The 230,686-nt window shown below is 60.9% G+C and carries 203 protein-coding genes, 1 tRNA gene, 2 pseudogenes and 1 riboswitch (2 of these 207 only partly in view); of the genes and pseudogenes, 111 read left to right on the forward strand and 95 right to left on the reverse strand.

The genetic code is table 11. From position 1 onward, the window contains the following. The 7 genes from ACZ0AZ_RS06135 to ACZ0AZ_RS06165 form a co-directional block, all read right to left on the reverse strand. Positions 1-603 carry the 5' portion of an iron-containing alcohol dehydrogenase gene (locus tag ACZ0AZ_RS06135; protein ID WP_463537082.1) on the reverse strand. It extends 546 nt beyond the left edge of the window, so only the first 603 of its 1,149 coding nucleotides appear in the window; the start codon lies at positions 601-603; its stop codon lies beyond the left edge, outside the window. 213 nt (positions 604-816) lie between these two features. Next, positions 817-1,641, reverse strand: coding sequence for an ABC transporter permease (locus ACZ0AZ_RS06140; RefSeq protein ID WP_016772909.1), 825 nt, complete (start codon positions 1,639-1,641; stop codon positions 817-819). A 12-nt stretch (positions 1,642-1,653) separates the two neighbouring features. Continuing rightward, positions 1,654-2,901 (reverse strand): ABC transporter permease, encoded by a 1,248-nt coding sequence (locus tag ACZ0AZ_RS06145; protein WP_310403647.1) that lies wholly within the window; start codon positions 2,899-2,901, stop codon positions 1,654-1,656. Between the two features lie 277 nt (positions 2,902-3,178). Beyond that, positions 3,179-4,222, reverse strand: a complete 1,044-nt coding sequence (locus ACZ0AZ_RS06150; RefSeq protein ID WP_042610425.1) for an ABC transporter substrate-binding protein — start codon at positions 4,220-4,222, stop codon at positions 3,179-3,181. A 50-nt stretch (positions 4,223-4,272) separates the two neighbouring features. Next, positions 4,273-5,397 (reverse strand): ABC transporter ATP-binding protein, encoded by a 1,125-nt coding sequence (locus tag ACZ0AZ_RS06155; RefSeq protein ID WP_039757731.1) that lies wholly within the window; start codon positions 5,395-5,397, stop codon positions 4,273-4,275. Positions 5,398-5,751: 354 nt separating this feature from the next. Further along, a complete protein-coding gene (locus ACZ0AZ_RS06160) occupies positions 5,752-6,381 on the reverse strand; it encodes a response regulator (RefSeq protein WP_463537083.1) in 630 nt (209 codons plus the stop codon). Between the two features lie 84 nt (positions 6,382-6,465). Further along, complete coding sequence (locus tag ACZ0AZ_RS06165; protein ID WP_463537084.1) at positions 6,466-8,862, reverse strand: PAS domain-containing sensor histidine kinase; 2,397 nt, start codon at positions 8,860-8,862, stop codon at positions 6,466-6,468. A gap of 73 nt (positions 8,863-8,935) precedes the next feature. On the opposite strand from ACZ0AZ_RS06165, the gene ACZ0AZ_RS06170 reads away from it, so the two are divergent. Continuing rightward, positions 8,936-9,922 (forward strand): alpha/beta hydrolase family protein, encoded by a 987-nt coding sequence (locus ACZ0AZ_RS06170; protein WP_463570935.1) that lies wholly within the window; start codon positions 8,936-8,938, stop codon positions 9,920-9,922. A gap of 123 nt (positions 9,923-10,045) precedes the next feature. Here ACZ0AZ_RS06170 and ACZ0AZ_RS06175 read toward each other — a convergent pair whose 3' ends face one another. From ACZ0AZ_RS06175 to ACZ0AZ_RS06185, 3 genes and pseudogenes are all read right to left on the reverse strand, one after another. After that, the gene (locus tag ACZ0AZ_RS06175; protein WP_039757727.1) at positions 10,046-10,813 is read right to left on the reverse strand and encodes a TerB family tellurite resistance protein; all 768 of its coding nucleotides are present in this window, start codon (positions 10,811-10,813) and stop codon (positions 10,046-10,048) included. 1 nt (position 10,814) lies between these two features. Beyond that, on the reverse strand, positions 10,815-11,486 hold the full coding sequence (gene murU / locus ACZ0AZ_RS06180; protein ID WP_129997725.1) for an N-acetylmuramate alpha-1-phosphate uridylyltransferase MurU: 672 nt from the start codon (positions 11,484-11,486) through the stop codon (positions 10,815-10,817). After that, positions 11,483-12,501 (reverse strand): annotated as a pseudogene (locus ACZ0AZ_RS06185) (aminoglycoside phosphotransferase family protein). The gene murU and the pseudogene ACZ0AZ_RS06185 overlap by 4 nt, the downstream one beginning before the upstream one ends. 130 nt (positions 12,502-12,631) lie before the next feature. Here ACZ0AZ_RS06185 and ACZ0AZ_RS06190 point away from each other — a divergent pair. The 11 genes from ACZ0AZ_RS06190 (at position 12,632) to ACZ0AZ_RS06240 (ending at position 26,725) form a co-directional block, all read left to right on the forward strand. Continuing rightward, positions 12,632-15,433, forward strand: coding sequence for an LPS-assembly protein LptD (locus tag ACZ0AZ_RS06190; RefSeq protein WP_129997727.1), 2,802 nt, complete (start codon positions 12,632-12,634; stop codon positions 15,431-15,433). Beyond that, positions 15,408-16,730, forward strand: coding sequence for a peptidylprolyl isomerase SurA (gene surA / locus ACZ0AZ_RS06195; protein ID WP_463537086.1), 1,323 nt, complete (start codon positions 15,408-15,410; stop codon positions 16,728-16,730). The genes ACZ0AZ_RS06190 and surA overlap by 26 nt, the downstream gene beginning before the upstream one ends. Beyond that, the gene (gene pdxA / locus ACZ0AZ_RS06200) at positions 16,730-17,716 is read left to right on the forward strand and encodes a 4-hydroxythreonine-4-phosphate dehydrogenase PdxA (RefSeq protein ID WP_463538762.1); all 987 of its coding nucleotides are present in this window, start codon (positions 16,730-16,732) and stop codon (positions 17,714-17,716) included. Before surA ends, pdxA begins: the two co-directional genes overlap by 1 nt. Beyond that, positions 17,713-18,531, forward strand: a complete 819-nt coding sequence (rsmA, locus tag ACZ0AZ_RS06205; protein ID WP_041476699.1) for a 16S rRNA (adenine(1518)-N(6)/adenine(1519)-N(6))-dimethyltransferase RsmA — start codon at positions 17,713-17,715, stop codon at positions 18,529-18,531. Before pdxA ends, rsmA begins: the two co-directional genes overlap by 4 nt. Before the next feature lie 113 nt (positions 18,532-18,644). Continuing rightward, complete coding sequence (gene apaG, locus ACZ0AZ_RS06210; protein WP_039757715.1) at positions 18,645-19,025, forward strand: Co2+/Mg2+ efflux protein ApaG; 381 nt, start codon at positions 18,645-18,647, stop codon at positions 19,023-19,025. Then, positions 19,025-19,906 carry a symmetrical bis(5'-nucleosyl)-tetraphosphatase gene (locus ACZ0AZ_RS06215; RefSeq protein WP_129997730.1) on the forward strand — a complete coding sequence of 294 codons (882 nt, stop codon included), beginning with the start codon at positions 19,025-19,027 and terminating at the stop codon, positions 19,904-19,906. The genes apaG and ACZ0AZ_RS06215 overlap by 1 nt, the downstream gene beginning before the upstream one ends. Positions 19,907-19,939: 33 nt before the next feature. After that, positions 19,940-20,269: a thiosulfate sulfurtransferase GlpE gene (gene glpE / locus ACZ0AZ_RS06220; RefSeq protein ID WP_016772893.1), complete on the forward strand. Its 330-nt coding sequence runs from the start codon at positions 19,940-19,942 to the stop codon at positions 20,267-20,269. A 296-nt stretch (positions 20,270-20,565) separates the two neighbouring features. Beyond that, positions 20,566-22,488 carry a PrkA family serine protein kinase gene (locus ACZ0AZ_RS06225; protein ID WP_039757710.1) on the forward strand — a complete coding sequence of 641 codons (1,923 nt, stop codon included), beginning with the start codon at positions 20,566-20,568 and terminating at the stop codon, positions 22,486-22,488. Positions 22,489-22,607: 119 nt separating this feature from the next. Next, positions 22,608-23,879 carry a YeaH/YhbH family protein gene (locus ACZ0AZ_RS06230; RefSeq protein ID WP_039757709.1) on the forward strand — a complete coding sequence of 424 codons (1,272 nt, stop codon included), beginning with the start codon at positions 22,608-22,610 and terminating at the stop codon, positions 23,877-23,879. Further along, positions 23,876-25,438: a SpoVR family protein gene (locus ACZ0AZ_RS06235; RefSeq protein ID WP_024014545.1), complete on the forward strand. Its 1,563-nt coding sequence runs from the start codon at positions 23,876-23,878 to the stop codon at positions 25,436-25,438. Before ACZ0AZ_RS06230 ends, ACZ0AZ_RS06235 begins: the two co-directional genes overlap by 4 nt. A 63-nt stretch (positions 25,439-25,501) precedes the next feature. After that, positions 25,502-26,725: a multifunctional CCA addition/repair protein gene (locus ACZ0AZ_RS06240; RefSeq protein WP_463537087.1), complete on the forward strand. Its 1,224-nt coding sequence runs from the start codon at positions 25,502-25,504 to the stop codon at positions 26,723-26,725. Between the two features lie 90 nt (positions 26,726-26,815). Here the strand turns inward: ACZ0AZ_RS06240 and folK are convergent, their stop codons facing one another. Both folK and folB read right to left on the reverse strand, forming a co-directional pair. Further along, positions 26,816-27,331 (reverse strand): 2-amino-4-hydroxy-6-hydroxymethyldihydropteridine diphosphokinase, encoded by a 516-nt coding sequence (gene folK, locus ACZ0AZ_RS06245; protein ID WP_415761249.1) that lies wholly within the window; start codon positions 27,329-27,331, stop codon positions 26,816-26,818. Further along, positions 27,322-27,678: a dihydroneopterin aldolase gene (gene folB / locus ACZ0AZ_RS06250; RefSeq protein WP_016772885.1), complete on the reverse strand. Its 357-nt coding sequence runs from the start codon at positions 27,676-27,678 to the stop codon at positions 27,322-27,324. Before folB ends, folK begins: the two co-directional genes overlap by 10 nt. A gap of 74 nt (positions 27,679-27,752) precedes the next feature. Here folB and plsY point away from each other — a divergent pair, with 74 nt between their 5' ends. Next, positions 27,753-28,322: a glycerol-3-phosphate 1-O-acyltransferase PlsY gene (plsY, locus tag ACZ0AZ_RS06255; protein WP_129997733.1), complete on the forward strand. Its 570-nt coding sequence runs from the start codon at positions 27,753-27,755 to the stop codon at positions 28,320-28,322. A gap of 23 nt (positions 28,323-28,345) precedes the next feature. Here the strand turns inward: plsY and tsaD are convergent, their stop codons facing one another. Continuing rightward, positions 28,346-29,371, reverse strand: coding sequence for a tRNA (adenosine(37)-N6)-threonylcarbamoyltransferase complex transferase subunit TsaD (gene tsaD, locus ACZ0AZ_RS06260; protein WP_039757706.1), 1,026 nt, complete (start codon positions 29,369-29,371; stop codon positions 28,346-28,348). A 199-nt stretch (positions 29,372-29,570) separates the two neighbouring features. On the opposite strand from tsaD, the gene rpsU reads away from it, so the two are divergent. The 16 genes from rpsU (at position 29,571) to ACZ0AZ_RS06340 (ending at position 50,067) form a co-directional block, all read left to right on the forward strand. Beyond that, positions 29,571-29,786 (forward strand): 30S ribosomal protein S21, encoded by a 216-nt coding sequence (gene rpsU, locus ACZ0AZ_RS06265; protein WP_002551877.1) that lies wholly within the window; start codon positions 29,571-29,573, stop codon positions 29,784-29,786. Between the two features lie 486 nt (positions 29,787-30,272). Continuing rightward, entirely contained in the window at positions 30,273-32,237 is a 1,965-nt protein-coding gene (dnaG, locus tag ACZ0AZ_RS06270) for a DNA primase (RefSeq protein WP_463538763.1), read from the forward strand. Between the two features lie 67 nt (positions 32,238-32,304). Beyond that, a complete protein-coding gene (rpoD, locus tag ACZ0AZ_RS06275) occupies positions 32,305-34,152 on the forward strand; it encodes an RNA polymerase sigma factor RpoD (RefSeq protein WP_039757703.1) in 1,848 nt (615 codons plus the stop codon). Between the two features lie 126 nt (positions 34,153-34,278). Further along, on the forward strand, positions 34,279-38,025 hold the full coding sequence (locus ACZ0AZ_RS06280; protein WP_129997734.1) for a bifunctional diguanylate cyclase/phosphodiesterase: 3,747 nt from the start codon (positions 34,279-34,281) through the stop codon (positions 38,023-38,025). Positions 38,026-38,040: 15 nt separating this feature from the next. Further along, positions 38,041-38,117: transfer RNA gene (locus tag ACZ0AZ_RS06285), tRNA-Ile, on the forward strand. Positions 38,118-38,313: 196 nt separating this feature from the next. Then, on the forward strand, positions 38,314-38,844 hold the full coding sequence (locus tag ACZ0AZ_RS06290; RefSeq protein WP_039757700.1) for a PBECR2 nuclease fold domain-containing protein: 531 nt from the start codon (positions 38,314-38,316) through the stop codon (positions 38,842-38,844). A 314-nt stretch (positions 38,845-39,158) separates the two neighbouring features. Continuing rightward, a complete protein-coding gene (locus ACZ0AZ_RS06295) occupies positions 39,159-39,620 on the forward strand; it encodes an Lrp/AsnC family transcriptional regulator (protein WP_463537088.1) in 462 nt (153 codons plus the stop codon). 222 nt (positions 39,621-39,842) lie between these two features. Beyond that, the gene (locus ACZ0AZ_RS06300; RefSeq protein ID WP_463537089.1) at positions 39,843-41,525 is read left to right on the forward strand and encodes a flavin monoamine oxidase family protein; all 1,683 of its coding nucleotides are present in this window, start codon (positions 39,843-39,845) and stop codon (positions 41,523-41,525) included. Positions 41,526-41,537: 12 nt separating this feature from the next. Further along, positions 41,538-42,332 (forward strand): carbon-nitrogen hydrolase family protein, encoded by a 795-nt coding sequence (locus ACZ0AZ_RS06305; protein WP_463537090.1) that lies wholly within the window; start codon positions 41,538-41,540, stop codon positions 42,330-42,332. A gap of 38 nt (positions 42,333-42,370) precedes the next feature. Beyond that, positions 42,371-44,782 (forward strand): pyrroloquinoline quinone biosynthesis protein PqqF, encoded by a 2,412-nt coding sequence (gene pqqF, locus ACZ0AZ_RS06310; protein ID WP_463537091.1) that lies wholly within the window; start codon positions 42,371-42,373, stop codon positions 44,780-44,782. Positions 44,783-44,938: 156 nt separating this feature from the next. Further along, on the forward strand, positions 44,939-45,013 hold the full coding sequence (gene pqqA, locus ACZ0AZ_RS06315) for a pyrroloquinoline quinone precursor peptide PqqA (protein ID WP_003444522.1): 75 nt from the start codon (positions 44,939-44,941) through the stop codon (positions 45,011-45,013). Positions 45,014-45,094: 81 nt separating this feature from the next. Further along, on the forward strand, positions 45,095-46,006 hold the full coding sequence (gene pqqB, locus ACZ0AZ_RS06320; protein ID WP_463537092.1) for a pyrroloquinoline quinone biosynthesis protein PqqB: 912 nt from the start codon (positions 45,095-45,097) through the stop codon (positions 46,004-46,006). 139 nt (positions 46,007-46,145) lie between these two features. Next, positions 46,146-46,898, forward strand: coding sequence for a pyrroloquinoline-quinone synthase PqqC (pqqC, locus tag ACZ0AZ_RS06325; protein WP_039757691.1), 753 nt, complete (start codon positions 46,146-46,148; stop codon positions 46,896-46,898). Next, positions 46,895-47,170, forward strand: coding sequence for a pyrroloquinoline quinone biosynthesis peptide chaperone PqqD (pqqD, locus tag ACZ0AZ_RS06330; RefSeq protein ID WP_016772874.1), 276 nt, complete (start codon positions 46,895-46,897; stop codon positions 47,168-47,170). Before pqqC ends, pqqD begins: the two co-directional genes overlap by 4 nt. Then, entirely contained in the window at positions 47,142-48,302 is a 1,161-nt protein-coding gene (gene pqqE, locus ACZ0AZ_RS06335) for a pyrroloquinoline quinone biosynthesis protein PqqE (protein ID WP_039757689.1), read from the forward strand. The genes pqqD and pqqE overlap by 29 nt, the downstream gene beginning before the upstream one ends. Continuing rightward, positions 48,268-50,067 (forward strand): S9 family peptidase, encoded by a 1,800-nt coding sequence (locus ACZ0AZ_RS06340; RefSeq protein ID WP_129997738.1) that lies wholly within the window; start codon positions 48,268-48,270, stop codon positions 50,065-50,067. The genes pqqE and ACZ0AZ_RS06340 overlap by 35 nt, the downstream gene beginning before the upstream one ends. Positions 50,068-50,183: 116 nt before the next feature. On the opposite strand, the gene ACZ0AZ_RS06345 is transcribed toward ACZ0AZ_RS06340, so the two are convergent. Together ACZ0AZ_RS06345 and ACZ0AZ_RS06350 are read right to left on the reverse strand one after the other, a co-directional pair. Further along, positions 50,184-50,342 (reverse strand): YqaE/Pmp3 family membrane protein, encoded by a 159-nt coding sequence (locus ACZ0AZ_RS06345; RefSeq protein WP_003228885.1) that lies wholly within the window; start codon positions 50,340-50,342, stop codon positions 50,184-50,186. Between the two features lie 192 nt (positions 50,343-50,534). After that, positions 50,535-51,761 (reverse strand): aspartate aminotransferase family protein, encoded by a 1,227-nt coding sequence (locus ACZ0AZ_RS06350; RefSeq protein ID WP_463537093.1) that lies wholly within the window; start codon positions 51,759-51,761, stop codon positions 50,535-50,537. Positions 51,762-51,930: 169 nt separating this feature from the next. On the opposite strand from ACZ0AZ_RS06350, the gene ACZ0AZ_RS06355 reads away from it, so the two are divergent. Beyond that, a complete protein-coding gene (locus tag ACZ0AZ_RS06355) occupies positions 51,931-52,845 on the forward strand; it encodes a LysR family transcriptional regulator (protein ID WP_110603569.1) in 915 nt (304 codons plus the stop codon). A 227-nt stretch (positions 52,846-53,072) separates the two neighbouring features. Here ACZ0AZ_RS06355 and ACZ0AZ_RS06360 read toward each other — a convergent pair whose 3' ends face one another. The 10 genes from ACZ0AZ_RS06360 to bioB form a co-directional block, all read right to left on the reverse strand. Beyond that, a complete protein-coding gene (locus ACZ0AZ_RS06360) occupies positions 53,073-54,851 on the reverse strand; it encodes an acyl-CoA dehydrogenase C-terminal domain-containing protein (RefSeq protein ID WP_016772869.1) in 1,779 nt (592 codons plus the stop codon). A gap of 155 nt (positions 54,852-55,006) precedes the next feature. Then, positions 55,007-56,803 (reverse strand): acyl-CoA dehydrogenase C-terminal domain-containing protein, encoded by a 1,797-nt coding sequence (locus ACZ0AZ_RS06365; protein ID WP_463537094.1) that lies wholly within the window; start codon positions 56,801-56,803, stop codon positions 55,007-55,009. A gap of 90 nt (positions 56,804-56,893) precedes the next feature. Further along, complete coding sequence (locus ACZ0AZ_RS06370) at positions 56,894-58,183, reverse strand: GGDEF domain-containing protein (protein WP_039757672.1); 1,290 nt, start codon at positions 58,181-58,183, stop codon at positions 56,894-56,896. Between the two features lie 191 nt (positions 58,184-58,374). After that, positions 58,375-60,180, reverse strand: coding sequence for a phenylacyl-CoA dehydrogenase (locus ACZ0AZ_RS06375; protein ID WP_463537095.1), 1,806 nt, complete (start codon positions 60,178-60,180; stop codon positions 58,375-58,377). 274 nt (positions 60,181-60,454) lie between these two features. Next, positions 60,455-60,751, reverse strand: coding sequence for a hypothetical protein (locus tag ACZ0AZ_RS06380; RefSeq protein WP_016772865.1), 297 nt, complete (start codon positions 60,749-60,751; stop codon positions 60,455-60,457). Positions 60,752-60,859: 108 nt separating this feature from the next. Continuing rightward, positions 60,860-61,540, reverse strand: coding sequence for a dethiobiotin synthase (gene bioD, locus ACZ0AZ_RS06385; RefSeq protein WP_463537096.1), 681 nt, complete (start codon positions 61,538-61,540; stop codon positions 60,860-60,862). Next, complete coding sequence (gene bioC / locus ACZ0AZ_RS06390; RefSeq protein ID WP_415761235.1) at positions 61,537-62,346, reverse strand: malonyl-ACP O-methyltransferase BioC; 810 nt, start codon at positions 62,344-62,346, stop codon at positions 61,537-61,539. The genes bioD and bioC overlap by 4 nt, the downstream gene beginning before the upstream one ends. Continuing rightward, positions 62,339-63,070 carry an alpha/beta fold hydrolase gene (locus tag ACZ0AZ_RS06395; RefSeq protein ID WP_129997744.1) on the reverse strand — a complete coding sequence of 244 codons (732 nt, stop codon included), beginning with the start codon at positions 63,068-63,070 and terminating at the stop codon, positions 62,339-62,341. Before ACZ0AZ_RS06395 ends, bioC begins: the two co-directional genes overlap by 8 nt. Further along, positions 63,063-64,241 carry an 8-amino-7-oxononanoate synthase gene (gene bioF, locus ACZ0AZ_RS06400; RefSeq protein ID WP_463537097.1) on the reverse strand — a complete coding sequence of 393 codons (1,179 nt, stop codon included), beginning with the start codon at positions 64,239-64,241 and terminating at the stop codon, positions 63,063-63,065. The genes ACZ0AZ_RS06395 and bioF overlap by 8 nt, the downstream gene beginning before the upstream one ends. 160 nt (positions 64,242-64,401) lie before the next feature. Further along, on the reverse strand, positions 64,402-65,457 hold the full coding sequence (bioB, locus tag ACZ0AZ_RS06405) for a biotin synthase BioB (RefSeq protein WP_016772860.1): 1,056 nt from the start codon (positions 65,455-65,457) through the stop codon (positions 64,402-64,404). A gap of 91 nt (positions 65,458-65,548) precedes the next feature. On the opposite strand from bioB, the gene ACZ0AZ_RS06410 reads away from it, so the two are divergent. The 5 genes from ACZ0AZ_RS06410 (at position 65,549) to rarD (ending at position 71,476) form a co-directional block, all read left to right on the forward strand. Beyond that, the gene (locus ACZ0AZ_RS06410; RefSeq protein WP_129997747.1) at positions 65,549-66,283 is read left to right on the forward strand and encodes a ComF family protein; all 735 of its coding nucleotides are present in this window, start codon (positions 65,549-65,551) and stop codon (positions 66,281-66,283) included. A 185-nt stretch (positions 66,284-66,468) separates the two neighbouring features. Then, complete coding sequence (locus tag ACZ0AZ_RS06415) at positions 66,469-67,233, forward strand: TOBE domain-containing protein (protein WP_039757663.1); 765 nt, start codon at positions 66,469-66,471, stop codon at positions 67,231-67,233. A gap of 70 nt (positions 67,234-67,303) precedes the next feature. Then, positions 67,304-69,205 (forward strand): PhoX family protein, encoded by a 1,902-nt coding sequence (locus ACZ0AZ_RS06420; protein WP_463537098.1) that lies wholly within the window; start codon positions 67,304-67,306, stop codon positions 69,203-69,205. A 205-nt stretch (positions 69,206-69,410) separates the two neighbouring features. After that, positions 69,411-70,385, forward strand: a complete 975-nt coding sequence (locus ACZ0AZ_RS06425) for a serine/threonine protein kinase (RefSeq protein ID WP_039757662.1) — start codon at positions 69,411-69,413, stop codon at positions 70,383-70,385. 203 nt (positions 70,386-70,588) lie between these two features. Further along, positions 70,589-71,476: an EamA family transporter RarD gene (gene rarD, locus ACZ0AZ_RS06430; protein WP_122751572.1), complete on the forward strand. Its 888-nt coding sequence runs from the start codon at positions 70,589-70,591 to the stop codon at positions 71,474-71,476. Positions 71,477-71,699: 223 nt separating this feature from the next. On the opposite strand, the gene ACZ0AZ_RS06435 is transcribed toward rarD, so the two are convergent. Continuing rightward, positions 71,700-72,218 (reverse strand): glycine cleavage system transcriptional repressor, encoded by a 519-nt coding sequence (locus ACZ0AZ_RS06435; protein ID WP_039757659.1) that lies wholly within the window; start codon positions 72,216-72,218, stop codon positions 71,700-71,702. A gap of 639 nt (positions 72,219-72,857) precedes the next feature. Here ACZ0AZ_RS06435 and ACZ0AZ_RS06440 point away from each other — a divergent pair. Continuing rightward, entirely contained in the window at positions 72,858-75,035 is a 2,178-nt protein-coding gene (locus ACZ0AZ_RS06440; RefSeq protein ID WP_039757658.1) for a malate synthase G, read from the forward strand. A gap of 135 nt (positions 75,036-75,170) precedes the next feature. Here the strand turns inward: ACZ0AZ_RS06440 and ACZ0AZ_RS06445 are convergent, their stop codons facing one another. Beyond that, positions 75,171-75,617 (reverse strand): response regulator, encoded by a 447-nt coding sequence (locus ACZ0AZ_RS06445; protein ID WP_016772851.1) that lies wholly within the window; start codon positions 75,615-75,617, stop codon positions 75,171-75,173. Between the two features lie 255 nt (positions 75,618-75,872). Between ACZ0AZ_RS06445 and ACZ0AZ_RS06450 the strand changes: the two genes are divergently transcribed. The 8 genes from ACZ0AZ_RS06450 to ACZ0AZ_RS06485 all read left to right on the forward strand — a co-directional run bounded on the left by ACZ0AZ_RS06450 (position 75,873) and on the right by ACZ0AZ_RS06485 (position 84,969). Beyond that, a complete protein-coding gene (locus ACZ0AZ_RS06450) occupies positions 75,873-77,807 on the forward strand; it encodes a putative nucleotidyltransferase substrate binding domain-containing protein (protein ID WP_463537099.1) in 1,935 nt (644 codons plus the stop codon). Then, positions 77,804-78,511 carry a 3'-5' exonuclease gene (locus tag ACZ0AZ_RS06455; RefSeq protein WP_415761226.1) on the forward strand — a complete coding sequence of 236 codons (708 nt, stop codon included), beginning with the start codon at positions 77,804-77,806 and terminating at the stop codon, positions 78,509-78,511. Before ACZ0AZ_RS06450 ends, ACZ0AZ_RS06455 begins: the two co-directional genes overlap by 4 nt. 204 nt (positions 78,512-78,715) lie before the next feature. Beyond that, positions 78,716-79,192, forward strand: a complete 477-nt coding sequence (locus tag ACZ0AZ_RS06460; protein WP_166554767.1) for an RNA polymerase sigma factor — start codon at positions 78,716-78,718, stop codon at positions 79,190-79,192. Beyond that, positions 79,189-80,163, forward strand: coding sequence for a FecR domain-containing protein (locus ACZ0AZ_RS06465; protein WP_129997753.1), 975 nt, complete (start codon positions 79,189-79,191; stop codon positions 80,161-80,163). The genes ACZ0AZ_RS06460 and ACZ0AZ_RS06465 overlap by 4 nt, the downstream gene beginning before the upstream one ends. Before the next feature lie 203 nt (positions 80,164-80,366). Continuing rightward, positions 80,367-82,793, forward strand: coding sequence for a TonB-dependent siderophore receptor (locus ACZ0AZ_RS06470; RefSeq protein ID WP_463537100.1), 2,427 nt, complete (start codon positions 80,367-80,369; stop codon positions 82,791-82,793). 74 nt (positions 82,794-82,867) lie between these two features. After that, positions 82,868-83,998, forward strand: a complete 1,131-nt coding sequence (locus ACZ0AZ_RS06475) for a PepSY-associated TM helix domain-containing protein (protein ID WP_039757654.1) — start codon at positions 82,868-82,870, stop codon at positions 83,996-83,998. Then, positions 83,995-84,174, forward strand: a complete 180-nt coding sequence (locus ACZ0AZ_RS06480) for a hypothetical protein (RefSeq protein ID WP_016772844.1) — start codon at positions 83,995-83,997, stop codon at positions 84,172-84,174. Before ACZ0AZ_RS06475 ends, ACZ0AZ_RS06480 begins: the two co-directional genes overlap by 4 nt. Positions 84,175-84,339: 165 nt before the next feature. Beyond that, on the forward strand, positions 84,340-84,969 hold the full coding sequence (locus ACZ0AZ_RS06485) for a glutathione S-transferase (RefSeq protein WP_129997755.1): 630 nt from the start codon (positions 84,340-84,342) through the stop codon (positions 84,967-84,969). A gap of 208 nt (positions 84,970-85,177) precedes the next feature. Here ACZ0AZ_RS06485 and creD read toward each other — a convergent pair whose 3' ends face one another. The 4 genes from creD to rloA2 form a co-directional block, all read right to left on the reverse strand. Beyond that, positions 85,178-86,545 carry a cell envelope integrity protein CreD gene (gene creD, locus ACZ0AZ_RS06490; RefSeq protein WP_463537101.1) on the reverse strand — a complete coding sequence of 456 codons (1,368 nt, stop codon included), beginning with the start codon at positions 86,543-86,545 and terminating at the stop codon, positions 85,178-85,180. Between the two features lie 132 nt (positions 86,546-86,677). Beyond that, positions 86,678-88,096, reverse strand: coding sequence for a two-component system sensor histidine kinase CreC (gene creC, locus ACZ0AZ_RS06495; RefSeq protein WP_463537102.1), 1,419 nt, complete (start codon positions 88,094-88,096; stop codon positions 86,678-86,680). Then, the gene (gene creB, locus ACZ0AZ_RS06500) at positions 88,096-88,776 is read right to left on the reverse strand and encodes a two-component system response regulator CreB (protein ID WP_039757649.1); all 681 of its coding nucleotides are present in this window, start codon (positions 88,774-88,776) and stop codon (positions 88,096-88,098) included. Before creB ends, creC begins: the two co-directional genes overlap by 1 nt. Positions 88,777-88,845: 69 nt before the next feature. Continuing rightward, the gene (rloA2, locus tag ACZ0AZ_RS06505; RefSeq protein WP_016772839.1) at positions 88,846-89,352 is read right to left on the reverse strand and encodes a retropepsin-like aspartic peptidase RloA2; all 507 of its coding nucleotides are present in this window, start codon (positions 89,350-89,352) and stop codon (positions 88,846-88,848) included. 284 nt (positions 89,353-89,636) lie between these two features. Between rloA2 and ACZ0AZ_RS06510 the strand changes: the two genes are divergently transcribed. Further along, positions 89,637-90,524 carry an acyltransferase gene (locus ACZ0AZ_RS06510; RefSeq protein WP_463537103.1) on the forward strand — a complete coding sequence of 296 codons (888 nt, stop codon included), beginning with the start codon at positions 89,637-89,639 and terminating at the stop codon, positions 90,522-90,524. Position 90,525: 1 nt separating this feature from the next. Here the strand turns inward: ACZ0AZ_RS06510 and ACZ0AZ_RS06515 are convergent, their stop codons facing one another. Next, positions 90,526-91,077, reverse strand: a complete 552-nt coding sequence (locus ACZ0AZ_RS06515; RefSeq protein ID WP_463537104.1) for a DUF2780 domain-containing protein — start codon at positions 91,075-91,077, stop codon at positions 90,526-90,528. 223 nt (positions 91,078-91,300) lie between these two features. Here ACZ0AZ_RS06515 and ACZ0AZ_RS06520 point away from each other — a divergent pair, with 223 nt between their 5' ends. Together ACZ0AZ_RS06520 and ACZ0AZ_RS06525 are read left to right on the forward strand one after the other, a co-directional pair. Next, positions 91,301-91,555 (forward strand): hypothetical protein, encoded by a 255-nt coding sequence (locus ACZ0AZ_RS06520; protein WP_039757646.1) that lies wholly within the window; start codon positions 91,301-91,303, stop codon positions 91,553-91,555. Positions 91,556-91,593: 38 nt separating this feature from the next. Next, complete coding sequence (locus ACZ0AZ_RS06525) at positions 91,594-91,815, forward strand: cold-shock protein (protein ID WP_129997761.1); 222 nt, start codon at positions 91,594-91,596, stop codon at positions 91,813-91,815. A 57-nt stretch (positions 91,816-91,872) separates the two neighbouring features. Here the strand turns inward: ACZ0AZ_RS06525 and fdhA are convergent, their stop codons facing one another. The 8 genes from fdhA to ACZ0AZ_RS06565 form a co-directional block, all read right to left on the reverse strand. Next, positions 91,873-93,072 carry a formaldehyde dehydrogenase, glutathione-independent gene (gene fdhA / locus ACZ0AZ_RS06530; protein WP_016772834.1) on the reverse strand — a complete coding sequence of 400 codons (1,200 nt, stop codon included), beginning with the start codon at positions 93,070-93,072 and terminating at the stop codon, positions 91,873-91,875. 112 nt (positions 93,073-93,184) lie between these two features. Continuing rightward, on the reverse strand, positions 93,185-94,042 hold the full coding sequence (gene purU, locus ACZ0AZ_RS06535) for a formyltetrahydrofolate deformylase (protein WP_039757644.1): 858 nt from the start codon (positions 94,040-94,042) through the stop codon (positions 93,185-93,187). A 234-nt stretch (positions 94,043-94,276) separates the two neighbouring features. Further along, positions 94,277-94,909, reverse strand: coding sequence for a sarcosine oxidase subunit gamma (locus ACZ0AZ_RS06540; RefSeq protein ID WP_310403546.1), 633 nt, complete (start codon positions 94,907-94,909; stop codon positions 94,277-94,279). 142 nt (positions 94,910-95,051) lie between these two features. Next, positions 95,052-98,069 (reverse strand): sarcosine oxidase subunit alpha, encoded by a 3,018-nt coding sequence (locus ACZ0AZ_RS06545; protein WP_129997763.1) that lies wholly within the window; start codon positions 98,067-98,069, stop codon positions 95,052-95,054. Further along, on the reverse strand, positions 98,066-98,395 hold the full coding sequence (locus tag ACZ0AZ_RS06550) for a sarcosine oxidase subunit delta (RefSeq protein WP_016772830.1): 330 nt from the start codon (positions 98,393-98,395) through the stop codon (positions 98,066-98,068). The genes ACZ0AZ_RS06545 and ACZ0AZ_RS06550 overlap by 4 nt, the downstream gene beginning before the upstream one ends. A 14-nt stretch (positions 98,396-98,409) precedes the next feature. Beyond that, a complete protein-coding gene (locus ACZ0AZ_RS06555; protein ID WP_016772829.1) occupies positions 98,410-99,660 on the reverse strand; it encodes a sarcosine oxidase subunit beta in 1,251 nt (416 codons plus the stop codon). 21 nt (positions 99,661-99,681) lie between these two features. Then, positions 99,682-100,935, reverse strand: a complete 1,254-nt coding sequence (gene glyA, locus ACZ0AZ_RS06560) for a serine hydroxymethyltransferase (RefSeq protein WP_129997764.1) — start codon at positions 100,933-100,935, stop codon at positions 99,682-99,684. A 284-nt stretch (positions 100,936-101,219) separates the two neighbouring features. Beyond that, positions 101,220-101,930, reverse strand: coding sequence for a TraX family protein (locus ACZ0AZ_RS06565; RefSeq protein WP_129997765.1), 711 nt, complete (start codon positions 101,928-101,930; stop codon positions 101,220-101,222). A 126-nt stretch (positions 101,931-102,056) separates the two neighbouring features. Between ACZ0AZ_RS06565 and ACZ0AZ_RS06570 the strand changes: the two genes are divergently transcribed. Then, positions 102,057-103,097 (forward strand): threonine aldolase family protein, encoded by a 1,041-nt coding sequence (locus tag ACZ0AZ_RS06570; protein WP_463537105.1) that lies wholly within the window; start codon positions 102,057-102,059, stop codon positions 103,095-103,097. A gap of 312 nt (positions 103,098-103,409) precedes the next feature. Next, positions 103,410-103,943, forward strand: a complete 534-nt coding sequence (locus ACZ0AZ_RS06575) for an REP-associated tyrosine transposase (protein WP_463537106.1) — start codon at positions 103,410-103,412, stop codon at positions 103,941-103,943. A 63-nt stretch (positions 103,944-104,006) separates the two neighbouring features. On the opposite strand, the gene gbcB is transcribed toward ACZ0AZ_RS06575, so the two are convergent. Beyond that, positions 104,007-105,107, reverse strand: coding sequence for a glycine-betaine demethylase subunit GbcB (gene gbcB, locus ACZ0AZ_RS06580; RefSeq protein WP_129997767.1), 1,101 nt, complete (start codon positions 105,105-105,107; stop codon positions 104,007-104,009). 296 nt (positions 105,108-105,403) lie between these two features. Here gbcB and gbcA point away from each other — a divergent pair, with 296 nt between their 5' ends. After that, a complete protein-coding gene (gene gbcA / locus ACZ0AZ_RS06585; RefSeq protein ID WP_039757637.1) occupies positions 105,404-106,699 on the forward strand; it encodes a glycine-betaine demethylase subunit GbcA in 1,296 nt (431 codons plus the stop codon). Positions 106,700-107,564: 865 nt separating this feature from the next. Here gbcA and etfB read toward each other — a convergent pair. The 6 genes from etfB to ACZ0AZ_RS06615 all read right to left on the reverse strand — a co-directional run bounded on the left by etfB (position 107,565) and on the right by ACZ0AZ_RS06615 (position 115,317). Continuing rightward, entirely contained in the window at positions 107,565-108,335 is a 771-nt protein-coding gene (etfB, locus tag ACZ0AZ_RS06590; RefSeq protein ID WP_024014592.1) for an electron transfer flavoprotein subunit beta, read from the reverse strand. Positions 108,336-108,344: 9 nt separating this feature from the next. After that, complete coding sequence (etfA, locus tag ACZ0AZ_RS06595) at positions 108,345-109,565, reverse strand: electron transfer flavoprotein subunit alpha (RefSeq protein WP_463537107.1); 1,221 nt, start codon at positions 109,563-109,565, stop codon at positions 108,345-108,347. Next, complete coding sequence (gene dgcB, locus ACZ0AZ_RS06600) at positions 109,565-111,514, reverse strand: dimethylglycine demethylation protein DgcB (protein ID WP_463537108.1); 1,950 nt, start codon at positions 111,512-111,514, stop codon at positions 109,565-109,567. Before dgcB ends, etfA begins: the two co-directional genes overlap by 1 nt. Before the next feature lie 113 nt (positions 111,515-111,627). Continuing rightward, complete coding sequence (gene dgcA, locus ACZ0AZ_RS06605; protein ID WP_129997770.1) at positions 111,628-113,688, reverse strand: dimethylglycine demethylation protein DgcA; 2,061 nt, start codon at positions 113,686-113,688, stop codon at positions 111,628-111,630. A gap of 15 nt (positions 113,689-113,703) precedes the next feature. Then, positions 113,704-114,234, reverse strand: a complete 531-nt coding sequence (locus ACZ0AZ_RS06610; protein ID WP_039757633.1) for a 4-vinyl reductase — start codon at positions 114,232-114,234, stop codon at positions 113,704-113,706. 105 nt (positions 114,235-114,339) lie between these two features. After that, positions 114,340-115,317, reverse strand: a complete 978-nt coding sequence (locus ACZ0AZ_RS06615; protein WP_463537109.1) for a dipeptidase — start codon at positions 115,315-115,317, stop codon at positions 114,340-114,342. Positions 115,318-115,548: 231 nt separating this feature from the next. Between ACZ0AZ_RS06615 and ACZ0AZ_RS06620 the strand changes: the two genes are divergently transcribed. From ACZ0AZ_RS06620 to ACZ0AZ_RS06635, 4 genes are all read left to right on the forward strand, one after another. Continuing rightward, on the forward strand, positions 115,549-115,950 hold the full coding sequence (locus ACZ0AZ_RS06620; protein WP_024014598.1) for a lysozyme inhibitor LprI family protein: 402 nt from the start codon (positions 115,549-115,551) through the stop codon (positions 115,948-115,950). Positions 115,951-116,147: 197 nt separating this feature from the next. Continuing rightward, entirely contained in the window at positions 116,148-116,402 is a 255-nt protein-coding gene (locus ACZ0AZ_RS06625) for a type II toxin-antitoxin system RelE family toxin (protein ID WP_122699694.1), read from the forward strand. Next, positions 116,386-116,709 (forward strand): helix-turn-helix domain-containing protein, encoded by a 324-nt coding sequence (locus ACZ0AZ_RS06630; protein ID WP_073476454.1) that lies wholly within the window; start codon positions 116,386-116,388, stop codon positions 116,707-116,709. The genes ACZ0AZ_RS06625 and ACZ0AZ_RS06630 overlap by 17 nt, the downstream gene beginning before the upstream one ends. A gap of 28 nt (positions 116,710-116,737) precedes the next feature. Continuing rightward, positions 116,738-117,154: a DUF3010 family protein gene (locus tag ACZ0AZ_RS06635; RefSeq protein WP_039757629.1), complete on the forward strand. Its 417-nt coding sequence runs from the start codon at positions 116,738-116,740 to the stop codon at positions 117,152-117,154. Positions 117,155-117,290: 136 nt separating this feature from the next. On the opposite strand, the gene ACZ0AZ_RS06640 is transcribed toward ACZ0AZ_RS06635, so the two are convergent. After that, a complete protein-coding gene (locus ACZ0AZ_RS06640) occupies positions 117,291-118,235 on the reverse strand; it encodes a GlxA family transcriptional regulator (protein ID WP_129997771.1) in 945 nt (314 codons plus the stop codon). A gap of 191 nt (positions 118,236-118,426) precedes the next feature. On the opposite strand from ACZ0AZ_RS06640, the gene ACZ0AZ_RS06645 reads away from it, so the two are divergent. The 6 genes from ACZ0AZ_RS06645 (at position 118,427) to ACZ0AZ_RS06670 (ending at position 123,932) form a co-directional block, all read left to right on the forward strand. Then, on the forward strand, positions 118,427-119,371 hold the full coding sequence (locus ACZ0AZ_RS06645; protein WP_129997772.1) for a choline ABC transporter substrate-binding protein: 945 nt from the start codon (positions 118,427-118,429) through the stop codon (positions 119,369-119,371). Between the two features lie 120 nt (positions 119,372-119,491). Next, entirely contained in the window at positions 119,492-120,379 is an 888-nt protein-coding gene (cdhC, locus tag ACZ0AZ_RS06650) for a 3-dehydrocarnitine:acetyl-CoA trimethylamine transferase CdhC (RefSeq protein ID WP_194935224.1), read from the forward strand. Positions 120,380-120,590: 211 nt separating this feature from the next. Next, a complete protein-coding gene (locus ACZ0AZ_RS06655) occupies positions 120,591-121,556 on the forward strand; it encodes an L-carnitine dehydrogenase (protein ID WP_463537110.1) in 966 nt (321 codons plus the stop codon). A 134-nt stretch (positions 121,557-121,690) separates the two neighbouring features. Then, positions 121,691-122,167: a thioesterase family protein gene (locus tag ACZ0AZ_RS06660; RefSeq protein WP_310403509.1), complete on the forward strand. Its 477-nt coding sequence runs from the start codon at positions 121,691-121,693 to the stop codon at positions 122,165-122,167. 23 nt (positions 122,168-122,190) lie between these two features. Next, positions 122,191-123,354 carry a gamma-butyrobetaine dioxygenase gene (locus ACZ0AZ_RS06665; protein ID WP_463537111.1) on the forward strand — a complete coding sequence of 388 codons (1,164 nt, stop codon included), beginning with the start codon at positions 122,191-122,193 and terminating at the stop codon, positions 123,352-123,354. Between the two features lie 314 nt (positions 123,355-123,668). Continuing rightward, on the forward strand, positions 123,669-123,932 hold the full coding sequence (locus ACZ0AZ_RS06670; RefSeq protein WP_016772808.1) for a hypothetical protein: 264 nt from the start codon (positions 123,669-123,671) through the stop codon (positions 123,930-123,932). Positions 123,933-124,005: 73 nt separating this feature from the next. On the opposite strand, the gene gbdR is transcribed toward ACZ0AZ_RS06670, so the two are convergent. Beyond that, positions 124,006-125,109, reverse strand: coding sequence for a choline metabolism transcriptional regulator GbdR (gene gbdR / locus ACZ0AZ_RS06675; protein WP_129997777.1), 1,104 nt, complete (start codon positions 125,107-125,109; stop codon positions 124,006-124,008). A gap of 593 nt (positions 125,110-125,702) precedes the next feature. Further along, on the reverse strand, positions 125,703-127,079 hold the full coding sequence (locus ACZ0AZ_RS06680) for an L-serine ammonia-lyase (RefSeq protein WP_463537112.1): 1,377 nt from the start codon (positions 127,077-127,079) through the stop codon (positions 125,703-125,705). A 435-nt stretch (positions 127,080-127,514) separates the two neighbouring features. Here ACZ0AZ_RS06680 and ACZ0AZ_RS06685 point away from each other — a divergent pair, with 435 nt between their 5' ends. The 3 genes from ACZ0AZ_RS06685 (at position 127,515) to choV (ending at position 130,560) form a co-directional block, all read left to right on the forward strand. Continuing rightward, positions 127,515-128,462: a choline ABC transporter substrate-binding protein gene (locus ACZ0AZ_RS06685; protein WP_016772806.1), complete on the forward strand. Its 948-nt coding sequence runs from the start codon at positions 127,515-127,517 to the stop codon at positions 128,460-128,462. 77 nt (positions 128,463-128,539) lie between these two features. Continuing rightward, a complete protein-coding gene (choW, locus tag ACZ0AZ_RS06690; RefSeq protein ID WP_016772805.1) occupies positions 128,540-129,385 on the forward strand; it encodes a choline ABC transporter permease subunit in 846 nt (281 codons plus the stop codon). Then, positions 129,382-130,560: a choline ABC transporter ATP-binding protein gene (gene choV / locus ACZ0AZ_RS06695; RefSeq protein ID WP_034153601.1), complete on the forward strand. Its 1,179-nt coding sequence runs from the start codon at positions 129,382-129,384 to the stop codon at positions 130,558-130,560. The genes choW and choV overlap by 4 nt, the downstream gene beginning before the upstream one ends. Positions 130,561-130,812: 252 nt before the next feature. Here the strand turns inward: choV and ACZ0AZ_RS06700 are convergent, their stop codons facing one another. Further along, entirely contained in the window at positions 130,813-132,753 is a 1,941-nt protein-coding gene (locus tag ACZ0AZ_RS06700; RefSeq protein WP_223259140.1) for a BCCT family transporter, read from the reverse strand. 486 nt (positions 132,754-133,239) lie between these two features. On the opposite strand from ACZ0AZ_RS06700, the gene betI reads away from it, so the two are divergent. The 9 genes from betI to yccS all read left to right on the forward strand — a co-directional run bounded on the left by betI (position 133,240) and on the right by yccS (position 147,335). Beyond that, entirely contained in the window at positions 133,240-133,833 is a 594-nt protein-coding gene (gene betI / locus ACZ0AZ_RS06705) for a transcriptional regulator BetI (protein WP_008085771.1), read from the forward strand. Positions 133,834-133,921: 88 nt separating this feature from the next. Then, a complete protein-coding gene (gene betB / locus ACZ0AZ_RS06710) occupies positions 133,922-135,394 on the forward strand; it encodes a betaine-aldehyde dehydrogenase (protein WP_463537114.1) in 1,473 nt (490 codons plus the stop codon). Positions 135,395-135,542: 148 nt separating this feature from the next. After that, a complete protein-coding gene (gene betA / locus ACZ0AZ_RS06715; RefSeq protein ID WP_122612391.1) occupies positions 135,543-137,246 on the forward strand; it encodes a choline dehydrogenase in 1,704 nt (567 codons plus the stop codon). Between the two features lie 279 nt (positions 137,247-137,525). Continuing rightward, positions 137,526-138,968 carry a TldD/PmbA family protein gene (locus ACZ0AZ_RS06720; protein ID WP_310403497.1) on the forward strand — a complete coding sequence of 481 codons (1,443 nt, stop codon included), beginning with the start codon at positions 137,526-137,528 and terminating at the stop codon, positions 138,966-138,968. Continuing rightward, positions 138,968-140,305: a TldD/PmbA family protein gene (locus ACZ0AZ_RS06725; RefSeq protein WP_463537115.1), complete on the forward strand. Its 1,338-nt coding sequence runs from the start codon at positions 138,968-138,970 to the stop codon at positions 140,303-140,305. Before ACZ0AZ_RS06720 ends, ACZ0AZ_RS06725 begins: the two co-directional genes overlap by 1 nt. Before the next feature lie 188 nt (positions 140,306-140,493). Next, entirely contained in the window at positions 140,494-141,921 is a 1,428-nt protein-coding gene (gene mdtD / locus ACZ0AZ_RS06730) for a multidrug transporter subunit MdtD (RefSeq protein ID WP_415761194.1), read from the forward strand. Between the two features lie 306 nt (positions 141,922-142,227). Next, on the forward strand, positions 142,228-143,565 hold the full coding sequence (gene dbpA, locus ACZ0AZ_RS06735) for an ATP-dependent RNA helicase DbpA (RefSeq protein WP_463538764.1): 1,338 nt from the start codon (positions 142,228-142,230) through the stop codon (positions 143,563-143,565). Positions 143,566-143,718: 153 nt separating this feature from the next. Next, positions 143,719-144,897 (forward strand): BaiN/RdsA family NAD(P)/FAD-dependent oxidoreductase, encoded by a 1,179-nt coding sequence (locus ACZ0AZ_RS06740; protein WP_463537116.1) that lies wholly within the window; start codon positions 143,719-143,721, stop codon positions 144,895-144,897. Positions 144,898-145,160: 263 nt separating this feature from the next. Next, on the forward strand, positions 145,161-147,335 hold the full coding sequence (gene yccS / locus ACZ0AZ_RS06745) for a YccS family putative transporter (RefSeq protein WP_463537117.1): 2,175 nt from the start codon (positions 145,161-145,163) through the stop codon (positions 147,333-147,335). A gap of 72 nt (positions 147,336-147,407) precedes the next feature. Here the strand turns inward: yccS and ACZ0AZ_RS06750 are convergent, their stop codons facing one another. After that, complete coding sequence (locus ACZ0AZ_RS06750; protein ID WP_463537118.1) at positions 147,408-148,145, reverse strand: substrate-binding periplasmic protein; 738 nt, start codon at positions 148,143-148,145, stop codon at positions 147,408-147,410. Between the two features lie 255 nt (positions 148,146-148,400). On the opposite strand from ACZ0AZ_RS06750, the gene ACZ0AZ_RS06755 reads away from it, so the two are divergent. Then, the gene (locus tag ACZ0AZ_RS06755; RefSeq protein WP_039757613.1) at positions 148,401-148,853 is read left to right on the forward strand and encodes a GNAT family N-acetyltransferase; all 453 of its coding nucleotides are present in this window, start codon (positions 148,401-148,403) and stop codon (positions 148,851-148,853) included. Positions 148,854-148,949: 96 nt separating this feature from the next. Here ACZ0AZ_RS06755 and ACZ0AZ_RS06760 read toward each other — a convergent pair whose 3' ends face one another. From ACZ0AZ_RS06760 to ACZ0AZ_RS06770, 3 genes are read right to left on the reverse strand one after another with little or no spacing between them, the layout of a single operon-like run. Next, a complete protein-coding gene (locus ACZ0AZ_RS06760) occupies positions 148,950-149,246 on the reverse strand; it encodes a winged helix-turn-helix domain-containing protein (RefSeq protein ID WP_463538765.1) in 297 nt (98 codons plus the stop codon). Between the two features lie 17 nt (positions 149,247-149,263). After that, the gene (locus tag ACZ0AZ_RS06765) at positions 149,264-149,758 is read right to left on the reverse strand and encodes a M48 metallopeptidase family protein (RefSeq protein ID WP_039757611.1); all 495 of its coding nucleotides are present in this window, start codon (positions 149,756-149,758) and stop codon (positions 149,264-149,266) included. A 44-nt stretch (positions 149,759-149,802) separates the two neighbouring features. Further along, positions 149,803-151,926 carry a putative bifunctional diguanylate cyclase/phosphodiesterase gene (locus ACZ0AZ_RS06770; protein ID WP_463537119.1) on the reverse strand — a complete coding sequence of 708 codons (2,124 nt, stop codon included), beginning with the start codon at positions 151,924-151,926 and terminating at the stop codon, positions 149,803-149,805. Positions 151,927-152,238: 312 nt separating this feature from the next. On the opposite strand from ACZ0AZ_RS06770, the gene ACZ0AZ_RS06775 reads away from it, so the two are divergent. The 4 genes and pseudogenes from ACZ0AZ_RS06775 (at position 152,239) to ACZ0AZ_RS06790 (ending at position 155,261) form a co-directional block, all read left to right on the forward strand. Next, positions 152,239-152,907 (forward strand): polysaccharide lyase family 7 protein, encoded by a 669-nt coding sequence (locus tag ACZ0AZ_RS06775; RefSeq protein WP_039757609.1) that lies wholly within the window; start codon positions 152,239-152,241, stop codon positions 152,905-152,907. 456 nt (positions 152,908-153,363) lie between these two features. Further along, positions 153,364-153,710 (forward strand): annotated as a pseudogene (locus tag ACZ0AZ_RS06780) (DUF6124 family protein); the annotation flags it as partial. A gap of 103 nt (positions 153,711-153,813) precedes the next feature. Then, positions 153,814-154,065, forward strand: a complete 252-nt coding sequence (locus tag ACZ0AZ_RS06785) for a helix-turn-helix domain-containing protein (RefSeq protein WP_463537120.1) — start codon at positions 153,814-153,816, stop codon at positions 154,063-154,065. Next, positions 154,062-155,261, forward strand: a complete 1,200-nt coding sequence (locus ACZ0AZ_RS06790) for a type II toxin-antitoxin system HipA family toxin (RefSeq protein WP_463537121.1) — start codon at positions 154,062-154,064, stop codon at positions 155,259-155,261. The genes ACZ0AZ_RS06785 and ACZ0AZ_RS06790 overlap by 4 nt, the downstream gene beginning before the upstream one ends. A 79-nt stretch (positions 155,262-155,340) precedes the next feature. Here the strand turns inward: ACZ0AZ_RS06790 and fba are convergent, their stop codons facing one another. From fba to tkt, 6 genes are all read right to left on the reverse strand, one after another. Beyond that, the gene (gene fba / locus ACZ0AZ_RS06795) at positions 155,341-156,405 is read right to left on the reverse strand and encodes a class II fructose-bisphosphate aldolase (RefSeq protein ID WP_008081027.1); all 1,065 of its coding nucleotides are present in this window, start codon (positions 156,403-156,405) and stop codon (positions 155,341-155,343) included. 263 nt (positions 156,406-156,668) lie between these two features. Beyond that, the gene (locus ACZ0AZ_RS06800; protein WP_129997792.1) at positions 156,669-157,001 is read right to left on the reverse strand and encodes an MliC family protein; all 333 of its coding nucleotides are present in this window, start codon (positions 156,999-157,001) and stop codon (positions 156,669-156,671) included. A gap of 57 nt (positions 157,002-157,058) precedes the next feature. After that, positions 157,059-157,280 carry a hypothetical protein gene (locus ACZ0AZ_RS06805; RefSeq protein WP_016772786.1) on the reverse strand — a complete coding sequence of 74 codons (222 nt, stop codon included), beginning with the start codon at positions 157,278-157,280 and terminating at the stop codon, positions 157,059-157,061. Between the two features lie 34 nt (positions 157,281-157,314). After that, a complete protein-coding gene (locus tag ACZ0AZ_RS06810) occupies positions 157,315-158,478 on the reverse strand; it encodes a phosphoglycerate kinase (protein ID WP_463537122.1) in 1,164 nt (387 codons plus the stop codon). Positions 158,479-158,490: 12 nt separating this feature from the next. Beyond that, a complete protein-coding gene (gene epd / locus ACZ0AZ_RS06815; protein ID WP_463537123.1) occupies positions 158,491-159,543 on the reverse strand; it encodes an erythrose-4-phosphate dehydrogenase in 1,053 nt (350 codons plus the stop codon). Between the two features lie 149 nt (positions 159,544-159,692). Next, a complete protein-coding gene (gene tkt, locus ACZ0AZ_RS06820) occupies positions 159,693-161,690 on the reverse strand; it encodes a transketolase (protein ID WP_039757603.1) in 1,998 nt (665 codons plus the stop codon). A 259-nt stretch (positions 161,691-161,949) separates the two neighbouring features. Here tkt and ACZ0AZ_RS06825 point away from each other — a divergent pair, with 259 nt between their 5' ends. From ACZ0AZ_RS06825 to ACZ0AZ_RS06840, 4 genes are all read left to right on the forward strand, one after another. Then, positions 161,950-162,945: an ArsR/SmtB family transcription factor gene (locus tag ACZ0AZ_RS06825; protein WP_039757602.1), complete on the forward strand. Its 996-nt coding sequence runs from the start codon at positions 161,950-161,952 to the stop codon at positions 162,943-162,945. Between the two features lie 18 nt (positions 162,946-162,963). Further along, positions 162,964-164,154, forward strand: coding sequence for a methionine adenosyltransferase (gene metK, locus ACZ0AZ_RS06830; RefSeq protein WP_024014624.1), 1,191 nt, complete (start codon positions 162,964-162,966; stop codon positions 164,152-164,154). Between the two features lie 221 nt (positions 164,155-164,375). Beyond that, positions 164,376-166,052: an NAD-dependent DNA ligase LigB gene (ligB, locus tag ACZ0AZ_RS06835; RefSeq protein ID WP_463537124.1), complete on the forward strand. Its 1,677-nt coding sequence runs from the start codon at positions 164,376-164,378 to the stop codon at positions 166,050-166,052. A gap of 97 nt (positions 166,053-166,149) precedes the next feature. Further along, positions 166,150-166,545 (forward strand): DUF1090 domain-containing protein, encoded by a 396-nt coding sequence (locus tag ACZ0AZ_RS06840; RefSeq protein WP_039757598.1) that lies wholly within the window; start codon positions 166,150-166,152, stop codon positions 166,543-166,545. Positions 166,546-166,710: 165 nt separating this feature from the next. Here the strand turns inward: ACZ0AZ_RS06840 and ACZ0AZ_RS06845 are convergent, their stop codons facing one another. Then, positions 166,711-167,160 (reverse strand): c-type cytochrome, encoded by a 450-nt coding sequence (locus ACZ0AZ_RS06845; protein WP_039757595.1) that lies wholly within the window; start codon positions 167,158-167,160, stop codon positions 166,711-166,713. A 128-nt stretch (positions 167,161-167,288) separates the two neighbouring features. On the opposite strand from ACZ0AZ_RS06845, the gene mltA reads away from it, so the two are divergent. Beyond that, positions 167,289-168,473 (forward strand): murein transglycosylase A, encoded by a 1,185-nt coding sequence (mltA, locus tag ACZ0AZ_RS06850; RefSeq protein ID WP_310403464.1) that lies wholly within the window; start codon positions 167,289-167,291, stop codon positions 168,471-168,473. Positions 168,474-168,587: 114 nt separating this feature from the next. Here the strand turns inward: mltA and ACZ0AZ_RS06855 are convergent, their stop codons facing one another. Further along, positions 168,588-168,971, reverse strand: coding sequence for an MAPEG family protein (locus ACZ0AZ_RS06855; RefSeq protein WP_024014628.1), 384 nt, complete (start codon positions 168,969-168,971; stop codon positions 168,588-168,590). A 344-nt stretch (positions 168,972-169,315) separates the two neighbouring features. Here ACZ0AZ_RS06855 and ACZ0AZ_RS06860 point away from each other — a divergent pair, with 344 nt between their 5' ends. Both ACZ0AZ_RS06860 and ACZ0AZ_RS06865 read left to right on the forward strand, forming a co-directional pair. Further along, positions 169,316-170,485, forward strand: coding sequence for an MFS transporter (locus tag ACZ0AZ_RS06860; RefSeq protein ID WP_463537125.1), 1,170 nt, complete (start codon positions 169,316-169,318; stop codon positions 170,483-170,485). Positions 170,486-170,735: 250 nt separating this feature from the next. Beyond that, positions 170,736-172,001: a cation:proton antiporter gene (locus ACZ0AZ_RS06865; RefSeq protein WP_016772774.1), complete on the forward strand. Its 1,266-nt coding sequence runs from the start codon at positions 170,736-170,738 to the stop codon at positions 171,999-172,001. Here the strand turns inward: ACZ0AZ_RS06865 and ACZ0AZ_RS06870 are convergent, their stop codons facing one another. Further along, positions 172,002-172,889: a formate/nitrite transporter family protein gene (locus ACZ0AZ_RS06870; protein WP_016772773.1), complete on the reverse strand. Its 888-nt coding sequence runs from the start codon at positions 172,887-172,889 to the stop codon at positions 172,002-172,004. A gap of 174 nt (positions 172,890-173,063) precedes the next feature. Beyond that, the gene (locus tag ACZ0AZ_RS06875; protein WP_016772772.1) at positions 173,064-173,468 is read right to left on the reverse strand and encodes an acyl-CoA thioesterase; all 405 of its coding nucleotides are present in this window, start codon (positions 173,466-173,468) and stop codon (positions 173,064-173,066) included. A gap of 190 nt (positions 173,469-173,658) precedes the next feature. Further along, a riboswitch (S-adenosyl-L-homocysteine riboswitch) is annotated at positions 173,659-173,757 on the forward strand. A 23-nt stretch (positions 173,758-173,780) separates the two neighbouring features. Here ACZ0AZ_RS06875 and ahcY point away from each other — a divergent pair. From ahcY to ACZ0AZ_RS06895, 4 genes are all read left to right on the forward strand, one after another. After that, a complete protein-coding gene (gene ahcY / locus ACZ0AZ_RS06880) occupies positions 173,781-175,190 on the forward strand; it encodes an adenosylhomocysteinase (RefSeq protein ID WP_039757587.1) in 1,410 nt (469 codons plus the stop codon). 186 nt (positions 175,191-175,376) lie between these two features. Then, positions 175,377-176,222, forward strand: a complete 846-nt coding sequence (gene metF, locus ACZ0AZ_RS06885; protein WP_129997800.1) for a methylenetetrahydrofolate reductase [NAD(P)H] — start codon at positions 175,377-175,379, stop codon at positions 176,220-176,222. 163 nt (positions 176,223-176,385) lie between these two features. Further along, positions 176,386-177,198 (forward strand): substrate-binding periplasmic protein, encoded by an 813-nt coding sequence (locus ACZ0AZ_RS06890; RefSeq protein ID WP_039757584.1) that lies wholly within the window; start codon positions 176,386-176,388, stop codon positions 177,196-177,198. A gap of 221 nt (positions 177,199-177,419) precedes the next feature. Continuing rightward, positions 177,420-179,288 carry a DEAD/DEAH box helicase gene (locus tag ACZ0AZ_RS06895; RefSeq protein WP_129997801.1) on the forward strand — a complete coding sequence of 623 codons (1,869 nt, stop codon included), beginning with the start codon at positions 177,420-177,422 and terminating at the stop codon, positions 179,286-179,288. 249 nt (positions 179,289-179,537) lie between these two features. Here the strand turns inward: ACZ0AZ_RS06895 and ACZ0AZ_RS06900 are convergent, their stop codons facing one another. From ACZ0AZ_RS06900 to ACZ0AZ_RS06910, 3 genes are all read right to left on the reverse strand, one after another. Further along, positions 179,538-180,116, reverse strand: coding sequence for a YceI family protein (locus ACZ0AZ_RS06900; RefSeq protein ID WP_125925455.1), 579 nt, complete (start codon positions 180,114-180,116; stop codon positions 179,538-179,540). A 31-nt stretch (positions 180,117-180,147) separates the two neighbouring features. Next, positions 180,148-180,699, reverse strand: a complete 552-nt coding sequence (locus ACZ0AZ_RS06905) for a cytochrome b (protein ID WP_129997802.1) — start codon at positions 180,697-180,699, stop codon at positions 180,148-180,150. A 392-nt stretch (positions 180,700-181,091) separates the two neighbouring features. After that, the gene (locus ACZ0AZ_RS06910; protein ID WP_039757578.1) at positions 181,092-182,861 is read right to left on the reverse strand and encodes a flavin monoamine oxidase family protein; all 1,770 of its coding nucleotides are present in this window, start codon (positions 182,859-182,861) and stop codon (positions 181,092-181,094) included. A 221-nt stretch (positions 182,862-183,082) separates the two neighbouring features. On the opposite strand from ACZ0AZ_RS06910, the gene ACZ0AZ_RS06915 reads away from it, so the two are divergent. Further along, on the forward strand, positions 183,083-184,489 hold the full coding sequence (locus ACZ0AZ_RS06915; RefSeq protein ID WP_463537126.1) for an adenosylmethionine--8-amino-7-oxononanoate transaminase: 1,407 nt from the start codon (positions 183,083-183,085) through the stop codon (positions 184,487-184,489). A gap of 208 nt (positions 184,490-184,697) precedes the next feature. Then, positions 184,698-185,417 (forward strand): 16S rRNA (uracil(1498)-N(3))-methyltransferase, encoded by a 720-nt coding sequence (locus ACZ0AZ_RS06920; RefSeq protein ID WP_463537127.1) that lies wholly within the window; start codon positions 184,698-184,700, stop codon positions 185,415-185,417. 142 nt (positions 185,418-185,559) lie between these two features. On the opposite strand, the gene trhA is transcribed toward ACZ0AZ_RS06920, so the two are convergent. Then, the gene (gene trhA, locus ACZ0AZ_RS06925) at positions 185,560-186,177 is read right to left on the reverse strand and encodes a PAQR family membrane homeostasis protein TrhA (RefSeq protein ID WP_039757573.1); all 618 of its coding nucleotides are present in this window, start codon (positions 186,175-186,177) and stop codon (positions 185,560-185,562) included. Positions 186,178-186,318: 141 nt separating this feature from the next. Here trhA and ACZ0AZ_RS06930 point away from each other — a divergent pair, with 141 nt between their 5' ends. After that, positions 186,319-187,239, forward strand: a complete 921-nt coding sequence (locus ACZ0AZ_RS06930; RefSeq protein WP_463537128.1) for a LysR family transcriptional regulator — start codon at positions 186,319-186,321, stop codon at positions 187,237-187,239. 189 nt (positions 187,240-187,428) lie between these two features. Here the strand turns inward: ACZ0AZ_RS06930 and madM are convergent, their stop codons facing one another. The 16 genes from madM to pilG all read right to left on the reverse strand — a co-directional run bounded on the left by madM (position 187,429) and on the right by pilG (position 205,810). Further along, on the reverse strand, positions 187,429-188,193 hold the full coding sequence (gene madM, locus ACZ0AZ_RS06935) for a malonate transporter subunit MadM (protein WP_039757570.1): 765 nt from the start codon (positions 188,191-188,193) through the stop codon (positions 187,429-187,431). 1 nt (position 188,194) lies between these two features. Beyond that, positions 188,195-188,611 (reverse strand): malonate transporter subunit MadL, encoded by a 417-nt coding sequence (gene madL / locus ACZ0AZ_RS06940; protein WP_463537129.1) that lies wholly within the window; start codon positions 188,609-188,611, stop codon positions 188,195-188,197. 64 nt (positions 188,612-188,675) lie between these two features. Next, positions 188,676-189,596 (reverse strand): malonate decarboxylase subunit epsilon, encoded by a 921-nt coding sequence (gene mdcH / locus ACZ0AZ_RS06945; RefSeq protein ID WP_129997809.1) that lies wholly within the window; start codon positions 189,594-189,596, stop codon positions 188,676-188,678. Next, positions 189,593-190,213, reverse strand: a complete 621-nt coding sequence (locus tag ACZ0AZ_RS06950) for a malonate decarboxylase holo-ACP synthase (protein WP_463537130.1) — start codon at positions 190,211-190,213, stop codon at positions 189,593-189,595. Before ACZ0AZ_RS06950 ends, mdcH begins: the two co-directional genes overlap by 4 nt. Next, complete coding sequence (gene mdcE / locus ACZ0AZ_RS06955) at positions 190,207-190,992, reverse strand: biotin-independent malonate decarboxylase subunit gamma (RefSeq protein WP_463537131.1); 786 nt, start codon at positions 190,990-190,992, stop codon at positions 190,207-190,209. The genes ACZ0AZ_RS06950 and mdcE overlap by 7 nt, the downstream gene beginning before the upstream one ends. Continuing rightward, positions 190,989-191,840 carry a biotin-independent malonate decarboxylase subunit beta gene (locus ACZ0AZ_RS06960; protein WP_463537132.1) on the reverse strand — a complete coding sequence of 284 codons (852 nt, stop codon included), beginning with the start codon at positions 191,838-191,840 and terminating at the stop codon, positions 190,989-190,991. Before ACZ0AZ_RS06960 ends, mdcE begins: the two co-directional genes overlap by 4 nt. Next, positions 191,833-192,132 carry a malonate decarboxylase subunit delta gene (locus tag ACZ0AZ_RS06965; protein WP_039757560.1) on the reverse strand — a complete coding sequence of 100 codons (300 nt, stop codon included), beginning with the start codon at positions 192,130-192,132 and terminating at the stop codon, positions 191,833-191,835. The genes ACZ0AZ_RS06960 and ACZ0AZ_RS06965 overlap by 8 nt, the downstream gene beginning before the upstream one ends. Continuing rightward, positions 192,132-192,989, reverse strand: a complete 858-nt coding sequence (locus ACZ0AZ_RS06970) for a triphosphoribosyl-dephospho-CoA synthase (protein ID WP_463537133.1) — start codon at positions 192,987-192,989, stop codon at positions 192,132-192,134. Before ACZ0AZ_RS06970 ends, ACZ0AZ_RS06965 begins: the two co-directional genes overlap by 1 nt. Then, positions 192,989-194,659: a malonate decarboxylase subunit alpha gene (gene mdcA, locus ACZ0AZ_RS06975; RefSeq protein ID WP_016772750.1), complete on the reverse strand. Its 1,671-nt coding sequence runs from the start codon at positions 194,657-194,659 to the stop codon at positions 192,989-192,991. The genes ACZ0AZ_RS06970 and mdcA overlap by 1 nt, the downstream gene beginning before the upstream one ends. A 230-nt stretch (positions 194,660-194,889) precedes the next feature. Next, positions 194,890-195,255 (reverse strand): DUF6124 family protein, encoded by a 366-nt coding sequence (locus ACZ0AZ_RS06980; protein WP_129997816.1) that lies wholly within the window; start codon positions 195,253-195,255, stop codon positions 194,890-194,892. Positions 195,256-195,787: 532 nt separating this feature from the next. Further along, complete coding sequence (locus ACZ0AZ_RS06985; protein WP_129997817.1) at positions 195,788-196,258, reverse strand: chemotaxis protein CheW; 471 nt, start codon at positions 196,256-196,258, stop codon at positions 195,788-195,790. After that, positions 196,251-202,160: a hybrid sensor histidine kinase/response regulator gene (locus ACZ0AZ_RS06990; protein WP_463570927.1), complete on the reverse strand. Its 5,910-nt coding sequence runs from the start codon at positions 202,158-202,160 to the stop codon at positions 196,251-196,253. Before ACZ0AZ_RS06990 ends, ACZ0AZ_RS06985 begins: the two co-directional genes overlap by 8 nt. Positions 202,161-202,171: 11 nt before the next feature. Next, positions 202,172-204,220, reverse strand: a complete 2,049-nt coding sequence (locus tag ACZ0AZ_RS06995; protein WP_016772746.1) for a methyl-accepting chemotaxis protein — start codon at positions 204,218-204,220, stop codon at positions 202,172-202,174. 209 nt (positions 204,221-204,429) lie between these two features. Then, positions 204,430-204,969 (reverse strand): chemotaxis protein CheW, encoded by a 540-nt coding sequence (locus ACZ0AZ_RS07000; protein WP_039757554.1) that lies wholly within the window; start codon positions 204,967-204,969, stop codon positions 204,430-204,432. Positions 204,970-204,979: 10 nt separating this feature from the next. Further along, positions 204,980-205,345 carry a twitching motility response regulator PilH gene (pilH, locus tag ACZ0AZ_RS07005; RefSeq protein WP_039757553.1) on the reverse strand — a complete coding sequence of 122 codons (366 nt, stop codon included), beginning with the start codon at positions 205,343-205,345 and terminating at the stop codon, positions 204,980-204,982. Positions 205,346-205,405: 60 nt separating this feature from the next. Then, the gene (gene pilG, locus ACZ0AZ_RS07010; RefSeq protein WP_016772743.1) at positions 205,406-205,810 is read right to left on the reverse strand and encodes a twitching motility response regulator PilG; all 405 of its coding nucleotides are present in this window, start codon (positions 205,808-205,810) and stop codon (positions 205,406-205,408) included. 225 nt (positions 205,811-206,035) lie between these two features. Here pilG and gshB point away from each other — a divergent pair, with 225 nt between their 5' ends. The 7 genes from gshB to ACZ0AZ_RS07045 all read left to right on the forward strand — a co-directional run bounded on the left by gshB (position 206,036) and on the right by ACZ0AZ_RS07045 (position 212,332). After that, positions 206,036-207,007: a glutathione synthase gene (gshB, locus tag ACZ0AZ_RS07015; RefSeq protein WP_463537135.1), complete on the forward strand. Its 972-nt coding sequence runs from the start codon at positions 206,036-206,038 to the stop codon at positions 207,005-207,007. 153 nt (positions 207,008-207,160) lie between these two features. Further along, positions 207,161-208,060, forward strand: coding sequence for an energy transducer TonB (locus ACZ0AZ_RS07020; RefSeq protein ID WP_129997821.1), 900 nt, complete (start codon positions 207,161-207,163; stop codon positions 208,058-208,060). Positions 208,061-208,434: 374 nt separating this feature from the next. Further along, on the forward strand, positions 208,435-209,007 hold the full coding sequence (locus ACZ0AZ_RS07025) for a YqgE/AlgH family protein (protein WP_016772739.1): 573 nt from the start codon (positions 208,435-208,437) through the stop codon (positions 209,005-209,007). After that, entirely contained in the window at positions 209,007-209,444 is a 438-nt protein-coding gene (ruvX, locus tag ACZ0AZ_RS07030; RefSeq protein ID WP_016772738.1) for a Holliday junction resolvase RuvX, read from the forward strand. Before ACZ0AZ_RS07025 ends, ruvX begins: the two co-directional genes overlap by 1 nt. 81 nt (positions 209,445-209,525) lie before the next feature. After that, the gene (pyrR, locus tag ACZ0AZ_RS07035) at positions 209,526-210,032 is read left to right on the forward strand and encodes a bifunctional pyr operon transcriptional regulator/uracil phosphoribosyltransferase PyrR (protein ID WP_024014655.1); all 507 of its coding nucleotides are present in this window, start codon (positions 209,526-209,528) and stop codon (positions 210,030-210,032) included. A gap of 27 nt (positions 210,033-210,059) precedes the next feature. After that, entirely contained in the window at positions 210,060-211,064 is a 1,005-nt protein-coding gene (locus ACZ0AZ_RS07040) for an aspartate carbamoyltransferase catalytic subunit (protein ID WP_016772736.1), read from the forward strand. Further along, positions 211,061-212,332 (forward strand): dihydroorotase, encoded by a 1,272-nt coding sequence (locus ACZ0AZ_RS07045; protein ID WP_434767011.1) that lies wholly within the window; start codon positions 211,061-211,063, stop codon positions 212,330-212,332. The genes ACZ0AZ_RS07040 and ACZ0AZ_RS07045 overlap by 4 nt, the downstream gene beginning before the upstream one ends. A 146-nt stretch (positions 212,333-212,478) precedes the next feature. Here the strand turns inward: ACZ0AZ_RS07045 and ACZ0AZ_RS07050 are convergent, their stop codons facing one another. Continuing rightward, a complete protein-coding gene (locus ACZ0AZ_RS07050) occupies positions 212,479-212,913 on the reverse strand; it encodes an NINE protein (RefSeq protein WP_039757549.1) in 435 nt (144 codons plus the stop codon). Between the two features lie 248 nt (positions 212,914-213,161). Between ACZ0AZ_RS07050 and ACZ0AZ_RS07055 the strand changes: the two genes are divergently transcribed. Continuing rightward, positions 213,162-213,779, forward strand: coding sequence for a C40 family peptidase (locus ACZ0AZ_RS07055; RefSeq protein WP_024014657.1), 618 nt, complete (start codon positions 213,162-213,164; stop codon positions 213,777-213,779). Between the two features lie 152 nt (positions 213,780-213,931). Here ACZ0AZ_RS07055 and ACZ0AZ_RS07060 read toward each other — a convergent pair whose 3' ends face one another. Beyond that, positions 213,932-214,966, reverse strand: coding sequence for a type IV pilus twitching motility protein PilT (locus ACZ0AZ_RS07060; protein ID WP_016772732.1), 1,035 nt, complete (start codon positions 214,964-214,966; stop codon positions 213,932-213,934). Between the two features lie 56 nt (positions 214,967-215,022). Between ACZ0AZ_RS07060 and ACZ0AZ_RS07065 the strand changes: the two genes are divergently transcribed. From ACZ0AZ_RS07065 to ACZ0AZ_RS07105, 9 genes are all read left to right on the forward strand, one after another. After that, positions 215,023-215,709 carry a YggS family pyridoxal phosphate-dependent enzyme gene (locus ACZ0AZ_RS07065; RefSeq protein WP_129997824.1) on the forward strand — a complete coding sequence of 229 codons (687 nt, stop codon included), beginning with the start codon at positions 215,023-215,025 and terminating at the stop codon, positions 215,707-215,709. A gap of 23 nt (positions 215,710-215,732) precedes the next feature. Next, positions 215,733-216,551: a pyrroline-5-carboxylate reductase gene (proC, locus tag ACZ0AZ_RS07070; RefSeq protein ID WP_129997825.1), complete on the forward strand. Its 819-nt coding sequence runs from the start codon at positions 215,733-215,735 to the stop codon at positions 216,549-216,551. 10 nt (positions 216,552-216,561) lie between these two features. Beyond that, positions 216,562-217,152 carry a YggT family protein gene (locus ACZ0AZ_RS07075; RefSeq protein WP_039757546.1) on the forward strand — a complete coding sequence of 197 codons (591 nt, stop codon included), beginning with the start codon at positions 216,562-216,564 and terminating at the stop codon, positions 217,150-217,152. 205 nt (positions 217,153-217,357) lie between these two features. Next, positions 217,358-218,497, forward strand: coding sequence for a homoserine O-succinyltransferase MetX (metX, locus tag ACZ0AZ_RS07080; protein ID WP_129997826.1), 1,140 nt, complete (start codon positions 217,358-217,360; stop codon positions 218,495-218,497). A 7-nt stretch (positions 218,498-218,504) separates the two neighbouring features. Next, positions 218,505-219,125, forward strand: a complete 621-nt coding sequence (metW, locus tag ACZ0AZ_RS07085) for a methionine biosynthesis protein MetW (protein ID WP_039757544.1) — start codon at positions 218,505-218,507, stop codon at positions 219,123-219,125. A gap of 26 nt (positions 219,126-219,151) precedes the next feature. Then, positions 219,152-219,586 carry a DUF4426 domain-containing protein gene (locus ACZ0AZ_RS07090; RefSeq protein ID WP_129997827.1) on the forward strand — a complete coding sequence of 145 codons (435 nt, stop codon included), beginning with the start codon at positions 219,152-219,154 and terminating at the stop codon, positions 219,584-219,586. Beyond that, complete coding sequence (gene rdgB, locus ACZ0AZ_RS07095; RefSeq protein WP_129997828.1) at positions 219,583-220,179, forward strand: RdgB/HAM1 family non-canonical purine NTP pyrophosphatase; 597 nt, start codon at positions 219,583-219,585, stop codon at positions 220,177-220,179. The genes ACZ0AZ_RS07090 and rdgB overlap by 4 nt, the downstream gene beginning before the upstream one ends. After that, the gene (gene hemW, locus ACZ0AZ_RS07100; RefSeq protein ID WP_463537136.1) at positions 220,176-221,381 is read left to right on the forward strand and encodes a radical SAM family heme chaperone HemW; all 1,206 of its coding nucleotides are present in this window, start codon (positions 220,176-220,178) and stop codon (positions 221,379-221,381) included. Before rdgB ends, hemW begins: the two co-directional genes overlap by 4 nt. A gap of 22 nt (positions 221,382-221,403) precedes the next feature. Then, the gene (locus tag ACZ0AZ_RS07105) at positions 221,404-221,727 is read left to right on the forward strand and encodes a DUF3392 domain-containing protein (RefSeq protein WP_008083808.1); all 324 of its coding nucleotides are present in this window, start codon (positions 221,404-221,406) and stop codon (positions 221,725-221,727) included. A gap of 132 nt (positions 221,728-221,859) precedes the next feature. On the opposite strand, the gene trmB is transcribed toward ACZ0AZ_RS07105, so the two are convergent. The 4 genes from trmB to ACZ0AZ_RS07125 form a co-directional block, all read right to left on the reverse strand. Next, the gene (trmB, locus tag ACZ0AZ_RS07110; protein ID WP_463537137.1) at positions 221,860-222,585 is read right to left on the reverse strand and encodes a tRNA (guanosine(46)-N7)-methyltransferase TrmB; all 726 of its coding nucleotides are present in this window, start codon (positions 222,583-222,585) and stop codon (positions 221,860-221,862) included. A gap of 9 nt (positions 222,586-222,594) precedes the next feature. After that, positions 222,595-223,389, reverse strand: coding sequence for a thiazole synthase (locus ACZ0AZ_RS07115; RefSeq protein ID WP_039757540.1), 795 nt, complete (start codon positions 223,387-223,389; stop codon positions 222,595-222,597). A 61-nt stretch (positions 223,390-223,450) separates the two neighbouring features. Beyond that, a complete protein-coding gene (thiS, locus tag ACZ0AZ_RS07120; RefSeq protein WP_052269070.1) occupies positions 223,451-223,651 on the reverse strand; it encodes a sulfur carrier protein ThiS in 201 nt (66 codons plus the stop codon). Between the two features lie 71 nt (positions 223,652-223,722). Next, positions 223,723-224,103, reverse strand: coding sequence for a DUF423 domain-containing protein (locus ACZ0AZ_RS07125; protein ID WP_039757539.1), 381 nt, complete (start codon positions 224,101-224,103; stop codon positions 223,723-223,725). Between the two features lie 74 nt (positions 224,104-224,177). On the opposite strand from ACZ0AZ_RS07125, the gene mtgA reads away from it, so the two are divergent. Further along, a complete protein-coding gene (mtgA, locus tag ACZ0AZ_RS07130; RefSeq protein ID WP_129997832.1) occupies positions 224,178-224,900 on the forward strand; it encodes a monofunctional biosynthetic peptidoglycan transglycosylase in 723 nt (240 codons plus the stop codon). 179 nt (positions 224,901-225,079) lie between these two features. Here the strand turns inward: mtgA and rpoH are convergent, their stop codons facing one another. The 4 genes from rpoH to ftsY form a co-directional block, all read right to left on the reverse strand. Beyond that, the gene (rpoH, locus tag ACZ0AZ_RS07135; RefSeq protein ID WP_016772717.1) at positions 225,080-225,934 is read right to left on the reverse strand and encodes an RNA polymerase sigma factor RpoH; all 855 of its coding nucleotides are present in this window, start codon (positions 225,932-225,934) and stop codon (positions 225,080-225,082) included. A 115-nt stretch (positions 225,935-226,049) separates the two neighbouring features. Further along, on the reverse strand, positions 226,050-227,075 hold the full coding sequence (gene ftsX, locus ACZ0AZ_RS07140; RefSeq protein ID WP_129997833.1) for a permease-like cell division protein FtsX: 1,026 nt from the start codon (positions 227,073-227,075) through the stop codon (positions 226,050-226,052). After that, positions 227,072-227,743: a cell division ATP-binding protein FtsE gene (gene ftsE / locus ACZ0AZ_RS07145; RefSeq protein ID WP_016772715.1), complete on the reverse strand. Its 672-nt coding sequence runs from the start codon at positions 227,741-227,743 to the stop codon at positions 227,072-227,074. The genes ftsX and ftsE overlap by 4 nt, the downstream gene beginning before the upstream one ends. Then, on the reverse strand, positions 227,740-229,230 hold the full coding sequence (ftsY, locus tag ACZ0AZ_RS07150) for a signal recognition particle-docking protein FtsY (RefSeq protein ID WP_463537138.1): 1,491 nt from the start codon (positions 229,228-229,230) through the stop codon (positions 227,740-227,742). The genes ftsE and ftsY overlap by 4 nt, the downstream gene beginning before the upstream one ends. On the opposite strand from ftsY, the gene ACZ0AZ_RS07155 reads away from it, so the two are divergent. After that, positions 229,229-229,423 carry a hypothetical protein gene (locus ACZ0AZ_RS07155; protein ID WP_056786354.1) on the forward strand — a complete coding sequence of 65 codons (195 nt, stop codon included), beginning with the start codon at positions 229,229-229,231 and terminating at the stop codon, positions 229,421-229,423. The genes ftsY and ACZ0AZ_RS07155 overlap by 2 nt on opposite strands. A gap of 415 nt (positions 229,424-229,838) precedes the next feature. Then, positions 229,839-230,686, forward strand: the 5' portion of a protein-coding gene (locus ACZ0AZ_RS07160; RefSeq protein WP_310403389.1) for a M16 family metallopeptidase. The gene runs 508 nt beyond the window's last position; the window shows 848 of its 1,356 coding nt (coding positions 1-848); its start codon is at positions 229,839-229,841; its stop codon lies off the right edge, out of view.

Consider the following 230,686-nt stretch of genomic DNA (forward strand, 5'->3'; position numbering starts at 1 on the left):
ATAGGATTCAATGGCGTGCACCAGTGCATCGACACCACTGGCGGCGGTGACGCTGCGCGGACAGGTCAGGGTCATTTGCGGACTGACCAGCGCCACGTCCGGCAGCAGATAGTCGCTGACGATGCCTTTCTTCAACTGCGCGACCTTGTCCGAAAGAATCGCCACGTTGGTGACTTCAGAGCCAGTGCCGGCGGTGGTCGGAATGGCAATCAGCGGCGGGCCTTTGCGCGGCACCTGATCGACGCCGAACAGATCTTCCAGCGCGCCGTGGTAACCGGCGTAGGCGGCGACACTCTTGGCAATGTCGATGGCGCTGCCTCCGCCAAGGCCGATCAAACCGTCATGCCCGCCCTCGCGGTAGGCGCGCATGCAGTCTTCGACGATGGCGATTTCCGGATCGGGCAGCACACGGTCGAAAATCTCGTACTCGCGCCCGCCGAGTTGCACCAGCGCCAGCTCGACGGTGCCGGACTTGACCAGCGCCGCGTCGGTGACGATCAGCGGGTTGTCGACATCAAGGCGCGTGAGCTCCGCCGTCAGTTGCTCGATGGCTGCGGCGCCGGTGATCAATTTGTGAGCGATTTTGAACTGGGACAGACTCATGGTGCGCAGCCTCTTATAGATGTGGGAGCTGGGCACAAGATTAGCTGGGGATTTGGGGTTGTCTGCTATTCAGGTCATGAATGACCAACGGATAACCTGTAGGAGCTGCCGAAGGCTGCGATCTTTTGATCTTGATCTAAAAGCAAAATCAAAAGATCGCAGCCTTCGGCAGCTCCTACAGAGGACGATTCGGTTCCGGCAGAGGGGCTGGTGTCAGACCTGCGCGGTACGCAGTTTCTCGCTACGCCCGCGCAGCCATTCAAGGGTCAGAAGCAGAATGACGGAGAAAGCAATCAGCAACGTCGCCGCAGCGGCAATCGTAGGGCTGAGGTTCTCGCGAATGCCGCTGAACATCTGCCGAGGCAATGTCGCCTGCTCGGGCCCGGCAAGAAACAGCGTTACCACCACTTCATCGAACGACGTCGCAAAGGCAAACAGCGCCCCGGAAATCACCCCCGGCGCAATCAGCGGCAAGGTCACCCGGCGGAACGCCGTCAGCGGTGAAGCGCCGAGACTCGCAGCGGCACGCACCAGATTGTGATTGAAACCCTGCAACGTCGCCGAAACCGTGATGATCACAAACGGCACGCCCAGCACCGCGTGCACGACAATCAGCGAAAAGAAGCTGTTGCCCAGTCCCAACGGCGCGAAGAACAGATAACTCGCCACGCCGATGATCACCACCGGCACCACCATCGGCGAGATCACCAGCGCCATCACCAGCGACTTGCCGGGGAAGTCGCCACGGGTCAGGCCGATCGCCGCCAGCGTACCGAAGATCATCGCCAGCACCGTCGCCGCCGGGGCGACGATGATGCTGTTTTTCAGTGCGCGCATCCATTCCGCCGAGGCGAAGAAGTCGTGATACCACTGCAGCGAGAAACCCTGCAGCGGATAGACCAGAAAACTCCCCGAGTTGAACGACAGCGGAATAATCACCAGCACCGGCAGGATCAGAAACAACAGGATCAGGCCGCAGAGAATCCGCAGGCTGTAGAACCACACCCGTTCGATGGGCGACATGTAAGGACTCAGCATCGCAAATTCCCCTTAGCTCAGGCGCAGGCGACTGGCGCCGACCAGCCAGCTGTAGATCAGATAAAGCACCACGGTCGCCAGCAACAGCAGCCCGCCGAGCGCGGTGGCCATGCCCCAGTTGATGCTGGTGTTGGTGTAGAAGGCGACGAAGTAGCTGACCATTTGGTCGTTCGGGCTGCCGAGCAGCGCCGGGGTGATGTAGTAGCCGATGGCGAGGATGAACACCAACAGGCAGCCGGCGCCGACACCAGCATAGGTCTGCGGGAAGTACACCCGCCAGAAGCTGGCGAAAGGATGGCAACCGAGGGAAATCGCCGCGCGCATGTAGGTCGGCGAGATGCCTTTCATCACGCTGTAGATCGGCAGAATCATGAACGGCAGCAGGATGTGCACCATCGAGATGTAAACGCCGGTGCGGTTGAACACCAGTTCCAGCGGTTTATCGATGATGCCCATGGCCAGCAGCGCACTGTTGATCAGACCGCCGGATTGCAGCAGCACGATCCAGGCTGCAACCCGCACCAGAATCGAGGTCCAGAACGGCAGCAGCACCAGGATCATCAGCAGGTTGCTTTGGCGCGAAGGCAGGTTCGCCAGCAGATAAGCCAATGGATAGGCGAGCAACAGGCAGATCACGGTGATGACTAAGCCCATCCAGAAGGTGCGGGCGAAGATGTCGAGGTAGATCGCCTGATCCGGGGTGGCCGGGGCCAGTTCGCCGAGATCATCAATACGGTGATCGACCGCCGCCAGCAGGTAATACGGAGTGGTGCTGCTGGTGTTGCGTTTCACCGCTTGCCAATAAGCCGGATCGCCCCAGCGTTCGTCGAGCGCTTCCAGCGCTTCTTTATAAGAGGCCGGTTCGCTGGCGAACGGCAGCGCCCGGGCGGTTTTGGTCAGCAGGCTGCGGTAGCCGGCCAACTCCATGTTCAAGCGCTTGGACAGATCGCCCAGCGTCTGGTTTTTACGGGCTTCGGCGAGGTCTTCGCTGGCCGCCTTGTACACCGGCTCGGCGGGCAGACCACGGCCGTCCCAACTGGCGATGGCGGTGACAGTGCGCGGCATGCCGCCAACCACTTCCGGGTTGCCGACGCTTTTGTAGAGCAGCGCCACGATCGGCACCAGAAACACCAGCAGTAGAAACAGCACCAGCGGCGCAATCAGCGCTTGAGCCTTCCAGCGGTTGACCCGCTCGGCGCGCTTGAGCTTCTGCTTCAAGGTGGGGCTGGCGCCCTCGTTCAGGGGAACGGCGATGGCCATGACGTACTCCGCAAATCTTTGATCGTTACAGAGGTGGCGAACCACCTCTGTTGCGTTGAAACACTGCTACCTGTGGGAGCGAGCCTTTCTGTGGCAGCGAACCTTTGTGGCGAGGGGATTTATCCCCGTTCGGCTGCGCAGCAGTCGTAAAACCTGAGAATGCGGTTTACCTGACCCACCGAGCGGGTATGGCTTCGGGGCTGCTTCGCAACCCGACGGGGATAAATCCCCTCGCCACAAAAGCGCCCTTGCCATCTCAATACAGGTAAAACAGTGGTTATTTCGCCGCCCAGGAATTGAAGCGCTGTTCCAGTTGCTCGCCGTTGTCAGCCCAGAAGCTGACGTCGATCTGCACCTGGTTGGCGATGTTTTCCGGGGTGGTTGGCATGTCCTTCAGGACATCCTTGGCCAGCAGCGGCACAGCCTGGGTGTTGGCCGGGCCGTAGGCGATGTTTTCCGAGTAGGTCTTCTGCTGCTGCGGCTGCACCGAGAAGGCGATGAATTTCTTCGCCGCTTCCGCGCGCTTGGCGTCCAGGCCTTTCGGGATGGCCCAGGCGTCGAAGTCGTAGATGCCGCCGTTCCACACGACTTTCAGGTTGGATTCTTTCTGCACCGCAGCGATGCGACCGTTGTAGGCCGAACTCATTACCACGTCGCCGGAAGCGAGGTATTGCGGCGGTTGGGCACCGGCTTCCCACCACTGAATGCTTGGCTTGAGCTCATCGAGTTTCTTGAACGCCCGATCCTGGCCGCCCTTGCTCGCCAGCTCCTTGTAGACGTCTTTCGGCGCCACACCATCGGCCATCAGCGCGAATTCGAGGGTGTACTTGGCGCCTTTGCGCAGGCCGCGCTTGCCCGGGAATTTCTTCGTGTCCCAGAAATCCGCCCAACTGGTCGGTGCGGTTTTCAGCTTGTCGGCGTTGTAAGCCAGCACGGTCGACCAGACGAAGAAACCTACGCCGCACGGCTGAATGGCGCCCTTGACGTAGTCTTCGCTCTTGCCGAACAGCGCAGGATCAAGCTGCTCGAACATGTCTTCGTCGCAACCACGGGACAGCTCTGGCGATTCAACTTCGACCAGGTCCCAGGACACGCTCTTGGTGTCGACCATGGCTTTGACCTTGGCCATCTCGCCGTTGTATTCACCGGCAACGATCTTGCCGTTACCCGCCGCTTCCCAGGGTGCATAGAAGGCTTTGACTTGCGCCGCCTTGTTCGCCCCGCCAAACGACACCACGGTCAAGTCCGGGCCGGCGGCCATCGCGCCGGTCGCACCCATCAGGCCCAGAGTCAGGGCGGTGAACTTCAGGGATCTCAACATTTATTGTTCTCTCCACGTGCAGGATTGGTGTGTTGGTATTGCCGGGGCGCTTAGTGCGCCTCTAAAAGCGGATCAAGTGCGCGAACGTGCTCGACCTGCCAGCCAAGCGGAACCACGTCGCCGACAGCGAGCGCGGGATCGAGCTCGGCAATCGGTTGCTTCACGAAGAAGTCGGTCTTGCCGCAGACTTCCAGGCGCACCCGGACGTGGTCGCCCAGATAGATGAATTCCGCCACCCTCCCTGAGAAGCGGTTGACGCATTGATCGCTCGAACCGTTGAGACTGACGCGCTCCGGACGGATCGACAGGGTCACTGGCTCGCCGGTCTGGCCGACGTTGACCGCCAGCGCCTCGACCTTTTCGCCACGGCCCAGTTCGACCACGCAACGCTCGCCGCTCTGGCTGAGCAGGCGGCCGTTGAGACGGTTGTTCTCGCCGATGAAGTTGGCGACAAAGGTGTTTTTCGGCTCTTCGTAAAGCGTGCGCGGCGGCGCGATCTGCTGGATCTCGCCCTGATGGAACACGGCAACGCGATCGGACATGGTCAGCGCTTCGCCTTGGTCGTGAGTCACGTAGACGACGGTCACGCCGAGGCGCTGGTGCAGGTGCTTGATCTCCATCTGCATGTGTTCACGCAGTTGTTTGTCGAGTGCGCCGAGCGGCTCGTCCATCAACACCAGTTGCGGCTCGAACACCAGCGCGCGTGCCAGTGCCACACGCTGCTGCTGACCACCGGACAGCTGCGCCGGATAACGCGAGGCGAAGGCATCGAGCTGAACCATGCTGAGGACTTTCTTCACCCGCTCGCTGACGTCGCTTTTGTTCAGGCCACGCACGGACAGCGGAAAAGCGAGGTTTTCGGCAACGGTCATATGCGGGAACAGCGCGTAATTCTGGAACACCATGCCGATGTCGCGCTTGTGCGGCGGCACGTTGTTGATCGAACGCCCGGCCAGCAGTATCTCGCCGGCGGTCGGCGTCTCGAATCCGGCGAGCATCATCAGGCTGGTGGTCTTGCCCGAACCGGACGGCCCGAGCAGGGTGAGGAATTCGCCTTTGCGAATGTCCAGGTTGAGGTCTTTGACGATCAGGTTCTCGCCGTCGTAGCTCTTCTGCACACCACGAAAGCTGACCAGCACATCACCGGTCCCTGCGTTTGTATCGACCTGGCTCATACCCACACCTTTGTTGTTGATGACTGCTTGTTCATCAAGCCTAGTGGCTGGCGCCAGCCACGCAAATCGGGGCGCAGGAGAGAATCGCTTAAGCGTAATGGAAGGCTGGGGGTAGGGATTGCCCTACAAGGATGGCGCGTTTGGGCAAACGCAGCGGCAAGGGGCAAGCTGCAAGCGGCAAGAACAGGCAAAAGCGTTTGTCGCTAACAGATATGCCCAAGATGCCGGCCTCAAAGCACATCCCTTGTGGGAGCGGGCTTGCTCGCGAATGCGGTGGGTCATTCAACTCATTCGGCGACTGGTACAGCGCTTTCGCGAGCAAGCCCGCTCCCACAGTTTTGACCGCGGTGATTTTTAGAGGAGTTTGTGCTCCATCGCATATTTCACCAGCTCGGCCAGCGAGGTGATGTTGAGCTTCTGCATCAGCCGCGCCTTGTGCGTGCTGATGGTCTTGCTGCTCAAGGCCAGTTGCTGGGCGATGTCGTTGACGTTGGCGCCTTGTGCCAGGCGCTCGAACACCGAGAATTCGCGTTCCGACAGCAGCGAATGCAGCGGCCGGGTATCGGTCAGGCCGACTTCGAAGACCATGCGGTCGGCCAGTTCCGGGTCAATGTAACGCCCACCCGCCGCGACTTTGCGAATCGCCGTGAGCAGCAGCGCCGGGTCGCTGTCCTTGGTCGCATACCCGGCGGCGCCGACCTTCAAGGCTCGCGCGGCCATTTGCGCTTCGTCGTGCATCGACAGCACCAGAATCGCCGGCGGATTGTTCAGCGCCCGGATACGCGGGATCGCTTCCAGGCCATTGACGCCGGGCATGGAGATGTCCAGCAACACCACCTCGCAAGGCACGATGCGCAGAGTCTCCAGCAGTTGCTCACCATTGCTCGCCTCCCCCACCACTTGCAGATCCTTGGCCAGGCCGATCAATTGCTTGATGCCTTCACGGACGATGGTGTGGTCTTCGGCTACCAGTACACGGATCACGTTCTTCTCCAGATTTCAGGTACACACCAATCCCTGTAGGAGTGAGCCTGCTCGCGATAGCGTCAGCCCAAACACCACAGACTTTCAGACCTCACGCACCGGCACTCGCACCACCAGACTGGTGCCCTCCCCCGGCTCACTCACCAGCTCCAGCCGCCCGCCCATGATCAACACTCGCTCACGCATGCCGACCAGACCAAACGACGTCGGCCGACCCTCGGCGGCGACAAATCCTACGCCATCATCGCTGACGGTCAGACACAATTCATCGCCCGCAAGCGCCAGCGTCAATTCCACCGTATGCGCCTGAGCATGGCGCATCACGTTGGTCAGCGCTTCCTGCAAAATCCGGAACAGCCCCACCGCCTTGGCGTCGCTGAGCGCCGGCAGGTTATCCGGCACCTGCACCAGACACGGTATCTGCGTGCGCGCCTCGAAGCGCCGTGCCTGCCACTCGATCGCCGAGGCAATCCCGGCATCGAGAATCGGCGGGCGCAACGCCGTCGCCACATCGCGCACCAGCTGAAACAACTGCGCGATCAGGCGTTTCATGCTGTTGAGCCGCTCGTTGAGACCCGGGTCGAGTTGCGCGTAGGCCAGTTCGCACATCGACGTCTCCAGTTTCAGCACGGTGAGCATTTGTCCCAACTCATCATGAACTTCCCGGGCGATGCGCGCCTTCTCTTCTTCACGCACGCTTTCCAGGTGCGCCGACAGTTCGCGCAGTTGCTCGCGCGAGGCCGCCAGTTCCAGCTCGATGCGTTTGCTTTCGCTGATGTCCCAGACGATGCCGTCCCACACATAGGCGCCGTCCTCCAACTGGCGGGTGATCGCCTTGATCTCGGCCCAGCGCTGCTCGCCCTGGCGCGTGACGATGCGCCCCTGCCATGACCAGTCGCTGTCGGTGTCCAGCGCCTGATCCTGGGTGCGGTGATAACTGGCCTTGTCGTCGGGATGCACCAGACTGCGCAGGCCCATGTCGCGATGGGCGATGGCTGCCGGCGCATAACCGACCAGACTTTCGCTGCCTTCGCTGATATAGGCAAAGTCGATCTGCCCAGTGACCGGTGCCCGCTCCAGCCTGAACACCAGACCCGGGACGTTGGCGGCGATGCCTTGCAAACGCGCCTCGCTTTCCTGCAGCGCGGCGAGCGCACGGCGACGGTCGGTGACATCGGTGAGGTAGACCACCAGATATTCACTGTCGCGAAAACGCAGGAAGCTCAGGGAAACGTCAGCCGGCAACACGCTGCCATCGGCACGCAGGCAGCTGGTTTCGAAGCTCAGCGGCCCTTCTTCACTGGCCCGTGCACGCTTCCACAGATTGAGCCAGCGATCCATGTGCAGGCCGGGCTCGAAATCGATCAGCGGCCGTTCGATCAGCCCGCCCGAGGGATAGCCGAGCATGTTTTCCGCCGCGCGGTTGGCGTAACGCACATGGCTGTCCCAATTGACCCAAAGAATGCCGACGGTGCTTTGGTCGATGGAAAACTGTGTCAGCCGCAGCGCCTCTTCACTGGCCGCGCGCAACGCAATGTCTTCGCGGGCGCTGCGCAGGCGTTGTTCGAGGCTGTGCTGTTGGCGCCGCTGCCAGACCACGATCGCCGCGCAACTGAGCAGCATCACCGCAAACAACAGGCTGAGGTTCTGCCAGAATCCCGGCGATTCGGTCAGCCGCGGGTATTTCGGCTGTAGCCATTGGTTGTGCAATTGTTCCAGATCCTTGGCCGGGATCGCGCGCAAGGCGCTCTGGACGATGCCGGCCAGTTCCGGCCAATCGCGCCGCGAGGCCACACGCAGCAACTGCGGCAGGCCGATATCGCCGACCACTACCAGTTCGGCAAATTCCGGCTCCACCGACAGCCGGCCCAACTGCGCTTCGTCGACCACCGCGTAGGAGGCTTGCTGACTCAACAGCAGTTGCAAGGCCTGACGTTCCAGCGGCACGCCTTGCAGATTCAAGTGCGGATAGTTGCTGCGCAGGTAATCGGCGGTGCTGCTCGGCATGCGCACGGCGACGCGGGTCTGGCTGTCGAGTTTTTCCAGATCGACCGCGCCGCTGCTTTTCTGATCGCTGACCACCAATTGCGGCACGCGCATGTACGGGTCGGAAAACTGCCAGAGGCGCAGCGCGCTGGGAGTCTGGCTCAGGCCCGGGGCGATGTCGATTTCACCCTCGCGCAAAGCGCTTTCCAATGCCCCGATATCCTGAAAGTTACGCCAGCTCAGTTCCACGCCGAGGGTTTTGGCCAGCAGTTTCATCAACTCGACATTGGCCCCGGACAATCGCTGCAAGCGCCGATCGTAGGTTGCGTAGGGTGCTTGCAAGACCAGGCCGACGCGCAATTCGTTGTGCTGCGCCAGCCATTGCTGCTGCTCTGGCGACAATTGCGCGGCATGATCCGGTGGCGCAGGCGCCGCCCAGCCCATCAAGGGAAACCACAAACAGCCGATAACCCACAGGCAGCAAAATCGCTTCATTGAAGTCTCATACACTGACAAATTCTGACCAACCCATTAGGCTGCCGGGATACTTTCTGGCCTGGAATAACCGATGCCCTCTGTCTACCGCCTGGCACTGCCAGCATTGTGCCTGTCGCTGATCCTGCCTTGTGCGTTTTCCGTCGAAGCCGCCGACCCGGCGCCTGCCGCCACGGATAAACCCGCCGAAGAAAAACCGGCCGAGCGCCAGCCACTGCTTGAGCGTAGTCAGGAAGAGGCCGCCGCACTGCAACGTAAACTGCCGGCGCAAGAGCAGCAACAACTGCAGGCTGGCAGCGACACCTTCCTCGCCCTGTGGAAACCGGCCAACAGCGCCGAGCCCAAAGGCGCGGTGATCATCGTTCCCGGCACCGGCGAAACCGCTGACTGGCCGCAGGCAGTCGGCCCGTTGCGACGCAAATTGCCGGATGCCGAGTGGAGCAGCCTGAGCATTACCCTGCCGGACCTGCAAGGCGACGCTATCGCCCCGCGCGTGATCGAACCGGCCGCCGCGCCGAAAGCCCCGGAAACTACAAGCAAGGACGCCACCACCGCGCAACCGATCGAACAAGCCGCTGGCGGTGAAGCGGAAGTTGCCGAACAGGTGGTGACCGAGACCGGCGAAGAACAGGCCAAAGCCGATGCCGATCGCATTTTCGGGCGAATCGACGCAGCGATTGCCCACGCCGAACAGCAAAGCGCGCGCAGCATTGTCGTGCTCGGTCATGGCACCGGCGCCTACTGGGCGGCGCGTTTTCTCAGCGAGCGACAAACGCCTCAGGTGGAAAAACTGGTCATTGTTGACGCGCAAGCACCGGTCAAAGCCCTGCCGCCACTCGCCGAACTGACGCCGACGCTGAAGCTGCCGACGGTGGATATTTTTTATATGGACAAAGCGCTGGATCGCAACGCGGCGCTGGAGCGCATGCAAGCGAGCAAGCGTCTGAAGACCTCAGCGTTCAGCCAGGTGGCGCTGAAGGTGTTGCCGGACAAGAAAGCTGAGCAGGAACAGCTGGTTCGGCGGGTGCGGGGCTGGTTGAATCCTCAGGCTGTTGACTGACTCTTCCACCGAGTCGCCCTTAATTCGCGAGCGGGCTCGCTCCCACATTGGATCTATGCAAAATTCAATGTGGGAGCGAGCCTGCTCGCGAAGAGGGCCGCACAAACAACAACCCTCTAACGCCTAGCGAAAATCCCGCCGCTCGCGAATCAGCGTATAAGCGCTATGCAATTCCCGCGTCCGCTCGGTCGCCTCACGCACCTGTGCCGGCGTCGCGCCGCTGCCGGCGATCTTGTCCGGGTGATGGCGACTGAGCAATCGCCGGTAGGCGCGCTTGATCTGTGCCGGCTCGCTGCTCGCCGACACCCCAAGCAATTTCATCGCCTCCTGATAGCTCACCGCCGCACTGACGATCGGCCGCTTGCCCGGCTCATAATCGCTGGCCAGCGCTTGCACCTGCTGCGGCGTCCAGCCCAGCCATTTGCCCCACTGCGCCAGTAACTCACGTTCGCTGACACCAGCGCGACCATCGGCCCAGACCATGCGCCAGCAGGCACGCAAAACGCCTTCGGCGGCATGGGGCTGAGTACTTAACCGGCGCAGATAGCCGCGCAGATTATCGCTGCCGGACTTGCCGCGATTGAACGCCGCGATGGCCCGTCGAGTCGCCGGCTCGCTCATCTCCAGCGCACGCATTTCATTGCGGGCCTGCTGGATATGCCCGTCAGTGACGCGCCCGTCACTCTTGGCCAGACGCCCGAGCAACACGAACAGCAGTTCATCGTTGCGCAGCATCGGCCGGCCGCCGAGCTTTTCACGTAAGTGTCCCCAGCTCTGCAAATGCAAGCGCCGATCCAGCGCCTGCCCCAACAACGCCCCAAGCATGGCCCCCGGAATGCTGGCAATCGCATACCCCACTCCGGCCCCAATCAGAGTCCCTGGCCACAGCATCTCAGCGACTCGCTTCTATCAAGGCTTCGGCTTCGGCCAGGCGCTCGTGGGTACCGACATCCACCCAATGCCCCTTCAGGCGCTCGCCCGTTACTTCACCGTTGGCCATGGCGTTGCGTAGCAGCGGCGCAAGTTTGAAAGCGCCATCGCTGCAACCGTCGAACAACTGCGGATGCAGCACGGCGATACCGCTGTAGGTAAGGGTCTGCGCATCAGGCTCGCCATCCTGCACTTTGCCGTCGATCAGGGTGAAATCACCGTTCGGGTGATGCGCCGGATTGTCCGCCAGCACCAGATGCGCCAGGCCATTGATCGGCTGGTGCAGCACGCTGAAGTCGTAATCGGTCCAGATGTCGCCGTTGACCACCAGAAACGCATCGTCACCGAGCAACGGCAGCGCGCGGAAAATCCCGCCACCGGTTTCCAGCGGCTCGCCCTCCGGCGAGTACTGGATGCTCAGGCCGAAACGCGAACCGTTACCCAGATGATCCTCGATCTGCTGACCGAGCCAGGCGTGGTTGATGACGATTTCGTTGAAACCTGCGGCCGCGAGGGCACGCAGGTGATACTCGATCAGCGGCACGCCAGCGGCACGCACCAGCGGTTTCGGCGTGGTCAGGGTCAGCGGGCGCATGCGCTCGCCTTTGCCCGCCGCCAGAATCATTGCCTTCATGCCGTCGCTCCAGCACGCAAGCTGCTGAACAGCGCTTGCAGCTCCGCCAGTTCAGGGCGGCGCGCGATCACTGCTTCTATATAAGCGAAGAAGCGCGGCACGTCCGCCAGATAACGCGGCTTGCCGTCGCGATGACAGATGCGCGCGAAGATGCCGATGACTTTCAGGTGACGCTGCACGCCCATCAGGTCGCTGGCGCGCAGAAAGTCTTCGAAGTCGGGCTGCACTGGAATGTCCAGCGCCGAGGCTTGCTGCCAATAACTTTCCAGCCAGCCGCGCACGCGTTCTTCAGGCCAACTGAGGAAGGCGTCCTTGAACAGGCAAGTCACGTCGTAGGTCACCGGGCCGTATACCGCGTCCTGGAAATCCAGCACGCCGGGATTGGGCTCGCTGAGCATCAGGTTGCGCGGCATGTAGTCGCGGTGCACCAGCACTTTCGGCTGCGCGAGCGCGCTGTCGATCAGCAGCTCACTGATGTGCTGCCATTGTTGCTGCTGAGCCGCATCGAACTCGATGCCCAGCTCGCGCTTGACGTACCACTCGGGAAACAATTCCAGCTCGCGACGCAACAAGGCGACGTCGTAACTAGGTAACGGCGCAACCATCGGCAACTGTTGAAAAGCCAACAGCGCTTGCAGGGCATCGTGGAATAACGCGTCGGCATTTTCGCCATCGATCACGTCGAGATAGGTCTTGTTGCCCAGGTCATTGAGCAAAAGAAAACCGCGCTCGAGGTCCTCGGCATAAATTTTCGGCACATTTATTCCGGATTTCGCCAGCAAAAAGGCGATATCCACGAACGGTTTGCAGTTTTCCTGGGGGGCGGCGCGTCCATCACGACGAAGCTGCGACCATCGCCCTCCCAACGGAAGTAGCGGCGGAAACTCGCGTCGCTGCTGGCCGCAGTCAACGTGGCCGGGGGCACGGTGCCCCAGCCCTGTTCGGCAAACAGCTTTGCCAACTGCTCATCGAGCCAAACTTTCAGGTGTTGCAAGCGTACATCTTGGTCAGGCATTGCAAGGGTCTCCGACGGCGCTAGCCGTCAAGCGGGTCATGCTTTATTATCCAGCATCTTTTTCAGACCATCGAGAGGCGTGCGGCCCACACCGCGGGCAGATGGCACGCAGGAAGCCCGGACTAATAAGATGGCATTGAAATCCCCCGCGTTTCGTAAAAAATTTCCGTTGTTGGTAACCGGCAGTCTGCTGGCTATGCAACCTCTGGCCAGTCAATTCGTTGTTGCCGCCGAGCAGTATGACTGCTCCGTCTCGGCTACGGGTGGCTGGGACTGTGCGCCCAAGTCGCCCGCCGCGGCATTGCCGCCGCGTCCGGTGCATGACGGCAGTGCCGTCAGCTCTGCTGGCGAGGCCCCGGCCGACAACGGTTCCGGCGCAGAGACCGGTGCAAAAACCGCACTGGTCACTGAGTCCAAGGGCCGCGGCCTGAAATCCCGTAGCGAAGACTACAGTCACCTCGACTGGGTTCCGCGCGAGAAGCTCACCGCTGCGCAATTGGCCGAGACTGGTCCTTACTGCTCTGGTTCCTATATCGAACCGATTCGTCCTGGCATGAATGACAAGACGAATAAAAGTGACGCGCCGACCTTCATCGGTGCCAAAGCGTCGCGTTACGAGCAGGACACTCAAGTCGCCAGCCTCGCCGGAGACGTGGTCATGCGTCAGGGCAGCATGCAGGTCGAAGCCGACGAGGCCAACCTGTATCAAGCCGAGAGCCGTGGCGAACTGGCCGGCAACGTGCGTATCCGCGACAACGGTGCGCTGATCGTCGGCGACCACGCCGATGTGCAACTCGACACCGGCGAAGCGAAGGTCGACAACGCCGAATACGTGATGCACAAATCGCGCATCCGCGGTAACGCGCTGTATGCCAAGCGTGCCGAAAACGCGATCATCCGCTTGAAGGACGGCACGTACACCACGTGCGAACCTAACAGCAACGCGTGGCAGCTCAAGGGCAACAACATCACCTTGAACCCGGCGACCGGTTTCGGTACCGCAACCAACGTGACGTTGCGCGTCAAAGACATCCCGATTCTGTACACCCCGTACATCTACTTCCCGATCGACGACCGTCGCCAGTCCGGCTTCCTGCCGCCGACCATCGGTTCGGGCAGCGACACCGGCTTCATGCTGGTTACCCCGTACTACTTCAACCTGGCGCCTAACTACGACGCCACGTTGTACCCGCGTTACATGAGCAAGCGCGGCATGCTGGTGGAGGGTGAGTTCCGTTACCTGACCAAGTCGAGCGAAGGGCAGTTCGGTGCCTCGTATCTCAACGACGAGAACGACGATCGCAAGCGCCAGTCCGACTACAACGAGACTCGCTACATGTACAACTGGCAGCACAAGGGCGGTCTCGATTCCCGCGTGCTGACCCAGGTTGACTACACCAAGATCAGCGATCCGTATTACTTCCAGGACCTGCAAACCGACCAGATCGGCGTCAAGAGCGACGACTTCGTCAACCAGCAGGGCTCGGTCACTTATCGTGGCGACAGCTACACCGCACGCCTCAACGCTCAGCAGTATCAACTGGCGACCGTTTCGAACATCACACCGTATGGCCGTCTGCCGCAGATCACCTTCAATGGTCAGCTGCCGTATCATCCAGAAGGCCTCGATTTCGATTATCAGACCGAGCTGGTGCGTTTCGACCGCGATCTGAGAAGCGGCACCTTTGTGCAGGAAGACGGTATTACCACCGAGCCGCGTCTGGACAACAACATCACCGGCCTGGCTCGTGCCAATGGCGATCGCTTGAATCTGAAGCCGGGCGTCAGCCTGCCGATGAGCTGGACATATGGTTTCCTGAAGCCATCGCTGAAATATCAGTACACCCAATATCAGCTTGATCTGGACAACACCGGTAAAGCGCAGATCGATGCGCTGTCGCCAGCAAACCAGAAGCTCTACGGCAAGTTCGACAGCAACCAGAATCGTGGCGTACCGATCGCCAGCATTGATAGTGGCCTCTACTTCGACCGAAATACTTCGTACTTCGGCAAGAACTATCGCCAGACTCTGGAACCACGCCTGTTCTACCTGTACGTCCCTGAGGTCGATCAGGAAGATATTCCGGTGTTCGATACCAGCGAAACGACGTTCAGCTACTCCTCGCTGTTCCGTGACAACCGCTTTACCGGTGCCGACCGTGTCGGTGACGAGAACAAGCTGTCACTGGGTGTGACCAGCCGCTGGATCGAAGACAACGGTTTCGAGCGTCAGAAAATCAGCGTAGGCCAGGCTTATTACTTCAAGAATCGCGAAGTGCAGTTGCCTGGCATCGATGCGAAAACCCGTGAAGATTCCAAATCCAGTGTCTCGCCATACGCGCTTGAATACGAATACCGCTGGAACCGCGACTGGCGCGCCACAGCCGACTACAACTGGGACCCGGACAGCCGCAGCCCGCGCTCCGGCAGTGCGATGTTCCACTACCAGCCAGCCGACAACCCGAACAAGGTCATCAATGCCGGCTATCGCTATCGCAACGATCAGATTCGTTATGACCAGAACACCGGTCAGTGGTCGGTGGGCGGTGGTGACTACGGCGTTCCCGGGCAGCCTGGCTACGTGAAGGACTACTACAAGATCCAGCAGCATGACTTCTCGGTCATCTGGCCGATCGTTCCGCAGTGGAATGCCATCAGCCGCTGGCAGTACGACTACAACCGTAATCGCACGCTGGAAGCTTTCGGTGGTTTCGAATACGACAACTGCTGCTGGAAACTGCGCCTGATCAACCGTTACTGGGTTTCCTATGACGAGTTCAGCCAGGAAGCTCCGCAAAACGAAAAAGGCGACCATGGCGTCTTCCTCCAAATTGTTCTGAAGGGACTCGGCGGCCTGACTGGCGCCAAGGTAGAGAGCTTCCTCGACAAAGGCATTCAAGGTTATCGTGAACGTGAAGACCAAGCTTTCTGATTGTCTGCGCCCGGTGCTGCTGGGCGCGTTGTTCCTGGGTACGGCGGCCAACGCCGCCGTACAGTCCATCGATAAAGTGGTGGCGATCGTCGACAACGACGTGGTCATGCAGAGCCAACTGGACCAGCGCGTTCACGAAGTTCAGCAGACCATCGCCAAGCGCGGTGGCGGTCTGCCGCCTCCGGGCGTGCTCGATCAGCAAGTGCTCGAGCGTTTGATCGTAGAAAACCTGCAACTGCAGATCGGCGAACGTTCGGGCATCCGCATTACTGACGAAGAGCTGAACCAGGCTGTCGGCACCATTGCTCAGCGCAACAACATGACTGTTGAGCAGTTTCGTGCTGCGCTCGCTCGCGATGGCCTGAACTATGACGACGCCCGTGATCAGATCAAGCGCGAGATGATCATCAGCCGTGTGCGTCAGCGTCGTGTGGCCGAACGTATTCAGGTTTCCGAGCAGGAAGTGAAAAACTTCCTCGCCTCCGACCTGGGCAAAATGCAGCTGTCCGAAGAACTGCACCTGGCCAACATCCTGATCCCGACTCCGGAAAGCGCCAACTCTGATGCTATTCAGAGCGCCGCGCGTCAGGCCATGGAGGTTTACCAGCAGCTCAAGCAAGGCTCCGACTTCGGTCAGATGGCTGTTGCCAAGTCCGGCAGCGACAATGCGCTGGAAGGCGGCGACATGGGCTGGCGTAAAGCCGCGCAACTGCCACCGCCTTTCGATCGTGAACTGAGCAGCATGGCCGTCGGCGACATCACCCAACCTGCACGTACACCAGGCGGTTTCATCATTCTGAAGCTACTGGGCAAACGTGGCGGCGAAGCGCAGATGCGCGACGAGGTTCATGTGCGCCACATCCTGGTCAAGCCGAGCCCGATCCGCGACGAAGCCAAGACCAAGGCACTGGTGCAATCGTTGTACGACCGCATCACTGCCGGCGAAGACTTCGCCGAGCTGGCGAAGAACTACTCGGAAGACCCGGGTTCCGCGCTCAATGGTGGCGACCTGAACTGGATCGACCCGAACGTACTCGTGCCGGAATTCCGCGAGGTGATGGCCAAGACCCCACAAGGTCAGCTGTCCAAGCCATTCCAGACGCAATACGGCTGGCACGTGCTGGAAGTCCTTGGCCGTCGCGCCACCGACAGCACCGAACAGGCCCGTGAGCAGCAAGCCATGACCGTACTGCGCAACCGCAAATACGACGAAGAGCTGCAAACCTGGCTGCGGCAGATCCGTGACGAAGCGTACGTAGAAATAAAACTCCCTGGTGCAGACCAGGCAGCGCAGTGATACCCAAGCGTTTCGCGCTGACACCCGGCGAACCAGCCGGCATCGGTCCCGACCTGTGCCTGCTGCTCGCCTCGCAAGCCCAGCCACATCCCCTGATTGCCATTACCAGCCGCGACCTGCTCCTTGAGCGGGCCGCGCAACTGGGGCTGGTCGTCAATCTGCTGGATGTCGCGCCAGGGCAGTGGCCAGATGTTCCAGCGCCGACCAACAGCCTGTACGTCTGGGACACTCCGCTCAGCGCACCGGTAGTCGCAGGGGAACTGGACAAGGCCAACGCGGCGTTCGTCCTCGAAACCTTGACCCGTGCCGGCAATGGCTGCCTGAACGGCGACTTCGCCGGAATGATCACCGCGCCGGTGCACAAAGGCGTGATCAACGAGTCCGGCATCGCGTTTTCCGGACACACCGAGTTCCTCGCTGATCTGACGCACACCGCGCAAGTAGTGATGATGCTTGCCACTCGCGGTTTGCGCGTGGCGCTGGTCACCACGCATCTGCCTCTGCGCGAGATTGCCGACGCGATCACCCCGCAACGGCTGGAGCGAGTGACGCGAATCCTGCACACCGATCTGCAAGAAAAATTCGGCATTGCCCGGCCACGCATCCTGGTCTGCGGCCTCAACCCGCACGCCGGTGAAGGTGGCCACCTGGGCCATGAAGAAATCGACATTATCGAACCGACATTAGAGCGCCTGCGCGGCGAGGGCATGGACCTTCGTGGCCCGCTGCCTGCCGACACTCTGTTTACCCCCAAATATCTGGAGCACTGCGACGCAGTGCTGGCGATGTATCACGACCAGGGCTTGCCCGTGCTCAAGTACAAGGGCTTCGGCGCTGCCGTCAACGTGACGCTGGGCCTGCCGATCATCCGCACTTCGGTCGACCATGGCACCGCCCTGGATCTGGCCGGCAGCGGCAGGATCGACACCGGCAGCCTGCAAGTCGCCCTGGAAACCGCCTACCAGATGGCCGAGACCCGTTTATGAACGAGCAATACCAACACAAGGCGCGCAAACGCTTTGGTCAGAACTTCCTCCACGATGCCGGCGTTATCGACCGCATTCTGCGCTCCATTCACGCCAAGCCTGACGACCGCCTGCTGGAAATCGGCCCCGGTCAGGGTGCCCTGACCCAAGGTTTGCTTGGCTCTGGCGCGCAACTCGACGTGGTGGAACTGGACAAGGATCTGATCCCGATCCTCAACCAGCAGTTTGCTGGCATGAGCAATTTCAATCTGCATCAAGGCGATGCGCTGAAGTTCGACTTCAATACGCTGAATGCCGCCCCGAACAGCCTGCGGGTAGTCGGCAACCTGCCGTACAACATCTCCACGCCGCTGATTTTTCACCTGCTGAACAACGCTGGCATCATTCGCGACATGCACTTCATGCTGCAGAAAGAAGTGGTCGAGCGTCTGGCCGCAGGCCCGGGTGGCGGTGATTGGGGTCGTCTGTCGATCATGGTTCAGTATCACTGTCGTGTAGAACATCTGTTCAACGTCGGCCCGGGCGCATTCAATCCGCCGCCGAAAGTCGATTCGGCGATCGTTCGTCTCGTGCCCCACGCGGTACTGCCGCACCCGGCCAAGGATCACAAGCTGCTGGAGCGCGTGGTGCGCGAAGCTTTCAACCAGCGCCGCAAAACCTTGCGCAATACCCTCAAGCAATTGCTCAGCAATGCCGAGATCGAAGCCGCTGGCGTCGATGGCAGCCTGCGTCCCGAGCAACTGGATCTGGCCGCATTCGTGCGTCTGGCCGACCAGCTCGCGATACAGGTCCCGGCAGCTCCCGCCGCCGACTGACCCGCGATGAACGCTATCGGGCAGCACACCACTCTGGTTTACTGCCCGATACTTGCCTAGACTGATTCCCCATCAGCTACGCCCCGCGTTCCGCTTCGTTAAGGCCCTCTTGCATGTCCGATTCCCGTTATCAGGTCGATGTCAGCGTCGTCACTCACTATCTGGCAGACCAATCGCAACCCGAACACGACCGTTTCGCCTTCGCCTACACCATCACCGTGCAGAACAACGGCGAGCTTGCCGCCAAGCTTCTGGCCCGGCACTGGGTAATTACCGATGGTGACGGCCATGTCGAAGAAGTACGCGGTGAAGGTGTCGTTGGCCAGCAACCGTTGATCGATGCAGGCAAGAGCCACACGTATACCAGCGGCACGGTGATGACCACCAAGGTCGGCACCATGCAGGGCACCTATCAGATGCTCGCCGATGACGGTAAACATTTCGATGCAGTCATCAAACCGTTTCGCCTCGCTGTACCCGGAGCCCTGCACTGATGACGACGTACGCCGTCGGCGACTTGCAAGGCTGCCTCGAGCCGCTCAAGTGCCTGCTCAAGCAAGTTGCCTTTGACCCGGCGCTGGATCGGCTATGGCTGGTTGGCGATCTGGTGAACCGTGGCCCGCAGTCGCTGCAAACCCTGCGTTTTCTCCATGAGATGCGCGAGTCGCTGGTCTGTGTCCTCGGCAATCACGATTTGCATCTGCTGGCCGCCGCGAAAAAGATCGAGCGCTTGAAGAAAAGCGACACCTTGCGCGAAATCATCGAGGCGCCCGATGGCCCGCAACTGATGGAATGGCTGCGCCAGCAGAAGCTGATGCACTACGACGAAATCCGTGATGTCGCCATGGTCCACGCCGGCATCCCGCCGCAATGGTCGCTGCGCCGTGCCCTTAAGTGCGCCGCCGAAGTCGAGACCGCACTGCGCGACGACAACGTCTTCCCGGCCTACCTTGACGGCATGTACGGCAACGAGCCGGCAAAATGGGACAACGACCTCAAAGGCATTGATCGCCTGCGGGTGATCACCAATTACTTCACGCGCATGCGCTTTTGCACCGCCGAGGGCAAGCTTGACCTCAAGAGCAAGGAAGGCCTCGACAGCGCCCCGCCCGGCTACAAACCGTGGTTTCAGCACAAAGAACGCAAGACCAAAGGCCTGCGCATCATTTTTGGCCACTGGGCAGCGCTCGAAGGCAACATCCACGAGCCGGGCATTTCAGCGCTGGACACCGGATGCGTATGGGGCGGCAGCCTGACACTGATGAACGTCGACAGCGGCGAACGTCTGTCATGCAAATGTGATGAACACGGCGGGCTTGCACACACGGTCGCGCCACTTATCCCCGAATCTTCGCCAGTCGGCGCACCGCGTTAGACTGCACTTTCAGTTGAGCTACAGGAACCCGCCATGAGCGAATTCAAACGAATCCCCCCAGAACAGGCGCAGGCCCTGCGTGAACAGGGCGCAGTCGTAGTCGACGTACGCGATCCAGCGACCTTCGCCGCGCTGCATATCAGCGGCTCGAAGCATCTCGACAACCATTCGCTGCACGCTTTCATTCAAGGTGCCGACCTTGATGCACCGACCGTGGTGGTCTGCTACCACGGCAATTCCAGCCAGGGCGCAGCCGCCTATCTGGTCAGCCAGGGCTTCTCCGACGTTTACAGCATGGACGGCGGCTTTGAGCTGTGGCGTACGACTTATCCGTCGGAAACCGCGCAAGGCACCGCCGAATAATTTTTTTGCGCGGCGCAGGCCCCGGCTGCCGTGGGCCTGCGCGCGGCAGACGAACGGTCTGCCACAACTAATTACGTATCTCGCCTTTACCTCTCGAATTCCCAACTATCCTTAAGCGCAGGCCATCCAAAACAGGGGAGAGCCGGTACACCGGCGCGCGGGTCATCGGGAGTAGCTTTCGCGGTTTGTCGACCGTGGAAGAATTCTGGGGGGTAAACAGCAGCTGCCACAGCGACTGCTGCCAGCATCGACTGAGTGATCCGGCGTCGGCTCCACGTATCGAGCGAGGTGACGTCATGAGTATCTTTAGCCACTTCCAACAACGCTTCGAGTCCACACGCCAGGAAGAACTCTCGCTGCAAGAGTACCTGGAGCTGTGCAAGAAAGACCGGAGCGCCTACGTTTCCGCCGCCGAGCGTCTATTGATGGCTATCGGCGAACCGGAACTGCTCGACACTTCGACCAACTCGAGGCTGTCGCGCATTTTTTCCAATAAGGTGATCCGCCGCTATCCGGCCTTTGAAGACTTCCACGGGATGGAAGAATGCATCGACCAGATCGTCTCCTATTTCCGCCACGCGGCCCAGGGCCTGGAAGAGAAGAAACAGATCCTCTACCTGCTCGGCCCCGTCGGTGGCGGTAAATCGTCCCTGGCCGAGAAGCTGAAACAATTGATGGAGAAGGTGCCCTTCTACGCCATCAAGGGCTCACCGGTTTTCGAATCGCCCCTGGGTTTGTTCAACGCCACCGAAGATGGCGCAATCCTCGAGGAAGATTTCGGCATTCCACGGCGCTACCTGAACACCATCATGTCGCCCTGGGCGACCAAGCGCCTGGCCGAATTCGGCGGCGACATCAGCCAGTTCCGCGTGGTCAAGCTGTACCCGTCGATCCTCAATCAGATCGCCGTGGCAAAGACCGAACCCGGTGATGAGAACAACCAGGACATCTCGGCGCTGGTCGGCAAGGTCGATATCCGCAAGCTTGAAGAATTCCCGCAGAACGACGCCGACGCCTACAGCTACTCCGGTGCGCTGTGCCGGGCCAACCAGGGCCTGATGGAATTCGTCGAAATGTTCAAGGCACCGATCAAGGTGCTGCACCCTTTGCTGACCGCTACGCAGGAAGGTAACTACAACAGTACCGAAGGCCTCGGCGCGATTCCGTTCACTGGCATCCTGCTGGCTCACTCCAACGAATCGGAGTGGCATACCTTCCGCAACAACAAGAACAACGAGGCGTTCATCGACCGGATCTACATCGTCAAAGTGCCGTACTGCCTGCGCGTCAGCGACGAAGTGAAGATCTACGACAAACTGCTTTTCAACAGTTCTCTGTCCAAGGCGCACTGCGCACCGGACACCTTGAAGATGCTCGCGCAGTTCACCGTGCTGTCGCGCCTCAAGGAGCCGGAAAACTCCAATATCTATTCGAAGATGCGCGTCTACGACGGTGAAAACCTCAAGGACACCGATCCGAAAGCCAAATCGATTCAGGAGTACCGTGACTCGGCCGGTGTCGACGAAGGCATGAATGGCCTGTCGACCCGCTTCGCCTTCAAGATCCTCTCCAAAGTGTTCAACTTCGATCCGCACGAAATCGCCGCCAACCCGGTGCACCTGCTCTATGTGCTGGAACAGCAGATCGAACAGGAACAGTTCCAGGCCGAAACCCGCGAGCGTTATCTGCGCTATCTGAAGGAATACCTGGCACCGCGCTACATCGAGTTCATCGGCAAGGAAATCCAGACGGCGTACCTCGAGTCCTACAGCGAATACGGTCAGAACATCTTCGACCGCTACGTGCTGTACGCGGATTTCTGGATCCAGGATCAGGAGTATCGCGATCCGGAAACCGGCGAGATCCTCAACCGCGTGGCGCTGAACGAAGAACTGGAAAAAATCGAAAAACCGGCCGGCATCAGCAATCCGAAGGATTTCCGTAACGAAATCGTCAACTTCGTCCTGCGCGCCCGGGCCAACAACAACGGCAAGAACCCGACCTGGCTCAGCTACGAAAAACTGCGGGTGGTCATCGAGAAGAAAATGTTCTCCAACACCGAAGACCTGCTGCCCGTAATCAGTTTCAACGCCAAGGCCAGCAAGGAGGATCAGCAGAAACACAACGACTTCGTTACGCGAATGGTTGAACGTGGCTACACCGATAAACAGGTACGCCTGCTGTCCGAATGGTACCTGCGGGTCCGCAAGTCGCAGTGAGGCAGCTGCAAGCTATAAGCCACAAGCTGCAAGAAAGAGCGCGCGGAGGCTGAATCCTGGCCCAATCGCTTCAACTTGCAGCTTGCAGCTCAAAACTTGAAGCTCCCCGGAGGGGCCTTATGAGCTATGTGATCGACCGACGCCTCAATGGCAAGAACAAGAGCACGGTGAACCGTCAGCGTTTTCTGCGACGTTACCGTGACCACATCAAGAAGGCTGTCGAAGAGGCAGTCAGCCGGCGCTCCATCACCGATATGGAGCATGGTGAACAGATCAGCATTCCCGGTCGCGACATCGACGAACCGGTGCTTCATCACGGACGCGGCGGCAAACAGACCGTCGTGCATCCCGGTAACAAAGAGTTCACGGCCGGTGAACATATTGCCCGCCCACCGGGAGGCGGCGGTGGCCGAGGTCCGGGCAAGGCCGGTAATTCCGGCGAAGGCATGGACGAGTTCGTCTTCCAGATCACCCAGGAGGAGTTTCTCGAATTCATGTTCGAAGATCTGGAGCTGCCGAACCTGGTCAAACGCAACCTGACCGGCACCGACACGTTCAAAACCGTACGCGCGGGGATAAGCAACGAAGGTAACCCCTCACGCATCAATATCATCCGCACCCTGCGCTCAGCACATGCGCGTCGTATTGCTTTGTCCGGCAGCAGCCGCGCAAAGCTTCGCGAAGCCAAGGAAGAGCTAGCCCGGCTCAAACGCGAAGAACCGGACAACTTCGGCGATATCCAGGAACTCGAAGCTGAAATAGAGAAACTCAGCGCACGTATCCATCGCGTGCCGTTCCTCGACACCTTCGACTTGAAATACAACCTGCTGGTCAAGCAACCGAACCCCAGTTCCAAAGCAGTGATGTTCTGCCTCATGGACGTTTCCGGCTCGATGACGCAGGCGACCAAGGACATCGCCAAACGCTTTTTCATCCTGCTGTACCTGTTCCTCAAGCGTAACTACGACAAGATCGACGTGGTATTCATCCGTCACCACACCAGTGCCCGGGAAGTGGACGAAGAGGAGTTTTTCTATTCCCGTGAGACCGGCGGCACCATTGTTTCCAGCGCCCTGAAGCTGATGCAGGAAATCATGGCAGAGCGCTATCCGAGCAACGAGTGGAACATCTACGCCGCTCAAGCCTCCGACGGCGACAACTGGAACGACGATTCGCCGATCTGCCGCGACATCCTTATCAACCAGATCATGCCGTTTGTGCAGTACTACACTTATGTGGAGATTACCCCGCGCGAACATCAGGCCTTGTGGTACGAGTACGAACGCATCGCCGAAGCCTTCTCTGACACATTTGCCCAGCAGCAACTGGTCTCGGCCGGAGATATCTATCCGGTCTTCCGTGAACTCTTCCAGCGCAGGTTAGTGACATGACCGCCAAAGAGCAGAAACGCCAGCCGATTTCCACCGGCTCTGAATGGACATTCGAGCTGATCCAGACCTACGACCGCGAAATCGCCCGGATTGCGGCCCGCTATGCGCTGGATACCTATCCCAACCAGATCGAAGTGATCACCGCCGAGCAGATGATGGACGCCTATGCCTCGGTGGGCATGCCGCTGGGTTACCACCACTGGTCCTACGGCAAACACTTCCTCAGCACCGAGAAATCCTATAGTCGTGGTCAGATGGGCCTGGCCTACGAGATCGTGATCAACTCGGATCCGTGCATCGCCTATCTGATGGAAGAAAACACCATCTGCATGCAGGCCCTGGTGGTGGCTCATGCCTGCTATGGCCACAACAGCTTCTTCAAGGGCAACTACCTGTTCCGCACCTGGACTGACGCCAGTTCGATCATCGATTACCTGGTGTTTGCCAAGCAGTACATCATGCAGTGCGAAGAGCGCCACGGCATTGATGCAGTGGAAGATCTGCTCGATTCCTGCCACGCCCTGATGAATTACGGTGTTGACCGCTACAAGCGCCCGTATCCGATTTCCGCCGAAGAAGAGCGCCGGCGGCAGAAGGATCGTGAAGAGCACATGCAGAAACAGATTAATGATCTGTGGCGGACCATCCCTAAGGGCGCTGACAAATACAGCGACAAGGACAACGCCCGCTTCCCGGCCGAACCGCAGGAAAACATTCTTTATTTCATTGAAAAACACGCACCGTTGCTCGAACCCTGGCAGCGCGAGATCGTGCGAATCGTGCGCAAGATCGCCCAGTATTTCTATCCGCAGCGCCAGACCCAGGTGATGAACGAAGGCTGGGCGACGTTCTGGCATTACACGCTGATGAATGATCTGTATGACGAGGGTCTGGTCACTGACGGCTTCATGATGGAATTCCTTACCTCGCACACCAGCGTGGTGTTTCAGCCTGGCTTTGACAGCCCGTACTACAGCGGCATCAATCCCTACGCGCTGGGTTTCGCCATGTACCGCGACATCCGGCGCATGTGCGAAGAGCCCACCGAAGAAGACCGTCGCTGGTTCCCGGACATCGCCGGTTCCGACTGGCTGTCGACCATCAAGTTCGCCATGAGCAGTTTCAAGGACGAGAGCTTCATCCTGCAGTACCTGTCGCCGAAGGTCATCCGCGATCTGAAACTGTTCAGCATCCTCGATGACGACCAGAAGGACGACCTGCTGGTGCCAGCCATTCATGACGAGGGCGGCTACCGAATCATCCGCGAAACCCTGGCTGCGCAGTACAACCTCGGCAATCGTGAGCCGAACGTGCAGATCTACAGCATTGACCGGCGCGGCGATCGCTCGCTGACCCTGCGTCATCAGCAGCACGACCGCAAACCGTTGGGCGACTCCACCGAGGAAGTGCTCAAGCATCTGCATAGGCTGTGGGGCTTCGACATTCATCTGGAAACCCTGCAGGGCGACCAGATCATGAAAACCCATCACGTGCCGCCACGCAGTGAGCACAGCGAGGGCGATTACGGCCGGCTCGATCTGGCCGTGATTCATCTTTGATCCGGTTCCGGCCTCCGAAAGTCTGACGCAAGGGTTATCCTGTCGGACTGACGGAGGTTTTTTATGCAGGTTTACAAGGTTGGCGGCGCGGTACGTGATCGCCTATTAGGGTTGCCGGTCACCGATGTCGACCGGGTCGTGGTGGGCGCTACCACGGAGGAAATGCTCGCCCAGGGGTTTCGCCCGGTCGGCGCAGATTTTCCCGTGTTTCTGCACCCGAAAACCGGCGAGGAGTATGCCCTCGCCCGCACCGAGCGCAAGAGCGGTCGCGGTTACGGTGGCTTCACCTTCTATGCAAGTCCGGAAGTCACGCTGGAAGAAGACCTGATTCGCCGCGACCTGACGATCAATGCCATGGCCGAGGACGATCAACTCAACCTGACCGATCCGTATCATGGTCAACGCGACCTCGAAGCACGAATCCTTCGCCATGTTTCCCCGGCGTTCGCCGAAGATCCGCTGCGTGTGCTGCGCGTTGCCCGTTTCGCCGCGCGCTATGCCGGGCTGGGCTTCACGGTCGCCGATGAAACCATGGACCTGATGCGTCAGCTCAGTGAGTCCGGCGAACTGCAGGCGCTGACTGCCGAGCGCAGCTGGAAGGAGATTTCCCGGGCACTGATGGAAGACCACCCGCAAGTCTTCATCCAGGTACTGCGCGACTGTGGCGCGCTGAAAGTGCTGATGCCGGAAGTCGACGCCTTGTTCGGCGTGCCGCAGCCGGAAACTCATCACCCGGAAATCGACACGGGCCTGCACACTTTGAGCGTGCTGGAGCAATCGGCCCTGCACAAGCAGCCGCTGACGGTGCGCTGGGCCTGCCTGCTGCACGATTTGGGCAAAGGTCTGACGCCGGAAGAACAATGGCCCCGGCATATCGCCCATGAGCACACGGGGCTGAAGCTGATCAAAGCGGTCAACGAGCGCTTCAAGGTCCCCAAGGACTGTCAGGAACTGGCGCTGCTGGTCGGGCAGTATCACACCCATGGGCACCGGGCGCTGGAGCTGAAAGCCTCGACGCTGCTGGAGTTATTGCAGAGCTTCGATATCTATCGCCGGCCGCAGCGCTTCAAAGAGTTTATCGCCGCGTGCGAGATGGACGCCCGTGGCCGCAAGGGCCTGGAGCAGCGCAGTTATCCACAGGCGGATTATTTGCGCGGAGCGGCGCAAGCTGCGCGAGCGGTGGCGGTGCAGCCTTTGCTGGAGCAGGGATTCAAGGGGCCGGAATTGGGCGAAGCGCTGAAGCGTGAACGGTTGAAAGCATTGAAAATCTACAAAGACAACGCCTGAAGCAAGATCAAAAGATCGCAGCCTTCGGCAGCTTCTACAGGAAAACGCAAATTCCTCTGTCGGAGCTGCCGAAGGCTGCGATCTTTTGCTTTAAAGATTCGACGGAGTCAATTGCTGCCCATTCCATTCGAACGCAACCGGCGCCAACACCTGATCAATCTGCGCCTCGGCCCACAACGTCGCAAAGCTCTTGCCCACCCCTGGGTGAACCCGCTGCGGCGCAATCAGCGAAAGCGGCCACAGTACAAAAGCATTTTTCAGGATTTCCACACGCGGCAGAATCAATCCATCAAAGTTACCCACCAGATCGCCATACAGCAGCACGTCGATATCCAGCGGCAGACCCTTGCGATCCGGGGCATAACGACCGTTGTCCGCTTCGATGAATTTCAAGCGGCGATCGAGCTCCATCAACGGCAGATCGGTGTAGGCCGAGACCACGAAATTGAAGAACGGCCCGCTCTTGATGCCCACCGGTTGGCTCTCGAACACCGCCGAACATCGGATATCCACCAGGAACGTGGCCAGCGCATCGAGACCGGCGCGCAAATGGGTTTCGCGCTCGATATTGCTACCGAGCCCGAGGTAGACCTGAGTCAGCGACATCCGCGCTCGATCTCCACACCCACACCACCCTTGGCCGCCGGCACCGCGCCCGGCTTGGTCAGTTTCAGCCGCACCCAGGTGATCTTGAATTCGGCCATGAGCACTTCAACCAGACGCTCGGCAAAGGTCTCGACCAGTTGGAACTGCGCCTGCTCGGCAAACGCCTGGATGCGCGTGGAAACACTGGCGTAATCGAGCGCCAGGGTCAGATCGTCACCGGCGGCGGCCGGGCGATTGTCCCAGGCGAAGCTCAGATCAAGACGCAGGCATTGACGGATGCCGCGCTCCCAGTCGTAGGCACCGATCACGGTGTCGACTTCCAGGCCCTCGATAAACACTCTGTCCAAGCACTTCTCTCCGCTGCACGACAAGGGCGCGATGCGCCGTTAGAATCAGGGCGTCCTCGCCCGGAATAGTTAGCATGTTTTGGTTACTGGCGATTCTCGCCTACCTGCTCGGCTCGCTGTCCTTCGCCATTTTGCTCAGCCGCCTGACCGGAAACCCGGATCCGCGAATGAGTGGCTCGGGTAATGCCGGCGCCACCAACATGCTGCGCCTGGTCGGTCGCAAACTAGCGATCCTGACCCTGCTCGGTGATCTGTGCAAAGGCCTGCTGCCGGTGCTGATCGCCTCCAGCGCTGGCCTTTCGCTGCAGGATCAGGCCTGGATCGGCGTATGCGCCGTGATCGGTCACCTGTTCCCTTTGTACTTCCGCTTTCGCGGCGGCAAAGGCGTTGCCACTGCCGCCGGCATGCTGCTCGGCCTGTATCCACCCGCCGCGCTGCTGGCCGTATGTGCCTGGCTGCTGACGTTCTACCTGACCCGCACCAGCTCGCTGGCGGCGCTGATTGCCACGCCACTGACCCTGCCATTGCTGGCCTGGCAAGAGCCGGAAGCCTTGCTGCCAATGAGCGCGCTGACCTTGCTGATTGTCTGGCGTCATCGCGGCAATCTACGCGACCTGTTTGCCGGGCGCGAACGGCATTTTTGAATGCCGTTCGTGAGCGTCGCTCATCACAGTGCCGACAACTGCTCCATCGGCCAGCGTGCCTGCACGGTGATTGCCAGACTTTCCTGCTGACCGGCCTTCAGGCGCTGGCAACCGGCAAACGCGATCATCGCGCCATTGTCGGTGCAGAACTCCGGGCGCGCGTAGAACACATCGCCCTTCATATCGCCGAGCATCTTTTCCAGCGAAACGCGCAACGCCTTGTTGGCGCTGACGCCGCCGGCAATCACCAGCCGCTTCATGCCCGCCTGTTTCAGGGCGCGCTTGCACTTGATGGTCAAAGTCTCCACCACAGCCTGCTGGAACGCCAGCGCGATGTCGCAACGGGCTTGCTCGCCGTCGTCCCCGGCGCTGACGCATTGCTGCCAGGTGTTGAGGGCGAAGGTTTTCAGGCCGCTGAAGCTGAAGTCCAGCCCCGGACGATCACACATCGGACGCGGAAAGGTGAAACGTCCTGCGACGCCTTTCTCGGCCAGCTTGGCGATTTCCGGTCCGCCAGGGTAATTGAGGCCCATCATCTTCGCGGTTTTGTCGAATGCTTCGCCGGCCGCATCGTCGAGCGTCTCGCCGAGCAGGCTGTATTGTCCAATGCCGTCGACCTGAACCAACTGGGTATGACCGCCAGAGACCAACAAAGCGACGAACGGGAATTCAGGTGGTTTTGGCTCCAGCATCGGAGCCAGCAAGTGGCCTTCCATGTGGTGCACACCGAGGGCCGGAATGCCCCAGGCAAACGCCAGCGCCTGTGCGCAGGAAGCACCGACCAGCAACGCGCCAACCAGGCCAGGACCTGCGGTGTAGGCGATTGCATCGATCTCGGTCGGCACGCAGTCGGCCTCGGCCAACACCTGACGGATCAAGGGCAGCATGCGTTTAACGTGGTCACGCGAAGCCAGCTCCGGCACCACACCGCCGTAGACGCGGTGCAGGTCGATCTGACTAAACAGCGCGTCGGCCAACAGGCCGCGTTCGCTGTCATACAATGCGACGCCGGTTTCGTCGCAAGAGGTTTCTAATCCCAGTACTAGCATGGGTTTGCGCCTTGTTTAGGCTGAATTCGAAGGCGCGCATAATAGTCGCCACGTGATGCCCCGACCAGCGGTTTTCGATCAGAGGCTTTGCATTCCGAGCGATGAGGGGTTAACATCCGCAACCCTTAAAAACCGACGTCTTCAAGTGCTCTTTTGCCGCGAGGATGTTGACCCCGGTAATGAATGAAGGTAGCTCTGGATGCCAGCCGTCAAAGTAAAAGAGAACGAACCCTTCGACGTAGCTCTGCGTCGTTTCAAGCGCTCCTGCGAAAAAGCCGGTGTACTGGCTGAAGTTCGTAGCCGCGAATTTTACGAGAAGCCAACTTCTGAGCGTAAGCGCAAAGCAGCAGCCGCTGTTAAGCGTCACGCCAAGAAAGTTCAGCGCGAACAGCGCCGCGCCGTTCGTCTGTACTAATACACAGACGTTCGTAGCAAGCTTCTTGCCTAAGCCCGGCCCTCAGCCGGGCTAATGGCATTTGCGTAAAACGCTTGATGCTTCACCGTCGACGCCGCCGATGCGACCGAGACAAATCTGCTTCACCGCGTCAGGCCTGGCTCTTTTGCCAGCGGTGCACGTCTTTTCTGACGAGCCTTTCAAGGCTACTGACGAGCACACCCACTGATTCCTCTTACGACGATCAGCCCAAGGCACCTGCATGCGTGCCCGCTTTATTGAGCTATCCGAGGCCGACAACCGGCCGTCAGCGGATTCAGCGCAACACTTTCACATAGTCGAAGACTGATAGGTACTAACGTCAGTGGATTTTCGGCAGATACACTTCCCGACAGCGATCACGCAGACGACACCGGTCGAGCCGCACTTTTTGTGCGTTTCCAGCAATGGCCCGCGTCCGACAGCCTGTCGCAACGGATTTATTGCAGCGCAGACGACGAGAACGCCATGGCCGGGCTGATTCCCCAGAGCTTCATTGACGACCTGCTGAACCGCACCGACATCGTCGACGTGGTCAGCTCGCGCGTGCAATTGAAGAAGGCCGGCAAGAACTACACCGCCTGCTGCCCGTTCCACAAAGAGAAAACCCCGTCGTTCAGCGTCAGCCCCGACAAGCAGTTCTATTACTGTTTCGGCTGCGGCGCTGGCGGCAACGCCCTCGGCTTTCTCATGGATCACGACAACCTGGACTTCCCCCAGGCCGTCGAAGATCTGGCCAAAGCCGCCGGCATGGAAATCCCTCGCGAAGAAAGCGGTCGCGAGCGCAAGCCGCGTCAGCCGACCGATTCGCCGCTGTACCCGCTGCTCACTGCCGCCGCCGACTTCTACCGGCAGGCACTCAAGAGTCATCCGTCGCGCAAGGCTGCAGTGGATTACCTCAAGGGCCGCGGCCTGACCGGCGAGATCGCTCGGGATTTCGGCCTCGGCTTTGCACCGCCGGGCTGGGACAACCTGCTCAAGCATCTGAGCAGCGACACCCTGCAACAAAAAGCCATGATCGAAGCCGGCCTGCTGATCGAGAACGCCGAAACCGGCAAACGCTATGATCGCTTTCGTGATCGCGTGATGTTCCCGATCCGCGACACCCGTGGACGGATCATCGCCTTCGGCGGTCGCGTACTGGGCGACGACAAGCCCAAGTACCTGAACTCACCGGAAACCCCGGTATTCCATAAAGGCCAGGAACTCTACGGCCTTTATGAAGCGCGCAAGAACAATCGCAACCTCGACGAGATCATCGTCGTCGAAGGCTACATGGACGTCATTGCCCTAGCGCAGCAAGGCTTGCGCAATGCCGTTGCCACGCTGGGCACCGCGACCAGCGAAGAACATTTGAAGCGTCTGTTTCGCGTCGTCCCGAACGTATTGTTCTGCTTCGACGGCGACCAGGCGGGCCGCAACGCCGCGTGGCGCGCACTGGAAGCGACCCTGCCGTGTCTGCAAGACGGTCGTCGCGCGCGGTTCCTGTTTTTGCCCGAAGGCGAAGACCCGGACACCCTGGTTCGCGCCGAAGGCACCGACGCTTTCAAAGCGCGCATCAATCAGCACGCGCAGCCGCTGGCCGATTATTTTTTCCAGCAACTGACCGAAGAAGCCGACCCGCGCTCGCTCGAGGGCAAGGCGCACATGGCCACCCTCGCCGCACCGCTGATCGACAAGGTGCCGGGGGCGAACCTGCGCATCCTCATGCGTCAGCGCCTGACCGAAATCACCGGCCTGAGCAGCGAAACCGTCAGCCAATTGGTCCAGAGTGCACCGCAGGAAGCGCCGCCCGCCTACGATCCGGGCTTCGATTACGACGCCATACCGGACTACAGCGACTACCATCAGCCGCAGGCACAGGACATGTACGCGCCGCAGCAGGAATGGACGCCGAAGAAACCCGGCGCCGGCGGCAAGAAGTGGGACAAGAAACCATGGGACAAGAACGGCAAGCGTGGTGGCGATCGCGAACAGCAGCGCCCGCGCACGCCGATTGGCGTCGAATCGCCGACCCTGACGGCCCTTAGAACATTGCTCCATCATCCGCAACTGGCCAAGCGCGTCGAAGACGCCGGGCACATTGCCGATGAAAATCAGACCAACGCCCAGTTGCTTGTGGCACTGCTCGAAGCCGTACAGAAGAATCCCAAGCTAAACTCATTTCAGTTGATCGCGCGGTGGCACGGTACTGAACAGGGTCGTTTGCTCAAGGCACTGGCAGAAAAGGAATGGCTGATTGACGGAGATAACCTTGAACAACAGTTTTTCGACACCATTACTAGCTTGTCCGCCCGCCAACGCGAGCGAAATCTCGAACAGTTACTCAGGAAAGCGCGGCAAAGCGAACTGAGCGTCGAAGAGAAAAATCAACTGCGCGACCTTTTAAGTCGCAATGTTTCCGCATCAAACCCGACCTCAACTGGCGCGTGAGGTCATAGCTCAGGTATAATCCTCGGCTTGTTTTTTGCCCGCCAAGACCTTCAGTGGATAGGGTGTTATGTCCGGAAAAGCGCAACAGCAGTCTCGTATTATTGAGTTGATCAAACTGGGTCGTGAGCAGAAGTATCTGACTTACGCCGAGGTCAACGACCACTTGCCCGAGGATATTTCAGATCCGGAGCAGGTGGAAGACATCATCCGCATGATTAACGACATGGGGATCCCCGTACACGAGAGTGCTCCGGATGCGGACGCCCTTATGTTGGCCGACGCCGATACCGACGAGGCCGCTGCGGAAGAAGCAGCCGCTGCGTTGGCGGCGGTGGAGACCGATATCGGTCGCACCACTGACCCGGTGCGCATGTACATGCGTGAAATGGGTACGGTCGAGCTTCTGACCCGTGAAGGCGAAATCGAAATCGCCAAGCGGATCGAAGAAGGCATTCGTGAAGTGATGAGCGCAATCGCGCACTTCCCTGGCACGGTTGACCACATTCTCTCCGAGTACACCCGCGTCACCACCGAAGGTGGTCGCCTGTCCGACGTCCTGAGCGGTTATATCGACCCGGACGACGGCATCGCGCCGCCTGCGGCAGAAGTGCCGCCGCCGGTCGACCCGAAAGCCGTCAAGGCCGACGACGATACCGACGACGATGAAGCCGAATCTTCCGATGACGAAGAAGAAGCCGAAAGCGGTCCGGACCCGGTTATCGCTGCGCAGCGCTTCGGCGCCGTGGCCGACCAGATGGAAATCACCCGCAAGGCCCTGAAAAAGCACGGTCGTCACAACAAGGCAGCGGTTGCCGAGTTGCTGGCCCTGGCCGAGCTGTTCATGCCGATCAAACTGGTTCCGAAGCAATTCGAAGCCCTGGTCGAGCGTGTGCGCAGTGCCCTGGATCGTCTGCGTCAGCAAGAGCGCGCGATCATGCAGCTGTGCGTACGTGATGCACGTATGCCGCGCGCCGATTTCCTGCGTCAGTTCCCGGGCAACGAAGTCGACGAAAGCTGGTCCGACGCCCTGGCCAAAGGCAAGAGCAAGTATGCCGAAGCCATCGGTCGCGTGCAGCCGGACATCATCCGTTGCCAGCAGAAGCTGATCGCACTGGAAACCGAGACCGGCCTGACCATCGCCGAAATCAAGGACATCAACCGTCGCATGTCGATCGGTGAGGCCAAGGCCCGCCGCGCGAAGAAAGAGATGGTTGAAGCCAACCTGCGTCTGGTGATCTCGATCGCCAAGAAGTACACCAACCGCGGTCTGCAATTCCTCGATCTGATCCAGGAAGGCAACATCGGTCTGATGAAGGCGGTGGACAAGTTCGAATACCGTCGTGGTTACAAGTTCTCGACTTATGCCACCTGGTGGATCCGTCAGGCGATCACTCGCTCGATCGCCGACCAGGCCCGCACTATCCGTATTCCGGTGCACATGATCGAGACGATCAACAAGCTCAACCGTATTTCCCGGCAGATGCTGCAGGAAATGGGTCGCGAACCGACCCCGGAAGAGCTCGGCGAACGCATGGAAATGCCTGAGGACAAGATCCGCAAGGTACTGAAGATCGCCAAAGAGCCGATCTCCATGGAAACCCCGATCGGTGATGACGAAGACTCCCATCTGGGCGATTTCATCGAAGACTCGACCATGCAGTCGCCGATCGATGTCGCCACGGTGGAAAGTCTGAAGGAAGCGACTCGCGAAGTCCTGTCCGGCCTCACTGCCCGTGAAGCCAAGGTATTGCGCATGCGTTTCGGTATCGACATGAACACCGACCATACGCTCGAAGAAGTGGGCAAACAGTTTGACGTAACGCGTGAGCGGATCCGTCAGATCGAAGCCAAGGCGCTGCGCAAGCTGCGCCACCCGACGCGAAGCGAGCATCTGCGCTCCTTCCTCGACGAGTGATACCAGAACCCCCGGCCCAGGCCGGGGGTTTTGTTTTATGGCAGATTAAATTCCCCGCTCCGCCCTCCCCGCCGCATACCCCGTCTACACTCGAAACAATCACCCCCCAGCCCTAACGAGAGCGTTATGCCCAGACTGGCGCCCGTGCTGTTTCTGCTGTCATTGATGATCTGCACCGCCACGGCTGACGCGCTGACTCTCACCGATGAAGAACGCAGCTGGCTGGCGGCTCACCCCGACTTGCGCCTGGGTGTCGACGCGTCGTGGCCGCCCTTTGAGTTTCGTGACGATCAGAACCGTTATCAGGGACTGGCTGCCGACTATATCGAGGTGATCCGTCAGCGCTTGTCCATCAAGCTGACGCCTATCGAACCGGTGAGCTGGACGGTGGTGCTGGAGCAGGTGAAGAAGGGCAGGATCGATTTGCTGCCGGGGATCATGTCGACACCAGAGCGCCAGAGTTATCTGTCATTCACCCGGCCGTACCTCGACTTCCCGATCGTCATCCTCGCCCATGTCGGCGGCGCCCAGCCCCGCAAACTCGACGACCTGTACGGGCTGAAAATCGCCGTGGTGGAAAACTACGCCCCCCACGAACTGCTGCGCACTCACCACCCTGATCTGAATCTGGTAGCCATGCCCAACGTCAGTTCAGCGCTGCAAGCCCTGGCGACTGACGAAGTGGACGCGGTAGTCGGCGATCTGGCTTCCAGCGTCTGGAGCCTGCGCCAGCTCAAGCTTGACGGCCTCTATGTCAGCGGCGAAACGCCGTATCGCTATCAACTGGCGATGGCCGTGCCCCGGGACAACAAGGTGCTGGTGGGCATTCTCGACAAAGTCCTGGCGGACATGACGCCGGCGGAAATCAGCAGCATTCAGGAACACTGGGTCGGCAACGTGCTTGACCACCGCACGTTCTGGTCGGACCTGCTGATGTACGGCCTGCCCGGCCTGTTGCTGCTGATAACAGTCCTCGCCGCGGTGATCCGCATCAACCGCCGTCTGAGCTCGGAAATCACCCGGCGCATCGACCTCGAGCAGGAGTTGCGCAGCAGCGAATATCACTACCGCGGCCTGGTGGAAAGCCTGTCGGCGATTGCCTGGGAAGCGCGGATGAGCGACTTCACCTACAGCTATGTCTCGCCGCACGCTGAAGACTTGCTCGGTTATCCACAATCTCACTGGCTGATTCCGGGCTTCTGGCACAACATCATTCACCCCGCCGACCTGACCCGCACGCAGAACTACTGCAAGGAAGCACTGCGCCAGGGCCGCGATCACATCGTCGACTACCGCGTGATCACCGCCGACGGTCGCTGCCTGTGGGTGCGCGACATCGTCAGCCTGATTGAGCACGGCCACGAGCCAGTGATGCGCGGTCTGATGATCGATATCAGCGAGATCAAGCGCACTGAAGAAGCGCTGCGCCTGTCGGAGCAGAAGTTCGCTTCGGTGTTCGAGCAATGTCCGGACATTCTGGTGATTGCGCGCCTGTCCGACGGCTGCCTGCTGGAGGTCAACGAGGCCTTCGAGGAACAGATCGGCCTGCGCGCCGAGGACGTGATCGGTCAAACCGCCACCAACCTTAATATCTGGGGGATTCCCGGGGTTGGGCCGGGCCTGCTGCAGCGCTTGCAGGCCGGCAGCATCCGCAACCTGGAAATGCCCTTTCGCCGCAACAACGGCCAGGTGTTCACCGGGCTGATCTCCGCCGAGCCATTCGACCTCGACACTACCCCGGCGCTGGTGGTGGTGGTGCGCGACATCAGCCAACTCAAGGAAACCCAACAGCAACTGCAAACATCGGAAGAGAAGTTTGCCAAGGCCTTTCATGCGTCGCCGGACGGTCTTCTGCTGTCGCGCCAGAGCGACGGCCTGTTGCTGGAGGTCAACGAAGGCTTCAGTCGCATCACCGGTTTCAACAGCGCCATGTCGGTGGATCGTTCGACGCTGGACCTGGGTATCTGGGTCAACCTCAACGAGCGCAAACAGATGATCGACCTGCTGCAGCGCGACGGTTTTGTCCGCGACTTCACCTGCCACATCCGTCGCAGCGACGGGCAGATCCGCCTGTGCGAAGTCTCCAGTCGTCCACTGCCGATCGGTGACGAAGACTGCATGCTGACCATCGCCCGCGACATCACCGAACGCCATCTCATGCAGGAAAAACTGCAGCAGGCGGCAACGGTTTTCGAGAGCACTGCCGAGGGCGTGTTGATCACCGATACCCAACAACACATTAGTGCGGTCAATCGAGCTTTCACCGAAATCACCGGCTATAGCGAAAGCGAAGCACTGGGCCACACCCCCCGGCTATTGGCGTCCGGGCTGCATGACAGCGCGTTCTACGCGGCGATGTGGCACCAATTGACCGACGAGGGACACTGGCAAGGCGAGATTTCCAACCGGCGCAAGAACGGCGAGCTGTACCCGAGCTGGCTTACCATCAGCGCGGTGCGCAATCGCGACAAGTTCATCACTCACTTCGTCGCGGTGTTCGCCGATATTTCCAGCCTCAAGCATGCCCAGGCCAAGCTCGATTACCAGGCTCACCACGACCCCCTCACCGGTTTGCCCAACCGCACCTTGTTCGAGAGTCGCCTGCAAATGGCCCTGACCAGCCAACAGGAAAATGGTGGCCAGGGCGCGGTGCTGTTTCTCGATCTCGACCGCTTCAAACACATCAACGACAGCCTCGGCCACCCGGTCGGCGACCTGTTGCTCAAGGGCATTGCAGTGCGCTTGAAAGAACAACTGCGCGATATCGACACGGTCGCGCGATTGGGTGGTGACGAGTTCATCATCCTGTTGCCAGGCTTGCAGCAAGCCAGCGACGCCGACAACATCGCGACGAAACTGCTCAACTGCTTCGGTGCGCCGTTTCAGGCCGGCGAACATGAGTTCTTTATCAGCGCCAGCATTGGCACCAGCCTGTACCCGCGGGACGGTTGCGACGTGGCCACGCTGGTGAAAAACGCCGACGCGGCGATGTACCGCTCCAAAGCCAAAGGACGCAACCGCGTCGAAAGCTATACCCGGGATCTCACCGCCCAGGCCAGCGAGCGCATAGCGCTGGAGCACGAACTGCGCCGCGCCATCGAGCGTGATGAGCTGTTTCTCTATTACCAACCAAAAATCAGCCTGGTCGACCACAGCCTTGTCGGCGCCGAAGCGCTGATTCGCTGGCGCCACCCGACCTTCGGCGACGTGCCGCCCGAGCATTTCATTCCACTGGCCGAAGAGAACGGCATGATCCTGCAGATCGGCGATTGGGTGCTGGAGACCGCTTGCCGGCAAATGTTCGAGTGGAACGAGATCTACCAACCGCTCGGTCCGCTTTCGGTAAACCTCGCCGGTGCGCAATTGCGTCAGCCCAACCTCTTGGTGCGCATCGAACAACTGCTCAAGGACAACCGCCTCAGGCCGGATTTACTGCAACTGGAAATTACCGAGAATTTCATCATGAGTCAGGCCGAAGAAGCGCTGGCGGTGTTGCACCAGCTCAAACACCTCGGCGTGCAACTGGCGATCGACGATTTCGGCACCGGCTACTCCTCGCTCAGCTACCTCAAACGGCTGCCGCTGGACATCCTCAAGATCGACCAGTCCTTTGTCCGCGGACTGCCTGACGATCCCCACGACGCGGCGATCGTGCGTGCCATCATCGCACTCGGCCGCAGCATGCAATTCACCGTAATTGCCGAAGGCGTGGAAACCCAGGCGCAACAACAGTTCCTCGCCGCGGAAGGTTGTGAACAGATCCAGGGCTACATCGTCAGCCTGCCGCTGCCCCCGGAGGAATTCGCCGCGACGTTTCTGCGTGTAACCGTATCGGATTTTTCGGATAGCACAGCCGCGAAACCGTCGCTATAATCCGCGGCCTACTGAGGGCCTATAGCTCAGTTGGTTAGAGCAGAGGACTCATAATCCTTTGGTCCACGGTTCGAGTCCGTGTGGGCCCACCAAATTGAAAAGCCGCGCTGAATGCGCGGCTTTTTTTATGGGCTTTGATTTCCCAGTCATGCTAATCCCGACGCCCGGAAGAAAGCTGCGCTATCTGTAGGAACATTCTGAAGCGACGTTTCCAGGACGTTTGCAGCCTTGTTAGGCTTTCCTGCGAGCAATTAATCTCCTGACGCATCGCCGCCCGGGATCGTTTCCATGCTCATGAATGCTGCTCCATCAATCAGGGAAGCAGCCGGCCAAGCAACCTGGATCGATCTTGCCCTACCCGACTTGAGAACACTCTCGAAAGAACTTCGATCAGCCGCAATTGCAGAAATCAAAAGGGCTGACGATGCAGCGGGCGCCTTGGGAATACTCTTGGAATACTTCGGTTTCATCGATGAGTCGGTTATGGCCGTCACGATCCTGACGCCCATTGGAAACATTGCGGTTGCGAGAGACAAACTTGCCCATATTGTTGAGAAACGCCCGGACTCCCGCGAACGCTATGTTCGACATGCTATCGATACTTTAACGGGCCCCTTTGAAATTTGGAAAGTCCGTTACGATAACGGCGGACACCGCGTGGCATTCATCAATGCTTATGAGGCAAAAAATGACATGCTCGTGGTTGTGGACATTAGGGATGGACACGTTCTTTGGAATTTTATGCACGCTCCGGCGAGAGCCATGAACAGGCATCGAAAAGGCGAGCTTTTGTATAAGCGGTACATTTTCATCGACTAAAAAAAGGGCAGCCATTGGCTGCCCGTAACATCTGAATCCTGATATTTGCATCCTCAGGAAATGGGATGAAGAGGTCTCACCTGACACCGATGTTGCAGCATCGCTGAGGTACCTACATCTGCTGATGCCCTGCAAGGCAGCAGATTTCGCGCTCTTGGTGGCATTCTTGGGAAACAGGGCAGACAAGTCAAATCAATTGTCAGAACATTTGTTTCAGCAAAATCATCCGTGAGCACTTTGCTGTGGCGCAGAAGCCTATCGTTGTTTGCCTGTAAAGTGAGCCTCTCTTCGACCCAACGCTAATGGAGCCCCCCTTGCCAGACACCCGCCACCCCATCCTCGACGAGATCGACCGCCAACTGATCGCCGCGCTGCAAATCAATGCCCGCGAAAGCGTGGCCATGCTCGCCCGTCAGCTAGGCATTGCTCGCACGACGGTGACGTCGCGTCTGGCCCGGCTGGAAAAGGCCAAGGTGATCACCGGTTACGGCGTGCGCCTCGGTCAGCGTGTTGTCGATGGGGGGCTGCAAGCCTACGTCGGGATCAAGGTCCAACCGCGTTCCGGCAAGGATGTGCTGCGGCGCTTGAGTCCGATGGCGCAGGTGCAGCAGCTGTGTGCGGTGAGTGGCGAGTTTGATTATGTGGCGTGGTTGCGCACCGATTCGCCGGAGCAGCTTGATCAGTTGCTGGATCAGATTGGCAGCGTCGATGGGGTGGAGAAGACCACAACGTCGATCATTCTGAGTAGCAAGATAGATCGGGGTCAGCCGGTTTAAGATTTTGATCGAGCTTCTCGGCTGAATTTCAAAGCCTCTTCTCGAGCAGGCTCGCTCCCACATTTTGGTCGGTATGCAGCCTGCATTCGTCAGTCTGCACAACAATCAGGCAAAACGACGACACAATGCGTCTTATTAACGCGCTCCACGCTCCCTAGAATGGCGGCATCTTTTCCTATACTCAGACGCGAATCCTGCGTCGGGTCGCCAACAAGGTCAGCCATGAACAACAACAATCGTCATCCTGCAGACGGCAAGAAACCCATCACCATCTTCGGTCCGGACTTTCCGTTCGCGTTTGACGACTGGATCGAGCATCCGGCTGGTTTGGGCAGCATTCCCGAGCAGCACCATGGCGCTGAAGTGGCGATTGTCGGCGCAGGCATCGCCGGTCTGGTGGCCGCGTATGAGCTGATGAAGCTCGGTTTGAAACCGGTGGTGTACGAGGCGTCGAAACTCGGTGGTCGTCTGCGCTCGCAGGCCTTCAACGGCACAGACGCCATCGTCGCCGAGCTCGGTGGCATGCGCTTTCCGGTGTCCTCCACGGCGTTCTACCACTACGTCGACAAGCTCGGCCTCGAAACCAAGCCTTTTCCCAACCCGTTGACCGGCGCGTCTGGCAGCACCGTGATCGATCTGGAAGGCGAAACCTATTACGCCGAAAGCCTGAAGGATCTTCCGGCATTGTTCCAGGAAGTGGCTGATGCCTGGGCGGATGCGCTGGAAGCAGGCTCGCAGTTTTCCGATATCCAACAAGCCATTCGCGACCGTGATGTGCCGCGCCTTAAAGAGCTGTGGAACAAGCTGGTGCCGCTGTGGGACGACCGGACCTTTTACGACTTCGTCGCCACTTCGAAGGCCTTCGCCAAATTGTCTTTCCAGCACCGCGAAGTGTTCGGCCAGGTCGGTTTCGGCACCGGCGGCTGGGATTCGGACTTCCCCAATTCGATGCTGGAAATTTTCCGCGTGGTGATGACCAACTGCGACGATCATCAGCACTTGGTGGTCGGTGGCGTCGAGCAGGTGCCGCAGGGCATCTGGCGCCATGTACCGGAACGCTGCGTGCACTGGCCGGCCGGCACCAGCCTGAAATCCCTGCACCGTGGCGCGCCGCGTTCGGGCGTGAAGAAAATTGCCCACGCACCGCAAGGCCGTTTCGCCGTTACCGACAACAATGGTGACACCCGCGAATACGCCGCCGTGCTGACAACCTGCCAGAGCTGGCTGCTGACTACCCAGATCGAGTGCGACGAAACCTTGTTCTCGCAGAAAATGTGGATGGCCCTCGACCGCACCCGCTACATGCAAGCGTCAAAAACCTTCGTGATGGTCGATCGGCCGTTCTGGAAAGACAAAGATCCGGAGACCGGCCGCGACATGATGAGCATGACCCTCACCGATCGCCTGACCCGTGGCACCTATCTGTTCGACAACGGCGACGACAAGCCGGGGGTGATCTGCCTGTCGTACTCGTGGATGAGCGACGCGTTGAAAATGCTCCCGCATCCGGTGGAGAAACGCGTTGAGCTGGCGTTGAACTCGTTGAAAAAGATCTACCCGAAAGTCGACATCGCCGCGCGGATCATCGGCGATCCGATCACTGTGTCGTGGGAAGCCGATCCGTACTTCCTCGGTGCCTTCAAAGGCGCCCTGCCCGGCCATTACCGCTACAACCAGCGCATGTACGCGCACTTCATGCAGGACGATATGCCAGCGGAGCAGCGCGGTATTTTCATCGCTGGCGACGATGTGTCGTGGACACCGGCGTGGGTCGAAGGCGCGGTGCAGACTTCGCTCAACGCGGTGTGGGGCATCATGAAGCATTTCGGCGGTTCGACACATAAAGAGAACCCGGGCCCGGGTGATGTGTTCAAAGACATCGGCCCTATCGCCCTGCCCGAGTAAGAGGATTCCCCGATGCGCGTAGCCGTTTACCAATGTCCACCGTTGCCACTGGACCCCGCCGCCAACCTGCAGCGTCTGCATCAAGTAGCAATGGAGGCCAAGGGCGCTGATCTGCTGGTGCTGCCGGAGATGTTCATGACCGGCTACAACATCGGCGCCGAAGCGGTGAGCACGCTGGCCGAGGTCTATAACGGCGAATGGGCGCAGCAGATTGGCCGGATCGCCAAGGCTGCGGGTCTGGCGATCGTATACGGCTACCCCGAACGCACCGCCGACGGGCATATCTACAACGCCGTGCAACTGATCGACGCCCACGGCGAGCGCCTGTGCAATTACCGCAAGTCGCATCTGTTTGGCGATCTCGACCGGTCGATGTTCAGCCCCGGTGACTCCGACTTGCCGGTGGTTGAATTGAACGGCTGGAAGCTCGGCTTCCTGATCTGCTATGACTTGGAGTTTCCGGAAAACGCGCGTCGTCTGGCCTTGGCCGGCGCCGAGCTGATCGTCGTACCGACAGCAAACATGGTTCCGTTCGACTTCGTCGCCGACGTCACCGTGCGTGCCCGCGCCTTCGAAAACCAGTCCTACGTGGCTTACGCCAATTACTGCGGACATGAAGGCGATATCCAGTATTGCGGGCAAAGCAGTATTGCCGCGCCGGACGGTAGCCGTATCGCCCTGGCAGGTCTGGACGAGGCGTTGATCGTCGGTGAACTGGACCGCCAATTGATGAACGACTCACGCCAGGCCAACCGCTACCTCAGCGATCGCAGGCCAGAGCTTTACGGCGCGCTCAACCGCCGCTAATCCGCTAGCATGGGCACTTCACTGTTCTGGAAGTGCCCATGCCTGCGCCGACTCATCCCCGCCCCGACACTGAAACACTGGCCAACGGCCTGCGCGTGACCCTGCGCCACGTGCCCGGTCTCAAGCGCAGCGCTGCCGCGTTACGCGTGGCGGCCGGCAGCCATGACGTGCCATTGGCATGGCCGGGGCTGGCGCATTTCCTTGAGCATTTGCTGTTTCTCGGCACCGAGCGTTTTCCCACAGATGAAGCGCTGATGGCCTACGTGCAGCGTCACGGCGGGCAGGTAAATGCCAGCACCCGTGAGCGCACCACGGATTTTTTCTTCGAGCTGCCAGTATCGTCGTTCAGCGCCGGGCTCGAGCGTCTGTCAGAAATGCTCGCCCGACCGCGTATGAATCTGGACGATCAACTGCGTGAACGGGAAGTGCTGCAGGCGGAATTCGTCGCCTGGTCGCAGGATCCGATGGCGCAGCAGCAGTTTGCCTTGTATGAGGGTTTACCAGGGGAGCACCCGTTGCGCGGGTTTCATGCGGGCAATCGGGACAGCTTGCAGGTCGAATCGTCAGGGTTTCAGTCGGCGCTGAAAGATTTCCATCAGCGCTTTTATCGAACCGGGCAAATGACCCTCAGCCTGGTCGGTTCGCAAAGTATCGATGAGCTTCGGGCGCTGGCGCAGCAATTCGCAGCGGTGTTGCCGGTTGGGGATAAAATTGCCCAGGCGGAACCGCTGCCACTGACTGTGAAAAGTTATCAACAGGTTGGCGCTCATGCGAACCTGTTGTTCGCCTTCGACGGCTTACCCGAACCATCCGCAGAGGCGATGGCCTTTCTCTGTCATTGGTTGAACAACGCCAAACCCGGTGGATTGCTCGCACACCTGCAACGACAGAACCTGGCTGACAGTCTGAAAGCCGCGCCGATCTACCAGTTCGCCGGGCAAGCGCTGCTGCATCTTCAATTCCATGCCGCCGGCGAGCATTTGAACGCCATTCATGAACAACTGCTGGACTGGCTGAGCTTCTTCGCCCGCCAGGACTGGACGCCGTTGCGCGAGGAATACGCCGCCCTGCTTCAGCGCCAGCAGCAAGTCAGCGGCGCGTTGCAACTAGCGCGCATCGACGTTGAGCAGAAAGAATCAGGTCTGTCCGAGTCGGGTGTTGCCGCACTTGCGCACATCCTTCGCGAAATCGGTGGTGCGGATAACTTCAGTGATCATTGGCACCTGCCCGCCGCGAACCCGTTCCTGCGCGCCAATGAACCGCTAGCCAACGCCGGGCTGATTCGCGGCCAGACCAGCGCCCATCGTGGCCTGCGCACCTTCGCCCAGGATCGCTCGCGCAGTCGTCGCGAACGGTCGCCGATGCACTTCAGTCGTGCGCTGCCAGACAGCAGCGATGAGGGCGCGATTTACCTGCGCTGGCAGGTCGACATGGCGGCCAGCGCCGATCTGCGCTCAAGATTGCAGCGCAGTCTGCGTCGGACCCGACAGGATGCGTCCGAAGCCGGAGTGGACTTGTCTTTCAGCGCCGCAGGAAACCAATGCCTGTTGAAAATGACCGGATTACAGGAACCGATGCCCAGCGTCCTGGAGCACGCGCTGAAATGTCTGACGATGATCGACGCCGATTCGCCGCGCGACGAGGTGCAGATACCTTCGATGCCGATCCGCCAACTGCTCGAAGCGTTGCCGGAAAAATACCCGCCCCCGATTGAAACCAGCGATGACGCCAAACAGCTGTGGACAACTTCGCGCTGGGACGGCCTCGCTCTAGGGCTGAATCAACAGACCCAATCAGCCATGGGCCTGGCGCTGAGCCGCATTCCCGGCACACCGGACAATCAGCTACCGGTGACACCGATCACCCAAGGCCAGTACCAATGGAGCCAGATCAACACCGCCTCCAGCGAACACGCCTTGCTGCTGATCTGCCCGACCGCCAGTCGTGACGTCGCTGATGAAGCCGCATGGCGCCTTCTGGCTCAGTTGTGCCAGACGCCCTTTTACCAGCGCCTGCGTGTCGAATTGCAATTGGGGTACGCCGTGTTCAGCGCGCTGCGTCAGGTGCACGGCACGACTGCGATTGTCTTTGCCGTGCAATCGCCAACGAACCCGGTGGGCAAGTTGCTCGAATACATTCAGGAGTTCTTCAACGGCATTCCGGCGATGATCGAAACGCTTGATGTCGCTGGCCTCAAGCAACAACGCCAAAACCTCGCCGACCAATTCGATCCGGCGACACAGTCCAACAAGGACGCTGCCGAACTTCTGTGGCAGGGTAAACTCGCCGGCCATTCGTCGGATTACCGTGAGCAACTGGTTATGGCGATCCGGCAGCTGGATCACCAGGCTTTGCTGGCCGCTGCGCAACGCCTGATCAATGCCAATGGCGGCTACCACTGTCTGGCCAATGAACCGATTCCCGGCGCGCCGTGGCAAGCGGCAAATTGATCATTACCGAGGCTGCAAGGAGCTTTCTCAAAGATTCACGGGTCACGCGGCTGAAATTTTGAGTAACATAGCCGCCTAACTAATTGGAACATCATCGCGCTGCCGTGGACTATACCTATGGATAGCGCTATCCCAACCCACAGAAGGAGACATCTCATGGCCTGGACCAAACCTGCTTACACCGACCTGCGTATCGGCTTCGAAGTCACCATGTACTTCGCCAGCCGCTGAGTTCTGCTTACGCAGATCCGCAGTGCAACGCCTCGGCTCGCCGAGGCGTTTTATTTTCCGCGTTGAAATGATGGAGCGTTCATGTTCGTCCAGATTCTGGGTTCGGCCGCCGGTGGCGGTTTTCCGCAGTGGAACTGCAACTGCGTCAACTGCGCAGGCTTTCGCGACAGCAGCCTGAACGCCAAGGCCCGCACCCAATCGTCCATCGCCATTTCCGATGACGGCGTGAACTGGGTGTTGTGCAATGCCTCGCCGGACATCCGCGCGCAACTGCAAAGCTTCGCCCCGATGCAACCGGGCCGGGCCCTGCGCGACACCGGCATCAGCGCGATCATCCTGATGGACAGCCAGATCGACCACTCCACCGGCCTGCTCAGTTTGCGCGAAGGCTGCCCGCATCAGGTCTGGTGCACGGACATGGTTCACGAAGACCTCAGCACCGGTTTTCCCCTGTTCAAGATGCTCACCCACTGGAACGGCGGGCTGGACTGGAACCGTATCGAGCTCGACCAGAGCTTCACCGTAGCGGCCTGTCCGAACCTGCGTTTCACCCCGCTGCCATTGCGCAGCGCCGCGCCGCCGTATTCGCCGCACCGTTTCGATCCGCATCCGGGCGACAACATCGGTTTGATCGTTGAAGACCTCAACACCGGCGGCAAGCTGTTCTACGCGCCAGGGCTGGGCAAGGTCGATGCGCCGCTGCTGGAAATCATGGCGGGCAGCGATTGCCTGCTGGTCGACGGCACGCTGTGGGATGACGATGAAATGCAGCGCCGTGGCGTCGGCACCCGCACCGGTCGCGAGATGGGCCACCTGGCGCAGAACGGCCCCGGCGGCATGCTCGAAGTGCTGGAGCAGTTGCCCGAGCAGCGCAAGGTACTTATCCACATCAACAACACCAACCCGATCCTCGACGAGGATTCGCCGGAGCGTGCCGAGCTGGCGCGGCGTAATGTTGAAGTGGCGTTTGATGGCATGAGCATCGTGCTTTAAGCAATCGAGACCGCGGCGCGGTCTATCGCGAGCAGGCTCGCGCCCACATTGGAATGCGATCAACTGTGGGAGCGAGCCTGCTCGCGAAGAGGCCAGCACAGACACCAGAGATTTCCAGGGTTGTTCCCGGAGAACAGACATGACCGACACCCCGCTGTCCCCCGCCGAATTCGAAGCGGCCCTGCGCGCCAAAGGCGCCTATTACCACATCTATCACCCCTACCACGTGGCGATGTATGAAGGCCGCGCGACTCGCGAGCAGATTCAGGGCTGGGTCGCCAACCGCTTCTACTATCAGGTGAACATTCCCCTGAAAGACGCAGCGATCCTCGCCAACTGCCCGGATCGGGAAATCCGCCGCGAGTGGATTCAGCGCCTGCTCGACCACGACGGCGCGCCCGGTGAAGACGGCGGCATCGAAGCCTGGCTGCGTCTGGGTCAGGCTGTCGGCCTCGATCCAGATCAGTTGCGCTCCCAGGAGCTGGTATTGCCCGGCGTGCGTTTCGCCGTCGATGCCTACGTCAACTTCGCCCGTCGCGCCAGTTGGCAGGAGGCGGCAAGCAGCTCGCTGACCGAATTGTTCGCGCCGCAGATCCACCAGTCGCGCCTGGACAGCTGGCCGCAGCATTACCCGTGGATCGACCCGGCCGGTTATGAATATTTCCGCACTCGTCTCGGTCAGGCGCGGCGTGACGTCGAGCATGGGCTGGCGATCACCCTTGAGCACTACAAGACCCGTGAAGGCCAGGAGCGCATGCTGGAAATTCTCCAGTTCAAACTGGACATTCTTTGGAGCATGCTCGATGCCATGAGCATGGCCTACGAACTGAACCGTCCGCCGTATCACAGCGTGACCGAACAACGGGTCTGGCATAAAGGAATCATCTTATGAGTTTCGACCGCAGCAAAGTGCCGAGCTGGCGCCCGGGCTATCGCTTCCAGTACGAACCGGCGCAAAAGGGCCATGTGTTGCTGTACCCAGAGGGCATGATCAAGCTCAACGAAACGGCCGCGCTGATTGGCGGCCTGATTGATGGCGAACGCGATGTCGCGGCAATCATTGCCGAACTCGACAAGCAGTTCCCCGGCGTACCCGAGCTCGGTGACGACGTCGAGCAATTCATGGAGGTTGCCCGTGAGCAACACTGGCTCACCCTTGGCTGATCTGCCGGCCAAACCGGAAGTCGGCCTGCCGCTGTGGCTGCTCGCCGAGCTGACCTACCGTTGCCCGCTGCAATGCCCGTACTGCTCCAATCCGCTGGATTTCGCCGAGCAGGGCAAAGAGCTGACCACCGAACAATGGATCAAGGTGTTCCGCGAAGCGCGCGAGATGGGCGCGGCGCAATTGGGCTTTTCCGGCGGCGAACCGCTGGTGCGTCAGGACTTGGCCGAACTGATCCGTGAAGCGCGGCAGTTGGGTTTCTACACCAACCTGATCACTTCCGGCATTGGCCTGACCGAGCAGAAAATCAGCGACTTCAAAAAGGCCGGGCTCGATCACATCCAGATCAGTTTTCAGGCCAGCGACGAGCAAGTGAACAACCTGCTCGCCGGCTCGAAAAAGGCCTTTGCGCAGAAGCTGGAAATGGCGCGTGCGGTGAAGGCCCACGGCTATCCGATGGTGCTGAACTTCGTCACCCATCGTCACAACATCGACAAGATCGACCGCATTATCGAACTGTGCATCGCGCTGGAGGCTGACTTCGTCGAACTTGCCACTTGCCAGTTCTACGGCTGGGCGCAGCTCAACCGTGTTGGCCTGCTGCCGACCAGGGAACAACTGGTGCGCGCCGAACGCATCACCAACGAATACCGGGCCAGGCTGGAAGCCGAAGGGCATCCGTGCAAGCTGATATTCGTCACGCCGGACTACTACGAAGAACGCCCGAAAGCCTGCATGAACGGCTGGGGCAGCATCTTCCTGACCGTCACCCCGGATGGCACCGCCCTGCCCTGCCATGGTGCGCGCCAGATGCCTGTGCAGTTTCCCAACGTGCGCGATCACAGCATGCAGCACATCTGGTATGACTCGTTCGGCTTCAACCGTTTTCGCGGTTACGACTGGATGCCCGAGCCGTGCCGCTCTTGCGACGAGAAAGAAAAAGACTTCGGCGGCTGCCGCTGCCAGGCGTTCATGCTCACCGGCGACGCCAGTAACGCCGACCCGGTGTGCAGCAAGTCCGAACATCACGGCGTGATCCTCAAGGCCCGCGAAGAAGCCGAGACCGCCACTCAAACCATCGAACAACTGGCCTTTCGCAATGAACGAAACTCACGCCTCATCGCCAAGGGCTGAGCCTTTCAGCGCCGCCCAGGCCGTCGCCGCCGGAACCGACTTCGCCGAACTGCAACTCGGCGTCCACGGCGTGTTCTGGAATGAATATCGCCCAGAGGACGCCGCGTGCCGAATCTGGCATTGGCGCGATGGCGCAGCGAAACGTCTGACGCCGGACGGTTTCAGCGTGCGTAGCCGCGTGTACGAATATGGCGGTGGTGCGTTTTGTCTGACGCCTGACGGGGTGGTTTTCATCAATGAAGCGGATCAGCAGATGTATCGGCAGGCGCTGGATGGCGAGCCGGTCGCGCTGACGTCGACTGACTGCCGCTACGGCGATCTGCAATTCGCCGCTGGCCGAGTATTGGCGGTTGAGGAGCAGCAGGATCGACATCGGCTGGTGGCGATTGATCTGGCGACCGGCACGCGACAGGTGCTGGCCGAGGGTGCGGATTTCTATGCATCGCCAACGCTGAGCCCGGACGGCCAGCGCTTGGCATGGATCGAGTGGAGCCGACCGCATCAGCCGTGGACCTCGACGCGCTTGATGGTCGCGGAAGGTGATTTTTCCGCACCTCGTTGTATTGCCGGCGAGCAGATTGAGGAGTCGATCCAGCAGCCGCGTTTCGACGCCGACAGCCGGCTCTACTGCCTGACAGATCGTGGCGGCTTCTGGCAGCCGTGGGTCGAAACGTCCGATGGCTTGCACGCGCTACCGAGTGCCGAGGCCGATCACGCGCCCGCGCCCTGGCAACTGGGCGGCTGCACTTGGCTGCCTGTCGGTGATCAATTTTTAGCCAGCTGGAGCGAGGCTGGTTTCGGCCGCCTGGCCCTTGGTAGTGAGGATTTCAGCGGCGACTACAGCCGCTTCCGTCACCTGGCAGTTGATCAGCAGTTCATCTACTGCATTGCCGCCTCGCCGGTCAGCCCGTCGGCAGTGATTGCCATCGATCGTGCTTCTCACGCAGTGAAAGTCCTCGCTGGCGGCGTGGCGCCATTGCCCGCCGAACGCATCAGCCGTCCGCAGACCTTGCGTTATCCGAGCGGCTCCGGCGAAGCGCACGGTTTCTTCTATTCGGCCATGAACGGTGAAGCGAAACCGCCGCTGGTGGTGTTTATCCACGGCGGCCCGACGTCGGCGTGCTATCCGACCCTCGATCCGCGTATCCAGTACTGGACCCAGCGCGGCTTCGCCGTCGCCGACCTCAACTATCGCGGCAGCAGTGGCTATGGTCGCGAATATCGGCAAGCGCTGCATCTGTGCTGGGGCGGGGTGGATGTCGAGGATGCCTGCGCGGTGGTCAGCTACCTCGCGGACCAAGGTTTGATCGATGGTGAGCGCGCGTTCATTCGCGGTGGTAGTGCGGGCGGGTATACGACACTGTGCGCGCTGGCGTTCAGACAAGTCTTCCGCGCAGGCGCCAGCCTCTACGGCGTCAGCGATCCGGTGGCTTTGGCACGTGCCACGCACAAGTTCGAGGGCGATTATCTGGACTGGCTGATCGGCGATCCCGAGCTGGATGCCGAACGCTATGCCGCACGCACGCCGTTGCTGCACGCAGACAACATTCGCGTGCCGGTGATTTTCTTCCAGGGTGAACTGGACGCGGTGGTCGTGCCGCAACAGACCCGTGACATGGTCGCGGCGCTGGAGCACAACGGCATCCCGGTCGAAGCGCATTACTACCCCGACGAACGCCACGGCTTTCGTCGCGCGGCTAACCAGGCGCATGCGCTGGAGCGGGAGTGGACGTTTTATCGGCGGGTGATGGGGCTGATTGACTGAAAACCGTGTCGCCCCGTTCGCGAGCAGGCTCGCTCCCACATTGGATCTGCATCATTCACAAATCCCCTGTGGGAGCGAGCCTGCTCGCGAAAGCTATCTAAGTTGCGCTAGCGGACTCAACGCTTGGCGATGATATACACCGCATGCACGATCCCCGGAATGTAGCCGCACAACGTCAGCAGAATGTTCAGCCAGAACGCCCCGCCAAACCCGACCTGCAGAAACACGCCCAGTGGCGGCAACAGAATAGCGATGATGATGCGAATGAAATCCATGGGGCAGCTCCTGAATGGGGGTTGGCTCACTTGAGCCATACAAGCTAATCGACCTGCGCCGTTCGTCAGGGTTCATTACGCTTGCTATTTGATCGCCAGCATCACAAAAAAACGCCCCACGCCAAAAGAATCAGGCGTGGGGCGTGCGTTATACCGCGAGACGGTTCGAGTAATCGGTTGGGGCACCTCTGCTCAGACGGCAATGCCCTTGCGGCATTGCAATTGGGCGGTGCGCACTCGCGAGAAGGCGCGGCCCAGGCGCAGGAGCATTTCGTCGATGTTGGCTTTGCTGACAGTGAGGGCCGGGGTGAAGCGCAGGCAGTCAGGCTGCGCAGCGTTCAATATCAGGCCTTCGTGAAGTGCGGCGTGAACGACGGCGTCGGCGCATTCGGCGGACAGCGTCAGCCCGTAAAACAGGCCTTGGCCGCGCAACTCGCCGTGCCCGTAGCGGTGCGCCAGTCGCGCCAGGCCTTCGCGCAGGTGCTGGCCGCTGTCGTTGACCTGCTGAAAGAAGCTGCGGTCATGGATGCTGTCGAGCACCACCAGACCGGCCGCCGTGATCAAGGAGTTGCCGTGATGGGTGCCGCTCAGCTCGCCGATGGCGAAACAGCAAGCCTTGCCTCGCGCCAGCAAGGCCGCTAACGGCAAGCCGCCGCCGAGGCCTTTGCCGAGCACGACGATATCGGCGCGAATCCCGTAGGACTGTTCGGCAAGCAAGCTGCCGCAGCGGCCCATACCCGTCTGCAATTCGTCGAGAATCAGCAGAATGCCCAGGTCACGACACAGACGCTCGACCCCTTTGAGGTAATGCTCGGTCGCCGGAATGACCCCGGCATCGCTCTGGATCGGCTCCAGCATGATTGCTACAGTTTGCGCGTCGACCGCCGCATGCAGCGCTGGCAGGTCATTGAATGGCACTCGATCGACCGTCGCCAGACTGCGGCCATGGCAACCCTGCTGCGCCACGATGATCCGCGAGGCGCCGCTGCGATGCAGTTGCCCCCATTTGCGCGCCAGTTTGATCGCCGCGTCACAAGCCTCGCTGCCACTGTTGAGCAGGTACGCCTGATCGCTGGACGTGCTGGCGCACAAACATTCGGCGAGGCTGAGCATGCCGCGATTATGCAGATTGCAGCCGGGATTGATCAGCGCTTGGGCCTGATTGGCGATGGCTTTGACCAGCGCCGTGGGGCTGTGGCCAAGGCTGTTGGCGCCGCCAGCCTGGGAAAAGTCGAGGTAGGCGCGATCGTTGCTGTCCCACAGCCAGGAACCCTGGCCCCGAACGAACACTTGATGCGGTCGCTCGACACCGGGCATCAGGCGTTGGGCATTGAGGTGATCGGTCATAGTGGATGGCCCCGCCTCGAAGGTGAGGTCATCCAGACTTGGCGTCTGGCGCCGCAAACTGAACAGATTCATGCGAAAAAACCTCGCTTGAGGTTTTTTGAACTGCCTATGTAAGCACTAACGAAGCAAATGGGATGCATCACGCTTTCTGGCCCTGTAAGCCTTGTGAATGCGGTTAGACTAGGCGCGCAACCGGCTTCAAGCCATTTCGATTTCCCAGCCATTTCGATAAGCGCTACTTATGGATTTCAAGCAACTGCGTTATTTCGTCGCGGTCTACGAAGAAGGCCATGTCGGCCGTGCGGCTGAGCGCTTGTCGATCTCGCAACCGGCGCTGTCGCAACAGATCCGACAGCTGGAGCAGAATCTCGACGTCACCCTGTTCGAACGCAGCAGCAAACGCCTGCTGCCGACCCTCGCTGCGCACACGCTGTACAACCACGCGTTGCCGCTGCTCGATGGCTTGCAGCGGGCGCGCGAGGCGTTGGGTAATTTCAAGGGTCAGGCATTGCGCACACTGGCCATTGGTGTGCTGCAAACGGTGCACACCAGCCTCGTGCCGCAAATGCTCGAGCGTGTGCGCAAGGCGCAGCCGCATCTGGTGGTACAAATCTATGAACTGACCGGGCTGGAAATTGAACGGCGTCTGCTCAATGGTTCGCTGGACATCGGCATCAGCTATCTACCCCCGCGCCAACCCGGTCTGCACGGCGTGTTGCTGTATGAAGATGAACTGACGCTGGTGATCCCGGCAGACCATCCATTGCGCGAGTTCAAGAAGGTCTCGATGCGCCAGGCTGCTGAACTGCCAATGCTGCTGCTCGGCGAAGAGTTCCAGATTCGGCAGATCTGGCAGGCACAACTGACCAGCCTCGGTCGACGCCCGCAAGTGCAGGCCGAGCTGAACAATATGTTGGGAATTCTCGACAGCCTGCCGCATACCAAGCTGGCGACGGTACTGCCGGGACGTTCGCAAAAAGAATACGACGATGAAGATCTGCTGTGGAAACCGCTGAGCGAGCCACGGGTGCCGTTGCAAGTTGGCCTGGTGTGCCGTGATGTGCAACGCCAGCAGGCCTCGTTGGCATTGCTGCGGACATTGCTTGAAGAGGTGATCGATCGGGAAACGAAGCCGCCCCTCGATCCGCTTGCCTGAAACTTTTCTTCAGGCAAAAGAAAACCCCGCCGAAGCGGGGCTTTGCAGACTGTTTCCCTGACATCCATTTCACTCCGCCACCCTGGCAGAATCCTACGTGTCCGTGTTGTTTACTTTGCGCTTCCTGCGCGACGTCCATGAAATGTAGATTAGCCGTGGATCCAATATACGGATATGGGAGAACAGCAGCACGTCACGTAAGCAAATGCTTACATGACGTCTACGGATCAGAACTGCGCCGCATCCAGCAGGAACAGCGACTCGCTACCGGCCTTGACCGACGCGCTCAACGAGTGGATACGCGGCAGCAAACGGGCGAAATAGAAACGTGCGGTGCCCAGCTTGCTCGCATAGAAATCATCTTGCGCTTCCTTGCCCAGCGAGGCTTTGGCCATCAACGCCCACATGTAGGCGTAAGCGGTGTATCCGAACGCTTGCAAATATTCGACCGAGGCCGCGCCGATTTCGTTCGGATTGTTTTTCGCCCGGTCCAGCAGCCACGCGGTCAGCTCGTCGAGGGTGTCGACGGCATCGTTCAACGGCTTGGTGAACTCGCCCAGATCGGCGCTGGCGGTTGCGGTGAAATGGCGAATCTCGTCAGCGAACAGCTGGTAGAACGCGCCGCCACTGCCAACGATCTTGCGCCCGACCAGGTCCAGCGCCTGAATACCGTTGGTGCCTTCGTAGATCTGGGTGATGCGCACGTCACGCACCAGTTGCTCCTGGCCCCACTCGCGGATGTAGCCGTGGCCGCCGAAAATCTGCTGGCCGTGGACGGTGGTTTCAAGACCCAGGTCGGTCAGGAAAGCTTTCGCTACCGGCGTCAGCAGCGCCACCAGATCTTCCGCGCGCTTGCGTGTGGTCGCGTCTTCACTGAACTTGGCGGTGTCCAGTTGCATCGCCACGTACGTGGAGAACGCACGGCCGCCTTCGTTCGAGGCTTTCATGGTCAGCAGCATGCGCCGCACGTCCGGGTGGACGATGATCGGGTCAGCGACTTTGTCCTTGTTCTGCGCACCGGTCGGCGAACGACTCTGCAGACGATCGCGCGCATATTCAACAGCGTTCTGATAAGAGCGCTCGCCTGTAGCCAGGCCTTGAATACCAACGCCCAGGCGCTCGTAGTTCATCATGGTGAACATCGCGGCCAGGCCTTTGTTCGGCTCGCCGACCAGATAGCCGACGGCTTCGTCGAAGTTCATCACGCAGGTCGCCGAGGCCTGAATGCCCATCTTGTGCTCGATCGAGCCACAGTTGGCCGGGTTGCGTGCGCCGAGGCTACCGTCGGCATTGACCATGAACTTCGGTACCAGGAACAGCGAAATGCCTTTTGGACCGGCCGGGGCATCAGGCAGCTTGGCCAGTACCAGATGAATGATGTTCTCGGTGAGGTCGTGTTCACCGCCGGTGATGAAGATCTTGGTGCCGCTGACCTTGTAGGAACCATCGGCCTGAGGCTCGGCTTTGGTGCGAATGATCCCCAGATCGGTGCCGGCGTGCGGCTCGGTCAGGCACATGGAACCGGCCCAGATGCCGGCGTACATGTTCGGCAGGTACGCAGCTTTCAGTTCTTCGCTGGCATGCGCATTGATCGACAGGCAGGCGCCGGCGGTCAGCATCGGGTACAGACCGAACGCGAGGCTGGCGGAGTTGACCATTTCTTCGACCTGCGCCGACACGGCTTTGGGCATGCCCATGCCGCCGTAGGCCGGATCACCGCCGACGCCGACCCAGCCGCCTTCAGCATAAGTCTGATAGGCCTGTGGGAAACCGGCCGGCGTGGTGACGGCACCGTCCGCCCAATGGCAACCTTCCTCGTCAGCGGCACGGCTCAGCGGCGCGATGCTTTTGCTGGTGACCTTGCCGGCCTCTTCGAGAATCGCTTCAACGGTTTCGGCGTCGACGGTCTCGGCCAGCGCCGGCAGCTCGGCCCAGAGTTTGGCGACTTCGAACACTTCATTGAGGACGAAGCGCATATCGCGCAGCGGCGCTTTGTAGTCAGCCATGGCAAACCTCGCAAGATCTAAACAGGTGGTTCGTGGAATGATGTTTTCTGAGCCTGAGTGTACCTCAACAACTTTTGCGACACATAGGGTCAGCCGGTGACTGATTTGTTATTTTTAGTCACCAGCAAAAGATCGCCGCGATCTTTCGATCTGCCCTACAAAGCAAACGCCTGCGCCGGCAAATTCATCAAACAATCACTGCCCGCCTCGATCGCCGCCTGATGCGCAGCCGTACGCGGCAACAAACGCTTGAAGTAGAACTCGCACGTCGCCAGTTTGCCCTTGAGGAAATCAGCCTCGCCCTCGCCCGCCTCCAGCTGTGCCTGCGCAACCAACGCCATGCGCAGCCACAGGTAGCCCAGGATGATGTAGCCGCTGTACATCAGGTAATCCACCGATGCGGCGCCGACTTCGTCCGGGTTCTTCATGGCCGCCATGCCAACCTTCATGGTCAGGTCGCCCCACTGTTGGTTGAGCCCGTTGAGTTGCGCGACGAAGCTGCCCAATTGCGCGTGGTCGGCGTTCGCTGCGCAGAACTTGTGGACGATTTTGGTAAAGCCGCGCAGCAGCTTGCCCTGACTGCCCAGCACCTTGCGCCCAAGCAGGTCCAGCGCTTGAATGCCATTGGTGCCTTCGTAGATCGGCGCAATCCGGCAATCGCGCACCAGTTGCTCCATGCCCCACTCGCGAATGAAACCGTGGCCGCCAAACACCTGCATACCGTGGTTGGTCACTTCCAGCCCGGTGTCGGTCATGAACGCCTTGCAGATCGGCGTGAGGAACGCCAACAGGTCTTCGGCCTCCTGACGCGCGTCGGCGTCGCTGCTCAGGTGCGCGACATCGAGCATCTGCGCGGTGAAATAGGTCAGCGCGCGGTTGCCTTCGTTGAAGGCTTTCATGGTCAGCAACATGCGCCGCACATCGGGGTGGACGATGATCGGGTCGGCAGGTTTTTGCGGGGCCTTGGCACCGGTCAGCGCGCGCATCTGCAGGCGGTCATTGGCGTACTTGATCGCACCCTGAAAACTCGCCTCGCCCAGACACAGGCCCTGCATGCCGGTGCCGAGTCGCGCGTGGTTCATCATGGTGAACATGCAGTTGAGGCCCTTGTTCGGCTCGCCGATCAGGTAACCGGTGGCGGCATCGAAGTTCAGCACGCAGGTGGCCGAAGCCTTGATGCCCATCTTGTGCTCGATCGAACCACAGGAAACGCCATTGCGCTCACCCGCTTCGCCTGCTGCATCGGGCAGAAACTTGGGCACGATAAACAGGGAAATGCCCTTGGTTCCGGCCGGTGCGTCCGGCAGCTTGGCCAGGACCAGATGGATGATGTTGTCGCTCAGGTTATGCTCGCCGGCGGAAATGAAGATCTTGCTGCCGGTGATCGCGTAGCTGCCGTCGGCCCGTGGCACCGCGCGGGTCTTGATGATGCCCAGATCGGTGCCGCAGTGGGCTTCGGTCAGGCACATGGTGCCGGTCCACTGGCCAGCGGTGAGTTTGCTCAGGTAAGTGTCTTTCTGCTCGGCGGTACCGTGGGCGTGGATCGCCGACATCGCGCCGTGAGTCAGGCCCGGGTACATACCCCAGGACGTGTTACTGGAACCGACCATCTCGCTGATCACCAGTCCCAGCGAGCTCGGCAGCCCTTGACCACCGTAAGCCGGATCAGCCGCCAAACCGTGCCAGCCGCCCTCGACATATTGTGCGAAGGCCTGCTTGAAGCCTGTAGGCGTTGTTACCACGCCGTTGTCGAAATGGCAGCCCTCTTCATCGCCGCTGCGATTGAGCGGGGCCAGCACGTTCTCGCAGAACTTCGCGCCTTCTTCGAGGATCGCGCTGATCATGTCCGGGCTGGCGTCATGCGCGCCGAGATTGGCGTAACTGGTGTGGAAGTCGAAGACGTGATCGATCAGAAAGCGCATGTCGCGCAGGGGAGCTTTGTACTCAGGCATGGTGGCTTCTCCGTCAGCAGATTTGTTCAACCTACTGCTGGCTACCACGCGCGACAATCAATGTGCGGGCGCTGAATGCGCCGTCATCACTCAACCCGCAGCAGCGTCCATGCGCACCGCGCCACGGCGGTTCTGCCCGAATGCCATGACGCAGTTACGTCCGGCGCCCTTGGCGCTGTACAACGCCTGGTCGGCGGATTTGAGCACTTCTTCAGGGGTGCGCTGCTCGACACGTTCGGCGACGCCGATGCTCACCGTCACCGACACCGCCGAAGCCCCGGAACCGCTACGGCGCTGGCGACCTTGCTGATCATCCTGCGGGCGGTTTTCCTGGTTGCGTAGCTGAATGCTGTAGGAGGCGATCGATTCGCGGATCACTTCCAGATGCGGCATGCATTCCTCAAGGGTTTTGCCTGCAAACACCAAGGCAAATTCCTCACCGCCGTAGCGATACGCCCTACCACCACCGCTGATTTTCGACAGTTTGCTGGCGACCAGCCGCAGGACTTGGTCACCGACATCGTGGCCGTGGGTGTCGTTGAATTTCTTGAAGTGATCGACGTCGCTCATCGCCAGCACGTAGTTGCGCCCCAGACGCTGCATGCGCTCGTTGAGCGCACGTCGTCCCGGCAGACCGGTGAGCTCGTCGCGGAAGGCCATTTGATAGGCCTCATGCGCAACCGCTGCGGCGATCATCAGCATCACCTGGCTGCACATGATGTTCAGGGTGAACGGCAGAATGAAGGTCTTCGGCAGCATCCAGAACACCCCGAGCAAGCCGACCAGTTGCGCCGCGTGCAGCGGGCGCGGGTTGCGCCAGTATTGCCAGGCCAGGAGCAGGAAGGCCGAGATGAACACCGGATAGGACAACTGGATCAGACTCATCCACGCGCCGTGCAGCGCCGGCCAGCGGATCTCCGACAACCACAGCAGCAGCGCCTGTGGGTAACTTTGCTCCAGGCCCAGCGCCACGCTGCCAAACGCTAGCAGCACAGCGAACCGGGCAACCATGTCCTGAAAAAGATGGGTACGTTCCTGCCATGCGGCGAATAATCCGAACAACAGCGGCAACAGCAGGCAGACCAGATGAAACACCACCGCAGCGTCTTCGCGAACCTTGCCGTTGTCGCGGTAGAAATCGGTCTGGGTGTCCAGCAGAAAGTAGGCGATGTACACCGTCAGCATCAGAAACAGTTCGCGCTGACGCCGATACACCGCGCAGTACGCCCCACCGAGGAGCAGAACCAGGGTAGGCAATACATTGAACAGCGACGTGAAAAAAACGCTGAGGTCTTTGACGTACGCAGCCGCCAGCCCCGCAAGCAACAACAGCAGTGATGGCAGGAAATGGCTGAAACGTACAGCGGAAGAACGCGGCAAGGGTAAGCTCCGACCCGTCATAGCAAAGAGATGGCATTGTGCCTGCAAAGTGCGGCCAAGCCCACACAATGTGATCCAGATCACACACGCTCTCTGTAACGGCCGGAAGCTCGACTATCTGAGCGATCCGCCAACAAAAAAACCGCTGCCCCCTAACGGGAGCAGCGGTTTTCGTCAGACTGCGTTAAGGCTTAGTAGCCCAGCGCGAAATCTTCTTCTTTCATGTCCATCAGGTTGCCAGCACCCGACAGCATAGTGGCCACGTGCGTGCGGGTACGCGGCAGGATGCGCTGGAAGTAGAAGCGCGCGGTTTGCAGCTTGGCGGTGTAGAACGCCTCGTCGGTGGTGCCGGCAGCCAGTTTTTCCGCAGCCAGACGTGCCATGTCCGCCCAGAAGTAGGCCAGGCAGGCATAACCGGAGTACATCAGGTAGTCCACGGAGGCCGCGCCGACTTCTTCGCGATCTCTCATGGCAGCCATACCAACCTTCATGGTCAGCTCGCCCCATTCCTTGTTCAGTGCAGCCAGCGGCGCGACGAATTCCTGGACGGCTTCGTTGCCTTCGTTGGTCTGGCAGAACTTGTGGACGATCTTGGTGAAGCCTTTCAGAGCTTCGCCTTGAGTCATCAGCACTTTACGGCCGAGCAGGTCGAGGGCCTGGATGCCGGTGGTGCCTTCGTACAGCATCGAAATGCGGCTGTCGCGAACGTTCTGCTCCATGCCCCACTCGGCGATGAAGCCGTGGCCGCCGTATATCTGCACGCCGTGGTTGGCGGCTTCGAAACCGACTTCGGTCATGAACGCTTTGGCGATCGGAGTCATGAACGCCAGCAGGGCGTCAGCTTTCTTCTTCTCTTCTTCATCGACGCCGTATTTGACGATGTCGACTTGCTTGGCGGTGAAGTAGACCATCGCGCGGTTGCCTTCGGCGAACGCCTTCATGGTCAACAGCATGCGGCGCACGTCAGGGTGGACGATGATCGGGTCAGCAGCTTTGTCCGGCGCTTTCGGGCCAGTCAGCGAGCGCATTTGCAGGCGATCACGAGCGTATTTCAGACCGCCCTGGAAGCCGATTTCGGCGTGAGCCAGACCTTGCAGTGCGGTACCGAGGCGAGCGGTGTTCATAAAGGTGAACATGCAGTTCAGACCTTTGTTCGCCGGGCCGATCAGGTAACCGGTGGCGCCGTCGAAGTTCATCACGCAAGTGGCGTTGCCGTGGATGCCCATCTTGTGTTCCAGCGAACCGCAGCTCACTGCGTTGCGCGCGCCAATGGTGCCATCGGCGTTTGGCAGGAACTTTGGAACGATGAACAGCGAGATGCCTTTGGTGCCAGCCGGTGCATCGGGCAGACGCGCCAGTACGATGTGGACGATGTTATCGGCCATGTCGTGTTCGCCGGCCGAGATGAAGATCTTGGTGCCGGAGACTTTGTAGGAACCGTCGGCCTGAGGCTCGGCCTTGGTGCGCAGCATGCCCAGGTCGGTGCCGCAGTGCGGTTCGGTCAGGCACATGGTGCCGGTCCATTCGCCGGAGACCAGTTTGGTCAGATAGGCTTCCTGCTGCTCAGGGGTGCCGTGCTCGGAGATGGTGTTCATCGCACCGTGCGACAGGCCTGGGTACATGCCCCACGACCAGTTGGCTTCGCCGACCATTTCGCTTACCGCCAGGCCCAGCGACTCAGGCAGACCCTGACCGCCGTGCTCAACGTCGTGGGCCAGGCTTGGCCAGCCGCCTTCGACGAATTGCTTGTACGCCTCTTTGAAGCCAGTCGGGGTTTTCACGCCGGACTCGCTCCAGGTGCAGCCTTCGATGTCGCCCACGCGGTTCAGCGGCGCCAGTACCTGCTCACAAAACTTGGCGCCTTCCTCGAGGATGGCGTCAACCATGTCCGGCGTGGCGTCTGCGCACGCTGGCAGGCTCTGATAGTGCGCTTCGTAGCCGAGCAGTTCGTCACGAACGAAGCGAATATCACGCAAGGGGGCCTTGTAGTCAGGCATAGCGATAAACCTCTGCTGATGTAACCGGGAATGAACGACCGTGTTGAGTTGTTGTGACGGTCAAACAGTTGTTTGAAACATACGTTTACGCCGAAATCTTGTCAAGCGTCGATCTTTTGCCGTTCGTCATCACGTTCTCCAAATGCCGGAAACGAGAAAACGCCGCGACTTCACGCAAGCCACGGGCGTTGTAAAAAGATTAGTTGAGCAAGAAGGACTTAAACGAAAAACGCCGCGACAAGGCGCGGCGTTTCGGGGTCTACAACAAATTCGATCAGGCGAAGGTATCGATGATCGTCCCGAGCACTTCGTCGGACGCCTTGGCCACCTTCACACCCAGCTCTGCCTGGATCTTGCCCTGCGACAGCTCGACGATATTGCTCGCCAGATCCGATTCTTGTGCGCGATCCACGCCGCGCAGGCGATTGACCTGCACTTCGGACGACTGGCTGGTCACCGAACGTTCGATAGTGTTGTTGGCGATCTGGCTGGCCGCCTGATCGACGCGGTTCTGCCCGGACTGAATCGAGCTCAACCCCGCATAAAAAGCTGTGTTGCCGGAGATTTCCATCGTCACTCTCATCCCTGCAAAGGATCAATGCTCGCCATTGAAGCAGACGCGCCAGCAAAACACCCGTCAAAAACACTAATGGCACAGTGCCTGTTCATAGCGAGAAACTTAATCGAGCAAATCCAGTTGCAGATGCTCGGCGACCGCTTCGGCGCTCAACGCCTTGAGTTTCGGCACCCGGCCCAGGCACGGCGCGGGAATACGCTCGGCCAGGGTCGCAAGGTTTTCCTCCAGCCGCGAAGTTTTCGGATCGATAATATTGGCCACCCACCCCGCCAATTGCAGGCCGTCGCGGGCAATCGCCTCGGCGGTCAGCAATGCATGACTGATGCACCCCAGCGTCACGCCCACCACCAGAATCACCGGCAGCTTCAGCGCAATCGCCAGGTCCGAGAGATTGTCCTGATCGGCCAACGGCACCCGCCAGCCGCCCGCGCCTTCGATCAGGGTGAAATCGGCGTTCATCGCCAGAATCCCGCGCATCGGCGCCAGCAGCGATTGCACCGTCAGCGCCACACCTGCTTCGCGCGCCGCCAGATGGGGAGCGATCGCTGGCTCGAACGCCACCGGATTGACCTGTTGATAAGTCAGCGGCAAGGAACATTCGGCCAGCAGCGCCAAGGCATCGGAATTACGCAAGCCCTTGGGCGTGACGTCGCACCCGGAAGCCACCGGTTTGCCCGCCGCCGTGCTCAAGCCTGCCGAGCGCGCTGCATGGAGCAATCCGGCTGCGACGGTGGTCTTGCCGACATCGGTGTCGGTACCGGTGATGAAATAGGCTGCGCTCATAGAGGTTTCTCCAACACGGCGTACACCACCTGATACGTTGCCGGCAGCCCCGACGTCTGACGGAAGCGCTCATACGCGTCGACCAGCCCGAGAATCCGCGCCCGCCCGGTCAAACCACCCGGCCGGCCAGGGTTCAGATTGTGTGCACCCAACGCTTTGAGCTCGTGAGTCAGGCTGCGCACATCCGGGTAATGCAACACGTGCGGCAGATTTTCCAGACTCACTGCGCGCATGCCACTTCCGCCACATAACTGTTCATAGCGGGCGAACTCGCGGAAGCGATTGACGTGCACCAGCCCGTCGACCTGCTGCCAACTCTCACGCAACTCGAACAGCGTCCCTGTACACAGACTAGCAAAGGCAAAAATCCCGCCCGGTTTAAGCACGCGAAAAGCTTCGCTGAGCACCGTTTCGAAGTCGGCGCACCACTGCACCGCCAGGCTGGAGAAAATCAAATCGAAGCTAGCGTCCTGCAACGGCAGCCTTTCGGCATCGCCGGCAATGAAATGCTCAGCGCCACCCAGCGGCCGTGCGTGATTGAGCATGCCCTCGGCAATGTCCAGCGCAAAACCGCTGCTCTGGGTGAAACGCGAGGCCAGCGCGCGGGTGAAATAGCCAGTGCCGCAACCGAGATCGAGCCAACGCGACGGCGTGAAACTCGCAGGCAAGCGCTCAAGCAACTGCGTGCCGACGTCACGCTGAAACTCGGCGACGCTGTCGTAACTGGCCGCCGCGCGGGAAAAAGACGCCGCCACCTGGCGCTTGTCAGGCAAGCCCCCAGGCAGCACGAGGGACAGATCAGTCATCAGCGCACTCATGTAGAAACGCCTGGATCGCGCCCGCGACTCCGTGCGGGTCTTCCAGCAGAAAAGCATGGCTGGCCTGTTCGATCAGACCAATTTCGATATCCGGCAATAGCGCGAACAATGCGCCGGCCGCTTCCGCCGGGACCAGCGCGTCCTGCCCGCCGAACAGATGAAACTGTGGGCCGCGAAACCCCTGCAGCGCCTGTCGCGTATCCAGCTGCGCGAGTAGCTCCAGACCTGCCATCAGCGCGGCCGGCGCGATGGCTGGCGCGCCACCGAGCAGCAAGCGCGACAAGCCACGCGGGTCTGGCGAACCTTGCGCACATAACAAAGCAAAACGCTTGAGCGTCGTACGCGGATCGGCCTGGCAACCGGCAAGAAATGCATCAAAGGTCTCGGCAGGCATCGCATCCGGCCACTGCTCATGCGCAACAAACGCCGGATTGCTCGCCAGCGTCAGCACCCCGCAGCACGCCTCGCCGCGTCGTGCCGCCAACTCAGAGGCGAGCATGCCGCCCAGCGACCAGCCACCGAGCCAGACTTCCTGCGGAATGCGCGCATCGAGTTCGTCGAGCCAGTCTTCAAGGTCAGCGGAGTCCAGCTCCGGCAGCGGTTCAATCTCGACTTGCAGATGTTCGTCGAGGCCACGTAATGCTGCGGCCAGCGGTTCCAGCGGCGACACGCCGAGGCCCCAGCCGGGCAACAGGATCAGACGATTACGCATGGCTTGGCTCCAACGACAATCGGGCGAAACAATCCGCCAGCCCTTCCAGTAACTGTTGCACCTGCGCCTCGCTGTGGGCGGCGGTCAGCGTGACGCGCAGTCGCGCGCTGCCGGCCGGCACGGTCGGAGGGCGAATCGCAGTGACCATCAGCCCGCGCTCGCGCAGCATCTGCGACAACCGCACGGCGCGCCCGGCATCGCCGATCATGATCGGCTGGATCGGCGTGAAGCTGTCCAACAGTTCCAGCCCGATCTGCTCGGCGCCGTGGCGGAACTGGCGAATCAGCGTCTGCAAGTGTTCACGGCGCCAGTGTTCACTGCGCAGCAGTTCGAGGCTTTTCAGCGTCGCGCAGGCCAGCGCCGGCGGTTGGCTGGTGGTGTAGATGTACGGCCGGGCGAACTGGATCAGGCTTTCGATCAACTCTTCGCTGCCGGCGACAAAGGCCCCGGCGGTGCCGAAGGCTTTGCCGAGGGTGCCGACCAGCACCGGCACATCGTCCTGGCTCAGGCCGAAATGCTCGACGATGCCGCCACCGTTGGCGCCCAGCGGGCCGAAGCCGTGGGCATCGTCGACCATCAGCCACGCGCCTTTGGCCTTGGCCGCGCGGGCCAGCGCCGGCAGGTCGGCGATGTCGCCGTCCATGCTGAATACGCCATCGGTCACCACCAGTGTGTTGCCAGTGGCTTTCTCCAGGCGCTTGGCCAGACTCTCGGCGTCGTTGTGCAGATAGCGATTGAAACGCGCACCGGACAACAGGCCTGCGTCCAGCAAAGAAGCGTGATTGAGCCGGTCTTCCAGAACTGTATCGCCCTGCCCGACCAGCGCGGTGACCGCGCCGAGGTTGGCCATGTAGCCGGTGGTAAACAGCAGCGCACGCGGCCGGCCGGTCAGTTCGGCGAGGGCTTCTTCCAGCGCGTGATGCGGGCTGCTGTGGCCGATCACCAGATGCGACGCGCCACCGCCGACACCCCAGCGCTCGGCACCGGTGCGCCAGGCTTCGATCACCTGAGGATGATTGGCCAGGCCCAGATAGTCGTTGTTGCAGAAAGCGAGCAGCGGTTGGCCGTCGACAACCACTTGCGGGCCTTGCGGCGATTCGAGCAGCGGCCGGTGGCGGTAGAGGTTGTCGGCACGGCGGGCAGCAAGGCGTGCGGCGAGATCGAAAGACATGCAGGCCTCGATTTTCAAATGACACATATCCCCTGTGGGAGCGAGCCTGCTCGCGAATGGGCGTCACATCCAATATGGATGTTGGCGGCCCAACCGCCTTCGCGAGCAGGCTCGCTCCCACAGGGGTTTTGCATTCCTTCAGAACAATCCGCGCGGGTTTTTACACCGCAGCGTTGTAGAACTGCTCGCTGCTCTTCTGCTCCACCAGTGCCTGCTCGATCGCAGCCTGATGAACCTCATCGGAATGCTCTTCACGGGCCTCCGGCTGGATACCGAGGCGCGCAAACAGCTGCATGTCCTTGTCCGCCTGCGGGTTGGCGGTGGTGAGCAATTTGTCGCCGTAGAAAATCGAGTTGGCGCCGGCGAAAAATGCCAAGGCCTGCATCTGCTCGTTCATCGCTTCGCGACCGGCGGACAGACGTACGTGAGATTGCGGCATGAGGATGCGCGCCACGGCGAGCATGCGGATGAAGTCGAACGGGTCGATGTCTTCGGCGTTTTCCAGCGGCGTGCCAGCGACTTTCACCAGCATGTTGATCGGCACCGACTCCGGGTGCTCCGGCAGGTTGGCCAACTGGATCAGCAGATTGGCGCGATCGTCCAGCGATTCGCCCATGCCGAGAATGCCGCCGGAGCAGATTTTCATCCCCGACTCACGCACGTAGGCCAGCGTCTGCAGACGCTCGCTGTAAGTGCGGGTGGTGATGATGCTGCCGTAGAACTCCGGCGAGGTGTCGAGGTTGTGGTTGTAGTAATCGAGACCGGCCTTGGCCAGCGCTTCGGTCTGCTCCTGATCGAGACGACCGAGGGTCATGCAGGTTTCCAGGCCCAGGGCTTTCACCCCTTCAACCATCTTCAACACATACGGCATGTCCTTGGCCGACGGATGTTTCCACGCCGCGCCCATGCAGAACCGCGTCGAACCGATGGCTTTGGCGCGGGCCGCCTCTTCGAGGACCTTCTGCACTTCCATCAGTTTTTCTTTTTCCAGGCCGGTGTTGTAGTGCCCGGACTGTGGGCAGTACTTGCAGTCTTCGGGACAGGCGCCGGTCTTGATCGACAGCAGTGTCGAGACCTGCACGCGGTTGGCGTTGAAATGTGCGCGGTGCACCGTTTGCGCCTGGAATAGCAAGTCGTTGAATGGCTGTACGAAGAGTGCTTTGACTTCGGCCAGAGACCAATCGTGACGCAGGGTGGCGGTGGTGCTCGCGCTCATGGGCAATTCCTTGGTTATGCTTGGCGGGCGCCGGGGAAAATGGAATATCCACAGGCGCTACACGGATGTTCGGCATATTTAAGGAAGAGCGATGCGCTGTCAACCGCAATACCAGGGACAGGTTTACATCTGTTTAAAAAACGTACAGACCTGTTTGCTGTGCGATGAGCCCGCAGAAGCACAAATGCCAATGTGCGAGGCCTGCGAAACCGAATTGCCCTGGCTCGGCAGCCATTGTCAGAGCTGCGCTTTGCCACTGGCGGCGGATGGCCTGGCTTGCGGCGAGTGCCTGCTAGAGCCTCCGGCCTTCGAGCAGGTCGCCGTGCCGTGGATTTATGGTTTCCCGGTGGACAGCCTGATTACACGCTTTAAACACAACGCGAAATGGCCGTTTGGTCACCTGCTCGCCGACGTTCTCGGCCAATACCTGCAGCATCGCTTCGCCGAAGACTTGCCGCGCCCCGATGTGCTGCTGCCGGTGCCGTTGGCGAATAAACGCCTGCGTCGGCGCGGATTCAATCAGGCAGGGATGCTCGCGCGCTGGTTGAGTGTGTCGCTGGATTTGCCCTGTGAAGAACAGCTTCTAAGGCGAGTCATGGACACCGATGCCCAACAGGATCTCGACGCCAAGGCGCGCAAACGCAACTTGCGCAATGCCTTTGCGCTGGCGCCTGATGCAGAGGTAAGCGGCCGCCATTTCGCGCTGGTGGATGATGTTCTGACCACGGGCGCGACCGCTCAGGCGCTGGCGCGGTTGCTGATGAATGCAGGTGCGGCGCGGGTTGATGTGTACTGCCTGGCTCGTACGCCGAAGCCCGGTACCTGAAGCGAATACATATCTCATGTGGGAGCGAGCCTGCTCGCGAATGGGCATCACATTCAACAAAGATGTTGTTGCTCAAACCGCTTTCGCGAGCAGGCTCGCTCCCACAGGGGTTCGGCGTAAGGCTTGACTCGCGCGTTGCAAGTGGCCAACGTCCTTCTCATCGCCCGAGCCAGAAGCGTTCTGCCATGTCCCTGCCCACCCTGCTCTCCCAGCACATCGTTCGCCGTCCGCAGCGCATTGCCCTGCTGCAACACATCGCCGAGCAGGGTTCGATCACTCGTGCGGCGAAGAGCGCGGGGCTCAGTTACAAAGCGGCGTGGGATGCGATCGATGAGCTGAACAACCTGGCGCAGAAACCCTTGGTCGAGCGCGTGGTGGGCGGCAAGGGTGGCGGCGGCGCCAGACTGTCCAGCGAGGGCGAGCGGGTGCTGCGCCTGTATCAGAAATTGCAGGCGCTGCAGGCGCAGGTGCTGGAAGCGGCGGAGGACGCCAGCGACCTCGACCTGCTCGGTCGGCTGATGCTCAGGACCAGCGCGCGCAACCAACTGCATGGCACGGTTGCGGCGATTCAGGCGCAAGGGCGCAACGATCTGATCCGCCTCGAACTCGCCGAGGGCATTGCTCTGGAGGCACAGATCACCCACGACAGCACCGTGCATCTGGAATTGCAGATCGGTACCGAAGTGATGGCGCTGATCAAGGCCGGCTGGCTTGAACTGCTCGGCGCCGATCAGCCGGCCACGCCCGGACACAATGTCCTGCGCGGCACTATCGAAGCGATTCTTGATGCCGAGGACGGCCCCAGCGAAGTGCGTATTTCCCTGCCTAACGGCCACACCCTCTGCGCCTTGGCCGAACCGCTGCACTTGCGCCGCCAGCAACTCGCCGTGGGGTCTGCGGTGCAAGTGCAATGCGCGCCCTCCAACGTGCTGATCGGCACGCCGCTCTGATCGGCCCTTGCCACAAAAGCGTCATCGACCCGCATTAAGGTGTTGCCCATAACCAAGCAGGGAGCCTGATGTGAGCCTATTAGAAGAAAACCAATCCACTGATCTGGAAAAAATGGTCGGCCTCAGCCGTCGCGGTTTCATCAGCGCCGGTGCCTTGTGCGGCGCGGCGATGTTCCTCGGCGGCAACCTGCTGAGCCGCAGCGTCATGGCCGCCAGCGTCAGCGCCGGCAACAGCCGCCTGCTCGGTTTCGAGAGCATCCCGGCGGCGACCACCGACGCCATCACCCTGCCCAAGGGCTACAAGTCTTCGGTGCTGATCAGTTGGGGCCAGCCGCTGCACAAGAACGGCCCGGCCTTCGATCCGAGCGGTAACGGCACCGCTGCCGCACAGGAAGTGCAGTTCGGCGACAACAACGACGGCATGAGCCTGTTCGCCTTCCCGGACGACAAGAACCGCGCGCTGATGGCGATCAACAACGAATACACCAACTATCGCTATCTATATCCGCATGGCGGCATGCCGCAGTCGGCTGAAGACGTGCGCAAGGCATTGGCCTGCGAAGGCGTGTCGGTGATCGAAGTGCAGCGCAAGAACGGCCAGTGGCAATTCGTCCAAGGCTCGCGCTACAACCGTCGGATTCACGGTAACTCGCCGCTGCGCATCAGCGGTCCGGCCCGCGGCCACGATCTGATGAAAACCGCCGCTGACAAGCACGGCAAAAAAGTCCTCGGCACGTTCCAGAACTGCGCCAACGGCAAGACGCCGTGGGGCACTTATCTGACCTGCGAAGAAAACTTCACCGACTGCTTCGGCAGCAGCAACGCCCAGCAGCAGTTCGATGCCGCGCAAAAGCGCTACGGCGTTGTCGCCAGCAGCAAAGACATCAACTGGCACCCGCACGACCCGCGCTTCGACATGGCCAAGAACCCCAACGAGCTCAACCGTCACGGCTGGGTGGTCGAGATCGATCCGTTCGATCCGCAATCGACTCCGGTCAAACGCACCGCGCTGGGCCGCTTCAAGCATGAAAACGCCGCACTGGCCGAGACCGACGATGGTCGCGCTGTGGTGTACATGGGCGACGACGAACGCGGTGAGTTCATCTACAAATTCGTCAGCCGCGACCGCATCAACCATCGCAATCAGAAAGCCAACCGCGACATCCTCGATCACGGCACTTTGTATGTAGCCAAATTCGATGCCGGCGACGGCAACCCTGATCACCCGAAAGGCCAGGGCCAGTGGATCGAACTGACCCACGGCAAGAACGGCATCGACGCCAGCAGCGGATTTGCCGATCAGGCTGAAGTGCTGATCCACGCGCGCCTTGCCGCCAGCGTGGTTGGCGCAACACGCATGGACCGCCCGGAGTGGATCGTCGTCAGCCCCAAGGACGGCCAGGTTTATTGCACCCTGACCAACAACGCCAAGCGCGGTGAAGACGGGCAACCGGTGGGCGGTCCAAACCCGCGCGAGAAGAACGTTTACGGGCAGATTCTGCGCTGGCGCACCGACCGCAACGATCACGCTTCGAAGACGTTTGCCTGGGATCTGTTCGTGGTCGCGGGCAATCCGAGCGTACATGCCGGGACGCCGAAGGGTGGCTCATCGAACATCACGCCGCAGAACATGTTCAACAGCCCCGACGGTCTGGGTTTCGACAAGGCCGGGCGCCTGTGGATTCTCACCGATGGTGACTCGAGCAACGCTGGCGACTTCGCCGGGATGGGCAACAACCAGATGCTCTGCGCCGATCCTGCGACCGGTGAGATTCGCCGTTTCATGGTCGGGCCGGTGGGTTGCGAAGTGACCGGGATCAGCTTCTCGCCGGATCAGAAAACCCTGTTTGTCGGGATTCAGCATCCGGGCGAAAACGGCGGTTCGACCTTCCCCGAGCACCTGCCCAACGGCAAGCCGCGGTCGTCGGTGATGGCGATTACTCGCGAGGATGGTGGAATCGTCGGCGCCTGATAATCCGCTTTCGCGAGCAGGCTCGCTCCCACATTTGATCGCCTGTGTGAATGAGATCAGCACACTGCAGATCCATTGTGGGAGGGGGCTTGCTCCCGAAGAGGCCCTTACAGGCAACCCGTTTCCAAGGCAAAACCCTCAACCGCTACAGTCTGCGCTACCATGCCGAGCCGGACGCAGCAGCCTGCTGCGCGCAGGAGTCAGCATGGCCCACCCGTTTGAAACCCTCACCCCCGATCTCGTCCTGGATGCTGTTGAAAGCATCGGTTTCCTCAGCGACGCGCGCATTCTGGCGCTCAACAGCTACGAAAACCGTGTGTATCAGGTCGGTATCGAAGACTCCGAGCCGCTGATTGCCAAGTTCTATCGTCCGCAGCGCTGGACCAACGAGGCCATTCTCGAAGAGCACCAGTTCACCTTCGAACTGGCCGACATCGACATCCCGGTGGTAGCGCCGCTGATCCACAACGGCGAAACCCTGCATGAGCACGCCGGTTTTCGCTTCACCCTGTTCCCGCGCCGGGGCGGGCGCGCGCCGGAGCCGGGCAATCTTGATCAACTGTATCGCCTCGGCCAGTTGCTCGGGCGCATGCATGCGGTGGGCGGCACCAAGCCGTTCGAGCACCGCGAAGCCCTCGCCGTGCAGAACTTCGGCCATGCCTCGCTGAACACTTTGCTCGAAGGCAACTTCATTCCCAAGAGCCTGCTGCCAGCTTACGAGTCGGTTGCCCGCGACCTGCTCAAACGCGTCGAAGATGTCTACGCCGCCACGCCGCACCAGAACATCCGCATGCACGGCGACTGCCACCCCGGCAACATGATGTGCCGCGACGAGATGTTCCACATCGTCGACCTCGACGACTGCCGCATGGGCCCGGCGGTGCAGGACATCTGGATGATGCTCGCCGGCGATCGCCAGGAGTGTCTGGGGCAGTTGTCAGAGTTGATGGACGGCTATAACGAATTCCACGATTTCGACCCGCGTGAGCTGGCGCTGATCGAACCGCTGCGCGCCCTGCGCCTGATGCATTACAGCGCCTGGCTGGCAAGGCGCTGGGACGACCCGGCGTTCCCGCACAGCTTTCCGTGGTTCGGCACCGAGCGTTACTGGGGCGATCAGGTGCTGGCGTTACGTGAGCAACTGGCGGCACTGAATGAAGAACCGCTGAAACTGTTCTGATTCTACGCTTGGTTAATGTGGGAGGGGGCTTGCTCCCGAAAGCGGATTGGCATTCAACATTGATGTTGGCTGATACACCGCCTTCGGGAGCAAGCCCCCTCCCACATTCGGTGTTCACAATTCCATGAACATTGGTCTGCGACATTCGCAGACAAATCTCCTTACAATCCCTCCTTTGTCAGCTGCCTGAGCAAGGATTCTGCATGCAAGCCGCCAACCCGCGTCGCGGGTACATTCTGGGCCTGAGCGCCTACATCATCTGGGGCCTGTTCCCGATCTATTTCAAAGCCATCGCCGAAGTCCCGGCCGTCGAGATCATCATCCATCGGGTGCTGTGGTCGGCGCTGTTCGGTGCGTTGCTGCTGATGGTGTGGAAACACCCGGGCTGGCTGCGCGAGTTGCTCGACAATCCCAAGCGCCTGGCGATTCTTGCCTTGAGCGGCACGCTGATCGCGGCCAACTGGCTGACCTACGTGTGGTCGGTGAACAACGGCCGCATGCTCGAGGCAAGTCTGGGTTACTACATCAATCCGCTGGTCAACGTGCTGTTGGGCATGGTGATCCTTGGCGAGCGGCTGCGGCGCATGCAGTGGGTTGCGGTCGGTCTCGCGGCCATCGGCGTAGCGCAGCAGGTGTGGCAGGTCGGCAGTCTGCCGTGGGTGTCGCTGGCGCTGGCGCTGACCTTCGGTTTCTATGGTCTGATCCGCAAGCAGGCGCCGGTCAAGGCGCTGCCGGGGCTGGTGGTGGAAACCTGGATGCTGGTGCCGATCGCGATTGCGTGGTTGCTGTTCAATCAGACTGCGACGAGTGTGCAGCCGGCCTTCTGGACCACCTCCGAAGCCTGGTGGCTGGTGGCTGCCGGGCCGGTGACGCTGGTGCCGCTGGTGTGTTTCAACGCCGCCACCCGCCATCTGCCCTACACCACCATCGGCTTCCTGCAATACATCGCGCCGACGCTGGTGTTGCTGCAAGCCGTGCTGCTGTTTGGTGAGCATTTGTCGTCCAGCACGCTGGTAGCGTTCATGTTTATCTGGGCCGGTCTGGCGGTCTATAGCATTGATGCGTGGATAAGTTTGCGCCGGCGCGCCTGATCAAAAAACGCACAAACCTCTGCAGGCCACGGTTCTCGTGGCCTGCATCGTTCCTTCCCAAGCTTATCCACAGCGTGATCCCCGCCGTTTGTGCGCAAGTCACTGAATGTTGGCGGTTTTTTGATCAACCGGCGCAAAGCCACGGCCGGCGTGGCGTGGCGGCCCGTCTCTACAGGTTATCCACAGGCAGGTGCACGTTAAACCTGAATAACCCTGTTTGCGCTTAAACCTCTGTGCGCAACACCAGCTCGACCATCAGATCATCGGCCAGGGTTTCCAGGCGCGCCTGCAGAACGTCGAGCGACAAGGTCAGCGGCACCGCCAGAATCGCCTCGGCGTGAAACAGCGGCTCGCTGCTCATTGGCGCCGGGCGCACTTCAGTTACCAGTCGCTCAAGGTTTACGCCCTGCTCGCTCAACAGCCGAGTGATATCGCGGACAATACCCGGTCGGTCATTGCCGACCAGTTCCATGGCGATCGGTTTCCACGTGCAGGACTGCTCGACGCCGCTTTCGGCAATCAATACGCGGATGCCATGGGCCGTGAGTGCTTGCAGGGCATCGACCAGTTCATCGTAAGCCTCCGCCGGCACGCCCACGCGCAGAATCCCGGCGAACTGCCCGGCCATGCGTGACATGCGGCTTTCCAGCCAGTTGCCGCCGTGCTCGGCAATGCATTGGGCGATGCGCTCGACCTGCCCGGGCTTGTCCGGGGCAAAAACGGTGAGTACGAGATGATCCATGGCGCAGCCCTCTTGTCATGACTTTTGTTATCGAAGGGCAAGTATAGGCAAGCGGCTTGATTCAGCCTGACCCAGTGCTGGCAGATGATGACCTGTGGCGAGGGGATTTATCCCCGTCCGGCTGCGCAGCAGTCGTGAGTCCTGCCAACTGGGTCTGCCAGCCGGACCGCAGGGGGCGGCTTCGCCACCCAACGGGGATAAATCCCCTCGCCACAGATTCGCTCATCGCAAAGGTGGAGACGCCAAACTGCGCCATAGCAGCCAAACAGCATTTATGTGTACAACTTTCGATATTTAGCTGGAACAATCCAATGCTTTTTTGAGAACATCCCGTTCCGCGACGTGACCGCAATGCGTCATGAGGTCGCAGAACGACGTAATTAGTCTGATTTTCACAAGCGCAACTCATCATGTAGTATGCCGCAGCGCGCACTACATAACGCTGGATCGATGTCTGCCCAAGGCCCTTCGCAACCCTGAAAGCCCCGTCAGCAAGGCCTCCAAGCCGTTGATTGGTCCTAGCCCAGCCGCCAGCAATGGCATGTACTGGTCCGCAGGTTTGTGGTTTAAATGGCCGGAAGCTTCATTGTTAAATTGACGAGCTGAAAAGCGAAATAGCTGAGCAGAGTGAGGCAAGCAATGACTGAACACGTTCAAGTCGGTGGCCTGCAGGTCGCCAAAGTCCTGTTCGACTTCGTGAACAACGAAGCCATTCCCGGTACCGGCCTCACCGCCGAACAATTCTGGGAAGGTGCCGACAAGGTCATTCACGACCTGGCGCCGAAGAACAAAGCCCTACTCGCCAAACGCGATGACTTCCAGGCGCGCATCGATGCCTGGCATCAGCAGCATGCCGGCCAGGCCCACGATGCCGTGGCCTACAAAGCTTTCCTGCAAGAGATCGGTTATCTGCTGCCAGAAGCGGCTGATTTCCAGGCGACGACACAAAACGTCGACGATGAAATCGCCCGCACCGCCGGCCCGCAACTGGTCGTTCCGGTGATGAACGCGCGCTTCGCGCTCAATGCTTCGAACGCCCGCTGGGGTTCGCTGTACGACGCTCTCTACGGCACCGACGCGATCAGCGAAGAGGGCGGCGCGGAAAAAGGCAAAGGCTACAACAAGGTGCGTGGTGACAAAGTCATCGCCTTCGCCCGTGCTTTCCTCGACGAAGCCGCGCCACTGGCAGCGGGCTCCCACGTCGACTCGACCGGCTACAAGATCGCTGACGGCAAACTGGTCGTGACGCTCAAGGGCGGCAGCAACAGTGGCCTTCGCGATGACGCCCAGTTGATCGGCTTCCAGGGCGACGCCAACGCACCGATCGCGGTGCTGCTCAAGCACAACGGCCTGCACTTCGAAATCCAGATCGACGCCAGCACCCCGGTCGGCCAGACCGACGCCGCCGGCGTCAAAGACATTCTCATGGAAGCGGCGCTGACCACGATCATGGACTGCGAAGACTCCGTGGCCGCCGTCGATGCCGACGACAAAGTGGTGATCTACCGCAACTGGCTCGGCCTGATGAAGGGCGACCTGGCGGAATCCGTGTCCAAGGGCGGCCAGACCTTCACCCGCACCATGAACCCGGATCGCACCTACACCGCGCCCAATGGCGGTGAAGTGACTCTGCACGGCCGTTCGCTGTTGTTCGTGCGCAACGTCGGCCATCTGATGACCATCGATGCGATCCTCGACAGCCAAGGCAACGAAGTGCCGGAAGGCATCCTCGACGGTCTGGTCACGTGCCTGGCGGCGATGCACAACCTCAACGGCAATACGTCGCGCCGCAACACCCGCACCGGTTCGGTGTACATCGTCAAACCGAAGATGCACGGCCCGGAAGAAGCGGCGTTCACCAACGAGCTGTTCGGGCGCATCGAAGACGTCCTGCGCCTGCCGCGCAACACCCTGAAAGTCGGGATCATGGACGAGGAGCGCCGCACCACGGTCAACCTCAAGGCCTGCATCAAGGCGGCCAGCGAGCGTGTGGTGTTCATCAACACCGGTTTCCTCGACCGCACCGGCGACGAAATCCACACCTCCATGGAAGCCGGCCCGGTAGTGCGCAAGGCTGACATGAAGGCCGAGAAGTGGATCGGTGCCTACGAAAACTGGAACGTCGATATCGGTCTGAGCACCGGCCTGCAGGGTCGTGCGCAAATCGGCAAAGGCATGTGGGCGATGCCGGATCTGATGGCCGCGATGCTCGAGCAGAAAATCGCTCACCCACTGGCCGGCGCCAACACCGCGTGGGTACCGTCGCCAACCGCGGCTGCGCTGCACGCGTTGCACTACCACAAGGTTGATGTGTTTGCGCGTCAGGCTGAGCTGGCCAAACGTGCACGCGCCTCGGTGGACGACATCCTGACCATCCCGCTGGCGGTCAACCCGAGCTGGACACCAGAGCAGATCAAGAACGAACTGGACAACAACGCCCAGGGCATTCTCGGTTACGTGGTGCGCTGGATCGACCAGGGTGTCGGTTGCTCGAAAGTGCCGGACATCAATGACGTCGGCCTGATGGAAGACCGTGCGACGCTGCGTATCTCCAGCCAGCACATCGCCAACTGGCTGCGCCACGGGATCGTCACCGAGGAACAAGTGATGGAAAGCCTCAAGCGCATGGCGCCGGTGGTCGACCGCCAGAACGCCAACGACCCGCTGTATCGCCCGCTGGCACCGGACTTCGACAGCAACATCGCCTTCCAGGCGGCGGTCGAACTGGTGATCGAAGGCACCAAGCAACCGAACGGCTACACCGAGCCGGTGCTGCACCGTCGTCGTCGTGAGTTCAAGGCCAAGAATGGTCTTTGACTTGAGTTGGTGGTTGGAATGAAAAAGGCCCTGATCGAGAGATCAGGGCCTTTTTGTTTTTGAGGTGGATTGAATTCTTTGATCGTTCCCACGCTCTGCGTGGGAACGATCATCTGCTGGGCGACGAAATATGTCTTAAGGTTCTATGCCCAATTCGTGTTTCACCAACTCAAGCAACTTGCCCGTATCAATCGGCTTGAGCAGAAAGTCCACCACGCTCAAATGCATCGCTTCGATCGCGTCTTTCACGTCGGCATCGCCGGAGACGATGATGATCGGCATCGCTGCCCGTACCGATTCACGCACCTGGCGAATCAGCTCGAGGCCGTCGACATTGCCCATGCGCAGGTCGGTAATCACCAGACCGATCGAAGGCTTTTCATCGAGCATTTTCAGCGCGGTTTCACCGCTGGCTGCGGTCATGCAGCGAATGCCGTCCAGCGCGAGAATCTCCGACAACAGCTCGCGGGCGTCCTTGTCGTCGTCGACGATCAGGACACGCTGCGGCGGCAGATCAGGTTCGAGCATTACTGCGCTGAGCGCTTCCCGCTCGGCGTCGCTCAAAATATCGTGGTCGGACATGGCGTTCTCTAAATGTTCAAACAATCCCTGGCAAGTCGTCAGACATCGCCGGACAGCGCTTCAATGTGCACTTCGTCGGAATTTTTTCCAAGTGGCTAGCGCAAGCTTTTCCGAGCTTTTGTGTAGGTTATTTCCGAAAATCGGCCAATGGTGGCTAAACCTAGACTTACGTCCAATGGGCACTCTGCCCGCCGGGGTCGACCATGGCCGCAACGATCCGACCACAACAATTCGAAAAAGACTGCGGTAATGGTTATGAGCAAAGCGGACGCCTTCACCCAGGCAGGGAAAACCGCGGTGTTGCAGAACATTCAGGGCACCCTGCAATTCCTCCAGCGCTTCCCGCCCTTCAATCAGATGGAACACGCCCACCTCGCCTATCTGGTGGAGCAATGTCAGCTGCGTTTTTTTGCCCAGGGCGAGAGCATCATCAAACCGGCCGACGGCCCGGTGGAACACTTTCATATCGTCAAACAGGGTCGGGTGGTCGGCGAACGCCAGCACATCACCAAACCCGGCACCGAGACCACCTTCGAAATCACCACCGGCGAATGCTTTCCGCTGGCCGCGCTGCTCGGTGAACGCGCCACACGCACCGAGCACCTGGCGGGCGAAGACACCTTCTGCCTGCAACTGAACAAACTGGCGTTCATCAAACTGTTCGCACTCTCCAGCGCCTTCCGCGATTTCGCCTTGCGTGGGGTGAGCAGCCTGCTCGATCAGGTCAACCAGCAAGTCCAGCAAAAAGCCGTGGAGACCCTCGGCACTCAATACTCGCTGAACACCCGTCTCGGTGAACTCGCGATGCGTCATCCGGTGACCTGCAGCGCCGAGACGCCGCTACGTGAAGCGGTGAAGCTGATGCACGAGCAACAGGTCGGCAGCATCGTCGCAGTGGATGAGCACAAGGCGCCGCTGGGGATTTTCACCCTGCGCGATTTGCGCCATGTGGTCGCCGAAGGTGTCGGTGATTTCAGCGACGCCATCGAACAGCACATGACTCGATCACCGTTTTATCTGTCGCCGGATCACAGTGCCTTCGATGCGGCGATCGCCATGACCGAGCGGCACATTGCTCACGTCTGCCTGGTCAAGGATCAGCGCTTGTGCGGCGTGGTGTCCGAGCGTGACCTGTTCTCCCTGCAACGGGTCGATCTGGTGCACCTCGCGCGGACGATTCGCAGCGCGCAACGGGTCGAACAACTGGTGATCTTGCGCGGCGAGATCGGCCAACTGGTCGAGCGCATGCTCGCCCACGGCGCGTCGTCGACGCAGATCACCCACATCATCACCCTGCTCAACGATCACACGGTGTGTCGGGTGATCGAACTGACCCTGGCGGAAAAAGGCGACCCGGGCGTGCCGTTCAGTTGGCTGTGTTTCGGCAGCGAGGGCCGGCGCGAACAGACGCTGCACACCGATCAGGACAACGGCATTCTCTTCGACGCGCGCGATGCCGCGCACGCAGCGGAGATCCGCGGCAACCTGCTGCCGATCGCCCAGCAGATCAACCAGAGCCTGGCGCAGTGCGGTTTCACTCTGTGCAAGGGCAACATCATGGCCGGCAACCCCGAGCTGTGTCTGTCGCGGGCCGAATGGGCGCGGCGCTTTGCGGCGTTCATCCGCGAAGCCACGCCGGAGAACCTGCTGGGCTCGAGCATTTATTTCGACCTGCGCGTGGTCTGGGGCGATGAGCAAGGCTGCGAGCAATTGCGCCGGAGCATTCTCGATCAGGTCGCCGACAACCGTCTGTTCCAGCGCATGCTGGCCGAGAACGCGCTGCGCAATCGCCCTCCCGTTGGGCGCTTTCGTGAGTTCGTGCTGGCACGCAAGAACGGTGAGAAGGCCACGCTGGATCTGAAAATTCAGGGTCTGACGCCGTTCGTCGACGGTGCCCGTCTGCTGGCGCTGGCCAACGGCATTGACGCCAACAACACCCTCGAACGCTTTCGCCAACTGGTCGATAAAGAGGTCATCGAGCCGCTCGACGGCGCGGCGTATGAAGAGGCCTATCACTTCATTCAACAAACGCGCATGCAGCAGCATCAGCTGCAGACCCGGGAGAACCAGCCATATTCCAACCGCGTCGATCCCGACAGCCTCAATCACCTCGATCGGCGCATCCTGCGCGAATCCCTGCGCCAGGCGCAGCGCCTGCAAAGCAGCCTGACCTTGCGGTATCAGCTATGAGCCTGTTTTCCTGGTTGCGCCCGGCCAGTCCCGTGGTGTCGGCGGATCTACAGCAGCGGCTGGCAAAGCTGCCGGCGCATGCCGAGCTGAACGAATGCAGCCTGCGCGAGCAGCGCTGGGTGGTGCTGGACCTGGAAACCACCGGCCTGAATATGAGCAAGGATCGGGTCCTGTCGATCGGCGCGGTGGTGATCGAGGACGGCGCGATCGATTTCCGTCAGCAGTTCGAACGCACCTTGCAATGCCGCGAATTGAAGCTCAGCCCCAGCGTGCTGATTCATGGCTTGGGGCCGAATGCGATTGCCGCAGGCAGCGACCCGGCAGAAGCGTTGCTGGAGCTGCTGGAGTTCATCGGCGACAGCCCGGTGCTGGCGTTTCATGCGCCGTTCGATCAGCACATGCTCGGGCGCGCGCTGAAGGAACATCTGGGGCACAAGCTGCAGCATGTATTTCTGGATGTGGCGGACATTGCGCCGCTGTTATGTCCGCAGGCGCAGATTCGCGAGGCGGGGCTGGATGAGTGGATCGAGTGGTTCCGGCTTGAAGTGTTCGAACGGCATAACGCCAGTGCCGATGCGCTGGCCACGGCGGAACTCGCACTGATTCTGTTCAGCCGGGCGCGGGCGCAGCAGATTTACAGTCCGTTGAATCTGCAGCAGCGGTTGAGCCAGTGGAAGCGGCGGCAGCAGGCGCCGTCCTTCTAGATTTTCGGCACCTCCCCAGCCGCCTTCGCGAGCAGGCTCGCTCCCACAACGCAACGCGTTGCTTCAGATCACCTGACCAGTGGCCAATTGCTAACCATTCCCACCTCTGCCAGAATCGCGAACTATTCTCGTTAGTTAACATTTCCCAATCGGTGATGTCCGGTGTCATCAGTGCCCAACCCCCACAGTGAGCTCGTCGGTGCGATGTATCGCGACCATCGCGGTTGGCTGCTGGCGTGGTTGCGGCGCAATGTGGCGTGTCCACAGCGCGCCGAGGACTTGAGCCAGGACACCTTCGTGCGCCTGCTCAACCGCGACGAACTGCTGACGCCGCGCGAACCCCGGGCGTTTCTGGTGGCGATCGCCAAGGGCCTGTTGTTCGACTACTTCCGCCGCGCGGCGCTGGAACAGGCCTACCTCACCGAACTGATGCTGATCCCCGAAGACGAGCAGCCGTCGGTGGAAGAACAGCAAATGATCCTCGACGACCTCAAAGCCATCGATCGCCTGCTCGGCAAACTGTCGACCAAGGCCCGCGCAGCGTTTCTGTATAACCGCCTCGACGGCCTCAGCCACGCCGAGATCGCCGGCAAACTCGGCGTCTCGGTGCCGCGCGTGCGTCAGTATCTGGCGCAAGGTCTGCGTCAGTGCTACATCGCCCTTTACGGTGAACCGACATGACCGCGGCCAGTTCGCGCCCGGTGCCGGCGCACGTGCTGGACGCGGCGATTGCCTGGCAATTGACTCTCGATTCGAGCACCGCGCTGGAACGCGAGGAGTTCGCCAAATGGCATGCGGCGCATGAAGAACATGCTCGCGCCTGGCGCCAGCTGGGCATGCTCGATCAGCGTTTCAGCGTCGCCAAGGGCCCGGCGCGCAATGCGTTGCTGCAATCACGCGAAGGTATTCGCCGGCGCGTGCGCAAACTCGGCAGCGGGCTGGCCAGTGTAGTGATGGTCGTCGGGCTGGGGCTGTTTGTCAGTGAGCGCTATCTGCCGCTGGATTACTGGCTTGCCGATCAGCGTACCGCCACCGGTGAACAGCGCACCCTGCGCCTGTCCGACGGCACTCTGCTCAACCTCAACACCCACAGCGCGGTCGACGTACGCTTCGATGACAAGCGCCGCTTGATCGTGCTGCAGGAAGGCGAAATCCTCATCGAGACCGGGCATGGTGATGCGCGGCCGTTTATCGTCGAAACCCGCGAAGGCAGCATGCGTGCGCTGGGCACGCGGTTTCTGGTCAAGCGCGAGGACGACGGCACGCGCCTGAGCGTGTTGCAGTCAGCGGTGGCGGCGCATGCCCAAGCCAACCCGCAAGAACAGATTCTGCGCGAAGGCCAGCAGGTGTTGCTGCGCAGTGACGGGTTGGGCTCGATTGCCGCCCTCACCCCCGGCGCCGATGCCTGGACGCGCGGCATGCTGGTGGTGGACAACGCACGGCTGGGCGATCTGGTGCATGAATTGGGGCGCTATCGCCGCGGGCATCTCGGCGTGGCGCCGGATGTGGCCGATCTGCGCATTACCGGCAGCTTTCCATTGCACGACACCGACAAGGCCCTGAGCGCATTGCTGCCGACCTTGCCGGTGCAGATCGAGCGGCACACGCCGTATTGGGTCACCGTGGCGAAGGCTCAGACCAAACCCGAGTAATGCGCCAGCAGGAAAATCGCCTTCGCGAGCAGGCTCGCTCCCACATCGGAATGCGATCACTTGTGGGAGCGAGCCTGCTCGCGAAGGCGCCATCAGCCGCACAACCATTTCCTGCAAAAAAAATTTCCACCCAGCCCTATCACTTTTTGATTTTCATCCGGCACACAGGCAATTGAGAAATATTTCCATTCAGGAGCCGCCGTATGTCCCGTTCGCCAGACACCTTGTTGCGCCCCAGTCTGCTGGCTTTTGCCATCGCTTTCGGCACGCCGCTGATCAGCAGTCCGTTGCTCGCCGCCGAGCAAGCGTCCAGCGTGCGCGCCTACAACCTGCCGGCGGCGCCGCTGTCGACCACCCTGAACCAGATCGCCAGTCAGGGCGGCCTCGCCCTGTCGCTCAATCCTGCGCTGGCCGCCGGCAAGACCTCGGCACCGGTCAACGGCCAATACGATGCCGCCGGTGCCCTGCGCGCGGCCTTGCGCGGTACCGGTCTGCAACTGGAACAGAGCAGCGCCGGCACTTACACCCTGGTGGCCGTGCCGGAAGGCACGCTGGCCCTGCCGGAAACCGCAGTCATCGGTGTGGAAAACTTCGAAAGCGCCTGGGGCCCGGTCGAAGGCTACACCGCGACCCGCACCGCCGTCGGCACCAAGACCGACACCGCCCTGGTCGAAGCACCGCGTTCGATCTCGGTGGCCACCCGTCAGCAGATGGATGACCGCAGCGTGCACAGCCTCGACGACGCGGTGCGCTACATGCCGGGCATCACCGCCAGCAGCTACGGCAGCGACACCCGCGCCGACTGGCTGCGCGTGCGCGGTTTCGAACCGACCCAGTTCCTCGATGGCCTGCCGCTGCCCAAAGGCGTGTACGCCAACCCGAAACAGGAAACCTGGAACCTCGACCGCCTCGCGCTGCTGCGTGGCCCGGCCTCGTCGGTGTACGGCCAGACCCCGCCGGGCGGTTTGCTCGACATGGTCAGCCGCCGCCCGAGCGCTGAAGCCAGCAGCGAAATCCAGCTGCAATACGGCAGCGACAACCACCGACAGATCAACTTCGCCAGCACCGGCAAGATCGATGACGCCGGGCAGTTTCTCTATGGCCTCAGCGGCGTGGTGCGCGACAGCGGCACCCAGGTCGACCACGTCGACAACAAGCGCTACAACATCGCGCCGAGCCTGACTTGGAACATCGATGACGACACCAAACTCACTCTGCTCAGCCAGTTCACCCGCGACGACACCGGCATCACCAGCCAGTTTCTGCCCATTCAGGGCACCAAAATCAAATCGCCGCTCGGTGATATTTCCCATCACAAGAATCTCGGCGATCCGGATTGGGAATACTACGACCGCACCTACTACGCGTTGGGTTATGCCTTCGAACATCGGTTGAACGATGTCTGGCAGTTCAAACAGAACCTGCGCTACACCAAGTCGGACCTGTCGTTCCAGTCGCTGACACCCGGTTCCTACCCGTTCACCACCGTGGATGCAGAGGGCAACGTCGGCCGCACCAGCACCAGCGTCGATGAAGACATCAGCCAGTTCGCCGTGGACAACAACTTCCAGGCCGACTTCGCCACGGGTGAGATTCGCCACACCTTGCTGCTGGGTCTGGATCACCAGCGCAGCAACACCAACTACACCTCGATTTTTGGCGATGGTCTGCAAACCAACGTCATCAACCCGATCTACGGCCAGCCGATCGTACGTCCAGCACGCTCCACCGCGTTTTACGACTACAACCAGAAGACCTACCAGACCGGTCTCTACGTGCAGGATCAGATGGCTCTCGACCAGTGGCGCCTGACCCTCGGCGGCCGTGAAGACTGGGTCCACACCAGCACTGAATTCTTCAACAAGGGCGATGCCACCAATACCCAGCGCGACAAGAAATTCAGCGGCAACGCGGCGCTCAGCTACGTCTTCGATAACGGCTTCGTGCCGTATCTGTCCTACGCCGAGTCGTTCCAGCCGACCACTGGCGCCGATGTCACCTCGACCGGTTCGCTCAAGCCAACCGAAGGCAAGCAGTGGGAGCTGGGTATCAAATACCAGCCGCCGGGCAGCAAGACCCTGCTGACCGCCGCCGTGTATGACCTGACCCAGAAGAACGTCGCGGTGAACACCTTCGTCAACAACGTCTCGGTGACCAGCCAGACCGGCGAAGTGAAGGTTAAAGGCCTGGAACTCGAAGCCGTGTCGGATGTGACCGACAACCTCAAAGTCATCGCCGCCTACACCCTGGCCAAGTCCGAAGTGCAGAAAGGCGTCGACAAGGGCAACCGCCTGCAGCTGATGCCCAACCAACAAGCCTCGCTGTGGACCGACTACACCTGGCACGCCGGCGTGCTCGACGGTTTCGGTATCGGTGCCGGCGTGCGCTACACCGGCAACACCTACGGCGACAAGGCCAACACCTGGCTGGGCAAGGCTGACGCCTACACCGTGTTCGACGCCAGCGTGCATTATGATCTCGGCCGTCTGGACAACAGTCTCAAAGGTGCATCGCTGGCGGTGAACGCGACCAACCTGTTCGACAAGGACTACATTTCCACCTGCGACAGCTTCTATTGCTACTACGGCGACCAGCGCAGTGTCGTCGCCAGCGCCACTTACAAGTGGTAAGCCAGTGAGCTGAAACAGGCCCTGTTCCCAGGCCGTCCGTACCGGGCGGCCTTGGTGTTTTTGAAGGTCATGCAATGAAAAGTAAAACCATCCGCCGCTGGTCGTTCATCCACACCTGGACCAGCCTGATCTGCACGGTGTTTCTGCTGATGCTGGCACTAACCGGTCTGCCGCTGATTTTCAGCCACGAGATCGATCACTTGCTGGGCAACGCCCCGGAGCTGCGCGAGATGCCGGCCAACACGCCGCAACTCAATCTGCAGCAACTGGTCGATGCCGCGCAGAAGCATCGCCCGGGCGAAGTGATGCAGTACTTCGGTTATGACGACGAAGAGCCGAACGCGGCCTTCGCGATCATGGCCAAGACGGCCGACACCGAGCCGAACTCTTCGCACACCTTCATGCTCGATGCGCGCACTGGCGAAGCGCTGGAAACCCCTTCGGCGAACGGTGGCTTGATGCTGTTCATCCTGCGCTTGCACGTCGACATGTTCGCCGGGCTGCCGGGCAAGCTGCTGCTGGCGTTCATGGGTCTGTTGTTTGTCGTGGCGATCATCTCCGGCACGGTGCTGTACCTGCCATTCATGCGCCGCTTGAAATTTGGCACCGTGCGTCAGGACAAATCCACGCGGCTGCGCTGGCTCGATCTGCACAATTTGATTGGCGTCGTGACCCTGACCTGGTGCCTGGTGGTGGGCGTGACCGGGGTGATCAGCGCCTGCGCCGACCTGCTCATCGCCGCCTGGCGCAACGACGCGTTGACCACGCTGATCGCGCCGTATCGCGATGCGCCGCCGCTGACCCAACTGGCGCCGGCTACGCGGCTGCTCGACATCGCCGAGGAAGTCGCACCGGGGATGAAGCCGGATTTCATCGCCTTCCCCGGCACGCGCTTTTCCAGCGAGCACCATTATTCGGTGTTCATGAAGGGCGGCACGCACCTGACCTCGCACCTGCTGACGCCGGTGCTGATCGATGCCACGACCTTGCAGGTCACCGCCGTGGCGGAACGGCCGTGGTACATGGACGCCATGGGCATGTCGCAACCGCTGCATTTTGGTGACTACGGCGGCATGCCGATGAAGATTCTCTGGGCGACCCTGGATGTGCTGACGATCATCGTGCTGGCCAGTGGCGTTTACCTTTGGGTAGTGCGGCGCAAGGCGGCCAAGCCTGTATTGGAAGCGGCGGAGGCCTCGGCATGAAACCGCGTCAGTCGAGTTTCTGGAAAGTCTTCAGTACACCGATCGTGATCGCCCTCCTCAGTGCGGCGGGGCTGTTTGCGGCGTTGCTGGGGGATGGAATCTGGGATGCGTTGAGCTGGGTCGGGCTTGGCGTGCCCGCATTTCTGGCCATAAGAGGCTTTCTGCCGCGAAGCTGAAAAAATCCCTTGTGGGAGCGAGCCTGCTCGCGAAAGCGCCCTGACATTCAACATCAGAGTCGACTGTCACGACGCCTTCGCGAGCAGGCTCGCTCCCACATGGGTTCTGCGCCAGCCTTGAGCAGGCTATGCTGCCCGATCATTGTCCTGATCGAGACCCTGCCAATGTCCGCCCCCAGCATGACCCTGTACCACAACATCCTGTCGCCCTTCGTCCGCAAGGTCATGGTGCTGCTGCACGAAACCGGTCAACAGGATCGTGTCGCGCTGCAGGACTGTGTGCTCAGCCCGGTCAGCCCGAACACGGCGCTGATCGCCGACAACCCGTTGAGCAAAATCCCCGCCCTGCGCCTGGCCGACGGCAATGTCATCCATGACAGCCGCGTCATCCTTGAGTACCTCGACCAGCAGCATGTCGGCAATCCGCTGATCCCCCGCGAAGGCGCGGCGCGCTGGCGGCGGTTGACCCTGGCGTCGATGGCCGACGGGATCATGGATGCCTCGGTGATGGTGCGTTATGAAACCGTGTTGCGCCCGGTGGAAAAACACTGGGACGAATGGCTCGACGCCCAGCGCGACAAGATCCGCCGCACCCTCGCTGTACTGGAAAACGAAGCAATTGCCGAGCTGACCAGCCACTTCGATGTCGCGGCGATCAGCGTGGCCTGCGCGCTGGGCTATCTGGATCTGCGCTTCCCGGACATGGACTGGCGCGCGGCCAATCCGCAATTGGCCAACTGGTATTTCGAGGTGAGTCAGCGACCGTCCATGATCGCTACGATGCCCAAGCCTTAAGCCGGCGGCGCCTGTTCCGGCCTTTTCGCGAGCAAGCCCGCTCCCACAGTTGATTTGTGTTGTTCATGCCATGGGTGCAGCAACAAAAATCCAATGTGGGAGCGGGCTTGCTCGCGAATGCACCACCTCGGTTCCGATGGCAGCGCTGCAAAAATCAGCGTCACCAAAACCTCCAGCTCCCGCTGATCTTCACGCAATCCCACCCGGCTCATTGCATCGCCTCCACATCAAACTCCAGCGGCCTGGCCGGCTTCAAACCAATCCCGTACCAGTCCAGTTTGCGCGTCAGCACCATGAACACCCCGAGCAGACCGAACAGCATCAGCGAGCCCATCAGCAGCGCGTAATCCTCGGTGCTGAGCAAGCCGTACAGCAAGCCATACAGCGCCGCCAGCCCGGCCGAGAAACTCAAGCCGTGCCGCGCGCTGCGCAGGACGTGGCTGACATAGAAACCGATCAACAGCACGCAGCCACTCGCAGACAACAGATACGCCAGCGCAAAACCGATGTGTTCCGACAGCGACAACAGCAGCAGGTAAAAGAACGCCAGCGCAACACCGACCAGGGCATATTGCACCGGGTGCACCGCCAGGCTCTTGAGCACTTCGAAGAGGAAGAAACCGGCGAAGGTCAGGACGATGAACAGCAGCGCGTATTTGATCGCCCGGTCGCTCTTCAGGTACTGATCCACCGGGTCGATGAAGCTGACGCCGAAGCTGCGGCCGTTGAGTGCGTCACAGTCGCCAGCGACGCAGCGCTCCATTGCCTCTTGCAGGTTGGTGGAGAAAAACGAGGTCTGCCAGTCGGCGGTGAAACCCTGATCGTTGATCTCGCGCTTGGCCGGCAGGAAGTTGCCGACGAAGCTGGGATGCGGCCAGTTGGCGGCGAGGCTGACGCTGCTGGTCTTGCCTACCGGTACCACACGCAGCGAGCCGGTGCCTTGCAGGCGCAGGTCGAAACCGAAAGTCAGTTGCGTGGCTTTGCTGGCGTCGAGCGCCGGCAGGGTCACGTGTACGCCCTCGCCGATCCAGGCCACTTCGCTGCCGGGCACGAAGTCCAGTTGCTGGCCGGCGAGCTCGAGTTTCAGCGCGTTTTCGATGCCGCGAATGTCGCTGATACCCACGGCGAGGTACGGCGCGTCGAATCGGTAATCGGCATAATTTTCCTTGATGCCCAACTGTGCCGGCAGGGAAAAATGCCCGTCGATACGGTTATCGGCGTGGAACAGCCGCGCCTCGTAAATGCCGCGTTTGCGCAGTTCGGTCTGCACCTGGCCGTCGAGTTCAAAACGCTCCGGCAGAAAGTACAAACGCCCGCGCGCTTCGCTGATGTCCTCGTAGCGCTTGTTGGTTTTCTCGTTGGTCTTCCAGGTGCGCACCACCTTGCGATACGGCACCACCATCACCGGCCCGGTCAGTTGCTGGCTGTAACTGGAACTGCGCGCGATGTCTTCGAGCACACCGTCGCGCAGTAGCTGACGCTCATCGATGATGCCGTCGATCATCAGCAACGGGATCAATAACAGCATGATCAGCAAGGCAATCGCGCCGAGCTTGATGGTCAGATTCTTGTTCATGGGACTCTCCCTGTTTGGATAGGAAAAGTCTGCTGATGCGGTGTGGTGGGAATTTGTTCGAATTATGGAGATTGTGTGGAAAATGCATTCCCCTGTGGGAGCGAGCCTGCTCGCGAAGGCAGCGACTCGATCTCAAGGCAGGCGCAATACCACCTCAACCCCGCCCTCGACATTGCCAATGCGCATCACCCCGCCATGCAACTTGACCACTTCTTCAACGAAGTTCAGCCCCAGCCCGGTGCTCTTGCGTCCGCTGTCCGGGCGCGGCAACGAGTAGAAGCGTTCGGTCAAACGCGGCAAGGCGTAACCGGGAATCGGTGTGGTCTGGTTGAACAGGCGGAACTCGACCTGCTCGCCAACCCGCTCGGCACGCAAGCGCAACAAGCCCTGCGCCGGAGTGAAATCCAGCGCGTTCTCGAGCAGATTGCCCAACGCCTGGCGCAGCAGAAACGGCTCGCCAATCAACAGCAGATCCTCGCCGATCGCTTGCTCGACGCGCAGTTGTTTGCCCTCGATCCGCGCGGCCTGCGCCGTGAGCAGTTCTGCGACCAACAGCGCCAGCGGCACTGCCACCCGTTCTTCCAGCCCTTGGCGTTGCTCGACCTGAGCCAGATCAAGCAGGCGCTCGATCAACTGCTGCATTCGCGCGCTTTCGCTGTCGATGTTGCTGACAAAGCGCAAACGCTGGACGGCCGGCATATCACTTTGCAGCAACTCCGCCGCGCCCCGGATCGCCGCCAGCGGACTTTTCAATTCATGGGTCAGGGTGTGCACGTAGCGCTCGACGTAGGCCTTGCCTTCGAGCTGCGTGCGCATCTGCTCGACCGCCGTCGCCAGTTGCTCCAGTTCGCCGCCGCGATAGTGCGGCACTTCCACGCGCCGGCCTTCGCTCACCGCCTGGGCATAACCGGTCAAACGGTGCAGCGCGCGGCTGAGCCACCATGAGAGCAAGGCGCCGAAGAGCAGGCCGAGGCCGATCAGTCCGGCGCCGTAAAACAGCAAGCGCCGCTCGGTGCGATCGACGTAGGGCTGCAGCGAACTGTTGGGCTTGGCCACGGTGACCACGCCGATGATCTTGCCGTTGTCGCGGATCGGCGCGCCGACGTGCATCACTGAAGAGCTCGGATCGTCAGGATCACTGCGGCTGGAGCGCGCGCCGTACTCGCCGCGCAGGGTCAGGTAGACGTCGTTCCAGCGCGAATAATCCTGGCCGACTGCGACGCCGCTGGAGTCGAGCACGACGATGCCCTTGGCGTCGGTGACGTAAATGCGATGGTTGACCTGGTTCTTCGGCAAGCCCCAGATGGTCGCTTGCGGCTGACGCTCGCCATACGCACGGAGCAGTTGCGGCCAGCGGTTCTCGCTGAGGGTGCCGGCCTTGAAATCGTCGCGCAGGATTTCTGCCATCAGGTTGGCGGTGTCAACCAACGTCTCTTCGGTGGACTGGCGTACGCCGGGGCGGATTTCCTCCATCACCGTGTTGAGCACGAAATAACCGGTCAGGCCGACAAACAGCACGTACACCAGAAAGATCCGCAGCCCCAGCGACATCAGCTGTGCCCCGGGCTGTAGCTGTAACCGAGGCCGCGATGGGTCTGGATCGGCTCGGCCTCGGCGCGCACCAGGCGCAACTTGGCGCGCAGGCTTTTGATGTGGCTGTCGATGCTGCGCTCGTAACCGGCATCCGCCGCTACGCCCAGCGCATCGAGCAATTGCTCGCGGCTGAACACTCGTTCGGGTTGTTCGAGCAGGCATTGCAACAAGCGGAATTCATGGCGGGTCAGGCTCAGCGGCTGGCCGCGATAGCTGATCTGCACGCGTTCGGCATCGATGCGAAACAGCGTTGAGCCTGCTTCCGGGATTGGGCGCGGCGCCATGCGTTTGAGGATGGCTTTGACCCGCGCGGCCACTTCACGCGGGCTGAACGGCTTGACCACGTAATCGTCGGCGCCGATCTCAAGACCCACGACGCGGTCGATCTCGGCGTCGCGGGCGCTGAGAAACAGCACCGGCACTTCCGTGAAGCGCCGCAATTGCTTGCAGGTCTCGAAGCCACTGATGTCCGGCAGACCGATATCGAGAATGATCAGGTCGGCCGGAGTTTGCCGCTGATGCTCCAGCGCCGCTGCGCCGAGGTTCAGCCACGTGGTGCTGAACCCCTCGCCCTGCAAGGCAAAAATCAGTGTGTCGGCAATCGCCGCTTCGTCTTCGACAATCAGGATGTGCGGCATGGCGTCCGAGCCCGTGGCAGTTAGTGCGCGAACGGTGCCCCAAGCCCGGGGTTACGTCAATCAGACCACTTAGCAGTCAGGCTTGTCGGCGGTGTAACGCCGCGCCGGATTGACCGCAGCGCCGAACTCGCGCAAGGCCTTGGCGCCGATCAGCAGCGGGTAGTTGAAGTGGCTGCGGTCGGTCAGGTTGACCTCGACGGTGCGTTTGACATTGCCCAGGCACAGTTCCAGATCGACCACCGGGCGCTTGGCGACATCGCTGCTGTCGCGCTCTTCATCGTCCTCGTCGGAGCGGCTTTTGATCTTGCTGATGCGCGCGACCTTATGCTCGAAAACCTTGTTGCTGGCGTCCTTGGTGGCGAGGCGGAAACGCACCCAGTCTTCGCCATCGCGGGTGAAGGTCTCGATGTCCTTGGCCGACAGCGAGGCGGTCAGCGCGCCGGTGTCCATCTTGGCCTTGAGCACTTCGCCGCCGATTTCCGGCAGCGCGATGTATTCGTAGCGACCGTACAGCGTCGGCTCGGCGGCCATGACCGGCAGCGCGACGAGGGCAAACAGAGCAAGGAGGGATTTCACGTAAGGGGCTTCCTTGGAAAAATTTAAGGGCGGCAGGCGCGGGATTTTAGACACCAGCGAAGTCATTCGTTCGCCATAGGCCGCCTTCGCGGGCAAGCCCGCTCCCACAGGGGGAACGCATTTCAAAATGTGGGAGCGGGCTTGCTCGCGAAGGGGCCAGCTCAGGCAACGCAACACTTGAGCGAAGCATACCCGGCGAAAAGTGAAACATTCGTCAGCACCGATTTGGCCTGTCGCGCGAAGCTGCTTATCATGGCTCGCCCTGCCACTTCATAGAGTTGCTTATGCGCCGCCTGCTCACCGGCTGTTTCGTCACCCTGCTGCTGTTGCTCAACACCCTGATCCTGATCGGGCCGTTGATGGTGTTTGCCCTGCTCAAACTGGTCGCACCCGGGCGCTGGCGGGATTACGCATCGGGGGCGGTGATGTGGATCGCCGAGACCTGGGCCGAGATCGACAAGCTGATCTTCCGGCTGTGCATTCCCACGCAGTGGGACATTCGCGGCGGCGACGATCTGCGCCGCGACACCTCCTATCTGGTGGTCAGCAACCATCAATCGTGGGTCGATATTCCGGCGCTGATCCAGACCCTCAACCGGCGCACGCCGTTCTTCAAATTCTTCCTCAAGAAAGAGCTGATCTGGGTGCCGTTCCTCGGCCTGGCGTGGTGGGCGCTGGATTACCCGTTCATGAAGCGCTACACCAAAGCCTTTCTGGCGAAGAACCCGGAACTGGCGGGCAAGGATCTGGAAATCACCAAGGCCGCCTGTGAGCTGTTCAAGCGCCAGCCGGTGACGGTGGTGAATTATCTGGAAGGCACGCGCTACACCCTGGCGAAAAGCACCCAGCAGGAATCACCGTTCAGCCACCTGCTCAAACCCAAGGCCGGCGGCGTGGCGTTCGTGCTGGCGGCGATGGGTGAACAACTCGACGCGATGCTCGATGTGACGGTGGTGTATCCGCAGGAGAAGATCCCGGGCTTCTGGGATTTGATCAGCGGCAACGTGCCGCGAGTGATCATCGACATCAGGACCCGCGAACTCGACCCGACGCTGTGGCAGGGCGATTACGAGAAGGATCCGGCGTTTCGCCAGCGTGTCCAGAACTGGGTCAACCAGCTCTGGACCGAAAAGGATCAGCGCATCGCCGAGCTGCGCAGCGAGCGCCGCTGACTCAAGTGCCGGTGCCCCAGATGCTGCCCAGGCTGCTCAACAGCGAACCACCGACGCCCTGCTGACCGAGATATTGCAGCAACACCGGGGCAAACTGGCCGATCATGCCGCTGTCCATGCCCAGCGCGCTGAACGCGTTGTTCAGGTCGTTGGTGTCTTTCACATTGCCCAACGCATTCTCAAGGCCAGCGGACTTGCCGGACGAACCGAGCAACGCGCCCAGCGCCGCCAGATTGCCGCTGCCACCGGACAGCTTATCGATGCCCGGCACTTCCTTGGCCAGTTGCGAATAGTCGGTGCTGCTCAACTGATTCTTCGCCAGCCCAAGCATCGCGCTGGTACCGCCAACAGCCTGCTCCGGCGTGACGTCCAGCGCACTCAGAGCACTCAACAAACCAGCGGTCTCCGAGGTCGGCGCCGCAGCGGCCGCCTTGTCACCACCCTGCATCCCCGCTACCGCACCGGCCACGTCGTTCAAACTGAAACCGGCAAACACCGGCCCGGCGGCCAGAGTCAGGAGCGATGCCAGGGCAACACCGCGTGAAATCTTCATTCAGACATCCTCTTGAGGAAAAGCTGCCACCGGACAACGGCGACGAAACTGCCGGTTTGACCGGGGATCTGGCGGCATGTTCCGGTCATTCCAAATCGAGATTCAGGCTATTCCAAAACGATTCTAAAAACTGTCAAACCTGACAGTTACCTGCTGAATTCAAGTTGTTTAGATTTGAATTCGAGACAAGTTTGCCGCGGATCATTCTGAGGGAGGTGCTGCGATGGAGAAGCGATTGTCAGACCGCGACGACTCGATCATCGCGCCAGTGAAGGGACCGTCCAAAGGCGCTGCAAAGGAAGTGATTGCTCAACCCACAGCAATCATCTTTTGCGTTGATCCGGACGACCCCATCATTGGAAAAATCAAGGCCGGACGAAGGGTCAGTTATGAAGTGATAAAAAGCGATACAGGGCAGCAATACGCAATCAACGTTCGATTGGTTCGCGACAAGATAACCGTCAATCCCCGGTTCTGATGTGAACCATTATTCAAAGCGAAATAGGAAGCACGACCATGCGCATCACAGGCCAAAGAGAAAACGGTACGGTTAAATGGTTTAACGATGAAAAGGGCTTCGGCTTCATTACTCCTCAGGTTGGAGGCGACGATCTTTTTGTACATTTCAAAGCTATTGAAAGTGATGGCTTTAAATCACTGAAAGAAGGGCAAGCCGTTTCCTTCATAGCTGAGCAAGGGCAGAAAGGCCTCCAGGCATCACAAGTCCGCCCTGCATGAGCTATAAACCAAACAAAACGGCGACCCTGAGGTCGCCGTTCTGCGTTGCCGTAACCCCTACGCCGCACTGAACAACTTATGCGGATCAATCACAAACTTCTTCGGCACGCCGGCATCGAACTCGCCGTAACCTTCCGGCGCCTGATCGAGGCTGATCACTTGCACGCCGACCACTTCAGCGATGTTGATGCGGTCCCACATGATCGCCTGCATCAACTGGCGGTTGTACTTCATCACTGGCGTTTGCCCAGTGTGGAAGCTGTGGGATTTGGCCCAGCCCAGGCCGAAGCGGATGCTCAGGCTGCCCATTTTCGCGGCGGCGTCCACCGCACCCGGATCTTCGGTGACGTACAGGCCCGGGATACCGATTTTGCCGGCTACCCGCACCACGCCCATCAGTGAGTTGAGCACCGTGGCCGGGGCTTCGGCCTTGACGCCGTCGTGGCCGTGGCCACGTGCTTCGAAACCGACGCAGTCCACCGCGCAGTCTACTTCCGGCTCGCCCAGCAGCGCGGCGATCTGTTCGTGCAGCGGGGTGTCCTTGGACAGGTCGACGACCTCAAAGCCCTGGGCCTTGGCGTGGGCCAGGCGGATGGTGTTGACGTCGCCGACGATCACCACCGCCGCACCGAGCAAACGTGCGGAAGCGGCAGCGGCCAGACCGACCGGACCGGCGCCGGCGATGTACACGGAGCTGCCCGGGCCAACGCCGGCAGTGACGGCGCCGTGGTAACCGGTCGGGAGGATGTCGGAGAGGCAGGTCAGGTCGCGGATTTTCTCCATGGCCTTGTCGCGATCCGGCAGTTTCAGCAGGTTGAAGTCGGCGTACGGCACCAGTACGTATTCAGCCTGGCCACCGGTCCAGTCGCCCATGTCGACGTAACCGTATGCGCCACCGGCACGGGCCGGGTTGACCGTCAGGCAGACACCAGTGTGTTGCTCCTTGCAGGAACGGCAGCGCCCGCAAGCCACGTTGAACGGAACGGAGACCAGATCGCCGATCTTCAGGTTTTCGACGTCGGAGCCCTTTTCGATCACCTCGCCGGTGATTTCGTGACCCAGCACCAGACCGGTCTGCGCCGTGGTCCGACCGCGCACCATGTGCTGGTCGGAGCCGCAGATGTTGGTGGAAACCACTTTGAGAATGACCCCGTGCTCGATCTTGCGACCGCGCGGGTCCTGCATTTTCGGGTAGTCGATTTTCTGTACTTCGACCTTGCCAGCGCCGAGATACACCACACCACGATTGCCAGACATGCCATCACCTCTATATTTGTTGTTGGGTAGAGAGTTGATTGAGCTTCAAGCGGCAAGCTACAAGCCGCAAGAAGTGTGCTGACCGCTTGTTCTTGCGGCTTGGAGCTTGAAGCTAAAGAACGACGGTTCTGTTGGCGTTCAGGAACACCCTTCTTTCAATGTGATACCCAACCGCCCGCGCCAGGGTCAGGCCTTCGATATCGCGCCCTTTGGCAATCAGGTCCTCGGGGTAATGACTGTGATCCACCGCCTCGACGCCCTGGGCAATGATCGGCCCTTCATCGAGATCGTTGTTGATGTAATGCGCCGTCGCGCCCACCAGTTTCACGCCCTTGTTGTAAGCCTGGTGATACGGTTTGGCGCCCTTGAAGCCCGGCAGCAGCGAGTGATGAATGTTGATCGCCTTGCCATCGAGCTTGCGGCACAGCTCCGGCGACAGCACCTGCATGTAGCGGGCAAGGATCACCAGTTCGGCACCGGCCTCTTCGATCACCTGCCAGACCTGACGCTCTTGCGCCGGTTTGTCGTTGGGGTCGAGAGGGAAATGGTAGTAGGGAATCTGGTGCCAGTCGGCCAGCGGCTTGAGATCCGGATGGTTGGACACCACCGCCGCCACGTCCATCGACAGCTGGCCGATGCGCTGGCGGTAGAGCAAGTCGTTGAGGCAGTGATCGGCCTTGGACACCATGATCACCACTTTCGGCCGGTAGTTCGGCGCGGTCAGCTCGAAGAGCATGCCGAACGCCTGTCCGCGCTCGGCCAAACCTGCGCGGAAAGATTGTTCGTCGAAACCATCAGGCTGACGGAATTCCACGCGGATGAAGAAGCGCCCCGAGAGGCGGTCATCGAACGAGTGGTGCTCAGTGACATAACAGCCCTGCTCGAACAGAAAACGCGTGACCGCGTCCACCGTGCCGAGGACGCTGGGGCAGTCGGCGGTCAGAATCCATGTGTCTGGGGCGCGGCTCATGGTGCGGTGACTCCTGTTACAACAACGGTGAGCAAAGTGAACTCTGAACCAGACTGACCTGCGCTGAACTGCTTTTGTGGTGAGGGGATTTATCCCCGTTGGGTGGCGAAGCCACCCCAAAACCAATCACCGCGGTTTATCAGGTAGATCGAATTCACAGGTATTGCGACTGCTTCGCAGCCGAACGGGGATAAATCCCCTCGCCACAGAAGCAGGCACGATAGCCATTCAGTCTCAGGCCTGAACGCTCAGCCCGTACTCGGCCGAAGCATCCTGCAACCACAACCACCAGTAATCCGAGAAGCTGCGGCGGATCAGCAGTTCCCAGGTGTCTTCGGCGGTATGGCGAATCATCAGTTGCGACTTGGCGAACACCGTGCCCACCGCTTTGCCGACCGGGAAGTTGTTCGGGTGCACGTCGTAGCTGGTCGACTTCATCAGCACCTGACGCACGTTCGGCCCGCTCAGTTCGAGGATCTGCTGACCGCCGCTGACGTTGACGATAGCAATGTGCAGATCGCCCAGCGCTTCGCGCAGTTTCTGCTCGGCAGCGAATTCTTCGCCGCTTGGCACGATCAGCAGCCACTCGTCCGGGCCCATCCATTGCAGGCTGGTTTCGCCTTTGACGATCACGCTGAGGGCGCCGGGCAATTCAATGCCAAGCGCCTTGTGCACACCGGCCGCGAACGCGGCATCGTGGCCATCGCCACGAAGGGTCAGGTGGCCGAGCAGTTTCTTTTCCCGCACGATCACGCCGGCGTTCTTGCGGCCCTTGCCGACCAGGCTGGCGAGGTCGGCATGGTGCAGCGACGACTCGGCACGGGCACCGGTGGTCGGGCGTTGCTGGTAAACATTGGCTGTGGTCATAAAGCACCTTCTGAATTCTGTTGGTTCCTGTGGTGGCTGTGCCGCCGCCTTCGCGAGCAGGCTCGCTCCCACAGGGGAACGCGATCGAATGTGGGAGCGAGCCTGCTCGCGAATAGCCGCCCGCCCACCGCTCCCGAGGTTGTCAGATGTTCTGCCGCTCACCCTTCGGATCGAAGAACACCGAAGACACGATTTCCGCCTCGATCACGCTGCCATCGGCCAGCGGTGCGAACACCCGCTCGCCCATGCGCTTGAGACCGCCCTTGACCACACCCATGGCAAACGAATAACCGAGGGAGTTATGCGCGTAGCTGGAGGTGACGTGGCCGACCATGGTCATCGGGATCGCCTGCTTGGTGTTGAACACCAGCTGCGCACCTTCCGGCAGCCATTTGGTCGGATCGATCGGCTTGAGGCCCACCAGTTGTTTGCGCTGATCTTTCACGCAATCTTCGCGATTCATGCCGCGCTGGCCGATCCACGAGAACGGTTTGGTGCGACCGACACACCAGCCCATGTTCAGGTCGTCCGGGGTCATCGAGCCGTCGGTGTCCTGGCCAACGATGATGAAACCCTTCTCGGCCCGCAGCACGTGCATGGTTTCGGTGCCGTACGGCGTCAGGTTGTACTGCTTGCCGGCCTCGACGATTTTTTCCAGCACGCCCATAGCGTAGTCGGCCTGGACGTTGACTTCGTATGACAGCTCACCGGTGAACGAGATACGGAACACCCGCGCCGGCACATCACCGACCAGACCTTCTTTCCAGGTCATGAACGGGAACGCTTCGTTGCTCAGATCGATGTCGGTCACGGCGCTGAGCAGCTTGCGGCTGTTCGGCCCGGACAGGGTCATGGTCGCCCAGTGGTCGGTGACCGACGTGAAGTACACCTTCAGGTCCGGCCATTCGGTCTGGTGGTACAGCTCCAGCCACTGCAGTACGCGCGCGGCGCCGCCGGTGGTGGTGGTCATGACGAAATGGTTGTCGGCCAGACACGCGGTCACACCGTCGTCGAAGACCATGCCGTCTTCCTTGCACATCAGACCGTAGCGAGCTTTGCCCACGTCGAGCTTGGTCCAGGCGTTGGTGTACACGCGGTTGAGGAACTCGCGGGCATCCGGGCCTTGGATGTCGATCTTGCCGAGGGTCGAAGCATCGAGCAGGCCAACGCTGTCGCGCACGGCTTGGCATTCGCGCTTGACCGCCGCGTGCAGGTCTTCACCGTTTTTCGGGAAGTACCAGGGACGCTTCCACTGACCGACGTCTTCAAACTCGGCGCCGCTCTTCACATGCCAGGCATGCAGCGCGGTGTAGCGCACCGGTTCGAAGATGTGCCCACAGTGCCGACCGGCCACGGCGCCGAAGGTCACCGGCGTGTAGTTCGGACGGAACATGGTGGTGCCCATCTGCGGGATGGTCACGTTCAGCGACCGGGCGGCAATGGCCAGACCGTTGACGTTGCCGAGCTTGCCCTGATCGGTGCCGAAGCCCAGCGCGGTATAGCGTTTGACGTGCTCGACCGACTCGAAACCTTCGCGGGTCGCCAGTTCGATGCCACCGGCGGTGACGTCGTTCTGGAAGTCGACGAATTGCTTCGGTGCACGCGCCGAGTTTTTCTCGTGCGGTACCTGGAACAGCGCCAGGGTCGGCTCTTCAAGACGGCTCAAGGCTTTCGGCAACACACCTTCGACGGTCTGGAAACCGGCCTCGGCGGCAGCGCGCACGCCACCTTCAAAACCGTCGGCCAGCGAATCGCCAAGCGCGTAGACGCCATTGATGCCACCGACGCACACGCGTTTCTGCGGAGCTTCGCCCGGTACGAAACCGAGAATATCTTCGCGCCAGACCGGTTTGCCGCCGAGGTGCGAAGCCAGGTGAACCACCGGGCTGTAACCGCCGGAGCTGGCGACCAGATCGCAATCGAGCCATTCGCCCGGACTGGTCACGGCGTGAGCCTTTACGTCAATCGCGGCGACGCGGGCAGCGGTCACCCGCTTGCTGCCACGCACTTCGATGACGGCGCTGCCGGTGAGGATGCGAATGCCTTTGGCACGCGCTTCTTCGACCAATGCACCGCGCGGATTGCTGCGGGCATCAGCGATGGCGACCACTTGCAGACTGGCATCGAGCCAATCCAGAGCGACGCGGTAGGCGTGATCATTGTTGGTCGACAGCACCAGTTTTTTTCCCGGCGCTACGCCATAACGACGCACGTAAGTCGACACCGCGCCGGCAAGCATGTTGCCCGGCACGTCGTTGTTGCCGTAGACCAGCGGACGCTCGTGGGCGCCGGTCGCCAGCACCACACGTTTGGCGCGGACACGGTGGATGCGCTGCCGCACCTGACCGATCGGCGCGCGGTCGCCGAGGTGATCGGTGAGGCGTTCGTGAATGGTCAGGAAATTGTGGTCGTGGTAGCCGTTGACCGTGGCGCGCGGCAACAGCAGCACGTCCGGGGTGTTCTTCAATTCCGCGATGACACTGGCGACCCATTCCATCGCCGGTTTGCCGTCGAGGCTTTCGCGCGAGTCGAGCAGGCTGCCGCCGAACTCTTCCTGCTCATCGGCCAGAATCACTCGGGCACCGCTGCGCGCAGCGGCCAGGGCAGCGGCGAGACCGGCCGGGCCGGCACCGACGATCAGCACGTCGCAGTGCTGATTCATGTAGTCGTAGGTGTCCGGATCGTTCTCGGTCGGCGAACGGCCGAGGCCGGCAGCCTTGCGAATGTACTTCTCGTAAGTCATCCAGAACGATTGCGGGTACATGAAGGTTTTGTAGTAGAAACCCGGCGGCATCAGCTTGCCGCCGACCTTGCCGAGAATGCCCATCATGTCGTTGTTGACGCTCGGCCAGCCGTTGGTGCTGGTCGCAACGAGGCCCTGATACAACGCCTGTTGCGTGGCACGCACGTTGGGAATCTGCGTGGCTTCGGTGGCACCGATCTGCAGCACCGCGTTCGGCTCTTCGGAACCGGCGGCGAAGATGCCGCGAGGGCGCGAATATTTGAAGCTGCGGCCGATGATATCGACGCCGTTGGCAATCAGTGCAGCGGCCAGCGAGTCGCCTTCATAGCCTTTGTAGGTCTGGCCGTTGAAGGTGAAGCTCAGCACTTTGTTGCGGTCGATCCGTCCACCGTTGGACAGGCGATTGGTCTGGCTCATACCTTCTCTCCCAGCGCCGTCGTGGCTGTTTTCGCAGTGCCAGCCTTGTCGGTGAATTGCGGCTTCTCGCCGATCTTGTAGCTCTCGAGAATCTCGTAGGTCACGGTATCGCGAGTGACGTTGAAGTACTGGCGGCAACCGGCAACGTGGTCCCACAACTCGTGGTGCAGACCGCGCGGGTTATCGCGGAAGAACATGTAGTCACCCCACTCCTCATCGGTGCAGGCGTTCGGATCCAGCGGGCGCGGAATGTGCGCTTGGCCGGATGCATGGAATTCCTCTTCGGAGCGCAGTTCGCCGCAGTGAGGACAGAAGATGTGCAACATAGGGATTTCTCCTGTTAGTGGGCGACGGCAGCAGCGCCGTGTTCGTCGATCAGAGCGCCGTTGTGGAAACGGTCGATGGAAAACGGTGCGGCCAGCGGGTGCATTTCACCCTTGGCCAGACTCGCGGCAAACACGTTGCCCGAACCCGGTGTGGCCTTGAAGCCGCCGGTACCCCAACCGCAGTTGAAGAACATGTTCGGTACCGGCGTTTTCGAAATGATCGGGCAAGCGTCCGGCGTGGTATCGACGATGCCGCCCCACTGGCGGTTCATGCGTACCCGCGAGAGCACCGGGAACATCTCGACGATGGCCTGGATGGTGTGCTCGATCACCGGGTACGAACCACGCTGGCCGTAGCCGTTGTAGCCGTCGATACCGGCGCCGATCACCAGGTCGCCCTTGTCGGACTGGCTGATGTAACCGTGCACGGCGTTGGACATGATCACGCTGTCGATAATCGGTTTGATCGGCTCGGACACCAGCGCCTGCAGCGGGTGGGATTCGATCGGCAGGCGGAAACCGGCAAGCTTGGCCATGTGCCCGGAGTTACCGGCAGTGACCACGCCGACGCGCTTGGCGCCGATGAAACCCTTGTTGGTTTCAACGCCGATGCACACACCGTTTTCCTTGCGGAAACCGATCACTTCGGTCTGCTGGATCAGGTCCACGCCCAAGGCATCGGCGGCACGGGCGAAGCCCCACGCCACGGCATCGTGACGGGCGACGCCGCCGCGACGCTGCACGGTGGCGCCCATGATCGGGTAGCGGGTGTTTTTCGAGCAGTCCAGGTACGGAATCTCGTCCGCAACCTGCTTGGCGTCGAGCAGTTCGCCGTCGACGCCGTTGAGGCGGTTGGCGCTGACCCGACGCTCGGAATCACGGATGTCCTGCAGGGTGTGGCACAGGTTGTAGACGCCACGCTGGGAGAACATCACGTTGTAGTTGAGATCCTGCGACAGGCCTTCCCACAATTTCATCGCGTGTTCGTAGAGGTGCGCCGACTCGTCCCACAGGTAGTTGGAACGCACGATGGTGGTGTTGCGCGCGGTGTTACCGCCGCCCAGCCAGCCTTTCTCGACCACGGCGACATTGGTGATGCCGTGCTCCTTGGCCAGATAGTAGGCCGTCGCCAGGCCGTGCCCGCCGCCGCCGACGATGACCACGTCGTAGACTTTTTTCGGGGTGGGCGTGCGCCACATGCGCTGCCAGTTTTCGTGGTGGCTGAGCGAGTGTTTGAACAGGCCGAAGCCGGAATAGCGTTGCATAGTCATTACTCCAAAACCGACTCAGCGATAAACCGGGAAGTCTGCGCACAGGGCCGAGACCTGCTGGGCGACATTGGCCTCGACATCGGCGTCGCCGAGGTTGTCGAGGATGTCGCAGATCCAGCCGGCGAGGGTTTCGCACTGGCTGACCTTGAAGCCGCGCGTGGTCACCGCCGGGGTGCCGATGCGCAGGCCCGAGGTCACGAACGGCGACTGCGGGTCGTTCGGCACGGCGTTCTTGTTCACCGTGATGTGGGCACGGCCCAGCGCGGCATCGGCGTCCTTGCCGGTCAGGCCCTGACGAATCAGGCTGACCAGGAACAGATGGTTGTCGGTGCCGCCGGAGACCACATCGTAGCCACGCTTGATGAATACGCTGGCCATCGCCTGGGCGTTGTCGATCACTTGTTGCTGATAAGCCTTGAAGCCAGGCTCCAGCGCTTCCTTGAAGCACACCGCCTTACCGGCGATGACGTGCATCAGCGGGCCGCCCTGGGCGCCGGGGAAAACGGCGGCATTGAGCTTCTTCTCGATCTCTTCGTTGGACTTGGCCAGGATCAGCCCGCCACGCGGACCGCGCAGGGTCTTGTGCGTGGTGGTGGTGACCACGTCGGCGTACGGCAGCGGATTCGGGTACAGGCCAGCAGCGACCAGACCGGCGACGTGGGCCATGTCGACGAACAGCAGCGCACCGACCTTGTCGGCGATCTGGCGGAAGCGCGGGAAATCCAGAGTCTTGGAGTAAGCAGAGAAACCGGCAACGATCATTTTCGGTTTGCAGTCGACGGCCAGACGCTCGACTTCGTCGTAGTCGATCAGCCCGGTGTCGGTGTTGATGCCGTACTGCACGGCGTTGTAGAGCTTGCCCGAGGACGACACTTTGGCGCCGTGGGTCAGGTGACCGCCGTGGGCCAGGCTCATGCCGAGAATGGTGTCGCCCGGCTGGATCAGCGCCAGATACACGGCGCTGTTGGCCGAGGAGCCGGAGTGCGGCTGGACGTTGGCATAGTCGGCACCGAACAGTTGCTTGGCGCGTTCGATGGCCAGCGCTTCGACTTTGTCCACATGTTCGCAGCCACCGTAGTAGCGCTTGCCCGGATAGCCTTCGGCGTATTTGTTGGTCAGGCCGCTGCCTTGCGCCTGCATGACGCGCTTGCTGGTGTAGTTCTCCGACGCGATCAGCTCGATGTGATCTTCCTGACGTTGCTCCTCGGCATTCATCGCCGCCAGCAGTGCATCGTCGTAACCCTGGATCTGGTCTTGCTTGCTGAACATCGCGTCTCTCCCAGCGGCATCTGTGCGCCATTCGTCTCGGTAAGGCACTGGCAATGATGGCAGTGCCCTTTGATGCGATGGTATGACCGGCACAGACAGCTCAAATGCCTGCGGACGCCACGCAAAGGTGCGTTTACGACATGGTTGGAAAAGGCTGGTCGGACACATCATTCAAAAGCGTGGAGATCCCCAGTGGGAGCGGGCTTGCTCGCGAAGAGGCCGTGTCAGTCGACATCTATGCCGCCTGACACACCGCTTTCGCGAGCAAGCCCGCTCCCACAGGGTCAGGTGTATGCCGCGCGGACGGCGAGCAATAGAAGGAAATGCGCGGGATACAGCGCATATGCCCAGCGCCGCATCGGTGGTGGCTGCAGATGTCGCCCATGTCGCAACAGGAACATTCCCAGCATTGGCGCAAGCAGACATGTCGCCAGGCCGAGAATCGCCACGCTGTTACCGAACCGCGCCGATTCGAGCAGCACTTGCCATTGGTTCGCCGCCAGACACACCAGCCCCGGCAACAGGCTGAAATACCAAGGTCGGCGGAACACCAGCAGCATCGCCAGCGGCAACAATACGCCGAAGAAACCGAACATCAGTCGTTCTGAAAAAACCGCCGCAACCACCAACGCGGCCAATGCGAGCAACCGCGCCACCGACGCTGGGTCCTGCCAGCCGCGCGCCACCAGCAAGCCCAGCGCCAGCGTCGGCATCACGTTGAACGTGTCAGGGTCGGTGATATAAAAGCGATAAGGGATTTCGCTGATGGCGCTGAACAGCAACAGCCAGCCCAGATAGCGCCATTCCATTTTGCGCGAACCGTCTCGTGCCAGATTCGCCGCCATCGCCAGGCAAAACCATGGAAACGCCAATCGCCCGGGCACATACAACCAATCGGCGGAGAAGCCGACATATCGCAGGTGATCGAGCAACATGCTCAGCAACGCCAGCCACTTGAGCAGATCCAGGGCACCGTCGCGTTGGCTCAGGTGCATAATCGGCCCATAAACTGGTAATTTTCCCCACCCGACATCGCATGTGCTCCCCGGAAGATCTTCGGTAAAGTGCGCATCCTCATTGACCACGAGCCTTCACAAGAGTCTCGATTACGGAAGCCGGCCATGACCGACAAGAGCCAACAATTCGCCAGCGACAACTATTCCGGGATCTGCCCTGAAGCCTGGGCTGCCATGGAACAGGCCAACCACGGCCACCAGCGCGCTTACGGCGACGATGAATGGACCGCCCGCGCGGCCGATCATTTCCGCAAACTGTTCGAAACCGACTGCGAAGTGTTCTTCGCCTTCAACGGCACCGCCGCCAACTCCCTGGCCCTGTCGTCGCTGTGCCAGAGTTACCACAGCGTGATCTGCTCGGAAACCGCCCACGTCGAAACCGACGAATGCGGCGCTCCGGAATTTTTCTCCAACGGCTCGAAGCTGCTGATCGCCAGCACTGAAAACGGCAAGATCACTCCGCTATCGATCCGCGAAGTCGCCCTCAAGCGCCAGGACATCCACTACCCGAAACCGCGGGTGGTGACCCTGACCCAGGCCACCGAAGTCGGCAGCGTCTACACCCCGGAAGAAGTCCGCGCCATCAGCGCAACCTGCAAGGAACTGGGTCTGCACCTGCACATGGACGGCGCGCGGTTCTCCAACGCCTGCGCATTCCTCGGCTGCTCGCCCGCCGACCTCACCTGGAAAGCCGGCGTTGATGTGCTGTGCTTCGGCGGCACGAAAAACGGCATGGCGGTGGGTGAAGCGATCCTGTTCTTCAACCACAAACTGGCCGAAGACTTTGATTACCGCTGCAAGCAGGCCGGGCAACTGGCGTCGAAGATGCGCTTTTTGTCGGCACCGTGGGTCGGCATTCTGGAAAACGACGCCTGGCTCAAATACGCCCGCCACGCCAACCACTGCGCGCAACTGCTGGCAGAACTGGTCAGCGACATTCCCGGCGTCGAACTGATGTTCCCGGTGCAGGCCAACGGCGTGTTCCTGCAACTGTCCGAGCCGGCCATCGCTGCGTTGACTGCAAAGAACTGGCGCTTCTACACCTTCATCGGCAAGGGCGGCGCGCGTTTCATGTGCTCCTGGGACACCGAAGTAGAGCGCGTGCGCGAACTGGCGCTTGACATTCGCGAAGTGATGTCAGCCTGATCCCCCCGCCACACTGATCGTTCCCACGCTCCGCGTGGGAACGCCTCCGGGGACGCTCCGCGTTCCAGCCTCAACACCATCGCCACATTGAACACCGCTATGACGCGGAGCGTAAGTGGCTGCATTCCCACGCAGAGCGTGGGAACGATCCCGCGTCAAAATGACGTTTCCTACGCACACCAGTGGCCTCTTCCGCTAGCGCGATAAATCCGCACGCCCCACCCTGATCGTTCCCACGCTCCGCGTGGGAATGCCTCCCGGGACGCTCCGCGTTCCATCTCCGTCGCACCGCAAGATTCAAGGAAGAATCCCATGGGCCGCAGCCGCTATTTGGTTACCGAAACCGACAAACCGCATTTCCTCACCTGCACGGTAATGGAATGGCTACCGTTGTTCATCCGTCCGTACATTGTCGACCACCTGCTTGATTGCTGGCGCTATCAACAAACTCATCATGACTTGAAGCTTTATGGCTACGTGATCCTGGAAAACCACCTACATTTCGTCGCTCAAGCACCCGATCTGAGCAAATGCCTCAGCCAGTTCAAGTCCTTCACCGCGCGACAAATCATCAATGACTTGCAAACAAAAGGCGCCGACAAAGCGTTCCAGCGCCTGCGCTTCAGCAAGCGTGCGCACAAACAGGATCGGGTCTATCAGCTATGGCAAGAAGGTGCACACGCAGAGATGGTCTACAGCGAATCAGTGATGCGTCAGAAGCTTGAATATATCCACAACAATCCGGTGAAACGCGGATATGTGGATTTACCGGAGCATTGGAGTTACTCGAGTGCCAGGGACTACGCGGGAATGGAGGGAATGATCGAGGTCCAGCGCTGGTATTGAAATGGGACGCGGAGCGTCCCGGGCGGCATTCCCACGCGGAGCGTGGGAACGATCATAAAAGCCTCAGAACTCAATCCGCACATCCCCCTTCGGCACGCTGCAGCACGACAGGATGAACCCCTCGGCCTCATCTTCCTCGGTAATCCCGCCGTTGTGCTCCATCTCCACTTCGCCGCCCAGTTTCATTACCTTGCACGTCCCGCAAATGCCCATGCCACAGGCTTTCGGGATCATCAGACCAAGCTTGGCGGCGGCTGCGTGGACGGTTTCGCCCGGGCCCACGCGGATGCTTTTGCCGGACGCGGTGAATTCGACCTGGTGCAGATCCGCTGCGTCGATTTCCGGCGCATCGGCGGCTTGTTCGGCCTGTTCCACCGCGTCGGCGCGGGCCTCGGGTGGCGTGGCGCCGAAGGACTCTTCGTGGTAGCGCGACATGTCGTAGCCGGCCACTTCCAGCAAGCGCTTGACCGCGTTCATGTATGGCGTCGGGCCGCAGCAGAACACTTCGCGCTCGAGGAAGTCCGGGACCATCAGTTCGAGCATCTTGTGATTCAGGTAACCGCGATAGCCGGCCCACGGCTCACCGAGGCCATGCTTTTCGCAGATCAGGTGCAGGCTGAAGTTGTCGATCCGCGACGCCATGTGCTCGAGCTCGCGGTGATAGATGATGTCTTTTGGCGAGCGCGCGCTGTGCACGAAGGTCATGTCGACGTTGGCGTTGGTGTCGTAGAACCAACGCGCCATCGACATGCACGGGGTGATCCCGACACCACCGCTCAGGTACAGGACTTTAGGGCTCGGGAAGTCCATGGCATTGAACAGACCGACCGGCCCGTGCACCGCCAGCTCTTGCCCTTCATGCAGCGTGTCATGCAGCCAGTTCGACACTTTGCCGCCCGGCACGCGCTTGATCGTCACCGAAAAGCTGTACGGCACCGACGGCGAGCTGGAAATCGTATACGAGCGCATGATCGGCTGGCCTTCGATTTCCAGCTCCAGGGTGACGAACTGCCCCGGTTTGAAGAAGAACAGGATCGGCTGGTCGGCCATAAAGCAGAAGGTGCGCACATCCCAGGTTTCCTGGATGACTTTGACGCAACGGACAATGTGTCGGCCATTGGCCCAGGTCTGGGTGGTGACCGGATTCAGGAAGCTGTTGGACATGCTGTTCTCCACGGCCGACTGTCGGCCTCTTGTCGGCGATTCTGCGTATAGCGCAGACCGTGCGTTTACCTATCCGCGACATTGACATACTTATCGCGACCAGCCCTTGAACACCGGGCCTTGCGCGTCGGGAACAGATTGCGCCATGTCGCGCATGGATAAGGTTCGCCCCAGCGCCGGCCCCACACTCGCCCCAACACAAGACGACTTCTTTACACCTTGCGTAGCAACCGTTTTGCAGCACACCTGATCAGCCACTTTCGCCGGCCACGCAGAGGGCCATGAGGATTACATCGATGGACGTCACCGCAAAAATCAGCCTGGGCGATCCGCTGGAACCCGCACGCAAGGCCACCGCACAAATGCTGCAGGAGCGCGAGCGCACCTTTTCCCTGCCGCAACCGTTCTACAGCGACGAGCGCCTGTTCGATATCGACATGCAGGAGATTTTCCAGAAAGAGTGGTTGATCGCCGGCATGACCTGCGAGATCCCGGCCAAAGGCAACTACCTGACTCTGCAGATCGGCAAGAACCCGATCATCGTCATCCGTGGCGCCGAGGGCGTGGTGCACGCGTTCCACAACGTCTGCCGCCACCGTGGCTCGCGCCTGTGCACCAGTGAAAAAGGCAAAGTCGCCAAACTGGTCTGCCATTACCACCAGTGGACTTACGAACTGGACGGGCGCCTGCTGTTCGCCGGCACCGAGATGGGCGCCGACTTCGACATGAAGCAGTACGGCCTCAAACCGGTGAACGTGAAAACCGCCGGCGGCTACATCTTCATCAGCCTGGCCGAGAATCCGCCGGCCATCGATGACTTCCTGTCGACGCTCAACCATTACATGGAACCGTACGACATGGAGAACACCAAGGTGGCGATCACCACCACCTTGATGGAAAAGGCCAACTGGAAACTCGTCCTGGAAAACAACCGCGAGTGCTACCACTGCAACGCGTCGCACCCGGAACTGCTGAAAACCCTGCTGGAGTGGGACGACGTCACCGACCCGCGCGCCGATCAGGCGTTCAAGGATCACGTTGCTGCGTCCGCCGCTGCCTGGGAAGCGGAAAAGATCCCTTACGCCCACGCCAGTTTCGGCCTGCGCAACCGCATCGTGCGCATGCCGCTGCTCAAGGGCACCGTGTCGATGACCCTCGACGGCAAACAGGGCTGCGCGAAACTGATGGGCCGCATCAAGAACCCCGATCTGGGCTCGATGCGCATCCTGCACCTGCCGCACTCGTGGAACCACTGCATGGGCGACCACATCATCGTCTTCACCGTGTGGCCGATCAGTGCCCAGGAAACCATGGTCACCACCAAGTGGCTGGTGCACAAGGATGCGGTGGAAGGTGTCGATTACGACGTCGAGCGCATGCGCCAGGTGTGGGACGCGACCAACGATCAGGACCGCCGTCTGGCTGAGGAAAACCAGCGCGGGATCAACTCCACCGCTTACCAGCCTGGGCCTTACTCCAAAACCTATGAATTCGGCGTGGTCAACTTCGTCGATTGGTACAGCGAGCGCATGTTGAACAACCTCGGGGCCGAGCCTGCGCCTTACCTCAAAGGCGTTCCGGTTCAGGGCTGATCAAGAGCACAAGATCGCAGCCTGCGGCAGCTCCTACAGGTGGAATGCATTCCCCTGTGGGAGCGAGCCTGCTCGCGAAGGCGTCCTGACCTACATCACAAGTCTGATTGATCAATTTCCGATCAACCACCCCCGCCCCCATACCCACCAAGCCCTCCAGCCTTCCGCAAACAAGTTATCCACATACCCGCCCACAGCAAATGGGGGTAACTGTGGATGAGTGGAAAAATATCTTGCTGATTTGCAACGAAAAGCCGTGACTTATTCTGAATCACAGTTTCTGAAAACGATCGGTCGTTTTTTGATCAACGCCATGCAGACCACGGTTTCCAAGGCCTCCAGCGGGTAGCGAACACGTTATCCACAGAAGCGCCAACAGAGATCGGGGACAACTTTCAATCTTCTGTGGAAAACACCTACGGCTGGGGAAAACACCTTCGTCTTAACAGCTCTCGGCGCCCGGGAAGCACATTTGATCAATAATTAATCAAACCCATATAAGCCCTGCTCCATATGGCCTACAGCTGAGAGCGAACATCTTATCCACAGAAGCGCCAACAGAGATTGGGGGCAACTTGTCGATTTATACCGAGGGAAAAGTCCGAGAAATCCGTGAGTTACGCTGATCGTTTTTTGATCTTATGGCTGGAAGGCTTGAATGGCGTGGGGTACGAGCAAGGGCGAACACGTTATCCACAGCTTCGCCAACAGGGATTGGGGGTAAACAGTAAAGATTGACTGTGACAATGTGGGAGCGAGCCTGCTCGCGAAAGCGGACTATCAGCTGATACATGTATCGACTGACCCATCGCTTTCGCGAGCAGGCTCGCTCCCACAGTGGTTATTCCATGCCAGGAAGAAGTGACTAGCGGACAACGCCCTCTTCAATCAGCAGCTTCAGAATCGCCTCCGCCCCAGCCTGTGCGGTGACGCCTTTGAGCACCTGCCCCCCGCCGCCACTGGCCTTGGCCGTCGCAGCCTTCATTCGGTCGGCGCCGCTCTTGGCCTTGATCACCTTCAAGCGCTTGGGCCGTGGCTTGGCCGGTTGCAGCGTGGCGACGGCCAACAATTGGTCCTCCACCACTTCAACGTCATCGGCGGCCAATTCGCCCCGTCGTGCCGGGCCATACGCGCTCTGCCGAGGCTTCGGTGCGGCGTTATCCACAGTGGCCAGAAACGGCAGTTTGACCTTCAAGCGGCGTCGCTGCCCGCGCGGCAACGCTTGCAGGACCAGCGCCGATCCGTCGTTGATCGACTCGACCTGCGCCAGGCCCACCACCAGCGGCCAGCCCAGACCTTCCGCCAGCAGGAACGGCAACATCCCAGAACCCTCCCCGGTTTCCGCCTGGCTGCCGGTCAGCACCACTTGCGCCCCGGCGTCGCGCAGGTACGCCGTCAGCGCCGGCAAGGCGTCGGCGCCAGCGGGTTGTTCCAGCACATGCAGCTGTTCCAGGCCCATGCCCAAATAGGCGCGCAGGGCCGGTTCGGCTACATCACCGGCGTGCAGCACTTGCAGGTTATCCCCAGCCAGTTGCAGGCCCAGTTCCACCGCGCGCGCATCCTGATCGGCGCGCCGTGGCCGACCCGAGGTCGGGTGAGCGCCGATTGAAACCAGACTGATAACGTTCGTGTTCATAGGGTTTCCTTAAGCCGCATCGCGCTTGGCTTCGTTGCGGTAAGCCGCGACCGCTTCGATCAACGCTTGCAGAATCTCTGCGCTTTCGCCGATCACCGAGAGGTCGGCACGCTTGATCATGTCGCAACCCGGATCGAGGTTGATCGCCACCACCTTGTCGCAGGCGCCAATGCCTTGCAGGTGCTGGATCGCGCCAGAGATACCCACAGCCACATAGACCCGCGCAGTGACCCAGGTGCCGGACGCGCCAACCTGGCGATCCCGGGCCATGAAGCCATCGTCCACCGCAACCCGCGAAGCGCCTTCGGTGGCGCCGAGTGCTGCGGCGGTTTCGTGAAACAGCTGCCAGTCCTTGACCCCGTTGCCGCCGGAGAAAATGAATTCGGCCTCAGCCATCGGGATCGCCGCCGGATCCACCGCCACGGCACCAAGATCTTCGATTCGCGACAAGCTGCGCGCGACGCTTGTGGATAACTCCACGGGCAACGCTTCGTGACGGGTTTCGCTGACCGGTTCTGCGCATTCGGCAGCGGCGAGAATCAACCGCGCCACTGGACGCGCCAGGTCCTGCAATCCGGCCCCGGCGCGGCCGATGCACTCCTGATCCTTGACCTGCCAGACCCGCGTGGCCGGGCGCTCGCCCAGTGCAGCAGCAAAGCGCCGACCGAGTTCGCCGCCACCGCTGCGACTGTCCGGCAGCAACCAGTGACGCGGGTTGAACTGGTTATCCACAGCGCGCAAACCCTGCACCCGTTGTTCCGGTGCATAACCGCTGAATTCCTCACCTTCAAGCACCAGCAAGCGATCAACGCCGGCGGTTTCGAAAGCGCTTTCCTTGTGCTCGCCGAACACCACGGCGAGTACCGCACCATCGCTGCCGGCCAGTTGGTGAGCAAGGCCGAGCAGATCGCGGTCGTGGCTGCTCAGGCGACCACCGACCATGTCCGGCACCACACTGATGTAGAACGCCGGAGCCGGTACCTGATGCAGCGGCAACTGCACCTCAACAGCAGCCGAACGTTTGACCGCCCCGCCCTGCTGCGCGCCGCTGCGGTCGATCCGTTTGAGGCCGTTGGGACCGATAAAACCCATGCCGTGCAGATTCTTGCGGATGACGCCGTTGGGCCCCATCCAGCTGTGCTGCGCCGGTTGCATCGCCGCGTGCAGCGGATGCAGGCGGTTGCGCGCAATCCATTCGGCGCGCGGGTCGCGGCGGATAATGTCGCTCATCAGTGCACCTCCGCAGGTTCACGTTTGGCCGGGGTGGCAGGCTTGCTTGGCGCGGCGTCCTCGAGCAACGCGTCGGCCACCAGTTCGGCGATGTCCTTGATCAGCGGGCGCGGTTCGACCACACCTTCGAGCATCGCCGTGCACTGTGGACAACCCACCGCCACCAGTTCGGCGCCGGTTTCGCGGATGTCTTCCATGCGCATGTCGGGGATGCGCTGCTTGCCCGGAATGTCGGTGATCGGCGCGCCGCCACCACCGCCGCAGCAGCGCGAACGGAAGCCGGAACGTTGCATTTCTTTGACTTCGATGCCGAGGGCACGCAGCACTTCGCGCGGCGCTTCGTACTCGCCGTTGTAGCGGCCCAGGTAGCACGGATCGTGATAGGTCACGCTGCTGCCTTTGTGCTGACCGAGATTGAGCGCGCCGGCCTGAATGATCTCGGCCATGTAGGTGCTGTGGTGCTGCACGAGGTAATTGCCTTCGAAGGCGCCGTATTCGTTTTTCAGCACATGGAAACTGTGCGGATCGCAGGTGACGATGCGGTTGAAGCTGTATTTGGCCAACGTCTGGATGTTGCGCTTGGCCAGCAACTGGAAGGTCGCTTCATCGCCGAGACGCCGCGCCACATCACCGCTGTCGCGCTCCTCGAGGCCGAGCACGGCGAAGTCGATGTTTGCCGCTTTCAGCACTTTGACGAACGCGCGCAGGGTGCGCTGGTTGCGCATGTCGAAGGCGCCGTCGCCGACCCAGAACAGCACGTCGGTGGATTTCTTCTCACTGAGCAGATTGAGGTTCAGATCCGCCGCCCAGTTCATCCGCCCGCCCGGGGCGAAACCGCCAGGGTTGTCGGTGGCGATCAGGTTTTCGAGGACTTCGGCGCCCTTGTTCGGCGTCGCGCCTTTTTCCAGGGTCAGATGCCGGCGCATGTCGACGATCGCATCGACGTGCTCGATCATCATCGGGCATTCCTCGACGCAGGCGCGGCAGGTGGTGCACGACCACAGGGTTTCGGCATCGACCAGACCGTTGACGATCGGTTGGTGCGGATTGCCGCCATGTTCGCCAATCGGTTTGCCCGGATAAGGACTGCCGGCAAACTTCGCGTCGGTGCCGCCAGCGAGGCCAACGACCATGTCCTGAATCAGTTTTTTCGGGTTCAGCGGCTGGCCGGCGGCGAAGGCCGGGCAAGCCGCTTCGCACTTGCCGCACTGCACGCAGGCGTCGAAACCGAGCAACTGGTTCCAGGTGAAATCCTTGGGTTTTTCCACGCCCAGCGGCGCATCGGGATTGTTCAGATCCAGTGGCTTCAAACCGGTCGAGCGCCCGCCGCCGAAACGTTCCGGGCGACGGTGCCAGGCCAGGTGCAGCGCACCGGCAAAGGCGTGTTTCATCGGCCCGCCCCAAGTCATGCCGAAGAACAGTTCCGACACGCCCCACAGCACGCCAACACCGAGAATGGCGGCGAGCAGCCAGCCGCCGAAGTTTTCCGGCAGGATTCCCGCCACCGGCAGGGTCACCAGGAAAAACGACGCGGAGAAGGCCAGCAGGCTTTTCGGCAGGCGCATCCACGGGCCTTTCGACAGACGTGCAGGCGGATTGACCCGGCGCAGGTACATGAAAATCGCGCCGACGAACATCACCGCCGACATCAGCAGCAAGGCGTAGCCGAGGATGCGGTTATGCAGGCCGAAGCCGTGCACCAGAATGGCCAGCACAATCGACGCCACCGCACCGCCCGCCGTGGCGACGTGGGTGTTGGCAATGTATTTGTCCCGCGCGACGACGTGGTGCAGGTCGACCATGTAGCGCTTGGGCATGGCCAGCAGACCGCCGAGCAGATCGACCTTCGCCGCCCGCCCCCGGCGCCACATGTTCATCCGCCGCAACGCACCGAGGACAGCAAGGCCCAGGGCTGCGAACAACAGGATTGGAAGAAGGGTGTTCAACATCAGAGTCACCTCTGGCGAGCGGCAAGCTGCAAGCTACAAGCGGCAAGAAAGAGCAGCATGGATTGGCTGTGCTTTTTCTTGCAGCTTGCAGCTTGTAGCTTGCAGCTGAGCCGTCAAAAATCCTTACAGAGCCGAAGTGCGTCGTAAATGGCGGCGTGGGTATTACGCTGCGCCACGCAGTCGCCGATGCGGAACAGCAAGTAGCCCTCGCCCGCCTCGCTCAACGAAGGTTGCGGCTGGATCGCGAACAGCGCTTCGACGTCGATCTGGCCCTTGTTGCGCGAGCCGTCCTTGAGGGCGTAGTAGATTTCCTCGTCCGGGCGCACGCCGTTTTCGACGACCACCTGATCGACCACCCTTTCCTCTTTCGCGCCGGTGTATTCGTTCTCCAGCACTGCGATCAGCTTGTCGCCCTCGCGGTAGACCTTCTCCAGCATCATGTCGCCGGTCATGATCACTTCTTTCGGGTACATGCTGCGGTAGTAGGTCGGGAACGACGTGCCGCCGATGGCCACGCCCGGTTTGATGTCGTCGGTGACGATCTCGACCTGGCTGCCCTTGTCGGCGAGGAAGTCGGCCACCGACATCCCGGTGAATTCGCAAATGGTGTCGTAGACCAGCACGTTCTTGCCCGGCGCAACCTTGCCGTCGAGCACGTCCCAGCTGCTGACCACCAGCCCTTCGGCCGCGCCCCAGTGTTCGTTCTGCTCAAGGTACGGATGACCGCCGACCGCCAGCACCACCACGTCCGGACGCAGGTCCATGATGGTGTCGGCATCCGCCGCCGTGCCCAGGCGCAGATCGACTTTCAAGCGCGCCAGTTCCAGCTGGAACCAGCGGGTGATGCCGGCGATCTGGTCACGCTGCGGTGCTTTCGATGCGGTGGTGATCTGCCCGCCGATGAAGTCTTTTTTCTCGAACAGCGTGACGTCGTGGCCACGCTCAGCAGCCACGCGCGCGGCTTCCATCCCGGCCGGGCCGGCACCGACGATCACCACCTTGCGTTTCGGCCCGGTGGATTTCTCGATGATGTGCGGCACGCCCATGTACTCACGGGAGGTCGCGGCGTTCTGGATGCACAGCACGTCCAGACCCTGATACTGACGGTCGATGCAATAGTTGGCGCCGACGCACTGCTTGATCTGGTCGATCTGGCCCATCTTGATCTTGGCGATCAGGTGCGGGTCAGCGATGTGCGCGCGGGTCATGCCGACCATGTCGACGTAACCGCCTTCAAGGATGCGCGTGGCCTGGTTCGGGTCCTTGATGTTCTGCGCGTGCAGCACCGGCACCTTGACCACTTCCTTGATCCCGGCAGCCAGATGCAGGAATGGCTCCGGTGGATAACTCATGTTCGGAATGACGTTGGCCAGGGTGTTGTGAGTATCGCAACCCGAGCCGACCACGCCGATGAAATCGAGCATGCCGGTGTCGTCGTAATACTTGGCGATCTGCTTCATGTCCTCGTGGGACAAGCCGTCCGGGTGGAACTCGTCACCGCACAGACGCATGCCCACGCAGAAGTCGTCACCGACCTCGGCGCGCACGGCTTTCAGGACTTCCAGGCCGAACTTCATCCGCCCTTCGAAGGTGCCGCCCCATTCATCGGTACGCTTGTTGACGCGCGGGCTCCAGAACTGGTCGATCATGTGCTGGTGCACGGCCGACAGTTCGACGCCATCGAGGCCACCAGCCTTGGCCCGGCGAGCAGCCTGGGCGTAGTTGCCGATCACTCGCCAGATCTCTTCCGGCTCGATGGTTTTGCAAGTGGCGCGGTGCACCGGTTCACGGATGCCCGAGGGCGACATCAAGGTCGGCCAGTTGAAACCGTCCCAGCGCGAGCGACGACCCATGTGGGTAATCTGGATCATGATCTTGGCGCCATGCTTGTGCATGGCGTCGGCCAGATTCTGGAAGTGCGGAATGATCCGGTCGGTGGACAGATTGACCGAACTCCACCATTCCTGCGGGCTGTCGATCGCCACGACAGACGAACCGCCGCAAATCGCCAGGCCGATGCCGCCCTTGGCTTTCTCTTCATAGTATTTGACGTAGCGGTCGGTGGTCATGCCACCGTCAGTCGCGTAGACCTCGGCGTGCGCGGTGCTGAGCACGCGGTTGCGGATGGTCAGTTTGCCGATCTGGATCGGCTGGAACATTGCTTCGAAAGCCATGGCACGGTCCTCGGCTTACAACGGCTTGACGATGAACAAGCCGTCATCGTGGCCCTCTTCGGAGCCTCCGTAGACTTGTTCGGCGACAGTGCGGATCTTGCTGCCACGGGCTTCGAGAATCTGGTCCATGGCGCCGGCGAACCAGCCGGTGAACATGTAATCGACCTTGCGCCCGACCTTGCCGTAGACATAGACGAATGCCGAGTGCTCGAGCTTGACGCTGGCGGTGCCCTTGTCGAGGTCGATGTCCTGAATCTTGAACAGGCCCCAGCCGCGCTGCGACAGGCGCTTCATGTAGTGCTCGAACACCGCGACGCCTTCCAGACCGTGGCATTCGGCTTCCTTTTCACACCAGTGCCAGGCGGATTTGTAGCCGGCCTTGTAGAGGATCTCGGCATAGGCTTCAGCGCCGAGCACTTCCTCGATGCCCATGTGGTTGTTGACGAAAAAGTGACGCGGCACATACAGCATTGGCAGGGCGTCGGAGGTCCAGACACCGGTCTCGCTGTCGACTTCGATAGGCAATTGCGGGGCGATCTTGGCCATGGAAACTTAACTCCAGAAAAATGATGGTTCAGTGTTGGCCGCGGCCCTCACCCCAGCCCTCTCCCGCAGGAGAGGGGGCAGATCGGCGGCGGTCTTGAGAAAGCGTTATTCGCCCCAGACGTTCTTAAGAACGCTTACCCAGTTCTCGCCCATGACCTTGCGCACCACGCGCTCGGAATGGCCGCGCTTGAGCAGGGTTTCAGTGAGGTTGGGGAATTCGCCGACGGTGCGGATGCCCAGCGGGTTGATGATCTTGCCGAAGCTGGTCAGGCGGCGGGCGTAGCCCTTGTCGTGGGTCAGGTATTCGAAGAAGTCCTGGCCGTGACCCTGAGTGAAATCGGTGCCGATACCGATGGCGTCTTCGCCAACGATGTTCATGGTGTATTCGATCGCTTCGGCGTAATCGTCGATGGTCGAATCGATGCCCTTGGCGAGGAACGGCGCGAACATGGTCACGCCGACGAAACCGCCGTGGTCGGCAATGAACTTCAGCTCTGCATCGGATTTGTTGCGCGGATGCTCTTTGAGACCCGATGGCAGGCAGTGCGAGTAGCAGACCGGTTTTTTCGATTCGAGAATGACCTCTTCGGAGGTCTTGGAACCGACGTGGGACAGGTCGCACATGACGCCAACACGGTTCATCTCGGCGACAATTTCGCGACCGAAACCCGACAGGCCGCCGTCACGCTCGTAGCAACCGGTGCCGACCAGATTCTGGGTGTTGTAGCACATCTGCACGATGCCAACGCCGAGCTGCTTGAACACCTCGACATAGCCGATCTGGTCTTCGAAAGCGTGGGCATTCTGGAAGCCGAAGAGGATACCGGTCTTGCCCTGCTCCTTGGCGCGACGGATGTCGGCGGTGGTGCGCACCGGCATCACCAGGTCGCTGTTTTCGCGGATCAGTTTCTGGCTGGCAGCAATGTTGTTCACGGTCGCCTGAAAGCCTTCCCACACCGACACAGTGCAGTTGGCCGCCGTCAGACCGCCCTTGCGCATGTCTTCGAACAGCTCGCGGTTCCATTTGGCAATGATCAGACCGTCGATAACGATGCTGTCGGCGTGTAATTCGGCTGGGCTCATCAGGCGTCCCCTTATTGGCAATTCATGCGCCGAATCGTCTGCCGGCGCTTTGGGGCCAGCATATGCCTCGGTGCCGGGGCGACCGGGTGCAAAAACGACAGGGGAATTGCCGAAAGCGTCAATCCGCGACAAAGGGTCGTCGGCCGCCCTCCTCGGCTGGCTGTTCAAGCCCGCGCGCTTGCGCCAGAATCTGCCGCAGCCTGCACCTACCAACGGATTAGAGCGACCCCAATGAAATCGATCTTCCTCGCCCTGGCACTGATTGCGACCGGCGCCCACGCCGCCGAAGAATCCGAGAACAACCCGTGCGATGCGGTGGAAAACGACATCCAGACCCTGGAATGCTCCGCCTACAGCCGCAGCACCGCCGAAGACCTGCTCAAAGACAACTACGCCAGCCTCAACGAACGCATGCAGGCCGCCTACGGCAAGAACCCGACGCAACTGGCCGACATCACCGCCAAACTGAAAACCGCCCAGCAGCAGTGGTTGAAGACGCGGGATGCGGATTGCGCGGTGGAAGCGTTCCCGGCCACGGCGGGGAGCAAGGCGTTTACCATTGCGCAGAATGATTGTGTCGCGCGGATGAGTGATGAACGGTCGGAGTTTTTGGAGTCGATCGGGCAGGAGTGATAGAAGGTCTGCACGGCTGTTGCGGCTTCATCGGCGTAACCTCGTCCTCAACCACCATATTGCGATCGAGCCGACAGGCTGTGCCTTGATGGCCAGTAGCGACGCACACGCGCAACATGCCGACACGCCTTGTTTATTGGTCACTGGAAAAATATAAGCAAAGATTCGCGAATCTTATAAAAGACTTATATTCTTCTATGAACAGCATCCACTGGACTCGCAAAGCTGTTAAGCAGCTTTTGAAATTGCATTCCGTGCACCAAGGGAAGGTTCGAGACGCCGTCACGGCGCTTGCCGACATGCCCGATGTTGGCAACGTAAAAGCATTGGTTGGTCATGACTACGCTTACCGACTGCGTGTCGGCAATTATCGAGTCATGTTCGACTGGGATGGCGCAATCAAAGTGGTCAGTATTCAAGAGGTCAAAAAACGTGATGAACGCACCTACTGACATTCAAATAATCAATGACGCCGAGGGTAATCCTGCATTCGTGGTTATCCCCTACGCTCAATATGTCGCACAGAAAATACAGCCCGATCTGATTCCCCATGAGGTAGTAAGTCGAATCGTTGACGGCGCAACACCGATCCGCGCCTGGCGCGAACATCTCAACCTGACTCAGGAAGAAGTGGCCAAGCGCATGGGCATCTCGCAACCGGCGTTTGCCCAACAGGAAACTGTCGCCAAACCCCGCAAGGCCACCCGCGAGAAAATCGCCGCCGCGTTCGGCATCACAGCCAGTCAGCTTGAGCTGTAGGCTGCCCTCTTTATTCAAAGGAATTCCCATGAACATCTGCGGCATTGAAATCAAAGGCAGCGAAGCGATCATCGCCGTGGCGGCGCTCGACGGTTCGACGTTGAGCCACGTCCCTCTCGCCACGAAGAAGATTGCTCTGGATGATGATGACGAGGCGGCGAATGTGCGGCGGTTTGCGGCGCAGGTCGCGTCGTTTGTGCGGGAGAACTCGATTGACCGGATTGCGATCAAAAAGCGCAGCAAAAAGGGCGAGTTTGCCGGTGGTCCGACGACGTTCAAGATCGAGGGTGTGTTTCAGTTGCTGGATGGTTGCGAGGTGACGCTGCTGTCGCCGCAGACGATCAACGCGCAGGCCAAGAAGCACAATTTTGAACTGCCGGGGACGTTGAACAAATATCAGCATGAGGCTTACAAGGCGGCGTGCTCGGCGTTGGTGAAGAAATAGCCCTCTCTCAGACGCCGAAAATTAAATGTGGGAGCGAGCCTGCTCGCGAATGCAATGTGTCAGGCAACATCAGTGTTGAATGACAGACCGCTTTCGCGAGCAGGCTCGCTCCCACATTGTTTTCATGCAGGCCCATTCACGCCTGCGCGGTACGCCGGTCTTCGCGCGGGCAGCGGGCGAAACGCGCGCGGTAACTGCGGGTGAAATACGACGGTGATTCAAAACCGCAGGCAATGCTGACTTCGAGCACGCTCATGTCGGTCTGGCGCAGCAATTGCCGCGCCTTCTCAAGCCTTAACCGCAGATAGAAGTTGCTCGGCGTATCGTTCAGGTGCAGCCGGAATAACCTCTCCAGTTGCCGCCGGGTCACCTTGATCGACTCGGCCAGTTGCAGCGTGGTCAGCGGCGGTTCGCTGTGCTGCTCCATCTCGCCGATCACTTGCACCAGCTTCTTGTTATTGATCCCGTAGCGTGTGGCGACTTCCATGCGCTGGTGGTCTTTGCGCGGGCGGATGCGCCCAAGCACAAACTGCTCGCTGACCTGAATCGCCAGTTGAGGACCGTGGGCCTGGGCGATCAGGTCGAGCATCAGATCAATCGAGGCCGTACCTCCCGCCGACGTGATCCGCCGCCGATCGATCTCGAACAGTTCCTGGGTCACGCTGAGCTGTGGATAAGACTCCTTGAACGCATCGATCGCTTCCCAGTGCAGGGTCAGCCGATGGCCATCGAGCAGGCCCGCTTCGGCGAGGACGAAGCTGCCGGTGTCGATGGCGCCGAGGGTTACGCCGTCCTTGTCCAGCCTGCGCAACCAGTGCTCAAGCGTCGGCGTGACGAACTTCAGCGGTTCGAAGCCGGCCACCACCAGCAAGGTCGCGCCTTTCTTCAGCGGCTCCAGCGCCGCATCGGCGTTGACCGACATGCCGTTGCTTGCCAGTACCGCGCCGCCGTCAGCGCTGAGCACATGCCAGCGGTACAACTCGCCACGAAAGCGGTTGGCCACGCGCAACGGTTCGATCGCGGAAATAAAGCCGATGGCGGAGAACCCCGGCATCAGCAAAAAGTAGAAATCCTGGGACATGGGCGCACTCGGTTGGCGGGTCGCGTGGCTCGTTGATACGCCGATTATCGGCGCCGTTCAAGCGTGCAGGTCGCTACAGTGCAAATGCCAGTCGCCGCAGTGCGCTTTCACGGGTGCATAGCTGCGTAACTTGGCCTCACCGGCGCGCAGATGCCGGGAACCACAATAATCGAACTGCCGAGGAACCCGACATGAAACGACTGATCAGCAGCTGCGTTCTTGCACTCAGCGGTACCGCTTTCTTCAGCACCGGCGTGATGGCGGCCGAACCGGCCTCCTGCAAGAACGTACGCATGGGCGTGGTCAACTGGACCGATGTAATCGCCACCAGTGCCATGACCCAGGTCCTGCTCGACGGCCTCGGCTACAGCACCAAACAGACCAGCGCCTCGCAGCAGATCATCTTCGCCGGGATTCGCGATCAGCGTCTGGACCTGTTCCTCGGCTACTGGAACCCGCTGATGACCCAGACCATCACCCCGTTCGTCGAGGCCAAGCAAGTGAAAGTGCTCGAGGCACCGAGCCTGAAAGATGCCCGCGCCACCCTCGCCGTACCGACGTATCTGGCCGAAAAAGGCCTGAAAACCTTTGCCGACATCGCCAAATTCGAGAAAGAACTGGGCGGCAAGATCTACGGTATCGAGCCCGGCTCGGGCGCCAATACCCAGATCAAAGCCATGATTGCCAAGAACCAGTTCGGCCTGGGCAAATTCCAATTGGTCGAATCGAGCGAGGCCGGCATGCTCGCCGCCGTCGACCGCGCTGTGCGCCGCAAGGAAGCCGTGGTGTTCTTCGGCTGGGCGCCGCACCCGATGAACGTCAACATTCAGATGACCTATCTGACCGGCAGCGAAGACGCCCTCGGCCCGAACGAAGGCATGGCCACGGTGTGGACGGTCACCGCGCCGAAATACGCTGAGCAATGCCCGAACATCGGCCGCCTGCTGACCAACCTGACTTTCACCGCCGAAGACGAGAGCCGGATGATGCAGCCGCTGCTCGATCACAAGGATGCCTTCGAGTCGGCGAAGCAGTGGCTCAAGGATCACCCCGAAGACAAGCAGCGCTGGCTCGAAGGTGTGACCACTTTCGATGGCAAACCGGCTGCTGAACATCTGCAACTGACCAGCAAATAATCCCTCGATTGAAGAGCCCCTCACCCTGACCCTCTCCCCAAGGGAGAGGGAAATTTAACGACGCTTCGCAGCTCCGCCACGGGCTGCGAACAGACCCATCACGCCTGAAGGAAATGCACCATGAACCACGACGTCATCATCACCTGCGCACTTACCGGTGCTGGCGACACGACCGCCAAGAGCCCACACGTGCCGGTCACCCCGAAACAGATTGCTGCTGCCGCGGTGGAAGCGGCCAAGGCTGGCGCCACCGTCGTGCACTGCCATGTGCGCGACCCGCAGACCGGCAAGTTCAGCCGTGACGTGGCGCTGTACCGCGAAGTGATGGAGCGCATCCGCGAGGCGGACGTCGACATCATCGTCAACCTCACCGCCGGCATGGGCGGCGACCTCGAAATCGGCGCCGGCGAGAAGCCGATGGAGTTCGGCCCGAACACCGATCTGGTCGGTCCGCTGACCCGTCTTGCCCACGTTGAAGAGCTGCTGCCGGAAATCTGCACCCTCGATTGCGGCACGCTGAACTTCGGCGATGGCGACACCATTTACGTCTCCACCCCGGCGCAACTGCGCGCCGGTGCCAAGCGCATCACCGAACTGGGGGTAAAGGCCGAACTGGAGATTTTCGACACCGGGCATCTGTGGTTCGCCAAGCAGATGATCAAGGAAGGCTTGCTCGACAACCCGCTGTTCCAGCTGTGCCTGGGCATCCCGTGGGGCGCGCCGGCCGACACCACCACAATGAAAGCCATGGTCGACAACCTGCCCGCCGACGCGGTCTGGGCCGGCTTCGGCATTGGCCGCATGCAGATGCCGATGGCGGCGCAAGCGGTGCTGCTGGGCGGCAACGTGCGGGTCGGCCTCGAAGACAACCTGTGGCTGGACAAAGGCGTGCTGGCGACCAATGGCCAACTGGTCGAACGCGCCACGGAAATCCTCAGCCGCCTCGGTGCCCGCGTCCTTACGCCGGCAGAAGGTCGCAAGAAAATGGGCCTGACCCAGCGCGGCTGAACCTCACCCTTTCTCCCTGTGAACATAAATTTTGTGGTGAGGGGATTTATCCCCGATGGGTGGCGAAGCCGCCCCAAAACCTGACAACCCGGGGCATCAGATAGACCGAGAGCACAGGTTTTACGACTGCTTCGCAGCCGATCGGGGATAAATCCCCTCGCCACGAGAACAGAGTTTCCACTGGGATCACCGAACTCTTCAGGACATCACCATGCGCTTTATCACCGAAATCAAAACCTTCGCCGCTCTGGGCAGCGGTGTCATCGGCAGTGGCTGGGTCGCCCGCGCCCTCGCCCATGGCCTCGACGTGGTGGCCTGGGACCCGGCGCCCGGCGCCGAGGCGGCACTGCGCCAACGCGTGGCCAATGCCTGGGGCGCGCTGGAGAAGAACGGCCTGGCGCCCGGCGCTTCGCAGGATCGTCTGCGCTTTGTCGCGACCATCGAGGAATGCGTGCGTGACGCCGATTTCATTCAGGAAAGCGCCCCGGAGCGGCTGGAACTGAAGCTTGATCTGCACAGCAAGATCAGCGCTGCGGCCAAGCCCGATGCGCTGATCGGCTCCAGCACGTCAGGCCTTTTGCCCAGCGAGTTCTATGAGCGTTCGACGCACCCTGAACGCTGCGTGGTCGGGCATCCGTTCAACCCGGTTTATCTGTTGCCGCTGGTCGAAGTCGTCGGCGGCAAAAATACCGCGCCGGAAGCGGTGCAAGCGGCGATGCAAGTCTACCAATCCCTCGGCATGCGCCCGTTGCATGTGCGCAAGGAAGTGCCGGGTTTCATCGCCGATCGCCTGCTCGAAGCGCTGTGGCGCGAGGCGTTGCACCTGGTCAACGACGGTGTCGCGACGACCGGCGAGATCGACGATGCGATTCGCTTTGGCGCCGGTCTGCGCTGGTCGTTCATGGGCACGTTCCTGACCTACACCCTGGCCGGCGGCGATGCCGGCATGCGCCACTTCATGTCGCAGTTCGGCCCGGCGTTGCAGTTGCCGTGGACGTATCTGCCGGCACCGGAGCTGACCGACAAGCTGATCGATGATGTGGTCGATGGCACCACTGATCAGCTCGGCCGGCACAGCATTTCGGGGCTGGAGCGCTATCGTGATGATTGTTTGCTGGCGGTGCTCGAGGCGGTGAAGACCACCAAAGAGAAGCATGGGATGGCGTTCAGCGAGTGATTCGCTACCTGATCGTGCCCACGCTCTGCGTGGGAATGCAGCCCGGGACGCTCCGCGTCTCAGAAGCGTGACGCAGAGCGTCACAGGAGGCGTTCCCACGCAGAGCGTGGGAACGATCACCGCTAGGAGAAACCATGCCCCACCTGACCACTTACCAAACCACCATCATCTCCGACTGGGTCGACTACAACGGTCACCTGCGCGATGCCTTCTACCTGCTGATCTTCAGCTACGCCACCGACGCGCTGATGGACCGCCTCGGCATGGACAGCAGCAACCGCGAGGCCAGCGGCCATTCGCTGTTCACCCTTGAGCTGCACCTCAATTACCTGCACGAAGTGAAGCTCGACACCGAGGTCGAAGTGCGCACGCAAATCATCGGCCACGACAGCAAGCGCCTGCACCTCTATCACAGCCTGCACAAGATCGGCGATGAGCAAGCGCTGGCCGGCAATGAACAGATGCTCCTGCACGTCGACCTCGCCGGCCCGCGCTCGGCGCCGTTCAGCCCCGATACGTTGCATCGCCTGCAAGCCATCGTCGCCGATCAGACCGACCTGCCCGCTCCCGCTTACATCGGCCGCGTGATCGCGCTGCCACCCGCTCGGTAAATTCCCACTGTCAAGGAGCCGCCATGCACACCGCCGTCGCTGTTGCCGATTTTCGTACTTATCCGTTGATCAGCGCGCTGCGAGGCGTGCAGGGTCTGGCGGATCGCGCTGTCATCGAGTGGGCTGACGGTCGTATCAGCCCGTTTCACCACGTATGGCTGCGTGACAATTGCCCGTGTGATCGCTGCGTCTACAGCGTCACCCGCGAGCAGGTATTCGAAAGCGTCGATGCCGCCGAGGACTTGCAACCGCATGCCACGCGCATCGACACCGATGGCTGCCTGCGCATCGACTGGCAGGACGGTCACCTCAGCCGCTTCGACCCGGGCTGGTTGCGCGCTCACGCCTATGACGATCAATCCCGCGCCGAACGCATGGCCGGCAAACCGCAGCCGCGTTTGTGGTCCAGCGATCTGCAGTTGCCGGTGTTCGACTACACCGCACTGATGAACGACAACGCCGCGCTGCTGCAATGGTTGCTCGCCGTGCGCGACATCGGCCTGACCCAAGTGCGCGGCGCGCCCACCGAGCCGGGCTCGCTGAAACTCATCGCGCAACGGATTTCCTTCATCCGCGAAAGCAATTTTGGCGTGCTGTTCAATGTGCAATCCAAAGCCGACGCCGACAGCAACGCCTACACCGCCTTCAACCTGCCATTGCACACGGATTTGCCGACTCGCGAGCTGCAACCGGGGCTGCAATTTCTGCATTGCCTGGTGAATGAGGCCGAGGGAGGCGAGAGTATTTTCGTCGATGGTTTTGCGATCGCCGACGCCTTGCGTCAGGAGGAGCCACAGCTGTTTGAGGCCCTGTGTGAAATACCCGTGGAATTTCGCAACAAGGACCGGCACAGCGACTATCGCTGCCTGGCGCCGATCATTGCTGTGGATGCGCTGGGCCGGGTGGCGGAGATTCGCATGGCCAACTTTCTGCGCGGGGCGTTCGATACGTCGGTGGCGCAGATGCCGTTGCTGTATCGAGCCTATCGGCGCTTTATTGCGATGACCCGCGAGCCGCGGTTTCGGCTGGTGCAGCGGCTCAACCCGGGCGAATTGTGGTGCTTTGACAACCGCCGCACGCTGCATGCGCGCAATGCCTTTGATCCAGCCACCGGGGCGCGGCATTTCCAGGGCTGCTATGTCGACCGGGATGAGCTGTTGTCGCGGATTCTGGTGTTGCAGAGGTAGATCTGTGGGAGCTGGCTTGCCAGCGATGGCGTCAGCTCGATCACCCCCCCGTGATTCACAGGCAAAAAAAACTCCGATCAAGCCGTGACAGGATCGGAGCTGAGGAGGGTACTGTTGAGGAGCTGCCAGGCGAGGGTGACCAAACCTTCGTGAAGCGAGCTGGCACCAGTGTGCCTAGTCGACAATCCAGTCGGTTAGCCGAAAACGACCTGTTCATAGTCGTCCCGGCCACCGCGACAAAACGCCCTTGCCGGGTCCGGTCGGGGCCACCAGAATCGAGCCAAGACCTCCGTTGCCACAGAAGGATTTGCGTGATGATGTACGCCGATTTGATCGACCAGGAAGATCTGTTGGGCCAGCTCAAGGCCTTGGGTATTCAGGTACCGAGCGGTACCACCGCCGAGCAGGCCTGCGAGTGTGCGGTGCGTGGCCTGGATAACGTTCGCGCGTTTGAACTGCGCAAGATGGTCAAGGACATGTACACCAGCGGCGCCAGCATTCAGCCGGCGGTGCGCCAGGCAATCGATAAACAGTTGTTGCCGGCCCTTTCGGATTATCAGCAATCTCACAGCGCCTGAGAAACCCCTTCGCGAGCAGGCTCGCGCCTACCTGATCGTTCCCACGCTCTGCGTGGGAACGATCAGACTCGGTCTACAGCCTTACGCTGGCAAACGTCGACTCATTGCGCGCCTGACTCAGCGCCGACATCGGCCCCGAGAGCGGCGACATCACGATCGCTTGCGGCAGCGGCAACATCGCCACTTGCTGGGTGGTGTTGGAGCCGACGCGCTCGTCACGCGGCGGGATGCCGAAGTATTCGCGGTAGCACTTGGAGAAGTGCGGCGTGGAGACGAAACCACACACCGACGCCACTTCGATGATCGACATCGGCGTCTGCTTGAGCAGTTGCCGGGCGCGGATCAGCCGCAGTTTGAGGTAGTAGCGCGACGGCGAGCAGTGCAAGTATTTCTGGAACAACCGCTCCAGCTGTCGACGCGACACCGCGACATACACCGCCAGTTCATCCAGATCGATCGGCTCTTCCAGATTGGCTTCCATCAGCGCGACGATTTCCTGCAACTTCGGCTGGTTGGTGCCGAGCATGTGCTTGAGCGGCACACGTTGGTGATCCTGTTCGTTGCGGATGCGCTCGTAGACGAACATTTCCGAGATCGCTGCCGACAGTTCCCGACCGTGGTCGCGGCTGATCAGGTGCAGCATCATGTCCAGCGGCGCGGTGCCGCCAGAGCTGGTGAAGCGGTTACGGTCGAGGGTGAACAAGCGTGTGCTCATGGCCACCCGCGGGAAGGCTTCCTGCATCGCCGCCAGACATTCCCAGTGCACGCTGCAATCGAAGCCATCGAGCAGACCGGCGCAGGCCAACGCCCAACTGCCGGTGCACACCGCGCCAAGACGCTTGGACTGGCGCGCCTGGCTTTGCAGCCACGAGACGTGTTCACGGGTCACGGTGCGTTGAATGCCGATCCCGCCGCAGACAATAACGGTGTCCAGTTGCGGGGCTTTGTGCATGGAGGCGTCGGGAGTGATCTGCAGACCGTCACTGGCCCAGACCTGGCCACCATCGACGGTGAGGGTGCTCCAGCGATACAGCTCGCGACCGGACAACTGGTTGGCCATGCGCAGTGGCTCAACGGCGGACGCCAGGGAAATCAGCGTGAAATTGTCCAGCAGCAGAAAGCCGATGGATTGAGGCGCACGGTTCTGGGGTTGGGCCCCGGAGTTGAACGACGTCATCGCGGTATCTCCTCACACAAAGCGGGTGGCGGCCTCAGGTGGAGGCTCTTGTTATTGCCCGCGTCTCACGGAGAAAGCAGGCTTTGTTATGACAGAGCAATTGCCGTGCCTGAAATTGGACGGCCATTCAATAACTCCTGAAAACGACCTCGCGACGCGTCTATACGAGACCTCGGAACACGCCATTTCGAAGTGCCATCAGGCGCCGCCAGAGCCCTGCCGCGCAGCCTGTGAGCAGATCGGTAGCACTTGTGGGAACTGGCCTGCAGAGGATTTGCACAGAGTGTCACCGCAAGCACGGACGACGGACGGTCAGGTAACGACTGACGAGTCACGACTGATAGTGACGCTTGTCTGATTGCGACGCGCCAAAAGGTGGCGTGGCTGGATCGGGGTGTTCTTTTGTCGAGCAGTTTTGACTGGTCTGGCACTCCACTCTGCCAGATCAACCTGTGGCGAGGGGATTTATCCCCGATCGGCTGCGCAGCAGTCGTAAATCCATTCACCAAAGTGTGTCAGGCAAAACTCGATTGCAGGATTTGGGACTGCTTCGCAGCCCAGCGGGGATAAATCCCCTCGCCACGGGTTCACGGTCAGCACTCAACCGCGCTGACCGCCAACCCACCGCGCGAAGTCTCTTTATATTTGTCATGCATATCCGCGCCGGTATCGCGCATGGTGCGGATCACCCGGTCCAGCGAGATGAAGTGCTGACCGTCGCCGCGCAGGGCCATTTGCGCCGCGTTGATCGCTTTCACTGCCGCAATCGCATTGCGCTCGATGCACGGCACTTGCACCAGCCCTCCGACCGGGTCGCAGGTCAGACCAAGGTTGTGCTCCAGGCCGATTTCCGCCGCGTTGCACAATTGCTCGGGCGTGGCGCCAAGAATCTCCGCCAGCCCCGCCGCTGCCATCGCGCAGGCCGAACCGACCTCGCCCTGACAACCGACCTCGGCGCCAGAGATCGAAGCGTTCTTCTTGCACAAAATGCCGACCGCCGCCGCGGCGAGGAAATAGTCGACGACGTTGGCGTCGGTGACCGCCTCGCTGAACTTCATGAAATAGTGCAGCACCGCCGGGATGATCCCCGCCGCGCCGTTGGTCGGCGCGGTAACCATGCGCCCGCCGGCGGCGTTCTCTTCATTGACGGCCAGGGCGAACAAATTGACCCACTCCATCGCGCTCAACGTCGAGCCAATGACATTGGGTTTATTCAACTCTTGCAGGCTGCGGTGCAACTTCGCCGCGCGCCGGCGCACATTCAAGCCGCCGGGCAGAATGCCTTCGTGCTTGAGGCCCTGCTCGACGCAATCCTGCATCGCCCGCCACAGCTTCATCAGGCCGGCGCGGATTTCTTCTTCGCTGCGCCAGACCTTTTCGTTGGCCATCATCAGTTCAGCGACGCGCAGGTTGTGCGTTTGGCACAACTGCAGCAACTCGACCGCGCTTGAAAAATCGTAAGGCAATTCGGTGCGATCCAGATCGACTACGCGGCTGCTGGCCTGCGCCTCATCAACGACGAAGCCGCCGCCAACCGAATAGTAGGTGTCACGGTGCAACTCACCGAACTCGCCTTCGGCCACCAGCGTCATGGCGTTGGGATGGAATGGCAGGTTTTCATCGATCAGGCGCATGTCCCGCGCCCACACAAACGGCACCGACAGGCGACCGTCCAATAACAACGTATGGGTTTCCCGCAGCGCCTGAATGCGCGGGCCGATCTGCGCCGGGTCGATTGCGTCCGGCCACTCGCCCATCAGGCCCATGATCACTGCGTTGTCGCTGCCGTGACCGATGCCGGTGGCGGAAAGCGATCCGAACAACTGCACCTCGATGCGCCGCACCTGTTCCAGCTGATGCTTGCCGCGCAGCGACTCGACGAACAATGCGGCGGCGCGCATCGGCCCGACGGTGTGGGAACTGGAAGGGCCGATGCCGATTTTGAACAGGTCGAAAACGCTGATAGCCATTGCTGCGAAGCTCCTGAGAATACCGGTCCGGGCGGCAAAAGCGCCCGCTGGCGGAGCTGCTACGCTCAAGCTGCGATCCGCCGAATGCCGGCATCATCGGGCTTTTGTCGGCGCGCTCGGCGTCTGACACCGACGCAGTCATGTCCAGCAGCGTCGTTACGTTTTCGCCCCGCAAATACGCCGTTTTTATGCCGTTGAGCAGGTCATCGGGGGCGGAAAAAAGCTGTAAGCGACGTCACCGACACTGGAAGCGACCATCCCTGTACTGGATACGACCCTCCCTGTAGGCGTCAGATTTTCACTGGTACATGATCGGGATGACTCGATTGCAAGGCGCTGCGGTAGAGCTGTCGTCAGAACGCCACCAACCGCAACCCATAAGTGCGGTGGTCCACAGTCGGAACACTGCCAAAAAAAACACCAAGGAGTCCATCCATGAAAGGTTCCCCGTCGTTGTTGTTGGCCGCCCTGCTGAGTCTGCCGTTACTGGCGCAAGCCGCAGAACCGGCACAGTGCAGCCTCGTTAACTTCTCCGATGTCGGCTGGACCGACATCACCGCCACCACCGCCACCACTTCTGTTGTTCTCAACGCCCTCGGCTACAAAACCAAAACCACCATGATCTCCGTGCCCGTGACCTACAAGTCGCTGGCCGACGGCAAGAACATGGACGTGTTTCTCGGTAACTGGATGCCGACCATGGAGAACGACATCAAGCCGTATCGCGATGCCGGCACCGTCGACACCGTGCGCACCAACCTCAAGGGCGCCAAGTACACCCTCGCCGTGCCGCAAGCCCTGTACGACAAAGGCCTGCATGACTTCGCCGACATCGCCAAATTCAAGAAAGAGCTCGACGGCAAGATCTACGGCATCGAGCCGGGCAACGACGGCAACCGGCTGATCCAGAGCATGATCGACAAGGACGCCTTCGGCCTGAAGACCGCAGGCTTCAAGATCGTCGAATCTTCCGAGGCCGGCATGCTCTCGCAAGTCGACCGGGCGCAGAAGCGCGACACCGCCGTGGTCTTCCTCGGCTGGGCACCGCATCCGATGAACAAGCGCTTCAAGATTCAATACCTGACCGGCGGCGACGACTTCTTCGGCCCCGATTTCGGCGCAGCCACCGTGGCGACCAACACCCGCAAGGGTTACGCCGAAGAATGCAGCAACGTCGGTCAGCTGTTGAAAAACCTGGAGTTCACCGTCGACATGGAAAGTGAACTGATGGGCAACATCCTCGACGACAAGATGAAGCCTGACGCGGCCGCCAAGGCCTGGCTGAAAAAGAATCCACAGGTGCTCGATACCTGGCTCGCTGGCGTGACCACCATTGACGGTAAACCAGGCCTGGAGGCCGTGAAAGCCAAGCTCGCGCCTTGATTTGAAAGGCACCGCTTATGCCGGGCAGGCGTGCCTGCCCGGGCTGTTAATTTCCTTGCATGCGGACGTTCACTACCATGCTGATTGATCAGAAAATACCTTTAGGCCAGTACATCGCGGGCTTCGTCGAATGGTTGACGCAACACGGCGCCAACACCTTCGACGCAATCGCCGTGACACTGGAAACGATGATCCACGGCGTGACGTTTGCGCTGACCTGGTTCAACCCACTGGTGCTGATTGGCCTGATTGCCATCATTGCCCATCTGATTCAACGCAAGTGGGGCCTGACCGCGTTCGTGGTCGCCTCGTTCCTGCTGATCCTCAACCTGGGGTACTGGCAGGAAACCATGGAAACCCTCGCCCAGGTGTTGTTCGCCACCCTGGTCTGCGTGTTGATCGGCGTGCCGCTGGGCATCGTCGCCGCGCACAAACCGATGTTCTACACCATGATGCGGCCGGTGCTCGATCTGATGCAGACCGTACCGACCTTCGTTTACCTCATTCCTACCCTGACCCTCTTCGGGCTGGGTGTGGTTCCGGGCCTGATCTCCACGGTGGTGTTCGCCATCGCGGCGCCGATCCGCCTGACCTACCTGGGCATCCGCGATGTCCCGCAAGAACTGATGGACGCCGGCAAGGCCTTCGGCTGCTCGCGTCGCCAATTGCTCTCAAGGATCGAACTGCCGCACGCCATGCCGAGCATCGCGGCCGGCATCACCCAGTGCATCATGCTGTCGCTGTCGATGGTGGTGATCGCGGCACTGGTCGGCGCTGACGGACTCGGCAAACCGGTGGTCAACGCACTGAACACTGCTGATATTGCGCTGGGCTTCGAAGCAGGCCTGGCAATCGTACTGCTGGCGATCATGCTCGACCGTATCTGCAAACAACCCGACGCTAAAGTAGGGGGTGACGCATGAGCATAATTCGCTTCGAAGACGTTGACGTAATCTTCTCCAAAGACCCGCGCGAGGCGCTCAAGCTGCTCGATCAGGGCATGACCCGCAACGAGATCCTCAAGAAGACCGGGCAGATCGTCGGTGTGGAAAAAGCCACGCTGGACATCAACAAGGGCGAGATCTGCGTGCTGATGGGCCTGTCCGGATCAGGCAAGTCGAGCCTGCTGCGCTGCATCAACGGCCTCAACACCGTGAGCCGCGGCAAGCTGTTCGTCGAGCATGAAAACCGCCAGATCGACATCGCCTCGTGCACTCCGGCCGAGCTGAAAATGATGCGCACCAAGCGCATTGCCATGGTGTTTCAGAAGTTCGCTCTGATGCCGTGGCTGACGGTGCGCGAGAACATCAGTTTCGGTCTGGAAATGCAGGGCCGACCGGAGAAGGAACGCAAGAAACTGGTCGACGAGAAACTCGAACTGGTGGGCCTGACCCAGTGGCGCAACAAGAAGCCTGATGAGCTCTCTGGCGGCATGCAGCAACGCGTCGGCCTCGCCCGTGCGCTGGCGATGGACGCCGATATTCTGCTGATGGACGAACCGTTCTCGGCCCTCGACCCGCTGATCCGCCAAGGCCTGCAGGATGAACTTCTGGAGCTGCAACGCAAGCTGAGCAAGACCATCGTGTTCGTCAGCCACGACCTCGATGAAGCACTCAAACTCGGCAGCCGCATCGCGATCATGAAGGACGGTCGGATCATCCAGTACAGCGTGCCGGAAGAAATCGTCCTCAACCCGGCGGACGACTATGTGCGTACCTTCGTCGCCCACACCAATCCGCTCAACGTGCTCTGCGGCCGCAGCCTGATGCGCACGCTGGACAAGTGCAAACGCATCAACGGTTCGGTGTGCCTCGATCCGGGCGGCGACTCGTGGCTGGACCTGGCCGAAGGCAACACCATCAAAGGCGCACGACAGAACGGTTCAGTGCTGAACCTGCAGAACTGGGCCCCGGGGCAAGCGGTGGAAGGCCTGGAGCGCAAGCCAACGCTGGTGGACTCGAACATCGGCATGCGTGACGCGCTGCAGATCCGTTATCAGACCGGCAACAAGCTGGTGCTGCACGATGACAATCATGTGGTGGGGATTCTGGGCGACAGCGAGTTGTATCACGCGTTGCTGGGCAAGAATCTGGGGTAAATCCGCAGACACAAAAACGCCGCGAGACGATCGCGGCGTTTTTATTCATACAGATATTGAACTGCAAATAGAGAACCTGTGGCGAGGGGATTTATCCCCGATGGGGCGCGAAGCGGCCCCAAGTCGTCAATCGCGGTAATTGAGTAAAACCGCGTTTGACGGTTTCAGGGCTGCTTCGCAGCCCAACGGGGATAAATCCCCTCGCCACAATGGTTCAGCGGTGCAGCTGACTGCACCGCTGAATCTCAAGGTTTAGCTATACACCCGGCCAAGGAGCTGCCGATGGCTTTCAAACTGATCGAGCACATCCCGGGTAATCTGCTCCGGCGTAAAGCCCATCAAGTCATAATCCTGACTGCCATTGTGCAGATACACCTCAGCGCGGTAATAACGCTGACGCGCTTCATCCGATTGCGCCGACTCGGTCGGGGTCGCCAGATAACCATCCAGGCTCACTTCGTAAACGAAAGGGTTGCCCTCTTCCATCTCGACCCTCACGCCCATGCAACGCTTGGCCTTGCCCAGCAGCGTCTGCACTTCAATGCCCTGATTGCGCAATTGCGCCGCTGCATCTTCCAGCGCCGGTGTGACGTGTTTGTCCATGAAGCGCTGCACCACCGATTGGCTCGGCTGCAGATCCAGTTGCGTCAAGCGCTCGCTGAAACCACGGCGTCCGCGCTCGGCCAGTTGCGCTTGCTCCTGTTCGATCTGCACGTCTTGGCGCATCGCCTTGTGCAGGCCGAACATGAAGCAGATCAGCACCACCGAGAACGGCAGGCCGGCCAGCACGACCATGGTCTGCATGGCTTCGAAGTTGCCGGCGAACAGCAGGCCGATGGTCACCAGGGTGATCACCACCGACCAGAAGATCCGCAGCCAGTGCGGCGCGTCTTCATCGACGTTGCCGCCCTTGCAGGAAAGATTCGCCATCATCACCGCGCCGGAGTCGGCCGGGGTCAGGAACAGCACGAAGCCGACAAAGATCGACACCCCGATGACGACTTTCGACGCCGGGTAATGCTCAAGCAACTGATAGATCGCCATCGACGGCTGCTCCAGCGCTGTCTTGCCCAGCTCCACCGCGCCCTGGTTCATCACCAGATCCAGCGCCGAGTTGCCGAAGATCGACAGCCACGCCAGAGTGAAGCCCAGCGGAATCAGCAGCACGCCGGCGACCAGCTCACGCACGCTGCGGCCACGGGAAATCCGCGCGATGAACATGCCCACGAATGGCGCCCAGGAAATCCACCACGCCCAGTAGAACAGAGTCCACAGGCCCAGCCAGCGATCGGACTTGGCGCTGTCGCCTTCATAGACGTACAGGTCGAAAGTCTTCAGTACCACGCCGTTGAGGTAGTCACCAATGTTTTGCACAAAGCCGTTGAGCAGGTGCAGCGTCGGGCCGAACAGCAGGACGAAAATCAGCAGGCCGCTGAACAGCACGATGTTCAGGTTGGACAGACGACGGATGCCGTTTTCCACACCCGACACGGCAGCGATGGTCGCCACGGTGCTCATGACGATGATTACGATCAGCAGGTTGGTGTTGCTGTGCTCCATGCCGAACAGGTTTTCCAGCCCGGATGACACTTGCAGCGAGCCGATCCCCAGGTTGGTCACCAGACCCAGCAGGGTCACGAACATGCCGAAGCCGTCTACCGCGTGCCCGGCCGCGCCTTTGACCCAACGCTCGCCGACCAGTGGATACAGCGCCGAACGCAGCGCCAGTGGCTGGTTATGCCGATAGGCAAAATACGCCACGGCCAGACCGACCAAAGCGTAAATCGCCCAGCCGTGCAGGCCCCAGTGCAGGAAAGTCAGTTGCACCGCCTGCCGCGCCGCCAGATTGCTGGCCGACGTGCCTTCCGGCGGATTGAAGTAGTGATCCAGCGGCTCGGACGCGCCGAAGTACAACAGCGAAATGCCGATGCCCGACGAGAACAGCATCCCCGCCCAGGCGCCATAACTGAAATCCGGGGTGTCGTCCTTGCTGCCCAGTTTGAGTTTGCCGTACGAGGAAAACGCCAGACCGACCACGAACACCAGGTAGGCGGCGATCACTACCATGTAGTACCAGCCGAAGCTGCGCGACAGCCAGGCCTGGGCCATGCCCAACATTCTGCCGGCCTCTTGCGGGGCGATGATCAGAATGGCGGTCAACAACAGAATCAGCGCGGTCGAGGTGTAGAACACCCAACCGTTGACCGTCACCTTCTCGGGCGGGGTCTTTATTAGCGAGGCAGAACTCATGGCACAAATGCTCCAGGCAGTGCGAGAGAAGAACACAAGGCATCACGGAACCCGACCAATCGGTTAGTTGGCAGCCGACCGGCGGGTGATATAAAGACACTCCGAAAAAAGCCCGAACCTGCCGAAATGGCGTTGCGTATTCGCTTTCGTGGCCAGAGGCGACGGACGTTCATCCGAAACCTGGCCCCGAGCGTCTTGCCCTTTCAACACGTCCTTCGAGTCGCGAACCGCGCCATGCCCCACGCAGGTTTCGAGCCGTTTCAGGTGTCGGTTTTTATCGTCATCACGCGTAGGAATTTTCTGTAGGCAGCGACGAATTGTCGCAGATCTTATTCTTTGTTGATTGAACGTTCAATCAAAACAAAATAGACTGGCCCTCAATCCGATCGGCGTCATTCGCCCCTCGGAAGGCCTAAGGAGATGTGCAAGATGCCCAAGGTCGGTATGCAACCCATCCGCCGCCAACAATTGATCGAAGCCACTTTGCAAGCGGTCGATCAGGTCGGAATGGGGGACGCCAGCATTGCGCTGATCGCCCGTTTGGCCGGTGTCTCGAATGGCATCATCAGTCATTACTTTCAGGACAAGAACGGCCTGATCGCCGCCACGATGCGGTACCTGATGACCGCCCTCAGCGAGAGCGTCACCGCGCGCCGTCAGGCGCTGGCAGATGACAGCCCACGGGCGCATCTGCAGGTGATCATCGAAGGCAACTTCGACGCCAGCCAGGTCAATGGCCCGGCAATGAAAACCTGGCTGGCCTTCTGGGCCACCAGCATGCACCAGCCGTCTTTGCACAGGTTGCAGCGGATCAACGATCACCGTCTGTATTCCAACCTGTGCTGCCAGTTCCGCCGTGTGCTGCCGCTCGAAGATGCGCGCAGCGCCGCCCGGGGTCTGGCAGCGTTGATTGACGGCTTGTGGTTGCGCGGCGCGCTGTCGGGAGACGCTTTCGACACAGCGCAGGCGCAACAGATCGCTTACGAATACATGGATTTCCAATTGGCCAAGAAGGTGAGCTAGAGCACACAGAAAATGCTCGGCCCCTGAACTCCACCGCAGCGTCATCGCGGTGGTCAACGCCAACCACCAATGCACTTGCGAGGACACTATGGCCCGTTTCGAACTGCAAAAACTCTACATCGATGGCGCGTACACCGACGCCGGCAGCGACGCCACCTTCGAAGCCATCAACCCGGCGAACGGTGAAGTCCTCGCACTGGTGCAACGTGCGACCAAAGACGACGTCGAGCGCGCCGTGGCCAGCGCCGAAAAGGGCCAGAAGATCTGGGCTGCAATGACCGCCATGGAGCGTTCGCGCATCCTGCGTCGCGCCGTCGACATCCTGCGCGAGCGCAACGATGAGCTGGCCGCGCTGGAAACCCTGGACACCGGCAAATCCTTCTCCGAAACCAAGTACGTCGACATCGTGACCGGCGCTGACGTGCTGGAATACTACGCAGGCCTGGTGCCTGCGATCGAAGGCGAGCAGATCCCGCTGCGTGACACCTCGTTCGTTTACACCCGTCGCGAACCGCTGGGCGTGGTCGCCGGTATCGGCGCGTGGAACTACCCGATCCAGATCGCGCTGTGGAAATCCGCTCCAGCCCTGGCGGCCGGTAACGCGATGATCTTCAAGCCAAGCGAAGTCACCTCGCTGACCACCCTGAAACTGGCTGAGATCTACACCGAAGCCGGCGTACCGAACGGCGTATTTAACGTGCTGACCGGCAGCGGCCGCGAAGTCGGCACCTGGCTGACCGAGCACCCGCGCATCGAAAAAATCTCTTTCACTGGCGGCACCGACACCGGCAAGAAAGTCATGGCCAGCGCTTCGGCTTCGTCGCTCAAAGACGTGACCATGGAACTGGGCGGCAAGTCGCCGTTGATCATCTGCGACGACGCCGACCTGGATCGCGCCGCCGACACCGCGATGATGGCCAACTTCTACAGCTCCGGTCAGGTCTGCACCAACGGCACCCGCGTGTTCGTTCCGGCGCACCTGAAAGCCGCGTTCGAAGCCAAGATCGTTGAGCGCGTTGCGCGCATCCGCGTCGGCAACCCGGAAGACGAAAACACCAACTTCGGTCCGCTGGTCAGCTTCGCCCACATGGAAAGCGTGCTGGCCTATATCGAAAAAGGTAAGGAACAAGGCGCACGCGTGCTGTGCGGCGGCGGTCGTCTGACCGACGGCGAATTCGCCAAAGGCGCGTTCGTTGCGCCGACCGTGTTCACCGACTGCACCGATGACATGACCATCGTCCGCGAAGAAATCTTCGGCCCGGTCATGGCGATCCTTTCCTACGAAACCGAAGAAGAAGTGATCCGCCGCGCCAACGACACCGACTTCGGCCTGGCCGCCGGTATCGTCACCAAAGACCTGAACCGCGCGCACCGCGTGATCCATCAACTGGAAGCCGGTATCTGCTGGATCAACGCCTGGGGCGAGTCCGACGCAAAAATGCCGGTCGGCGGCTACAAGCAGTCGGGCGTGGGCCGTGAGAACGGGATCAGCTCGCTGAACAACTTCACCCGCATCAAATCGGTACAGGTCGAGCTGGGCGATTACGTCTCGGTGTTCTGATCAGCTAGCTGATCAGCTGCAAGCGGCAAGTTTCAAGCTGCAAGTAAAAGCAGTTTGGGCTTGCCGGCCTCCCCGATTTCGAAGCCACAGCTCGCTGCTTTTTCTTGCAGCTTGAAGCTAGTGGCTTGTAGCTCCCGCAGGAGAATTTATGACTCAAGAATACGACTACATCATCATCGGCGCCGGTTCTGCAGGTAACACACTTGCGACCCGTCTGACTGAAGACGAAGGCGTCACCGTTCTGCTGCTCGAAGCGGGCGGCCCGGATTACCGCCTCGACTTCCGCACCCAGATGCCCGCCGCACTGGCGTTCCCGCTGCAGGGGCGTCGCTACAACTGGGCCTACGAAACCGATCCGGAGCCACACATGGACGGCCGCCGGATGGAATGCGGTCGCGGCAAGGGCCTTGGCGGCTCTTCGCTGATCAACGGCATGTGCTACATCCGTGGCAACGCCATGGACTACGACGGCTGGGCGAAACTGCCGGGCCTGGAAGACTGGTCGTACCTCGATTGCCTGCCGTACTTCCGCAAAGCCGAAACCCGTGACATCGGCCCGAACGACTACCACGGTGGCGACGGCCCGGTCAGCGTGACCACGCCGAAAGCCGGCAACAACCCGCTTTTCCACGCCATGGTTGAAGCCGGCGTCCAGGCCGGTTACCCGCGCACCGAAGACCTCAACGGTTATCAGCAGGAAGGCTTCGGCCCGATGGACCGCACCGTGACGCCGAACGGCCGTCGTGCTTCCACCGCCCGTGGCTACCTCGACATCGCCAAGAAGCGTTCGACCCTGACCATCGTCACTCACGCCCTGACCGACAAGATTCTGTTTGAAGGCAAGCGTGCGGTCGGCGTGCGTTACCTGATTGGTGACGCTGAAGAACGTGTGGAAGCCAAGGCGCGCAAGGAGGTCCTGCTGTGCTCCGGTGCCATCGCGTCGCCGCAGATTCTGCAGCGCTCCGGTGTCGGCCCGGCGAAACTGCTGGAAAGCCTCGACATCCCGGTGGTTCACGACCTGCCTGGCGTCGGTGAAAATCTGCAGGATCACCTCGAGCTGTACCTGCAATACGCCTGCACCCAACCGGTCTCGCTGTACCCGTCGCTGCTCTGGTACAACCAGCCGGCCATCGGTGCCGAGTGGCTGTTCAACGGCACCGGCATCGGCGCCAGCAACCAGTTCGAGGCCGGCGGTTTCATCCGTTCGCGTCCGGAATTCGAATGGCCGAACATCCAGTACCACTTCCTGCCAGTGGCGATTAACTACAACGGCAGCAACGGCGTGAAAGAGCACGGTTTCCAGGCGCACATGGGCTCCATGCGTTCGCCGAGCCGTGGCCGCATCCAGGTCAAATCCAAGGACCCGCGCCAGCACCCGAGCATCCTGTTCAACTACATGGCCACTGAGCAGGACTGGCAGGAATTCCGCGACGGCATCCGCCTGACCCGCGAAATCATGCAGCAGCCGGCACTGGACGCATTCCGTGGCCGGGAGATCAGCCCGGGCATCGACGTGCAAACCGATGAGCAACTGGACAAGTTCATCCGCGAGCACGCCGAAACCGCGTTCCACCCGTCCTGCTCGTGCAAGATGGGCACCGACGAGATGGCCGTGGTCGATGGCGAGGGTCGTGTGCACGGCATGCAGAGCCTGCGCGTGGTTGATGCTTCGATCATGCCGATCATCACCACCGGCAACCTCAACGCGCCGACGATCATGATGGCCGAGAAAATCGCCGACAAGATCCGCGGCCGCAAGCCGCTGCCGCGCAGCAATGCCGCTTACTACGTGGCCAATGGTGCACCGGTCAAAGGCAAGCCGATGCGTGATATCACCCCCGTTACCCAGTAAGACATGACACCGCGTCACGGCTAATCGCTGGCAAGCCAGCTCCCACAGGGCTTTGCGTCGTTCACACATATTGTGTTCAGCAAAAAACCTGTGGGAGCCTGGCTTGCCAGCGATGAGGCCCTCACAACCAGCACAAATTCCTCTGCTGCACAGTAAATCCCCCTACACCCCCTCTTCACTTGATCCTACCCCCACGCAGGCCTACTCTAGACCTCGCGCAATCGTTTCATCCCTCCCCGCTGTCGCCATGCCGCTACTCCATTACAAGGAGGTTCCCGAATGTTCGATTTCCACCCCCAGCTCAAGCAGCGCTTCGCTGCCTTGCGCACGGGCGCTGAATTTTTTTCCCTGCGGTATGTGCGTGAGTCCGGGCAGTTTCTGTCGGTGCGCAAGAACGTCGCCGAACCGCCGAGCCTGAGCCGCGATGAAGGGGCGATGCTTACCGTGCGCGTCAATGGCGTCGAAGCCTACGCGGCGACCAATGACCTCTCGCAACAAGGCCTGCAAGCCGCCCTCGAACGCGCCGAGCAACAGGCCCGCCGGCTCAAGCCGCACGCCTTGCTCGATCTGCGCGAGCAGCCGCTTTCCAGCGACCGCGCGGATTATTTTTCGCCTAACCTCGAACAGCCCTTCCCGTCCCTGAGCGAATGCTTCGATCTGCTTGGTGCGGAATCCGCCTCGGTGCCCAAGGATGAGCGCCTGGTCAATTGGCAGGTGAGCATCGGTATCACCCATGTCGAGCAGATCTACCTGAGCAGCGCCGGCGCCGAATTGCGTCAGGCCCAGCGCTTCGTTTATCCAAGCCTCGACGTCACCGCTTACGACGGCAACGACAGCCAGACCCGCAGCCTCGGTCGCGAGAACTTCGGCCAACAGGGTGGCGCCGATGTCATCAGCCGCTGCGGCCTGGTCGGTGCCGGTCCGCAAGTCGCCGATCAGGCCCTGCAACTGCTGCTCGCGCCGAACACGCCGCAAGGCCCGCGCGACCTGCTGCTGATGCCCGATCAGATGATGTTGCAGATCCACGAATCCATCGGTCACCCGCTGGAGCTCGACCGCATCCTCGGCGATGAGCGCAATTACGCCGGCACCAGTTTCGTCAAGACCAGCGATTTCGGCAGCCTGCAATACGGCTCGAACCTGCTCAACGTAACCTTCGATCCGGGCATCCCGGAAGAACTCGCCAGCTACGGCCATGACGATGACGGCACTGCGGCGAGCAAACAATTCCTGATTCGCGACGGCCTGCTGCTGCGGCCACTGGGTGGGGCGCTGTCGCAATACCGCGCCGGCCTCGATGGCGTTGCCAACAGCCGCGCCTGCGGCTGGAACCGCCCGCCGATCGACCGCATGGCCAACCTCAATATCGAGCCGGGCGATCAGACGCTGGAGCAGATGATCGGTGGTATCGAGCATGGCATTCTGATGAGCACCAACCGCTCGTGGTCGATCGACGATGCGCGCAACAAATTCCAGTTCGGCTGCGAATGGGCCCAGTTGATCGAGAACGGTGAACTTAAAGGCGTGGTGAAAAATCCCAACTACCGGGCCATTTCCGCGCACTTCTGGAAGAGCCTGCGCGCCGTCGGCGATGCCAACACCGTCAAGGTGCTGGGCACGCCGAACTGCGGCAAGGGCGAACCGAACCAGGTGATTCGCGTCGGCCACGCTTCGCCGGCCTGCGTATTCAGCAACATTGATGTGTTTGGGGGAGACGCCTGATGAGCATTTCGAAGCGTCAGTCCGACGCCTTCAAGGTCATGGTCAACTGGCTGCGCGACAGCGTGCGCGAGCCGGAACAGTTCACGCTCAGCTACGCCGCCGAAGCCTCGGCGTTCGTGCGCTTCAATCACGCCAAGGTGCGCCAGGCCGGGCAAGTACAGCAGGCCAACGTCGGCCTGAAACTGATCGACGACGGTCGCCACGCCGACCTGCAGATCACCTTGTCCGGGGATCAGGAAGCCGATCTGCAACGCCTCGCGGAGGGCCTGCAGCAATTGCGCGAAACCCTGCCGCTGCTGCCGCAGGATCCGTACCTGCTGCTCAATCACAACAGCTGGCAGAGCACGCACGTACAAGCGCATCCGCTGCCGGACACCGAAGATGTCGTCGGGCAAATCTGCGCTGCCGCTGAAGGTCTCGATCTGGTCGGCTTCTATGCTGCCGGCCCGATCAGCCGCGGTTTCGCCAGTTCCGCCGGCGCGTTCGGCTGGCATGAAGCCAACAGCTTCAATTTCGACTTCAGCCTGTTCCACGAAAACGGCGAAGCGGTGAAGGCCAGCTACGCCGGGCACGACTGGAGCGACGAGGGCTTCGCCCGGCGTTTCGCCCAGGCCCGCGAACAGCTGGAGTTTCTCGGTCGACCGTTACGCACTCTGGCGCCGGGTCAGTACCGCGCCTATCTGGCACCGGCGGCGCTGGAAGAAATCATGGGCATGCTCAGTTGGGGCGGTTTTTCGGCGCAATCGATCGCCAGCAAGAGCAGTCCGTTGCAGAAACTGTACGTCGGCGATCAGGCGTTCAGCCCGCTGGTGTCGCTGGATGAAAAAGTCAGCGAGTCCCTGAGCCCGGCGTTTTCCGCCGAGGGTTATCCGCGCAGCGATCTGCGTCTGATCATCGAAGGCCGGGCCGGGGATCAGTTGGTCGGTTCGCGCAGCGCCGCCGAATATGGTCTGGCGGCGAACGGTGCGGGCGGCGGCGAGATGCCCAGCGCATTGAACATGGCCGCCGGTGATCTGTCGCAAGCAGAGATTCTCAAGCGGTTGGGCACCGGGCTGTACATCAGCAACCTGTGGTACCTGAACTACTCCGATCAACCGGCGGCGCGCATGACCGGCATGACCCGCTTCGCCACTTTCTGGGTCGAGAACGGCGAGATCCAGGCGCCGGTCAGCACCATGCGTTTCGACGACAGCGCCTACAACCTGCTCGGTTCGCAGTTGGAGGCGTTGACCACCGAACGCGAATTGCTGCTGTCGGCCAGTACCTACAGCCAGCGCAATACCTCGTCAGCGCTGTTGCCGGGAGCGCTGGTCAGCCGGTTGACCCTAACGCTGTAAAACAAAGCTCCCCGGCACACAGGGGATCAACTGTTGGAATAGAAACTGTGGCGAGGGGATTTATCCCCGATGGACTGCGCAGCAGTCCCGCTTTTTGGGGCCGCTGCGCGACCAGCGGGGATAAATCCCCTCGCCACAGGGTTTCATGTTTGAACAAAAATCTGTATTAACCACCCACAAGAGGTTCCATGCCCAACCGCCCGCCTCTCGACGCCATCACCGCACGCTGGTTGCCGTGGGTCGTCGCCATTGCGTTCTTCATGCAGTCCCTCGACGGGACCATCCTCAATACCGCGCTGCCGGCCATGGCCAGCGATCTGGCCGAAGACCCGTTGCGCATGCAGGGCGTAATCATCGCCTACATGCTCACCGTGGCCCTGCTGATCCCGGCCTCCGGCTGGATCGCCGACCGCTTCGGCACCAAGAAAATCTTCTTCGGCGCCATTCTGCTGTTCAGTTTCGGCTCGTTGCTCTGCGCGTTATCCAGCAGCCTGAGCATGCTCATCGGTGCGCGGGTGATTCAGGGCCTCGGCGGTGCGCTGATGCTGCCGGTCGGGCGGCTGGTGGTGCTGCGCGCCTACCCGCGCTCGGAACTGGTGCGGATCATGGGTTTCATCACCATTCCGGGTCTGCTCGGTCCACTGATCGGCCCGACCATGGGCGGCTGGATGGTGGAATACGTGACGTGGCACTGGATCTTCCTGATCAATCTGCCGGTCGGGGTGATCGGTTGTTATGCGGTGTGGAAATTCATTCCTGACCTGCGCGGTACGGAGCGCACGCGTTTCGACAGCCTCGGTTTTCTGCTGTTCGGCGCGGCGATGATCCTCATCACCATTGCCATGGAAGGCCTCGGCGAACTCCACCTGCCGCACTTGCGGGTGATGTTGCTGCTGTTCGCCGGCATGGCCTGTCTGGCGGCGTACTGGCTGCGCGCCGGGCATATCGACAATCCGTTGTTCGCGCCGTCGCTGTTCAAGACACGTACCTTCGCCGTCGGTATTCTCGGCAACCTGTTCGCACGCTTGGGCAGCGGCGCCCTGCCGTTTCTGGTGCCGTTGTTGCTGCAAGTGGCCTTGGGTTACTCCCCCTCGCAAGCCGGGATGAGCATGTTACCGCTGGCCGCTGCGGCGATGATCGCCAAGTGGGTCGCGCGGCCGCTGATCGAACGCCTCGGCTATCGCATCGTCCTCACCGGCAACACATTGGCGCTGGGGATCATGCTGGCGAGCATGGGCCTGGTCAGCGAGCAGACGCCGTACTGGCTGCTGCTGTGCCTGCTGGCGGTGCTCGGTGCGATCAACTCGCTGCAATTCACTGCAATGAATACGGTGACGCTGATCGACCTTGACGATGCCAGCGCCAGCAGCGGCAACAGTTTGCTGTCGGTGGTCGCGCAGTTGTCGCTGAGCCTCGGCGTGGCTTGCGCCGGTGCGCTGCTTGGGGGATTCACTGCGAAGGTCGGCAACGACGGCGTGGAAACCGTACTCGGTGCGTTCCAACTGACCTTCGTCACGGTCGGTGTGATGGCGATGCTGGCGGCGACGATTTTCTCCCAGCTGTCCAAGGAAGACGGCCGCCGCGCCAAGCGCCCGGAAGAGCACATCGAGCACTGATGTGTGGGGGAGAGCTCTGTGGCGAGGGGATTTATCCCCGTTGGGGCGCGTAGCGCCCCTCTGCTTCTGCTGTCGCCTCGGCCAGTCAGGCTGATCGCATTCATCTTTTTTGGGGGGCGCTACGCACCCCAGCGGGGATAAATCCCCTCGCCACAGGTAATCCCTGCCTCGGGTTCAATCGCTGTTCGTCCAGAACTGTCGAGGAAACGGGCACGGGGCTGCTACACTGCGCGACATTTTGTTTTGCAGGCCAGTCCCGTGACCACCATCGCCACCGCTTTTAATACTCTGCCGCTGTCCGCCGCCATGCTGGCTAACCTCGAATCACTCGGTTATTCCCAGATGACGCCGATCCAGGCGCAGAGCTTGCCGGTGATCCTCAAGGGGATGGACCTGATCGCCCAGGCCAAGACCGGCAGCGGCAAGACCGCCGCGTTCGGCATCGGCCTGCTCAACCCGATCAATCCGCGCTATTTCGGGTGCCAGGCGCTGGTGATCTGCCCGACCCGCGAGCTGGCCGACCAGGTGGCCAAGGAAGTCCGTCGTCTGGCCCGCGCTGAAGACAACATCAAGGTCCTGACCCTGTGCGGTGGCGTGTCATTCGGCCCGCAGATCGCTTCGCTGGAGCACGGCGCGCACATCATCGTCGGCACTCCGGGGCGCATTCAGCAGCACCTGCGCAAGGGTTCGCTGGTGCTCGACGGCCTGAACACGCTGGTCCTCGACGAAGCCGACCGCATGCTCGACATGGGTTTCTACGACGCCATCGAAGACATCATCATCAAGACCCCCGAGCGGCGCCAGACTCTGTTGTTCTCCGCGACCTACCCGGTGGGGATCAAGCAACTGGCCTCGAAATTCATGCGCGATCCGCAGACCGTCAAGGCTGAAGCCTTCCACGACGACACGCAGATCGAGCAGCGCTTCTACGAGATTTCCCCGGAAGAGCGCATGAGCGCGGTGACCAAAGTCCTGCACCACTTCCGTCCGGCGTCCTGCGTGGCGTTCTGCTTCACCAAGCAGCAGGTTCAGGAAACCGTCGATCACCTGACCGCCAAAGGCATTTCCGCCGTCGGCCTGCACGGCGATCTGGAACAGCGTGATCGTGATCAGGTACTGGCGATGTTCGCCAACCGCAGCACCTCGGTGCTGGTTGCCACCGACGTCGCCGCCCGTGGTCTGGACATCGATGCGCTGGACATGGTGATCAACGTCGAGCTGGCGCGCGATTCGGAAATCCACATCCACCGCGTCGGCCGTACCGGTCGCGCGGGCGAGAAAGGCATCGCCATCAGCCTGGTCGCGCCGTCCGAAGCGCATCGTGCGCAAGCCATCGAACAACTGCAGAAAGCGCCGCTGAACTGGGATCAGATCGACAACCTCAAGTCCCAGGGCCTGGCGCCGCTGCAACCGCCGATGACCACCCTGTGCATCGGCGCTGGCCGCAAAGACAAAGTGCGCCCGGGCGACATTCTTGGCGCACTGACCGGCGAAGCGGGCATTCCCGGTACGCAGGTTGGCAAGATCGCGATCTTCGATTTCCAGGCCTACGTCGCGGTTGAACGCACCGTGGCCATGCAGGCCTTGCAGCGCTTGAACGACGGCAAGATCAAGGGCCGCTCGTTGCGCGTACGTATTCTGTAAGCGATCTTCCATCGATAGGAGATCCCCTGTGGGAGCGAGCCTGCTCGCGAATGCAATCTGTCAGTCGACATCATTGTTGAATGACACAACGCTTTCGCGAGCAGGCTCGCTCCCACAGTTTGTTTTGTAGCGACCCACCAAGAGGACACCGTTTTGCGCTCTACCGAAGTCGTGATCATTGGCGCTGGCGCCGCCGGCTTGATGTGTGCCCTGACCGCCGCCGGGCGCGGGCGTCAGGTGTTGCTGCTCGACCACGCGAACAAGGCCGGCAAGAAAATCCTCATGTCCGGCGGTGGCCGCTGCAATTTCACCAACATGTACACCGAACCGAGCAATTTCCTCTCGCAGAACCCGCATTTCTGCAAATCCGCGCTGGCGCGTTACACCCAGTGGGATTTCATCGGTCTGGTCGGCAAACACGGCGTGCCGTACCACGAGAAGAAACTCGGCCAGCTGTTCTGCGATAACAAATCCAGCGACATCCTCGGCATGCTGCTCGATGAATGCGATCAGGCCGGCGTCGATCTGCGTCTGGACACCTCGATCCAGACCATTGAAAAAATCGACAGCGGTTATCTCCTCGACACCACACTTGGCCAGGTTCAGTGCCAGTCTCTGGTGATCGCCACCGGCGGCCTGTCGATCCCGACCCTGGGCGCCACCGGTTTCGGTTATCAGGTCGCCAGACAATTCGGCCATGAACTGCTGCCGACCCGCGCCGGGCTGGTGCCGTTCACCATTACCGACCAGCTCAAGGAGTTGTGCACAGAGCTGTCCGGCACCTCGGTGGATTGTCTGGTCAGCTGCAATGACCAGAGCTTTCGCGAAAACATCCTGTTCACCCATCGCGGCCTCAGTGGCCCGGCGATTCTGCAGATCTCTTCGTTCTGGGAGCCCGGTGATACAATGGAGATCAACCTGCTGCCGGATCACGACGCGGCGAGCTGGCTGCAAGAGCAAGTCGCCGAGCGCCCGAACAGTGAACTGAAGACTTTGCTTGGCGAGATTTTCACCAAGAAAATGGCCAACCTGCTGGCGGATAACTGGTTCGTTTCCAAACCAATGAAGCAGTACACCCACGCGGAACTGGCGGAGATCGCCGAGAAGCTTGGCAGCTGGAAGGTTGTACCGGCGGGGACTGAAGGCTATCGCACGGCTGAAGTGACCCTGGGTGGCGTCGATACCCGCGAGGTGTCGTCCAAGACCATGGAGTCGCTGAAAAGCCCGGGGCTGTACTTTATTGGTGAAGTGCTCGACGTCACCGGGCATCTGGGCGGCTTCAATTTCCAATGGGCCTGGGCCTCCGGTTACGCTGCCGCGCAATACGTCTGATCCCATTCTCTCGAATTTGAAATGCAATCTCTGTGGGAGCTGGCTTGCCAGCGATGAGGCCGGTACTTCCAACATCAATGTTGAATGTCAGACCGCCATCGCTGGCAAGCCAGCTCCCACAGGGATATGTACGCCATTTGAGATTTAGTTCGGCACAAGACCTCAAAGGAACACTTTTTGCTGTCAGATGTGCTCGGCGCCATTGCGTCGGCGTCATTACTGGCTCAATTTAGCGGCATCGCCTCGGAAGGCCTTCGCACTTCATGTCCTCGACCTCGTTTCGTCAGTCTTTGCGGCGCCTGTGGGCGCTGGATAAATTCAGCTACAGCGTGCGGGTATTCATCGCCCTGACCGGCAGCATGGCGCTGTGCTGGTATCAGGATGAAATGGGCCTGCTGATCCCGTTGTTCCTCGGCATCATCGCCAGCGCCCTGGCCGAGACCGACGACAGTTGGCAGGGTCGTCTCAACGCTTTGGCGGTGACGCTGGTGTGTTTCAGCATCGCCGCGCTGTCGGTGGAATTGCTCTTTCCCTACCCGATCATTTTTGCCGTGGCCCTGGCGCTGGCCAGTTTCGGCCTGACCATGCTCGGCGCGCTGGGCGAGCGTTACGGTGCGATCGCCTCGGCGACCCTGATTCTCTCGGTGTACACGATGATCGGCGTCGACCAGCGCGGCGGCGCGGTTACCGATTTCTGGCATGAACCGATGCTGCTGGTCGCCGGTGCAGCGTGGTATGGCCTGCTCTCGGTGCTGTGGCAGGCGCTGTTTTCCAATCAACCGGTGCAGCAGAGTCTGGCGCGGCTGTTCCGTGAACTGGGCCTGTATCTGAAGCTGAAATCCTCGCTGTTCGAGCCGATCCGGCAGATGGACGTCGAAGCCCGCCGCCTCGAACTGGCGCAACAGAACGGCCGGGTGGTCGCCGCACTCAACACCGCCAAGGAAATCATCCTGCACCGGGTCGGCAATGGTCGACCGGGCTCGAAAGTCAGCCGTTATCTGAAGCTGTATTTTCTTGCGCAGGACATCCACGAACGCGCCAGCTCTTCGCACTACCCTTACAACGCGCTGGCCGAGGCATTCTTCCACAGCGACGTGCTGTTTCGCTGCCAGCGCCTGCTGCGCCAGCAAGGCAAGGCCTGCCGGGCCTTGGCCGAGTCAATCCAGATGCGCCAGCCGTTCATCTACGACGCCAGTTTCGCCGAAGCTTTGAGCGACCTGCATGCCTCCCTCGAACACTTGCGCATCCAGAGCAACCCGGCATGGCGCGGCCTGCTGCGCTCGTTGCGCGCACTGGCGGCGAACCTCGGCACCCTCGACCGCCTGCTCAGCGATGCGAGCAACCCCGATGCTCTGGCGGACGCCACCGACAGCAGCCTGCTCGACCGCTCACCGCGCAATCTCAAGGACGTGTGGATTCGCCTGCGCACGCAACTGACGCCGACCTCGCTGCTGTTCCGCCATGCCCTGCGCTTGCCGCTGGCACTGAGCATCGGCTACGGCATGGTGCACCTGATCCACCCGTCCCAAGGCTACTGGATCATCCTCACCACGCTGTTCGTCTGCCAGCCGAACTACGGCGCCACCCGGCGCAAACTTGGCCAGCGGATCATCGGCACGGCCATTGGTCTGACGGTGGCCTGGGCGCTGTTCGATCTGTTCCCCAACCCGGTGGTGCAATCGTGCTTCGCCATCGCTGCCGGCGTGGTGTTCTTTACCAACCGCACCACCCGCTACACCCTGGCGACGGCGGCGATCACCATCATGGTGCTGTTCTGCTTCAATCAGGTCGGCGATGGCTACGGGCTGTTCCTGCCACGGTTGTTCGATACCTTGCTCGGCAGTTTGATTGCGGGTCTGGCGGTGTTCCTGTTCCTGCCGGACTGGCAGGGCCGGCGCCTGAACAAAGTGCTGGCCAACACTCTGACCTGTAACAGCATCTACCTGCGCCAGATCATGCAGCAATACGCCGCCGGCAAGAGCGACGACCTCGCCTATCGCCTGGCGCGCCGCAACGCGCACAACGCCGACGCGGCGCTGTCGACAACACTGGCGAACATGCTCATGGAGCCGGGGCATTTCCGTAAGGAGGCGGATGTCGGTTTTCGTTTCCTGGTGCTGTCGCACACGTTGCTCAGCTACCTTTCCGGCCTCGGCGCGCACCGCGAAACGCAACTGCCGGCGGATGTGCGCGAGCATTTGATCGAAGGCGCCGGGGTGAGACTGGCCACCAGCATCGACGAAATCGCCCAAGGCCTGGCGAGCAAGCAGCCGATTGCGATTCAAAGTGATAAAGAAGAAGCGCTGGCCAATGATCTGGAACAGATGCCAGATGAAATCGATGAGGGCCAGCGACTGGTGCAGACGCAGCTGGCGCTGATTTGCCGGCAGTTGGGGCCACTTCGGACGTTGGCGGCGCATCTGATCAAAGAGGTCTAGCTGCAAGCTGCAAGCCAGACGCCGCCCCGGCTTCTAACTTGAAGCTTGCAGCTTGAAACTTGTAGCTCCCAACTACATTCCATGCCGCCTCAGCAACTTCTCATAAGTGCCGTCAGCCTTCATCGCGGCAATCGCCCGATCAAACCCCGCGACAATCTGCTCATGCTGTGGGTTCTGCAGGCTGACCAGTATGTGCAGGCTGTTCTCACTCAACGGCTTGGCTAGAAACTCCACCGAATTGCGCACCTTGGCCGATTCCCGAGCCAGGTAATACTTCGCTACGTACTCATCCTCCAGCGTCAGCTTGACCCGATCCGCCGAGAGCATGCGTACGCCCATGGCGAAGTTGTGCACAGGGACCTTCTGCATCGCGGTGTCAGCATCGAACGGCGCGGAATAGGCATACCCGCGCACCACCGCAATCGGATAGGTGTGCAGTTGCTCAAGGCTGTTGTATTCAATGGGTGCGTCTTTACGCTTGAGGAAGCGGATGCGGTTGATCAGGTACTCAGCGGAAAACTGGCCGATCTGCGTGCGCTCGTCGTTGTACCAGGCGTTGACCAGCACGTCGTAACGCCCTTCGCCAATCCCCAGCAATGCTCGCGCCCACGGCACTTGCTCGTAGCCGCTGGCATAACCGGCGCGAGCCAGTGCGGTGCTTACGATGTCGGTGGCCAGGCCACCATTGACCAGCGCATCGTCGGTAAACGGCGGCCAGTTATCGAACGCCAGCCGCAGCTTCTGCGCCGCAGCATCCTGGCCCAGCACCAGCAGTCCGATCAACGCAACGGCTTGAAGCAATCGCAGCATGCTTGAACATCCTCAGCGGGCAACCGCCCGACGTGGTTTCACGTCAAAATCCAAGGCCCCTTACCGGCAAAACCCAAGCATTGAACATTAGCTCATGGGAGCCAGTGGACAATGCTCTTCAGCAGATTACACAAAGTCGCAGCCAGCGTGAGAAAGGAATAGTGGCATTTTGACCTTTATCACAGACTGTTGCGCCATACAGACATACGGCGCTGCTGCGCTTAGTATCGGGCGACATCGTCAAGGAATCGAAAAATGACAATCGAGTGGATCTGCAAACATCATCGTGATCTGGGCAAAGAGCAGTTGTACGCCTTGTTGAAGCTGCGCTCTGATGTATTCGTGGTCGAACAGAAATGCGCCTATCCGGATCTCGACGGCCAGGATCTGGACGGCGATACCCATCACCTGATGGGCTGGGAGGATGATCAACTGATGGCTTACCTGCGCCTGCTGGATCCGGAATCCCAGGGCGGCGACGTGGTGATTGGCCGCGTGGTGACCGCGCCCGCCGGCCGTGGCAAAGGGTTGGGCCACGCGATGATGGAACAGGCGCTGAAGCAGGCCGAAAAGCACTGGCCGCAGGTACCGATCTATCTGTCGGCGCAGGCACACTTGCAGAGGTATTACGGCCAGTACGGGTTTGTCGCAGTCGGTGAGGAATATCTCGAGGATGACATTCCACATATCGGGATGCGTCGGTCCTGAAGGCCCTTTCGCGAGCAGGCTCGCTCCCACAGGGAATGCGCATCCATTGTGGGAGCGAGCCTGCTCGCGAAGGCGTCAGAACCGTCGGCGCAGGAATCAGGGGTAGTCAAGCACTGCCTTTATCTGCCGCAAATTGCGCTCGATCCAGCCGCAATCAATCGCTCCCCACTCACGAATCCGATAGCGCCCGGCATGATTGCGCGCGCCCTCCTCCTGTTCGAACTCACAGATGATGTCCAGATCAGCCAGCGCGGCGATGGTGTCCTGCGCCGTGCGTCGAGGCATGCCGGTGACTTCGGTCAGCGCCGGCACGCTTGGCGCCAAGCCACTGTCGATCAGATAGGCCACGTACAAACGGCGGTAGAAACTGCTTTTGGTCTTGCTGACGTCCATCACACCTTCCTGATTGGTCAAGCCTGCATATCCCGCCACGTCAGGTACACACGCAGATCGAACTCGATCTGGTGATACCCCGGCAGCATGTGCTCGCACAGTTTATAGAACGCCTTGTTGTGGTCCGATTCCTTGAAGTGCGCCAGCTCGTGCACCACGATCATCTTCAGAAAATCCGGCGCGGCGTCCTTGAACAGCGCGGCGATGCGGATTTCCTTGTTGGCCTTGAGCTTGCCGCCCTGCACTCGTGACACCGTGGTGTGCAGACCGAGGGCGCGGTGGGTCAGGTCGAGGCGGTTGTCGAACAGCACTTTGTCGATGGCCGGCGCGTTGCGCATGTACTGCTGTTTGAGATCCAGCGCGTAGCTATACAGTGCCTTGTCGCTCTGTACGTCATGCCGTCCCGAATAGCGCTGATCGAGGTAATCACCCAGCCGCCCTTCGGCGATCAGCTGGCGCACCTGATCCTGCAAACGCTCGGGATAGGCCTGGAGGTATTTCAACACAGTCATGGACGAGCGACGCGGTTCGAAAAAGGTCCGCCAGTGTAGCGAATTCAACCGGGCAACGCGCTCCAGTCAAACGGTTCGACGAAGCTGACCGCGTCTTCGGCGATCAACGGCCGCGCGACGAGGAAGCCCTGCACGTATTCGCAACCATGGGTTTGCAGCCACTGATATTGCTCGAGGGTTTCCACCCCTTCGGCGATCACCAGCAGACCGTATTGCTTGCACAGGTCGATGACCATGCGCACCAGCGCCGCATCGCGTGGCGAGTCCGGCAGGCGCGCGATCAAGTGGCGATCGAGCTTCAGCGTGTCCAGTTCCAGATCGCGCAGATGCGCCAGCGAGCACGGCCCTGAACCGAAATCGTCCAGCGCCACGCGCACCCCGAGATGACGCAGCAGCCGCAGTTGCTTGCGGGTTTCGTCCGGGTTTTGCATCAACGCTTCTTCGGTGACTTCGACTTCCAGTTGCCGAGGCAGCAGCGCATGGCGCTCCATGACCTGACGCAATTCAGTGACCAGATTCGGCAGGCCGAACTGGGTGTTGCTCAGGCTCACGCCGAGCACCAGATCATCAGCGAAGAGCGCTTCCCAGGCTTTACGCTGACCGGCGCCACGGTGATAAATCCAGCTGCCGAGGCGACTGATCAACCGCGCCTCTTCCAGCAACGGCAGAAACAACCCCGGCGGCACATCGCCGACGCTCGGGTGCTGCCAGCGCAGCAACGCTTCGAACCCACGGATCTGCCCGCTGCCAATCGCTACCTGCGGCTGATAGACCAGGTTGAAATCGCGGTTTTCGATGGCCTCGCGCACGCTGTCTTCAAGCATCAGACGCGAGCGTGCGCGGCCGTTCATCTCATGATCATAGAAGCGATATTGCTGACGCCCGGCACGCTTGGCTTCGTACATGGCAATGTCCGAGGCGCGCAGCAAACCGTCGAGATTGCGCCCGCAGTCTGGATAAGTAGCAATGCCGATACTGGCGCCAAGGACGATATCCAGGCCTTCGATCTGCTGACAGACCGATACCCGTTCGATGAGCTTCTCGGCAATCTTCGCCGCTTGCTCGGGGAATTCCAGATCCAGCAGCGCGGTGAATTCATCGCCGCCCATTCGCGCGAGAATATCGAACGGCCTCAGGCACGCCTTCAGTTGTTCGGAGACCCAGCGCAACACGCGGTCGCCGGCATCATGGCCGAGGGAATCGTTGACCCGTTTGAAACCGTCGAGATCGAGGTAGAGCAGCACCCAACTGCTGTCGCTGCGTTCGCCGCGCAACAGCAGATTTTCCACGGTCTGGTAGAACCCGCGTCGGTTGAGCAACCCGGTCAGCGGATCGGTCACCGCCTGGAACTCCAGTTGCTGGTGCAAGTGACGCACCACCGACATGTCCAGCACCGTCACCACCATTGCATGCTGCTCCGAGGGCAGCGGCGCGCAAGACAAGGCCACCGGCACTTGCTGCCCCGGCGCCGTGCGCAGCAACGCATCATGCAGGCGTAGGGTTTCCCCGCGCTGGTAGCCGGCGTAGAACTCGGAATCGGCCCATAGCGGAATGTGCGGCTTCTGCAGGAAATCGAGAAACTCCTTGCCCTCGAGTTCCTTCACCGGCGCATTGAGCAGCCGTGAAATTGCCGGGTTGGCAAAACGGATCACGCCGTCCTCGCTCAGCACCAGAATGCCTTCGGCGGCGTTATCCAGCACTGAAGCATTGAAGGCCCGCGCCACTTCCAAGTCATGGCTGAGGCGTTGCAGGGCACGGCGATTGCGTTGGTGCTCGAGCAACGCCTGGACCTTGGGCTTGAGAATCTGCGGATCGAACGGCTTGAACAGGTAATCCACCGCGCCACTGGCATAGCCCTTGATCACGGCGTCCTGGGATTGCTCGTTGGCGGTCAGGAAAATGATCGGCGTCAGCCGCGTGCGCTGGCTGCCGCGCATCAGCCGCGCAACCTCGAAACCGTCCATGCCGGGCATCTGCACATCGAGCAGGACCAGATCGATGTCGTATTCGAGCAAAAGGTTCAGCGCCTCGAAACCGGAGGCGGCGGTCATCACGTGCCAATCCTGACGCTGCAGCAACGCGCGCATGCTGATCAGGTTTTCGGGGTAATCATCGACGATCAAAAGGACCGAGCTGCCTTCACCTGGCTGGGGTTGCGCGCATTCCATGCTGCTTCTCTTATCAAGCCGTTGCCGGCAAAAACCATAGACGTACTGAGCCTTCACTCTAGTCGCGGTTCCCATAAAGCAGAAGCTGTCATGGCGCCATCATTCGACCATTGTTCCGTCGAGCCGACTAACGGTCACGCCTACAGCCCCCGAAAACCGGGAAGGATGGCATTTCGACAGGATGTTGACGCCAATCAACCGCCGGACGGGCATTAACAAAAATAGCCGCTACGCTTATAAAGGCGCCCCGAAAAGGCGCGGGCTAGAGCTTCTGGCACCCGCGTTCAGGATGAATCGAGTGGAAGAACCGACATGATCGATCTCGCAACCTGGAACCTCAGCGTTCCCGTTGGCAGCCCGCCATACACCGTCGAAACCGAAAAACTGGTGAAAGGCTTCAAGGATCAATACTTCCATTCCGATACCGGGACCTTGTTTTTCTGGTCACCGGTCACCGGTTCAAAAACCGAAAACGCCGTCTACCCGCGCACCGAACTGCGCGAAACCTACAGCAACGGCACCCTGCGCAACTGGTATTACCCGGACGCCGATAACCTGCTGCGCGCCACCCTCGCGGTAAACAAAGTGCCCAGCTCGGGCAAGATCGTCATCGGCCAGATCCATGCGTATGAAAGCCAGAAGCCGATGCTCAAACTTGAGTACCAGTACAAGGAAAAAACCGAGACCGGCAACCTGGTGATCAAAGTGCGCATGCGCCCCGATGATGACGAAAGCCGCGTCATCACCCTCGCCACTGGCGTGAAGCTCGATCGCGAATTCAACTACCTCATCCATCTGAGTCCTGGTGGCGCGTTGGGCGTCAGTGCGGCGGGATATCAGTGGGATTCGCAGATCAGCGCGACCTGGCGCAACAAGCCGCTGTACTTCAAGGCCGGGGTATATGTGCAGGACAACACCGGCTACACCAGTGAAGGTGGGCAGGTGACGTTTACCAAACTGGATATTGACCACGACAAGTAACGCAAATCCTACTGTAGGAGCTGCCGGAGGCTGCGATCTTTTGATCTTGTTTTTGATTCTAAAAAGACAGAATCAAAAGATCGCAGCCTCCGGCAGCTCCTACCTTTAAACAGCGCTGTTTAGAGCTGTCAGCGGTTACTTCCGGATGCCTACAACAGCTTGCGTCGTTGCCTACCACTACGCCAGAATTCGCCGGCTTGTGCGCCTGGCGGGCCATCGGTAACTTGATTCGTGTCTCTGATTCCCAGTGATCGGGTTTAGTAGCCCGTGGTTTCAAGCGTGATGCACAAGCATCTGTCAGTCGGGGATTTCGATTCCTGCGCTTGATGGCAGCTGTGCGCAGGGCACCTTCGGGTGCGCCGGCTTGCTCGAAACCCCGGTCTACTAACCTGCGTACAGTTGCCTCCACTTTGATTAGTAGCCAGAGCGGAGGCACTCCAATCAGGTTTCGAGCAAATGACTAAATCAACGCCACACCCGCCGGTCACCGACCCGGCCTCGCCATACGAATCCCTCGACTCAAAAAACTCAACGACGCCGCCGAACGCGCCCTCGACCACTACCTCAACCCCGCCGCCCTTATCATGGCGAGCACCAACGAACCCGAGCCCATGTACCTCGCAAACCCGAAATACAACACCGAATCCCTGCTGGCCAACGCCAGCGAAACCTTGGGCTCAGCCAGCGAAATGCTCAACAACTTCGCCGCCATGCTCGACATCTCCCACCGCAAGTCCGCGCAGGTCGTCATGCTCGGTGAACTGGCGGTAAATCAGGCACTGGATCACGTTGGGCTGAAGAAGCAGTCGTCCACAAAAAAGCCCGTCAGTGTGGGCTTTTTTAGCCAAAATAGATTAAATGTTCCGTTTACGCTACATTGACATCAAAATGTGATGGCAGCGCAACATGGATTACTCTCTTTTAATTACCCGTCTCGGCATTCAATTACGCGAAAAACGTATGAATCGTGGCCTGACGCAGGCTCAGCTTGCTGGTCTGGCGGGACTCACGCGATACAAAATCATCGCGGTGGAGAAAGGTACCCTTTCTGTCGGCATGATCGCTTACGCGCGCGTTCTGGCTGCTTTGGACTGCGAACTCTCGGTGGTTCCAGCAACGATGCCAACCCTTGAAGAGATCGGAGATTTATTCGAATGAAAATGGCCTCTCTTCAAGTCAGTACCCCTGAAGGTAATAGCGGCAGGCTTTTCAGCGATGCCGAGGATTTCACTTTTCGTTATCACGAAGATGCATCGCTACAAATGGCGATCAGCCTCCTGATGCCTGTACGGCATAACGAGTTTCGTCGGCGGGAGTTGCACCCTGTTTTTCAAATGAACCTGCCAGAAGGCTATGTACTGGAGCAGTTGCGCAACCGCTTGGCCAAGACTGTGAACGTCGACCCAATGCTGCTACTGGCGCTTTCCGGCAGTACATCGCCCATTGGCAGGGTTCACGTACGCTCTGAAACCGTTGATGCATTGTTGCAGGCGCAAGAATTTCCGGGAGAAAAACTTGAAGAGATTCTCACGTGGGACGGTACGGAAGATATCTTCGCCAACATGCTTGATCGCTACATCCTGCGGGCAGGCATTTCAGGTGTTCAACCCAAGTTGCTGGTGCCGGAGCGACAAGAAATAGAGTTGCCGAGAGTGACATCCAAAACCTCGGATCTGATCATCAAGAGTGGAAGAGACGAATTCCCGGGCCTGGCGATCAACGAATTCCTTTGCATGTCCATGGCGAAAGACGCGGGGATTCCCGTTCCACCGTTTTACCTTTCCGATAATGCCAAGCTGTTTGTCATGCGTCGATTTGATCGCGACGACCAGCTCAATCCCATTGGGTTTGAAGACATGGCGGTGCTGATGGGGCTCTCGGCTAACGAGAAGTACAGCAAGAGTTATGCGGCAATCGCCAAGGCTGTTCGAGTGTTTTGCCCAGCGAAACACTTGCGTACGTCGCTTGATCAACTCTTCGATAGCGTCGCTCTGAGCTGCATTGTTGGGAATGGCGACGCTCATTTGAAAAACTTCGGATTGCTCTATTCCGAACCGACGCGACGCGACGCGCATCTGGCTCCGGCTTACGACATCGTCAACACCACGGCCTATATTCCAGAAGATGTTCTGGCATTGGATCTGGCGGGCAACAAGTCAATGTTCGCCTCACGACAAGGACTCCTGGAGTTCGCTCACACCTGTGAAATCGACCAACCCAAAGAGCGCATTCAGCATCTGCTTGCCTCGGTTGATACGGTGCTCGATCGCTATCCTCAGTATCGCGAACAGGCGCCCCAAGTGTTCAACGCCATTAAGCACGCGGCAGCGCCATTTTCTCTGACTTTTGGATAGCATCGTTACCACGAGAAATCCCGCCCACAAAAAACCCGCCTCTCGGCGGGTTTCTTTTTAATCAGCTCAACACTCAGGCTCAGTTGACCTTAGCGTTCAACTCACCCTTCAGATAACGCTGATACATCGCTTCCAGCGAGATCGGTTTGATCTTCGAAGCATTGCCGGCAGTACCGAACGCTTCGTAACGAGCGATACACACGTCACGCATTGCGGTCACGGTGGCGCCGAAGAATTTACGTGGGTCGAATTCGCTCGGGTTGGTGGCCATCAGGCGACGCATGGCGCCGGTGGAGGCCAGGCGCAGGTCGGTGTCGATGTTGACCTTGCGCACACCGTGCTTGATGCCTTCGACGATTTCTTCAACCGGCACGCCGTAGGTTTCTTTGATGTCGCCGCCGTACTGGTTGATGATCGCCAGCCACTCTTGCGGAACCGAGGACGAACCGTGCATCACCAGGTGGGTGTTCGGGATGCGTTTGTGGATTTCCTTGATGCGGTCGATCGCCAGCACGTCGCCGGTTGGTGGCTTGGTGAACTTGTAGGCGCCGTGGCTGGTGCCGATGGCAATGGCCAGGGCATCGACCTGGGTGCGTTTGACGAAGTCAGCGGCTTCTTCCGGGTCGGTCAGCATCTGGCTGTGATCCAGAACGCCTTCGGCGCCGATGCCGTCTTCTTCACCGGCCATGCCGGTTTCCAGCGAACCCAGGCAGCCCAGCTCGCCTTCTACCGAAACGCCGCAGGCGTGGGCCATGGCCACGGTTTGTTGGGTAACGCGGACGTTGTAGTCGTAGTCGGTCGGGGTCTTGCCGTCTTCGCCCAGCGAGCCGTCCATCATCACCGAGCTGAAGCCCAGTTGAATCGAACGCTGGCAGACGTCAGGGCTGGTGCCGTGGTCCTGGTGCATGCACACCGGGATGTGCGGGAATTCTTCGATCGCCGCCAGGATCAAGTGACGCAGGAATGGCGCGCCGGCGTATTTGCGGGCGCCGGCCGAAGCCTGGACGATCACCGGGGAGTCAGTCTTGTCAGCGGCTTCCATGATGGCGCGCATCTGCTCAAGGTTGTTGACGTTGAAGGCTGGAACGCCGTAGCCGAACTCGGCTGCGTGGTCCAGCATCTGGCGCATGCTGATAAGTGCCATTGTGTGTGTCTCTCCCGGTTGAGGGTCGTTGATCGTGCCAGCCTGCCGGAGCGGCGGCGGCTATTCAAGTTAATGCAGATCGGGGGTTTGGGCCCGGGCTGCGAATTCGGTGATACAAAATCTCAAGAACTACAGACAACCACTGTGGGAGCGGGCTTGCTCGCGAATGCGGTTAAACATTCAACATCTATGCGAGCTGATCCACCGCCTTCGCGAGCAAGCCCGCTCCCACATTTGGATCGCTGTGAATCAAATCAATCGTTTTACTCGGTCTTGCAACCACGGCCAATCAGGTCATTGGTGGCGACCCAATACACCAGGCCTTCGTCACCCTTGACGTGAAACGCCAGCATGCCATCGCTGTACAGCGTGCCCGAGGCGCCCGGCTCTTCTTTCAGGCGATAGACCTGATCAGCGCCGCCCAGTCGCACATCGACTTCCTTCTGGCCGGCATCGGCGTAACGCCACAACACCTTGGCCTGACTGTCGCAGGTCCAGGTCGTCCAGTTGTCTGCCGGGGCCGACGACTGAAACAGGTTCAACTGCGCGCAACCGCCCAACAATGCCAACGCCGCAACGGCGATCAAGCCTTTCATCCGTGTTCCTCGACTGACGACGCATGCCGCCAGCCCTGAGTTAAAGAGTCAGACCCGTCAAGGACAACCATGTTCCTTGACCGGGGTTTGCGTCTCGTATTTGTCCAGGCCGTCCGGGCCCGAGCGCTTGTTCAGCACCGGGTTGGTTTCGGCCTGCCAGTCGGCCTGATAACAGCCCTTCTGCGGCTCGCTCGGTGCCGGCGTCGCGTCGGCCTTCGGGGTGCTCCCGCAGGCCGCCAGCGTACCGGTCAGCAACAACAGCGCTAACGACTTGACCATGTGAACACTCCTTTGCCTGGCCAAACGGGCGGCCTCAGGCCTTGGCCCGGCTTTCCAGGACTTCAACGGCAGGCAGCACCTTGCCCTCGACGAATTCGAGGAACGCGCCACCACCGGTGGAAATGTAGGAGATCTGCTCAGCCACGCCATATTTATCGATCGCCGCCAGGGTGTCGCCACCGCCCGCGATGGAGAATGCCGAGCTTTCGGCGATGGCCTGGGCCAGCACTTTGGTGCCGTTGCCGAACTGATCGAACTCGAACACGCCGACCGGGCCGTTCCACAGAATGGTTTTCGACGACTTCAGCAGTTCGGCGAAATTGGCGGCGGTTTGCGGGCCGATGTCGAGAATCATGTCGTCAGCCGCAACATCAGCGACCAGCTTCACAGTCGCTTCAGCGCTTTCGGCAAATTCCTTGGCGACCACGACGTCAACCGGCAACGGCACGCTGACTTTCGCCGCGATTTCACGGGCGGTGTCGAGCAGATCCGGTTCGTACAGCGACTTGCCAACCGGGTGACCAGCGGCCGCGAGGAAGGTGTTGGCGATGCCGCCGCCGACGATCAGTTGATCGCAGATCTGGCTCAGGCTGTTGAGTACGTCGAGTTTGGTCGAGACCTTGGAGCCGGCAACAATGGCCGCCATTGGCTTGGCCGGTGCGCCCAAGGCTTTGCCCAGTGCGTCCAGTTCAGCGGCCAGCAACGGGCCGGCAGCGGCGACTTTGGCGAACTTGGCGACACCATGGGTCGAACCTTCGGCGCGGTGAGCAGTACCGAAAGCATCCATCACGAACACGTCGCACAGGGCCGCATATTGCTGCGCCAGGTCGTCGGCGTTCTTTTTCTCGCCCTTGTTGAAGCGCACGTTTTCGAACAGCACGATGTCGCCAGCCTTGACTTCAACACCACCGAGGTAATCAGCCACCAGCGGCACTTCGCGCCCGAGCGCTTTGCTCAGGTAGTCGGCGACAGGTTTCAGGCTGTTTTCGGCGGAGAACTCGCCTTCGTTAGGACGGCCCAGGTGCGAGCAGACCATCACCGCCGCGCCTTTTTCCAGGGCCAGCTTGATGGTCGGCAGCGAAGCCAGGATGCGCGCGTCGCTGGTGACAACACCGTCCTTGACGGGGACGTTGAGGTCTTCGCGGATCAATACGCGCTTACCTTGCAGATCGAGGTCGGACATCTTCAACACGGTCATGGGTCGCACTTCCTACGGTTTTTTTGAAGTTGCTGTTTGCAGATAGTGGTCTGCAACGTCCAGCATTCGGTTGGCAAAACCCCATTCGTTGTCGAACCAGGCCAGGATGTTCACCAGTTTGGGGCCGGAAACACGGGTCTGACTGGCATCGACGATGGCCGAATGTGGGTCATGGTTGAAATCACAGCTGGCGTGCGGCAACTCGGTGTAGGCCAGCAGGCCTTTGAGCGGGCCGCTGGTGGCGGCTTCGCGCAGGATCCGGTTGACCTCATTGGCATCAGTCGCCGTGGCGGTCTGCATCGTGATGTCGAGGCAGGACACGTTGACTGTCGGCACGCGCACGGCTTTGGCCTGAATTCGTCCGGCAAGTTCCGGCAGCAGGCGCTCGATGCCCCGCGCCAGACCAGTGGACACCGGGATCACCGACTGGAACGCCGAACGCGTGCGGCGCAGGTCTTCGTGGTGATAGGCATCGATCACCGGCTGATCGTTCATCGCCGAGTGAATCGTGGTGATCGACACATAATCCAGGCCAATCGCCTGATCGAGCAGACGCAGCAACGGCACGCCGCAGTTGGTGGTGCACGAGGCGTTGGATACCAGCAGTTCGTCGCCGGTCAGGCAGTTCTGATTGACGCCGTACACGATGGTGGCGTCGACATCCGCTTCGCTGGCCATCGGCTGCGAGAACAGCACGCGCGGCGCGCCGGCGTCGAGAAAGCGCTGGCCATCGGCACGAGTGTGGTAAGCGCCGGAGCACTCGAGCACCAGATCGACGCCCAGCGACGCCCAATCGATGCCTTCGGGGGTGGCACTGCGCAAGACCTTCACGCAGTCGCCATTGATATGCAGACAATCGCCTTCAACCCGCACTTCGCCGGGGAATCGCCCGTGGGTGGAGTCGAAGCGTGTCAGGTATTCGATGCTGGCCATGTCGGCCAGATCGTTGATCGCGACAATTTCAAACCCGGCCTGCGCGCCGCGCTCGAACAACGCCCGCAAGACGCAACGACCAATGCGGCCGTAGCCGTTGAGTGCAACTTTGTAGGGACGCGGTTGAGGCATGGGGATCTCGATTACCGTGGTGAATCAGGCACTGCGATATTGCCTGAACCAACGCTTTCGCGAGCAGGCTCGCTCCCACATTGGAATGCATTTCCCTGTGGGAGCGAGCCTGCTCGCGAAGGCCAGCCCGGACAACACAACTGTCAGATTTAGTCTTCCAGCAGCTCTTCAGCCTGACCGAGGATGTTTTCCAGGGTAAAACCGAACTCTTCGAACAATGCCGAAGCCGGCGCCGACTCACCGTAGGTGGTCATGCCGATCACGCGTCCTTCCAGACCCACGTACTTGAACCAGAAATCGGCGTGGGCCGCTTCGATGGCAATACGTGCGCCGACCTGCAACGGCAGCACCGACTGCTTGTACTCCGCATCCTGAGCATCGAACGCGCTGGTGCAAGGCATCGATACCACGCGAACCTTACGGCCCTGCTCGGTCAGTTTGTCGAAGGCTTGAACCGCCAGACCGACTTCCGAACCGGTGGCGATCAGGATCAGCTCAGGCTCGCCTGCGCAGTCCTTGAGTACATAACCACCACGGCTGATGTTGGCGATCTGGCCAGCATCGCGTTCCTGGTGTTGCAGGTTCTGCCGCGAGAAGATCAGCGCCGACGGGCCGTCCTTGCGCTCCAGTGCGTTTTTCCACGCGACTGCCGATTCAACGGCATCGGCTGGACGCCAGGTGTCGAGGTTCGGCGTGGTGCGCAGGCTGGTCAGTTGCTCGATCGGCTGGTGCGTCGGGCCGTCTTCTCCCAGACCGATGGAGTCGTGGGTGTAGACGTGAATCACGCGCTTCTTCATCAGTGCCGACATACGTACGGCATTGCGCGCGTATTCCATGAACATCAGGAAGGTCGCGCCGTAAGGCACCAGGCCGCCGTGCAGGGTCACGCCGTTCATGATTGCGGTCATGCCGAATTCGCGCACGCCGTAGTACATGTAGTTACCGCTGGCATCTTCAGCGCTGACGCCCTTGCAACCTTTCCACAGGGTCAGGTTGGAACCGGCGAGGTCAGCCGAACCGCCGAGCAGTTCCGGCAGCAGCGGGCCAAACGCGTTAAGGGTGTTCTGGCTGGCCTTGCGGCTGGCGATGGTTTCGCCCTTGGCCGCGACTTCGGCGATGTAGGCCGAGGCTTTTTCCGAGAAGTCGGCCGGCAGTTCACCGCTCAGACGTCGGATCAGCTCGTTGGCTTCGGTCGGGAATGCAGCGGAGTAAGCAGCGAAACGCTGATCCCACTCGGCTTCGACCGCGCGGCCAGCTTCTTTGGCGTCCCACTCGGCGTAGATGTCGGCCGGGATTTCGAACGGGCCGTAGTTCCAGTTCAGCGCCTGACGGGTCAGGGCGATTTCCGCGTCACCCAGTGGGGCGCCGTGGCAATCTTCCTTGCCCTGCTTGTTCGGCGAACCGAAACCGATGGTGGTCTTGCAGCAGATCAGCGTCGGCTGAGCGCTCTTGCGCGCGGTTTCGATGGCGGTCTTGATCTCTTCCGGATCGTGACCGTCGACATTGCGGATCACCTGCCAGTTATAGGCTTCGAAACGCTTCGGCGTGTCATCGGTGAACCAGCCTTCGACTTCGCCGTCGATGGAAATGCCGTTGTCATCGTAGAAGGCAATCAGCTTGCCCAGGCCCAGCGTGCCGGCCAAAGAGGCGACTTCGTGGGAAATGCCTTCCATCATGCAGCCATCACCGAGGAACACGTAGGTGTGGTGGTCGACGATGTCGTGGCCAGGACGATTGAACTGCGCGCCCAGGACTTTTTCAGCCAGCGCGAAACCGACGGCGTTGGCCAGACCTTGACCCAGCGGACCGGTGGTGGTTTCAACGCCCGGGGTGTAACCGAATTCCGGGTGGCCCGGCGTGCGGCTGTGCAGTTGACGGAACTGCTTGAGGTCGTCGATCGACAGGTCGTACCCGGTCAGGTGCAGCAGCGAGTAGATCAACATCGAGCCGTGGCCGTTGGACAGCACGAAGCGGTCACGGTCGGCGAACGACGGGTTGCTCGGGTTGTGCTTGAGGTAGTCGCGCCACAGCACTTCGGCAATATCTGCCATACCCATAGGGGCACCGGGATGGCCGCTGTTGGCTTTTTGCACGGCATCCATGCTGAGGGCACGAATGGCGTTGGCACGCTCACGACGGCTAGGCATCGCTGATCTCCTGGGTGTGAATAGACTGAAACGGAAAAAAGGAGGGCATTTTCCCTCACCCATGCGTCTGGGGGCAATGACAGATAGTCATCGGCAGGCGTTTTTCCAATCGATAGCACAGGTTTCGCCTGGTGAAACCTTTCCGCTGTTCGTTTGTAGAGACTACCGTGCGTTGAGAAGTGCCATTTATCGAGCAATATCAAAACTTTTTGATATTGACCTTGCGGTGCCTTGCCCCCGTCTCTAGACTGCCAGCCCTATGAACTTACGCGTGCCTTCCATTCGCCATGACGATTGCGACGAGCTGGCGGCCCTGTGCAAGGCCGGCGGCGATCCGCTGCGGCTGAATGTCTTGCGCGCGCTGGCCAACGATTCGTTTGGCGTGCTGGAGCTCGCGCAGATTTTCGGCATCGGCCAGTCAGGCATGAGCCATCACCTCAAGGTGCTGGCGCAAGCCGATCTGGTGGCGACACGCCGTGAAGGCAATGCGATTTTCTATCGTCGCGCCCTGCCCCACAGCGAATTGCTCGGCGGCAAGCTGCACGCGGCATTGCTGGAAGAAGTCGACAATCTGGATCTGCCTGACGAGGTGCGAGCGCGCATCGAGCAGGTTCACGGCCAGCGTGCCGCGGCCAGTCAGGACTTTTTCGCCCGGGTCGCGGAAAAATTCCGTGCCCAGCAAGACTTGATCGCAGGCCTGCCGCAGTACCGTGACAGCGTGCTGGCCCTGCTCGACAAACTGAACTTCGATGGTGCAGCCACGGCCATTGAAGTCGGCCCCGGCGATGGTGCTTTTCTGCCGGAACTGGCCCGTCGCTTCGGCACCGTCACCGCGCTGGACAACAGCCCGGCGATGCTCGAACTGGCGCGTCAGGTATGCGAACGTGAACAGCTGGCTAACGTCAGCCTGCAATTGGCCGATGCATTGAACGGCACGAGCCTTACGGCTGATTGCGTGGTGCTGAACATGGTCCTGCACCATTTTGCCGCCCCGGCCGATGCGCTCAGGCACATGGCCGACTTGCTGCAACCGGGCGGTAGCCTGCTCGTGACAGAGTTATGTAGCCACAACCAGAGTTGGGCCAGGGAGGCCTGCGGTGATCTCTGGTTGGGGTTTGAACAGGACGATCTGGCCCGTTGGGCCACCGCTGCGGGACTCGTTCCCGGGGAAAGCCTCTATGTAGGCTTACGTAATGGTTTCCAGATCCAGGTTCGCCACTTTCAGCGACCGGCTGGCGACACTCACCATCGGTAAATTCAGGAAAACATCGAGATGAGCGAATACTCCCTCTTCACCTCCGAGTCCGTGTCTGAAGGACATCCGGACAAAATCGCCGACCAGATTTCCGATGCGGTGCTGGACGCCATTATTGCCCAGGACAAACACGCTCGCGTGGCCGTGGAAACCCTGGTCAAGACCGGCGTGGCCATCGTTGCCGGTGAAGTGACCACCAGCGCCTGGGTCGACCTGGAGCAGATCGTTCGTGACGTGATTTGCGACATCGGCTACACCAGCTCCGAAGTCGGCTTCGACGGCGCGACCTGCGGCGTGATGAACATCATCGGCAAGCAGTCCCCTGACATCAACCAGGGCGTTGACCGCGCCAAGCCTGAAGATCAGGGCGCCGGCGACCAGGGCCTGATGTTCGGCTACGCCAGCAACGAAACCGACGTTTTGATGCCAGCGCCGATCACCTTCTCGCACCAGCTGGTGCAGCGTCAGGCTGAAGCACGCAAGTCGGGCCTGCTGCCTTGGCTGCGTCCGGATGCCAAGTCGCAAGTGACCTGCCGTTACGAAGGCGGCAAGGTTGTCGGCATCGACGCTGTGGTTCTGTCGACCCAGCACAACCCGGAAGTCTCGTACAAAGATTTGCGCGAAGGCGTGATGGAGCTGATCGTCAAGCACGTGCTGCCTGCCGAACTGCTGAGCAAGGACACCCAGTTCCACATCAACCCGACCGGCCAGTTCATCATTGGCGGCCCGGTGGGCGACTGCGGTCTGACCGGCCGCAAGATCATCGTCGACAGCTACGGCGGCATGGCCCGTCACGGCGGCGGCGCGTTCTCCGGCAAGGATCCATCGAAGGTTGACCGTTCTGCTGCCTACGCGGGCCGTTACGTGGCCAAGAACATCGTTGCGGCCGGTCTGGCCGAGCGTTGCGAGATTCAGGTTTCCTACGCAATCGGTGTGGCCCAGCCTACGTCGATCTCGCTGAACACCTTCGGCACCGGCAAGATCAGCGATGACAAGATCATCAAACTGGTGCGTGAAGTGTTCGACCTGCGTCCATACGCGATCACCACCATGCTCGACCTGCTGCACCCGATGTATCAGGAAACCGCAGCCTACGGCCACTTCGGTCGGGCACCGCAGACCAAGACCGTTGGCGAAGACAGCTTCACCACGTTCACCTGGGAAAAAACCGACCGCGCCGACGCCCTGCGTTCCGCCGCTGGCCTGTAAAACCCTGGCTGCATGAAAGCCCCGCACGGTTCGCGCCGTGCGGGGCTTTTTCATGCCTGACAGATTTTTGAGATCCGTGTGGGAGCGAGCCTGCTCGCGAAGGCGCCCGCCCCGGCAACACCAGTTCCCCTGCCCCGAAACAGTTCGCAAAAAAGCCGCGCAACGTTCTTCTGATCCTCACCTACCCTTCAAGCATCACCCCCCGAGCAAGGATGCTCACAATGCTCTTCACACTGCGCCTGTTGCTGGCCTTCCTGCTGGCACTCATCACCCTCGTCAGCCAAGCCAACTGCCCCGACTGGCCCTTACCCCAAGCCCAACGCGAAATCACCGCCCTGCAAAACCGGATCGATCAATGGGACGACGCCTATCACCGCGAAGGCCGCTCATTGATCAGCGACGAACTCTATGACCAGTCCCAACTGCGACTGAAAGAATGGCAGGCCTGTTTCAACCACACCTCATCCCCGCAGCCGTTACGCACCGCGTCCGGCACGTTCCCCCACCCCATCGCCCACACCGGTCTGGACAAGCTGCACAAGGCCGAGGACGTCGCCCACTGGCTGCGCGCTCGCCAGAACGTCTGGGTGCAGCCCAAGGTCGACGGCGTGGCTGTCACGCTGATCTACCGCCAGGGAATATTGCAGCAGGCGATCAGTCGCGGTGACGGGATCAACGGCCAGGACTGGACCGCCTCCGCGCGCAGGATCGCTGCCATTCCGCAACGGTTGAGGCAGCCACGGGATCTGCTGGTACAGGGCGAGCTTTATTGGCGCCTGAACGCCCATGTTCAATCACAGTCCGGCAGCGTCAATGCCCGCGCCACCGTCGCCGGTCTGATGGGGCGCAAATCGCTGGATGCCGAACAGGCTGCCGGGATCGGGCTGTTTGTCTGGGACTGGCCGCAAGGCCCTGTGCGACTGCCGGAGCGATTGTCCGAACTTCAGGCATTGGGGTTCGCCGCAACCGAGCCCTTTACGCAGCCCATCAGCCAATACGAAGACGCGCAAAAATGGCGCGAGCACTGGTATCGCTCGCCCCTGCCCTTTGCCAGCGACGGCGTGGTGCTGCGTCAGAGCCAACGGCCACCCGCCGAGCGCTGGCAGGCCAAGGCACCTTATTGGGCGATTGCCTGGAAGTACCCGTTCGCCCAGGCATTGGCCGAAGTGCGCAAGGTCAACTTCAAGATCGGCCGTACAGGGCGGATCACACCAGTGCTGGAACTGCTGCCGGTCAGACTCGATGACCGCGAAATCAAACGAGTCAGCGTCAGCTCGCTGAAACGCTGGCAAAGCCTCGACATCCGTCCCGGCGATCAGGTGGCAATCAGTCTGGCGGGGCTGACCATTCCGCGCCTCGACAGTGTCGTGCTGCGCACCAGCGAACGGGCGGACATCAGCATTCCCAATGGCGACGACTACCACGTCCTGAGTTGTTGGCAACTGACGCCGGGGTGTGAAAGCCAGTTTCTCGCGCGTCTGACCTGGCTCAGTGGCAAGCAGGGCCTGGCCATGCAGCATGTCGGTCGTGGCACCTGGGAGAAACTTTTGGAAACAGGCCGTCTGAAACACCTGCTGGATTGGCTGACCCTCGATGCGTCAGAGCTTGCTACCATTGCCGGCCTCGGCGAGCGCAGCAGCGCACGTCTGATCCAGAGTTTTCACGGCGCGCGGCAACAGCCGTTCGCTCGATGGTTGAAAGCGCTGGGCATGCCGCCGACCGGACAGGCACAACTGGACGATTCGTGGCAGGCCCTGGCACAACGCGACACGGAACAATGGCAGGCAGAAACCGGCATCGGCCCGGGACGCGCGGCGCAACTGAGCGCATTCTTTCGCGACCCGCAGGTAGTGGCTTTGAGTGAAACCTTGAAAGCCGCCGGAATCGACGGCTTCTGAACCTGCAATCCCCGCCCGGCGGGAACCCAACGGCCGGCCAGACGCTCCAACAGCGCAGTGCCCTCCAACCCCGATTGCCTTTGCACATGGAGCTTTTATGAAATTTCTCGCACCGCTCGCCCTGCTCACTCTTTGCGGCGTCATGGCCGCCCCGGTCATGGCCGAGGAAGACGGCCCGGGCCTGACCGGTTGCGCTGCCAAGAAGCAGGGCATCATCAACCAGATCGAACAGGCCAAGTCGCGCGGCAACATGGAGCAGCAGGCGGGTCTGGAAACCGCACTGCGTGAAGTGAACGAACATTGCACCGACGCCGGGCTGAAAAAAGAACGTGAGAACAAAGTGCTTGAGGCCAAGCATGAGGTGAGCCAGCGTCAGGCGGACCTCGACAAGGCCATGAAGAAGGGCGATCCGGAGAAGATCAACAAGCGCAAGGAAAAGCTCGCCGAGTCGCGCAAGGAACTGCAGGACGCGCTGGACGAGATCGACAAGTAACCAAAGCCGTGTGGCGAGGGGATTTATCCCCGTCCGGCGGCGAAGCCGTCGCAAATTCGGCTGGTCGGGTCCGACTGAAAAAACCCGGTTGTATGGTGCTGGGGCTGCTTCGCAGCCCATCGGGGATAGATCCCCTCGCCACAAGGTACTCAGCAGCCTCAGGAATCAATGATCGCGAAACTCTTTATGGCAAGCACTGCAGGCATCCTCGACTTTCTGCACTGCCGGCCCAAGATTGCTGGCCTTGTATGGCTGAATCTGGCTGGCGACCACCAGTTCACCGGTAGCTGCCTCCAGCGCGCGGGCCAGTTCCTGAAAACGCGCCTGTTTCTGCCAGACATCATCTTTGGCGCTGGTGTGATCTTCTTCGCGCACCTGCGGGAAATGCTTCCACGGCTCATGGGCCAACGCATCAAGCCTGACTGCGCCCTCGGCAAATTTCGGCCCGTCAAAGGCAATGCGCCCGCGCAACATGCCGCCGAGGTCTTCGCTGGTCTTGAGCATCTGCTTGAAGATGGCTTTGCGCTGGCCCAACGGCGAATTAGGGTCGACGCCGCCACAGGCGGACAAGGTCAGGCAGGCCAGCAATACAACAGCAATGGGTTTCAGAGTCATGGTGGCTTCAGGTCGCGGAAATCGGCGGCCAGTATCCTCGGCTCACCGCCAAACACCAATAGCCCTATTAAAAATACGGGTTGGTCGAGCGCATGGAGCACTCGGCCAACCGGCACAGGAATCACTCCATGAACAGCCGCTTCACGGCCTGGCGTCACCCGCTCTTCGCTACCCTGCCCTTATTGGCGGCTCTCGCAGGCTGCACCGGCGGCGACAATGCCGAACCGAAAACCCATGCGCTGGCCACTTATTCCAGCGCGACCTGGGAAGCGTTGCCCGCGGTCTCCGACAACGATCTGGTCGCCGGTTTCGGATCCTGGCGCAGCGCCTGCACGCGACTCAAAACCGACGCGGTCTGGGGGCCGACCTGCACTGCGGCGGCGAATGTGCCGCAAAGCGCCGCCGAGATTCGTGCATTCCTCAAACAGAACCTCGATGTCTACGGCCTGCGCGCCGAGAACGACAACCCCAACGGTCTGATCACGGGCTATTACGAACCGGTCTATCCCGGTAGCCTGACGCCCACCGCAACGGCAAACGTGCCAGTGTATGGCGTGCCGGAAGACATGATCATCGTCTCGCTCGACAGCATCTACCCGGAATTGAAAGGCAAGCGCCTGCGCGGCCGCCTCGAAGGCCGCGTGCTCAAGCCTTACGACGACGCGGCGACCATTGAATCCAAAGGCGTGAAAGCGCCGGTGGTCGCCTATCTGACTGATCCGATGAATCTGCAATTTCTGCAGATCCAGGGCTCAGGCCGGATTCAGACCGAGGACGGCAAACAGTTACGCATCGCCTACGCCGACCAGAACGGCCACCCGTACCGGCCGATCGGTCGCTGGCTGGTCGAGCAAGGTGAGCTGAAGAAGGAAGAGGTAACCATGAGCGCGATCAGCAACTGGGCCAAGGCCAACCCGACGCGCATCCCGCAACTGCTCGCCAGCAACCCGAGCTACGTGTTCTTCACCCGCAACCCGGACAGCAACGAAGGCCCGCGCGGCTCGCTGAACGTGCCGTTGACCGCCGGCTACAGCGCGGCGGTGGATCGCAAGGTGATTCCCTTGGGCAGTCTGTTATGGCTGTCGACCACCAAGCCGGACGGCACACCGCTGGTGCGCCCGGTCGCCGCGCAGGATACCGGCGGCGCGATTGCCGGTGAGGTGCGCGCGGATCTGTTCTGGGGCACTGGCGATGCGGCCGGGCAACTGGCCGGAGACATGAAACAGCAGGGGCAGATATGGATGCTCTGGCCTAAAGGAAAAGAATTGCCGCAAGTGCCGCAGGTGGCGGATACACCGAAGCAAAAGTCTTAGGTTCTTCGTCGTCTGATCCATCGCTTTCGCGAGCAGGCTCGCTCCCACATCTGGAATGCATTTCCATCTGGGAGCGAGCCTGCTCGCGAAGAGGCCGGCAGCAACAGCCGATAATCAGATCGACACAAAGAAAAACGAAGCAATCAGCCCCATCCCGATAAACCACACCACCGAACGCAGTGCAGCCCAGTCAGCCAGGTAGCAGATGATGTACAGCAGGCGACTGGTGATAAACAGCACCGCCAGCACATTGACCGTCACCAGCTCCGCAGTGCCGACCAGATGCGCGACGATCACCGCGGCGGCAAACGCCGGTGTGACTTCAAAGCTGTTCAATTGCGCCGCATGGGCGCGACGGGCGACGCCATCGACGCTATCGAGAAAATCCCGTGGATCGTAATTGTCCTTCAAGCGGAAACCGCCGGTGGCCTTCGCCACGATCGTGCACACGTAAGGCAGGAAAATCGCGATCAACACACACCACAGAGCCACTGTCATAACGTCGTCCTTTTTCGATTCGAATAATTGGCGAGCGGTCAGAGCTTCATCACCAGCATGCCGATCAGCACCTGCCCACAGGCTAAGAGCCGTGGCCGGCCGAAAGGTTCTTTCAGGCGGATATTTCACGGCAGCGTTTACGGTGAATATGCGATTGCAGAACCGACTGGTCAGAATTGATTCGCCATGTGTCAGCAGCTGTTTATACTGCAACCCACCACGCCGTACTCAGCTGCACACCCAAAAATTCCAATAAAAGCTGCCTGCTCCGCTTTCTTCGAAAACGGTCGCTGGCACGCGTATGCCTGATCAAAGCGTCAAGACTACCGACAGAGACCTTGCGCATGCCCCTCGCTCTGCTTGCACTCGCCGTTGCCGCGTTCGGCATCGGCACCACCGAATTCGTCATCATGGGCCTGCTGCCCGATGTCGCCCGCGATCTGGCGGTGAGCATTCCTCACGCCGGGCTGCTGATCACCGGTTACGCCCTGGGCGTGGTGTTCGGCGCGCCGATTCTGGCGATCGGTACCGCCAACATGCCGCGCAAAGCGACACTGCTGGGCATGACGCTGATGTTCATTCTCGGCAACGTGCCCTGCGCGCTCGCGCCGAACTACGCAACGCTAATGGCCGCGCGTGTGGTCACGGCGCTGTGTCACGGGGCGTTTTTCGGCATCGGCTCGGTGGTGGCCGCCGGCCTGGTGGCGCCGAACAAACGCGCGCAAGCCATTGCCATGATGTTCACCGGCCTGACGCTTGCCAACGTCCTCGGCGTGCCGCTGGGCACAGCGCTGGGGCAATACGCTGGCTGGCGCTCGACCTTCTGGGCAGTATCGGTGATCGGCATTGTCGCCGCGCTGGCGCAGTGGCTGTGGTTGCCGAAACACATCGCGATGGACAAGGCCAACCTCGCCAGCGAATTCAAAGTACTGAGCAAGGTCAACGTCCTGCTGGCGCTGGGCATGAGCGTGCTGGCCTCGACCAGTCTGTTCAGCGTGTTCACCTATATCGCTCCGATTCTGCAAGACATCACTGGCGTCAGCCCCCACGGCGTGACGGTGATGCTGCTGTTGTTTGGTGTCGGCCTGACGGCGGGCAGCATGCTCGGTGGGCGCCTGGCCGATAGTCGCTTGTTACCGTCGCTGGTCGGTGTAGCGCTGGCGGTCGTGGTCATTCTCGCGGCGTTCAGCCAGACCAGCCGAGCGGTTATTCCGGCGGCGATCACTCTGGTGCTGTGGGGAATTTTCGCTTTTGCGCTGTGCCCGATTCTGCAGCTGTTGATCATCGATCAGGCGCACGAAGCGCCGAATCTGGGTTCGACGCTGAACCAGAGCGCGTTCAATCTGGGCAACGCAGCAGGTGCCTGGATTGGCGGGCTGGTGGTTGCCAGCGGCGCGGATCTGGCGGACCTGCCGTGGACCGGGGCGCTGGTCGGCGTGCTGACGGTGCTGACGGCGCTGTTGTTCATTTACCTGCAACGTCGGCGGGCGAGTGCGGTCAATGTGTCTGGCTGAGACCTCTGCGACTGACTACCTGTGGCGAGGGGATTTATCCCCGTTGGGCTGCGCAGCAGCCCCAAAAACCTTCAATCGGGTTTTGTCAGGAATAATCGATAAGCCCGATTGCGACGGCTTCGCCGCCGAGCGGGAATAAATCCCCTCGCCACAATGAGCTGTGGTGTGTCCCATGTCGCTGTTTGCCCATCAAACCCCTGCGTCCAACCTCCGGTCGCGCTCCATTCACTCTCCATCCAAAGGACCCCGGATGCTTGAACTCGTCGCCGCTTTCATCTGCCTCACCACCCTCCTGACCTTCGTCAATTTCCGCTTTATCGGCCTGCCGCCGACCATCGGCGTGATGGTTACCGCCCTGCTGTTCTCACTGCTCCTGCAAGGCCTCAGCGTCCTCGGTTTTCCCGGCCTCGAAGACCGCGTGCAGCAACTGATCGGCCAGATCGATTTCGGCGATCTGCTGATGAACTGGATGCTCTCGTTCCTGCTGTTCGCCGGCGCCCTGCACGTCAACCTCAATGATTTGCGCAGCTACCGCTGGCCGATCGGCCTGCTGGCGACCTTCGGTGTGTTGATCGCCACCGTGGTGATCGGCAGCCTGGCCTTCTACATTTTTGCCCTGTTCGGCTGGCATGTGAGTTTCCTCTACTGCCTGTTGTTCGGCGCGCTGATCTCACCGACCGACCCGATTGCCGTGCTCGGCGTGTTGCGTACCGCCAACGCTTCGAAGCCACTGAAAACCACCATCGTCGGCGAATCACTGTTCAACGACGGCACGGCGGTGGTGGTCTTCACCGTGCTGCTGGGCATCGCGCAACTGGGCGAAACCCCGACCGTCAGTGCCACGGCCATGCTCTTCGTCCACGAGGCGATCGGCGGTGTGTTGTTCGGCGGACTGATCGGCTATCTGGTCTATCGGATGATCAAAAGCGTCGAGCAGCACCAGATCACCGTGATGCTGACCCTGGCCCTGGTGATCGGCGGTTCGGCGATGTCCACCGAATTGCACGTTTCGGCGCCGATTGCGATGGTGGTGGCCGGTCTGATCATCGGCAACCTCGGGCGCAATCTGGCGATGAACGACATGACCCGCCGCTATCTGGACGGCTTCTGGGAATTGCTCGATGACATGCTCAACGCGCTGCTGTTTGCGCTGATCGGCATGGAGTTGTTGCTGCTGCCGTTCAACTGGCTGCACATGGCCGCCGCAGGTCTGCTGGCGGTGGCGATTCTGTTGTCGCGTCTGCTTACCGTGGCGCCGGCGATCCTGCTGCTGCGTCGCTGGCGCTCAGTGCCGGCCGGGACCATCCGCATCCTGACCTGGGGCGGTTTGCGCGGCGGTGTTTCGGTGGCACTGGCGCTGGCCCTGCCGCTGGGCCCGGAACGCGACCTGCTGCTGAGCATCACCTACATCGTCGTGCTGTCGTCGATCCTGCTGCAGGGCCTGACCATCGGCAAACTGGTCAAGCACGCGACGCGCAACGAGCCGGCGAGCGTGCCTGAGCCAGCCCACCACTGATCATTTCTTGATCGACTGCGGATCGGGCTTAACAGCCTGATCCGCAGATTCCTTCGGCGCACCGCTTTCGCTGCGAATCTGCGCATGGCTGATCAGCGCGAAGATAAAGCTGCCGCCGATGATATTTCCCGCCAGCGTCGGCCCGGCGAACACCGCCCAGAAATCACTCCACGGCAACTCGCCGGCAAACACAAGATAGGACACTTCCGCCGATCCGACGACGATGTGGGTGAAGTCGCCCAGCGCCATGAAGTAGGTGATGAGGATGATGATCCACATCTTCGCGCTCTCCATGGACGGGATCATCCAGACCATGGTGGCGATCATCCAGCCGGAGACGATGCCCTTGGCGAACATCTGACTGGCGCTGTGCTCCATGACCTTGCGGCCGATTTCGAGGAAAGCGACGTCGGTCTTGCTGTCGAAGATCGGCAGTTCCAGCATCACGTAGGCCACCAGAATCGTCCCGCAGAGGTTGCCGACCAATACCACTGTCCACAGACGGATCAGGCGCAGGAAATTCTTCAGCGTCGGCCTGGTCATCACCGGCAGCACGGCGGTCAGGGTGTTTTCGGTGAACAATTGCTGGCGCGCGAGGATCACCGCGAGGAAACCGGCGCAGTAGCCGAAACTGGCGATCACCTTGAATTCGTCGCCATCGGGCAGGCGTGAATTGAGCAATCCCATGCCCATCAAGGACAGGCCCATGGTCAGGCCCGCCGCCAGCGCCGACCACCACAGCGCGGCAATGCTGCGCTCCAGCTCCTGATCGCCCTGGGTGCGGATGATTTCATGCAGAACGGCCGCGCGCGGCGGCTGGCTCTTCTCGACTTCGTGCTGCTCCTTGGCCGAGAGGTCGGGGGTCTTGTCGCTGGTGGGGGTGGTCATGGCGTGGCAACCGGTGGGGGGCGATGTAGCTACGACCGTTGCGCTTCATGGCTGTTCAGTGGCCAGGCGAATCTTCGCTGACCTGGCAAGCGATTTCGCGAGCAGGCTCGCTCCCACAAGGATCACGCTGTACCTATGGGAGCGAGCCTGCTCGCGAAGAATGCGCCGCCGATCTTATTGAACGGCCTCGTCATCCTTGAACTGGTCTTTCACATATTTGATCTCGGTCCGCCCGTGCGGCGCCGGCAGGCCGTCTTCGCCGAGGTTGACGAACACCATCTTCTCGACGGTCAGGATGCTCTTGCGGGTGATCTTGTTGCGCACTTCGCAGGTCAGGGTGATCGAGGTGCGGCCGAATTCGGTGGCGGTGATGCCCAGTTCGATGATGTCGCCCTGGCGCGAGGCGCTGACGAAGTTGATTTCCGAGATGTACTTGGTCACCACACGCTGGTTGCCCAGTTGCACGATGGCGTAGATCGCCGCTTCTTCGTCGATCCAGCGCAGCAGGCTGCCGCCGAACAGGGTGCCGTTGGGGTTGAGGTCTTCGGGTTTAACCCATTTGCGGGTGTGGAAATTCATGGGGGGCTCCTGGGTCGAGGCGTTTGAGCGTTAGGGGTATTGGCCCCCAGCTTCAAGTTTTCAGCTACAAGCTGCAAGTAAAAGCGGATTGGCTTTTACTTGCCGCTTGTAGCTTGCCGCTTGCCACTAGCCGGGCGAAGACCGCTATAATCGCCACCGATTCAGAACGGCTATGCCGTTTTCCCGCCACCTGTCCGAGGGGCGCTGCAGCAGGTTCGACCTGTCAGGCTCGGATGGGGCGTTGACCGGCCTGCGCCGGACACTAAACGCACAACGGCGCCCATTCGCATACATTACGAATGGAGGCTCTTCATGAGCGCTGTCAACACGCCTGCAGATTTTACCGATTACAAAGTTGCCGACATGTCCCTGGCTGCCTGGGGCCGTCGCGAAACCATCATCGCCGAATCGGAAATGCCTGCCCTGATGGGTCTGCGCCGCAAATACGCTTCCGAGCAGCCGCTCAAGGGCGCGAAAATCCTCGGCTGCATCCACATGACCATTCAGACCGCCGTGCTGATCGAAACCCTGGTTGCCCTGGGTGCCGAAGTACGCTGGTCGTCCTGCAACATTTTCTCTACTCAGGATCAGGCCGCTGCCGCAATCGCTGCTGCCGGTATTCCGGTGTTCGCCTGGAAAGGCGAGACTGAAGAAGAGTACGAGTGGTGCCTGGAGCAGACCATCCTCAAGGATGGCCAGCCTTGGGACGCCAACATGATCCTCGACGACGGCGGCGACCTGACCGAGCTGCTGCACAAGAAATACCCGCAAGTGCTCGATCGCGTTCACGGCGTGACCGAAGAAACCACCACTGGCGTACACCGTCTGCTGGACATGCTGGCCAAGGGCGAGCTGAAAATCCCGGCCATCAACGTCAACGACTCGGTGACCAAGTCCAAGAACGACAACAAGTACGGCTGCCGTCACAGCCTGAACGATGCAATCAAGCGCGGCACCGACCACCTGCTGTCCGGCAAGCAAGCGCTGGTCATCGGTTACGGTGACGTGGGCAAGGGCTCGGCTCAGTCGCTGCGTCAGGAAGGCATGATCGTCAAAGTGTCGGAAGTCGACCCGATCTGCGCCATGCAAGCCTGCATGGATGGTTTCGAACTGGTGTCGCCGTTCATCGACGGTATCAACGACGGTTCCGAAGCGAGCATCGACAAAGCACTGCTGGGCAAGATCGACCTGATCGTGACCACCACCGGTAACGTCAATGTTTGCGACGCGAACATGCTCAAGGCCCTGAAGAAGCGCGCCGTGGTCTGCAACATCGGTCACTTCGACAACGAAATCGACACCGCTTTCATGCGCAAGAACTGGGCATGGGAAGAAGTCAAGCCACAGGTGCACAAGGTTCACCGCACCGGCGCCGGCAGCTTCGACCCTCAGAACGACGACTACCTGATCCTGCTGGCCGAAGGCCGTCTGGTGAACCTGGGCAACGCCACCGGTCACCCGAGCCGCATCATGGACGGTTCGTTCGCCAACCAGGTTCTGGCACAGATCTTCCTGTTCGGCCAGAAATACGCCGACCTGTCGCCAGCGCAGAAAGCCGAGCGTCTGACCGTTGAAGTACTGCCGAAGAAACTCGACGAAGAAGTGGCCCTGGAAATGGTTCGCGGCTTCGGCGGCGTGGTCACCCAACTGACCAAGCAACAGGCTGACTACATCGGCGTCACCGTCGAAGGCCCGTTCAAGCCGCACGCCTATCGCTATTAAGAGCAGCTGCGAGCTTCAAGCTGCAAGCGGCAAGTAAAAGCGGTTGGTTTACTTGAGGCTTGTAGCTGTCGCTGGCTTCTTCATCGTTATTACGCAGCCGCTGGCTGCAAGCTTCAGGTACAGGATCCCGGCGCTCCGCCCTCTTGCAGCTTGAAGCTTGCAGCTTGCAGCTGGAGGCCCCCTCCAATGTCCCAAGACCGTCGCTACAGCTTCGAGTTTTTCCCGACCAAGACCGATGCCGGGCAAGAAAAGCTGCTCGCCACTGCCCGTCAGTTGGCCACTTACAACCCTGATTTCTTTTCCTGCACCTACGGCGCTGGCGGTTCGACCCGTGATCGCACGCTCAACACCGTGTTGCAGCTGGAAAGCGAAGTCAAAGTTCCCGCCGCTCCGCACCTGTCGTGCGTCGGTGACAGCAAGGACGATCTGCGCGGCCTGCTGAACGAATACAAGGCTGCCGGCATCAAGCGCATCGTTGCCCTGCGTGGCGACCTGCCGTCCGGCATGGGCATGACCAGCGGTGAGCTGCGTCACGCCAATGAGCTGGTGGAATTCATTCGCGAAGAAACCGCCGATCACTTCCACATCGAAGTCGCCGCTTACCCGGAAATGCATCCACAAGCGCGCAACTACGAAGACGATCTCGCCAACTTCGTGCGCAAGGCAAAGGCCGGTGCCGACAGCGCGATCACCCAGTACTTCTTCAACGCCGACAGCTATTTCTACTTCGTCGACCGTTTGCAGGCGCTGGGCGTGGATCTGCCAATCGTGCCGGGGATCATGCCGATCACCAACTACAGCAAGCTAGCGCGCTTCTCCGATGCCTGCGGTGCGGAAATCCCGCGCTGGATCCGCAAACAACTGGAAGCCTACGGCGACGACACGCTAAGCATTCAACGCTTTGGCGAACAAGTCGTCAGCGAAATGTGCGAACGCCTGCTGCAGGGCGGCGCACCGGGGCTGCATTTTTATTCCATGAACCAGGCCGAACCTAGCCTGGCGATCTGGAATAACCTGAAGTTGCCGCGTTGAGGCAGCCGCAAGCTTCAAGTTGAAAGCTACAAGCAACAGATCGCAGCCTTCGGCGGCTCCTGCAGGGGTGTCGCGGCTGCGATTTTTTGCGTTTTGAACCTCGGAACAGAGCTTGTGCAGGCACTTTCTGGCTCTTTCGGGTTTCTCGTCGTAATCTCCAGCCATGCCTTTGATCACGCAGTTATTCGCCGTGCTGGTTTTTGCTTGCCTGAGCTTCGCCGCTCGGGGCGAGAAGTTGCGTATTGTCACCGAGCCCTGGGCGCCGTACGTGTACGAACAGGGCGGGCAGAATCTCGGGCTGGACTACGAAACCACCGCCATCGTGTTCAAGCGTCTGGGCATTGAAGTCGAATGGCAGTTCCTGCCGTGGAAGCGCTGCCTGTCGATGCTCGAAACCGGTCAGGCCGACGGTGCGCTGGACATCTTTCACAGCGCAGAGCGTGACGCCACCCTGCTCTATCCCAGCGAACCGTTGTCCGACGTCGAATTCGTGATGTTCTACGCCAACGACCGGCCACATCCTTTCCGCACCCTCGAACAACTCAAAGGCCTGACCATCGGCACCTCGCCGGGTTATCTGTACAGCCCTGACTTCAGCCAGTCGGAGCTGTTTACCCGGGAGCCGGCGCCAACCCATGAAGCCAACTTCGGCAAACTGGTACGCGGGCGTATCGACCTGCTGATTACCGATCGCCGCGTCGGCCAGCATTTGCTCGATGAGCTGAATATTCGCGATCTGATCACGGAAAACCCGACGGTTATCAGCCGTCAGAGCCAGTTTCTTGCGGTTCGGCGCAATGCCGGTATGGATTTGCTGGTGCAGCGATTCGGTGCCGAACTCAAGCGTTTCAAGCGCGAACCAGCCTACGCCGAGCTCAGCGCGCGCTATGGCGCTGCGCCCGTCGACAATGCCTCACTGCGCTCAGCCACGGCCAGCGGCAAAACCGTTGAGCAGCAGGAAAGCAGCGCGCAGTGATTGCTCTGTTATACTCCGGCGTTCCCGCCAGGCTCACGCCCGGACGCCCGGAACCGTAACAGGCCTCTCGACCCGCTACAGCGCAGCTTCCAGCCCGCGCGAGCGCTCCTGACGTGCCTTCGGAACCGCCGCTGGACCGGACGGGATTGCGTCCTCTTAAACGTGATTCGCGCCAGGCAAGACTCCCATTGGGCCAAGCCCTAACTAAAACAGGATTACTCATGTCCTTTGCTTCCCTCGGTCTCTCCGAGGCTTTAGTCCGTGCCATCGAAGATGCGGGCTATACCGAGCCTACTCCGGTGCAACAGCGGGCCATTCCCGCCGTGTTGCAAGGTCGCGACCTGATGGTGGCGGCTCAGACAGGTACCGGTAAAACCGGCGGTTTCGCCCTCCCGATTCTGGAGCGGTTGTTCCCCAACGGTCACCCGGACAAATCCCAGCGTCACGGCCCGCGCCAACCGCGCGTGCTGGTCCTGACCCCGACCCGCGAACTCGCGGCCCAGGTGCACGAGAGCTTCAAGATCTACGCCCGTGACCTGAAATTCGTCAGCGCCTGCATCTTCGGCGGCGTCGGCATGAACCCGCAGGTCCAGGCCATGTCCCGTGGCGTCGACGTCCTCGTCGCCTGCCCGGGTCGCTTGCTCGACCTCGCCGGCCAGGGCAGTGTCGATCTGTCCCACGTGGAAATCCTCGTTCTCGACGAAGCCGACCGCATGCTCGACATGGGTTTCGTGCACGACGTGAAAAAAGTCCTCGCGCGTCTGCCGGCCAAGCGTCAGAACCTGCTGTTCTCGGCAACGTTCTCGAAAGACATCACCGACCTCGCCGGCAAACTGCTGCACAATCCGGAGCGCATCGAAGTCACGCCGCCGAACACCACGGTCGAGCGCATCGAACAACGCGTGTTCCGCCTGCCCGCCAGCCACAAACGTGCGCTGCTGGCGCACCTGATCACCGCTGGCGCGTGGGAACAGGTGCTGGTCTTCACCCGCACCAAGCACGGCGCCAACCGTCTCGCTGAATACCTGGACAAACACGGCCTGCCGGCGGTGGCGATCCACGGTAACAAGAGCCAGAACGCCCGCACCAAAGCCCTCGCCGACTTCAAGGCCGGCGAAGTGCGCATTCTGGTTGCCACCGACATTGCTGCTCGTGGTCTGGACATTGATCAGTTGCCGCATGTGGTCAACTTCGAGCTGCCGAACGTCGATGAAGACTATGTGCACCGTATCGGCCGTACCGGCCGCGCCGGTCGTTCGGGCGAGGCGATCTCGCTGGTCGCGCCGGACGAAGAAAAACTGCTGAAAAGCATCGAGCGCATGACCAGGCAGAAGATTGCCGACGGCGATCTGATGGGCTTCGACTCCAGCACCATCGAAGCCGAGAAGCCGGAAGCCCGCGAGCGTCCGGACATTCGCAACCCGCGCAATTCCCGTGGCCCACGTGGCGATGGCCCGAATGGCGGCGGCGGTGGCGGCGGTCGCAAGGACAAAGGCAAAGACAAGGGCAAGGAAAAACCGGCCGGTGAACGTGGCGAGCGCCCTGCCCGTCAACAGAAACCGCGCGAAGGCACCCCGAGCCGCGACCAGCGCCCAAGCCAGCCACCGCGTGCAGCGGCTGATCGCGCTCCGGACGAATTCCTCGACGACGATATCGATAACTTCGGTAACCGCGTCGACTACGTGCCGAAAGCCGCTCCTGCCGGTGGCCGTGGCCGTCGTCCGGGCGCACCGGCGCAAGGCTCAGGCACTGGCGCACCGCGCGGCGGTCAGCCACAGGGTCGCCAGAACGGTCCGCGCAACAGCAACGGCTCGAGCACCGGCACGCCACCGGCCAAACGCAGCGGCCCGCGCAATGGCGCTCCGCGTGACGGTCAGGGTCGTCGTGACGAATCCGCGCCGCGCAACCGCCGTCCGGCCCGTGACGATCAGCCACGCAGCGAACCGGCCGTGCAGAACCCGCGCAGCAACGGTCCGAAGATCATGCACAAGGAATCGAAAGCCGACCGCTTCCCGACGCCTGAACAGCTCGATCAACTGCCAAGCCGCCCGCGTGGCGAGAAACCGGCTTTGCTGACCCGCAATCGCTGAGTTTCAAGCCGCCATGAAAAATGCCCCGACTCGAAAGAGCCGGGGCATTTTTTTACCTCGATATCTCTGCCACACCGCAATACCCCTGTGGGAGCGAGCCTGCTCGCGAAGGCGGCGGGTCAGTCAGCAATGATGTTGCCGGAATGACCGCTTTCGCGAGCAGGCTCGCTCCCACAGGGGATGTGTCGCAGGCAATAAAAAACGCCCCGGGCCTTTTGACCAGGGGCGTTTTATTGTGGCGAGCGAAAGTTATTTAACTTTCACACCTTCCAGCGAGATATCCAGATCTGCAGTTTGCGAGGTTGGGCCTGGGCCCTTGATCCCGAAATCGTTCAGATTGAGAGTGGTCTTGGCGTTGAAGCCAGCGCGCTCGCCGCCCCATGGATCCTTGCCTTCGCCGTTGAATGTGGCCTTGAAGGTCACAGGCTTGGTCACGCCGTGCAAGGTCAGGTCGCCGGTCACGTCAGCAGTCTTTTCACCGGTCGATTTAACGGCGGTGGAGACGAACTTGGCATCAGCAAACTTGCTCACGTCGAGGAAGTCTTTGCTGGCGATGTGCTTGTCACGTTCAGCATGGTTCGACCACAGGCTGGCAGTTTTCACATCCACAGAGATCTTGCTGGCTTCAGGCTTGGCCGAATCCCAAGAGAAAGTACCGTCGAAATCTTTGAAAGTACCGTGGATGAAGCTGTAACCCAGGTGGCTGATTTTCCAGTCAACGAAGGCGTGCTGGCCTTCCTTGTCGATTTTGTAGTCCGCAGCCATGGCCTGACCAGCCGAGAGCAGTGCAGAACCGATTGCCAGAGCGGCCAGAGTCTTTTTCAACATGCTTTCTTTTCCTTTGAGTCGAGGTTGAATTTCAGGCTTTGCGACCGAGCATTCGAGTGAGGGTCGCATCACGATCGATAAAGTGGTGCTTCAATGCTGCCAACGCATGGAGACCGGAAAAAATTACCAGTGCCCACGCCAGCCACAGATGAATCACCCCAGCGGTATCTGCCTGATCCGGTAGTCCGGAGAGCAGAGCAGGGACTTCAAACAGGCCAAACACCGGGATCCCGACACCGTCTGCGGTGGAAATCAGGTAACCGGCAATCATCACAGCGAACAGCGCCAGATACAGAAACCCGTGGCCGAATTTGGCGCCGATACGGGTCATGCGGCTGTAGCTTTGCAGCGTAGAAGGCGGTGGGCTGATGAAGCGCCACAGCACCCGCAACAGCATCACACCGAGCAGCACCAGACCGATGCTCTTGTGCAGGTCCGGCGCGTCTTTGCGCCAGGTGCTGTAGTAATCCAGCCCGACCATCCACAAACCCAGCGCGAACAGCCCGAAGACCGCCAGCGCCACGCCCCAGTGCATGAAGATGCTGACCCAACCATAGCGCGAAGAAGAGTTACGTAGCTGCATTGCCCAAATCCTGTGAGAACTGCGAACCAAGACTAGCGAGTTATCTATCGAATTAAAGCGGAAAATTTTGCTTTGAAATATCGAGAAATACGATCAAGAGTCTGGAAGTGGCGTGTTAAGGAAAGATTAAAGGCAAAAGTGTGGCGGGATGTTGGTGCAAGGCATTGGAATCGGAATGCCTGCGCCGGCCCCTTCGCGAGCAAGCCCGCTCCCACAGTGATTGCATTCCAACTGAGGAAACACGGTCAAATGTGGGAGCAAGGCCACTTCCACAGCGATTGCATTCCAACAAGCAACACGGTCAAAGGTGGGAGCGGGCTTGCTCGCGAAAGCGGTCTCGGAGGCAAAAAAAGCGCGGCGTAAAAGCCGCGCTTTTTCATTCACCGCAAGGCTTACTGCGCCTTGGTCTCGGTCGTTGCAGCAGGCTTGGCCGCTGGTTTCTTCGCCGGTTCAGCCTTTTTTGCTGCGGGTTTGGCAGCCGGCTTTTTCGTATCGGTTTTGGCTGCAGGCTTCTTCGCCGCAGGCTTGGTCGCTGCTTTCTTTGCCGGCTCGGCTTTTACCGGGGCCGCTGGCTTCGGTGCTTCCACCGGCGCTGGCGCAGGTGCCGGGGTCGGTGCAGGCGCTGGAGCGGCCGGAGCAGGTGCTGGCTCTGGCGCCTTCACAGGCTCAGGCTTCTTCTCGTCATCCGAGCCGCCGAAGAGGTTAGTGAAGAAGTTGCCCTTCTTCGCCGCCACCGCGCCCGCTGCGCCTGCCGCTGCTGCAGCCGGAACCACTTTGACCGGTTCGAACGACTTGCCGGCCGCCAGATCTTCAACCTGGCTGGCCGCGCGCTGGCCGGTGCGCAGTGCGCCTTCCAGGGTGCCCGGGTACAGGGTGTCGGTGTGTTCGCCGGCGAACGCTACGCGTTGCAGCGGACGTTCCCACAGGCGCCAGAACTTGCTGATCTGCCCCGGGCCGTAAGCCAGGTAGGCGCCGCCCATCGACGGGTCGGTGCTGTAGCGACGGATTTCATAACCGGTGAACGAGCCACGGGCCTGTGGATAAAACGCATGCAGACGGATCAGCACCTGATCGACCATCTGCTTGTCGCCGAACGCCTGCATTACACGGGCGTTATCGCCGGACAGGTTGATCACCACATTGGCGCCGCCCTTCAGCGCCGGCTCGATCCAGAGCATGCCTAAACCGGTGTTGCTGTAGATCTCGCCGGACATGCGCGACTTGCTTTCCCACACGGGCGTCTTGAACTTCAGCATGATCTGGTCGCGCCAACCGTAGTTGGTACCTTTGATCGCCGCCAGGTGCTGGGCATCCAGCGCCGGGGTCAGGGCGATCTTGTTCAGTGCGCGCAACGGCACTGCCAGCACCACGTAGTCTGCCTGGTAGCCGACGCTGCCGACCTTGACGGTCACGCCATCCTTGTCCTGAGTGATGGCCGACACCGGAGAGCTGGTCTTGATGGTCTTGATCTGTTTGACGAAGGCCTGGGCCAGTACCTGGCTGCCGCCGACCAGACGCGAGGCGCGCAGGTCGCGGTCGGAAACGCCGCGATAGACGCGGTTCTGCTGAGCGAAATACAGCAGCGACAGACGCGAAGGTTCGTCGTAGTGGGTGCGGATGTCCTGGTTGATCAACTGACGCGCGGTGGCCGGCAGGTTCTGCTTGTCGAGCCAGCTCGATACGGTGATCTGATCCAGCGCATGCAGGGTGGCAGTCGCCGCCGGGTTCTGCGGATCGTCGATCGAGCGCGCCAGATCGTCGAGGGTCTTCTGGTAGCGCTTGAGTGCGTCGGCGGTGGCTGGCTGCTTGGTGGCCAGATCGGTAGCGGAGAAATAATCACCGTCGATCAGATAGCTCGGCGTACGCACGAATTCCGGCGCAGGCGTGGTGCCGAGCTTGAAGGTCGACACGTACTTGTTCAGCACCGGCTGGGTCTTATCGTTGCCGATCCACTCGCTGGTGGCCATGCCCGAGCGACCGCCCAGGCTCGGTTTGGCTTCCAGCAGGGTGACCTGCCAGCCCTTGTTCTGCAGCTCGTAAGCAGCGGTCAGACCCGAGAGGCCGCCGCCGATCACGATTGCGGTTTTATCCTTGGCCAGCGCCGTAACGCTGAACAGCCCCAACATCACCAGCGCACAGGCGCGCAGCCAACCGACAGACATTCAGCGAACTCCGGAAAAACAGGTGGGAAAAGCAGTTTGCGAGCCAGACGACTCAAAGAACCGCGAAGAATACGTTAGCCATCAAAACGCCGCCAGCGACGTCTATCGGCTCAGACAAAGTAGCTCAATCGACACAATGGGTTGTTCCCGCGCGATGCATTGCATAGGCTTGCGCGATTGTTCGCCCGCGCCTGACGCGAGCCGCCTCGAGGAGACTGTAAATGGGCCTGAATAACCAGTGGATGCAACGCGATCTTGCGGTGTTGTGGCATCCCTGCACCCAGATGAAAGACCACGAACAGCTGCCGCTGATCCCGATCAAGCGCGGCGAAGGCGTCTGGCTCGAAGACTTCGAAGGCAAGCGCTACCTCGACGCGGTCAGCTCCTGGTGGGTCAACGTGTTCGGCCACGCCAACCCGCGTATCAACCAGCGCATCAAGGATCAGGTCGATCAACTCGAACACGTGATTCTTGCCGGTTTCAGCCATCAGCCGGTGATCGAGCTGTCCGAGCGTCTGGTGAAAATGACCCCGCAAGGCTTGAGCCGGGTGTTCTACGCCGATAACGGTTCGTCCTGCATCGAAGTCGCACTGAAGATGAGCTTTCACTACTGGCTCAATCGCGGCCAGCCGAACAAGAAGCGCTTCGTCACCCTGACCAACAGCTACCACGGTGAAACCATGGCAGCGATGGCGGTCGGCGATGTGCCGCTGTTCACCGAGACCTACAAAGCGCTGCTGATGGATACCATCAAAGTGCCGAGCCCGGATTGCTATCTGCGCCCCGACGGCATGAGCTGGGAAGAACACTCGCGCAACATGTTTGCCGCCATGGAACAGACACTGGCGGAAAATCATGACAGCGTCGCGGCGGTGATCGTCGAGCCGCTGATTCAGGGCGCCGGCGGCATGCGCATGTATCACCCGGTTTATCTCAAGCTGCTGCGCGAGGCCTGCGACCGCTACGGCGTGCACCTGATTCACGATGAAATCGCCGTCGGCTTCGGCCGCACCGGGACGATGTTCGCCTGCGAACAGGCCGGCATCCGCCCGGACTTTCTCTGCCTGTCGAAAGCCCTCACCGGCGGCTACCTGCCGCTGGCGGCGTGCCTGACCACCGATGAGGTCTACAGCGCCTTCTACGACGACTACCCGACCCTGCGCGCCTTCCTCCACTCGCACAGCTACACCGGCAACCCGCTGGCGTGCGCGGCAGCATTGGCGACGCTGGATATCTTCGAGCAGGACAACGTCATCGAGAACAACCAGGCCCTGGCTCAGCGCATGGCTTCGGCGACGGCCCATCTGGTCGATCACCCCAACGTCTCCGAAGTGCGCCAGACCGGCATGGTCCTGGCCATCGAGATGGTCAAGGTTAAAGCCACGAAAGAGGCCTACCCTTGGCAGGAGCGTCGCGGCTTGAAGGTGTTCCAGCATGCGTTGGAGCGAGGCGCGTTGCTGCGGCCGCTGGGCAGCGTGGTGTATTTCCTGCCGCCGTATGTGATCACCCCGGAGCAGATCGACTTCTTGGCCGAAGTGGCCAGTGAAGGTATCGACATTGCCACGCGTGACAGCGTCAGCGTGGCGGTGCCGAAAGACTTCCACCCGGGATTTCGCGATCCGGGCTGATCGATACCAAAGGTTTGAGAAGGACCCTGTGGCGAGGGGATTTATCCCCGTTCGGCTGCGCAGCAGTCGTGAAATCAGCACACGCGGTACTCCTGAGTCACCGCGTGTGCTGATTTTGGGGCGGCTTCGCCACCCAACGGGGATAAATCCCCTCGCCACAGAAGCTCTTCACTACAATGGCTACGCGCCAATTTTTTAGAGACCCGAAATGAGACTGTCCCGCTTCTTTATCGACGCCCCGCTGAGCACTGGCGAACACGAACTGCCGGAAGCCCAGGCGCATTACATCAGCCGCGTGCTGCGCATGGTCGAGGGCGATACGGTGCAGTTGTTCGACGGTTCCGGCCATGAATTTCGCGGGTCCTTGGTGGATGTCGGCAAGAAACGCGTGGTCGTGCAGATCGACGAGCAATTCGCCGGGCAAATCGAATCGCCGCTGCAGATCCACCTCGGCCAGGGCCTGTCCCGGGGCGAGCGCATGGACTGGGCGATTCAGAAAGCCACTGAACTGGGCGTGACGCAAATCACCCCGATCTTCAGCGAACGCTGCGAAGTGCGGCTCAAGGACGAACGCGCCGACAAGCGCTTGCTGCACTGGCGCCAGGTGGCGATCAGTGCCTGCGAACAGTGCGGGCGTTCACGGGTGCCGGTGATTCATCCACCAGTGTTGCTGGCGGACTGGCTCAAGCAGACCGAAGCCGAATTGAAATTGGTCCTGCACCCGGTGGCCGAGCCGCTGGTGAGCCATGCAAAACCGGCGACGCTGGCGTTCCTGATCGGGCCGGAAGGTGGCCTGACGGACGGCGAAGTCGAGCAGGCCAAAGGCAATGGCTTCCACGCCGCCCGCCTCGGCCCACGCGTACTTCGCACCGAAACTGCGCCGGTGGTGGCGCTGGCGGTAGCCCAGCAACTTTGGGGGGATTTCTAAACCTTTTTGCCGGACTGATCGTTCCCACGCTCTGCGTGGGAATGCAGCCCGGGACGCTCTGCGTCCCAAACAGCGTGACGCAGAGCGTCACAGGAGGCGTTACCACGCAGAGCGTGGGAACGATCAGTCACAGGGATTGCATTTACAGGACGTAAAACAGAATCGCCACAAAGTGCAGCAAACTCCCGGCAATCACGAACAAATGCCAGATGCCATGGGCATGCCGCAGCCGGTGATCGAGGGCAAAAAAGATAATCCCCACCGTATACAACACCCCGCCCGACGCCAGCCAGGCAAACCCGGCCGTGCCCAGTGCGGCAATCAGCGGTTTGACCGCGACCAGCACGATCCAGCCCATCACCGCGTAAATCACGATCGACAGAATCCGCGCTTCGGAGCGCGGTTTGATCTCTTGCAGAATGCCGATCAGCGCCAGCCCCCAGACAATCCCGAACAGCGTCCAGCCCCAAGGCCCGCGTAACGTCACCAGGCAGAACGGCGTGTAGCTGCCGGCGATCAGCAGGTAGATCGAGAAATGATCGACCTTCTTCATGATCGCTTTCTTGCGCCCGCGCACGCTGTGGTACACGGTCGAAGCGCTGTAGAGCACCAGCAAAGTGAAGGCGTAGATCGCCACGCTGACGATCTTCCATGGACTGCCGTCGAGGCTGGCAATCACCAGCATCCAAACGCCGCCGATAAACGCGGCGATGGCTCCGACCAGATGGGTCCAGGCGTTGAGTTTTTCCCCGTGATACATGTGTCGCAGACCTCGTAGTCACTAGCGCAAGCGCGCAAGGCTCGGGCCTTGAGCGTAAAAGCGCAATGTTTCTGTTCAACCTCGCCTGCGCGGCACGTCGGAATTGGGCACAATCGGCCGATACCAAAAAGAGTCCGCGCCATGCTGATCGACGAAGAATTGACCCTGAAAAAACTCGAGGTGTTCCTCGCCTTCATGCGCACCGGCAACCTCGCCCGCGCCGCCGCCGAACTGCAGACCAGTAACGTCAGCGTGCACCGCGCGATTCACTCGCTGGAAAGCGCCCTGCGCTGCCCGCTGTTCAAACACGAGGGTCGCAATCTGACGCCGCTGGAAAGTGCTTATGTGCTGGAAGAGCGCGCGCAGAAGCTGATCAACGATGTGGTCGACAGCGTGCGCCTGACCCGCGAAGCCGCCGGATTTTCCGCCGAGCGCTTCAAGCTCGGCTCGCTGTATTCGCTGACGGTGAAAACCGTGCCGCAGCTGATCATGGGCCTGAAAATCCGCCGCAGCGAACTCAACATCGACCTGATCCTCGGCTCGAACATCGACTTGCTCTACAAACTGAAAAACATGGAAGTCGACGCGATTCTGGTGTCGCTGGACGACAGCATCAACGATCCGGACTGCGAGCAGATTGCGCTGTTTTCCGACGACATCTTCCTCGCCACCCCGGCGGATTCGAAGTTTGCTCAGCGCAGTGAAGTCGATCTGGCGGAAGTGCGTGACGAAACCTTCATCACCCTGACCCAGGGCTTCGCCACCCATCAGGATGGTGTGCGGGTATTCAAACAGGCGGGGTTCGAGCCGAAGGTAGCGATGCAGGTCAACGACATCTTCACCCTGCTGAGCATGGTCAGCTCGGGCGTGGGTTATGCGTTGCTGCCAGGAAGGATTGCGGCGGTGTACGAAAATCGGGTGAAGCTGATCCCGTTGCAGGAGAAGTACCGGTTGCAGCAGCACATTGGCGTGGTGTTTCTGAAGGCCAAGGAGCGCGATCCGAACTTGTTGGCGTTATTGGCGGAGTGTCGGATGTATGCCAATCGCCAGGTTGGGGTTTAGATCAAGATCAAGAGCTCCCCCTCACCCCAGCCCTCTCCCCCAAGGGGGCGAGGGGGGAAAAGAGCAGATCTTCATGGGTTTCAAGACCTGAGTTCGACACAGGAATGTCAGGTCGGTGTAACTCGAACAAGCACGTCGGTCAGTCCCCTCTCCCCCCGGGAGAGGGCTAGGGTGAGGGGCTCTTGATCTTCAGCCCACAATCGCGCGAACAATGAAGAACAACAGCGACGGCCCCAGCAGACACCCAAGACCGGTGTGAAAGGTAGCCGTCAACGCGCCATAAGGCACCAAGCGCCGATCCGTCGCCGCCAGACCCGCCGTCACGCCACTCACCGTCCCGGCCAGCCCGCCAAAGACCATCGCCGAACGCGGATTGTCCAACCCCATCCAGCGCGCCGCAACCGGGGTGCCGACCATCACCAGAATCGCCTTGATCAACCCGGTGGCAATCGACAGCGCCATCACATCCGAGGTCGCGCCGATCGCCGCACCGGTCACCGGCCCGACGATGTAAGTCACCGCACCCGCACCGATGGTGGTCATGCTCACCGCATCGCGATAACCGAAGGTCCAGGCCATGCACGCGCCGACAATGAACGGCAGGATCGTGCCCAGGAGCAAAGCGATCACGCCGATCATGCCGGCTTTCTTCGCTTCGGTGGCCTGCACTTCGAACGCGGTGGCGACGATGGCGAAGTCACGCAACATTGCCCCGCCCATCAGGCCGATGCCGGAGAACAGCGTCAGATCGGCCAGGCCTTTCTGTCCGCCGGTCATGGTGCCGCCGACCCAGGCCAGCACCAGGCCGATGACGATGGCGATCGCCGAGCCATGGATGCGCCCGAAGGTCAGGCGTTTGGAAAGAATCACCGACACCCACATGATCACGCCGACGAAGGCGAAGGCGGTGATCAGCCCATTGTGTTCCAGACCTTTTTCGATGAGATCCCACATGTCAGCGACCTCCTACCGGGGTGCCGACCGGGGAAATATCCGCCGGTTCGTCGGGCAACGGTTCGCCCTTGTGAGTGCGGCTGATCAGGGCAATCGTGCAACCACAAACCGCCACGGAGCCGATTGCCGCCAGCACCGCCACCGGGCCGCCGTGCAGGGCGGTGACGACGTTCTGCTGCGCGGCCATCGCCACCACCACCGGAATGTACATCGCGCCCCAGAAGCCGACGCCCATCTCGCAATCCCTGGTCATGCCGCCGCGCTTTTGCATCCACAAGCGCGCGCAGATCAGCAGAATCATGGCGATGCCGACCCCGCCGACGTTGGATTTGACGCCCAGCAACACACCAAGCATGTCGCCCATGATCACCCCTGCCAGCGTACAGATCGCCAGCAGCGCCACACCGTAAATAATCATTGTTGTAGTCCTCAAAGTGCATCGTCGAATGTTGTTTTTGTTGTTCGAAGCTTGAGTCGGCGGTTTAGAGTTGGCGGCCACCCTCCTCGCGCAACAGCGCCTGCAGGGTGTCGAGGCGGGCACTGTCGAAGGCAGTGACGGTGCCCTGCTCGAACACCCGGCGCGCCAGCCCGGTCAGCACCGCACCGGGCGGCAGTTCGATCTGAAGACGCACGCCGCGCTCGTAGGCGCTTTGCACGGTGCCGCGCCAATCCACCACGCGGCACATGTTGAAGGCGAGGTCGTCGCGCAGCGCTTCCACTTTGGTAACAGGTCGCGCGCGACTGCCGCTCAGGTAAGCGATTTTCGGGTTCTTCAGTTCAACCTTGGCGAAAGCTTCTGCGAGGGTTTGCGCAGGTTTTTCCAGCAATGGGCAGTGCGACGGCACGCTCACCGCCAAACGTTTCGCCAGTCCGGCGCCACGACTGCGCGCCAGCTCCGCCACCGCTTGCATGGCCTTGTCGCTGCCAGCGATGACCGCTTGGTTATCAGCGTTGATGTTGGCCAGATACACCGGTGTTTCTTCGCTGTGCACTTGGGCCAGCAGCGTTTCCACTGTGGATAATTGCAGACCGATGATCGCGGTCATGCCGTAGCCCTGTGGATAAACCTGCTGCATCAGCTCACCGCGCAGGCTGACCAGATGCAGCGCATTGCTGAAGCTCAACGCACCCGCCACCACCGCCGCCGGGTAGGCACCGATGGACAGCCCGGCGACGTAATCTGCTGTCAGTCCGTCCTGCAATAACTGCCGTGAAGCAGCGACCCCGGCGATCAGCAGGCACAGCTGAACCGCCCTAGTTGTGCGCAATGCCTCGGCAGAATCCAGCAGCGAGACATCTTCGCCAAGAACATCACTGGCCTCGACCAGCGTTGCCCTTGGCAAACGCTGAAGCATGCCCGCCTGCTGCGCGCCCTGGCCGGGAAATACCAGCAGACTGCTCACGCTGCCTGCTCCTGCGGGTTCCACGGGTCCGTCACCAGACACGCCTGATGGGCATTTTTCAGCAGCACTCGGGACGAACCACGGGCCCATTCGCGCAAGGCCACCGCACCGAATGGCGTCTGCAATTGCGCGTCGACCCGGCACACGGTTTGATCAAAAAGTGCGACCAGTTCGCGTGCCTGATCACGGCGGATCATCTGCGGCGTACGCAGGATCAAATCGAGATCGCTGGCACCGTGCATCGCCGCAAAACCACTGGCCAATTCAAATCCGACACTGCCGCTGACACCCCAGACCCAACCGCAACCGTCGAGCAGCGGTCGCAGCTGTTGCAGCGCCTGCATCACCGGCAAATCACGCGGGCTGTCGACATGACACAGCGCTTCAGGACTGACCCGCCGCGCGATCGAATCAACCGGCATGGACGCAGCCAGGCGTTGCTCGCGCAAAACACCGCGCACGCCGACCGCGATCAAGCCTTCCTCGCTCAACGCCCGCCGTACCACCACCGGTTGCCCGGCCGCGAGCACCTCGACTGCCCACTGCGGCGCATCCGCCGTTAAGTGCGCCGGGGTCATGCCCCAGAGCAGGTCGTGGGCCAGGGGCAGGTTCACCACTGCGCCCTTAGCAGTTCGCGGACGCGGCTGGAGGCGGCGCGATTACTCGCGCCGAGACGGCCGTGCAAATCACTGCTGGACACATCGTTGATCGCTTGTTTCAAGCACTCGCTCACCCGCGCCAGATCTTCCGCCGTCGGCTGTTCGATCTGCTGCACCGAGAGGGTTTCCCAGAGCAGACCGAGGCTGGCGTAGCTGTCGATGTCGTAGGCCATCGGCGGCACGCTGGAGGCCAGCGCTTCCAGCTCTTCAACACTGCGCAAGGTCACCCGCGCCGCCGAGGCCTTGCCCATCGCGTGCACCATCACACCGGGATCACGCAAAGCAATCAGCCGATTGGCCTGATAACCATGCGCGAGAAATGCGCCCGACATGGCCTTGCCCACCAACAACGCAATCACCGGATGCCCGGCCAGACGCGCGCGGGCATAACTGTCCGCCGCGCCAGCCAGGGCCTGATGAATGCCGAGGGCTTCTTCGCGCCGGCCATACGCCTGACTCGGCACATCGACAATGGCGATGATCGAGCGCTTCCGCGCGTTGTCGCGATCGGCGCTGATCGCGTCATCCACAGCCTTGGCCAGACCCCAGCCTTCGAGCAAGCCGACTTCGCCGTTTCGGGCGCGAGGGAAACGATTGTCCGGGTCGGCGACCACGGCGATAAAACGCCCCAGCTCAGCGTCAGCCACCCGCAACGACGGCGGTAGACCTTCAACGCTTTCAGCGCCAGCGCTCAAGGCGTTGAACCAGTTCAAACCGCGCAGTGAACAGCCACTCATGAGCGCTCTCCTTGATACAGATCGCGAACCACTGAAGGCTCGATTTGCTTGTCCGTGTCCAGACTCGCCAAGCGTCGCAGATACCACGCGGCGCGTTGACTGCGCGGCTGCGTCGGTAAACCTTGCTGGAGCAATTCACCAACCTGCTGACGAATCTGCGCCACATCATCGCCGACATAGCGATCCACCAGACCACTGTTGAAACGCTGCTCGCCGCCGGTCAGGCTCCAGATGAAGGGCCGGTCGCGGGAGTCGTATTCCTCGATCCCGGCTTCCTGCTCGATGACTTGCGGGCCGTTCAGGCCGAGACGTGCTTCCTGGGTCACCAGCAAATAGCTGCACAGCGCAGCGGCGATCGACATGCCGCCGAAGCAACCGACGCTGCCGGCGACCACGCCGACCACCGGTTGGTACTGCTGCAGATCGACAATCGCCGCATGAATATCGGCAATCGCCGCCAGCCCTAGATTGGCTTCCTGCAAGCGCACGCCGCCGGTTTCCAGCAGCAACACGGCGCGGGTGGGGATGCCGTTGCGGTTGTCTTCGGCGGCCAGTTCCAGCGCACCGGCAATCTTCGCCCCGCCGACTTCGCCAAGGCTGCCGCCCTGAAACGCGCCTTCAATCGCCGCGATGACCACCGGCAAACCGTCGAGGCTGCCCTTGGCGATGATCACCCCGTCGTCGGCTTGCGGCACTACGCCCTGGCGCTCAAGCCATGGCGACATGACCCGTTGAAACGGATCGAGCAGTTCGCGAAAGGTCCCGGCGTCGAGCAAGGCTTGCGCCCGCTGCCGCGCGCCGAGTTCGACGAAACTGTGTTTGTTCAGCAACGCTGCGCTGTCAGTCATGGCCGATCTCCTCGAAACCCTGTTCCAGACGCAAGCGCACCACCCCCGGCGTCGCGCCGAAATCGTGGATATCGATGGCCATCGCCGGCGGCGTGGTGCCGTCGAACATCCGCGCAAACAGGTGTTGCCAGCGCTGCTGCGCGCCGTTGACTGAAGTCTGCACGTTGATCGTCAGTTTGCCGGCCAGACCCGGTTCGATCAGCACTTCCAGATCACCGGAGCCGACACAACCGACCAGCGCACGCCCGCGTGGCGGCTGCCCGGCGGGGAATTCAAACGATAGGTTTTCCATCAAAACGCTCCCTGAGAGAGGCCGTCGCGCTCGATACGATCGAGCAGCAGCGTGGCGGCGAGCAGGTCGGCGGCGCCACCGGGCGAGGCATTCAATGCGATGAGTTGTTGATCCAGTTCGTGCAGGCGACGACGACCGCTGAGGCTGGCGCTGCCCCCGGCATCGAGCACCGCTTGCGCGCCGGACTGCATGGCCTGCAGGCCCGGTTCGCCGGCGCGGTAGAGCACGCAGGTGTCGGCCAGCTCGGTCATGATCGCCAGCAACGCATCGAGCCGGGCGTTCTGTTCGCCGTGGCCGCTGGCGCGGCTTTTGTGCAGTTGCGGCAGGCCGCGTTGCAGCACGGACGGGAAGCCGAGTTGCGCTTCCTCGCGAGCACCGCGTGCGCCGTAACGCTGGGCGACTTGTGCGCCGTGGCTGAGCGGTGTCGGTGCGTAGCGGTCGTCGAGCAGTGCCAGGCGGGCGGCACACAGGGCGACGGATTTCGGTTGCAGCGCGGCGGCCGTCACCAACAGTCCCAACGCCCAGATCGCACCGCGATGGGTGTTGACGCCGTTGGTGGTCACAAGCATCGCTTGCTCGCCTTCACGGCCGATGCGGCCAATCGCTTCGCGCAATGGCAAACCGACTTCGCCCAGCTCCAGCGCCGCCTCGGCCATTTCCTTGAATGCCTGCCACAAGGCCAACGCCGACGCGTGCATCAGGCCCAAGTGCAGATCAGTGTGCGCGCCGTTGCCGCGACGGTCGACCAGCGCCGGTTTCGGCGACAGATCGGCTTCGTCGATCAGCGCGTCCACCGCCAGATCGGCCAAGCGGTCAGCCAGAGAAAGCGGTTTCGCTTGCAGGTTGAATGCGTGCATTACCAGCTCCTGAATTTGGCGGGCGGGTTGTACAGGCCGCCGGACCACTCGACCAGATCAGCCACGCTTTTCGCCGCGAGCAATTCGCGGGTAGCGTCAGTGCGGCGGATGCCGAGGTCTTCGGGCAGGGCGATCAGCCCCTCGCGGCGCATGCGTTCGGTGTCTTTCGGGTTGTGCCGCAGGCCGATGGCGGTAACCCCGGCGACCGCTGCGATCATCGCCTGGCGCTCTTCCAGCGAGCGCGCCTTGTACAGGTAGGCGATGCCTTCTTCGGTCAGCAGGTGGGTCACGTCGTCGCCGTAGATCATGATCGGTGCCAGCGGCATGCCGCTTTTCTTCGCCACTTCCACGGCGTCGAGGGTTTCGACGAAGGTCGGTTTGCCGCCCTCCTGGAAGGTCTCGACCATTTGCACCACGAGTTTCTTGCCACGTTCGAGCATCGGTTGCGGCCCATCGGCATGGCGCATGTCCAGCCACGCCGGGGTGCCGTGACGGCGGCCGCGCGGGTCGTGGCCCATGTTCGGCGCACCACCGAAACCGGCGAGGCGGCCACGGGTTACGGTCGAGGAATGGCCGTCGCCGTCGACTTGCAACGTCGCGCCGATGAACAGGTCCACCGCGTACTGCCCGGCGAGTTGGCAGACCATGCGGTTGGAGCGCAGCGAGCCATCGCGGCCAGTGAAGAACACATCTGGCCGGGCGGCGATGTAGTTTTCCATGCCCAGTTCGGTGCCGAAGCAATGCACGCTCTCGACCCAGCCGCTTTCAATCGCCGGGATCAGCGTCGGGTGCGGATTGAGCGTCCAGTTGCGGCAGATCTTGCCTTTCAAACCGAGGGATTCGCCGTAGGTCGGCAGGATCAGTTCGATGGCGGCGGTGTTGAAACCGATACCGTGGTTGAGCGACTGTACGTTGTGTTTTTCGTAGATCCCGCGAATCGCCATCATCGCCATCAGCACATGCACAGGCTTGATGTGTCGGGGGTCGCGGGTGAACAGCGGCTCGATGTAGAACGGCTTGTCGGCGACCACGACGAAATCGACCCATGAAGCGGGAATATCTACGCGAGGCAGCTCGCTGACGTCGTCGACCAACTGGTTGACCTGAACGATAACGATGCCGTCGCTGAACGCCGCTGGTTCGATCAGGGCCGGGGTGTCTTCGGTGCTCGGGCCGGTGTAGATGTTGCCGGCGCGGTCGGCCATGAAGCCGGCCGAGAGCACAACGTTGGGGATCAGGTCCACAACGAGGCGGGCGTAGAGTTCGATGTAGGTGTGGATCGCGCCGACTTCGAGCAAGCCGTCTTCGAGCAACTGGCTGATGCGCAGGCTCTGGGTGCCGGCGAAAGAGAAATCGAGCTTGCGGGCGATGCCGCGTTCGAACAGATCAAGGTGCTCGGAGCGGCCGACGCTGGGCATGATCATGTGCAGATCATGGAGCTTGGCCGGATCGGCCTTGGCCAGCGAACGCGAAAGGAAATCCGCCTGCTTCTGGTTGTTGCCCTCCAGCACCACGCGGTCGCCGGGATGGATCAGCGCTTCAAGCGCGGCGACGATTTTGTCGCTGGGCAACACCGCACCATCGGCCAGCCCGCGCACCTTGTCGAGCCGGCGCTGCTTCTCGTCACGCCGCCGCGTCCAGCGCGAGTCGGGGGAAATTGTTGTTGTCATGCTCACTCCACGGGTTCGCTGTCGTGGAGCCAAGTTAGGCGTGTGCGATGAGGGCATCAATCAAGCTGGGTGGTGAATCATTACGCTGAGAGTAATGGTCACGATCGCTTTCGCGAGCAGGCTCGCTCCCACATTGATCGTTCCCACGCTCCGCGTGGGAACGATCGAACGCATTCCAATTGTGGGAGCGAGCCTGCTCGCGAAGAGGCCAGTCGCCTCAGCGCACTCGCTCAGTCGGTTGGCACCAGTTTGTCCAGCACCCGGTTCACCGCCATCTCTGCCACCATGACAATCTGCGCGATGCCCTGCAGGGTCTTGCGCTGTGAGCCGTCCACCGAGGCGGCGTGGTTGTGCAACATGACTGTCGCCGAACCCAGGGTTTCACAGGCGTCGGCCAGCAGCGATTCGGTGTCGGCTTCGGGGTTGGCCATGTACAGCGTGTTGGGGGTGTAGGGCGGGGCCATGAAGTCAGCGCTGGGCGGGCCGAGGTAATGGTCGAGGGCGCGCTCGGCGGCTTCGTGGAATTTCTTTGAGTCGGAGGATTGGTAGGGCGATGCCGGGTCGTTGGTCGGCGGGTTTGGCGATGGTTTTTTCATCTTCAGGTTCCGGATAAAGCCGCAACCGCATCTCTGCTAAAAGAAGGGGTGGCAGCTGAACGCAGGTTAGCAGACCGGGGAACCTAAGGAAGCCGGCGCGCCGAAGCGCCCTGCGCACAGCCGCCATCAAGTGCAGGCGTGACGCCTGACTGACGGTGCTCGTGCAACCTCAGATTGACCACGGGCTGCTAAACCCGATCACTGGGAATCAGTGACCCGATCCAAGTTACGCAGCAAGCCCTGGGCGCACAAGCCGGCGGATTCTGGCGCAGGCGTAGGCAGCGGCGCAAGGATTTGTAGGCTGGCGGGGCGTAACACTGGGTGTCTTTAAACACCTCAATCAATTGTTGTTTATTGGCTGATCTGGATTGGGGATCTACCCGTAGGAATTTGCTGCCGCGACTGGCGCTTTCGCGAGCAAGCCCGCTCCCACATGGGAGCTTCAGGGTACGCAGATTTTGTGTACGACATCGCTCCACTGTGGGAGCGGGCTTGCTCGCGAATACGCCCGCCAGGACACCACAAACGCAAATCAATAAACCAATCCCGCATCCACCAGTAACTTCTCCAGCCCCAACAAATCCGGCACCTTCGCCACCTGCTCGCCCACCTGCACCGCTGCCTGCTCCAGCGCACACAATGGCACATCGACATAACTCAACTGACTGTCCAGCTTGTAGGAGCGAGGAATCCCCTGCACCAGCAGCGCGATGAATCTCAGCTCCGGCAAGCCGCCCAGCGCATTCAGGATGACGATCCGTGCCCGTTCGCCGATGACGATTTTCTGCCCACAGGCCGATTCGAAACTGATCAGCGGAATCTGCCGCTCGCGCCAGGTCACCCGCCCCAGGTACCACGGCGGCGTGTCGAGGTCGAAGGCGCTGGCCTGGTAGTCGATCAGCTCGGCAATGGCGACATTGGGCAGGATCAGGTTGCGATCGGCCAGCGGCAGCAGCAGCCCGGTGAGCTGACTGGTGCGCGGGTTGTGCCGGTGCTCATGCATGTTTCTTGCTCCATCGGGCGATGCTCTCCAGCAACACCGATTCCTGATACGGCTTGCCGAGGTAGTCGTTGACGCCGATGGCCATGGCGCGGTCGCGGTGTTTCTGCCCGGTGCGCGAGGTGATCATGATGATCGGCAAGTGGCGCAGGCGTTCGTCGGCGCGCACCTGGGTGGCGACTTCGAAGCCGTCCATGCGCGGCATTTCGATGTCGAGCAGCATCAGGTCGGGCAAGTGCTCTTCAAGCAGCAGCATCGCATCGACACCGTCCTTGGCGGTCAGCACGTTCATGCCGTGACGCTCGAGCAAACGGCTGGTGACCTTGCGCACGGTCACCGAGTCATCGACGACCATGATCAGCAGCGGCTTGTGCGGTTCGCTGTCGATCTCCGTGAGTGACGGCTCCTGCGCCAGGCGCGCCTGCATCGCCCGGATCGGTGCGAGCAGATCCAGAATCAGCACCACCCGGCCATCGCCGAGAATCGTCGCCCCCGACACGCCCTGCACCGCCGCGAATTGCGCGCCGAGGCTCTTGACCACGATCTCGCGGGTGCCGGCCATGGCGTCGACCAGCACGGCAATGTGGCGGTCGTTGTAATGCACCAACAGCACCGGCAACGGCAGGTTCTGCCCGAGCAGTTTTGGCCGTGGCGCAGTCTTCAACAGCTCGCCGAGATAGCACAGTTCATAACGCTGGCCGGCGTATTGATAACTCGGTGGATCCTGACGGAAGTGCCCTTCCAGATCATTCGGCAACACACGCACGATGCCTTCGATGGTGTTCAGCGGGATCGCGTACTGATCCTCAGCGCACTGCACCATCAGCGCGCGGTTGACCGACACGGTGAACGGCAAGCGAATGCGGAAATGCACGCCCTGCCCCGGCACCGAATCGATGCTCATGCTGCCGCCGAGCTGGCGCACTTCTTCGTGGACCACGTCCATGCCGACGCCACGCCCGGAAATCTGAGTGATTTTCTCTGCCGTGGAGAAACCCGGCTGAAGGATGAACTGCAACACGTCGCGGTCGCTGATCTCGGCATCGGGCGCCAGCAGACCGCGCTTGATCGCTTTGCGCCGCACGGCTTCCAGCGGCACCCCGGCGCCGTCATCGCGGATGTCGAAAACCATGTCGCCGCCCTCGCGCGACAGATCAAGGGTGATCTGCCCTTGCGCCGGTTTGCCCGCCGCCAACCGCACTTCAGTGGACTCCAGGCCATGGTCGACGGCGTTGCGCAGCATGTGTTCCAGCGGCGCGGCCATGCGCTCCAGCACGTTGCGATCCATCTCGCCATCGGCATTGCCGACGACGAACGCGACATCCTTGCCCAGCTCCTCGGCGACCTGACGCACGATGCGTTTGAGACGCGGCACCATGCGCTCGAACGGCACCATGCGCGTGCGCATCAGGCCTTCCTGCAATTCGGTGTTGATCCGCCCCTGTTGCTGCAACAGGTTTTCCGCGTCGTGGTTGCGGCGGTCGAGGGTTTCCTTGAGGTCGAGCAGGTCCGAGGCAGATTCGAACAGCGCCCGCGACAGTTGCTGAAGCTGCGAATGGCGGTCCATTTCCAGCGGATCGAAGTCTTCATAACCGAGGCGCTCACCGTCGACTTGCTGACGGCTGAGGATGCGCCCCTGGGTTTCCGTGTCGAGCCGGCGCAACTGATCGCGCATGCGCTCGATGGTGGTTTCCATCTCGTTGAGAGCGATCTGCGCATCGTTGACTTGCTGCTCGATTCGCCCGCGAAAGATCGAGGTTTCCCCGGCCAGATTGACCAGTTCATCGAGCAGTTCGGACGAGACCTTGACCATGTCCGCGCCAGCATCGGCCGCCGGTGGCGCTGCCTCAGGCTTGATGACCGGAGCTGGCGCCAGCGGCGCTTCAACCTGCGCCGGATGGCTGAAATTCTGGATCGCGCTGATCAGCCGATCGGCCGGCGGGCACGGCTGCCCGGCGCGCACGCCATCGAGCATTTGCGCCAGTCGGTCATGGCCGCGCTGCACCAGCGCGAACAGCTCGGCGGACGGTTGCAGCGCACCGCTAGAGAGGCTTTCGTAGAGAAATTCCAGCTCATGGGCGAGGTCGCCGATCGGGCCGATTTCGACCATCCGCGCGCCACCCTTGAGGGTGTGCAGATCGCGCAGCAGGGTTTCAATTTCCTGACGGTTGCCCGGCTCGGCCTGCCAGCGCAACAACGCGGCGCCGGAACTTTCGATGATGTCGAAACCTTCTTCGAGGAAGATCTCCAGCAACTCCGGATCGTGCCCGGCGCTGTCGTGTTCGACCGCTGCGGAGGATGATTCGCTGGCGGCCTGGCCCTGACGCAACTGACGGATCGCGTCGATCAGATCCTGCGCCGGGGTCAGCGCTTGATGCGCTTGCAGTTGCTCGAGCATCAGCGCCAAACGCTCATGACTGTGCTGCAACAAACCTTCGAGCGCGGCGCTGTGGTTGTAGCGTCGATCAACCAGCCCTTCGTAGAGATTTTCCAGTTCCTGGGCAAGGTCGCCGACGGCCTCGACCTCGGCCATGCGCGCGCCACCCTTCAGCGTGTGCAAGTCGCGCTGCAATGACGACAGTGGCGCAGCGTTGTCCGGGTCCTTGAGCCAGCGCTGCAAGGCTTGCCCGGCGCTGTCGAGAATATCCACCGCCTCTTCGAGGAAGATTTCGACGATTTCATCGTCCGGCTCGAGGGCGGCAACCGATTGCTGCAATTGCGCGGTGGCGCTGCCGAGCTCGCGAATGTCCAGGGTGCGGCTGCCATCGCTGCGGATCAGGCCCATCGCCGCCGGGTCGAGGCCTTCGTCGAGCAGATCCTGCAAGGCCCGAATCCGCTCCGGCTGCGGGGTGATTTCCTGGCCGGCGGCGAGTTCGTCGAGCATGTTGATCAGCGCTTCGTGGGCCAGTTGCGCTTCGTGGAAAAACCGCTCGCTGACCGCCAGGCTGCTTTCTTCCACCGCGCCATACAGATCGAGCAAGGCTTCGCATAAACCGTCGACCGGCAGCAGATCGGCAAGGTGCGCGCCTTCGCCGAGGGTGGTCAGTTCATCGAGCAAGGCGCTGAGTTCCTGGCGTTCGCCGGGGTGCTGCTGCCAGCGCTGCAACAGGTTTTCGGCGTCGAGGAGGATGTCCATGCCCTGGGCGAGGAAGTTGTTGATCAGTTGCGGATCGCGCTTGAGGCGCAGGCCGCTGTCAGCGCCATCGGTGCTGGCTTGCAGGCGCTCGGCGAGCAGCGCCTCGGTGCGTTTGATCAGCGACTGCGCACCGACAATCGGCGCCAGCGGATCGTGTTTGAGCTGACGCAGGCCGACGCGGAACAAGCCCTCGGCTTCGAGCAGCAATTCGACCTCGTCCAGATCCAGCGGCAACTGATGCGCCTTGAACTCGCGGGCCAGTTGATCCAGTGAAGCCGCCAGTTCGGCCATCGGCAATACGCCGGCCATCGAGGCACTGCCCTTGAGCGTGTGCAGCGCCCGTTGCAGTTCGTCGCTGGCCGGCAACGGCACCTGTTCGGCGGCCTGATCGAGGAACCGGTTGAGGCTCGCGAGGTGGGTTTCGGCTTCTTTGCGGAAGATTTCCAGCAGCAGCGGATCGAGGGCGGCGACGTCGTCGGTGTCTTCGGCAGCCAGCGGCTCATCGCCTTTGGCCAACGCGTGGGCGCGTGCGGCGAGTTGGTCGACATCGTTGCGCTGGCGCTGACGCTGGGTGGCAAATTCGTTGATCAGCTCGGGCAGCAGCAACACCGTGTCGTCGAGCAATTGGCGCAGCACTGCGCCGGGCTCGACGCTTTGTTCGAGCACGCGATTGAGCAGGTTTTCCACCGCCCAGGCCAGCTCGCCGAGAACCAATGCGCGGACCATGCGCCCGCTGCCCTTCAAGGTATGGAAAGCCCGGCGCAGTTCGGTCAGCGCGGCGCGGTCCTGGGGATTGGCGGTCCAGCGCGGCAGGTATTCGTGGAGAACTGCGAGAACTTCGTCGGTTTCCTCCAGGAACACTTCGCGCAGTTCATCGTCGACCGGTTCTTCATCGGCCGGCGGCGGCATCAGGCTGTCGGGGCTGTTGCGCGCCGGCGGGTTGAGCGCCGACAACGGGCTGGCCAGCACATCGGCCAGCGACTGCACGACGTCAGGGTCGTCGAGAGTTTGCAGATCCTGCATGACCTGGGCTTCGCTGGGGCTGAGTACCTCATCGAGCACCGGCACTTGCGCTTCGCCGGGCTGCTCGTTGGCGAAGAAGCCGAGGCTGGCGAGGCTGTTCTGCGCGACATCGAGCAGATGCTCGGCGGGCGCCTGCGGGTCGTCGCTCAGGCGTTCGAGGTAATACTCCAGGCTGCTGATCACATCGGCCAGATGATCGAGTTGTTCCCAACCCGGTTCGTGGGCATCAAGCATCAAATGCTCGCGAATGAAGCCGTTGCAGGCCTCGACCAGACTCGCTGCGCGGGCCAGCGGAATCATCGCCAGCGCGCCGCGCACCTGTGTCAGCAATTCGGGCAGCGATTGCAGATGCTGGCGGTCCCAATCGGCGTCGATGTAATCGACGATCATGTCCTTGGCCTGTTGCAGGCAGATGCGCGCTTCCTTGATCACAATCTGATGGATCTGTGTCAGGTCGGTGGTCGGCAGGCGCGTGTCGTCGGCGCTTTGCGTCTCCACCGTGCCGACCATGCCGGCCAGCGTTGCTTCGACGTAGAGCAAGGCCCCGGCGACGTCCATGAGGATCGCATCGTTCGGTTCGCGTTGGCCCTGGGCGAGGCTGAGCACCACCGCCAATTGGTCGATGATGACCTTGCGCGGCTGGCCGAAACCCAGCACCGCGAGGGTGTCGGCGATCTGCCGCAGCGGCGCCAGCAGGCTGTCCAGATCCGAAGCGTGCTGGCGGTCGCTGCGCACGAACAGATCGAGGCGCTCCTTGACCCGCACCAGCTCTTCGCACAGCGCTGCCAGCACCGAGCGCATGGCATCGCGGTCGGGGCCGGCGAGGCGCGCGCGTTCTTCATCGACCATCGCGCTGTCGGGCAACGCGTCGTCCAGGGAGTAGCGATCTTTCATGGTCAGCATCTGCCCGGTGGGATGTTCGGCTTTGGCAATATAGAACAACAGGCTTTTCAGCAGCTCGGCCGGCGCCGGCTGATTGAGCCCGACGATGCCCTGTTCGAGCAGGCGCTTGAGCTCTTTGTCGGCGTCCTTGAACAGGCTGCGCAGCGCCGGACTGTTGGCGATGACGCCCTCGCGCATGCCCTCGACCAACGCCGAGGCGACCTGCCACAACGGGCTCAACGGCGCGTCGCCGCAAAGCGCTTCGAGACGGCTGAAGACCTTGGCCAGATAGCCAAGGTGCGTCTGGTCGTCCTGTTCGCGCAGCAGACCGACCAGAGCCATTTGCAGCATCTGCCGCAGTTTGCGCAGCACGTTCGGCAGATCGGGCGGTTCCAGTGTCGCGAGTGCCGCGTCGCTGATCGGCGCGAGCTCGGGCAGCGGCGGGCTGAACAGGCTGGTTTCCGCCAACAGACTTTCACCACGAGCGCTGCGCAGATCGTTGATCAGCGGCAACACCACCAGCGGCAGGTCGCGGCGGGCGTTCTGCACGCGGTCAAGGTAAAGCGGCAATTGCCCCAGGGCTTGCAGCATCAGGTGCAAGGCTTCGTCGCGGTGTGGCACGCGTTGATGTTGCAGGGCTTCGACCAGATGCTCCATTTCTTCGGCGAGCAACGCTGCGCCGTAGAACTCGACCATTTGCAGACTGCCGTGGACCTGATGAATGTACGCCAGACACTCGTCCAGCCCGGGGACGGCCTGCGGATCGTCGAGCACGGCCTCGATCGCCTGATGCGCCAGCTTCAGCGTTTCGGCAATTTCGCCCTTGACCCATTCCAGGGCCACGTAGTCGTGCCGATCACCCATAACCACTCCACTCACGCTTTATCTGTCGCCGCCGGCAAGGTGAAACCGGACACCGAACGGCGCAACTGACTGGCCATTTTCGCCAGGTTGCCGATGCTCTCGGCGGTGGCCGTGGACCCCGACGAAGTCTGCGAGGTGATCTGCTGGATCACGTTCATCGTCAGCGAGATCTGCCCGGCCGAAGAGGTCTGCTGCTGCGCCGCGTTGGAAATGCTCTGGATCAGCGCCGCGAGGGTCTTGGACACGCCTTCGATTTCTTCCAGGGCCACACCGGCATCCTGCGCCAGTCGCGCGCCGCGCACCACTTCGGTGGTGGTCTGCTCCATGGAAATCACCGCTTCGTTGGTGTCGGCCTGAATCGCCCGCACCAGGGTTTCGATCTGCCGGGTCGCGGCGGACGAACGTTCGGCCAGCCGTTGCACTTCGTCGGCAACCACGGCAAACCCGCGCCCGGCATCCCCGGCCATCGATGCCTGGATCGCCGCGTTGAGGGCGAGGATGTTGGTCTGGTCGGCGATGTCGTCGATCAGGCTGACGATGTCGCCGATTTCCTGGGACGATTCGCCGAGGCGCTTGATGCGCTTGGCGGTGTCCTGAATCTGTTCGCGAATGTTGTCCATGCCGTGGATGGTGTTGTGCACCACCTCATTGCCTTTGTTGGCGATTTCCACCGAGCGTTCGGCCACCGCCGACGATTCGGCAGCGTTGGCCGAGACTTGATCGATGGATTCGGCCATGTCGCTGATCGCCGTCGAGGCTTCGGAAATCTGCTGGGCCTGTTGCTCCGAGGCCTGGGCCAGGTGCATGGCGGTGGCCTGGGTTTCCTGCACGGCGGCGGCAACCTGGCCGGCGGTGAGGTTGATGGTCGCCACCAGATCGCGCAACTGGTCGACGGAATAGTTGATCGAGTCGGCGATGGTGCCGGTGAAGTCTTCGGTCACCGACGCGGTCACCGTGAGGTCGCCATCGGCAAGGTCTTCGATTTCGTCGAGCAGGCGCATGATTGCGTTCTGGTTGCGCTCGTTCTTTTCGGCCGTTTCGCGCAGTTGGCGATTGGTTTCGCGGACCATGACCAGGCCGATGAGGATGATCGAGGCCAGCGCAAGCAAGCCCAGCACATAGCCGCCAATGGTGTCGGTGTTGCGCCCGCCGGCCAGGTGCTCGAAACCTGTAGCAAGGTGCGAAGCTTCGTCGAGCAGGGTTTGCGACAGGGTGAAGATGTTGCTGGCCGACTCGCGGACCTTGAACAGCTCAGGCGAGGTTTCGAGGATTTCATCCACCGAGCCGGAAACGAACTGGAACAGCTCGGAGATTTCGCTCAAACGCGCACGGGCGTCGCGGTCTTCGACCTGGCTGATTTTCAGCGCCGGGTTGCCCTGCAACATGCCGTTGAGCACCAGACCGAAACGCGCGGCATCGCGGCCAAAGGCGTCGGCGGCCTGCTGCGAGTTTTCGTCACCGGCGAGCACGGTGTTGACCGCGCCAAGAATGCGTTCAGCCAGTAGCGATTGCCGTTGCGCCATCGCCACCTGCGCCGCTGGAGCGCCGCGCTGGAGGAGGATTTCCACGACTTTCTCGTATTCGATCTGCAACTGCGGCACGGTTTCTGCGAGTGTCGCGGCGACCTGATGCAGCGACAGCACGGTCTGTTCGCTGGTGAGGATCGCATCGGTGTTTTTCAGCAGGCGTTCCCAGTCCATTTGCACCGCACGCATTTCCGGGCGCACGGCGACGGGTGCCGGTGGCAGGCCGGTGTTCGGGTCTCCCTTTTTCAGGTAACCCCAGCGCTGGGCGAAATCGTTGCGCGCATCGCTGAGCAATTTGAATGCGGCCGCCTTGCCAGCGGCCGCTTCGGTGGCGTTCTTGGCGATGCGTTGCGAGAGCACGCGCAGTTCGCCGGCATGGCCGATGTACTGCTTGTCGTAGTTCGCCTGGGTGTTGAGGTAAGCGAAGTTGGCGAACAGCAGCATGATGAACACGATCAGTGCGATAAACAGCACGATGATCTGCGCACGACTGCGCGATGCTTCTGCCGACTTGCCTGTTTTTGCTTTTGTCATCGGTCCTCGCCTATGAAACCTGCCATGGCCCTTGTGGGAGCGAGCCTTGTGGCGAGGGGATTTATCCCCGTCCGGCTGCGAAGCAGTCGTAAAAAAATCGCATGCGCTGACGGTGTCAGGCATTGCAGTTTTTGGGGCCGCTGCGCGACCCAACGGGGATAAATCCCCTCGCCACATGGCCCGCGTCCACATGGGTTCTGTTGTTCGTGCTATAGAGCCACACCCATGAACACCGGGGATTTGGCCAACGCAAACAGGCTGAACACCCGCCAGTTCTGTTCGCGGCGGAAATAGCCTTTGACGAATTCGGCCTTGGAGCCCTGGCGCTTGCTGATCGACAGTGGTTCGAAACTGCCCTGTTCGAAATGCTGCAATCCGATCACCTCGTCGACCATCACCCCGGCGAACACGTCTTCATGTTCCACCACCAATACCCGGCGCTGTTTACGCAGCGGCGACAGCTCATGGCCGAAAAACCCGCACAGGTCCATGATCGGCAGCAGCCGCCCGCGAAGGTTAGCCACCCCCTTGACCCACGGCTTGACCCCGGGCAACTGGGTGAAGCGCGGCTCATGCAAAACTTCGCTGACTTCGCCCATCGGCGCCACATACCAATGCTCGCCGAGGCGAAAGCCGATGCCGCTCCAGCGATCCGGGCGCGCCGCTTGCGACGGCAGGTCGGCTGCCAGCAGGCGGCAGCGCTGGTCGATCTGCCAGAGCAGTTCGAACGCGGTCAGCGATTCGCTCATGATCGCGCGATCAGCCTTTGAGGACGTTGTTCAGGGTCTTGATCAGGGTGTCTTCGTCGACCGGTTTGGTCAGGTAATCCTTGGCGCCCTGACGGGTGCCCCAGACCTTGTCGGTTTCCTGATCCTTGGTGGTGATGATGATCACCGGGATGTGCGCGGTGTCGGCATCCTTGGTCAACTGGCGGGTCGCCTGAAAACCATTGAGGCCGGGCATGACGATGTCCATCAGCACGGCGTCGGGTTTTTCCTGACGGGCCAGGGCCACGCCGTCGGCGCCGTTCTCGGCCTTGAGCACTTCATGGCCGTGCTTTTCGAGCATGCCGGTGAGTTTGTACATTTCAGTCGGCGAATCATCGACGATCAGGATACGTGCCATGGTCTTCCCCATTTTTCTGGTCGACTGCCGGCCCGCTGGCCGAGCGTCACTGTGCGTGTGTTACTGCGGCAAAACGGCGGCGAAGCCCGGAACATGGGCCTGGATCGCGTTGAGCAGTTCTTCTTTGCTGAACGGCTTGGTCAGAAATTGATCAGAGCCGACAATCCGCCCCTTGGCCTTGTCGAACAGCCCGTCACGCGATGACAGCATGATCACTGGCGTGGCCTTGAACGCACTGTTGTTCTTGATTAAAGCGCAGGTCTGATAACCATCCAGACGCGGCATCATGATGTCGACAAAGATGATCCCGGGATGGTGGTCGGCGATCTTCGCCAGCGCATCGAAACCGTCGATGGCAGTGATCACTTCGCAACCGACGTTCTTCAACAATGTTTCGGCGGTGCGGCGAATCGTTTTCGAGTCGTCGATCACCATGACCTTCAAGGCGCTGGACTGCTGTTCCATAAGAGGGTTCTACCGTCGCCTTTGCGAATCAAATTGTCCGTTTTGCTGTGAATAATGGCCTGAAACCCTTGATAGCCAAGGGTCGGCGCGATCTGCCAGCCTTTTTAGCACAGTCTCCAGATGCAATCTATCGACGGGTTTTTCCTTGACCCGAAACCCGCCCGGCGCCACTCTGGCGGCACTTTTTCAATACCGATCCGGTAGCCAAATTTCGAGGAAAACCCAATGAGCGTTCGCGTCGGGATTGTCATGGACCCTATCGCCAGCATCTCCTATAAAAAGGATAGCTCGCTGGCCATGCTGCTGGCCGCGCAAAAGCGTGGCTGGGAACTGTTCTACATGGAACAGAAAGACCTGTATCAGGCCGAGGGCCAGGCGCGGGCGCGGATGAGCCCGCTGAAAGTCTTCGCCAACCCGGACAAATGGTGCGAACTGGACGCCGAGCAGGACAAACTGCTGAGCGACCTGGACGTGATCCTGATGCGCAAGGATCCGCCGTTCGACATGGAATTCGTCTATTCCACTTATTTGCTGGAACAGGCCGAAGCCGCTGGCGTGCTGGTGGTGAACAAGCCGCAGAGCCTGCGCGACTGCAATGAAAAGCTGTTCGCTACGCTGTTTCCGCAGTGCACGCCGCCGACCATCGTCAGCCGCCGCCCGGACGTATTGCGTCAGTTCGCCGACCATCACGGTGACGTGATCCTCAAGCCGCTGGACGGCATGGGCGGTTCGTCGATCTTCCGCCACACCGCCGGCCACCCGAACCTATCGGTGATCCTCGAAACCCTGACCCTGCACGGCAAGCAGCAGATCATGATTCAGGGCTACCTGCCGGCGATCGTCGATGGCGACAAGCGCATCCTGATGATCGATGGCGAGCCGGTGGATTATTGCCTGGCGCGGATCCCGGCCATGGGCGAAACCCGTGGCAACCTCGCCGCCGGTGGCCGTGGCGAAGCGCGTCCGCTGACCGATAAGGATCGCTGGATCGCCGCCCAGGTCGGACCCACCCTGCGCGAGAAAGGCCTGCTGTTCGTCGGCCTCGACGTGATCGGCGAGCACCTGACCGAAATCAACGTCACTAGCCCGACCTGCATCCGTGAAATCGACAATGCGTTTGGCACCGATATCGGCGGCATGCTCATGAATGCTATCGAAAGCAAGCTGCAAGCTTCGAGCCGCAAGCCTCAAGCTTAAAGCCAGGCGGCAAGCTCTTAACTTGCAGCTTGCAGCTCGAAACTTGCAGCTGCCCCTATGCAGCTTGTCGCTTGAAGCTCGTCGCTTGCAGCTAAAAACCAACATTGCGTTATCATGCCGAGCCCAAAAAAACGCGATGTTGGTTTTTCTACGATGACTCTTCCGTCCGATCTGCCTGCTGAACTCGCCCATCGTGGCGTGCGCCCGGCCGATCGCCTCGGTTTTACCCTGTTTCTCGCGGCGCTGATTCACCTGGCGCTGCTGCTCGGCGTCGGCTTTACCATGGTCGAGCCGCAGCAGATCAGCAAAACCCTGGAAATCACCCTGGCCACCTTCAAGGCCGAGAAGAAACCGGAAAAGGCAGATTTTCTCGCTCAGGAAAACCAGGAAGGCAGCGGCACGCTGGACAAGAAAGCCCTGCCCAAGACCACCGAAGTCGCGCCGTTCCAGGACAATCAGGTGAAAAAGGTCACCCCGCCGCCCGCGGCCAAGCCAGAGGTGCAGGAAGCCGCACCGAAAGCAGCGGTGACCACCGTCGCGCCGAAACCGAAAAAGGCGCCGACCAAGAAAGAAGAAAGCAAAACCGAAGTCAAACCGTCCGTCGACGCGCCGGCGTTCGACAGCTCGCAGTTGTCCAGCGACATCGCCAGCCTTGAGGCGGAGCTGGCCAAGGAACAACAGCTTTACGCCAAACGCCCACGCATCCACCGCTTGAGCGCGGCCTCGACCATGCGCGACAAAGGCGCCTGGTACAAGGACGACTGGCGCAAGAAGGTCGAGCGCATCGGCAACCTCAACTATCCCGAAGAAGCGCGACGCAAGCAGATCTACGGTAATTTGCGCCTGATGGTCTCGATCAACCGCGACGGTTCGCTGTATGAAGTGCTGGTGCTGGAATCCTCCGGCCAGCCGCTGCTTGATCAGGCGGCGCAGCGCATCGTCCGCCTGGCCGCGCCGTTTGCACCGTTTACCGGCGATCTGTCGGACATCGACCGCCTGGAAATCATCCGCACCTGGAAATTTGCCCGGGGCGACAAGCTCTCCAGCAACTGAATATTTATGTGGCGAGGGGATTTATCTGTGGCGAGGGGATTTATCCCCGCTCGGCTGCGCAGCAGCCGCAAAACCATTCCATATGGAGTGTCAGGCAGAACCCATCAAGCGATTCAGGGGCGCTTCGCGCCCCAACGGGGATGAATCCCCTCGCCACAGATAAATCCCTTCACCACAGATAAGTCCCCTAACCACAGATAAATCCCTTCACCACAGATAAATTCCCTGAGCACAGATAAATCCCCTAACCACAGATAAACTCCCTCACCACAGCAAATCCCCTCGCCACAAAAGCTCTGTTCCAATAATGGATCTGTGTTGTTGTCAGCATCTCCAGCTTGTCAGTTCGCCCCTCGAACGCCACACTAGCGCTCATGAAAAACGTCAGCCCCAGCTACCTCAAGCATCACTTCCTGATCGCCATGCCACACATGGCCGACCCGAACTTTGCCCACACCTTGACCTACATCGTCGAGCACACGGCCAATGGCGCGATGGGGCTGGTGGTCAACAGGCCGCAAGACTTGAACCTGGCCGACATCCTCGAACAGTTGCGCCCGGACATCGAGCCGCCGGCGCGCTGCCAGGATGTGCCGATCTTCATCGGCGGGCCGGTGCAGACCGATCGCGGTTTCGTCCTGCACCCGGCGGGCCAGACCTTCCAGGCCACCGCGCAGCTCGACGGCGACCTCGCCCTGTCGACGTCGCAGGACGTGCTGTTCGCCATCGCCGACGGCGTCGGCCCCGCGCAGAGCCTGATCACCCTGGGTTACGCCGGCTGGGAGGCCGGGCAGCTGGAAGCCGAACTGGCCGACAACGCCTGGCTGACCTGCCCGTTCAACGCCGACATCCTGTTCAATACCCGCAGCGAATTGCGCCTGGAAGCGGCAGCGCGGCATTTGGGCATCGACCTCAATCTGCTCACCAGCCAGGCGGGTCACGCCTGATGGCCCTGCGCCTGATTCTCGGCTTCGACTACGGCACCAAACAGATCGGCGTCGCGGTCGGCCAGGTGATTACCGGCCAGGCCCGCGAACTGTGCACCCTCAAAGCGCAGAACGGCGTGCCGAACTGGGATCAAGTCGAAGCGCTGATAAAAGAATGGAAACCCGACGCCGTGGTCGTCGGCCTGCCGCTGAACATGGACGGCACGCCGAGCGAGATGTGCGTACGCGCGGAGAAATTCGCCCGCCGCCTCAACGGCCGCTACAACCTGCCCTTCTATACCCACGACGAACGCCTGACCACCTTCGAAGCCAAGGGCGAGCGACTGGTGCGTGGCGGGCAGAAAGGCAGTTACCGCGACAACCCGGTGGACGCCATCGCCGCCGCCCTGCTGCTGCAGGGCTGGCTCGATGAAAACACTGCATTGTTTGAATCCTGACAAGCGCTTCGGCGCTTTTCTTTTGGTTATAAACCGAGCTTCGTCCGGCAGGACGCAGCGCGGAATCACGAAGGAGCAACCATGAGCCTGCCCAATCCCGCCGATCTGATCAGCCAGATGGCGACCCGCCTCAAGGCGCACCTTGCCCAGCGTGACATCAGCGAACCGCGTTACATCGGCATCCGCACCGGCGGCATCTGGGTCGCGCAGGCGCTGCTCAAGGAGCTGGCCAGCGATGCGCCACTGGGTACGCTGGACGTGTCCTTTTACCGTGATGACTTCAGCCAGAACGGCCTGCACCCGCAAGTGCGCCCGTCCGCCCTGCCCTTCGAGATCGAAGGCCAGCATCTGGTGCTGATCGACGACGTGCTGATGAGCGGTCGGACCATCCGCGCCGCCATGAATGAACTGTTCGATTACGGCCGCCCGGCCAGCGTGACGCTGGTCTGCCTGCTGGACCTGGACGCCGGCGAGTTGCCGATCCGCCCGAACGTGGTCGGCGCCACCCTGACCCTGGCCGGCAACCAGCGGGTCAAGTTGTCCGGCCCCGAGCCGCTGACGCTCGAACTGCAAGACGTCACCCTTTAATCCGCCCTATTGAGAGTCCCCCTCGCGATGACGCCTCTAGATACCAAGCGCCCGCTGCAGCTCAATGATCAGGGCCAGCTGCGCCACTTCCTCTCGCTCGACGGTTTGCGCCGCGAGTTGCTGACGGAAATCCTCGACACTGCCGACTCGTTCCTTGAAGTCGGCGCCCGGGCGGTGAAGAAAGTCCCGTTGCTGCGCGGCAAGACCGTGTGCAACGTGTTCTTCGAGAACTCCACGCGCACCCGCACCACGTTTGAACTGGCGGCCCAACGGTTGTCGGCAGACGTGATCACCCTGAACGTGTCGACATCGTCGGCGAGCAAGGGCGAAACGTTGCTCGATACCCTGCGCAACCTTGAGGCGATGGCCGCCGACATGTTCGTCGTGCGCCACGGCGACTCGGGCGCGGCGCACTTCATCGCCGAGCATGTCTGCCCGCAAGTGGCGATCATCAACGGTGGTGACGGCCGGCATGCGCACCCGACCCAGGGCATGCTCGACATGCTCACCATCCGTCGGCACAAGGGCGGTTTCGAAAACCTCTCGGTGGCGATCGTCGGCGACATCCTGCATTCGCGGGTGGCACGCTCGAACATGCTCGCGCTGAAAACCCTCGGCTGCCCGGACATCCGCGTGATCGCGCCGAAAACCCTGCTGCCGATCGGCATCGAGCAATACGGCGTCAAGGTCTATACCGACATGGCTGAAGGCCTGAAAGACGTCGACGTGGTGATCATGCTGCGCCTGCAGCGCGAGCGCATGACCGGCGGCCTGCTGCCCAGCGAAGGCGAGTTCTACCGCCTGTTCGGCCTGACCACTGCGCGTCTGGCCGGGGCCAAACCCGATTGCATCGTGATGCACCCGGGGCCGATCAACCGTGGTGTGGAGATCGAGTCGGCGGTGGCCGACGGCCCGCACTCGGTGATCCTCAATCAAGTGACCTACGGCATCGCGATTCGTATGGCCGTGCTGTCCATGGCCATGAGCGGGCAGACTGCGCAACGTCAATTCGAGCAGGAGAACGCCCAGTGAAGCTCAGCATTCTCGGCGCACGCGTCATCGATCCCAGCAGCGGCCTGGATCAAATCACCGACATCCACGTTGAAGCCTGCAAGATCGTCGCCCTCGGCGCCGCGCCGGCCGGTTTCAGCGCAGTAGAAACCATCGACGCCCAAGGCCTGGTGGCCGCGCCTGGCCTGGTAGACCTCAACGTTGCCCTCCGCGAGCCGGGCTACAGCCGCAAAGGCTCGATCGTCAGCGAAACCCGCGCCGCCGCTGCCGGTGGCGTGACCAGCCTGTGCTGCCCGCCGAAGACCAAACCGGTGCTCGACACATCCGCCGTGGCCGAACTGATCCTCGACCGCGCCCGCGAAGCCGGCAACGCCAAGGTGTTCCCGATCGGCGCGCTGAGCAAAGGTCTCGATGGCGAGCAACTGGCCGAACTGGTCGCGCTGCGCGACGCCGGTTGCGTGGCGTTCGGCAACGGTCTGGAGAGCTTCCGCAACAGCCGCACCCTGTGCCGGGCGCTGGAATACGCGGCGACTTTCGACCTGACGGTGATCTTCAACTCGCAGGATCACGATCTGGCCGAGGGCGGTCTCGCCCACGAAGGCGCGGTCGCCAGTTTCCTAGGCCTGCCGGGCATCCCGGAAACCGCCGAAACCGTGGCGCTCGCCCGCGATCTGCTGCTGGTCGAGCAGACCGGCGTGCGTGCGCATTTCAGCCAGTTGACCAGTGCGCGCGGTGTTGCCCTGATTGCTCAGGCGCAGGCCCGTGGTCTGAAAGTCACTGCCGATGTCGCGCTGTATCAGTTGATTCTGACTGACGAAGCGCTGATCGACTTCAACAGCCTTTATCACGTGCAACCGCCGCTGCGCACCCGCGCCGACCGCGATGGCCTGCGTGAGGCGGTGAAATCCGGGGTGGTCTCGGCCATCTCCAGCCACCACCAGCCCCACGAGCGCGACGCCAAACTGGCCCCGTTCGGCGCCACCGAGCCGGGCATCAGCAGTGTTGAACTGCTGCTGCCGCTGGCGATGACGCTGGTTGAGGATGGTTTGCTCGACTTGCCGACGCTGCTGGCGCGTCTGAGCGCAGGCCCGGCCGAAGCGCTGCGTCTGCCGGCGGGCAAACTGGCGGTAGGCGGCGCGGCGGATATCGTGCTGTTCGATCCGAAGTCTTCGACGGTAGCCGGCGAGCACTGGCTGTCGAAGGGCGAGAACTGCCCGTTCATCGGGCACAGCCTGCCGGGTGTGGTGCGCTATACGCTGGTGGATGGGCGGATTACGCACCAGGCTTGACTTGAGGGAGATTGTGGCGAGGGGATTTATCCCCGCTCGGCTGCGTAGCAGTCGCGAAGCCATTGCACGCGGTGGAACAAATCCACCGCGTTCTCGGATTCAGGACCGCTTCGCGGCCCAACGGGGATAAATCCCCTCGCCACAACTTACTGGAAGGCGCCGCGATTTTGCGCGTTGCGCACCGACACCTGGTCGTTCAGGGTCCAGAAGTCATACAGCACGCCAATAAAGAACAACCCACCCGTCAGCAGATACAGCAAACCGCTGATCCACTTGCCCTGATACATGCGGTGCACACCGAACACTCCGAGGAAGGTCAGCAGGATCCATGCGACGTTGTACTCAATCGGCCCGGCGGCAAAGCGCAGGTCGGCTTCGCGATCCATCGCCGGGATCAGGAATACGTCGATCAGCCAGCCAATCCCCAGCAAACCGAAGGTGAAGAACCAGATCGTCCCGGTCACCGGCTTGCCGTAATAAAAGCGGTGCGCGCCAGTGAATCCGAAAATCCACAGCAGGTAGCCGATAACTTTGCTGTGAGTGTCTTTTTCCTTCACGCGGGGTAGCTGATAGCTGTTCATTAAGACCTCATTGCACTCGATAGATAAATATTCTTCATTTCTTTGTGACTTTTTTACAGGTGGCCGACGTATGGCAAATGTTACCGTTGCTAGCGCGAAACCCTTGTAGAACCTGACTTCTGTCGGACAATTGCGTACTTTTTGAGCGTTTTTGGTTCCGTAGCCGGCGCTATGAATCGATGAACGGCCTCGGAACGGTAAAAAAAGCTGTTATAAAGTTGCGCGCTATCACTTACGAGCCACGCCTAATGCGACCATTTTTCAAGACATGGCTGACTATTTGCCTATTAATGCCACTGGCCGCCCACGCCACCAATCGTGAGCAACGTCTTCCTAACGTCAACGGCTTCACCCCTAAATCCCATGCTTCGGCTCCATCGAGCAAAAGCAGCAAGTCCAAGACCACCACGCTGAGCAGCAAGAGCCGCAGCAAGCTGGTGCCACCGATGGCGAGCAAGGAAAGCAGCAATGTGCTGAGCCGTGCGGTAAACGTCCTCGGTACACCTTATCGTTGGGGCGGCAGCAGCCCAAGTAAAGGCTTCGATTGCAGCGGTCTGGTGAAATATGCGTTCAACGACGCTACGTTCGACCTGCCACGCACCTCCAACGCCATGGCCAGCGGTCACGGCGAGAAGGTCGAACGCAAGGATCTGAAGCCGGGCGACCTGATTTTCTTCAACATCAAGAGCCGCCGGGTCAACCACGTTGCCATCTACCTGGGCAACGACCGCTTCATCCACGCACCGCGCCGGGGCAAAGCGGTGAGCATCGACACGCTGAACAAGCCGTACTGGGAAAAGCATTACGTCGTCGCCAAGCGCGTGTTGCCGAAAGAGCAACAGCAGCTGCGCGTAGTCCAGCGCTGAGCTGACTGATCCGGAAATCTGCTCAAGCAGTACTGCCCTCTTCGCGAGCAAGCTCGCTCCCACAGGTGAAAGCATTCCAGCTCAAGGAATGCAATTACATGTGGGAGCGAGCTTGCTCGCGAAAGGGCCGGTGAGAGCACCGAAAACCTCTTTCAGAAATTATCCGGGGTGCGCGCCTTCTCTCGCGCATGCTCGCGGCTGATCAAGCCCTTGGTCACCAGATCCTTCAGGCACATATCGAGTGTCTGCATCCCCAACGACCCACCGGTCTGAATCGCCGAATACATCTGCGCCACCTTGTCCTCGCGAATGAGGTTACGGATCGCCGACGTCCCGAGCATGATTTCATGCGCCGCCACCCGCCCGCCGCCGATCTTCTTGATCAACGTCTGCGACACCACCGCCAGCAACGACTCCGAGAGCATCGAACGCACCATCGACTTCTCGTCTCCGGGAAACACGTCGACCACGCGATCAATGGTCTTCGCCGCCGAGGTCGTGTGCAGCGTGCCGAACACCAGATGCCCGGTCTCGGCGGCGGTCAGCGCCAGGCGGATGGTTTCCAGATCACGCATTTCGCCGACCAGAATCACGTCCGGATCTTCACGCAGCGCCGAACGCAGTGCGGTGGCGAAGCTGCGGGTATCACGATGGACTTCGCGCTGATTGATCAGGCATTTGCGCGATTCGTGAACGAACTCGATGGGGTCTTCAATGGTGAGGATATGGTGATGGCGATGAGTGTTGAGGTAATCGATCATCGCCGCCAGCGTGGTCGATTTGCCGGAGCCGGTCGGCCCGGTGACCAGCACCAGCCCGCGCGGCGCATCGGTGATCTTGCGGAAAACATCGCCCATGGCGAGGTCTTCCATGCTCAGCACTTTCGACGGAATGGTACGGAACACAGCGCCGGCACCACGGTTCTGGTTAAAGGCGTTGACGCGAAAGCGCGCCACGCCGGGTACATCGAAGGAAAAATCCGTTTCCAGATTTTTCTCGAATTCGATGCGCTGGGTGTCGTTCATGATGTCGTAGATCAGATCGTGCACTTGCTTGTGGTCCAGCGCCGGCAGATTGATCCGCCGCACGTCGCCATCGACGCGGATCATCGGCGGCAGGCCGGCCGACAGGTGCAGGTCGGAAGCGCCCTGTTTGGCGCTGAAGGCCAGCAATTCAGTGATATCCATAGCGTCCCTCAATTCCAGTAGAATGCCGCGAACCTACAGACCGCCGGCGCCCCTTGATGTCCACGATAGCAGACAACATCCTTCAGGTTAGTTCGCGCATCCAGGCAGCGGCCAAAGCCGCGCACCGCGACGAAAACAGCATCCATTTGCTCGCCGTGAGCAAGACCAAACCCGCCCAGGCCCTGCGCGAAGCCTACGCCGCCGGCCTGCGCGACTTCGGCGAGAACTACTTGCAGGAAGCCTTGGGCAAACAGCTGGAGCTGGCCGACCTGCCCTTGATCTGGCACTTCATCGGCCCCATTCAATCGAACAAGACTCGCGCGATTGCCGAGCATTTCGACTGGGTGCACTCCGTGGATCGTCTGAAAATTGCCCAACGCCTGTCCGAACAACGCCCGCCCGAACTGCCGCCACTGAACATCTGCATTCAGGTCAATGTCAGCGGCGAGGCGAGCAAATCCGGTTGCACCCCGGCCGATCTGCCAGCGCTGGCCGAGGCCATCAGCGCGTTGCCACGCTTGAAGCTGCGCGGCTTGATGGCGATTCCCGAGCCGACCGAGGAGCGCGCCGAACAGGACGCTGCCTTCGCCGCCGTGCAGGCATTGCAGGCGAGCCTCGATCTGCCGCTCGACACACTGTCGATGGGCATGAGCCACGACCTCGAGTCGGCCATCGCCCAAGGCGCCACCTGGGTGCGGATCGGTACCGCGCTGTTTGGCGCCAGAGATTATTCCCAGTCTTGAACGTTTCCAGATAAGGACCACACATGAGCAACACACGTATTGCGTTTATCGGTGCGGGCAACATGGCGGCCAGTCTGATTGGCGGCTTGCGCGCCAAGGGTCTGGAAGCGGCGCAGATCCGCGCCAGCGATCCGGGCGAAGAAACCCGTGCCAAGGTCAGCGCCGAACATGGCATCGAAACCTTCGCTGACAACGCCCAGGCCATCGACGGAGTCGATGTTGTCGTGCTGGCGGTCAAGCCACAGGCGATGAAAGCCGTGTGCGAGGCGATTCGCCCAAGCCTGCAGCCCAATCAACTGGTAGTGTCGATTGCCGCTGGCATCACCTGCGCGAGCATGACCGCATGGCTCGGCGAGCAGCCGATCGTGCGCTGCATGCCCAATACTCCGGCGCTGCTGCGTCAGGGTGTCAGCGGTCTGTACGCGACCAGTGAAGTCACCGCCCAGCAGCGTCAGCAAGCCGAAGAGCTGCTGTCCGCCGTCGGCATCGCCCTGTGGCTGGACGAAGAACAGCAACTGGACGCAGTCACCGCAGTGTCCGGCTCCGGCCCGGCGTACTTCTTCCTGCTGATCGAAGCGATGACCGCCGCCGGCGTCAAACTTGGCCTGCCAAAAGCAATCGCTGAGCAACTGACCGTGCAGACTGCCTTGGGCGCCGCGCACATGGCGGTGTCCAGCGATGTCGACGCCGCCGAATTGCGTCGCCGCGTGACCTCGCCGAATGGCACTACGGAAGCGGCGATCAAATCATTCCAGGCTGGCGGCTTTGAAGCGCTGGTTGAAACCGCACTCGGCGCCGCCGCGCACCGCTCGGCCGAAATGGCCGAACAACTGGGCAAATAAGGAGCCTTACATGATCGGATTGAACACCGCAGCGGTTTACGTGCTGCAAACCCTCGGCAGCCTGTACCTGCTGATCGTGCTGCTGCGCTTCGTCCTGCAACTGGTGCGGGCGAACTTCTACAATCCGCTGTGCCAGTTCGTGGTCAAGGCCACCCAGCCGCTGCTCAAGCCTTTGCGCCGGATCATCCCGAGCCTGTTCGGCCTCGACATGTCGTCGCTGGTGCTGGCGATTCTGGTGCAACTGCTGCTGATGGCACTGACCCTGCTGCTGACCTACGGCACCACCGGTAACCCGCTGCAACTGTTGATCTGGTCGCTGATCGGCGTCACTGCTCTGTTCCTGAAGATCTTCTTCTTCGCTCTGATCATCAGCGTGATCCTGTCGTGGGTCGCACCGGGCAGCCACAATCCGGGCGCCGAACTGGTCAACCAGATCTGCGAGCCGGCACTGGCACCGTTCCGCCGCTTCCTGCCGAACCTCGGCGGCCTGGACCTGTCGCCGATCTTCGCCTTCCTTGCACTCAAACTGATCGACATGCTGGTGATCAACAATCTGGCAGCGATGACGATGATGCCGGAGATTCTGCGTTTGCTGATGTAACCGAGTGCGTTCGGTCTGACTGACCGAGTCGCCTTTTTCGCGAGCAGGCTCGCTCCCACATTGGAATGCATTTCAACTGTGGGAGCGAGCCTGCTCGCGAATGGCTGCACCTCGATCCGAAGCGAAAACGCCGGACCTGATCGTTGCTTGCCGCTAACCCCCCCGGTCTTTAGACTTACGCCTCATTTCAACGAGAGCAGGGTCGATGCCAACTGCCTTTCCCGCCGATTCTGTTGGCCTGGTAACGCCACAAACCGCGCATTTCAGCGAGCCGCTGACGCTGGCCTGTGGCCGTTCGCTGGCCGCTTATGACCTGATCTATGAAACCTACGGCACGCTGAACGCTCAGGCGAGCAACGCCGTGCTGATCTGCCACGCCTTGTCCGGTCACCACCACGCTGCCGGCTATCACAACGTCGACGACCGCAAGCCCGGTTGGTGGGACAGCTGCATCGGCCCCGGCAAGCCGATCGACACCAATAAATTCTTCGTGGTCAGCCTGAACAACCTCGGCGGCTGCAACGGCTCCACCGGGCCGAGCAGCATCAACCCGGAGACCGGCAAGCCGTTCGGCGCTGATTTCCCGGTGCTCACCGTCGAAGACTGGGTGCACAGCCAGGCGCGCCTCGCTGATTTGCTCGGCATCGGCCAGTGGGCAGCGGTGATCGGCGGCAGCCTCGGCGGCATGCAGGCGTTGCAATGGACCATCACCTACCCGGATCGCGTGCGGCACTGTCTGGCGATCGCCTCGGCGCCGAAACTGTCGGCGCAGAACATCGCCTTCAACGAAGTCGCGCGTCAGGCGATCCTCACCGACCCGGAATTCCACGGTGGTTCGTTCCAGGAAGCCGGCGTGATCCCCAAGCGCGGGCTGATGCTGGCGCGCATGGTCGGGCACATCACCTATCTGTCCGACGACTCCATGGGTGAGAAATTCGGCCGTGGCCTGAAGAGCGAAAAGCTCAACTACGACTTCCACAGTGTCGAGTTTCAGGTCGAGAGCTACCTGCGTTATCAGGGCGAAGAGTTTTCCGGGCGCTTCGATGCCAACACCTATCTGTTGATGACCAAAGCGCTGGATTACTTCGATCCGGCGGCGAACTTCGAAGATGATCTGGCGAAAACCTTTGAAAACGCTACGGCAAAATTCTGCGTGATGTCGTTCACCACCGACTGGCGCTTCTCCCCTGCGCGCTCGCGGGAACTGGTGGATGCGCTGATGGCTGCGCGCAAGGACGTCAGTTATCTGGAAATCGACGCGCCCCAAGGCCACGACGCCTTCCTGATTCCGATCCCGCGTTACTTGCAGGCATTCGGCAATTACATGAACCGCATTTCGTTGTGAGAAAGCCATGAGAGCTGATCTGGAAATCATCCAGGAATGGATCCCCGCCGGCAGCCGCGTCCTCGACCTCGGTTGCGGTGACGGCGAGCTGCTGACCTGGCTGCGCGACAACAAGAACGTCACCGGTTATGGCCTGGAAAACGACGCCGACAACATCGCCGAGTGCGTGGCCAAGGGCATCAACGTCATCGAGCAGGATCTGGACAAAGGCCTGGGCAACTTTGCCAGCAACAGTTTCGACATCGTCGTCATGACCCAGGCCCTGCAAGCGGTGCATTACCCGGACAGGATCCTCGACGAAATGCTCCGGGTCGGTCGCCAATGCATTATCACCTTCCCCAACTTCGGCCACTGGCGCTGCCGCTGGTACCTGGCGAGCAAGGGCCGTATGCCGGTCTCGGAATTCCTCCCCTATACCTGGTACAACACGCCGAACATCCACTTCTGCACCTTCGAGGATTTCGAAGAACTGTGCCGCGAACGTGACGCGAAGGTCATTGATCGGCTTGCCGTGGATCAACAGCACCGGCACGGGTGGGCCAGTAAGCTATGGCCTAATCTGTTAGGTGAAATCGGCATCTATCGCGTCAGCAGTCCGCAGTTGGCGGACCACCGAGTCGCGGTCTGAGCCAGGGCATTTGAAGGAGCACGAACATGAGTCGTCTAGCGTTGCTGTTACTCACCGCCTGCCTGAGCGCCAGCACCATGGCGGCGGATGTCATCAAGGGTGAACGCAAGGAAACCTTCGGTGACGTCACGGTGCACTACAACACGTTCAACTCGACGTTCCTGCAACCGGACATCGCCAAGGCTGCCGAGCTGATCCGCAGCAAGAACCAGGGCGTGATCAACGTCTCGGTGGTCAAGGACGGCAAACCGGTGATCGCCAGCGTCACCGGCACGATCAAGGACCTGACCAGCAACAGCGTGGCGCTGAACTTCCGCCAGGTCACCGAACAGGGCGCGATCTACTACATTGCTCAGTACCCAGTGCCGCAGCAGGAAACCCGCACCTTTGAAATCAAGGTGCAGAACGGCGACAAGATCAACACCATCAATTTCAACCAAGAACTCTTCCCCGGCGAATGATGAACATCAAGCAGCTCGTACTGGCCAGCCATAACGCCGGCAAACTCAAAGAACTCCAGGCCATGCTCGGCGACTCGGTGCAACTGCGCTCGATTGGCGAGTGGAGCAAGGTCGAGCCGGAAGAAACCGGCCTGTCGTTTGTCGAGAACGCGATCCTCAAGGCCCGCAATGCCGCGCGCATTTCCGGGCTGCCGGCACTGGCCGACGACTCCGGGCTGGCAGTGGACTTCCTCGGCGGCGCGCCGGGCATCTACTCGGCGCGTTACGCCGACGGCCAGGGCGATGCGGCGAACAACGCCAAACTGCTCGATGCGCTGAAAGATGTGCCAGAAGCCGAGCGCGGTGCGCAGTTCGTTTGCGTGCTCGCGCTGGTGCGCCACGCCGATGATCCGCTGCCGATTCTCTGCGAAGGCCTGTGGCATGGGCGCATCCTCACCGCAGCCAGCGGCGCACACGGTTTCGGTTACGACCCGCTGTTCTGGGTGCCGGAGCGCGATTGCTCCAGCGCCGAGCTGAGCCCGGCCGACAAGAACCAGATCAGCCACCGCGCCCGTGCAATGGATCTGCTGCGCCAGCGTCTGGGCTTGAAATGACCACTGATTCTTCCGCGTCGTCGCTGATCATCGGCGGCGCCGCGTCCTCGCCTCGGGCACCGCTGCCAACCCTGCCGCCCCTGGCGCTGTACATCCACATTCCGTGGTGCGTGCGCAAATGCCCCTATTGCGATTTCAACTCGCACACCGCCAGCCCGGTGCTGCCGGAGCAGGAATACGTCGACGCGTTGCTGGCCGATCTCGATCAGGATCTGCATGCGGCGTATGGCCGTGAGCTGACCTCGATTTTCTTCGGTGGTGGTACGCCAAGCCTGTTCAGCGCCGAAGCCCTCGGGCGTTTGTTGCAGGGCGTCGAGCAGCGCATCCCGTTTGCCGCCGACATCGAAATCACCCTTGAGGCGAATCCGGGCACCTTCGAGCAAGAGAAGTTTGTCGCCTATCGCAAGCTGGGAATCAATCGCCTGTCGATCGGTATCCAGAGCTTTCAGCAGGAAAAGCTTGAAGCCCTCGGCCGCATTCACAACGGTGACGAAGCCGTGCGTGCGGCAGGCATGGCGCGGCAGGCCGGGTTCGATAATTTCAACCTCGACTTGATGCATGGCTTGCCTGATCAGTCGCTGGACGATGCCTTGAGCGATCTGCGCCAGGCCATCGCGCTGAAGCCGACGCACATTTCCTGGTATCAACTGACGCTGGAGCCGAACACGGTGTTCTGGAACCAGCCGCCAGTGCTGCCGGAAGACGACACGCTGTGGGACATTCAGGAAGCCGGCCAAGCGCTACTGGCCGAGCACGGTTACGCGCAATACGAAGTGTCGGCGTATGCCCAGGCCGGTCGCCCGGCGCGACATAACCTCAATTACTGGAGTTTTGGCGACTTCATCGGCATTGGCGCCGGTGCCCATGGCAAGTTGAGCCGCCCGGACGGGCGCATCGTGCGCACATGGAAAACCCGCCTGCCGAAGGATTATCTGAACCCGGCGAAAAGCTTTCAGGCCGGCGAGAAATCCCTGAGCAATGACGAGATGCCGTTCGAGTTCCTGATGAACGCCCTGCGCCTGACCGCCGGGGTCGAATCGCGCCTGTATCCGGAACGCACCGGCCTGTCGCTGGAGACCCTCGCCGAAGGCCGCCGCGAGGCCGAACAAAGCGGCCTGTTGCAGGTCGAACCGTCACGCCTGGCGACGACCGAACGCGGCCAGCTGTTCCTCAACGACTTGCTGCAACAATTTCTGAACTGACCACAGCTCAAAGGGAAAACGCATGGATTTGATACTCGACCTGCTGGCCACCGTCTCCCGCTGGAGCCGCAGCAATCTCTCGGAAATCGCTCTGGCGCTGGTCGGTTGCCTGCTGGTGCTGTTCGGCGCTGACTTCAAAGGCTGGGTCGAGCAACGCCTGGGCAGCATCGCCGGCGCCCTGCGCGTGCCCCTGATGGCCCTGCTCTGCCTGATTGGCAGCGGCGCCGCGCTGATCTACGCCACGCCGTGGGTGATCAAAGGCCTGAGCCAGTTCAACAACTACAGCCTGGCGCCGGTGCTGCTGGTGGTACTGGTGCTGATCGGCGTGGTTGCTGATCGCCGCTGACTCCGCAAACACCCCGAAACAAAATGTGGGAGCGAGCCTGCTCGCGAATACGGTGTGTCAGTCAACATCAGTGTTGAATGAACATCCGCTTTCGCGAGCAGGCTCGCTCCCACAGTTTTTATTGCGTGATGCTTAAGCGATCTTTTCGAACTTCAGATCCCACACGCCATGGCCAAGGCGCTCGCCACGGCGTTCGAACTTGGTGATCGGGCGTTCGGCCGGGCGCGGGACGCATTTGCCGTCTTCGGCGAGATTGCGGTAGCCCGGGGCGACGTTCATCACCTCCAGCATGTACTCGGCGTACGGCTCCCAGTCGGTGGCCATGTGCAGAATGCCGCCAACCTTCAACTTGCTGCGCACCAGTTCAGCGAACGAGGCCTGGACGATGCGGCGCTTGTGGTGGCGGCTCTTGTGCCACGGATCCGGGAAAAACAGCATCAGGCGATCAAGGCTGTTGTCGGCGATACAGCGGTTGAGCACTTCGATCGCGTCGCAATCGTAGACCCGCAGGTTGGTCAGCCCTTGGGTCAGCATGCCATTGAGCAGCGCGCCGACACCCGGACGGTGCACTTCAACACCGATGAAATCCTGCTCGGGAGCGGCGGCGGCCATTTCCAGCAGCGAGTGGCCCATGCCGAAACCGATTTCCAGCGAACGCGGTGCCGAGCGGCCGAACACCTGGTCGTAATCGACCGGCGCATCGGCCAGCGGCAGCACGTACAGCGGCGCGCCCTGGTCCAGACCGCGTTGCTGGCCTTCGGTCATGCGCCCGGCGCGCATCACGAAACTCTTGATGCGGCGGTGTTGGCGCTCGTCGCCTTCGTCCGGCTGGACAGGCGTGTCGTTCGATTCAGTCATCAATGGCTCTTACTTGATCAGACCATCCAGCGGCGAAGAGGCGCTGGCATAGAGTTTTTTCGGCATACGGCCAGCGAGGTAGGCCAGACGACCCGCGACGATGGCGTGTTGCATGGCTTGCGCCATCATCACCGGCTGCTGGGCGTGGGCGATGGCCGAGTTCATCAGTACGGCGTCGCAACCCAGTTCCATGGCGATGGTCGCATCGGAAGCAGTACCGACACCGGCATCGACCAGCACAGGAATCTTGGCTTCTTCAAGGATGATCTGCAGGTTGTACGGATTGCAGATACCCAGACCGGAGCCGATCAGACCGGCCAGCGGCATCACGGCGATACAGCCGATTTCCGCCAGTTGCCGGGCGATGATCGGGTCATCGCTGGTGTAGACCATCACGTCGAAGCCTTCCTTGACCAGCGTTTCGGCGGCCTTGAGGGTTTCGATCACGTTGGGGAACAGGGTTTTCTGGTCGGCCAGCACTTCCAGCTTCACCAGGTTGTGGCCGTCGAGCAACTCACGCGCCAGGCGGCAGGTACGCACGGCTTCGATGGCGTCGTAGCAACCGGCGGTGTTCGGCAGAAAGGTGTAGCGCTCCGGCGACAGCACGTCGAGCAGGTTCGGCTCGCCTTCGATCTGGCCCAGGTTGGTGCGGCGCACGGCGAAAGTGACGATCTCGGCACCCGAGGCTTCGATGGCCTGGCGGGTTTCTTCCATGTCACGGTACTTGCCGGTACCGACCAGCAAACGCGACTGGTAAGTACGACCGGCCAGCACAAAAGGCTTGTCGCTACGAACGATGCTCATAAGGAATCCTCTTGAGGGGTGAGGGTCTTGCAGAATTCTGTGCCCTTGCAAGCCGGGGCGATCAGCCGCCGCCGATGGCGTGTACTACCTCGACGTTGTCACCGTCGTTTAGCCTGGTATCGGCATGCTGGCTGCGCGGGACGATGTCCAGATTGAGCTCGACCGCCACGCGACGTCCGGTCAGATCCAGACGGGTGATCAGGCCCGCAACGGTTTCACCGTCGGGCAATTCAAAGGACTCGCCGTTCAACTGAATGCGCATGCACAACGCCGCCATCATTTTTAGGGGCTGGCATTCTAGCCCGATCATGACCTAAAGGTCAGTACCAAGCGTCAAGCGGTTAGCTGCAAGCGCCAGGCGGCGAGGCCGAGGCAAACCCAACCGATGAGAAACGCGAGGCCACCAAACGGCGTGATGATGCCGAGCTTGCTGATGCCGGTCATGGTCAGCACGTACAGGCTGCCGGAGAACAACAGGATGCCGATGGTGAAGGACACGCCGGCCCAAGTGATCAGTCGCCCTTGAATCTGCGTGGCCAGCAGCGCAACGCCGAACAGCGCGAGTGTGTGCACCAGTTGGTAGGTGACGCCCGTGTGGAAAATCGTCAGGTATTCCGGGGTCAGGCGGTTTTTCAGGCCATGGGCGGCGAACGCGCCCAGCGCAACGCCGGTGAATCCGAAAAAAGCGGCCAGCATCAAAAAGCCACGCAGCATGGGGAACTCCAGTCAGACGCCATCGGCAGGGTCTGTATAATGGCCCGCTCCACGGGTTCGGCCAAGCCATCTCTATGCTGCGTTCAATTTTCCGTCGTCTCACTAAGGCCCTGCTCTGGTTCGCCGGCGGCAGTGTCTTGCTGGTGCTGGTGTTTCGCTTCGTGCCTCCGCCGGGTACGGCGTTGATGGTCGAGCGCAAGGTCGAATCCTGGGTCGACGGCGAGCCGATTGACCTGCAGCGCACCTGGAAACCCTGGGACGAGATCTCCGATGACCTGAAAGTGGCGGTAATTGCTGGCGAAGACCAGAAATTCCCCGAGCACTGGGGCTTCGATCTGCGCGCGATTCAGGCTGCCCTGGCCCACAACGAACTGGGCGGTTCGATTCGCGGCGCCAGCACCTTGAGCCAGCAGGTGTCGAAAAATCTCTTTCTGTGGTCGGGCCGCAGTTATCTGCGCAAAGGCCTGGAAGCGTGGTTTACCGCGCTGATCGAGGTGTTCTGGCCCAAGCAGCGGATTCTCGAGGTGTACCTGAACAGCGTTGAGTGGGATGACGGCGTGTTTGGCGCTGAAGCGGCGGCCCGTCATCACTTTGGCGTGAGTGCGAAGTCATTGTCGCGTCAGCAGGCGAGTTATCTGGCCGCGGTACTGCCCAATCCACGGGTGTGGAGCGCGAGTCATCCGACCGGTTATGTATCGCGACGCGCCGGGTGGATTCGGCAGCAGATGAGTCAGTTGGGCGGCGACAGTTATTTGCTCGGACTGAATGATTCGCGACGGGCGCCTTGGTCTGAATAACGCCGAAAGACTAATTTGGGAGCGAGCCTGCTCGCGAAAGCGGTGTGTCAGCCTGTGTTGATGTCACTGATAAACCGCATTCGCGAGCAGGCTCGCTCCCACAGGGATTTATGTTGAAACAGAAATGAAAACGCCCCGATCATCGCTGATCGGGGCGTTTTTTATTGCTGAGGCGCCGGTTACGCGGCGATCGACAACTTGAGCTTGTTCATCGCGCTCTTTTCGAGCTGACGAATTCGCTCGGCCGACACGTTGTACTTCTGCGCCAGGTCGTGCAGCGTGGCTTTTTCTTCCGCCAGCCAGCGCTGGTAGAGGATGTCACGGCTGCGCTCGTCCAGCACTTCGAGTGCTTCGTGCAGGTTGGTGTTCGAGTTGTCGCTCCAGTCGGCATCTTCCAGTTGACGGGCCGGGTCGTACCGGTGGTCTTCCAGATAGTTGGCCGGCGACTGGAAAGCGCTGTCGTCGTCGGCTTCAGCAGCCGGGTCGAAGGCCATGTCGTGGCCGGTCAGGCGGCTTTCCATCTCGCGCACTTCACGTGGTTCGACGCCAAGGCTTTCCGCCACACGGTGGACTTCCTCGTTGTTCAGCCACGCCAGGCGCTTTTTCTGGCTGCGCAGGTTGAAGAACAGCTTGCGCTGGGCCTTGGTGGTCGCGACTTTCACAATGCGCCAGTTGCGCAGGATGAACTCGTGAATTTCCGCCTTGATCCAGTGCACGGCGAACGACACCAGACGCACACCCATTTCCGGGTTGAAGCGCTTGACGGCCTTCATCAGGCCGACGTTACCTTCCTGGATCAGGTCAGCCTGAGCCAGACCGTAGCCGGAATAGCTACGGGCAATGTGTACGACAAAACGCAGGTGGGCGAGCACCATCTGCCGAGCCGCCCCCAAATCCTGCTCATAGTAGAGACTCTCGGCCAGTTCACGCTCCTGCTCCGGCGTCAGCAATGGAATGCTGTTGACGGTGTGCACGTAGGCTTCCAGGTTCGCACCCGGAACCAGCGCATACGCAGGTTGCAAAGAATTGGTCATACGAAAAAACCTCCCACTTACATACTCGTGCCTCTCGGCACTGCGAAAAATTGACCGGGAACTCAGGTACAAGTTCCCATAAAAACCGCAAGGTCAATCACGCGCAAAAAAGATTCTACTTCGGCGCCAGCTCCCTGAGATGACGTGCGACTGCAATCCATGCACCGATATAACCCAACAGCACCGCGCCAAGCAAGAGCGACAGACCGTCGGCCACTGGCACACCGGCCAGGGCGAAATCACTGCCGTACAAGCCGGCCAGTCCAACCACCGCATCGTTCAGCCAGTTCAGGCCGAACGCCAATACACCCCAGGACAACAGCCCTGCACCGAAGCCATACAACGCGCCCATATACAGGAAAGGGCGACGCACATAACTGTCAGTGCCGCCGACGAGTTTAATCACTTCTATCTCGGTGCGGCGGTTTTCAATATGAAGACGAATGGTATTGCCTATCACCAAAAGTAATGCAGACACCAAAAGCACCGTCAGACCGAAGACAAAGCGGTCGCCAAGCTTGAGGATGGCTGCCAGACGCTCGACCCAGACTAGATCAAGTTGCGCCTGTTGTACCTTGGGCAGCTCGGAAAGTTTTTGTCTTAATGCTTCGAGTGTCGGCTTGTCGACTTCGTTCGGTGTCACCAGCACTACACCGGGCAAAGGGTTTTCCGGCAGCTCACGCAGGGCTTCGCCCAGGCCGGACTGCTGCTGGAACTCCTCCAGCGCCTGATCGCGGCCAACATATTCGGCATCGGCTACGCCGGGCATGGCTTTGATCTGCTCACGCAGCGACTCGCCCTGCTCCGGGCTGGCGTCGAGTTGCAGGTACAGGGAAATCTGCGCCGCGCGCTGCCAGGAACCGCCAAGACGCTCGACGTTGTTAAGCAACAGCGACAGCCCCATCGGCAGACTCAATGCAACGGCCATCACCATGCAGGTGAAGAAGCTGCCGATCGGCTGTTTGCCGAGGCGGCGCAGGCTGTCGAGCAGGCTGGCGCGATGGCTTTCGATCCAGGCGTGAAACAGCGTGGCGAAGTCCGGGCCATCGTCATCGTCGTGCTTTTTCTTCTTTTGCGGTTGCGGGTCGGCGGCCTTCGGGGCCACACGCTCGGAAACCTTCGGACTGCGTGTCGCACTCATACCCCGGCCTCCCCGTCGCCGATCAGGCGGCCGCGTTGCAGGGTCAGCATGCGATGACGCATGCGCGCGATCAGCGCCAGGTCGTGACTGGCGATCAGCACGCTGGTGCCCAAGCGGTTGATGTCTTCGAACACGCCCATGATCTCCGCCGCCAGACGCGGGTCGAGGTTACCGGTCGGTTCGTCCGCCAGCAGCAAGGCCGGGCGGTGGACGATGGCGCGGGCGATGCCGACGCGCTGTTGCTGACCGGTGGACAGGTCGCCCGGGTACAGATCGGATTTGTCCGACAGTGCCACGCGCTCCAGCGCCGAATCGACGCGCTTGGCAATCTCGACCTTGGACAGGCCGAGGATCTGCAGCGGCAAGGCGACGTTGTTGAACACCGTACGATCGAACAGCAACTGATGATTCTGGAACACCACGCCGATCTGTCGGCGCAGAAACGGAATCTGCGCGTTGCTGATGGTGCTCAGGTCTTGCCCGGCGAGCAGCAATTTGCCGCTGGTCGGCCGTTCCATTGCCAGCAACAGGCGCAACAGCGTGGATTTACCGGCGCCGGAGTGGCCGGTGACAAACAAGAACTCGCCACGACGGACTCGAAAGCTCAGCTCATGCAAGCCGACGTGACCGTTCGGGTAGCGTTTACCGACCTGTTCGAAACGAATCATGAACGCTCCCGCTCGGCAAACAGCGCCTGGACAAAGGGTTCGGCTTCAAAGGTACGCAAATCGTCGATGCCTTCACCGACGCCGATGTAGCGGATCGGCAGGCCGAACTGCTTGGCCAGGGCGAAAATCACTCCGCCCTTGGCGGTGCCGTCGAGCTTGGTCAGCGCCAGACCGGTCAGTTCGACGGTCTGATTGAACTGCTTGGCCTGATTGATGGCGTTCTGGCCAGTACCGGCGTCGAGCACCAGCAACACTTCGTGCGGCGCGTCGGCGTCGAGCTTGCCGATCACCCGGCGAACTTTCTTCAGCTCTTCCATCAGGTTGTCTTTGGTGTGCAGACGACCGGCGGTGTCGGCGATCAGCACATCGATGCCACGGGCCTTGGCTGCTTGCACCGCGTCGAAGATCACCGAAGCCGAATCAGCGCCGGTGTGCTGAGCGATCACCGGAATCTTGTTGCGCTCGCCCCAGACCTGCAATTGTTCTACCGCCGCAGCACGGAAGGTATCGCCGGCGGCGAGCATGACTTTCTTGCCTTCCAGTTGCAGTTTCTTCGCCAGTTTGCCGATGGTGGTGGTTTTGCCGGCGCCGTTGACGCCGACCACCAGAATCACGAACGGCTTGTTCTGCGAGGCTATTTTTAGTGGCTGTTCGACCGGTTTGAGCATCGCTGCCAATTCGGCCTGCAGAGATTTGTACAGGGCGTCGGCGTCTGCCAGTTCCTTGCGTGCGACCTTCTGGGTCAGGCGCTGGATGATCTGCGTGGTGGCTTCAACGCCGACGTCGGCGGTGAGCAGACGGGTTTCGAGGTCGTCGAGCAACTCATCGTCGATGGTCTTGCGCCCGAGGAACAGGCTGGCCATGCCCTCGCCGATGCTGGCGCTGGTCTTTGACAGGCCTTGTTTGAGGCGAGCGAAGAAACCGGCTTTGGTTTCTTCGGTGCGCGGGGTTTCGACGGACGTTTCTACAGGCGCTTCCATGGGCACGACCGGAGCGACAACTGGCGCAGCGGCAAGCGGTGCAGGCTCAGGCTCAGGCTCGGATGGCGGGACAACCGGAGCGACGGGTTCAGCAATGACCGGCGCGGGTTCGGCAACCGACTCAGGCACAGGCTGCGCAGCCGGCTCGGCGGCCGGCGCGGGAATCACAGGCGTCACATGCGGCGCTGCTTCTTCAACCAGGGCCACCGGCTCTTCTGCCACCGGCAAGGTCAGCCACGGCTCGGCAGCGGGCGTCAGCGGCAACTCGGCAGCGGCCGGTGTTTCACGCTCGGCTTCAGCCTCCGGTTGCAGCACCGGCTCAGCGATCGGCAGCACAATCGGCGCCGGCTCTTCTTCTATTACAGGCGCTGGCGCGGGGGCCGGCTCAGGAATCGCGGGCGGCTGTTCGACGACGGGTTCCTGCGGTTTCTTCCGCAGCCATCCGAACAGGCTTTTCTTCTCGCCAGCCGCAGCTGGGCTCTTCTTGTCGTCGTTGGAACCAAACATGGAGGACGGCTATCTCACGGTAGCGACGCGCCAACAGGGCGCCCCGGCAAATAAATATTCGATGCAGAACAGACTGTGTTTCACCCAGCTTGTTCACGCGCAACATTTTGTCGAGGCGCCGAAGGCACCTCAAACTTCAATTAACACGAAGGACTGGAGCGGCATCGTCGGCGAAAACGCGCAGTTCAGATGAAAAACTGCTGCTATCCGCGACAAACCCATACAGCCTGACCGGGTATCGAAACCTGATAGGCGTGGCCGCCAGTAAAACGGATCAGTATCCTAGGGCGTGTCATTGATCATTACCAGTACCGCGTGGCCGCCTGAAAACGGGCCAGACAAGGCGCAGGCCGCAGGGAATGTGCTTTCCTTGCCAAGGACTGCAACGCAGTATGGCCCGTTTTCAGGCGCCACCCGGAGGGCCGGGCCTGATAGTGTGCAGGGCTGCGTTGCTCGGAGTTTATTTGGAACAACCAAACCACACTCCTCGCGCCTTGCCCTGCACACTATCAGGCGCCGGCGCGGTACTGGTAATGATCAATGACACGCCCTACCTCTCGCCCGCCGACGCTAAGACCAAGCGGGCAGCCCAACAGGTTGAAAAACGAATGAATGCTCTAGCCCGCCGCGCTGCTGGCCTGCTGCTCAGCGCAGTCTGCCTGCCCCTTTCGGCCCTGGCGGCCGACCCGCAACCGACCCATGAATTCACCCTCGACAACGGCCTCAAGGTCGTCGTGCGCGAGGACCATCGTGCGCCGGTGGTCGTTTCGCAGATCTGGTACAAGGTCGGCTCCAGCTACGAGACTCCGGGCCAGACCGGTCTGTCCCACGCGCTCGAGCACATGATGTTCAAGGGCAGCGAGAAAGTCGGCCCCGGCGAAGCTTCGCTGATCCTGCGTGACCTCGGCGCCGAAGAGAACGCCTTTACCAGCGACGACTTCACGGCTTATTACCAGGTGCTGGCCCGTGATCGTCTCGGCGTGGCCTTCGAGCTGGAAGCCGACCGCATGGCAAACCTGCGCCTGCCGGCCGACGAGTTCGCCAAGGAGATCGAAGTCATCAAGGAAGAGCGCCGCCTGCGCACCGATGACAAGCCGATGTCCAAAGCCTACGAGCGCTACAAGGCCATGGCCTACCCGGCCAGCGGTTACCACACGCCGACCATCGGCTGGATGGCTGACCTCGACCGCATGAAAGTCGAGGAACTGCGCCACTGGTACCAATCCTGGTACGCGCCGAACAATGCCACGCTGGTGGTGGTCGGTGACGTCACTCCAGACGAAGTGAGAACCCTCGCCCAGCGCTATTTCGGCCCGGTCGCCAAACGCGACGTGCCACCGGCGAAAAAGCCGCTGGAACTGGCCGAGCCCGGCGAACGCCAGATCACCCTGCGCGTGCAGACCCAACTGCCGAGCCTGATGCTTGGCTTCAACGTGCCGAGCATTGCAACCGCTGA

It is taken from the genome of Pseudomonas sp. AC239 (assembly GCF_979258545.1).

Coding starts and splice junctions, on each gene's coding strand:
- ACZ0AZ_RS06965 (WP_039757560.1), bottom strand. CDS start 192,132: ATGGAAAACCTATCGTTTGAATTCCCCGCCGGGCAGCCGCCACGCGGG.
- fdhA (WP_016772834.1), bottom strand. CDS start 93,072: ATGTCTGGCAATCGTGGTGTGGTGTATCTCGGCGCTGGCAAGGTCGAA.
- ACZ0AZ_RS06555 (WP_016772829.1), bottom strand. CDS start 99,660: ATGCAACGCTATTCCGGCTTCGGCCTGTTCAAACACTCGCTCAGCCAC.
- ACZ0AZ_RS06465 (WP_129997753.1), top strand. CDS start 79,189: ATGACCGCGGCCAGTTCGCGCCCGGTGCCGGCGCACGTGCTGGACGCG.
- ACZ0AZ_RS06570 (WP_463537105.1), top strand. CDS start 102,057: ATGACCGACAAGAGCCAACAATTCGCCAGCGACAACTATTCCGGGATC.
- ACZ0AZ_RS06455 (WP_415761226.1), top strand. CDS start 77,804: ATGAGCCTGTTTTCCTGGTTGCGCCCGGCCAGTCCCGTGGTGTCGGCG.
- pilH (WP_039757553.1), bottom strand. CDS start 205,345: ATGGCACGTATCCTGATCGTCGATGATTCGCCGACTGAAATGTACAAA.
- ACZ0AZ_RS07115 (WP_039757540.1), bottom strand. CDS start 223,389: ATGAGCATCGTTCGTAGCGACAAGCCTTTTGTGCTGGCCGGTCGTACT.
- ACZ0AZ_RS06870 (WP_016772773.1), bottom strand. CDS start 172,889: ATGACCACCCCCACCAGCGACAAGACCCCCGACCTCTCGGCCAAGGAG.
- ACZ0AZ_RS06545 (WP_129997763.1), bottom strand. CDS start 98,069: ATGAGCCAGACCAATCGCCTGTCCAACGGTGGACGGATCGACCGCAAC.
- ACZ0AZ_RS06305 (WP_463537090.1), top strand. CDS start 41,538: ATGCGCGTAGCCGTTTACCAATGTCCACCGTTGCCACTGGACCCCGCC.
- etfA (WP_463537107.1), bottom strand. CDS start 109,565: ATGAGCGACATTATCCGCCGCGACCCGCGCGCCGAATGGATTGCGCGC.
- ACZ0AZ_RS06155 (WP_039757731.1), bottom strand. CDS start 5,397: ATGAGCCAGGTCGATACAAACGCAGGGACCGGTGATGTGCTGGTCAGC.
- ACZ0AZ_RS06145 (WP_310403647.1), bottom strand. CDS start 2,901: ATGGCCATCGCCGTTCCCCTGAACGAGGGCGCCAGCCCCACCTTGAAG.
- ACZ0AZ_RS06215 (WP_129997730.1), top strand. CDS start 19,025: ATGACGACGTACGCCGTCGGCGACTTGCAAGGCTGCCTCGAGCCGCTC.
- metK (WP_024014624.1), top strand. CDS start 162,964: ATGAGCGAATACTCCCTCTTCACCTCCGAGTCCGTGTCTGAAGGACAT.
- ACZ0AZ_RS06640 (WP_129997771.1), bottom strand. CDS start 118,235: ATGTCCCAGGATTTCTACTTTTTGCTGATGCCGGGGTTCTCCGCCATC.
- ACZ0AZ_RS06860 (WP_463537125.1), top strand. CDS start 169,316: ATGCCCCTCGCTCTGCTTGCACTCGCCGTTGCCGCGTTCGGCATCGGC.
- ACZ0AZ_RS06450 (WP_463537099.1), top strand. CDS start 75,873: ATGAGCAAAGCGGACGCCTTCACCCAGGCAGGGAAAACCGCGGTGTTG.
- ACZ0AZ_RS06290 (WP_039757700.1), top strand. CDS start 38,314: ATGCTCATGAATGCTGCTCCATCAATCAGGGAAGCAGCCGGCCAAGCA.
- rpoD (WP_039757703.1), top strand. CDS start 32,305: ATGTCCGGAAAAGCGCAACAGCAGTCTCGTATTATTGAGTTGATCAAA.
- ACZ0AZ_RS06800 (WP_129997792.1), bottom strand. CDS start 157,001: ATGAAAGGCTTGATCGCCGTTGCGGCGTTGGCATTGTTGGGCGGTTGC.
- gbdR (WP_129997777.1), bottom strand. CDS start 125,109: ATGACGTCGTTCAACTCCGGGGCCCAACCCCAGAACCGTGCGCCTCAA.
- trhA (WP_039757573.1), bottom strand. CDS start 186,177: ATGTATCACGGGGAAAAACTCAACGCCTGGACCCATCTGGTCGGAGCC.
- ACZ0AZ_RS06845 (WP_039757595.1), bottom strand. CDS start 167,160: ATGACTCTGAAACCCATTGCTGTTGTATTGCTGGCCTGCCTGACCTTG.
- ACZ0AZ_RS06225 (WP_039757710.1), top strand. CDS start 20,566: ATGAGTATCTTTAGCCACTTCCAACAACGCTTCGAGTCCACACGCCAG.
- rsmA (WP_041476699.1), top strand. CDS start 17,713: ATGAACGAGCAATACCAACACAAGGCGCGCAAACGCTTTGGTCAGAAC.
- madL (WP_463537129.1), bottom strand. CDS start 188,611: ATGATTATTTACGGTGTGGCGCTGCTGGCGATCTGTACGCTGGCAGGG.
- ACZ0AZ_RS06920 (WP_463537127.1), top strand. CDS start 184,698: ATGAGACTGTCCCGCTTCTTTATCGACGCCCCGCTGAGCACTGGCGAA.
- ftsE (WP_016772715.1), bottom strand. CDS start 227,743: ATGATTCGTTTCGAACAGGTCGGTAAACGCTACCCGAACGGTCACGTC.
- betB (WP_463537114.1), top strand. CDS start 133,922: ATGGCCCGTTTCGAACTGCAAAAACTCTACATCGATGGCGCGTACACC.
- pyrR (WP_024014655.1), top strand. CDS start 209,526: ATGAGCCTGCCCAATCCCGCCGATCTGATCAGCCAGATGGCGACCCGC.
- rarD (WP_122751572.1), top strand. CDS start 70,589: ATGCAAGCCGCCAACCCGCGTCGCGGGTACATTCTGGGCCTGAGCGCC.
- ACZ0AZ_RS06460 (WP_166554767.1), top strand. CDS start 78,716: ATGTATCGCGACCATCGCGGTTGGCTGCTGGCGTGGTTGCGGCGCAAT.
- ACZ0AZ_RS06680 (WP_463537112.1), bottom strand. CDS start 127,079: ATGGCTATCAGCGTTTTCGACCTGTTCAAAATCGGCATCGGCCCTTCC.
- ACZ0AZ_RS06610 (WP_039757633.1), bottom strand. CDS start 114,234: ATGGCCAAGATCGCCCCGCAATTGCCTATCGAAGTCGACAGCGAGACC.
- ACZ0AZ_RS06660 (WP_310403509.1), top strand. CDS start 121,691: ATGCCCCACCTGACCACTTACCAAACCACCATCATCTCCGACTGGGTC.
- ACZ0AZ_RS06665 (WP_463537111.1), top strand. CDS start 122,191: ATGCACACCGCCGTCGCTGTTGCCGATTTTCGTACTTATCCGTTGATC.
- fba (WP_008081027.1), bottom strand. CDS start 156,405: ATGGCACTTATCAGCATGCGCCAGATGCTGGACCACGCAGCCGAGTTC.
- ACZ0AZ_RS07020 (WP_129997821.1), top strand. CDS start 207,161: ATGACTCTTCCGTCCGATCTGCCTGCTGAACTCGCCCATCGTGGCGTG.
- ACZ0AZ_RS06720 (WP_310403497.1), top strand. CDS start 137,526: ATGTTCGATTTCCACCCCCAGCTCAAGCAGCGCTTCGCTGCCTTGCGC.
- ACZ0AZ_RS06355 (WP_110603569.1), top strand. CDS start 51,931: ATGGATTTCAAGCAACTGCGTTATTTCGTCGCGGTCTACGAAGAAGGC.
- ACZ0AZ_RS06485 (WP_129997755.1), top strand. CDS start 84,340: ATGTCCGCCCCCAGCATGACCCTGTACCACAACATCCTGTCGCCCTTC.
- ACZ0AZ_RS06520 (WP_039757646.1), top strand. CDS start 91,301: ATGGAGAAGCGATTGTCAGACCGCGACGACTCGATCATCGCGCCAGTG.
- cdhC (WP_194935224.1), top strand. CDS start 119,492: ATGAACCACGACGTCATCATCACCTGCGCACTTACCGGTGCTGGCGAC.
- ACZ0AZ_RS06615 (WP_463537109.1), bottom strand. CDS start 115,317: ATGAGCCCAGCCGAATTACACGCCGACAGCATCGTTATCGACGGTCTG.
- ACZ0AZ_RS06165 (WP_463537084.1), bottom strand. CDS start 8,862: ATGAAGCGATTTTGCTGCCTGTGGGTTATCGGCTGTTTGTGGTTTCCC.
- ACZ0AZ_RS06240 (WP_463537087.1), top strand. CDS start 25,502: ATGCAGGTTTACAAGGTTGGCGGCGCGGTACGTGATCGCCTATTAGGG.
- ACZ0AZ_RS06840 (WP_039757598.1), top strand. CDS start 166,150: ATGAAATTTCTCGCACCGCTCGCCCTGCTCACTCTTTGCGGCGTCATG.
- ACZ0AZ_RS06510 (WP_463537103.1), top strand. CDS start 89,637: ATGCGCCGCCTGCTCACCGGCTGTTTCGTCACCCTGCTGCTGTTGCTC.
- ACZ0AZ_RS06345 (WP_003228885.1), bottom strand. CDS start 50,342: ATGGATTTCATTCGCATCATCATCGCTATTCTGTTGCCGCCACTGGGC.
- ACZ0AZ_RS07050 (WP_039757549.1), bottom strand. CDS start 212,913: ATGAACAGCTATCAGCTACCCCGCGTGAAGGAAAAAGACACTCACAGC.
- gbcB (WP_129997767.1), bottom strand. CDS start 105,107: ATGTCCAACAGCTTCCTGAATCCGGTCACCACCCAGACCTGGGCCAAT.
- bioC (WP_415761235.1), bottom strand. CDS start 62,346: ATGACTGATCTGTCCCTCGTGCTGCCTGGGGGCTTGCCTGACAAGCGC.
- ACZ0AZ_RS06670 (WP_016772808.1), top strand. CDS start 123,669: ATGATGTACGCCGATTTGATCGACCAGGAAGATCTGTTGGGCCAGCTC.
- creD (WP_463537101.1), bottom strand. CDS start 86,545: ATGAACAAGAATCTGACCATCAAGCTCGGCGCGATTGCCTTGCTGATC.
- ACZ0AZ_RS06375 (WP_463537095.1), bottom strand. CDS start 60,180: ATGCCTGACTACAAGGCCCCCTTGCGTGATATTCGCTTCGTTCGTGAC.
- bioF (WP_463537097.1), bottom strand. CDS start 64,241: ATGTCTTTCGATCTCGCCGCACGCCTTGCTGCCCGCCGTGCCGACAAC.
- ACZ0AZ_RS06425 (WP_039757662.1), top strand. CDS start 69,411: ATGGCCCACCCGTTTGAAACCCTCACCCCCGATCTCGTCCTGGATGCT.
- dnaG (WP_463538763.1), top strand. CDS start 30,273: ATGGCCGGGCTGATTCCCCAGAGCTTCATTGACGACCTGCTGAACCGC.
- ACZ0AZ_RS06635 (WP_039757629.1), top strand. CDS start 116,738: ATGAACATCTGCGGCATTGAAATCAAAGGCAGCGAAGCGATCATCGCC.
- ACZ0AZ_RS06625 (WP_122699694.1), top strand. CDS start 116,148: ATGAACAGCATCCACTGGACTCGCAAAGCTGTTAAGCAGCTTTTGAAA.
- ACZ0AZ_RS06410 (WP_129997747.1), top strand. CDS start 65,549: ATGCGCTGTCAACCGCAATACCAGGGACAGGTTTACATCTGTTTAAAA.
- ACZ0AZ_RS07075 (WP_039757546.1), top strand. CDS start 216,562: ATGATCGGATTGAACACCGCAGCGGTTTACGTGCTGCAAACCCTCGGC.
- rpsU (WP_002551877.1), top strand. CDS start 29,571: ATGCCAGCCGTCAAAGTAAAAGAGAACGAACCCTTCGACGTAGCTCTG.
- proC (WP_129997825.1), top strand. CDS start 215,733: ATGAGCAACACACGTATTGCGTTTATCGGTGCGGGCAACATGGCGGCC.
- pqqD (WP_016772874.1), top strand. CDS start 46,895: ATGAGTTTCGACCGCAGCAAAGTGCCGAGCTGGCGCCCGGGCTATCGC.
- ACZ0AZ_RS06970 (WP_463537133.1), bottom strand. CDS start 192,989: ATGCACGCATTCAACCTGCAAGCGAAACCGCTTTCTCTGGCTGACCGC.
- dgcB (WP_463537108.1), bottom strand. CDS start 111,514: ATGTTGAACACCCTTCTTCCAATCCTGTTGTTCGCAGCCCTGGGCCTT.
- ACZ0AZ_RS06760 (WP_463538765.1), bottom strand. CDS start 149,246: ATGGACGTCAGCAAGACCAAAAGCAGTTTCTACCGCCGTTTGTACGTG.
- gbcA (WP_039757637.1), top strand. CDS start 105,404: ATGGACGTCACCGCAAAAATCAGCCTGGGCGATCCGCTGGAACCCGCA.
- ACZ0AZ_RS07055 (WP_024014657.1), top strand. CDS start 213,162: ATGCGACCATTTTTCAAGACATGGCTGACTATTTGCCTATTAATGCCA.
- ACZ0AZ_RS06360 (WP_016772869.1), bottom strand. CDS start 54,851: ATGGCTGACTACAAAGCGCCGCTGCGCGATATGCGCTTCGTCCTCAAT.
- ACZ0AZ_RS06350 (WP_463537093.1), bottom strand. CDS start 51,761: ATGAATCTGTTCAGTTTGCGGCGCCAGACGCCAAGTCTGGATGACCTC.
- rpoH (WP_016772717.1), bottom strand. CDS start 225,934: ATGACCAATTCTTTGCAACCTGCGTATGCGCTGGTTCCGGGTGCGAAC.
- ACZ0AZ_RS06540 (WP_310403546.1), bottom strand. CDS start 94,909: ATGACCACAGCCAATGTTTACCAGCAACGCCCGACCACCGGTGCCCGT.
- mtgA (WP_129997832.1), top strand. CDS start 224,178: ATGCTGCGTTCAATTTTCCGTCGTCTCACTAAGGCCCTGCTCTGGTTC.
- ACZ0AZ_RS06985 (WP_129997817.1), bottom strand. CDS start 196,258: ATGCATGAGCACCGGCACAACCCGCGCACCAGTCAGCTCACCGGGCTG.
- tkt (WP_039757603.1), bottom strand. CDS start 161,690: ATGCCTAGCCGTCGTGAGCGTGCCAACGCCATTCGTGCCCTCAGCATG.
- pilG (WP_016772743.1), bottom strand. CDS start 205,810: ATGGAACAGCAGTCCAGCGCCTTGAAGGTCATGGTGATCGACGACTCG.
- ACZ0AZ_RS06630 (WP_073476454.1), top strand. CDS start 116,386: ATGAACGCACCTACTGACATTCAAATAATCAATGACGCCGAGGGTAAT.
- metF (WP_129997800.1), top strand. CDS start 175,377: ATGTCCCAAGACCGTCGCTACAGCTTCGAGTTTTTCCCGACCAAGACC.
- yccS (WP_463537117.1), top strand. CDS start 145,161: ATGTCCTCGACCTCGTTTCGTCAGTCTTTGCGGCGCCTGTGGGCGCTG.
- ACZ0AZ_RS06810 (WP_463537122.1), bottom strand. CDS start 158,478: ATGACCGTGTTGAAGATGTCCGACCTCGATCTGCAAGGTAAGCGCGTA.
- ACZ0AZ_RS06340 (WP_129997738.1), top strand. CDS start 48,268: ATGAACGAAACTCACGCCTCATCGCCAAGGGCTGAGCCTTTCAGCGCC.
- ACZ0AZ_RS06910 (WP_039757578.1), bottom strand. CDS start 182,861: ATGTCTGTCGGTTGGCTGCGCGCCTGTGCGCTGGTGATGTTGGGGCTG.
- ACZ0AZ_RS06470 (WP_463537100.1), top strand. CDS start 80,367: ATGTCCCGTTCGCCAGACACCTTGTTGCGCCCCAGTCTGCTGGCTTTT.
- ACZ0AZ_RS07065 (WP_129997824.1), top strand. CDS start 215,023: ATGTCCACGATAGCAGACAACATCCTTCAGGTTAGTTCGCGCATCCAG.
- ACZ0AZ_RS06790 (WP_463537121.1), top strand. CDS start 154,062: ATGAAAATGGCCTCTCTTCAAGTCAGTACCCCTGAAGGTAATAGCGGC.
- ACZ0AZ_RS06300 (WP_463537089.1), top strand. CDS start 39,843: ATGAACAACAACAATCGTCATCCTGCAGACGGCAAGAAACCCATCACC.
- ACZ0AZ_RS06525 (WP_129997761.1), top strand. CDS start 91,594: ATGCGCATCACAGGCCAAAGAGAAAACGGTACGGTTAAATGGTTTAAC.
- mltA (WP_310403464.1), top strand. CDS start 167,289: ATGAACAGCCGCTTCACGGCCTGGCGTCACCCGCTCTTCGCTACCCTG.
- gshB (WP_463537135.1), top strand. CDS start 206,036: ATGAGCGTTCGCGTCGGGATTGTCATGGACCCTATCGCCAGCATCTCC.
- plsY (WP_129997733.1), top strand. CDS start 27,753: ATGTTTTGGTTACTGGCGATTCTCGCCTACCTGCTCGGCTCGCTGTCC.
- ACZ0AZ_RS06175 (WP_039757727.1), bottom strand. CDS start 10,813: ATGCTGTGGCCAGGGACTCTGATTGGGGCCGGAGTGGGGTATGCGATT.
- glpE (WP_016772893.1), top strand. CDS start 19,940: ATGAGCGAATTCAAACGAATCCCCCCAGAACAGGCGCAGGCCCTGCGT.
- ACZ0AZ_RS06620 (WP_024014598.1), top strand. CDS start 115,549: ATGAAATCGATCTTCCTCGCCCTGGCACTGATTGCGACCGGCGCCCAC.
- metW (WP_039757544.1), top strand. CDS start 218,505: ATGAGAGCTGATCTGGAAATCATCCAGGAATGGATCCCCGCCGGCAGC.
- ACZ0AZ_RS06575 (WP_463537106.1), top strand. CDS start 103,410: ATGGGCCGCAGCCGCTATTTGGTTACCGAAACCGACAAACCGCATTTC.
- creB (WP_039757649.1), bottom strand. CDS start 88,776: ATGCCGCACATCCTGATTGTCGAAGACGAAGCGGCGATTGCCGACACA.
- etfB (WP_024014592.1), bottom strand. CDS start 108,335: ATGAACACGAACGTTATCAGTCTGGTTTCAATCGGCGCTCACCCGACC.
- ACZ0AZ_RS07025 (WP_016772739.1), top strand. CDS start 208,435: ATGAAAAACGTCAGCCCCAGCTACCTCAAGCATCACTTCCTGATCGCC.
- ACZ0AZ_RS06655 (WP_463537110.1), top strand. CDS start 120,591: ATGCGCTTTATCACCGAAATCAAAACCTTCGCCGCTCTGGGCAGCGGT.
- ACZ0AZ_RS07090 (WP_129997827.1), top strand. CDS start 219,152: ATGAGTCGTCTAGCGTTGCTGTTACTCACCGCCTGCCTGAGCGCCAGC.
- ACZ0AZ_RS06230 (WP_039757709.1), top strand. CDS start 22,608: ATGAGCTATGTGATCGACCGACGCCTCAATGGCAAGAACAAGAGCACG.
- trmB (WP_463537137.1), bottom strand. CDS start 222,585: ATGACTGAATCGAACGACACGCCTGTCCAGCCGGACGAAGGCGACGAG.
- ACZ0AZ_RS06440 (WP_039757658.1), top strand. CDS start 72,858: ATGACTGAACACGTTCAAGTCGGTGGCCTGCAGGTCGCCAAAGTCCTG.
- dgcA (WP_129997770.1), bottom strand. CDS start 113,688: ATGGCTTTCGAAGCAATGTTCCAGCCGATCCAGATCGGCAAACTGACC.
- ACZ0AZ_RS06380 (WP_016772865.1), bottom strand. CDS start 60,751: ATGGAAATCTCCGGCAACACAGCTTTTTATGCGGGGTTGAGCTCGATT.
- pqqF (WP_463537091.1), top strand. CDS start 42,371: ATGCCTGCGCCGACTCATCCCCGCCCCGACACTGAAACACTGGCCAAC.
- ACZ0AZ_RS06395 (WP_129997744.1), bottom strand. CDS start 63,070: ATGCGTAATCGTCTGATCCTGTTGCCCGGCTGGGGCCTCGGCGTGTCG.
- ACZ0AZ_RS06170 (WP_463570935.1), top strand. CDS start 8,936: ATGCCCTCTGTCTACCGCCTGGCACTGCCAGCATTGTGCCTGTCGCTG.
- ACZ0AZ_RS07155 (WP_056786354.1), top strand. CDS start 229,229: ATGGAGGACGGCTATCTCACGGTAGCGACGCGCCAACAGGGCGCCCCG.
- folK (WP_415761249.1), bottom strand. CDS start 27,331: ATGTCGCTGACTCAGGTCTACCTCGGGCTCGGTAGCAATATCGAGCGC.
- choV (WP_034153601.1), top strand. CDS start 129,382: ATGAGCATAATTCGCTTCGAAGACGTTGACGTAATCTTCTCCAAAGAC.
- ftsX (WP_129997833.1), bottom strand. CDS start 227,075: ATGAGTGCGACACGCAGTCCGAAGGTTTCCGAGCGTGTGGCCCCGAAG.
- thiS (WP_052269070.1), bottom strand. CDS start 223,651: ATGCGCATTCAGTTGAACGGCGAGTCCTTTGAATTGCCCGACGGTGAA.
- ACZ0AZ_RS06765 (WP_039757611.1), bottom strand. CDS start 149,758: ATGACTGTGTTGAAATACCTCCAGGCCTATCCCGAGCGTTTGCAGGAT.
- dbpA (WP_463538764.1), top strand. CDS start 142,228: ATGCTGGCTAACCTCGAATCACTCGGTTATTCCCAGATGACGCCGATC.
- ACZ0AZ_RS06990 (WP_463570927.1), bottom strand. CDS start 202,160: ATGGGTGATCGGCACGACTACGTGGCCCTGGAATGGGTCAAGGGCGAA.
- ACZ0AZ_RS06475 (WP_039757654.1), top strand. CDS start 82,868: ATGAAAAGTAAAACCATCCGCCGCTGGTCGTTCATCCACACCTGGACC.
- betA (WP_122612391.1), top strand. CDS start 135,543: ATGACTCAAGAATACGACTACATCATCATCGGCGCCGGTTCTGCAGGT.
- ACZ0AZ_RS06280 (WP_129997734.1), top strand. CDS start 34,279: ATGCCCAGACTGGCGCCCGTGCTGTTTCTGCTGTCATTGATGATCTGC.
- ACZ0AZ_RS06755 (WP_039757613.1), top strand. CDS start 148,401: ATGACAATCGAGTGGATCTGCAAACATCATCGTGATCTGGGCAAAGAG.
- ACZ0AZ_RS07060 (WP_016772732.1), bottom strand. CDS start 214,966: ATGGATATCACTGAATTGCTGGCCTTCAGCGCCAAACAGGGCGCTTCC.
- ACZ0AZ_RS06190 (WP_129997727.1), top strand. CDS start 12,632: ATGGCATTGAAATCCCCCGCGTTTCGTAAAAAATTTCCGTTGTTGGTA.
- ACZ0AZ_RS06645 (WP_129997772.1), top strand. CDS start 118,427: ATGAAACGACTGATCAGCAGCTGCGTTCTTGCACTCAGCGGTACCGCT.
- ACZ0AZ_RS06825 (WP_039757602.1), top strand. CDS start 161,950: ATGAACTTACGCGTGCCTTCCATTCGCCATGACGATTGCGACGAGCTG.
- ACZ0AZ_RS06890 (WP_039757584.1), top strand. CDS start 176,386: ATGCCTTTGATCACGCAGTTATTCGCCGTGCTGGTTTTTGCTTGCCTG.
- choW (WP_016772805.1), top strand. CDS start 128,540: ATGCTGATTGATCAGAAAATACCTTTAGGCCAGTACATCGCGGGCTTC.
- creC (WP_463537102.1), bottom strand. CDS start 88,096: ATGTCGCTGGGGCTGCGGATCTTTCTGGTGTACGTGCTGTTTGTCGGC.
- ACZ0AZ_RS06775 (WP_039757609.1), top strand. CDS start 152,239: ATGATCGATCTCGCAACCTGGAACCTCAGCGTTCCCGTTGGCAGCCCG.
- ACZ0AZ_RS06980 (WP_129997816.1), bottom strand. CDS start 195,255: ATGAAAAAACCATCGCCAAACCCGCCGACCAACGACCCGGCATCGCCC.
- murU (WP_129997725.1), bottom strand. CDS start 11,486: ATGAAGGCAATGATTCTGGCGGCGGGCAAAGGCGAGCGCATGCGCCCG.
- ACZ0AZ_RS06235 (WP_024014545.1), top strand. CDS start 23,876: ATGACCGCCAAAGAGCAGAAACGCCAGCCGATTTCCACCGGCTCTGAA.
- epd (WP_463537123.1), bottom strand. CDS start 159,543: ATGCCTCAACCGCGTCCCTACAAAGTTGCACTCAACGGCTACGGCCGC.
- ahcY (WP_039757587.1), top strand. CDS start 173,781: ATGAGCGCTGTCAACACGCCTGCAGATTTTACCGATTACAAAGTTGCC.
- glyA (WP_129997764.1), bottom strand. CDS start 100,935: ATGTTCAGCAAGCAAGACCAGATCCAGGGTTACGACGATGCACTGCTG.
- ruvX (WP_016772738.1), top strand. CDS start 209,007: ATGGCCCTGCGCCTGATTCTCGGCTTCGACTACGGCACCAAACAGATC.
- ACZ0AZ_RS06445 (WP_016772851.1), bottom strand. CDS start 75,617: ATGTCCGACCACGATATTTTGAGCGACGCCGAGCGGGAAGCGCTCAGC.
- ACZ0AZ_RS06565 (WP_129997765.1), bottom strand. CDS start 101,930: ATGCACCTGAGCCAACGCGACGGTGCCCTGGATCTGCTCAAGTGGCTG.
- ACZ0AZ_RS06685 (WP_016772806.1), top strand. CDS start 127,515: ATGAAAGGTTCCCCGTCGTTGTTGTTGGCCGCCCTGCTGAGTCTGCCG.
- apaG (WP_039757715.1), top strand. CDS start 18,645: ATGTCCGATTCCCGTTATCAGGTCGATGTCAGCGTCGTCACTCACTAT.
- pqqB (WP_463537092.1), top strand. CDS start 45,095: ATGTTCGTCCAGATTCTGGGTTCGGCCGCCGGTGGCGGTTTTCCGCAG.
- mdcA (WP_016772750.1), bottom strand. CDS start 194,659: ATGACAACAACAATTTCCCCCGACTCGCGCTGGACGCGGCGGCGTGAC.
- ACZ0AZ_RS06915 (WP_463537126.1), top strand. CDS start 183,083: ATGGGCCTGAATAACCAGTGGATGCAACGCGATCTTGCGGTGTTGTGG.
- ACZ0AZ_RS06550 (WP_016772830.1), bottom strand. CDS start 98,395: ATGTTGCACATCTTCTGTCCTCACTGCGGCGAACTGCGCTCCGAAGAG.
- hemW (WP_463537136.1), top strand. CDS start 220,176: ATGACCACTGATTCTTCCGCGTCGTCGCTGATCATCGGCGGCGCCGCG.
- betI (WP_008085771.1), top strand. CDS start 133,240: ATGCCCAAGGTCGGTATGCAACCCATCCGCCGCCAACAATTGATCGAA.
- ACZ0AZ_RS06905 (WP_129997802.1), bottom strand. CDS start 180,699: ATGCAGCTACGTAACTCTTCTTCGCGCTATGGTTGGGTCAGCATCTTC.
- ACZ0AZ_RS06770 (WP_463537119.1), bottom strand. CDS start 151,926: ATGGAATGCGCGCAACCCCAGCCAGGTGAAGGCAGCTCGGTCCTTTTG.
- mdcE (WP_463537131.1), bottom strand. CDS start 190,992: ATGAGTGGCTGTTCACTGCGCGGTTTGAACTGGTTCAACGCCTTGAGC.
- ACZ0AZ_RS06365 (WP_463537094.1), bottom strand. CDS start 56,803: ATGCCTGAGTACAAAGCTCCCCTGCGCGACATGCGCTTTCTGATCGAT.
- mdtD (WP_415761194.1), top strand. CDS start 140,494: ATGCCCAACCGCCCGCCTCTCGACGCCATCACCGCACGCTGGTTGCCG.
- ACZ0AZ_RS06960 (WP_463537132.1), bottom strand. CDS start 191,840: ATGACTGACAGCGCAGCGTTGCTGAACAAACACAGTTTCGTCGAACTC.
- ftsY (WP_463537138.1), bottom strand. CDS start 229,230: ATGTTTGGTTCCAACGACGACAAGAAGAGCCCAGCTGCGGCTGGCGAG.
- ACZ0AZ_RS06415 (WP_039757663.1), top strand. CDS start 66,469: ATGTCCCTGCCCACCCTGCTCTCCCAGCACATCGTTCGCCGTCCGCAG.
- ACZ0AZ_RS06930 (WP_463537128.1), top strand. CDS start 186,319: ATGCTGATCGACGAAGAATTGACCCTGAAAAAACTCGAGGTGTTCCTC.
- ACZ0AZ_RS07105 (WP_008083808.1), top strand. CDS start 221,404: ATGGATTTGATACTCGACCTGCTGGCCACCGTCTCCCGCTGGAGCCGC.
- ACZ0AZ_RS06805 (WP_016772786.1), bottom strand. CDS start 157,280: ATGGTCAAGTCGTTAGCGCTGTTGTTGCTGACCGGTACGCTGGCGGCC.
- ligB (WP_463537124.1), top strand. CDS start 164,376: ATGCTCTTCACACTGCGCCTGTTGCTGGCCTTCCTGCTGGCACTCATC.
- bioD (WP_463537096.1), bottom strand. CDS start 61,540: ATGAGCGCAGCCTATTTCATCACCGGTACCGACACCGATGTCGGCAAG.
- ACZ0AZ_RS06865 (WP_016772774.1), top strand. CDS start 170,736: ATGCTTGAACTCGTCGCCGCTTTCATCTGCCTCACCACCCTCCTGACC.
- ACZ0AZ_RS06140 (WP_016772909.1), bottom strand. CDS start 1,641: ATGCTGAGTCCTTACATGTCGCCCATCGAACGGGTGTGGTTCTACAGC.
- ACZ0AZ_RS06150 (WP_042610425.1), bottom strand. CDS start 4,222: ATGTTGAGATCCCTGAAGTTCACCGCCCTGACTCTGGGCCTGATGGGT.
- ACZ0AZ_RS06480 (WP_016772844.1), top strand. CDS start 83,995: ATGAAACCGCGTCAGTCGAGTTTCTGGAAAGTCTTCAGTACACCGATC.
- pqqC (WP_039757691.1), top strand. CDS start 46,146: ATGACCGACACCCCGCTGTCCCCCGCCGAATTCGAAGCGGCCCTGCGC.
- ACZ0AZ_RS06515 (WP_463537104.1), bottom strand. CDS start 91,077: ATGAAGATTTCACGCGGTGTTGCCCTGGCATCGCTCCTGACTCTGGCC.
- ACZ0AZ_RS06750 (WP_463537118.1), bottom strand. CDS start 148,145: ATGCTGCGATTGCTTCAAGCCGTTGCGTTGATCGGACTGCTGGTGCTG.
- purU (WP_039757644.1), bottom strand. CDS start 94,042: ATGAGCCGCGCCCCAGACACATGGATTCTGACCGCCGACTGCCCCAGC.
- ACZ0AZ_RS06875 (WP_016772772.1), bottom strand. CDS start 173,468: ATGAATTTCCACACCCGCAAATGGGTTAAACCCGAAGACCTCAACCCC.
- ACZ0AZ_RS06785 (WP_463537120.1), top strand. CDS start 153,814: ATGGATTACTCTCTTTTAATTACCCGTCTCGGCATTCAATTACGCGAA.
- ACZ0AZ_RS06435 (WP_039757659.1), bottom strand. CDS start 72,218: ATGGATCATCTCGTACTCACCGTTTTTGCCCCGGACAAGCCCGGGCAG.
- ACZ0AZ_RS07040 (WP_016772736.1), top strand. CDS start 210,060: ATGACGCCTCTAGATACCAAGCGCCCGCTGCAGCTCAATGATCAGGGC.
- ACZ0AZ_RS06900 (WP_125925455.1), bottom strand. CDS start 180,116: ATGTTGAAAAAGACTCTGGCCGCTCTGGCAATCGGTTCTGCACTGCTC.
- metX (WP_129997826.1), top strand. CDS start 217,358: ATGCCAACTGCCTTTCCCGCCGATTCTGTTGGCCTGGTAACGCCACAA.
- rdgB (WP_129997828.1), top strand. CDS start 219,583: ATGATGAACATCAAGCAGCTCGTACTGGCCAGCCATAACGCCGGCAAA.
- ACZ0AZ_RS06895 (WP_129997801.1), top strand. CDS start 177,420: ATGTCCTTTGCTTCCCTCGGTCTCTCCGAGGCTTTAGTCCGTGCCATC.
- ACZ0AZ_RS07125 (WP_039757539.1), bottom strand. CDS start 224,103: ATGCTGCGTGGCTTTTTGATGCTGGCCGCTTTTTTCGGATTCACCGGC.
- ACZ0AZ_RS06855 (WP_024014628.1), bottom strand. CDS start 168,971: ATGACAGTGGCTCTGTGGTGTGTGTTGATCGCGATTTTCCTGCCTTAC.
- bioB (WP_016772860.1), bottom strand. CDS start 65,457: ATGAGCGCGAGCACCACCGCCACCCTGCGTCACGATTGGTCTCTGGCC.
- madM (WP_039757570.1), bottom strand. CDS start 188,193: ATGTGGGATCTCATCGAAAAAGGTCTGGAACACAATGGGCTGATCACC.
- ACZ0AZ_RS06995 (WP_016772746.1), bottom strand. CDS start 204,220: ATGACAAAAGCAAAAACAGGCAAGTCGGCAGAAGCATCGCGCAGTCGT.
- tsaD (WP_039757706.1), bottom strand. CDS start 29,371: ATGCTAGTACTGGGATTAGAAACCTCTTGCGACGAAACCGGCGTCGCA.
- ACZ0AZ_RS06725 (WP_463537115.1), top strand. CDS start 138,968: ATGAGCATTTCGAAGCGTCAGTCCGACGCCTTCAAGGTCATGGTCAAC.
- ACZ0AZ_RS07000 (WP_039757554.1), bottom strand. CDS start 204,969: ATGAGCGAATCGCTGACCGCGTTCGAACTGCTCTGGCAGATCGACCAG.